Source organism: Mesorhizobium sp. AA22 (assembly GCF_001672375.2).
Taxonomy (GTDB): Bacteria; Pseudomonadota; Alphaproteobacteria; order Rhizobiales; family Rhizobiaceae; genus Mesorhizobium; species Mesorhizobium wenxiniae.
In genome coordinates, this window is the sequence record NZ_CP048406.1 from 287976 (window position 1) to 514716 (window position 226741).

A 226741-nucleotide genomic window follows, 5' to 3' on the forward strand; every position below is an offset into this window, starting at 1 on the left:
CGCCGGGGCCGAAATTTTCCGCCATCGGTCCGGAGATCGGGTCGCCCGTCAGCCAGCCATTGCCCCTGTCGAAGATGTTGGTCCAGCGCGTCGCGGCAAATACAGCGCCATGATGCACCGCCCGCTGCGGCCTGCCCGAACGGCTGCGCCCTTCCTGATAGAGGACGGTTCCACCGGCCGCCGTATCGGCGATTGGCGGACACGCCGAGAACAGCCGCTCAGCGATGCCGCGCCTGAATTCGGCGAGATTGTAGGTCACCAGAAATTCGCTGTGGGTCAGCGGGCTGCCGAGCGTGACGAAATCGCTGATCTTCCACGGCAATGGATGATCGTCGTCCCTGGCGCGGAGCTGGCGATAGAGTTCCCATTGATCTCGCCGGAATCCGGAGAGGTCATCCAAGCTGTCGGGCCACGCAGAACCTTCGGCGTTTAGCGTAGCGCTGTCGACGGCGCGGATCGCTTTCAGTCTCGCCTTGTCGCGGACCGCTTCCAGCTTTCGCGGCCTGAAATCAGCCCACAATATCTGCAGCAGATCATAGGCGATGATTGATCCCAGGCTGTGTGAGACCAGCACGATGCGGTCGTAGGTATCGTCCATCATGAGACGCCTCAGCAGCGTCAGGCCACGGTCGCGGACAAGCGCGCGCTTCTCGACGGTTGCCGCTTCAGCACGGACATAGGCGGCCACATCACCGAAATAAGGAAGACCGAACCGGTCCACCGACCAGACGACGAACGAGGCCAGGATCGTGACGAGCATGCCCGTGGTCCAGGAAATATACCCTTGCAAGGCCGAGGTCGCGAGCACGAGCGCCGCGCCCAAGACTGTTATGACGGCCAGAAGCGTAACGACATAGAGCCCGCGGGCGTCGCGCGGAATGTCGGCGGGCTTGCGCCAGAGCAGATTTGTCACCCAGGCCGCAAGCCGGCCCCGCGTCGTGCCTTGCGTGATGTCGGCCCAGTAAAGCTCGTAGAAATCAGTGCGGCGGCCATCGACATCGTAAGGGGTGGTGATCCGGCGAAGTTCGTGCGAGTTCGTGCGGCTGTCAGGCGTGATCCAGCTCTGGTTGATCTTCGAGCCGGCGGGACCGTCCGAATCGGCGACACGGGCGTAAAACGGCACGCGAGCAGGGTCGTGACTCCAAACAGCCTGAACAAATTCCCTCAGCGTGCCCATGGGTCGCTGTTCGCCCATGCCATGCACGATCACCACGGCCTGGCTGAGCTTGCGCGGCGCCTTTCCGGAGGCCGGCGGGCTGGTCTTGGTCGGCGACGCAACAGGATGAGGGTCGGACACCAGTGCCTCCGTTTGGTGACAAAGCCCGGAACAGAATTTGTTCATCGTAGCGCTGAAACCGGCATGGGAGCAAAGACGGTGCAGGCCGGATGTTCAAGTCAAGAAAAACCCGGCGCGGAGCCGGGCTTTTTTCCGAGCAATTAGCGGTGCACTGGACCGCGAATCCGGATCAATGATCCATGGCCTTGACGATCTCCTCGGTCATCTTCTTGGCATCGCCGAGCAGCATCATGGTGCCGTCCTTGTAGAACAGCGTGTTGTCGATGCCGGCATAGCCGGAGCCGAGCGAGCGCTTGACGAACAGGCAGGTGCGGGCCTTGTCAACGTCGAGGATCGGCATGCCGAATATAGGGGAGCTCTTGTCATCCCGCGCGGACGGGTTGGTGACGTCGTTGGCGCCGATGACATAGGCGACATCGGCCTGCGCGAATTCAGAGTTGATATCCTCGAGTTCGAACACTTCGTCGTACGGCACATTGGCTTCGGCAAGGAGGACGTTCATGTGGCCGGGCATGCGGCCGGCGACCGGATGAATGGCGTACTTCACGTCGACACCACTGGCCTTGAGCTTGTCGGCCATCTCGCGTAGCGCATGCTGCGCCTGGGCGACCGCCATGCCGTAGCCCGGCACGATGATCACCTTCTGCGCGTTCATCATCAGATAGGCGGCATCATCGGCCGAGCCCTGCTTGACCGTGCGCTCGATGCCGTCGTCGGCAGCGGCGGAAGTCTCGCCGCCGAAGCCGCCGAGGATGACCGAGATGAATGACCGGTTCATGCCCTTGCACATGATGTAGGAGAGGATCGCGCCGGACGAGCCGACGAGCGCGCCGGTGATGATCAGCGCCAGATTGCCGAGCGTGAAGCCGAGGGCTGCAGCCGCCCAGCCCGAATAGGAATTCAGCATCGAGACGACAACCGGCATATCGGCACCGCCGATCGGGATGATGAGCAGGACACCAAGGACAAGCGATGCCGCCACGATCAGCCAGAACACCAGCTTGGACTCGCTGGTGACCAGCAGCACGATCAGCACGATCAGCGCGATGCCGAGGGCGGCGTTGATGAAATGGCGGCCGCCGATCATGATCGGCTTGCCCGACATGCGACCGTCTAGCTTGAGGAAGGCGATGACCGAGCCGGTGAAGGTGATGGCGCCGATGGCGACGCCGAGGCTCATCTCGATCAGCGCCTGGGCGTGGATGTCGGCAACGGTGCCGATGCCGAAGCTTTCCGGCGCGTAGATGGCGGCAGCCGCGACCATGACGGCGGCAAGGCCGACCAGCGAGTGGAAGGCGGCGACCAGCTGCGGCATCGAGGTCATGGCGATGCGCCGCGCGGTGATCGCGCCGACAGAGCCGCCGATCAAAAGGCCGAGCACGATGAGGCCGAAGCCCCCCGCCGAAGGGGTCGCCAGCGCCAGCGTGGTGGCAATGGCGATGCCCATGCCGATCATGCCGTACATGTTGCCCTGACGGCTCGTGGTCGGGTGCGACAGGCCGCGCAATGCCAGGATGAACAGGATGCCGGAAACCAGGTAGAGGAAGGAGGCGAAGTTGGCGTTCATGTCGCTCTACTTGTCCTTCTTCTTGTACATCGCCAGCATGCGCTGGGTGACGAGAAAGCCGCCGAAGATGTTGACCGAGACCAGCATCAGCGCGACGAAACCGAAGCCGGTGGCGATGCCGGACGCCGAGATGCCGACGGCAAGCAGCGCGCCGACGACGATGACCGAGGAAATGGCGTTGGTGACGGCCATCAGCGGCGTGTGCAGCGCCGGTGTGACCGACCAGACCACGTAATAGCCGACGAAGATTGCCAGGACAAAAATGGCAAAGCGGAAGACGAACGGATCGATCGCCCCGCCGGACAGCGCGTGCGCGGCGTCGCCCGCCGCATCGGTGCCGCCTGGAGCTGTGGCCAGATCCTGCACAGCGAGACGGACGGCGGCGGTCGCCTGATCGAGCTGGTCAAGGGCTTTCTGCAAGGTCTGGTCCATCACGCGATCCCTTTCGGCTTGTTAGCGAGCGACTTGGGTGCGGCAAGTTTCCTGGATGTGGCAGCTTTCTTTGGCGCGGCCGGTTTTTCTCCAGCAACGGGCTTCGCAGGCTCGGCCGAGGCGATCATCACCGCCGGCTTGCCGATGAAAGCCGGATGCACAACCTGCCCGCCATCGGTCAGCATCGTCGCCTTGACCAAGTCGTCGTCGCGGTTGATGGCAAGCGTCTTCGTGGTCTTGTCGACCAGTGTCTCGAGGAACGCAAAAAGGTTCCTGGCGTAGAGCAGCGAGGCGGAGGCCGCGACGCGGCCCGGTACGTTGAGATGGCCGATGATTTTCACCCCGTTGGCCGTGGTCACCACCTGCCCGGGCACGGCGCCTTCGACATTGCCGCCACGTTCGACCGCGAGATCGACGATCACCGAGCCCGGCTTCATCGAGGCGACCATCGCGGCTGAAACCAGCTTCGGCGCCGGACGGCCGGGGATCAGCGCGGTGGTGATGACGATGTCCTGCTTGGCGATGTGCTCGGCGGTCAGCGCCGCTTGCTTGGCCTGGTATTCCTTAGACATTTCCTTGGCGTAGCCGCCAGCCGTCTCGGCCGCCTTGAACTCCTCATCCTCGACCGCCAGAAACTTTGCGCCAAGCGAGGCGACCTGTTCCTTGGCTGCGGGGCGCACGTCAGTGGCGGTGACGACGGCGCCAAGCCGCCTTGCAGTTGCAATGGCCTGCAGGCCGGCGACGCCGACGCCCATGATGAAGGCTTTCGCCGCCGGCACCGTGCCGGCCGCCGTCATCATCATCGGCAGCGCCCGGTCATATTCCGCAGCCGCGTCGATCACCGCCTGATAGCCGGCGAGGTTCGCCTGGCTGGACAGGACGTCCATCGATTGGGCGCGCGTGATGCGCGGCATGAACTCCATCGAGAACGCGGTGGCGCCGGCCCTTGCCAGAGCATCGACGGCAGCATCGTTGCCATAGGGATCCATGATGGCGATGACGGCAGTGCCCGGGCGATAGGCCTTCAGCTCCGCCTCATCAGGCCGGCGCACCTTCAGCACCACATCGGCCTTGGCGACATCGGCGGCCTTACCGATCACAGCGCCGGCCTTACCGAACTCCTCGTCAGGAATGCGAGATGCCGTGCCGGCGCCGCTTTCGACGATCACGTTGAACCCCAGCCCCGCCAGCCGCTTCACCGTGTCGGGCGAGGCAGCAACGCGCGGCTCGATCGCATCGAGCTCACGAGGGATGAAAATCGTCTGTCCCACCGCATGATCCTTTCGGCTGGAACCTGTCTGCGCAGGACGCCGGCCGGACTTCCGGCGATGTCACGGGCAAGGGGTTTTGAAGAATTTACCGGAGAATGAAAGCGCCGAGGGCGAGGATCAGAACGAACAGGACAAATGCCGAGAAGAAGCCTCCCGCAAAGAAGCCGAAAGCCATTGCGAGAAGCACGGCGGCGCAAAACAGCGACCCGTATTTGGCGAGCATGACAAAGCCGGCATAGGTGCGGTCGTGCTCGGCATAGTCCATCTTCGCGCCTAGTTCGACAGGACCGGTCGGCGAGTGATCAGCCATAGGAATACCCCTTCGGAGACATCTTTCAGGCACATAGCGAAAAGCCAAGCCGAGGGCAATGGCGCTATTGCCGCATCGCTGGCGACAACAGCCTCAAAGCAAAGTTGAAGCTGCCCGATGCAGAGAGGATGTTCCTGAGGTGACCGTGGCTGCCGCCTTGCACTTCCTTGCGGCTGAACCTTGTCACATCAACCGGCAAGCTGCGGAAACAGCCCGAGCAGGCCAACGACGATCAGATAGAGCGCGACGATGTAGTTGAGGAGTCGCGGCATCACCAAGATCAGCACGCCGGCAATCAGCGAGATAAGCGGAGTGAGTGCGAGCGTGGAAATGGTCATGTCGTTTCCTTTCGATAGGATTGCCGCCAACGCTATGCGGGTCGACGTCGTTCATGCGCCACCGGCGCGCTTGCCAGAACGCCGAAGCGGCCGGAAAGCTCCATGGCCAGGCTGCAAAGTTGCCGAATGACTTGCCTTGTTTAGGTGCATGTTGTTGTCCCAAAACCACTGCGCGCTTTTGGGCGACGTACATCAGGCGGCTTTGCGAAAATACTTGGCTGTGGGCAGGATGGTCAGCGGCGCGAGTTCACCGACGTCGGGCATGTCGAACAGCATACGCTGCTCCATCGGAGTCGAACGGAAGAACGGGAACCGGGAGAGGGACCGCTCGCGGATCGCATTGACGTCGGCACGGTAGAGCACGACCTTGTTGTAGACGCCGGGATAGGCGCGGGCCTCGCTGATCTTCTCGGAATAGTAGATCCGCTTGTAGAAGCCGGCGTGGTCCTCGCGAATGGTCGACAGGCAGTAAGGCGCGTTGAAATGGAAACACGCCATGCCGGCGAGCCGCAATGTTAGGTAGGGAATTTGCGGATAGACGCGTGACCAGTCGGGGTCGGAGGCGAACCGGCTGGGACAGATGAAGCTCAGTCCCTCGGCCAGCATCGGCATGACGATATCGCCGAAAGCCTTGGTGGAAGGCGACATCGGCGTCGCCAGCGTGACGTGATGGATGCGCAGCGTGCTGACGAGTTCCTGGTCGATGTAGACGCCGAAACGAAAGACATTCGGCGCGTCGTCGAGTTCGTCGTGAATGGTATGGTTCTCGTTGTCGGGCACCATATCGTTGGAGCGATACGACTTGTAGCGCAGCCGGTAAATGTCCTCGAGGTCTTCGCCCTTGTCGCAGCGACGGTATTCCGTCCGCTCGAGCATCGCCGAAACATTCCTGGCAAAGCTGGACATAGTGTCGGACGCATCACTCCCGTCCGCACCCGCCGCCTGGCGAGGCGAAATCAACTCAACAACCATAAACTCAATCCCCGGAACTGCCGCCGCGATCAACACTACGGCAGGGTCGTAAGATGTAAAGATGAAAACAAGATAGAGATCGTTTACCAGCTATTAAGGTTAATGAAGTAAAAATTATACCAAAGTACGAGATTTCTTCCCTGAAAATCAGCGATGCGTGGCCTTCCTGGCCGTCTTGATGTCCTTGGCGAAGGGCCAGACCGTGCTCGACATGGTCTCAATACCGGACGCGCTTAGCGCCGAGCCGAACAGGAATCCCTGAACCAGGTCCGGCTTGACCTGCAAGGCCAGGATCTTGAGCTGCTCGAAAGTCTCGACGCCCTCGACAGTCACCGAAAGTCCCAGTGGCCGTGACAGGTTGACGATGCCCTTGAGCAGTTCGAGCGAACGGCTGTTCTGGGTAACGTCCATCAGGAACGAACGGTCGATTTTGATCTTGTCGAGCGGAAGTTTGTGGAGATAGCTGAGGCTTGAATAGCCGGTGCCGAAATCATCGAGCGCGATGCGCACGCCAAGCCGCTTCAATTCCTCGATATACTGACGCGTCAGCGACTTGTCGTCGAGCAGTGCCGTCTCGGTGACCTCGATCTCCAGTCGGCCGGCGGCGAGACCGGAACTGGCGAGCGCATGGCGAACCTTCTCGATAACGTCGCGGTTGCGGAAGTCCTTGGCCGAGAGATTGACCGAGACACTGGTCTGTGCGGGCCATTTGGCGCATTCGGTGCACGCCGCATGCAGGACGAAGGTGCTGACCTCGGAAATGATGCCCATTTCTTCCGCCAGCGGAATGAAGATGCTGGGCGAAATTGGTCCGAGATCGGGGTGGTCCCAACGGCACAGCGCCTCGCAGCTGGCTATGCGCATCGTGCTCATCGCCACGATTGGCTGGTAGACCACCCGCAACCCCTTGCTTTCTACCGCGGTGCGCAGATCCGCCTTCATCAGCTGACGGTTGCGGAAAGCGACCTCCATCGACGCCTCGAACAACCGCCAAGTATTCTTGCCGAGTTCCTTGGCCTTGTGGAGCGCGAGGTCCGCCTTGACGATCATGGCGTCGACATCGGTATCCCTGACCCTCGACAGCACCGCGCCACCGCTGGCCTGGATGCGCAACCCATGGCCGGCGACGTCGACCTCGCCCTGCAGCTCAATGAAAATCTCGTCGATTTGGCTGGACAGATGGCTCTCGTCCTCGACGCGGTCGAAGAAGATCATGAACTCATCGCCGCCGAAACGGCTGACGGTGACGCCTGGTCCGGCGACCGCCGCCAGCCGTTCAGCGACGGCGTAGATCAATCCGTCGCCAACCGGGTGGCCAAGCGTGTCGTTGACGCTCTTGAAGTCGTCGAGGTCGAGCACAGCGAGCCCGCAGAGACGCTCGAGGTCACCGGATGCCATGGCCTCTCCGATCAGCTCGTGGAAATAGGCGCGGTTGGGCAGGCCGGTGAGGTTGTCATAGCGCGCCATGAAGCGGATCTTGTCTTCCGCCTCAACGCGGGCCGTCACATCCTCGAAGGTGATGACCCCCAGTTCCTGGCTGCCTTCACGCGCCGAGAACTCATAGTGCTGACCGTTCGCGAGCGAGACGAGAACCTTGCGGTCGCGGCCCTCGCGCAGGGCGCGCGTAAGCTGGGCTTCGATGTAGCGGCAGTCCTTCGGCGCCAGCATGCCGCCGGCAACGCCGCGCATCAGCAGACCGTGAATCGATCGCCCGAGCAGCGCGTCGGGCGATTTGAGCGACATCAGATGCGCGGCTTCGGCATTGGCCACCGCCACCCGGCCGTCGGGGCCGAGCATGACAAGGCCATGCGACATGGTGTTCAACGCCCGATTGAAGCGCTGGGCAAGGCGGTTCGCCTTCTTCTCCTCCGACACCGCCGCAAAAAGCACATCGCGCACCGTATTGGCGAATTTGCGGATCGCGAACAGGAACGGCGCTGACAGCAGGCCAAGGAGGACATGATAGATATCGCCGCGCAGCAGGAAGCCTAGCGAGATGGGCCAGGTCAATGCAAGGGTCAGGATGGTCACCATGCGCGGCGAGCCGTAGTTGCGGCCGGCAATGGAGGTCGCGGTCGCCAGCGTCAGGCAGACGGAGGCGATCTCGGCGAAATCGTCGCGCGCAAAGTAGATGCCGAGCAGGCAAAAAGCCCCGAGCGTAAGCCCATGCATTGAGCCGTAGAGTATATAGTCGTTTTCGCGCTTGTGCGCTTCCTCCCAGGTCGTTGGTGAGGGCAAGCTGTTGTATTTTTGGAAATTTCTCATGCGGAATATGCCGACGAGAACCATCGCGATCGCAACAACCAGGTAACGCGGATCGCCGTTCTTCCACCAGACAAGGCCGATCAGGAAGGTTTGCGCGAGAATGCCGATCGAAAGCGTCACCCCGTCGCGAAACAGAGTTTCCACGAACGGGATATAGACGTCGACCGGAACCTCGTTTTTTCTTTTCAGATTCACGCCTGAATCCCAACCCTGGGGAGCCAAGCTGTGTCACATTCGCCTTAAGAAAGATTTAGAGAGGCCGTTCCGGGCTTTGCCGTCAGTCGGTTGGCGCCGGGAAGCTACCCTTCAAACAAACAAGGCATATCGATTACTCGGCGGCCTGGAGTTCCGGCCGAACGGGTATTTTTGCCAGGCGATCGAGCAGCCTTAGGCGTTCGCCAGCGGCCTTTTCGGCACTGGCCTGCCTGACGTGACCATAGCCGCGAATGAGCGCCGGCACCGAGGCAAGCGCGGCCGCAGCCTCGACCTTGCCTGCCGCCAGCGCGCTGGCGACAAGCTCCAGATCGGCCTCGTACTGCGCAAGAAGCTGCCGTTCCATACGCCTTTCGGAGCTGTAGCCGAACACATCGAAGACCGTGCCGCGCAAGCCTTTCATCGCTGCCAGCAGGCGGAACCCCTCTATCATCCAGGGACCGAAACTCGACTTCCTCGGCTTGCCGTCCTTGCCGCGCCTGCCCATCATCGGCGACGCTAGATGGAATTCGAGCTTGTCGTAGCTCTGGAACTGCTTGCCCAGCTCGGCGGCGAAGGAGCCGTCGGTGTAAAGCCTCGCCACCTCGTATTCGTCCTTGATCGCCATCAGCTTGAACAGGTTCCTCGCAGCGGCCTCGGTCACATCAGTCGAACCGGGCATCGCCCTGGCTTCGGCCTTGCGCAGCGCGGCCAGTCTGTCGGCGTAGCGCGTGGCATAGGCAGCGTTCTGATAAGCGGTGAGGAAGGCGACGCGGCGGGCGATAATGTCGTCCAGCGTTTCGACGACAGCGGCGTTCTGTGCAGCCGTGCCCGGCTGGGCAACGAGGCCGCGCACGAAATCCGGCTGGTGGGCGGCGCGGCGGCCCCAGCGGAAGGCTGAGACGTTCATCGCCACGGCCTGGCCGTTGAGTTCGATCGCCTTTTCGACTGCCTCGGCCGACAGCGGCAAGCCGCCATGCTGGAAGGCGAAGCCGAGCATGAACATGTTGGCGCCGAGCGAACTGCCGAACAGCGCTGTGGCGGTGCGGGTGGCGTCGAAGAAATGCGCCTTGTCGTCGCCGGCGGCAGTGCGGATCGCCTTTTTCAGCCGCTCGACAGGCAGCGAGAAATCCGCCGACCGGGTAAACTCACCGGGCATGATCTCGGCGGTGTTGGCGAGGAAGATCGTGTGGCCCTCACGCACCGCGGCGAGCACCTTTTGAGCGCCCGACACGACGAGGTCGCAGCCGAGCACAAGGTCTGCCTTCCCCGCCGAAACGCGGATGGTGTGGATATCGCCCGGGCTGCGCGCGATGCGGACATGGGTGAACACCGAGCCGCCCTTCTGGGCAAGGCCGGCCATGTCGATCATGCCGCAGCCCTTGTCTTCGAGATGGGCCGCCATGCCGAGCACCGCGCCGATGGTGACGACGCCGGTGCCGCCGACGCCGTCGATGATCGCCGCCCAGCCCTGTTCGCCGAGCGGAAATTCAGCGGGCGCGGGCACGCCGTCGAGCGGATCGGTCGTGCCCGCCATACCCTCGGCCTTCCTGATCTTGGCGCCATGCACGGTGACGAAGGACGGGCAGAAGCCGTTGACGCAGGAGAAATCCTTGTTGCAGCTCGACTGGTCGATCCTGCGCTTGCGGCCGAATTCAGTCTCGACCGGCTGGATCGACACGCAATTCGACTGCACCCCGCAATCGCCGCAGCCTTCGCAGACCAGTTCGTTGATGAAGACGCGCTTGTCGGGATCGGGGAATGTGCCGCGCTTGCGGCGGCGGCGCTTTTCGGCGGCGCAGGTCTGGTCGTAGATCAGCACGGATGTGCCCTTGACGGCGCGCAATTCGCGCTGGACGAGGTCCAGATCGTCGCGGTGATGGATGGTGGCGCCGGCGGGGAATTCGACCTTACCGGTATATTTGTCCGGCTCGTCGGTGACGATAGCGATATGCTCGACGCCCTCGGCCCGCACCTGCCTAGCGATCATGTCCACGGTCAGGCCACCCTCGTGCGGCTGGCCTCCGGTCATGGCGACGGCGTCGTTGTAGAGGATCTTGTAGGTGATGTTGGCGTCGGTCGACAATGCAAAGCGGATCGCCAGCGCACCAGAGTGGTTGTAGGTGCCGTCGCCGAGATTCTGGAAGATGTGGTCGCGCTTCGAGAACGGCGCCTGGCCGACCCATTGCGCGCCCTCGCCGCCCATGGCGGTGAAACCAACGGTGTTGCGGTCCATCCACAGCGCCATGAAATGGCAGCCGATGCCGGCGGCGGCGAGCGAGCCGTCGGGCACCTTGGTCGAGGAATTGTGTGGGCAGCCGGAGCAGAAGAAGGGCGTGCGCGAGGCGATGTCTGACGTGTCGGCGAGCATCGCCTGGAATTGGCGAAGTTTTGCCACTCGCGCGGCAATCTCGTCCGACGGACCGATCGTTCGCAAAATTCTCTCGCCGAGCGCTATGGCGATGTCATTGGGGTCGAGCGCGCCCTTGGCCGGGAACAGCCCGTCGCCGCGCTCGTCCTTCTTGCCGACGATGACCGGCTGCATGGCGGTGCCGTAAAGGTTCTCGCGCAGTTGCACCTCGATCAGCGAGCGTTTCTCCTCGACGACGACGATGGCGTCGAGGCCGCGAGCGAAATCGGCGATGTGCTGCAGGTCGAGCGGCCACGGGCAACCGATCTTGAACAGCCTGATCCCGATGCGGTTGGCGGCAGTTTCGTCGACGCCGATGTCCTCCAGCGCCTGGCGAACGTCGAGATAGCTCTTGCCGATGGTGACGATGCCAAGCTTCGGGCTGCTGCCGCCGGAATAGACGATCCGGTTCAGCCCGTTGGCATGGATGAAGGCCGAAGCGGCGGCGCGCTTGTATTCATGCAGCCGCTCCTCCTGGCCGAGCATGTCGATCTCGTTGCGAATGTTGAGGCCGCCGGGCGGCATGTCGAAGTCCGGGGCGACGATATCAAGCCGGTCGAGTGCGGCATCGACCGAAGCCGTCGACTCGATGTTGTCCTTGACGCATTTGATCGCTGCCCAGGTGCCGGCGAAACGCGACATGGCAAAGCCGTAGAGCCCATAGTCGATGATCTCCTGGACCCCCGCCGGATTGAGGATCGGCACCATAGTGTCGACGAACAGGAATTCGGTGGCGTGCGCGTTGGTTGAGGATTCGGCCATGTGGTCGTCGCCCATCAGGGCAAGCACGCCGCCATATCTAGACGAGCCGGCCAGGTTGGCATGGCGGAACACGTCGCCGGACCGGTCGACGCCCGGTCCCTTGCCGTACCAGACCGAAAAGACGCCGTCATGCGTGCCCTCGCCCAGCAACTCGGCCTGCTGCGATCCCCAGCAGGCCGTGGCCGCGAGTTCCTCGTTGAGGCCGGGCTGGAAGACGATGTCCGACTGGGCGAGCTGCTTCCTGGCCTTCCAAAGCTGCATGTCGAGGCCGCCGAGCGGCGAGCCGCGATAGCCGGAGACGAAGCCGGCGGTGTTCAGGCCAGCCCGGCGGTCGCGCGCGCGCTGCATCAGCAGCATGCGGATGACCGCCTGCGCGCCGGAAAGGAAGATGCGCTCCTTCCCCAGGTCGAACTTGTCGTCGAGCGCGACATCATACAGCGTCATCAGGCATTTCCCTCTGCGGAGGCCACACTTCGAGCACAGCCAACGTCGGAGTCGGATGCTGCAGTGTTTCTCCCCTTGCCGGGCAGGTCAAACAAAATCGAAGATGCCAGACGAGGCGCAACAAATGATCCGTGCGCGGCCGTGTGGCGCCACGAAACGTCTGTCGGGGAGGATGGCCGAGCACGAAAATTCCGGCGGCGGTCAGTGCCGCTGGTGACGCATCATGCAGCCTTTGGGCAACTGGGCTTCGGTTCGCCGGGCAGCTTGCCGTCGACATGGCCGGCCAGGTCCTTGTTGAGCTCGTAGACTGGCCCGACCACGAGAGGCCGGTCGGGCAGGACCGACTGGTCGAGCGAGGACGTCAGTGTCGTCTCGAAACTCTGCAGCAATTTGCCGCTGCGATCCTCGATGCGGATCGACACGGTATAGGGCTTGTCCTTTACGACGCAGGTGAGCGGCGGGCTGGTCAGCGTTACATGCGGCAGCTTCGGCCATATTTTCTGGGTGACGATGATCGGATCACCACCGGCCGGGTTCTGGAAGGAGACCACGGCGACCTGTCCCTCACCCACCGGCCGCAACGGATTGAGGGTGATGACATAGGTGGCGATGCCCAGCCGGTAGTTGAACTCGAACAGCTTCCCGGAAATGGCGAACAGCTGGTCCTTGCCGGAGTCACGGCAGGCGCCGAGCGCGGCCACCGCGAACAACGCCGCGACGACAATCATCGCGCGCGAGTATCTTTTAGACATTGGTGATCTCCCTCGCCGCGGTCCGGCGGCGATAGTATCGGTTTGCCTTCTGTCGGTTGCCGCACACCGCCATGTCGCACCAGAGGCGGCTGGAATTGCGGCTTTTGTCGACAAACAGCCAGCTGCAATTCGGACATATCCTCAGCCTGGCGATTGTGTCGCCGCGCAGCAGCGACAGCGCCGAGACCGCAAGCGCCGCCTCGAAGGCAATCGGCGTCGCCGGATTGCCGAACGGTTTTCCGGGCCTCCCGATTTCGGTGCGGCTTTGGGCGAGTCCGTCGGCGCAGGCTTCAAGGAATTCAGGCATGTCTCCGGTAGTGATCGCACCTTTCGAAACCGCGCGGCGAAACAGCCGATCGGTCGTCTCCCTGATCGACAGCACCACCGGCGCGATCTTTTCAGGCGCCGGCGCTACGAGCGGCCTGCCGCCGAGCTCGGCGGCGCGAAACCCGCTCGCCGCTTCGGCAAAGCGGGCGATCTCCGCCGGATCTTTGAGCCGGTCGAAGGTTTTCTCCGGATCGTTCCGCAAGACGACGGTGTTCGCCGTGTCGAGCGCAAGCATGCCACCGGTGAAGCGGTGCGGAGTCCAGGCTACTACCATATGACGAATCTAACCGATAAATCGCATTTGACAAGTTAGATTCCGGGTGCAACGCTCGTCACGGAGGCGATCGCCATCGCCTTGTCTTGAGAACGTCGTTCGTCCCAAACCGCTGCGCCCCGATTGCGGGGCATGCATCGAGGACATTGCATGCTCTATTTCTTCCAGCAGGTTCTGAACGGGCTGCATTCGGGCGCGCTCTACGCATTGCTTGCCTTCGGCTACGTGCTGACCAACGGCATCCTGCACCGCACCAATCTTGCCTATGGGGCGCTGTTCGCCTTTTGCGGGCATACGATGATCCTCACCGCGGCGTTCGGCTATCAGGTGCTGTGGCTGACGCTGTTTGCATCCGTCGCGCTCGGCGTAGCTGCGGCGTTCCTTTATGCGGCGCTGCTCAGCCGTGTCTTGTCGCGAAGCATCTTCGAACCGTTGGCCGACCGCTCGCCCAACGCCATCGTGGTGACGACGCTCGGCATATTGCTGGCCCTGTCGGAAGCCAGCCGTATCGCCGCCGACACCCATGATCTGTGGCTGCCGCCAATGCTGGCCCAGCCCATCATTTTTGCGCGAGGGGCCAATTTCAATGCCACGCTGACGCTTATCCAGTTGCTCGACTGCGCTGTCGTCGCGGCAACTATCGGGCTCGCCGCCTGGGCGTTTGCCCAATCAAGCTTCGGCCGGCGCTGGCGCGCCGTGTCCGACGATCCCAGGGCGGCAGCGATGTGCGGCGTCGATGTTCGCGCGGTGCTTCGGCGTGCGGTGCTTTTCGGCGGCCTTTGCGCGGCACTGGCCGGCGTGCTCGCCGCCTTCTACTACGGCAACATCAGCTTCGGCACAGGGTTGGTCTACGGGCTGAAAATCCTGTTTGTGACGGCGGTGGGCGGCTATCTCTCGCCGTTGCGGGCAGCACTTGGCGCTGCGGCTTTCGGCATGGCCGAATCGCTGTGGGCCGGCTATTTTCCGCTCGAATGGCGCGATGGCTGGATGTATCTGTTCCTCGTCGCCATGCTGGTGCTGATCGGCACCGGCCGCGATCAGGGCAAGATCGCCTGACTGTACCAAGCCTGGGTAGACTTTGGTTGCATGACGTCTACAGCGCGCGCGTCCTCTCGGACGCGCAAAGGACGCTGTAGCACTTTGATTTCGCGCATGATCCCAGCGAAAATCGATTCCCATTTTCGGGGTCATGCGCTGCGTCAGGCGCTGTTTGGCCCCTTCCTCATCTCACAAGACCCTTCCTCACCTCACAAGATTGTTTTACTCGGTCTGCCCTGTGTTGACCCGCCGAGCCACGCACGGCATACCGTTGGGCCACATCGAAGCGGCGGAAAACAAGCGGGTTGGCGCGCCGCTGATACTTTGAAGCACGCAACGTGCTTTCCGAAAATCGACACCGATTTCGGGCCGATGCGTAAAGGGAGGAATGCATGGCAGGGCTTCTCGCTCTATCCAGAACCATTGACCGTGTGAACGAATTCATCGGCAGATGGGTGTCGTGGCTGATCCTGCTGGCAATCCTGGTCAGCGCCGCCAATGCGGTCATCCGCAAGACGTTCGACATGTCGTCGAACGCCTGGCTGGAACTGCAGTGGTATTTGTTCGGCGCGGCCTTCATGCTGGCCGCTGCCTACACGCTGAAGCAGAACGACCATATCCGCATCGACATCGTTTACGGCATGTTCTCGCGCCGCGTGCAGCACTGGATCGACCTTCTCGGTCACCTCTTTTTCCTGATGCCGTTCGTGACGCTGATGGTGATCTATTTCGTTCCCTATGTGTCGCTGTCGTTTCGCAGCGGCGAAATGTCGAACAATTCCGGCGGTCTGATTATCTGGCCGGCAAAGGCGATCCTGCTGGTCGGCTTTTTCCTGCTGGCGCTCCAGGGCATCTCGGAGATCATCAAGAAGATAGCCATCATGCGCGGCGACATGGACGATCCCACTCCATTCATATCGGTCCATGAGCAGGCCGAACTCGAAGCGAAGGCGCTCGCCGAAGAGGTGCGCTCGTGATCGAGTTCATCGCCCAGAACATGGCGCCGATCATGTTCGCCTCGCTGGTCATCTTCCTGCTGATCGGCTACCCGGTCGCGTTTTCGCTCGCCGCCAACGGCCTGCTGTTCTTCTTTATCGGTGTCCTTCTGTCGCCCTATTCGGGCGGCTCGATCAATCTCGCTTGGCCGCTGCTGCACGCACTGCCGGACAATTTCTACGGCAGCCGGGTGATGTCGAACGACACGCTGCTGGCCATCCCGTTCTTCACGTTCATGGGCATCGTGCTCGAACGATCGGGCATGGCCGAGGACCTTCTCGATACGATCGGCCAATTGTTCGGACCGATCCGCGGCGGCCTCGCCTATGCCGTGATCTTCGTCGGTGCGCTGCTTGCCGCAACCACGGGTGTGGTGGCTGCTTCCGTCATCGCCATGGGCCTGATCTCGCTGCCGATCATGCTGCGCTACGGCTATGACCGTCGTGTGGCGTCCGGCGTCATTGCGGCGTCGGGCACGCTCGCCCAGATCATTCCGCCCTCGCTGGTGCTGATCGTTCTGGCCGACCAACTCGGCCGCTCGGTCGGCGACATGTATGCGGGCGCGCTGATCCCGGGGCTGGTTCTGACCGGCCTCTATACGCTCTACATCCTGATCATGTCGATTGTCCGGCCGAAGTCGATGCCGGCCCTGCCGCTCGAGGCCCGCACGCTCGGCCACGGCATCCTGTCGTTGCTGGTCGCGCTGCTGACGGCAGTCGTGGTTTCCTACGCGGCCTATCGCTATCTTGCGCCGTCGCAGGGCCAAAACGCCGACATTCTCGGCGCCACCATCGGCGTGGTTTTCATCTACGTCGGGGCGATCGCCGACCAGCGCCTGAAGATCAACATGATGTCGCGGCTGGCACAGCAGGTGATCATCGTGCTGATTCCGCCGCTGGCGCTGATCTTCCTGGTGCTGGGCACCATCTTTCTCGGCATTGCCACCCCGACCGAGGGCGGCGCCATGGGCGCCGTCGGCGCGCTGATCATGGCGGCGATGAAAGGGCGGCTGTCGCTGGACGTGATCAAGCAGGCGCTGGCGTCGACGACGCGGCTGTCGTCCTTCGTGCTGTTCATCCTGATCGGCGCGCGTGTGTTCTCGCTCACCTTCTACGGCGTCAACGGCCATATCTGGGTCGAACACCTCCTGACATCGCTGCCGGGCGGCGAAATTGGCTTCCTGATCGGGGTGAACATCCTCGTGTTCCTGCTCGCCTTCTTCCTCGACTTCTTCGAACTCGCCTTCATTATCGTGCCGCTTTTGGCGCCGGCCGCCGACAAACTCGGCATCGACCTGATCTGGTTCGGCGTGCTGCTCGGCGTCAACATGCAGACCAGCTTCATGCACCCGCCCTTCGGCTTCGCGCTGTTCTACCTGCGCTCGGTCGCCGCCCGGGTGCCCTATCTGGATCGCCTCACCGGCAAACAGATCGCACCGGTGACCACCGGCCAGATCTATTGGGGCGCGGTTCCCTTCGTTTGCATCCAGGTCATCATGATCGGCCTGACCATCGCTTTCCCGCAGATGGTGATGCATTACAAGGGCACGCCAGTCGACCCGGGCACGATCGATTACCAGGTACCGGAAACGCCGGGCCTGTCGCCGCTTGGCATACCGCCGGCGGATGGCGGCACGGCGCCGACCGCGCCTGCACCGGACCTGTCGCAGCCGCCGAATTTCGGTGAAACGCCGCCTGCCAAGCCAGCAGCGCCAGCACCCGATCTGTCCCAACCACCGAGTTTCAATTGATGCCGGAGGCGCAACAGAGATGAAAGCGGTGCGGCTGGAGGGCGTGGGCAGCATTGCCCTGCGCGAGGTCGGCAAACCGGCCGCCGGGCCGGACGATCTCCTGGTGCGGATCGAGGCATGCGGCGTCTGCGGAACCGACCGGCATCTTTTCCATGGCGAATTTCCCTGTACGCCGCCGGTGACGCTCGGACATGAATTCTCCGGGATCGTCGAAGCGATTGGAACCGGAGTGTCCGGCTTTTCGGTCGGCGATCGCGTCACCGGCGATCCCAACATCGCCTGCGGGAGCTGTCCGCACTGCCATGCCGGTCGCATCAACCTTTGCCATAATCTGATTGCCATCGGCATCCACCGCGACGGCGGCTTCGCCGAATATGTCGTGCTGCCCCAGAAGCAGGCCTTCTCCCTTCCGAAAGACCTGAAGCCGACGCATGGCGCGTTCTGCGAGCCGCTTGGCTGCTGCCTGCATGGCTTGGACCTGGCGCAGATCAGACCCGGCTCCTCGGTCGCCGTGCTTGGCGGCGGCGTGATCGGCCTGCTCACCGTGCAACTGGCGAGGCTTGCCGGCGCGACGACAATCATCCTATCGACGCGCCAGGCCTCGCGGCGTGCCCTCGCCGAAGAATTGGGCGCAACGGCGACGGTCGGCCCAAGCGCTTGCGATATCATCGACACTGTCGTCGGTGCGTCGGGCCTGATGCCAGGCGGTGTCGATGTGGTGTTCGAATGTGCTGGCGTAAGAGAGACAGTCGAGCAATCGATGCGGCTGGCCAAAGCCGGCGGTACGGTTGTCGTCGTCGGCGTGATGCCTCAAGGCATGAAGGCCGAGTTCGAACCTTTCGACCTGTTGTTCCGGGAATTGAGGGTCCTGGGTTCGTTTCTCAATCCGTTTACGCATCGCCGGGCCGCCGATCTCATCGCCTCGGGTGCGATCGAGATCGACAAGCTCATCTCACGGCATGTGACGCTTGAGGAGGCGGCTGCGGTGATCGCCAATCCGCCTGCGCCAGGCGAAGTCAAGGTGCTGGTTGTGCCGCGCTGATCCGGCAAATCGAAGTGTGACGGCGCCACGCGTCCGAAGAGCGCGTGGAGCCGTAACTGTTGTCAGAGCTTGCCGGTGCGCTGCTGGACCATCATGAAGGTGTCGTAATTGTACTCGGCCACCTGCGCCCAGAGATAGTGCTCCTTGCGGAACGCCTTGATCGAGTCCCAGATCTTCTTGAACGGCGCGTTCGAGGCTTCCATCTCGGCATAGACCTCGTTTGCCTTTTCGAAGCAGGCTGCCAAGATTTCCGGGCTGAACGGGCGCAATTTGGCGCCCCCGGACACCAGCCGCCTCACGGCCGCCGGATTCAGAAAGTCGTATTTCTGCAGCATGTTGGCGTCGGCGGCCTGCGCGGCGGTGTGCACCAGCGCCTTATAGGCCGGTGAAAGCTCTTCGTATTTCGCCTTGTTGAACATCAGATGGACGGTCGGCCCGCCTTCCCACCAGCCGGGATAATAATAATTCGGCGCGACCTTGTAGAATCCGAGCTTCTCATCGTCATAAGGGCCGACCCACTCGGCGGCGTCTATGGTGCCTTTTTCCAGCGCCGGATAGATGTCGCCGCCGGCGATCTGCTGCGGCACCACGCCGAGCCTTTCCACCACTTTGCCGGCAAAGCCACCGATGCGCATCTTGAGGCCCGAAAGGTCGGCGACGGTGTTGATCTCCTTGCGGAACCAGCCGCCCATCTGCACGCCGGTATTGCCGCCCGGCAAGCCAAAAAGGCCCTGCGTGGCGAGAAACTCGTTGAATAGGTCGATGCCGCCGCCGTGGTAATGCCAGGCATTGATGCCGCGCGCGTTGAGCGAGAACGGAACCGCAGCGCCCAGCGCCCATGCCGGGTCCTTGCCCCAATAATAATATGCCACCGTATGGCAGGCCTCGACGGTGCCGGCGGTGGTGGCGTCCGCGGCCTGCAGGCCGGGCACGAGTTCACCTGCGGCGAAGACCTGGACCTGGAAGTTGCCGTCGGTTGCCTCCGCAAGCATCTTGGAAAAGACCTCGGCGCCGCCGTAGATCGTGTCGAGAGATTTCGGGAAGGACGACGCCAGGCGCCATGTCACTTTCGGATTGGATTGGGCGATAGCCGGCGCGGCAAGCGCTGCTGTAGCCGCCGCGGCGCCCACACCGGTCGCGCCGGCCTTGCGGATGAATGATCGACGATCCATGAAGTCCTCCCTATTGAATCAATAGACCGACGTTCGGGAAATGCTCTGTGCCCCGGATCGGCTTCGCGGCAGACAATACACGGGCAAGAAGTCGAGTCCAGCCATGGCAGCCGGTTTTGCCGGCGGCGTTTCCGCGAAATTCGCGGCGCGAACGCACCTCTTGCAACTTAAGTCTAACGCCGTTTCGGTGGACCATGCGACATGCCGAACTTGTCATGGCAAAGCGCCTTCGGATCGCCTATTTTAAAGGCAGAATATGTCCCTGCACTGAATGGAACCCGGATCAAAAATGCAGCAGCCGCTCGTCGCCATATCGACCGACGTCCGCCAGTTCGACAACTACACCTGGCATGCCGTTCCGCAGCAATATCTGGAGGCGGCGCTTTCGGGCGCCGGCGTGTTCCCGGTGTTGGTGCCGTCCTTCGGCGACCGGCTCGATTTCGACGAACTCCTGTCATCGGTCGACGGCGTCATGGTCACCGGTTCGAAGTCCAATGTGCATCCCTCGCTCTATGGCGGCGATGCCAGCGAGGCCAATGGTCCCTACGATCCTGCCCGCGACGCGACGACGCTGCCGTTGATCCGCAAGGCAGTGGAGCGCGGAGTGCCGCTGCTCGCCATCTGCCGCGGCATCCAGGAAATGAATGTGGCGCTGGGCGGCACGCTGGCCACAGAAATCCAGGAGCGCGAGGGGTCGCTGGACCATCGCGCACCGGCGAGCGACAATCAGGACGAACGCTTCGCCATCCGCCAGTCCATTTCGATCAAGCCTGGAACCTGCCTCGCCGGCGTCTTCGGGGCGGGCGACATTATGGTCAATTCGGTGCACCGCCAGGCCATCGACCGGCTCGGCCCGAAGCTGCAGATAGAGGCGGTCGCCACTGACGGCACGGTCGAGGCGGTTTCGGTGCGGGACGCCCGTGCTTTCGCCGTCGGCGTCCAGTGGCATCCCGAATACTGGGTCAAGTCGGACAGCATCTCAGCAAGGATATTCCGCGCCTTCGGCGACGCGGTGCGCCTGCACGCGGCAGCGAAATCCGGCACGCGGGCCGCCGCGGAATAGTTCAGCGGTCAGACGTCAACATCAATCGCTGCCGGCCGCCAGCGACAGCAGCGGCAGGGCTGGCGCGTAGGATTCATAACCGTCGCCGTCGGCGACGCCGAAAGTGACGATCGGGTCGATGCCGTTCGCGCTGAAGGTGACCGTGCCGTCATCCTGCTCACGCCAGAATTTCGCGCGCTCGATGCCGGGCAAGACCCGGCGGCAATTCGCAGTGACCGTCAACAGCGAAAGGCCATGCGAAATCTCAGTGCCGCGCTTGACCGCGCAGGAGGCTTCGTCGCCATTGGCCACCAGCCTGTAGTCGTCGGGCGACGGCGTTAGCTCATCGGCGGCTGTGCGGCCTTCGCCGCTGCCGCCGTGAAACAGCTGAACGCTGCCGAACAGCGCGGCCATCGCCATCAATGCAGCAAGTGCTTTCATCTGCGTTCTCCGGGTGTTTGGCGATAGATATAGAATGATTCAAAGGGTTAAGCCGTAGTTAACAAATAAGAAAGCGTGCCACTCAGCTGCGCGCCTTGACCTTTTCCGTTTCCGGCACCGGCGTCAGCGCCCTCCCTTCCGAAAACCAGGAAATCAGATTGTCGACGCACAGATCGGCCATGGCGCGGCGGGTATGTTCCGAAGCCGAGCCGACATGCGGCAAAAGCGAGGTGTTGGGAGCGGCGAGCAGCGCCGGCGGCACGTTCGGCTCATCGGCGAAGACGTCGAGCCCGGCAGCTGCGATGGTGCCATTGGCCAGGGCTGCGGCAAGAGCTGCCTCGTCCACCGTGCTGCCGCGACCGATGTTGACGAAGACGCCATTCGGGCCAAGCACCGACAGGATCTCGGCGTTGACCGCCTTTTCGGTCGAGGCGCCGCCGGGCGCCACCGAGATCAGCGTATCGACCGCCTCGGCAAGGCCTTTCAGCGTGCCGTGGTATTCGCAGGCCAGGCCTTCGACACGGCGCCGATTGTGATAGGCGATCGGCAGCCCAAAGGCCTCTAGCCGGCGCGCAATGGCGAGACCAATGCGGCCCATGCCGAAAATGCCAACGCTGCGACCGCGCAAAGTCAGCCGGCTTAGCGGATAGTTGCCGTTGCGTGCCCAACTGCCGTCGCGCAGCCAGGTCTCGGCGCGCGGCAGATCGCGGATGGTGTTGATCAAAAGCCCGATCGCCGTGTCGGCGACCTCCTCGGTCAGCACGTCAGGCGTGTTGGTGACCATGACACCGCTCTGTGCTGCGTGACGTGCATCGACCGAATCATAGCCGACGCCGAAATTGGCGATGATCTCGAGGTTCGGCAGCGCGTCGATGAGGGCTGCGTTGATCCCGCCAAAGGCGGCAATGCCGCGCACCGTCCGGCGCAGCTCGTCGGTGACCAGCGACGCATCAGCCCGTTCGATCCAGACGCGGCTGAACGTCCGGTCGATGCGACCGACCGCATGATCATTGAATTGGCCCGGCACCAGAATGGCGACTGCTTGCTGCTGTTCGGCTTTTGTCATTCACGCTCCACCGGTTTGCCGGTCGACTGGCGCACATGCAGTTCCGGCTTGATCAGTTCCTGCGACGGCCGCACCATCTGCCCATTGAGCTTGTCGAGCAGCGCGCTGGCTGCGCGGCGGCCGACTTCACGCTGGCCGTTCCACACGGTGGTCAGCGCCGGCGTCGCGATCGCCGCTTCCTCGAGATCGTCATAGCCGGTGACGGAGATGTCAATGCCCGGCACCAGCCCGGCGCGTGCAATACCGTTCATCAGGCCGATGGCGACGAGGTCGTTCCAGCAGCAGGCCGCGGTCGGCTTGTCCTTCAGCGCAAGGAACTGCCCGGCGGCCTCGAAGCCGGCCTGCTTGGTGCGCGGACCGGCGATGCGCCAGGACGGCCTGACCTCCAGCCCGGCCGCCTCCATAGCGTTGACATAGCCCTGGTAGCGATCGCGGCCGGTCGAGGTCTGGTCGGTGCCGCCGACCATGGCGATGCGCTTGTGGCCGAGCGAGATCAGATGGTTGGTGGCAAGCCCAGTGCCGTAGGCATCGTCGCCGCGAAACACCGGCACGTCGGCGCCTTCGACGGTGCGCGCGATCAGCACCGCGGGCAGGCCGTTTTCCTCGGCCATGAATATGTCTTCGGGCGGCGTGCCGATGGCCGGCGACATGATGACGCCGTCGGCACCGAGCTGCAAAAGCGTGTCGATGAAGGTGCGCTGCTTTTCGAGCTGGTCGTAATGGTTCGACAGGATGAAGGTCTGCCGGCTGCGATCGAGCTCGCTTTCGATCGAGCGCAGTATCTCGGCGAAGAACGGGTTCATGATGTCGTGAACGACGACGCCGACGATGCCCGAACGCGAGGTGCGCAGGCTGGCGGCACGGCGATTGTAGATATAACCGATGGCGCGGGCATGTTCCTTGATGCGGTCGCGGGTGTTTCCGGCAACCAGCGGACTGTCGCGCAGAGCCAGCGAGACCGTGGCCGTGGACACACCGAGCGCATCCGCGATCGTCGAAAGCTTGATCTTCTGTGCCAGCGCCTTGCGCTCCCCCGACGATCTAGAGCTGATCCATGATCTCCAGCGACAAACCGGAGGCCACTTTCGGGATCATGATCTAAACAGTTTAAACGCGGCCTTATGCCACCCTTCCGGAACAAATCAAAGTTTTTTTGCCAGCGCTTCCACCTCGACGTCGAGGGCGGCGCGGTTGCGCACGCGAAGCCGGTGCTCGCGATGGACGATATAAAGGCCGCTGGCGACGATGACGATCGCCCCGACGAGCGTCCAGCCGTCGGGAAACTGGTTGAAGACAATCCAGCCGGCAATGATCATCCAGATCATCTGTGAATAGGGATAGGGAGCCAATGCCGTGGTGGTGGCAAGACGATAGGCCTGAACCAGGAGCCAGTGGCCGATTGCGCCGAAGACGCCAAGCATCAGCAGGATGAACCAGTGCCAGCTATCCTGCGGCAGCGAAAGCGAAAACGGCAGCATCGGCATGAGAAGTACGGCCGGCGCCAGCGCCGAAAAGAGAATCAGGCTCTCCGAGGTTTCCGTGGCCGACATGCGCCGCGTCATGATGACGTAAAAACAGTTCGACAGCATCGAGCCGAGCGCGAAGAGATGGCCGACGCCAAAGACGCCAACGCCTGGCCGGGTGATGATGAGGACGCCGACGAAGCCGCTCAGGATTGCCAGCCAGCGCCGCCAGCCAGCCCATTCACCGAGCAAAGGACCGGCGATTGCTGTGATCACCATCGGCGCGAAGAAATAGATCGATGTGGTTTCGGCCAGCTGCAAGGTTCGCAGCGCCATGACGTTGCAAATGGTCGATCCGAACAGGAAGGCGCCGCGCAGGATATGCGCCGGCAGATTGTTGGCGCGAAAGCGCGCCGGCTCGCGCCATCCGCGCAGAAAGACACCGACAAGCACGACATGGACGGCGAAGCGAGCCCAGGCGACGATCAGCGCCGAGACGCCGGCCATGACAAGATATTTGCTGCTGGTGTCGAGGAAGGTGAAAAATACATAGACGGAAAGCATGCAGAGGATCGCCGCCGGAGGCGTCGCGCTTTCGTCTTGTCTTGGGAGAGCACTCAATTTCAGGCCGGATGGAAGCAGGGCAGAGCCCTACCTTTGAGGCAATTGTCACTTGCCGGCAAGCCAGAGGAGGCTGACAACAGCCGACTACGTGCACTAGGGATGCATGCGGGCGCCCCTGGTGATCTTGTCGACAAGCTTCTTTTCGGCACGCACGGCGATGCCGACGACCTTGGCGTCGTCGGGTGCGAATTCGGCAAAGACGGCGCGGTTCGCCGCGTCGTGGCCGGTCGAAAACATTTCGTCGACGTAGAGCGAGGTCGTCACACCGCGGTCCAGCGCCCGTCGGTGGATGGCACTGAGCGTCGGGCGATCGGCCGAAAGCACGATGACCGGCTGGATCGAGAGCGGATTGTAGATATTGCCGGCGCGGTCGCGATAGGGTTCGCCGATGATGTCGCTATACTGCGCAACGATACCGCTGGTCAGGAAGGCGGTGACATTGAGCTTTTGCCAGACGGGAAGGTCGTCCTGCAGCACGATTGCAAATTTCGTGTCGAACATGAGACATTTGCCATTCGAGGTTTGTGAGTGAAGCGATGTCACACAGTCTAGATGGCGAGGCCTTCCAAGGTCTTGGACGTTTGTGCGTTGACGCGGCTGAGAACTGCGTCATCTCGGCACCCGATTCCGCCGGCATGGAGCGTATCGAGGCCCGGTTCCACGGCAGCGCGTTCGATCTCCATCGTCACGATACCTACGCCATCGGCGTGACGCTGCATGGCGTCCAGAGTTTCCGTTATCGCGGCGCGTCGCATCATAGCCTGCCCGGCCAGATTATCGTGCTCCATCCCGACGAATTGCACGACGGCGGTCCCGGCACCGAAGAGGGCCTGCGTTACAGGATGCTTTATCTGGAGCCGTCCGTCGTGCTGGACTGCCTTGATACGATCGACGCATCGCTGCCTTTCGTCAGGGATGCCGTGGTGACGGATCCTGTCTTCCGCACGAGGCTGCTTTCGGCGCTGGGGCCGTTGGACCAGAAGCTGGACGATCTCTTTGTCGCCGACTTCATTGCGCAGCTGATGCGAAGCCTGGCACGGCATGCAGGCCTGCAGGCGAAACCGATCCCAAGGACAGCATGGCGCGCGGCCAGCCTGGCGCGCGACTATCTGGAAGAGAATGTTTTCCGTATCGTCCGCTCCGACGAGTTGGAGGCGATCACCGGGCTGGATCGCTACGCCCTATCGCGGCATTTCCGTGCTGCCTTCTCCACCAGCCCGCATCGCTTTCTCTTGATGCGCCGGCTTCAACGAGCACGCCGCATGATCGAGGCAAGCGAGCCACTGGCGCAGATCGCGATAGCGGCCGGGTTCAGCGACCAAAGTCATTTCAACAGACACTTCAAGAAAGCGTTCGGTGTCACGCCGGGCCGCTGGTCGGCATTGGTCCATGGATCGTCAGCAGCCGCTGCCTGATGGCGTCAGCCGCTGATCATTCGTCGGCGTCGATCTCATCGTCGACGAGAACCATCTCGCCGTTCGAGAGGTTCGCCTCAACGCGGGCGAGCAGCTTGAACAGCGCCTTCTGGTCCTTTTTATCGAGACCCTTCAGCGCCTGCTTCTCGGTCTTCTTCACCGATTTCTCGATGGCATGAATGATTTCGCGGCCCGTGTCGGTCAGAAAGATATGGGCCTGGCGGGCATCGGCGGAAGAGGCGCGCTTTTCCAGGAAGCCCTGCGCCTGCAGCCGGTTGATGGTCTTGGTGATGGTCGGCGGGCGCACACCGAGGCGACCGGCAAGATTGCCGGGCGTCTGCCCGTCCTCACGGTCGAGCGCGAGCATGATCTGGTCCTGACCAGCATAGAAGCCGTGCCCTAGAAGCCGCGCCGCCAGCGCAGTACGTGCCAGCCGCGCCGCCGAATGCAGCCGGCTCATTGTCGCAGTCTTGTCCGCCTTGGCCATGGTCATCCCTCTTCGGCCGAACCGGTGCGGACAGCATAGAGGCAGCCGCCCGGTTGGCAATCGACGATCAAAGATCCGGCTTTGCAAAACAGCTTTGCCGGCAAGCAATGCGGTGTCCGCCGTGGCTAATGCCAGATGTTTATTTCAGTTAGATGACAAACGACTTTTCGGTAGAGGTGGACGCTTGCAGCAGGAGCACTCCACACACGACGAGACTCAACCAGCCTTCATCGCGACGATCATCAAGGCTTGGTAGGCCTCCGCCACCTCGCGCAGCGCCGCCTGCGACAGCGGCCCAGCGCGCCGCGCGATACCGTCCCTGGCATTCGACGTATCGCGCTTGCCGGACCGGTCGGTGTAAGGCGCGACAGTGGTGAATATCTGCTCGCTGAGACTATCGGGGAAAAACAGCTGGCCGGTCATCACCGAATTATCGTTGGGGAAGACCTTGAAGTGGATGTGGGTGGTGCGGCCGCGATACCAGCCGGGATAGATGGTGGCGAACGAGACGATACCGCTCTCGTCGGTCTTTTGCCAACCGCGCAGAAAACTCTGGCCTGACGTATCGACGTCCTGGCCGTCGCCTTGTCCCGGATAGCCTGAATAATGCCCTTGCGCGTCGCAATGCCAGATGTCGACACGCGCGCCGGCAAGCGGTCGGCAGGCCGCGTCGACCACCTGCAGCCGCACATTGAGAGCAATGCCCGCTTTGCCTTCGGTGATATCGGCGCGCTGGAGCTTCGGGTCGAAATAGAACGGCCCCTCAGTCGCTTCCGGCGTGATCGCGCAAACGCCGGCACCGCTATCGAACAGGGCAAGCCCGGCATAGGGCGAGGCCTGCTGAGCCAGCGCGATGCCCGGAAGGAAGACGCCGCCGCCGGCGCTGACGGCAATGAAGCCGAGCGCCTGACGCCGGCTCAACGGGGACGGTTTGTCGGACATTCGGCGCCTCTTTTGGTTTCTTTCGAGCAAGCTGCCTTGTTCTTATCTAGGCAGTGAAATCCGCCAGCGCCAAATGAAAGTTCAGCGATGTTGGGAAAGCCGGCAATGTTGGTGTTTGGCCCTTCGGTTTGCCGCGTGCAAAAGCACGGCGCACATCCTATATGGAGCCAACAATCCTTTTCGAGGCCCAACATGAGCGATGCACAGACGACGCAGATCCCCGTAACCGTTCTCACCGGCTATCTCGGCGCCGGCAAGACGACGCTGCTCAACCGCATTCTTTCGGAAAACCACGGCAAGCGCTACGCCGTCATCGTCAATGAGTTCGGCGAGATCGGCATCGACAACGAGCTGATCGTGGAATCCGACGAGGAAATCTACGAGATGAACAATGGCTGCGTCTGCTGCACGGTGCGCGGCGACCTGATCCGCGTTGTCGAGGGGCTGATGCGCCGGCCGGGCCGTTTCGACGCCATCGTGGTGGAGACGACCGGCCTCGCCGATCCGGTGCCTGTGGCGCAGACCTTCTTCATGGACGACGATGTGCGCTCCAAGACCAGGCTCGACGCCGTGGTGGCGCTGGTCGACGCCAAGCACCTGCCGTTGCGGCTGAAGGATTCCCGCGAAGCCGAGGACCAGATCGCCTTTGCCGATGTCGTCGTGCTCAACAAGACCGATCTCGTCACGCCGGAGGAACTGAGCAAGGTCGAGGCGACGATCCGCGCGATAAACCCGGCGGCCAGGATTCATCGCACCACCCGCGCCGGCCTGGCGCTGTCCGAGGTGCTCGACCGTGGCGCCTTCGATCTTTCCCGAGCGCTGGAGAACGATCCGCACTTCCTCGAGGCGCATGACGACCATGATCATCATGACCATGACCATCACGATCATGATGGGCATCATCACCATGACGGGCATGACCACCATCATCACACGCACCCTTCCGATATCCATGACGTGACGGTGCAATCGGTGTCGCTGCGCGGCGGCGAGATGGACCCGAAGAAGTTCTTCCCGTGGATCGAGAAGATCACCCAGATGGAAGGCCCGAACATCCTGCGGCTGAAGGGCATCATCGCGCTCAAGGGCGATGACGAGCGCTACGTTATCCAGGGCGTCCACATGATCATCGAGGGCGACCACCAGCGCGCCTGGAAGGACGGCGAGAAGCACGAGAGCCGGCTGGTGTTCATCGGCCGCGAGCTCGACGCCGAGCGCCTTAAGAAGAGCTTCGACGCCTGCCAGGCGTAACGGACCGAATAGGGGTTGGTTACTGCCTTCTGTACACATATCATGTGTACAGAAGTGCAAAAGAGGACAGATTATCTCCAGATCCGCCGACAATAAAACCGAACGTTATCAGATACGCATTCCACCGGCACAGAAGGCGATCATCGCCCGCGCAGCTGCGCTGTCGCAAAAGGACATGGCCGATTTCATCCTCGACAAGATCGTACCCGAAGCGCAGGCCGTGATCGAAGCTGCCGAGGTGACGAGGGCGTCCAACCGCGACTTCACACGCATCCTTGACCTACTTGAGAACCCGCCGAAACGCAACGCTAGGTTGCGAGCGGCGATCGCTGCCTTGCCGGATACTGTGTGACGCTTCCGTTCTGGCACGAGGAGTCGATTGCGAAACGCCACGATCGGGCTTCTTTCGGTTGCGGTGATGCGCAGATGAACGATTTCTGCGGCGGTTCGCGCGGCAGAGCCACGATCAGAAGCGGCCAAGACCTTCTGTGCAATCGACAACGCGGCTTCGCACCGGCTCCTCGGTTTCTATACAATCGCCCCTTCCGCTGTAGCTCATAAAGCAGTGCCCGACGCCATGACGAGAGGCTTGGCGCGACCCGAGGTTTCCGGCTTCAAGCTTGCCCGGCTTGCGACCGCCCGCGCCGTCGCCGGGCAAGGGCTCGGAGGTCAGCTGCTAGCCGCCGCAGCGTTGCGCTGCCTGCGGCTTGCAGGTGAGGGCGGCGGCATCCTGCTCATCATCGACGCCAAGAACGAGCGGGCAGCACGGTTGTTTGCCAGCTATGGTGCCGAGAGCCTCCAAGGCCAGGATTTGACCTTGGTGATGCCATTGGCGACCTTCGCAACTGGTCTGCGGGCCAAGAGACTGCTTTGACGATCGGAGTCGCCACAATTGTGGTTTCGATGCAGATCCTCATGGTTGCCGGAACCGCAAACGTCGAGTAAGCCGCCTGAACCGCCCCTGCAATCCCGTCTAGCTGTGAACCACGATAGCCATGCCCACAGTCGCCCCACTTGATCTCCAGGGTCATTGCATCGCCGCCGTCTTCCTTGGCGACGTACCGCATTTCGCACTGGCCGACGGCACAATCCATCGGCTGGACCATGGCCACAAAACGGCGCAGGCCAATGACGGGCTGCTCGCCGCGTTCCACGATGCGGCCAACGACCGGCTGATCACCGGCGGCGAGGACGGCAAGATTTTTTCGGTTATCGCCGGCGGCAATGCGGCAGAACTGGCAAGCGCCGGGAAAAAATGGATCACCAGCGTCGCCGCCGGACCACAAGGCGCCATCGCCTATGCCTCGGGCAAAATCGCCTTTGTGCGCTTTGCCGACGGCAAGACTAAAGAATTCATGCATCCGCGTTCGGTCGAAGGGCTGGCGTTCTCGCCCAAGGGCATGCGGTTCGGCGTCGCCCGCTACAATGGCGCGACGCTGCATTTTCCGGCGGCGGACGGCAAGCCAGTCGAGCTGGAATGGGCCGGCGCCCATACCGGCATCACCTTCTCGCCGGATGGCGTCTTCCTCGTCACCACCATGCAGGAGAACGCCCTACATGGCTGGAAGCTGGCCGACGGCAAGCACATGCGCATGAGCGGCTATCCCGGCAAAGTCAAAAGCCTGTCGTGGAGCGCCAAGGGAAAATGGCTGGCCAGTTCCGGCGCACCGGCGGCGATCGTCTGGCCGTTTTCGGGCAAGGACGGGCCGATGGGCAAGGCGCCGCTGGAACTCGGCACGCGCGGCAACGCCATGGTGACCTCGGTCGCCTGCCATCCAAGCCAGGATGTCGTCGCCGTCGGCTATGACGACGGCATGGTGATGGCGGTGCGTTTCGCTGACGCCAAAGAGGTGCTTCTGCGCCGACCGGGCAAGGGCGCCATCACCTCGATGATTTGGGATAGGGAGGAACGCCGCGTCGCCTTCGGCAGTGCCGCCGGCGATTGCGGCGTCATCGATATTTCCGCATAACCGGGAGTTCTCTACTCGGCCCCGCAGGAGACTTTGCCGGTCAACGCGGCAGGCATGCCATCGCCATCCGTGTCAGCCGTGCCCTCATAGATGGCGAGCGAATAGCGCCCGTCATAGGCGCCTTCTTCACTGGACTTGGTCACGATCGTCAGTTCGACAGAGCTGTAGGTGTTTGCGACCTCGTGCTCGCGATAGACGAGCAGCCGCAATTCCTTGCCGTCGAGCCAGTATTGCGTGAGGTTGGAATCCTCGAACACTGTCTTGCGCAAATCGTCGCCGACGGGTCTGCCGAGAATTTCGAGATCGCCGCGGAAATTGAACGTTGGACCGCCCATGCCTCTGGTGACGCCGGCCTCGACCTGGAATTTCACCGCTGCATCCTCGGCCGAGCACCAGATGCCGCCGGTGGCGAAGGCCGAGCCGGCCGATAACAGCAGCGTTGTTGCACAGAAGATCGTCCGCATCTTTCTTTCCCCAGCCACAAACCCTATCCGCATTGATGCTGGAGGATGCCCTCAGGTCAAGCGCCCGTCCTCTTCACCGTGGCCGCTGAACCAATGCAGGACAGCTGTGCGGCCAATTGCGGTTCCGGACGCCGATTGGCAGAGTGACGGATGAGAGGGACCTTCATGCATACTATCGACCATTTAAAGACTTCCATCGGCGGCATCAGCACTGCCCGCATCGCCGATTTGCGCGAGACCGAGGCCGAAGCCTTCCGCAAGGCAAGGCCGAAATCGGCAGCCAAGGTCGGCAACGGCCTGCCGGGCTTCTTCGGCGGCGTGCCGATGCACTGGATGAACGACTGGCCGACGCCGTTTCCGATCCTGGTCGACAGCGCCAGAGGCGCCACCATCACCGATATCGACGGCAACCGGCTCGACGATTTCTGCCTCGGCGATACCGGCTCGATGTTCGGCCATTCGCCGCCGCCGGTCGCGCGCGGCATCCGCCGGCAGGCCGGACACGGCCTGACCTACATGCTGCCTTCCGAAGATGCGGTAGCGATCGGCCCGTTGCTGCAACAGCGCTTCGGCCTGCCGTTCTGGCAGATCGCGACGACGGCGACCGATGCCAACCGCTTTGCGCTGCGCGTCGCCCGCACCATCACCGGCCGGGAAAAGATCCTGGTCTTCAACGGCTGCTATCACGGCTCGGTTGACGAGACGATGGTGCGGCTGGTCGGCGGCAGACCGGCCAACCGGCCGGGACTGGCCGGCGAATTCCGCGACCTTACCCGGACGACCGATGTCATCGAGCTCAACGATGTGCCGGCACTCGAGGCCGTGCTCCGGAATAAGGATATCGCCTGCGTCATCACCGAGCCGGTGCTGACCAATTCCTGCATGGTGCTGCCCGAACCCGGCTTCCACGACGCGCTACGCCGTCTCACCCGCGCCACCGGCACCCTGCTGCTGATCGACGAGACGCACACGATCTCGACCGGTCCGGGCGGCTACACCAGGAAACACGGCTTGGAGCCGGACCTGTTCGTGCTCGGCAAGCCAATCGCCGGTGGCGTGCCGGCCAGCGTGTGGGGGATGAGCGAAGACGTCGCCAGCCGCTATACCCACTATATCAGCGCCAAGGAACCAGGCTATTCCGGCATGGGTACGACGCTGTCGGCCAATCCGCTGCAGTTCGCGGCAATGCGCGCCACGCTCGAAGAGGTGATGACCGAGGAGAACTACGACCATATGGACCATCTGGCGCGGCGGCTCGACGCAGGGCTGACCGCCGTCATCGACCGTTGCCGCCTGCCCTGGCATGTTGCCCGAGTCGGCGCGCGCGTCGAGTTCATTTGCGCACCTGGCCCGCTGAGGAATGGCGGCGAGGCGGAAACAGCGCACGCGCCGGAGCTCGAAGCGGCTATCCATGTCGCACTGGTCAATCGCGGCGTGCTGATTGCGCCGTTCCACAACATGATGCTGATCTCGCCGGCGACCAGCGCCACCCAGGTCAACCGCCTGATCACCGCCTTCGGCGCGGTTGCGGCAAGGCTCGCGGCATGAGACAAGCTTGCACATGAGAGAAGCGCACAAGCAAATTTTGAACGCCATTATGACATCACCTTCGGGCTCGACGCCTGCCGAGGCGCAGACCTTTCTCGACGCCCATCCCGAAATCGAAGCGTTCGACATCGTGCTGACCGACGCCAATGGCGTCGGGCGTGGCAAGATCGTGCGCCGGCACGAATTGAAGAGCATCTTCGAGGGCGGCCGGCACATGCCGATCTCGATCCTCGGTCTCGACATCACCGGCGAGGACGTTCACGAGACGGGGCTGATCTGGACGACCGGCGACGGCGACCTGCGGGCATGGCCGATCCCCGGCACGCTGGTGCCGCTGTTCGGCACACAGCCGCCGCGCGGCCAGGTGCTGATGGCGATGTATCATCTCGACGGTCAGCCCATGTCCTCCGATCCGCGGCTGGCGCTGGCCCGTCAGGTGGAGATACTGGCGGCCAAGGGCCTGCATCCGGCCGGCGCCTTCGAGCTCGAATTCTTCCTGCTCGCCAACGAGCGCGACGCCGACGGCAAGGTGCAGCCGGCAGACGCGGTGCTCGACGGCCGACGCTCGGCCAAGACCGAGGTCTATTCCGTCGACCATCTGCACGGCATGGAGCCACTGTTTTCCGACATCTATGCCGCGGCCAAGGTGCAAGGCATCCCGGCCGAGACTGTCATTTCCGAATATGCGCCCGGCCAGTACGAATTGACACTGAACTACCGCAACGATGTGATCCGGGCGGCCGACGACCTCGTCATGCTGAAGCGGCTGGTGCGGGCACAGGCGCGCCGCCACGGCGTCACCGCTTGCTTCATGGCCAAGCCGATCGAGAAATATGCCGGCTCTGGCATGCATTTCCATGTCTCGCTGCGGGACAACGCCGGCAAGAACGTCTTCACTGAGGCTAGCGGCGAGACTTGGTCCTTGCCGCTGCTGCGCGGCCTTGGCGGCCTCATCCAGACCATGGCCGAATCGATGCTGGTGTTTGCGCCGCACGCCAATTCATGGCGGCGTTTCGTTTCGCAATCCTATGCGCCGGTGGCGCCGACCTGGGGCGTCAACAACCGCTCGGTGGCGCTGCGCGTGCCGGCGGGTGATGCGAAAAACCGGCGCATCGAGCACCGGCCGTCGGGCGTCGACGCCAATCCCTATCTGGTAGCGGCAACTGTGCTGGCCGGCATCACTAAGGGTCTCGACGAAGGCCTCGATCCCGGCCCCGAAACCACCGGCAATGGCTACGAATCGGCAATCACGCGCACGACCATGCCGGTGGACTGGCGCGCCGCGATCGAGGCCGCGCGCGCGTCGACGTTCCTCAAAGGCGCACTGGGCGAAGACCTGCACCGTACGTTTGTGTCGATCAAGCAATCCGAATATCTGCGCGTGGCGCGCACGGTCAGCGAACTGGATTATCATCTCTATCTGCACGAGGTGTAGGCATCGCGTTGTCGGCCATCCGCCGGTGAAGGCGCAGGCGTGTGTAATTTCAACGGAACCTTCCGCGGGCTTTGCTCATTGCGTGTCTGATCGCAGCAGCGGACAAGGCCGCATCAGCCATGATCGCCAGGATGCAGACAAATCCCACGCCACACCGCGCTAAGGTGCAGGCAAGACGCTGGCCGAAGCCTGAATTGCCTGGGACGACGGAAGGCGACGACGCAAGATCTATTCCCGAACTCAGCGAAGTGGCGAAAGCCTGCCGCCGCTGCCCGCTTTGGCGCAATGCAACACAGACCGTGTTCGGCGAAGGGCCTGACAAGGCCAGGGTGATCTTCGTCGGTGAACAGCCTGGCGACCAGGAGGATTTGGCCGGCAAACCCTTCGTCGGGCCGGCGGGCAAGGTCTTCGACGCCATCCTTGAGGATGCCGGCGTCGACCGGTTGAAAGTCTATGTCACCAACGCGGTCAAGCATTTCAAATTCGAGCCGCGCGGCAAGAGGCGCATTCACTCCAAGCCAAATGCCGGCGAGGTGCAGGCCTGCCGCTGGTGGCTCGACAAGGAGCTCGAAATGATCAAGCCCAATCTGGCGGTGGCGCTCGGCGCAACAGCGGCGCAGTCGCTGCTCGGCAAGGTCGTGCCGATCATGAAGATGCGCGGCGAGGTCGTGGAGCGCGACGATGGCTTGCGTGTGTTCGTCACCATCCACCCGTCCTTCATCCTGCGTATTCGCGAGCCGGCGGACAAGCAGGCCGAGCGCGAGCGGTTCCTGCAGGACATGAAGGCGGTAAAAAAGCTGATGGCGGCCTGAACCTATCTGATCAGGATCGCCCTTAGGTCATTGACATTCGTCCCGGTCGGGCCGGGCATAAAAAGATCGCCGACGACGTTGAATGCCGTCCAGGCATTGTTGCCGGCGAGCATGGCCTTAGCATCGACGCCCGTCGCCCGCATCCGCGACACCGTCGAGCCATCGGCGAAGGCGCCGGCATTGTCCTCAGAGCCGTCGATGCCGTCGGTGTCAGCGGCCAGCGCGTGGATGCCATCCATGCCGCTGATGCCGATAGCGAAGGCGAGCAGGAACTCGCTGTTACGGCCGCCCTTGCCTTTTGCCCGCAAAGTCACCGTCGTCTCTCCACCAGACAAGACCAACACGGGCTTTCGGAAGGGCCGGTTGCGCGTCGCGACTTCGCGGGCGATCGCAGCGTGGACACCGCCGACCTCGCGTGCCTCGCCCTCGATGGAATCGGAGAGGATGACCGCCTCGATGCCATGGCGCCTGGCTTCGGCTGCAGCCGCTTCCAGCGATACGCCGGCCGAGGCGATCAGATGCACTTCGTTGCGCGAAAAACGCGAATCGTCGGCGCGCGGCGCATCTGCGGCCGGCGAATTGATATGCGCCATCACCGCAGCCGGCAGTTTCATGCCATAGGCGGCGATCGATGCCAGCGCCTCTTGGCGGCTGCCCGAATCGGGAACGGTCGGACCGGAAGCGACCAGCGCCGGATTGTCGCCCGGAATGTCGGAGACGACCAGCGACATGACCTTGGCCGGATAGGCGGCCGCGGCCAATCTACCGCCCTTGATAATGGAAACATGCTTGCGGATAGTGTTCATGGCGGCGATCGGCGCGCCGGAGGCGAGCAGCGCCTCGTTGACGGCGATCTCGTCGGCCAGCGTCAGACCTTCCGCGGGCGCCGGCAGCAGCGCCGACCCCCCGCCGGAAATGAGCGCCACGACCAGATCATCCGCGGTCAGCCCCTGAACTTTTTCGAGCAGCCGGCGCGACGCTTCGAGCCCTGCGACGTCCGGCACCGGATGCGCCGCCTCGATGATCTCGATGCGCTGGCATGCCGCAGCGTAGCCGTAGCGGGTGACGACCAGCCCTTCGATCGGCCCGTCCCACACCTTCTCGAAAGCCGCCGCCATCTGCGCCGAACCCTTGCCGGCACCGACGACGATAGTGCGCCCTTTCGGCCTTGCCGGCAGGTGATCCCTGATGGTCCTCTGGGGATCGGCAGCGGCGACGGCGGCATTGAAGATGGCGGTGAGGAAGGTCTTGGGATCGATCTCGGTCATTTTGCTTCCGGCGGCAGTGCCAGTTCGCACCCGTCGACGCCGAGATGGCTGCACAGCGCATCGACGACGACGCCGTGATCCTCGCGCTCCGGCAGGCCCGAGACCGCGATCACACCGATCACACCGGCGCCCTTGACCGTGACTGGAAAACCGCCGCCGGCCAGCACGTAGTCTGATATGTCGAGCCCCTCGCCCGGCTTGAAGCTGCGGTCGGGACGCTGCTGCTCCAGCACCATGCGGTAGGTGCTTTTCAGGAACCGCCGCACTACGTTGATCTTGCGCCGCGCCCAATCCGGATTGGAGGCGTTCGAGCCCGGCATTGCCGCGTAGAACAGCGGCCGGTCGAAGGTTCTGATGTCGACGATGATCGGCAGATTCTCGGCTAGTGCCCGGTCGCGGATCGCCGAGCCGATCTTGAAGGCGACAGCCTCATCAAAGGCCGGGAAGACAAGCTCGGCTTCCTGTTTCTGGATCAGAGCGATATCGTCCGCAACGGCCATGTCGTTCCCCTGTCAACTCCACGCTTTGACCGATGGCTGCCGCCGGGTCAAGCCTGGGATGCTTCACGCGGATCCGTCTCCAGCGCCAGATCGACCGCGGCCTCGGCATGAAGAACCGTTACGTCGAAGGCTGGCACAGGATAGTCGTCCGTGTCGAGCAGAAGCGGCAGTTCGGTGCAGCCGACGATGATCGCTTCCGCGCCCCGGGCCTGGAGATCACGCGCCATTTGCAGGAGCGCCGCCTTGGAGGCGTTCTTGACGGCGCCCAGGGTCAGCTCGTCAACGATGATCCGGTGCAAAGCGGTGCGCTGCTCCTGTAGCGGCGTGATCACGTCGAGGCCATGACGGTCCCTGAGCCGTTGTCTGAAGAAATCCATCTCCATCGTGTATCGGGTTCCCAAAAGTCCGACGCGCGAGAAACCCCGGTTGCGGATCGCAACTGCAGTCGGATCGGCCAGATGGAGCAATGGGATACCAATCGCCGCCTCAACCTGATCTGCAACCGAGTGCGGGGTGACCGCGGTGATGATCACGAAGTCTGCCCCGGCCCTTTCCAGGCACCGCGCGGCCTCGGCAACTCTTTCACCGACGCTATCCCATCGATCCATGGAAGCCATGGTGTTAAGTTCGTCGAAATCGAGCGTGAACAGTACGGAGCGCGCATTGTGATGGCCGCCAAGCCGGCGATGTGCGGCCGCGTTCAGCAGCCGGTAGTAGAGGGCGCTCGACTCCCAGCTCATTCCTCCGACCATTCCGATCAGCTTGGACTGGCGTACTGTCATGCTTGAACCCACCGATTACTTCATAGCCCGACGTTAAGTCCCAGATCGCTTTTCATCGCACGTCCGGCGACATAGACCTCGCGCACGGCGCGGTCGTCGCCCTGTGTCTGCAGCAGAAACAGTTCCTCCGCCAGCGTGTCCGCCGTCTCCCTCCGCAGCCGCATGGCCGGCGTGGCGCGGGCGTCGAGGACGATAATATCGGCATCGCTGCCTTGGTCGAGCGTGCCGACTTTTTCCACGACCGACAGCGCCTCGGCATTGCCGCGGGTGAGCTGCCAGAACGACTGGAACGGGTTGAGCTTCTCGCCGTTCAGCGCGACCACCTTGTAACCCTCATCCATGGTGCGCAGCATCGAGTAATTGGTGCCGCCGCCGACATCGGTGGCGGCGGCGATGCGGAGGGCTTTGTCACGCGTGCGGTAGCGCTGATAGTCGAACAAGCCCGAGCCGAGGAACAGGTTCGAGGTCGGGCAGAACACGGCCACCGAGCCCGTGTCCGAAAGCGCATCCGCCTCGCGTTCCGACAGATGGATGCAGTGGCCGAACAGGCTTTTGCGCCCGAGCAGCCCATAATGCTCGTAAACATCGGTATAGTCGCGTGCCTGTGGGTAAAGTTGCAGCGTAAAGGCGATCTCGGCGTGGTTTTCCGACAGATGCGTCTGCATGTGCAAATCAGGATATTCGCGGCAGAGCGCGCCTGCCATCTCCAACTGCTCGGGTGATGAGGTGATGGCGAAGCGCGGTGTGATGGCATAGTGCTGGCGCCCCTTGCCGTGCCATTCGGCGATCAGCGCCTTGCTGTCGTCATAACCCGATTGCGGCGTGTCGAGCACACCCTCCGGTGCGTTGCGGTCCATCATCACTTTGCCGGCGATGTTGAGCATGTTGCGGTCATGCGACTCGGCGAAGAACGCTTCGGCCGATTCCTTGTGAACCGAGCAATAGGCGGCGACGGTCGTCGTGCCATGACGCACCATCTCGTCGAGGAACAGCCTGGCGATGCGTCGGCCATGCTGTGCGTTCTGGAATTTGGTCTCCTCGGGAAAAGTGTAAGTGTTCAGCCAGTCGAGCAGTTCCGCGCCATAGGAAGCGATGACCTGCATCTGCGGAAAATGCGCATGCGCGTCGATGAAACCAGGCAGCAGCAGGTAAGGGCGGTGGTCGATCTTTTTTACGCCTTCATCAGCTTTTTTCTCGACGTCGGCGTAGGCGCCCGCGGCAACGATCCTGCCGTCGCGGAGCAGCAGGCCGCCGTCATCCTCGTAGCGCCAGGCGGAATGGTCGTCGACGGTCTCAGGCCAGCGCAGGAAAGACAGCGTGCGGCCGCGCAGGAGTGTGCTGGTCATGCTTATTCCCCTGCCTGCTCGAACCATGCCACCAGCAGCGCCCGCTCCTTGTCGGTGATATGGGTGACGTTGGCGGGCGGCATCGCGTGGCTGCGGCCGGCCTGCAGGTAGATCTCGCGGGCTTGCTCGGCGATACCGGCGTCGGTGTCGAGCATCACACCTTTCGGCGCGTAATAGATGCCCTCGTAGGATGGCTCCCGCGCATGACACATCGAGCAGCGGCCAAGCACCGTGTCGCGCACTGCGGGAAAGTGCGCCGAGGCGACATAGACCTGTGCCGCAGAGGACGCCTTGACTTCGACGGTCAGCACTTTCGGCACCGTTGACAGCCACATGATGGCGACGAACAGGACGGCGGCAGCCAGCCAGGTCCAGGTCGGGTTACCCTTGCGCGCATGCATCGTGTTGAAATAGTGCCGGATCAGCACGCCGATGGTGAAAACCAGCGAGGCGATCACCCAGTTGAACTCGGTGCCGAACGCCAGCGGGTAGTGGTTCGACAGCATCAGGAACAAAACGGGCAGCGTCAGGTAATTGTTGTGCAGCGAGCGCTGCTTGGCAATCTTGCCGTATTTCGGGTCGGGCTTGCGGCCGGCGATCAGGTCGGCGACGACGATCTTCTGGTTCGGGATGATGACCATGAAGACATTGGCCGACATGATCGTTGCGGTGATGGCGCCAAGATGCAGGAAGGCGGCGCGGCCGGTGAACAGGTGGGTAAGACCCCAGGCGATGAACACCAGCACGCCATAGAGCACCAGCATCAGGCCGGTGTCGCTGTTGCCAAGCGGCGAACGGCATAAGAGATCGTAGACCACCCAGCCGACGCCGATCGTCGCCAGTGACAGCAAGATGCCTGTAGGCACCGACATGGCAAGCACATTGGGATCGATCAGGAAGAGGTCCGCCCCGGCATAGTAGACGACGCACAGCATGGCAAAGCCAGACAGCCAGGTGGCGTAGGATTCCCATTTGAACCAGGTCAGGTGCTCGGGCATTTCAGCCGGGGCAACCAGATATTTCTGGATGTGATAAAACCCGCCGCCATGCACCTGCCATTCCTCGCCGAAGGCGCCGACGGGCATGCCCGGTCGCTGGCGCAAGCCGAGATCAAGCGCAACGAAATAGAAGGACGAACCGATCCAGGCTATGCTGGTGACGACATGCAGCCAGCGCACGGCGAAACTCAGCCAGTCCCAGAAAATCGCGAAATCCAACATTGAAAAGTCGTCCCTGCCGATCGGCTGACTTTACGGACTGGAGCGCAAACGGAAAGGGCCGAGCTGCACGATGACTTTCAAAAAAAAATGGAAAATATTAGGTTTATCCCTACGCAGCCGTATGAGAGCCATAAAGCCGCATGGCCTACCTCGACAACATCGCCGTTTTCGTCCGCGTCGTCGAGCTTGGCAATCTATCGGCGGCGGGCCGTGACATGCGCATTTCGCCGGCGGTCGCCTCCAACCGCATCAAGGAGCTCGAAAAGCACCTTGGTGTCAGGCTGTTCAACCGCACGACGCGGCAATTAATGCCGACCGAGCACGGCACGGTGTTCTACTCCGGCGCCAAGCAGGTGCTTGAGGCGGTCACCGAGGCGGAGGCCGCGGTCAGCGCGTTGTCAGGCCAGCCGCGCGGCACCATCAAGGTGACAGCGCCGCTCGGCCTCGGCCGGCGTCTGGTGGCCTCGGGCATCCCAGATTTCCACGACAAATACCCTGATATCGAGGTTCGGCTGAGGCTTTCAGACCATAATGTCGACATCATGAAGGAAGGCATCGACGTCGCCTTCCGGCTGGGTATCATCGAGGATTCCAGCCTCAGGATGCGCGGCATCATGGAGTGCGAGCGGGTGCTGGTGGCGGCGCCGAAATATCTGGAGACGCGCGGTGAGCCGGCCGAGCCGCAGGAACTGATCGGCAAAAAGCACGACTGCCTGATGCTTCGCTATTCCGGCGCGCGCGAATACGTCTGGACGCTGCAGACGGCTGACGGCCCGCGGAAATTCGAAGTGCATGGGCCTTATGACACCGACGATGGCGACGTGCTGACCGGCTGGGCGCTGTCCGGCCGCGGCATCATCAACAAGCCGCGCTTCGAGGTTGAGCCGTTCATCCGCGACCGGCGGCTGAAGGTGATCCTGCCCGACACGCCGCCGACACCGGTGCAGTTCGCCGCCGTCTACCCGCACAAGAAGCTGCAGGACCCGAAGGTGCGGCTGCTGCTCGATTTCATGGCCGAGCGCTGCCAACGGCTGATCAAGGATATTCTGGCAGGCAAATGATCGCCGGCTGGCCGGTTGCGTCCCGTCAAGCCGGCGAAGATAGTCCCTGCGGAATTCACTTACCAGGGAAGTCCGATGGCCAGCGGTGCCAAAATGCATCTCGCCGTTTCACTGTTTCCGGAAAGCGCTCTTTCCCCTCCATCCGACGCCGGTCCGGATTTCACTCTTTTGGCCCGGTTTGTGCAAAAGGCCGAGACGGCCGGGCTGGATATGGTGCTGCTTGTTGATTCCGCGCCGGCTGCAGGCGGCGACGCACCGAACCGGCAAGTGCCCTTCGAAGCGACGACCCTGCTGGCAGCGCTTGCGACGATTACCAGCAGGATTGGCCTCGTCGCCGCGGCGTCGACGGTCGCCCACCAGCCCTACAACCTCGCGCGCCGTTTCGCATCGCTCGACGTCATCAGCCATGGCCGTGCCGGGTGGCACGCAAGCATGGTCCCCGATCCACGCGAGGCGACCAATTTCAGCCGTCCGGAAGGGTTTTCCCGCGACGATTTCCGCCGACGCGCGGAAGAATTCATCGGGATCGTGCGGGGCTTGTGGAGCGGTTGGGATGCGGATGCCCTGCTGTTCGACCAGCGCGGCGGCCGCTTCTTCGATCCCGAAAAGATGCACCTGCTCGACCACAAGGGCGAGTTTTTCTCTGTGCGCGGGCCACTGAACGTTGCACGCTCGCCGCAGGATATGCCGGTGCTCGTCATGTCAGGCCTGTCGGAGCCCGACATGGAGATCGCCGCCCGCTTCGCCGATGTCATCCTGCTGGACGAGCCATCGATCGCGGGCGCGAAGCCCGACGATCTGAAGCGCCACGCGCTTGCGTTCGGGCGCAGTCCTGGCGCGACAAAGGTGCTGATGACCGTCGCGCCGGGTGCTGACATGGCCGCCAGGCCGGACCTGATCGCGGATAGGCTCGAAGAGCCCTTCCGATCGAAAAGCTGCGATGGTTTCAACATACTCATGCCACCGGCGCTATATGTGCTCGACGATTTCGTCGACCTCGTGCTGCCGGAGCTTCGCCGTCGCGGCCTTCTCCGGTCGGATTATCCCGGCGCGACGCTGCGCTCCCATCTCGGACTTGCTGGGGGAGATGAACGATGACCGCCCATCGACGTCAGATGAAGCTCGGGGCGTTCCTGTGGGCAACAGGCCACCACATTGCCGCCTGGCGCCACCCAAAAGCGCATGTGACGGCAGGCGTCGACATCGAGCACTACATCCAGCTGGCGCGAACGGCGGAGGCGGCGAAATTCGACATGATCTTCTGCGAGGACGCCGCCGGCGTGCGCGAGGCCGATATCAACATCGCCAGCCAGACGTCACGCTCGATCGGCTTCGAACCGATCAGCCTGCTTTCGGCTCTCGCGGCCCAGACCAGCCGCATCGGCCTCGTATCCACGGCATCGACGAGCTATACCGAGCCTTACGGGTTGGCGCGGACCTTCTTGTCGCTCGATCATCTGAGTGGCGGCCGTGCCGGCTGGAACCTTGTCACCTCCGCCAGCCACATCGAAGCTGCTAATTTCGGCGCGACCGGCCTGCGCCCGCACGCCGACCGTTATGAGCGCGCGCGAGAATTCGCTGCCGTGGTTACCGCACTCTGGCAAGGCAAGCTGGACGGGGTTTCCGGACCTGGTCACGACGGCAGAAGCTTTTCAGTGCGGGACCCACTCGATCTGCCGCGCTCGCCCCAGGGCGCACCGGTCATGGTTCAGGCCGGAGCATCGGACGAGGGCAGGGATCTTGCCGCCCGGACCGCTGATGTCGTGTTCACGGCAGCGCAGACATTCGAGGAGGCGAAGGCCTTCTATGATGATCTCAAGGGGCGTCTGGCGACCTATGGGCGCGAGCCGGACGACATCAAGATCATGCCGGGCGTCGCACCGATCGTGGCGGCAACCGAAGCGGAAGCCACGGCAAAATATGAGGAGCTGCAGGAGCTGATCCCCGACGATGTCGGCGTGGCGTTGCTTTCCAGCTATCTCAGCATTTCCGATCTGTGGCGCTATCCCATAGATGGGCCGCTGCCGGAGCTGCCGGCCAGCCAAGGCATGCAGAGCCGGCAGGCGCTGGTCGTCGAGCAGTCGCGCCGCGACAACCTTTCGATTCGCCAGCTTGCCCGCCATTTCGCCGGCGCTCGCGGCCACTGGCGCGTCGTCGGAACGCCGGCCCAGATCGCCGACGAGCTCGAGGCACGCTTCGAGGGTGGCGCGGCAGACGGCTTCAACGTCATGCCGTCCTATTTTCCTGGCGAGCTTGATGCTTTTGCCGTGCTTGTCGTGCCGGAGCTGCAGCGGCGCGGCCTGTTCCGCACCGACTATGAAGGCAGCACGCTGCGCGACCATCTGGGTATGAAAAGGCCGATGTGAGCAGCAGGCTGTAGGCGCTTGGCTGTCAGCCGGCCATTGCCTTGCCACGAGAGGCGGGGTGCGGAGCGGCTGACGCCGTGGCATGCGCGGCCAGCGCCGTCATGATCTCGGCGGCGGCCAGTGCCGCGATCACCTGCGGGCGCTTGTCCTTGACCGTTTCGCCGCCGATCGGCGAGACCAGGCGGGCAAAATCCGCCTCGCTGCCGTCCGTTGACTTCAGGAACCAGCTCCTGAACGTCGCCTTTTTGGTCTTCGAGCCGATCATGCCGACATAGGCGGCATCCCGGCGTTTCAGCGCCTCGGTGGCGATCAGGAAATCCAGCGCGTGGTCGTGGGTGAGGACGACGAAGGCGCTCCCGGGCGGAGCCTCGCGCACCACAGCCTCGGGCATTGGCGTCAGGCTGGTTTCGACCGTGTCCGGCATGCCCTCCAGCGCCTCGACCCGCGTCTCGACAACGACGACACGGACCGGCAGCAAGGCCACCGCCGAGGCCAACGCCTGGCCGACATGACCACCACCAAAGATGTAAACATGCGGCAGTTGAGCCTCCTCGGCTTCCGCGGCCGCAATCAGCTCTTGCGCCAACGCAGCGTCGACCAGCCGGATCGACACCTCGACCCTGCCGCCGCAGCACTGGCCGATTTCGGGTCCGAGCGGGATATCGAGCGTGGCGCTGACATCCCTCCCCCTTGAGGGGAGGGCGGCGGCGAAGCCGTCGGGTGGGATCGCCGCGGCAGTGCTCGACGCTCTGGCGATGCCTTCTGAGACGACGCCCTCTGGCCGCTTCGCGGCCTGCCCTTCGCTATGGCTCCGGGCGTTTGTCGCGCAAAAAGCCAAATCGTTGGCTTTTTCTCGGCCATTGGCCGACCTCTCCTCACCCCCCTCAACGGGGGAGAAAAGCATCTGCCGCGCCTTGTCGATTGCCATGTATTCGAGTTGGCCGCCGCCGATCGTGCCAAAACTTGCCGCGCCCGAGACGAGCATGAAGGCGCCCTTCTCGCGCGGCGTCGAACCTTTTGTCCCGGCCACCTCGACCAGGGCGACCCGGCCGGCGTCGGCAAGAAAAGCTTTCAAGCTTTGCACTTTCGAGGTCATCATTCGCATTCCCTATCGGGAAATATAGAGTTTTCGGCCTGAATTGCACGCTTTCTGGGATTCCAAGACTGGTCACGTGCTGGTTTTGGCTTCCCTCTTCAGCCGTTCGATCGCCATCAGCACACGCTCCGGCGTCGCCGGTGGATCGAGGCGCGGGCAGATCCGGTGGTCGGCAACGCTCGCCACCGCATCCGACAGAGCATGCAGCACCGACATGCCGAGCGGGAGCGGCGGCTCGCCGACCGCCTTGGAGCGGTGCACCGTCGGCTCGTGCGCCTCAGGCCAGTCGGCCAGCGTCACGTTAAAGATCTTCGGTCGGTCCGAGGCCAAGGGGATTTTGTAGGTCGACGGCGCATGGGTGCGCAGCCGGCCCTTGTCGTCCCACCAAAGTTCCTCCGTCGTCAGCCATCCCATGCCTTGGATGAAGCCGCCCTCGACCTGGCCGAGGTCGATGGCGCGGTTCAGCGAGCGGCCGGTCTCGTGCAGGATGTCGGTGCGCTCGACCATGTATTCGCCGGTCAGCGTATCGACCGACACTTCCGAGCACGCGGCGCCGTAGGCGAAATAGTAGAAGGGGCGACCCTCGCCCTTGTCGCGATCCCAGTGGATTTTCGGCGTCTTGTAGAAGCCCGCCGCCGAAAGCTGGATGCGGGCCATGTAGGCCTGCCTGACGAGATCGGCGAAGGCGATCTCCTGGTTGCCGATGCGCACCCGGTTGGGCAGGAACAGCACCTGGTCGCGCGGCACCTGGTATTGTTCGGCGGCGAAATTGGTCAGCCGCTCTTTAATCTGCCGGGCTGCGTTCTGCGCCGCCATGCCGTTGAGGTCGGAACCTGACGACGCGGCGGTCGCCGAGGTGTTCGGCACCTTGCCGGTCGTCGTTGCGGTGATCTTGACCTGGTCGAGGTCGATCTGGAACTCTTCCGCCACAACCTGCGCCACCTTGACGTAGAGGCCCTGCCCCATTTCGGTGCCGCCATGGTTCAGATGCACCGAACCGTCGGTGTAGACATGCACCAGCGCGCCGGCCTGGTTGTAATGCGTAGCGGTGAACGAGATGCCGAATTTGACCGGCGTTAGCGCCAATCCGCGCTTGATGAAGCGGCTGTTGGCGTTGAAGGCTTCAATGGTGCGGCGACGCCGCCCATAGTCGCAACTCGCCTCCAGTTCGGCGACGATGCGGTGGATGATGTTGTCTTCGACCGTCTGGTGATAGGGCGTGACGTTGCGGTCTGAGGTGCCATAAAAGTTCTTCTTGCGGATCTCGAGCGGGTCCTTGCTAACGGCAAAGGCGACCTCGTCGATGACGCGCTCGGCCCCGACCATGCCTTGCGGCCCGCCGAAGCCGCGGAAGGCGGTGTTCGACACGGTGTTGGTATAGAGCGGTGCCGATTGCGCATGAACCGCCGGCCAGAAATAGATATTGTCGCAGTGGAACAGCGCGCGATCGGTGACCGGGCCTGAAAGGTCCGCCGAGAAGCCGCAGCGCGCCGCGAACATGAAATCGACGCCGAGAATATTGCCCTCGTCGTCGAAGCCAACCTCGTAATCGACCAGAAAGTCGTGGCGCTTGCCGGTGGCGATCATGTCGTCGTCGCGGTCGGGCCGGATTTTCATCGCGCGGTGGTGTTTTTTCGCAGCAATCGCCGCGAGCGCGGCAAACTGGTTGCCTTGCGTTTCCTTGCCGCCAAAGCCGCCGCCCATACGGCGGATCTCGACCGTGACGGCATGGCTTGGCACGCCGAGCGCATGGCTGACCATGTGCTGGACTTCGCTCGGATGCTGGGTGGAGGAATAAATCGTGACGTCCTGATCCTCGCCGGGAATGGCCATGGCGATCTGGCCTTCGAGATAAAAATGGTCCTGACCGCCGATGCGCATTTTTCCCTTCAGCCGGCGCGGCGCCGCTTTGATCGCAGCCGCTGCATCGCCGCGCCTCAGGATCAGCGGCGGCGTGACCAGCTTGTCCTTGCTGGGATCGAGCACGCCGACGTCGGTGACGAAAGGCAATTCCTTGTATTCGACCTTGGCCAGCCTTGTGGCGCGGCGCGCCTGCTCGCGCGTTTCGGCGACGACGCAGAAGATCGGCTGGCCAAAGAATTGTACCTTGCCGTCGGCCAGCACCGGCTCGTCGTGACGGCCGGTCGGCGAAATGTCGTTTTCACCCGGCACGTCGCTCGCCGTCAGCACGTCGACGACACCGGGTGCTGCGCGCACCGCCGACAGGTCCATGCTGGTGATGCTGGCGTGCGTGGCCGTCGAAAGCCCGAGGCAGCCATGCAGCGTGCCTGATGATTCCGGCATGTCGTCGATATAGACGGCCGTGCCGCTGACATGCTTGTGCGCAGAATCATGGCGCTGGTCGGCGGCAACGCCACCGGAAATTTTTTGCGCCTTGAGGTTGGGAGCGTGCTTGGTCATCACACCGCCTCGTGCCGCGAAACCTGGATCGGCGCCTTGGTGCCGCTGGTCTCGGCGAAGAAGCGCAACAGCAGGTTCCGTGCCGCTAGCGCCCGGTATTCGGCGCTCGCCCGCATGTCGGTCAGCGGGGTGAAATCCCTGGCATATTCGGCCATCGCCACCTCGACCGTCGCCTCCGTCCAGGGATTGCCGAGCAGCGCCTTTTCCACGCCAAAAGCCCGCTTCGGCGTTGCCGCCATGCCGCCATAGGCGATGCGGATATCCGTCACCATGTCGTCGCTGGCCAGGGTCAGCAGGAATGCGCCAAGTGCTGCGGTGATGTCCTCGTCGCGACGCTTGGTGATCTTGTAGACCGCAAACTTCGTGCCTTTCGCGGGTACCGGGACATGCACGGCCTCGACGAACTCGCCCGGCTGCCGGTCCTGCTTGCCATAGGCGATGAAGAAATCTTCGAGCGGGATCGTCCGCCGCTTGTTGCCCCGGCGCAGCGTCAGCTGCGCACCGAGTGCAATCAGCGGCGGCGGCGTGTCGCCGATCGGCGAGCCATTGGCGATGTTGCCGCCGATCGTACCCATATTGCGCACCTGATCGCCGCCGATGCGATCGAACAGCGTCCCGAGCGCCGGGATGCGTTTCGCCAGCGTCGAAAAGGCCTCCGTATAGGTGACACCGGCGCCGATCGAGATGACGCCCTTGTCCTCGGAAATCGCGCAGAGCCCGTCGAGATTGCCGATGAAGATCGCCGGCGAAATCTCGCGCATATGCTTGGTCACCCACAGGCCGACATCGGTCGAACCGGCAACGATGGTGGCGCCCGGCTCCTTGTCCAGCACGGCGGCGAGGTCGTCGGCATCGACCGGCACGACCAGCCGCTGCTTGCCGGCGCCGATCTCGATGCGCTCACCGTCTTTCATGGCTGCAAGCTTCTCGGCGATCGCCTTGCGCTCCGCAGACAGCGGGTCCTTTGCCGCCTTGCCGTAGCTGGAGATGGCACGCGCGGCGCGGACGATCGCCTCGTAGCCGGTGCAGCGGCAGAGATTACCCTGCAGCGCCTTTTCGATGGCCGCATCCGACGGCTCCGGCGACCGCATCCACAGAGCGTAAAGCGACATGACGAAGCCCGGCGTGCAGAAGCCGCATTGCGAGCCGTGAAAGTCGACCATGGCCTGCTGCACCGGATGCAGCCTATCGCCGTCGCCACGCAGATGCTCGACGGTCACGACATGCGTGCCATCGAGCGAACCGAGGAAGCGGATGCAGGCATTGACGCTTTCATACACCAGCCGGCCGGCTGAGAGCCTTCCGATCAGCACGGTACAAGCGCCGCAATCGCCTTCGGCGCAGCCTTCCTTGGTGCCTCGCAGCGTGCGCTCGAGCCGCAGCCAGTCTAGCAAGGTCTGCTCAGGCGCGACCCTGGTCAGCGCAACATGCTCGCCATTGAGGATGAAGCGTATCTCATTGCGTGTCTTGAGCCCGGCCATGTGTCAGCTCCCTCGGTAAGTCGAATAGCCGTAGGGCGATATAAGCAGCGGCACATGATAGTGCACCAGCTCGGCCATGCCGAAGCGGATCGGCACGCTGTCGAGGAAGGCCGGTTCCGGCAGCCTCAATCCCTGCCGGCGCAGATAGTCGCCGGCCGCGAAGACCAGCTCGTATTCGCCGGTGCGGAATTCCGCGTCGGCAAGCAGCGGCGCGTCACAGCGGCCGTCGGCATTGGTGACCGTCGTCTTCAGATGCGTCCGCATATCGTCGTTGATGCGGTAAAGCTCGATCGACAGACCTGCCGCCGGCCGGCCGGTCGCGGTGTCGAGGACATGGGTCGTCAGACGTCCGCCTTCGGCTTTCGACGTTTCCGCCACTGGCTGCTCCCATTCCCGGTACAGTCGAACATGCCCGGTACAGCCGAACATGTTTGACGAATTGTGCGCCAATTAAAGGCGATGCATAAGTCCCGGTCGAGCGGAGTGCTGCAAAAACACTTTCAAAATTTTCGGGGGAATGCGCAAGCGGCGCTTTCGACTATCCTGATCACACAATCCGGCAGGAGCAACGATGCGGTACGAACGAGACATGCGCGGCTACGGCGCCAATCCGCCGGATCCGAAGTGGCCCGGCGGGGCGCATGTCGCAGTGCAGTTCGTCGTCAATTACGAGGAAGGCGGCGAGAACTGCGTCCTGCATGGCGACAAGGCTTCGGAAGCCTTCCTGTCCGAGATCGTCGGCGCCGCGCCATGGCCCGGGCAGCGCCACAGGAACATGGAATCGATCTACGAATATGGCGCCCGCGCCGGCTTCTGGCGATTGCTGCGCCTGTTCACCGAGGCTGAGGTACCGGTCACCTGCTACGGCGTCGCCACAGCGCTGGCGCGCTCGCCCGACCAGGTCGCAGCGATGCAGGAGGCCGGCTGGGAAATCGCCTCGCACGGGCTGAGATGGATCGACTACCGCGACCATGCGCCGGAGGACGAGCGCCGCGACATGGAAGCGGCGATCCAGCTGCACTACGAGGTCACTGGGGCGCGGCCGGCAGGCTGGTACACCGGCCGCACGTCGATCAACACCGTGCGGCTGGCGGCGGAAGAGGGCGGCTTCGACTATGTGTCGGACACTTATGACGACGAGTTGCCCTACTGGTTCGAGCATGACGGGCCGGACGGGTCGACAAAGCCGCAGCTCATCATCCCCTATACGCTCGATGCCAACGACATGCGCTTCGCCACGCCGCAGGGCTTCAACTCGGGCGACCAGTTTTTTGCCTATCTCAGGGATAGTTTCGACACGCTCTACGCCGAGGGCAAGGCAGGCAGACCGCGCATGATGAATATCGGCCTGCACTGCCGCCTCGTCGGCCGGCCGGGCCGGGCCGCGGCACTGAAGCGCTTCGTCGACTACGTCAGATCGCACGACAGGGTCTGGTTGGCGCGGCGCATCGATATCGCCAGGCACTGGCAAGAGACCCATCCGTTCCGGCGGCCGGCGCTGCGCCCGTCGAAAATGGAGTTCGAGGCCTTCGTCCATGCATTCGGTGGCGTGTTCGAGCATTCGCCGTGGATCGCCGAGCGCGCCTACGAGTTGGAGCTCGGCCCAGCGCATGACAGCGCCGGCGGTCTCCACAATGCGCTGTGCCGTGTCTTTCGCGGCGCCAGCGAGGCCGAGCGGCTCTCCGTGCTCAACGCTCATCCCGACCTCGCCGGCAAACTGGCGCAGGCCAAGCGGCTGTCGGCGGAATCGACGAGGGAACAGGCTTCCGCCGGGCTCGACGCGCTGACCGACAAGGAGCGCGAGTTGTTCTCCAAACTCAATGCCGCCTACGTCGCTTCCTTTGGCTTTCCCTTCATTATCGCCGTGAAAGGCAAGACCAAGGCGGAAATCCTGGCGGAGTTCGAGGCGCGCAGCGGCAACAGCCACGACGTTGAATTCGACACCGCCTGCAAACAGGTCGAGCGCATCGCACTGCTCCGCCTCAGGGACATACTCCCGCGATAGGCTTTGGCTTCCGCAATAGGCTTTGAACTTATGGATATGGTGTGAAAATGGCCGACCGATTCTACTACGCGCCGCAGGGCGGCCACCCCGGCCAGAGTGAGCTGCTGACCGGCCGGGCTGTCTTCACCGAGGCCTATGCGGTCATTCCAAAGGGCGTGATGCAGGACATCGTCACCAGCGCCCTGCCATTCTGGGAAAAGACCCGCGTCTGGGTGCTGTCGCGCCCGCTGTCGGGGTTCGCCGAGACGTTTTCGCAATATATCGTCGAGGTCGCGCCCGGCGGCGGCAGCGACCGGCCTGAACCGGATGCCGGCGCCGAAGGCGCCTTGTTCGTGGTTGAGGGCGAGCTGACCGTTTTGCTGGCTGGCGAGAAACATGTCCTGCAGCCGGGTGGCTTTGCTTTCCTGCCGCCGGCCAGCGGATGGACCGTTCGCAACGAGGGCGGTGCTGCTGTCCGCTTCCACTGGATCCGCAAGGCTTACGAGGCCGTCGAGGGCATCGATGTCCCGCAAGCCTTCTTCGCCAAGGAACGAGACATCGCGCCCACGCCGATGCCGGGCACCGAAGGCAGATGGGCGACGACGCGCTTCGTCGATCCGGCCGACATGCGCCACGACATGCATATCACCATCGTCACGCTTGAGCCGGGCGCGGTTATCCCGTTCGCCGAGACTCATGTGATGGAGCACGGGCTCTACGTGCTGGAAGGCAAGGCGGTCTACCGCCTCAACCAGGACTGGGTCGAGGTCGAGGCCGGCGACTATATGTGGCTGCGCGCCTTCTGCCCGCAGGCCTGCTATGCCGGCGGTCCCGGACAATTCCGCTACCTGCTCTACAAGGACGTCAACCGGCATGCCAAGCTCGGCGGGGTGGGCGTCGCGAGGCGCGCGCTATGACCCGCATCGTCGCCCGGCCGCTGACCCGCGAGACCTTCGCCGAATTCGGCGACGTCATCGATATGGGCGGCGACAATCATTATCCGATCAATGGCGGCAAGGCCGAGCGCTATCACGACCTCGCCACCGCCGAAGCGTTGGGGCCGAATGCGCGCGTGCTGATCTCCATGGTGCGCGGCACGCCTTACGATTTTCCGCTGAAGCTCACCATGGTCGAGCGTCACCCGTTCGGCAGCCAGGCTTTCATCCCGCTGTCGCCACGGCCGTTCCTGGTCGTCGTCTGCCATGATGGCGACGACGACGGCCCTGGTGAGCCGCACGCCTTCATCACCGCGCCCGGGCAAGGCGTCAACTATCCGCGCAATCGGTGGCACGGCGTGCTGACGCCGATCGGCGAGGCCCAGGACTTTCTCGTCGTCGACCGCGGTGGCGACGGCTCCAATCTCGAAGAGTGCCATTTCTCGCACGCCTACGAGATCGATCTCCCCGACGGGACCGCCTGATGGCCGACGTCTCGCTGATCGATCGCCTGCTCGACGTGATCGAGCACGACATCATACCGAAGACCACCGAAGGCGTCGCCGACGGCAATAAGCTGTTCGGCGCGGCGATCCTGAGAAAGGATGATCGCTCGCTGGTGCTCGCCGAAACCAACAACGAGACGGAAAGTCCGCTCTGGCATGGCGAGGTGCATTGCCTAAAGCGGTTCTATGAAATGCCGAAGGCCGAGCGCGTCGATACCAGGGACGCGATCTTCCTCGCCACGCACGAACCCTGCTCGCTGTGCCTGTCGGCGATCACCTGGACCGGTTTCGATAATTTCTACTATCTGTTTTCGCACGAAGATTCGCGCGACAGCTTCGCCATCCCCCACGACCTGAAGATCTTGAAGGAGGTCTTCACCCTCGACCCCGGTGGCTACAATGCCGAGAACGCCTATTGGAAGAGCTTTTCGATCCGCAAACTGGTGCGGTCGTTGTCCGAGGCCGAGCGCCAGCGGCTGGAAGCGAGAATCGGCAAGATCGCCGAGCGCTACGACGAATTGTCCGGCGCCTATCAGGCGAGCAAGGCCGAAAACGACATTCCGTTGAATTGACGCGGATTGACCAGCCGAATTCGTTGGCTGGCCCACGACGCGGCAGGCTCGGGCTCCATCATGCGGCCAGCCAGGAGCGCCGCATGAAAACCGTCACAGAATTTCCCCGCAAGGTCGTCGAATTTCCTGACATGGGCATCGTCATGCCGGATGGCTGCCGGCTGTCGGCGCGGGTATGGATGCCGGCCGATGCTGCCGACGGTCCGGTGCCGGCGATCCTCGAGCACCTGCCCTACCGCAAGCGCGACGGCACGATCTTTCGCGATCAGCTGACGCATCCCTATTTCGCGGGCCACGGCTACGCATCGATCCGCGTCGACATGCGTGGCAATGGCGATTCCGAAGGGCTGATGGATGACGAATATTCCGAGCAGGAATTGCAGGACGCTTGCGACGTGATTGCCTGGGCGGCGGCCCAGCCCTGGTGCAACGGCAGTGTCGGCATGATGGGCATCTCCTGGGGCGGCTTCAACTGCCTGCAGACGGCTGCCAAGCAGCCGCCGGCGCTAAAGGCAGTCATCAGCCTGTGCTCGACCGTCGACCGCTATGCCGACGACATCCACTACAAGGGCGGCTGCCTGCTGATCGAGAATTTCGGCTGGGCCTCGACCATGCTGTCCTATTCCTCGCGGCCGCCGGATCCGCTGCTGGCCGGCGACGTCAGGTGGCGCGACCTGTGGCTGACCCGGCTGGAGAATCAGCCCTTCCTGGCGCCGCTGTGGCTGAAGCATCAGCACCGCGACGCCTATTGGAAGCGCGGCTCGATCTGCGAGGACTATTCGGCCATCCAAGCTGCGGTGCTGTCGATCGGCGGCTGGCATGACGGCTATCGAAATACCATTTCCCATCTCGCCGCCAATATCGAGGCGCCGGTCAAAGGGATCGTTGGTCCCTGGATCCACAAATACCCTCACTATGCCGCACCCGAACCGCGCATCGGCTTCCTGCAGGAGGCCTTGCGCTGGTGGGACCGCTGGCTGAAGGACATCGACACCGGCGTCGAGGGCGACCCGGCCTACCGCGCCTATGTCATGGACAGCGTCCGCCCCGCACGCTGGCATCCGGAGCGGCCGGGCCGCTGGGTCGCGGAACCGGTGTGGCCGTCGTCTGATATCAAGACGCAGGAAGTCGAGCTGATCGCAGAAGGCAGCAAGCCGATCATAGTGGCTTCACCGCAAAGCTGCGGCCTTGCCGGCGGCGAATATTTTCCCTTCACGTTCGGCCCGGAATTGCCCGGCGAGCAGCGCCCGGACGATGCAATATCGGTTTGTTTCGACCAGCCGGCGCTGACTGAGGCGATCGACATTGTCGGCGCACCCGAAGTGCTGGTCAGGGTTTCGTCCGACCGGCCTCAAGCGAACATCGCCATCCGGCTGTGCGATGTGCATCCCGACGGCGCATCGGAGCTGATCTCCTACGGCGTGCTCAACCTGACGCACCACAACTCGCACGAATTCCCGCAAGCGCTGGTGCCGGGCGAAACTGTCAGCGCCCGGGTGGTGCTCGACCAATGCGCCTATCGCGTGCCATCAGGCCATCGCCTGCGTATTGCCGTTTCGAACGCCTACTGGCCGATGATCTGGCCATCTCCGGAACCGGTCCGGCTCGACCTGTCGGCGGCGACGCTGAAATTGCCGCTGCGCCCGCTGGCGCAAGGCGATGAAGTCACGTTCCCCACGCCCGAGGCAGCATCGCCTTGGGCGACCGAAACGATCCGCGCTGCCAATTCCGAACGTCATGTCGATCGCGACGAGAAGACCGGAATTGTCACGCTTTCCATCGTCGACGATTTCGGCGAGGTGCGCGATCTGGAGCATGGCCTCGCCAATGGCAGCATCGCGCGAGAGACATGGGCGATCAATCCCGACGATCCGCTGTCAGCGTCGGGCAAGACGCATTGGACGCAGACGCTGTCGCGAAATGGATGGTCGGTGCGCACCGAAACCTTCGCCGAGATGCGGTCCGACGCGCAAAACTTCATGGTTAACGCCAGAATCGAAGCCTATGAAGGCGAGAAACTGGTTTTCGAGCGCAATTTCGAAGAGAAAATCCCGCGCGCTCTGCTTTGAGCGCTTATGCGGATTGATCCAATTGCGACGTACGATTTACGCCACGGCATGTCGCATTCGGTCTTGCTTACGGCGTTCCGTTGCGGTCATTATTCTCCTCACAAGAAACGATAAAAAACGACCACAAGGTCGAACCAACAGAGTGAGGAACTCAACATGTCGAACGAACTGGAATTTCTTAGCCGGCGCGTCGCATCCGGCAAACTGAGCCGTCGTGATTTTCTCGGCAGGGCGGCAGCACTCGGCGTCACCGCGACCTTTGCCAATTCGCTGCTTTCAAGTGCAGCGCGCGCCGCGGGTCCGGTCAAGGGCGGCACGCTGAAGGCCGGCCTGGTCGGCGGCGAATCCACCAACAGCCTTGATCCGGCCCTGTTCATGACGCAGGTGCCGTTCGCCTTCGGCAAGATGTGGGGCGAACTGATCGTCGAGCTGTCTCCGGAAGGCAGTCTCGAGAACCGCATTGCCGAGGAGATCGGCTCGTCGGACGACGCCAAGGTCTGGACGCTGAAGATCCGCGACGGCATCGAATTCCACAATGGCAAGACGGTGACCGCCGAGGACGTGGCGGCCACGCTCGAACGCCATTCGGACGAGAAATCGAAGTCGGGCGCGCTCGGCTACATGAAGGGCATCGAGAGCATCAAGGCCAGCGGCAAGGAAGTCGTGCTGACGCTGAAGGAAGCCAATGCCGACCTGCCCTATCTGCTCAGCGACTACCATTTGATCGTCCAGCCCAATGGCGGCAAGGACAAGGCCGATGCCGGCATCGGCGCCGGGCCTTACAAGATCACCACCAACGAGCCCGGCGTGCGCCATGGCGGCGAGCGCTTTGCCAATTACTGGCAGGGCGACAAGATGGGCCATGCCGATCAGATCGAGATCATCGTCATCAACGATGCCACCGCGCGCACCTCGGCCCTGCAGGGCGGCCAGGTCAACATGATCAACCGCGTCGAGCCGAAGATCGTCGACCTGATCAAGCGCCTGCCCGGCGTCACCATCCGCAACCATGCGGGGCCGGGTCACTACGTCTTCATCATGCATTGCAACACGGCGCCGTTCGACAACAACGACCTGCGCATGGCGCTAAAGCTGGCGATCGACCGCGAGGAGATGCTTGACAAGGTTCTCAGAGGCTATGGTTCGCTCGGCAACGACTTCCCGATCAATGCGTCCTATCCGCTGTTCACCGAAATCGAGCAGCGCAAGTATGATCCCGACAAGGCCAAGTTCCACTTCAAGAAGTCGGGGCACGACGGGGCGGTGCTGCTCAGGACCTCGGACGTCGCCTTCCCCGGCGCCGTCGACGCCTCCCAGCTTTTCCAGCAGAGCGCCGCCAAGGCCGGCATCCAGATCGAGCTCAAGCGTGAACCGGGCGACGGCTACTGGAACGAAGTCTGGAACAAGCAGCCCTTCTGCGCCTCCTACTGGGGCGGCCGCTCGACGCAGGACCAGATGTATTCGACCGCCTATCTGTCGACGGCCGACTGGAACGATACGCGTTTCCTGCGTCAGAATTTCGACATGATGGTGCTGGCGGCCCGCGCCGAGCTCGACGAGAACAAGCGCAAGGCGATGTACCACGACATGGCTGTCCTTGTGCGCGACGAGGGCGGCCTGATCCTGCCGATGTTCAACCAGTTCATCGACGCGACGGGCGCCAAGGTCGCCGGCTGGGTCGACGATCCGCATCAGGAGCTGATGAACGGCTACGCACTGGCAAAGTGCTGGCTCGAAGCCTGAGCCTGGCCTTGCGGATATGTCCTCACCCATCGTGAAACTGGTGGCCCAGCGCATTGCGCTGGGCATCCTCTTGCTGTTGGCCGTATCGGTCCTGATCTTCGCCGGAACCCAGATCCTGCCCGGCGATGTCGCGCAAGCCATCCTTGGGCAGTCGGCGACACCGGAATCGCTCGCCAATCTGCGCGAGCAGCTCGGCCTCAACGATCCCGCCTTTATCCGCTATTTCCGCTGGCTCGCCGGCGTCGTGACCGGCGACCTCGGCACAGCGATGTCGAGCGGTCAGGATATTGCGACGTCGATCCAGGGGCGGCTATGGAACACGCTGTTCCTCGCCTTCTGGGCGGCGGTCGTGGCCGTGCCGCTGGCGATCATCCTCGGCCTGATTGCAGTGCGCTACCGCAATGGCTGGGTCGACAAGCTGATCTCCGGACTGGCGCTTGCCTCGACGTCGTTTCCCGAATTCTTCATCGGCTACGTGCTGGTTTATTTCTTTGCCGTGAAATACCAGATCTTCCCCGGCATCTCGACCGTCTATGACGGAATGCCTTTCGGCGAGCGCATGCAGGCGATCATGCTGCCGGCGGCGGCACTGACGCTGGTGGTGCTCGCCCACATGATGCGCATGACGCGCGCCGCGATCCTCAATGTCATGCAGTCGGCTTATGTGGAAACCGCCGAGCTCAAGGGGCTTTCGGCATTTTCCGTCATCCGCAGGCATGCCTTCCCCAATGCGATTGCCCCGATCATCAACGTCGTCATGCTCAACCTCGCCTATCTCATCGTCGGCGTCGTCGTGGTCGAAGTGATCTTCGTCTATCCGGGCATGGGGCAATACCTCGTCGACCATGTCACCAAGCGCGACGTGCCGGTGGTGCAGGCGGTCGGCCTGATCTTCGCCGCCGTCTACATCAGCCTGAACATCATTGCGGACATAGCGGCGATCGTTGCCAATCCGCGTCTCAGACATCCGAAATAGGGGAGCGGGCATGCTCGACATAAAACGCATCCCCATCCCTGCGCTGATCGGCCTGCTTCTGACGGCGCTGTTCGTGCTGGCAGCGATCTTCGCGCCCTGGATCGCGCCGTACGGCAATGGCGAGATCGTCGGCGACGTCTGGGGACCGATGTCGGCGACACATTGGCTGGGCACCGACAATCTCGGCCGCGACCTCCTTTCGCGTATGATCTACGGCGCCCGCATCACGCTGTTCATCGCGGTGCTGGCCACCGCGCTGTCCTTCTCGCTCGGCGCCATCCTCGGCTTCTCGGCGGCGGTTTTCGGCGGCTGGTTCGACACGCTTATGTCGCGTCTCGTCGATCTCCTGATGTCGATCCCGACGCTGATCATGGGCCTGGTCGTGCTCTCGGTGCTGCCAACCAATCTGGTGACGCTGATCCTGGTCATGGGTATCCTCGACTCGACCCGCGTCTACCGCCTGTCGCGAGCGGTCGCCGTCGACATAAACGTCATGGATTTCGTCGAGGCGGCCAAGCTGCGCGGCGAAGGCAGCATGTGGATCATCTTCCGCGAGATCCTGCCCAATGCGTTGTCGCCGCTGGTTTCGGAACTCGGCCTGCGCTTCATCTATGCGGTGCTGTTCCTGTCGACGCTGTCCTTCCTCGGCCTCGGCGTGCAACCGCCTAGCGCCGATTGGGGCGGCATGGTCAAGGAAAACAAGGACGGCATCGTTTTCGGCATAGCGGCGGCACTCATCCCTGCGGCGGCGATCGCGATGCTGGCGATTTCCGTCAACCTTGTCGCCGACTGGGTGCTCAACCGCACGACAAGCCTCAAGGGAGGGCGCGGGTAATGGCCGACCAGCGACCAAAGTCCATGCTGCTCGACATCCGCAATCTGCGCATCGAGGCCACGGTGTTCCCGCCGGGCGAGGCGCCCAAGAATATCGTGCTGGTCCACGACGTCTCGTTGACGCTCGAAAAGGGCAAGGTGCTCGGCCTGATCGGCGAGTCCGGCGCCGGCAAGTCGACCATCGGCTTGGCGTCGATGGGCTATGGCCGCGGCGGCGTGCGTATCACCGGCGGCGAGGTCATCCTCAACGGCCGCGACATCCTCAAGGGCGGCAAGGAGGGCTTTCGCAAGCTGCGCGGCCGCGAGGTCTGCTATGTCGCGCAATCGGCTGCCGCCGCCTTCAACCCGGCGCACAGACTGATGGACCAGGTGGTCGAGGCGACGCTGCTGCATGGCACGGCGGCACGAGCCGCGGCCGAAAAACGCGCCGTCGCGCTGTTCAAGAAGCTCAGCCTGCCGAACCCCGAAAGCATCGGCGAGCGCTTTCCGCACCAGGTGTCCGGCGGCCAGCTGCAGCGTGTGATGACAGCGATGGCGCTGTGCTCCGAGCCCGACCTGATCGTCTTCGACGAGCCGACCACGGCGCTCGACGTGACGACGCAGATCGACGTGCTGGCGGCGATCAAGGACGCCATCCGCGACACCCATGTCGCCGCGCTCTACATCACTCACGATCTTGCCGTCGTCGCCCAGGTCTCGGACGAGATCATGGTGCTGCGTCACGGCCGGCTGGTCGAATGGGGCGGCACCCGCCAGATCATCAAGGAACCGCGCCAGGAATACACCAATGCGCTGGTCTCGGTGCATGAGATCGAGCACCAGGAGCAGAAGCCCGGCACGACGCCGTTCCTGTCTGTCAAGAACATCACCGCCGCCTATGGCCGCAGCCATATCAAGGTGCTGAAGAACGTCTCGGTCGACATCTATCCGGGCCAGACGCTGGCTGTCGTCGGCGAGTCCGGTTCGGGCAAGTCGACACTGGCGCGCGCCATCACCGGCCTTCTGCCGCCCGAAGAGGGCACCGTCACCTTCGATGGACGTCCGCTCGCCAACCGGCTCGCCGACAGGCCCAAGGAGGATCTGCGGCAATTGCAGATGATCTACCAGATGGCCGACGTGGCGATGAACCCACGCCAGACCGTCGGCACAATCATCGGCCGGCCGCTCGAATTCTATTTCGGTCTGCGTGGAAGACAGCGTGACGCCCGCGTCGCCGAGCTGCTCGACAAGATCGAAATGGGCAAGGGTTTCATCGACCGCTACCCGGCCGAGCTTTCCGGGGGGCAGAAGCAGCGCGTCTGCATCGCCCGCTCGCTCGCCGCCAAGCCGAAGCTGATCATCTGCGACGAGGTGACCTCGGCGCTCGACCCGCTGGTGGCCAACGGCATCCTGAAACTGTTGCTCGAGCTGCAGAAAGAGGAAAACGTCGCCTATCTGTTCATCACCCACGACCTCGCCACGGTGAAGTCGATCGCCGATTCGATCGCGGTGATGTATCGCGGCGAGGTGGTGCGCTACGGCGCGAAAAGCCAGGTGCTGGCGCCGCCGTTCGATGCCTACACCGACCTTCTCTTGTCCTCAGTCCCCGAAATGGAGATCGGCTGGCTGGAAAAGGCGATCAAGGGACGGCGCATGGCCAGCGCGGGCAATTAGACACCCCGTGGCGCTGACGACAAAACTTCTGCTGATCATCCTCGACGGCGTGCCTTACCGCAACTGGCGCCGGCTGATGGGCAATCTCGAAGGCTGGGTGCAATCGGGCGAAGCGCGCATCTGGAAGATGCGTTCCGTGCTGCCGTCGACCTCGGCCTGCTGCTATGCCTCGATCCACACCGGCGTGGCGCCGCAGGTGCATGGTATCCTGACCAACGAGAACCGGTTTCGCGTCGAGCAACCGGATATCTTCTCCGAGGTCAGCAAGGCCGGTGGCAAGACCGGCGCGGTCACCCATTCCTACTGGTCCGAATTCTTCCGGGCCTATCCTTTCGATCTGGTCGAGGATATGGAATTCGACGAGCCGGGCGGGCCGATCACGTATGGCCGTTTCCACACGATGACCGGCTACAACGCCCGCAACCAGATGACGCCGAGCGACATCGACCTGTTCGCGACGCTGACCATGCTGACCAGGCGCCACGGCATCGACTACGGCATCCTGCATACCTGCACACTGGACTCGATGGGCCACCGCTTCGGCCACGACTGCCACGAGATGGACCATGCCGTTTATGCGATGGACGGCATGCTGGCCGCCTTCCTGCCGCGCTGGCGGGAAGCCGGCTACGAGGTGATCGTCACCGCCGATCACGGCCAGACCGATCGCGGCCATCATGGCGGCCATGACGACGATATGCAGGATTTTGCTCTGTATTATTTCGGACAGGGCAAGGGTCCGGAGGCCGATACGCTGCTCGACCAGCTGCAGCTTGCGCCGACGGTGCTTGCGCGCCTTGGCGTGCCGGTGCCCGCGACAATGAAGGCCAAGCCGTTCCTCGACTGATGCGCGTCTCCACTTCTCCCCCTTGTGCGAAAAGGAATTTGCGCGTCTTTGGCAACGTTGCCGCTCTTCGGCTGGGCTCCGGAAAAAATCCTGGACGGAAGTGGTGAACCGTTTTGCCCCGATCAGCGCAGACAGAAGCGCCACGGCCGTGAATTTCGGCCCCAAGGGCAGGGACAAAGATTTCAACTACGGCCTGCTGGTCACCAAGGCGGCCGAGGCTGCGATGGTATAGCTCTGGCGCTTTGGGGTTGTGTTGATTCAGGTCAGGTCGAGCCGAAACCAGTGCGCTAGGCCCGGGCTCCGGCGACCGATCCCCTTACCACCAGATCGACCGGCCAGACTTCGCCGCGGGCGCCCTCCTCCAATCCGGAAATCCGCGCCGCCAGCCGCTCGGCGACGCGCGCGCCGGCCAAACGGATCGACGAACGCGTCGTCGACAACGGCACCGAAAAATTTTCCGGCTTCAGCCAGGGGAAGACGTCGTCATGGGCGATCAGCGACAGGTCGCCGGGGATGGTCAGGCCGAGATCGCGCGCCGCCCGTACGACGCCGAGCGCCATGATCAGGCTGGAGCAGGCGATCGCGGTCGGCGCATCGCTGCGCTCGAGCAGCCGTCTGGCGGCGCGGTAGCCGTTCTCCTCGGTCATGGCGAGGGAACAGACATGGCCTTCGCCTAGGGCCAGACCGCTCGCCGCCAGCGCCCGGCGCACGCCACGCTCGCGGTGAATGGCGAAGGTCTCGCGGTCATCGCCGTTGATCAGCGCCAGCCGCCGGTGACCGAGCTGGACGAGCAGCCGAGCCGCCTCGTGGAAGGCGCCCTCATTGTCGATGTCGGTGTAGGGGTAGTCGAAATCGAGCCCTTCGCTGCGGCCATGGACGATGAAGGGGATGCCGAGCGTGCTGACCAGCGCCACCCGCCGGTCGGCCGGCCTCGGCGATGAGATGTAGACGGCGTCGACCTGCCGGTTGGCGACGATGCGCCGGTAGGTCGTCTCCTGGTCGTCGGCATCGGCCGGGGACAGCACCAGGTCGAGTTCGTGCGAACGGGCGTAGTCGCCGAGACCGGACAGGAATTCGACGAAATGCGGGTCGATGTCGACGGTCGTCCCGGTCGGCAAGACATAACCGATCATCCCGGTCTTGCCGGTCGCCAGCCGGCGCGCGCTCGGGTTGGGGCGGTAGCCGTGGCGCTTGGCGGCGTCGATCACCCGCCGGCGCGTTTCCTCGTTGACTTCCGGGTAGCCGTTGAGCGCACGGCTTACCGTTGTCTGCGAAAGCGCCAGCATGTGGGAAAGCTGTTTGAGGTTCACCGGAGGCCTCCAAGCCTCAAAGCGCTTTTAACTATGGATTGTCGGCCCGGCCACGGCAGCGCTGCTGCATTTAAGACCATAAGCACTGTTTCTGACCGGTTTGAAGCAAAAGTTGCTGCTGCTGCGCCAAAAAGTCTGCTGCATCGCATTTAGTTGCTCTTTATGTCGGCAGAATTAAATCGATTAGCTTATCTCCCTCTTGACTCCTGATCCATTCAGTGGCGTGATCGAAAAGACCCAAAGCGCTTTGGAAGACTCTTCGAAAGGTTGCGGTTCTTTTCCGACTGAGTCACAGTTCTGCGGCGTCGGCGGACGGAAGGAGGTTCCGTCCGGTGTTTGTCACCACTGGGAGGGAATACCTATGACGAAAATGCTTCTGCTGAGCGCCGCTTTTGTCACGCTCGCCCTGGGCGCACCGGCGCAAGCCGAACTGAAGTTCAAGCCGGGTGAGGACCCCCGTTTCAACTGGGCAAACTACGAAGAGCTCAAGAAGGTCGACCTCAAGGGCGAGACGCTATCGATCTTCGGGCCATGGCGCGGCGAGGACGAGGGCCTTGTGCGCACCGTTCTCGACTATTTCTCGGAGGCCACCGGCGCTGAGATCAAATACTCGTCGTCGGAAAATTACGAGCAGCAGATCGTCATCGACACGCAGGCCGGCAGCCCGCCCAACATCGCGGTGCTGCCGCAGCCGGGCCTAATCCAGGATCTGGCGTCCAAGGGCCTGCTGACGCCGCTCGGCGACGACACCGCCAACTGGATCAAGGACAATTACGGCGCCGGCCAGTCATGGGTCGATCTCGGCACCTTCAACGACAAGGACGGCAAGCCGGGCTTCTTCGCCTTCCCCTACAAGGCCGACGTGAAATCGCTGGTCTGGTACTCGCCGGACAATTTCGAGGAAGCCGATTACGAGGTGCCGAGGACGCAGGAAGAGCTCGCCGAGCTTGAAAAGAAGATCATCGCCGACGGCGGCACGCCATGGTGCATCGGGCTCGGTTCGGGCGGCGCCACCGGCTGGCCGGCGACCGACTGGGTCGAGGACATCATGCTGCGCACGCAGACGCCCGAGACCTACGACAAGTGGGTGAAGAACGAGATCCCATTCAACGATCCCGCGGTGGTCAACGCCATCGACATTTTCGGCAAGATCGCGACCGACGACAAGATGGTCGACGGCGGCGCCAAGGCGGTGGCGGCGACCGACTTCCGCGACAGCCCGAAAGGCCTGTTCTCGGTGCCGCCGAAATGCTATTTGCACCATCAGGCGTCGTTCATCCCGACCTTCTTCCCGGAAGGCACTGAGATCGGCCAGGACGCCGACTTCTTCTACTTCCCACCTTATGCTTCCAAGCCCGACCTCGGCACCCCGGTGCTCGGCGCCGGCACGCTGGCCATGATCACCAAGGATAGCAAGAGTGCCCGCGCGTTCATAGAATTCCTGAAGATGCCGCTCGCCCATGAGATCTGGATGGCCCAGGGCGGTTTCGTGACGCCGTTCAAGTCGGTCAACAAGGAGGCGTATGCCAGCGACGCGCTGAAGAAGCAGGGCGAAATCCTTGCCGATGCCTCGACCTTCCGCTTCGACGGGTCCGACCTGATGCCGGGCAAGATCGGCGCCGGCGCCTTCTGGACCGGCATGATCGATCTCGTCGGCGGCAAGTCCGCCCAGGATGTCGCCACTGACATCCAGAAGAGCTGGGACGCGATCAAGTAGGCGGTCCCGGCTGACGTGCGGACTGCCGATCCTGAATGGATCCGGGGCTCAGTGGCCCGGTTCCGACCGGCGGCCCGCGCCGCAGCAATCTTTGTTTATGAGCACATTCCGGCATGACGCGCGACCAGCAAGACTAGAACCCCGCCTTGCATCCGGTCGCGTTCCAAACAACTGAATCGGCGCATGATCCGGTCGCCAAAACCATTCTCGACTGGCGGATCATGCGCAGAGGGAGGGACCCGTGGCGGCTCAGATTTTCTCGGCCATATTCGTCATCATCGTCGGCGTCGGCGGCTGCGTCGCCTATTTCTGGGGCGCCAACAAGCTGGTGGACATCATCTTCCCGTCGCGCGGCGTTGCAGGTGCTGCGGCCATCGACAATCTGCGCCGGCAGGGGATGATCCGGCCGTGGCTGTTCGTCGGCCCGGCCATGATCATCCTCACCATCTACCTGATCTACCCGGTCGTGGAGACGCTCAGGCTGTCGTTCCTCGATCGCGGTGGCGCCAACTTCGTCGGCTTCGCCAATTATGAATGGGCGTTCGGCGACCGCGAGTTCCGCACCTCCATCCTCAACAACATCATGTGGCTGGCGGTGGTGCCGGCCGCCTGCACATTCCTCGGGCTGATCATCGCCGTCCTCACCGACAAGATCTGGTGGGGCACCATCGCCAAGAGCCTCATCTTCCTGCCGCTGGCCATCTCCTTCGTCGGTGCCAGCGTCATCTGGAAATTCATCTACGAGTATCGCGGCGCCGGCCAGACGCAGATCGGCCTGCTCAACGCCATCATCCAGTATTTCGGCGGCCAGCCGCAGGTCTGGATATCGCTGCCGTTCTGGAACAATTTCTTCCTGATGATCATCCTGATCTGGATCCAGACCGGCTTTGCCATGGTCATCCTGTCCTCTGCCTTACGGGGTATTCCCGAAGAGACGCTGGAAGCGGCCGTCATCGACGGCGCCAATCCGTTCCAGATCTTCTGGAAGATCATGGTGCCGCAGATCTGGGGCACGATCGCCGTCGTCTGGACCACCATCACCATCCTGGTGCTGAAGGTGTTCGACATCGTGCTGACCATGACCAACGGCCAATGGAACAGCCAGGTGCTGGCCAATCTGATGTTCGACTGGATGTTCCGCGGCGGCGGCGATTTCGGCCGCGGCGCCACCATCGCCATCATCATCATGATCGCGGTCATTCCGATCATGGTCTGGAACATCCGCCAGGCGAACAAAGAGACGGGAGGACATTGAGATGGCCGTGGCGACCGGAAAGTCCTTTGCCAGCCGTTTCGGCGTCCATATCGCTGTCTTCATCTTCGTCGCGATCTGGACCGTGCCGACGCTCGGCATTCTCGTCTCGTCGCTGCGCGACAAGGATCAGATCATCGCCTCGGGCTGGTGGAACTCGTTCGCCAGTTCCACCCAGACGGAAGCGGGCCGGTTGCCACCCGCCTCGGCGCAAGTCGAGAAGGACGGCAAGTTCGTCCTCGAGGGCAACATCTTCGGCGACGATCCGGCCCGCGACATCAGCGCCTTCGGCGTCAAGTCGTCGGCCCCGACGCAATATCCCGCCGGCACGACAGCCGATCTCGGCGACGGCGAGACCTTGCAGCTCAACGCCGACGGCAGGTTCGTCATGACCTCAACGAAGCCCTTTGAGGGCGAGCGCGGCCAGCGCGTCTACTACGCCTCGTCGGCGCCGCCGAAATTCACCACCGAAAATTACAATACGGTGCTGTTTTCGGAAGGTATCGGCCGCTCCTTCATGAATTCGCTGACCGTCACCATTCCGGCGACGGTCATCCCGATCCTGATCGCGGCGTTCGCGGCCTATGCGCTGGCCTGGATGCGCTTTCCGGGCCGGGCGTTGCTCATCGCGGTGATCATCGGCCTCTTGGTCGTGCCGCTGCAGATGTCGCTGATCCCGCTGCTGAAGCTTTACAACGGCGTCGGCAGCTTCTTCGGCGTGCCGTCGAAAACCTATCTCGGCATCTGGCTGGCGCATACCGGCTTCGGCCTGCCCTTCGCCATCTATCTCCTGAGAAGCTACATTGCCGGCCTGCCGCGCGAAATCATGGAGTCGGCCCGCATCGACGGCGCCAGCGATTTCGAGATCTTCGTCAAGATCGTGCTGCCGCTGTCGTTCCCGGTGCTGGCCTCCTTCGCCATCTTCCAGTTCCTGTGGGTGTGGAACGATCTGCTGGTCGCGATGGTTTTCCTCGGCACCGAGGGCGACCAGATCGTGCTGACCGCCAAGCTCAACGCGTTGCTCGGCTCGCGCGGCGGCGACTGGGAGATCCTGACGACATCGGCTTTCATCACCATTGTCGTGCCGCTGATCGTGTTTTTTTCGCTGCAGCGTTATTTCGTTCGCGGGCTGCTCGCCGGCTCGGTCAAAGGGGGTTGAGATCATGCAAGCCGCTGTGAAAGCAACGTTGAGCCCCGACCTCGCTGTCGACCGCGACTGGTGGCGAGGTGCCGTGATCTACCAGATCTATCCGCGCAGCTATCAGGACTCGAACGGCGACGGCATCGGCGACCTCAGGGGCATCATCCGCAGGCTGCCCTATACCGCGGCGCTCGGCGTCGATGCCATCTGGATCTCGCCGTTCTTCAAGTCGCCGATGAAGGATTTCGGCTACGACGTATCAGACTATTGCGACGTCGATCCGATGTTCGGCACGCTGGCCGATTTCGATGCCCTGACCGCCGAGGCGCACAGGCTCGGGCTCAAGGTGATGATCGACGAGGTGCTGTCGCATACCGCCGACATCCATCCTTGGTTTAGGGAAAGCCGCTCAAGCCGCACCAACCCGAAGGCGGACTGGTATGTCTGGGCCGACGCCAAGCCCGACGGCACGCCACCCAACAACTGGCTGTCGATCTTCGGCGGCTCGGCCTGGCAGTGGGACACCAGCCGCCAGCAATATTACTTGCATAATTTCCTGGCCGAGCAGCCCGATCTCAACTTCCACAGCCGCGCGGTCCAGGATGCGCTGCTCGATGTCACCCGCTTCTGGCTGGAGCGCGGCGTCGACGGCTTCCGCCTCGACACAATCAATTTCTACTTCCACAGCCAGGGCCTGGAGGACAATCCGCCGCTGCCGCCCGAAGAGCGCAACGACCAGACCGCTCCTTCCGTCAACCCTTACAACTACCAGGACCATCTCTACGACAAGAGCCGCCCCGAAAATCTCGGCTTCCTCGAACGCTTCCGCGCGCTGCTCGACGAATATCCGGCGACGGCGGCGGTCGGCGAAGTCGGCGATTCGCAGCGCGGGCTCGAGGTGGTGGCGGCCTATACCGCCGGCAGCAAGCGCGTGCACATGTGCTATTCGTTCGACTTCCTGGCGCCCGAAAAGATCAGCGCGGCAAAGGTGCGTTCGGTGCTGGAAGCCTTCGGCAAGGTTGCCAGCGACGGCTGGTCGTGCTGGGCCTTCTCCAACCATGACGTGATGCGCACTGCCTCGCGCTGGGCGGCGGGCGAGGCCGACCAGACCGCTTATCTCAAGGTGATCTCGGCGCTGCTGATGTCGCTGCGCGGTTCGGTCTGCATCTATCAGGGCGAGGAACTTGGCCTTGGCGAAGCGGAATTGCAATTCGAGGACCTGCAGGACCCCTACGGCATCCGCTTCTGGCCGGAGTTCAAGGGCCGCGACGGCTGCCGCACGCCGATGGTCTGGAATGGCGCGGACGGCAATGGCGGCTTCTCCAAGGCGAGGCCTTGGCTGCCCGTGCCCGCCAAGCACCTTTCGCAAGCGGTCGATGTGCAGCAGGGCGACGACAGCTCGCTGCTCGAACACTACCGGCGCTTTCTCGCTTTCCGCCGTTTGCATCCGGCGCTGGCCAAGGGCGAAATAGACTTCATCGAAAGCCAGGGCGATACGGTCGCCTTCACGCGCCGCGAGGGCAACGAGCAGATCGTCTGCGCCTTCAATCTCGGCAGCCGACCGGCCGAAATCGATCTCGGCGGACGCTCGCTGCAGCCCTTGCCGGGGCACGGGTTTTCGGGACAGACTGGCGTCGGCTCTATCCGCCTCGGCGGCTACGGCGCCTGGTTCGGGCGTGTCAACTGAATTTGCAATTCACTGGAGGGAATCATGGCCGATGTCACGCTAAGGCAAGTGAAGAAATCATACGGCAATCTTAACATTCTCCACGGCATCGACCTCGACATTAAGTCGGGCGAGTTCATCGTCTTCGTCGGCCCTTCCGGCTGTGGCAAGTCGACCTTGCTGCGGTCCATCGCCGGGCTTGAGGAAATCACCTCCGGGGAGCTCAGGATCGACGGCGAGGTGGTCAACGACGTGCCGCCGTCGAAGCGGGGCATTGCCATGGTGTTCCAGTCCTATGCGCTCTATCCGCACATGACCGTCTACGACAACATGGCGTTCTCTATGAAGATCGGCAAGGAGAGCAAGGCAGAGATCGACAAGCGAGTGCGCCAGGCGGCGGAAATCCTGCAGCTGACAAAATATCTCGACCGCCTGCCCAAGGCGATGTCGGGCGGCCAGCGCCAGCGCGTCGCCATCGGCCGCGCCATCGTGCGCAACCCGAAGGTTTTCCTGTTCGACGAGCCGCTGTCGAACCTCGACGCGGCACTGCGCGTCGCCACCCGCATCGAGATCGCCAAGCTCAAGGAGTCGATGCCGGCTACAACGATGATCTACGTCACCCACGACCAGGTGGAGGCGATGACGCTGGCGGACCGCATCGTGGTGCTCAAGGAGGGCCATATCGAGCAGGTCGGCACGCCGATGGATCTCTACAAGAAACCCGGCAATCTGTTCGTTGCCCAGTTCATCGGCTCGCCGGCAATGAACATCCTGCCGGCGACGATCGACAAATCAGGCGACCCGACCGTCGTCAGTCATGTCGGCGGGCGCAAGGCGACGGTGCCGATCGCCACGCCAGCGTCAGTGAAGGGCGCTTCGGTGAGCTTCGGCGTGCGGCCGGAGGATCTGATGATCGCCACCGGGACGGATTATCTTTTCGAGGGAACGGTGGACTATGTCGAGCAGCTCGGCGAGGTTCAGCTCGTCTATGTCGACATCGGCCGCTCCGAACTGCCGCTGGTGACCAAGCTGCCCGGCAATGTCGAGGTCAAGCGGGGTGCTGCGCTGCGGTTGAATGCCGATGCCGGCGACCTGCATATTTTCGATGCCGACGGACATTCCTTCACACTCCACAAAGCGGAAGCAAGGGCAGCCTGAGGCCGGCGGCCTAACTGCTGGATACAGGCAGTTTGGCGAAGGCAAAAAACAAGAGCGGCGGGCAAAGCCCGCCGCTCTTGTGCGTTCAGGTCGCTGTTAGCGGCCGAACAGGTTGCGGTCGCTGCCGTGGACAGGCTTCTCGTCAGCCGGAACCGGATTCTGCGGCGGGGCCGAATTCTGGGTCGAAGCCGTGTACGAGCTGTCGACCGCAACGGCCGGTTGGTTGGCGCCGTTCGATCCATAATTGTCGCTACCGGCAAATGCGCTGCCGGCGACGGCCAGAACGGCGGCGGTCGCAAGAACAATCTTCGTCATTTCAGTACTCCTGGATTTTTCGTGTTCCACCAGCGCGGCGGGCAAATGCCGCCGCTGCTGTTGGGATCGACACTAGTTGTTGCCGAAGAGGTTACGGTCGCTGCCGTGGACGGGCTTCTCGTCAGCCGGAACCGGCTTCTGCGTCGAAGCCGAATTCTGAATCGAAGCCGTGTACGAGCTGTTGTCGACCGCAGCGGCCGGCTGGTTGGCGCCGTTCGATCCAAAATTGTCGCTGCCGGCAAAAGCGCTTCCGGAGACGGCCAGAATGGCGGCGGCGGCAAGAATGATCTTCTTCATTTCTAGTACTCCTGAATTGTCGTATCGCCTCAGCGCGGCGGCCGCGGTCTTTATGAAAGACAACGCCGCTCTGCTGTTTGGGATCAGCTGTTAATTGTTGCCGAAAAGGTTGCGGTCAGCGCCCTGGACAACGGGCTTTTCAGCGTGAGCCGGCTTCTGAATGGAAGCCGTATACGAGCTGTTGTCGACCGCAGCGGCCGGCTGGTTGGCGCCGTTGGACGCATAATGGTCGCTGCCAGCAAAGGCGCTGCCGGTGATGGCCAGAACGGCGACGGCAGTAAGAGCAATCTTTTTCATTTTTGGTACTCCAGTATCTTAATTTTCCGTCCGTCTAGCGGCGTGTCTTGGGAGGAATTCGCGTCGTTCGGACAGCCCCGATGTGGGAAGGCCATTCGGCGGATTCCAATCACTAAGTTGTTCCGTGTGGACCAAGAATCTACACCTTGAAATTGTACCAGATGCTTCCAGTAGTGTTATTTTATGTTTTGTTTCAGAGGTTTATGCCAAAGGCGCCATTCGACCATTTGACGAATTGCCGGACCTGCGTTCACAGCGTCATGCACGCATTGTCATCAGAAACGAACCGTTCGGTTCGATTTAGATGCGGCTTAAAAAGCCGGTGCTGAGTTGTTGTCGAATCGTTAACCATTTAGGCGCCCTGCAATGGTTAAATCCGGCGTGCTTTCAGAACCGGCAGCGCTCGCAGCCGGGTGCAAATTCATCCCCCCTCAAATCCCGGCCCACAGGGTTTCGCCGCCGTGTCGCGCCGCATGGATACGATGTCGCTTTCATGCCGGCAGTCAGCCAGCCGTCATGATTAGATCACGGCAACTCAGGTGCCGCTTGGTGACGACGAAGCGGAGAATTGGGAAGCCGGTCAGAACCCGGCGCTGCCCCCGCAACGGTGGTGGAGTTCAAGTCGCAACGGGAGACCACTGGGCCACAAGCCTGGGAAGGTGTCGCGATGAGTCCGCAAGGACACTCCAGAGCCCGGAAACCAGCCCGAGATTTCTAGACACGACTGATCGCGGTGGGCGGTCAAGAGGTGGATGATGCATGTCTGGCCTGTCGCCGGCCTGCGAGCGATCCTTCCTCCATCACCACCAGTTCAGTCTTTGGAGCGACGTGCGTCCCTTTGGACGTACAAAACACGCTCCAAGACTTTGAATTGCGCATCGTGCTTTCCGAAATCGATTCCGATTTCGGGCCGATGCGACGGCTATAAGGACAGGACATGGATGCGCGCAACGACATGCTGAGGCTCTTGCACGGCCGCAGGGCAGGCTATTCGCTCGAGCAGCCCTTCTATACCGATGCCGATTTCTTCAAGCTCGACATGGAGCTGATCTGGTATCGCGACTGGCTGTTCATCGGCCACGATTGCGAGTTGCCGAAGCCGGGCAGCTACATCACTGCCCAGATCGGCGACGATCCGGTCGTGCTGGTCCGCGACCAGCAAGGCAGGATCAATGCCTTCCACAATTCCTGCCGGCATCGCGGCAGCCGCGTCTGCAACGCCGACAAAGGCACGGCGGCGAAGCTCGTCTGCCCCTATCACCAGTGGACCTACGGGCTGGATGGCCGGCTTTTGTTCGCAAGGCAGATGGCGGACGGCTTCGACAAGAGCCAGTTCAGCCTGAAGCCGGTGGCTTGCGAAAGCGTTGGCGGCTACATCTTCATCTGCCTGGCCAAGGAGCCCGCCGATTTCGCGCCGATGCGCGCCATGATCGAGCCTTACCTCCTGCCGCACCGGCTGCGCGACGCAAAAATCGCCTTCGAATCGACCATCGTCGAGAAGGGCAACTGGAAGCTCGTCTGGGAAAACAACCGCGAGTGCTACCATTGCGCCGGCAACCATCCGGAACTGTGCAAGACATTCCCGGAAGCGCCGACCGTGACTGGCGTGCAGGGCGCCGATAGCGATCCGGAGATGCTCATGCACTGGGCGAAATGCGAGGCGGCGGGCTTGCCGAGCAAGTTCCGCATCGATCCGGCCGGGCAGTATCGTGCCACCCGCGCGCCGCTGCTGCGCGATGCCGTCAGCTACACGATGACGGGAAGACGCGCGGTGAAGAAGAACCTTTCCGACAGCGTTTCGACCGAGCGCATCGGCTCGCTGCTGCTCTATCACTATCCGACGACCTGGAACCACATCCTCGGCGACCATGCCGTCACCTTCCGCGTGCTGCCGATCAGCGCCACGGAAACGGCCGTCACCACCAAATGGCTCGTCCACAAGGACGCGATCGAAGGCGTCGATTACGATCTCGCCGAACTCACCCACGTCTGGACCGAGACCAACGATCAGGACCGCCGCATCGTCGAGGAAAACGCCTTCGGCATCCTGTCGCCGGCCTATGAGCCCGGCCCCTATTCTGAACTGCATGAGGGCGGCGTCATCCAGTTCGTCGAATGGTACGCCTCCTTCATCGGGCCGCGCCTTGCCGAGGACGGCCGGCCGGCGTTGCGCAGCGTCGCCTGAGAAAGGTCAAGGGTATGAACGCGATGACGGATCTCGGGCTCTACCGCCATCTCGACGAGATGGCGCCTTGGAACGACAGGCTCCAGGTGCTGGAAGTGATCGGCGTCAGCGACGAGGCGCCTGACGTGAAGACCTTCACCTTCCGCTCCGACAACCAGACCTGGTTCCGCTACAGACCGGGGCAGTTCGTGACGCTGGAACTGCCGACCACTGACGGCCCGCTGATGCGGACCTATACGCTGTCGTCCTCGCCGTCGCGGCCGTTCTCGATCGCGGTGACGGTGAAAGCCCAGGCCGGCAGCCTCGGCACACGCTGGATGTTCGACAATCTAAAACCCGGCGTTCACGTGAAAGCCTATGGGCCGACCGGCGACTTTTCGCTGCACAGCTACCCCGCGGCCAAGTATCTGTTCATTTCGGCCGGCTCCGGCGTGACGCCGATGATGTCAATGCTGCGCTGGCTGAACGACTGTGCGCCATGGACAGATGTCGGCTTCGTCAACTGCGCACGAAAGCCCGAGGAGATCATCTTCCGCAAGGAACTCGAACTGCTCGGCAGCCGCATGCCGGGCCTAACGCTTGGCTTCATGATCGAGGAGCGCTCCAGCCGCGAGGGCTGGTTCGGCCATATGGGCCGGATCGACGCGATACGGCTGCCGCTGCTGGCGCCCGATTTTCGCGAGCGCGAAATTTTCTGCTGTGGTCCCGACCCGTTCATGCGCGCCGTGCGGCAGATGCTTGAGGCGGCCGATTTCGACATGGCCAACTATCATCAGGAGAGCTTTGCGGCCCCAGTGGTGGAGGAAATACTGGCCCCGTTCACATCACCGGCAAAGGGTGGGCCGGCAGAGGGCGGGGTCGAGACACCTGCCGAGGCCGCAACGCCGATCCGCTTTTCGCTTTCGGATGTCGATGCCGACTGCGTTGCCGGCCAGACCGTGCTGCAGACGGCGCGCGCTTCGGGCGTGCGCATCCCAGCGGCTTGCGAGTTCGGCCTGTGTGGAACCTGCAAGGTGAAAAAGGTCTCGGGCACAGTCGAGATGAGCCACAATGGCGGCATCCTCGATCACGAGATCGACGACGGCTTCATCCTTGCCTGCTGTTCGAAGCCACTGACGGCGCTCGAAATCGACGCCTGACCGGCGAGGCGGCTAAAGCGCGTCGCGTTTGGCCGGCCTTATGCGACGCGCTTTACGTTGTCGTTTTCTATGCATGTCGTAATCGCAAAACCGCTGCACACTTTTGCGCGACATGCATTAAACCCCGTAACGCTCGGTGCGGATGAGGCCTGCCGGAACGCCGGCATCGATCAGCGCCTGAGCGGCGGCCGACACGAAGGCATTCGAGCCGCAGACAAAGGCGAACCTGGGCGGCGCGGGCAGCCGCACCATCGATTGCTCTAGCATGGCGGCATCGACCCGCCGCGAATAGTCCGCTGGGCGCCGGGCGGCCTCGCGGGTCAGCGTCAGCACCAGATCGAAGCCGTCGCGACGATCGTCGAGGCCGATCAACTCGTCGCGAAAGATCACCTCGTCCCAGACCCGTGCGGAAAACACCAGTGCCACGGGCACCGCCGATCTGCGCGCCGCGCGATGGCGGATCATCGCCATCAGCGGAACCACGCCGGACCCGCCGCCGACCAGCAGAAGCGGACCGCCGTCGCCGTCGTACCAGACGAAGTGGCCGCCGAGCGGTCCGCGCAATTCGACCTCGTCGCCAACAGCCGCGATATCGTGGAAGAACGGCGAGACCTCGCCATCATCGAGCCTTTCGATCGCCAGTTCGATCATCTCGCCGGCTTCCGGCCCCGAGGCGATCGAGTAGGAGCGACGCGCCTGATAGCCATCCGGCGCCGTCAGCCTGACATCGACATGCTGCCCGGCACGATAGGCGAAGGGCCGCGACGGCTCGAGGAAAAAGCTGGTGACGCGCGGCGTGCGCTTTTCGATGCGTCGGATGGTGACGGTCTGCCAGGGCGACTGCGCCGCCGGCCCGTCGCTCATGGATCGCCCGTATAGCGCTGCTCGCGCCACGGGTCGCCATAGATGTGATAGCCGCGCAACTCCCAGAACCCGGGCTCGTCGCGCTCGGTGAACTGCAGCCCGTTCAGCCATTTGGCCGATTTCCAGAAATAGAGATGCGGAACCAGCAGCCGCGCCGGGCCGCCATGGTCCGGCGTGATCGGCTTGCCTTCGTAAAGCAGCGCCACCATCGCCTTGCCGGCGGTGAGATCCTTCGTCGGCACGTTGGTGGTGTAGCCGTCGAAGGACAGCGCCAGAGTGAAGGGGCTCAGTGGCTCAATGCCGGCATCCGCCAGAATATCGTCGACCAGCACGCCCTGCCACGCTGTGTCGAACTTGGTCCATGCGGTCACGCAATGGATGTCGCGGGTCATCTTGGTCAACGGCAGCGCGTTGAACTCTGTCCAGTTCCACTTCTTGATCGGCCGCGGTCCGTGCTTGAGCGTGAACGACCAGTCCTCGGTGCGCACGCGCGGCGTCGGCCCGGCCGACAGCACCGGGAACCCTCGCTCGAGATACTGCCCCGGCGGAATGCGCGCATCCGCATCCGTCGGGGGCTTTCGTCCTGAAGAGAAGCCGCGGGTGACCATCGAAACATCCGTGTTCATCAGGCCATCTGTCGGCCTTCACCAGTCTTCTCGAAGATGCTCTGGCGGGCAACCAGAATCTTGGCCGCGACCTCGCGGCAATGCGCCGCCTCAGCCATTAGCGAAGGGCACGGCGACGAACATCTGCGCGTCGCCGCGTTCGACGAGCAGGAGCACGGACTTTTTGCCAGCCTTTCCGGCCTGCGCGATCGCCTGGTCTGCCTGCCTGGCGTCCCGCACCGTCGCCTGATTGACGGCGACGATGATGTCGCCCGGCTGGATACCGGAAGCCGAGGCCGCCTTGTCGGGATTGACGCTCTCGACCAGCGCGCCGCGCTGGTTGGGCGCCAGATTCATCGCCTGTCGGACATCCGGGGTGACGTCCATCAGACCGAGGCCGATCGCAGGCGAACGAAGGCCCGGCTGTGCGGACGGTGCCTCTGGTCCGCCGCCCACCGATGCTGTCTGCACATCGTCTCCATTGCGCCCGACATCGACGGAAATTTCGACATTCTTTCCTTTGCGCCAGGCATCGAGCGTTTCCGTGGCGCCGGGCGAGACGTCGGCAACGGCACGCGACAGGTCCTTGGGATCCTTTATCTGCTGACCGGCGAAGCTGGTGATGACGTCGCCGGTTTCAATCCCGGCTTTTGCCGCCGGCGAGCCGTCAGTAACCCGGAAACCAGCGCACCACTGGGCTGATCGAGGCCGACAGCGCTAGCAATATCGGGCGTCACCGGCTGAATCTGGACGCCGAGATACCCGTATTGAATGGAGCCACCCTTCATCAGCTTGGCGACCACTTTTTGCGCCTGGTCCGACGGGATGGCGAAGCCGACGCCGACGCTGCCGCCATTCGGCGAAAAGATCGCCGTGTTGATGCCGACGACGTTGCCGCTCACATCCATCAGCGGACCGCCTGAATTGCCGTGGTTGATCGGTGCGTCGATCTGAATGAAATCGTCAAACGGCCCGCTGTGCAGATCGCGGCCGCGCGCCGAGACGATGCCGGATGTAACCGTGGTGCCGAGGCCGAACGGGTTGCCGAAAGCGAGCACCTGGTCGCCCGGCATGAGCTTGTCGGAGTCGCCCCATTTGACGGTCGGCAAAGTCTTGTTGGATTTGATCTTGAGGACGGCGAGGTCGTTCTTGGCGTCGCGACCAACCAGCTCGGCGGGAAGTTCGGTGCCGTCATCGAGAGTGACCTTGATCGACGTGGCGCCGTCGATGACGTGATTGTTGGTGACGATGGTGCCATCGGCGGCGACGATGAAGCCGGAACCCAGCGCCTCTGCGCGGGGCGCCTGCTGTGGCGGCGGTGTCCTGGGGCCGGGCAGTCCCTGGTCGCCGAAGAACTGGCGGAAATAGTCGTCGAAGGGTGAGTTGTCGCCGAACGGAGCAGCGTCGCTCATGGTCTCCGACTGTGCCTTCATGACAGTGGTGATCGTCACCACTGCCGGTTTGTCGGCCGCCACGATCGGGGCAAACGATCCATTCGGCACCGTCATCCCGGTGACGGGAGGGGTCACTGTTTCTGCCAGAGCGCCATTCAGTCTGGGGGCGAGGGGCACGACGAAAGGGCTGACAATCAGTGCGGCGCCCAGCAAGGCGGCGACGCGATGTCTGCGAAGAATGTGGATGGGTGACATGGCCGTTGTCCGGGCGACAAATTGGTCGGGCACCGTGGCGTTCCGGTTGGGGAATCGCCCATTCAGCGTGTCGAGGGTCGTCTTGCCTGTCTCGCCTGGCAGGCAGCCGACCGGATCGACAGCCCCCGCATCTAGGGCGGCGATTGCGGTTACCAGATGATATTACGAAGATTTAGTTTATCGGGTCGGTGTCGCCCGCTCGCCAGATGCATGGCTGGAGTCGAACCCTTGATGAAGAGGAGTAGCGCCGACCTGAAACAACAAACCCGCCTTGCAGCGGGTTGTTGGCGCGATCAGCACCATGCGGAAATGGATAACATAGGTGCCGGCACAAAGCAAGAACAAATTGCCGACAGGGATCACGAGCTCGGATGTCTTCCCGGCTCTGTCCTGCCGGCCATCGAAGCCTCTTATGCGCCGATCCCGTCTGTCCGCCTGAGATAGCCGTTGGCGATCTCGCGCATCCGTTTGGCGTCGAAGCTCGGGCCGTGGCCGCCATGACCGATGCGGATCGGCAGATCGAGCAGCCGCTGCATCGTCCGGCGATAGGCTGATCGGTCGGAGTCCGGCAAGTCGTCGATCAGCATCGCGTCGTAGATGGCGTCGCCGGCGAAGAACAGGCCGTCGGCCTCGTCGAACAACGCGATCGAATCGGGCGAATGGCCGGGCAGATGCAGCACGCGGAACAGCCTGTCACCGAGATCGACCGTGTCGCCCTCGTCAAGTGTTCGCATCAGCGGCGCCGGCGGAAGCTTGTAATCGGCTGCTTTCCAGCCGGGCGCCGGCAGCTTCGAGACGGCGCCGTTGAGATCGTGGAACATGTGGGCGTAGGTGACGGCGTCATCCATGCTGTTGAAATACGCGGCGCTGTGTCTCGGCCCGGCCCGCAGGGGGAATTCGTGCAACGAGCCGACATGGTCGAGATGGATATGGGTGGCGACGACGAGCAGCGGCTTGCCCGCCGGCGTGTCGATCTCCGGCGCCAGCGGGCGGATGCCCATGCCGGTGTCGACAAGCAGGTCGATGTCGCGGCCACGAAGATGCCAGATGTTGGCGCGCACGAAATCATGCACGAACGGCTCGGTCAGCATGGTTGTAACCGCGTCGACCTTCGTTTTGCTGAACCAGTCAAGCATCACACGATTTCCGGCATCAGAAGAGGGCCGGCATCAGACGAACGGTTTTCCAACCTTGTATTTTTCTGGAACCAGTCGCTTCAGATAGGCCATGCCTGCATCGGAGAGTTGGTTGACATCCGGCAGCATGAAATCGTCGGGCATGTGGCGGGTCTTGCCGGCGACGTTTTTCAGCGGCACCTTCTTCAGCACGGTTTTCTTGCCGTCATATTGCAGCGCCACCGAGCCGCCGCCCTGTTCGGCGACAGCGACGGCAAAAACGCCGGCATCGAAAGCTTCCTGCGCATCGACGGCATTGATGGCGCCGACATAGCCGCGCGGCATGTAGCCGAGCGCATCGACACGCGCCCGCTTGCCCGGCAATCCTTCGGCTAGCGCGCGCTCGAGGGCGGCCGGCAGGTCGCTGCCCGACAGCTTGACGTTGCCATGCGCATCGCGCTCCAGTTTCTCCGGCGGGACAAGGCTTTCGACCAGTGCCTTGCCGTCGGCGGTGCTGACGCCTTCGGACACGGCAACGATGCAGCGCTTGTGGCGGTCGAGCGTGGCGCGCACGTCGTCGATGAAGGCCGCAGCCGAGAACGGCCGCTCCGGCACATAGACGAGATGCGGGCCGCTGTCGGGGTCAAGCTGCCATGCGGCAGCGGCGGCGGTGAGGAAGCCGGCATGCCGCCCCATGACGATGCCGACATAGATACCCGGCAGAGCCCGGAAGTCGAGGTCGACCGAGAGGAAGGCGCCGGCGACGAACTCGGCTGCCGAAATGAAGCCGGGCGTGTGGTCGTTCTCCTCGAGATCGTTGTCGATGGTTTTCGGCGCATGGACGAAAGCTATCTTGCCGCCGGCGGCATCGGTCAGGATCTGCTGCGTGCCCGACGTATCGTTGCCGCCGATATAGATGAACGCGTCGGCGCCGGCCTTCTTCAGACCGTTGAGGATGATCTCGCAATAGGCGTCATCCGGCTTGTCGCGCGTCGAGCCAAGCGCGGCGCTCGGCGTTGCCGCAATCAGCCGCAGCCGATCCTCTGGAATCGCTGAGAGATCGATATAGTTGCCGTCACGAATGCCGCGCACGCCATGGATCGAGCCCAGGACCTTAGCGCCGGGATGCCGCTTGCGGATTTCGAGCGCAGCGCCCCCCATCGTCTGGTTGATAACGGCAGTCGGACCGCCGCCTTGCGCGATCACAAAAGTTCCGGACATGCTTCACGTCTCCCGAGCAGTGGCTTTGCAGGCACATTCGCCTGTCTTGCGAGATCACGCAACGGGAGAGTCGAGCGGCCGCGCCGGCCCCGCTATCAGATCACACGACGACCGGGAGGGTCAGACGACGACGACCGGGTTCTTCCTGGAGACGCGGCTGTAGAGGTCGATGATGTCCTGGTTGATCAGGCGAACGCAGCCCGACGACATCGCCTGGCCGATGCTCCACCATTCGGGCGAACCATGGATGCGGTAGCCGGTGTCGTGGCCGTTCTGGTAGATGTACAGCGCGCGCGCGCCGAGCGGGTTGTCGAGGCCGCCGGGTTGCCCGGCCTGCCATTTCACCAGTTCCGGCTTGCGGGCGATCATCTCGGCCGGCGGCGTCCAGGTTGGCCATTCCTTGCCGTACTGAATATTGGCGCGGCCGGACCAGCGGAAGCCTTCCTTGCCGATGCCGACGCCGTAGCGGATCGCGTCACCGCCGGGCTGCACTAGGTAGAGCAGCCGCTCCTGCGAATGGACGACGATGGTGCCGGGCTGCTCGCCGGTCGGGTCGACGACGATCTGGCGACGGAACTCCGGCTTGACTTTGAGGTAGGGCACTTCCGGCAGCGTGAAGCCGCCGTCGATGACGGAGGCATACATCACATCGGGACTGGTGATGTTCTTGTCGACGCTGATGCTCGGGCGGATGGGGGTGATCGCGCCGGTGGTGACGCCGTCGAGTTGCAGCGCCGACAAATCGAGCGTCTGGCTGCAGCCGGCGACGCCGAGCAGCGCCAGCGCACCGGCGCCGGACAACACTGCGCGGCGGGAAAGCTGGATTTCGGAAATTTCGATTTCGATTTCGTCGCCATTGTACGGCGGCGTCAGACCTTGCGGCAACTCACGCATCTACCCAAACCCTACGCTGTCGGCGGGAAACACGGTCCGGCCGGATAGAGTGTATTTTCACCAATCATGGTTGAAAAAGCGTGAAGACTTCTTACCCTGCCTTAACCTCCCGGCCGAGCCGTCGCGCCGCACATTTTCGATGCTGCCCCTTTACATCTTTGCGAGCCCAAGGATTTATCCTTTTCTTTGAGTTCAAGGAGACGAACATGTCCTTCGAAAACTGGGCCGCCTTTGCCGCCGCCTCGACGATCCTTCTTGTCATTCCCGGCCCGACCATCCTTCTGGTCGTGTCCTATGCTCTCGGCCAGGGCTGGCGCACCGCGCTGCCGATGGCGGTCGGCGTGGCGCTCGGCGACTTCACGGCGATGACGTTGTCGATGCTGGGCATCGGCGCGCTGCTGGCGGCGTCGGCCACCGTATTCATGCTGCTGAAGGTGATCGGCGCCGGTTATCTGATCTATCTCGGCGTAAAGCTGTTTCGCGCCGGTGGCACGCTCAAGGCCGAGCCGCGCCTAGACGCGGTGTCGTCGGCCAAGATGATGGCGCATGCCTGGCTGGTCACCGCGCTCAACCCGAAAAGCATCACCTTCTTCGTCGCCTTCCTGCCGCAGTTCCTCGACCGGCACGCCGACTTCTGGACGCAGATGCTGATCTTTGAAACGACCTTCCTGGCGCTCGCCTTCGCCAATGCCTTCGGCTACGCGTTGATCGCGGCAAGGGCGCGCAACGTCGTGCGTAATCCCCTGGCGATCCGCATCTTCAACCGCACCGGCGGCACGCTGCTGGTCGGCGCCGGCATCGCCACGGTGGCGATGCGCTCGGGCAATTGAGGACATGACATGGCAGTCAGGGATGCATTCGGCCTGACATTTTCGGGTGCGACCGAGGCCGGGTTCTCGTCCTACAGCCAGGCTGTCCGCGAACTGCAATGCTTCATCGGCGATCCGGTCGGCTCGGTCGATCGCGCCATCGCCGAGGATCCCGGCTTCGTCATGGCGCATGTGTTCAAGGGCTATCTCTTCGGCCTCGCCACCGAGCGTGAGGCGACAGCCGTGGCCAGGACTTGCTATGAGGCGTCCCTGCCGCTTGCGGCGACGCCGCGTGAGCAGGCGCATGTCGCTGCGCTCGGCCGTCTTGCCGCAGGACGCTGGCATGAAGCCGCCCGTCTGCTCGAGGATATCGCCATCGAGTTTCCGCTCGATGCGCTGGCGCTGCAGACCGGGCACCAGATCGATTTCTTCACCGGCAATGCCCGCATGCTACGCGACCGCATCGGCCGCGCGCTGCCGTCGTGGCAAAGCGGCATGCCAGGCTACCACGCCATACTCGGCATGCAGGCGTTCGGGCTGGAGGAAATGGGCGACTATGCGCGCGCCGAAAAGCTTGGCCGCATGGCAGTCGACATCGAGCCGCGCGACGGCTGGGCACAGCACGCGGTCGCCCACGTCATGGAAATGCAGAGCCGGCAAAAGGACGGCATCGCTTGGATGCGAGCCAACCCGGAAGCGTGGACGAAGGAAAGTTTCCTGCAAGTGCACAATTGGTGGCATCTGGCGCTGTTTCACTACGATCTCGGCGAGACCGAACAGGTGCTGGCGCTCTATGACGGGCCGATCTACGGCGAGCGCTCGACGCTGGCGCTCAACATGGTCGATGCCTCGGCGATCCTGTGGCGGCTGCATCTCGGCGGCATCGATGTCGGCGCCCGCTGGGCGGCGCTCGCCGCCAACTGGGCCAAGGCCAGCGCCGGCAACTATGCCTTCAACGATGCCCATGCGATGATGGCCTTCGTCGGCGCCGGCCAAGAAGCGCCGGATCGCGCCTTGCTCGAGGCGCAGAGCGAGGCCATGCACGGCAACGACGACAACGCCGCCTTCACCCGCGATGTCGGCCATCCCTTGACGCTCGCCATCAAGGCATTCGGCGACGGCAACTACATCGAGACGGTGCGCCTGATCCGGCCAATCCGGGCGATCGCTCACCGGTTCGGCGGCAGCCACGCGCAACGCGACGTCATCGACCTGACGCTGATCGAAGCGGCGTTGCGTTCCGGCGATCATGCGCTGGCAACGGCGCTTGCCGCGGAACGCGCGCTGGCGCGGCCGGACAGTCTGCTGTCGGCGCTGTTCTCGCGGCGCGCCGCCGATTTGTCGGAGAATTGACCGGAGGCGGATCTTGTCTTAAAAACTGCGAAGTCAGATTTTTTCGAGATCCGAAAAAATTAATGGCAGTGGGAGGACACAATGTATCTCGGCCTCGATCTGGGCACGTCGGGCGTCAAGGCGCTTTTGATCGATGCCGGGCAGACTGTCATCGGCTCTGGCCATGCTTCACTCGACGTGTCGCGGCCGCATCCCGGCTGGTCCGAGCAGAACCCCGCCGACTGGATCCGCGCCTGCGAGGAAGCAATTGCCGAGCTCAACGCCTCGTATCCAGGACAACTCGCCGCCGTGAAGGGCATCGGCCTTTCCGGCCAGATGCACGGCGCCACCTTGCTCGACGCCGGCGACCAGGTGCTGCGGCCCTGCATCCTGTGGAACGACACGCGCAGCCATGCCGAGGCGGCCAAGCTCGACGCCGATCCGCGCTTTCGCAATCTGACCGGCAACATTGTCTTCCCCGGTTTCACCGCGCCAAAGCTGGTCTGGGTGAAAAACAACGAGCCGGATGTTTTCGCCAAAGTGGCAAAGGTCTTGCTGCCGAAGGATTTCCTGCGGCTCTGGCTCACCGGCGAACATATTTCGGAGATGTCGGACTCGGCAGGCACGTCCTGGCTCGATGTCGGCAAGCGAGGCTGGTCATCCGACCTGCTTTCCGCCACGTCGCTTGACCAGAAGCAGATGCCGTCACTGGTCGAAGGCACTGAGAAGGCCGGCGCCCTGCGCAGCGAACTGGCCTCGAAATGGGGAATGCAGGCCGGCATCCCGATCGCCGGCGGCGCCGGCGACAATGCGGCGTCGGCCTGCGGCATGGGCACGGTCGCAGCCGGCCAGGCCTTCGTCTCGCTTGGCACGTCAGGCGTGCTGTTTGCCGCCAACGCCGCCTATCTGCCAAACCCGGAAAGCGCGGTGCATACGTTCTGCCACGCGCTGCCCGACACCTGGCACCAGATGGGCGTCATCCTGTCGGCAACCGATTCGCTCAACTGGCTGTCGGAGATATCAGGGAAAGGTGCCGGCGAGCTGACCGCCGAACTCGGCGATACGCTGAAGGCGCCGACCGGCGTGTCCTTCCTGCCATATCTCTCCGGCGAGCGTACGCCACACAATGACTCGGCCATCCGCGGCGCGTTCACCGGGCTTGCGCATGAATCGAGCCGCGCTGTGCTGACCCAGGCGGCAGTCGAAGGTGTGGCTTTCGCCTTCCGCGACAGTCTCGAGGCCTTGGCCACGGCCGGCACGACGCTGACGCGGGTGACGGCGATCGGCGGCGGCTCGCGCTCGCGCTATTGGCTGAAGGCAATCGCCACCGCGCTCGGCCTGCCCGTCGACATCCCGGCCGATGGCGATTTCGGCGCTGCCTTCGGTGCGGCGCGACTCGGCATGATCGCGGCGACGGGCGCCGATCCGCTCAGAGTGTGCACGGCGCCGGCCACCGATGCCACTATCGAGCCGGTCGCCGCACTAAGCAATGCCTATGCGGATGCCTATCAGCGCTACCGCTTGCTTTACCCAGCCATCAAGGCCGCCACGGCGTGAGTGGTTTCCCACCCCCGCCGAGGCCTGAGATGACCTCACTGTGCCGGAACCTTGTCGAGAAAGCCGGTGACGCTCTTCAGGCGGCCATTCTCGATGACGCCGATGTCGGTGCCTTCGATGACGGAATCCGTGCCTTCCGGCCCGAGATTCCACGAGAAGCGGATCGTGTCGCCAAATCCGTCCGGCTTGCCCTTCAGCGAAAACCGGAAGCCGGCAAAACGCTGCTGGACGCCTTCGATCAGTGCGTCGACGCCGTCGTGGCCGTCGCCCTGCATGATCGGATCGCGGTAGCTGACGTCCTCGGTGAAGGCCGCCTTGAGCAAGGTTTGCCGGCGCACGGCGTCGCTCTCGTTCCAGGCAGTGATGTAGTTTTCGGCGATCGTGTTGAGGTCGGTCATGGTCTGTCTCCTTTGTTGAGGGGCTTTGACATGACCGTTTTCATCCAACGCCAACGCGAAACCAATTACGCCTGAGGTAATCAGGACAGAACCATGCGAGAGGACAGACAATCATGACCAGCGGCTTTTTCGGCGACATCCAGAAGATCAAATATGAGGGGCCAGATTCGACCAATCCGCTGGCCTACCGGTTCTACAATCCCGACGAAATTGTCGCCGGCAAGCGGCTGGAAGACCATCTGCGCTTTGCCGTCGCCTACTGGCATTCATTCGCCTGGCCGGGCGGCGATCCGTTCGGCGGCCAGACCTTTGAGCGGCCATGGTTCGCCAAGGCCGGCGGCACCGACACGATGGAGCTGGCCAAGCTCAAGGCCGATGTCGCCTTCGACATGTTTGCGCTGCTCGGTGCCCCCTACTTCTGCTTCCACGATGCCGATGTGCGGCCGGAAGGAAAAGATTTTTCCGAAAGTGCCGCGCGCCTCGATGAGATCGCCGATTACTTTGCGTCGAAGATGAAGCAGACTGGGGTCAAGCTGCTTTGGGGCACGGCCAACCTGTTCTCCAACCGCCGCTTCATGGCGGGTGCCGCCACCAATCCCGATCCGGATGTCTTTGCCTATGCGGCAGCGACGGTGAAACACTGCATCGATGTCACCAAGCGGCTGAAGGGCGAGAATTATGTGCTGTGGGGCGGCCGCGAGGGCTATGAGACGCTGCTCAACACCGATCTTGCCCGCGAACAAGAACAGGCCGGCCGCTTCCTCAACCTGGTCGTAGATTACAAGCACCGCATCGGCTTCAAGGGCACCATTCTGATCGAGCCGAAGCCGCAGGAGCCGACAAAACACCAGTACGACTATGACGTCGCCACGGTCTACGGCTTCCTGAAACGCTTCGGGCTGGAGAAGGAGGTCAAGCTCAACATCGAGCAGGGCCATGCCATCCTGGCCGGCCATTCCTTCGAGCATGAACTGGCGTTGGCCAGTGCGCTCGGCATCTTCGGCTCGATCGACATGAACCGCAACGACTACCAGTCGGGCTGGGACACCGACCAGTTCCCCAACAATGTGCCGGAGATGGCGCTGGCCTATTACCAGGTCCTGCAGGCTGGCGGCTTCAAGTCCGGCGGCACCAATTTCGACGCCAAGTTGCGGCGCCAGTCGCTCGACCCGCAGGATCTGCTGATTGGCCATATCGGCGGCATGGATTGCTGTGCACGCGGCCTCAAGGCTGCTGCGCGCATGGTCGAGGACAAGGCGCTGTCGGGACCGCTGGCCGAGCGCTATGCCGGCTGGAACTCGGCTGAGGCCAAGGCGATGCTTGCCGGCAAGAGGACGCTGGAGGAGATCACCGAACGCGTCGTCAAGAACAAGATCGAGCCGCAGCCTCGATCCGGCCGCCAGGAACTGCTCGAGAATATCGTCAACCGGTATGTCTGAGGTGTCGCACCGGCGGGTCTCTTGACCGACCCGCCGTCCGGAACAGCTTTGCGCGGGGACGGAACTGACGACAAGGTTTTGCCTCGCACCGCCCCTCAATCGCCTCGCTCTTGCCTTCAAACAGCCGTCACGAATCTCGTATATGTGGTCGGTGGCGGGAACAGAAAGAAGGAGGCGAAACGATATGCAGCACGAACGCGAAATCGACGCCCTGCTCTCATCTGGCGAGGCCGGATCGATCATCGACCGGCTGATGGCGCTGCCGCATCCGAAGCACGGTGCGCGCAGTGCAAACGAATGGGATCGCGCGGTCGCCAGCCGCTTTGAGATCCATCTTGCGAGACAGATGCGCTCGCACATCGACGGCAAAAGCGACCGCCAGGACGCTGCCTAATCCCGACTATCCCTTACGCAGCCTGACCGGCGCTTCGCCGAAAGCTCTTGAAAACGCCCTGGAAAATGCCGCGGCGGACGAGAATCCTGTTCGCCCGGCAATATCGGCCATGGCCACCCGTGTGTCGATCACCAGCCGGCGCGCGGCACCCAGCCGCAGCCTGAGATAATAGGCGCCCGGCGTCTCGCCGATCGACTTGCGAAAGATGCTCTCCAGCGTTCGCGCCGTCACCCCGGCGCGCTTTGCCACCGCGGCAATGGTCAAGGGCTGGTCGACATGGGCTTCCATCAGCCGGATGGCTTGCGCCAGCCTGGGATCGTAGCCGTCGAGTCGGCCGAGCGAGACAAGCGGCTGCGCGTCGGTCGCGGCGCGCGCCTGATCGTAGATGAAGACACTTGCCACATCGAGCGCGGCAGCCATGCCGAGCCGCGTGCGGATCAGATGCAGCATCAGGTCGAAGGTCGGCGAAGCGCCGCCCGAGGTGAAGACCGGCCCGTCGATGACATAGCGGTCGGGGCGCACATCGACGCCTGGAAAGGCCGACGAAAAATCTTCCATGTCCTCCCAATGCGTGGTAGCGCTCCGTCCTTCCAGCAGGCCGGCGCGCGCCACCAGCCAGGTGCCGGCTTCGACACCGCCGCAGGCGCGTGCGGCGCGCGCCGCCCGGCGCAGGCCGGCAAGCAGAGCCGATGTGGCATAGTTCTGCGTACCGAAACCGGCGATGACGACAAGCATATCCGTTATATCCGCCGGATCGAAGCGGCCACTGACCGCAACCGGCAGGCCGCATGTGGTGACCGGCGCTTCGCCGGTCACCGAAACCAGCCTGAAATCGAACAGCGTCTCGCCGGCAATACGGTTGGCGGCGCGCAGCGGATCGACCGCCGATGCCACGCACATGATCGACGACCCGGAAAATATCAGAAGCGTTACCTTGAGCGTCGAGCGTTCGGCGCGAAAGATCGAAGGCTTTTCGTTTTTCATCATGCGAGCTTCGTAAAACGCAAAACAGTTTCCGGCAAGTCAGGCATTGTTGCCGTCTGTTCGATCAGGCCCATGTTTGATTGGGCCGTCTGTGCTGGTTGGGAGGAAAGTCCATGCCGCTAACGATGAACCGTGAGGTTTTCATTACCTGTGCCGTGACCGGGTCCGGCAGCTCGCAGGACCGTAGCCCGCATGTGCCCCGTTCGCCCAAGCAGATTGCCGATTCGGCCATTGATGCGGCAAAAGCGGGCGCGGCGATCGTCCACTGCCATGTGCGCGACCCCGAAACCGGCAAGCCACGGCGCGACGTGCAGCTCTATCGCGAAGTAACCGAGCGCATCCGTGCTGCAGATGTCGACGTGGTGCTGAACCTGACCGCCGGCATGGGCGGCGACATGGTGTTCGGTTCGCCGGAGAATCCGCTACCGCTCAACGAGAAAGGCACCGATATGGGCGGCGCGACCAACCGCGTGGAACATGTGCGCCAGTGCCTGCCGGAAATCTGCACGCTCGACTGCGGGACGATGAATTTCGCCGAAGCCGATTATGTCATGACCAATACGCCCGGCATGCTGCGCGCCATGGGCGGCATGATGACGGCGCTCGGCGTCAAGCCGGAGATCGAGGCCTTCGACACCGGGCATCTCTGGTTTGCCAAACAGCTCGTCGAGGAAAAGGTGCTGGATCCGGATGCTCTCGTGCAATTGTGCATGGGCGTGCCATGGGGCGCTCCCGATGATCTCAACACCTTCATGGCGATGGTCAACAATGTGCCGTCGAGCTGGAATTGGTCGGCCTTCTCCATCGGCCGCAACCAGATGGCCTATGCCGCCGCCGCGGTGCTGGCCGGCGGCAATGTCCGCGTCGGGCTCGAGGATAATCTCTGGCTCGACAAGGGCGTGCTGGCGACCAATGCGCAGCTGGTCGAGCGGGCGGTCAGCATCGTGTCGAACATGGGCGCAAGGGTCATCGGCCCGGACGAGGTGCGCAAGAAGCTCAATTTGACGAAGCGCGCGCCGCTTTGAACAGGGAATCGGTAGGGAGGAGCCGCCGATGAAGACCGTGAAATTCACCGCCATGAAGGACGGCGACCGCGACGACTACGCGTTCCTCACCGAGCACGAGATCGACTATGCGGCGAAGACTGGGGAACGGCTGCTTGATGCGCTTGTCCAGCTCGACGAAGGCTTGTCCGGCTACAAGATCACCCGGCTCGGCCATTCGCTCCAGGCGGCGACGCGCGCATGGCGCGACGGCGCCGACACCGACTGGATCACCTGCGCGCTGCTGCACGACATCGGCGACATCTACGCGCCCTACAATCACGACGAATATGCAGCTTCGATCCTAAAACCCTTCGTGCGCGAGCAATGCACCTGGGTGGTGGAAAAGCACGGTGACTTCCAGCGCCTCTATTACGCCCACCATCTCGGCGGCAATCCCCATGCCCGCGACCGTTTCGCCGGCCATCTTTATTTCGACGATTGCGACCAGTTCTGCGAGCGCTGGGACCAGTCGAGCTTCGATCCGGATTACGAGACGCTGCCGATCGATTTCTTCCGGCCCATCGTGCTCGAAGTGTTTGCCCGCAGGGCCTATGACCCCACCGTGATCCGCGCCGGCGAGCGCGTGCCCCTGATCGATCTGGAAATAGCCAGGACAAGAACCACCGGAGCCTCCGCATGAGCATCATCACCAAGGCAGCTGCAATCGGCGGCGGCGTCATCGGCGCCGGCTGGGTAGCGCGGCTGCTCTTGAATGGCATCGACGTGTCGATTTTCGATCCCGACCCGGAAGCTTCGCGCAAGGTCGGCGAAGTGATGAAAGGCGCGCGCCGCGCCTACAAACAGATGCTGCCCGACGGCCTCCCAAAAGCGGGCAAACTGACCTTTGCCAAGACCATCGCCGATGCCGTCGCCGATGCCGATTTCATCCAGGAAAGCGTACCGGAACGGCTCGAACTGAAACACCGCGTGCTGGCCGAGATCGACCTTTATGCGCCGGCCAACGCCATCGTCGGCTCCTCGACCTCCGGCATCAAGCCGACCGACATGCAGGTGGCGATGAAGAAGCATCCGGAGCGGCTGGTCGTCGGCCATCCGTTCAACCCGGTCTACCTCCTGCCGCTGGTCGAGATCGTCGGCGGCGAACAGACCTTTCCCGAGGCGATCGAAGTCGCCAAGGAGATGTACGCCTCGATCGGCATGAAGCCGGTGGTGATCCGCAAGGAGATCGAGGCTTTCGTCGGCGACCGCCTGCTGGAGGCGGCATGGCGCGAGGCGCTGTGGCTGATCAAGGACGGCATCTGCACGGTCGAGGAACTCGACGACATCATGCGCTATGGCTTCGGCCTGCGCTGGGCGCAGATGGGCATGTTCCAGGTCTATCGCGTCGCCGGCGGCGAGGCCGGCATGCGCCATTTCATGGCGCAGTTCGGGCCGTGCCTGAAATGGCCATGGACCAAGCTGATGGATGTGCCGGAGTTCAACGACGAACTGGTCGACCTGATCGCCACCCAGTCGGACGACCAGGCGCATGGCCTGTCGATCCGTGAGCTCGAAAAGATCCGCGACGAGAATCTGGTGGCCATCATGGAGGCGCTGTCGAAACAGAACAAGGGCAAGGGCTGGGGCGCCGGCGCCTTGCACAAGGACTATACCAAGCAGCTCGCCAGGCTTGCGGCGAAGAAGCCCACCGCTTCCAAGGCGGCCGAAAAAGCCAAGGCTGAAAAGCCGAAGAAAAAGAAGAAAGGCTAATACTATGGAATTTGGCCTCTCCGAAGAACAGAAACTGATCGTCGAGACGACGCGCGCCTTCGTCGAGAATGAGCTCTACCCGCATGAGCGCGAAGTCGAGCGCACCGGCGTGCTGCGCCGTGAGCTGATCGAGGAGATCAAGGCCAAGGCAATCGAAGCCGGTCTCTATGCCGCCAACATGCCGACGGAAGTCGGCGGCGCCGGGCTCGACACGGTGACCTGGCTGCTTTACGAAAAAGAGCTCGGCCGTGCCAATTACGCGCTGCACTGGACCTGCGTGGCGCGGCCTTCCAACATCCTGTTGGCCGGCACGCCGGAGCAGCGCGAGAAATACCTTTATCCCTGCATTCGCGGCGAGAAATGGGACTGCCTGGCGATGACCGAGCCAGGTGCCGGCTCCGACCTGCGCGGCATGAAGGCGACCGCGGTGCAGGACGGCGACGACTGGGTGCTGAACGGCACCAAGCATTTCATCAGCCATGCCGACCTTGCCGATTTTGCCATCGTCTTCATGGCCTCGGGCGAAGAGGAGACGCCGCGCGGCAAACGCAAGAAGATCACCGCCTTTTTCGTCGACAAGGGCACCAAGGGTTTTACGGTGCGCGACGGCTATCGCAACGTCTCGCATCGCGGCTACACCAACGCCATCCTCGAATTCGACGATTGCCGCTTGCCCGGAGCCCAAGTGCTCGGCGAGGTCCACAAGGGCTTCGACGTCGCCAATTCATGGCTTGGCGCAACCCGCCTGCAGGTCGGCGCCACCTGTCTCGGCCGGGCTGAGCGGGCGCTTGGCCATGCCGTCGAATACGCCGCTCAGCGGCAGCAATTCGGCCAGCAGATCGGCAAGTTCCAGGGCGTGTCGTTCAAGCTCGCCGACATGGCGACCGAACTGAAGGCGGCCGACCTGATGGTGTTCGAAGCCGGCTGGAAGTACGATCAGGGCACCGTCACTGATCAGGACATGGCCATGGCCAAGTTGAAGGCCACCGAAATGCTCGCCTTCGTCGCCGATGAAGCAATCCAGATCCATGGCGGCATGGGGCTGATGGACGACCTGCCGCTGGAGCGCATCTGGCGCGACGCCCGCGTCGAGCGCATCTGGGAAGGCACCTCGGAAATCCAGCGCCACATTATCTCGCGGGCGCTGTTGCGCCCGTTCGGGGGCTGATCGATGCACAAACTTGAGCGCCTTTTGCGCCCGCGAACGATTGCCGTCTTCGGCGGCGCGCAGGCTGCCGCCGTCGTCGCGCAGTCGATCAAGATGGGCTTTGCCGGCGAGATCTGGCCGGTGCACCCGACCAAGGAGGAGGTCGCCGGCCGCAAGGCCTATCGCTCGGTGGCCGACCTGCCTGCAGCGCCGGACGCTGCCTTTGTCGGCGTCAACCGGCATTTGACCATCGAAGTGGTCAAGGCGTTGGCCGAGCGCGGTGCCGGCGGCGCCGTCTGCTTTGCCGCCGGCTTTCTCGAGACCGAGGCCTATGACGAGGACGGCGAGCGGCTGCAGGCCGAACTAGTCGCAGCGGCCGGCCAGATGCCGATCATCGGGCCGAACTGTTACGGCCTGATCAATTATGCCGACGGCGCGCTTTTATGGCCCGACCAGCATGGCGGCATCAGGCTGGCCGAGGGTGGCCGCGGGGTCGCCATCATCACCCAATCGTCGAACATCGCCATCAACATGACTATGCAGAAGCGCGGCCTGCCGATCGCCTTTCTGATGACTGCCGGCAACCAGGCACAGACCGGCCTTTCCGAAATGGCGCTCGGCCTGATCGAGGACGATCGCGTCACTTCGCTCGGCCTGCATATCGAGGCCTTCGATTCAGTAGCCGGCTTCGAAAGGCTGGCCGCGCGGGCGCGAGAGCTGAAGAAACCGACCATCGCCATGAAGGTCGGCCGCTCCGAGCAGGCGCGGCAAGCGACCGTCTCGCATACCGCGTCGCTGGCCGGCTCGGACGCGGCCTCGGGCGCCTTCCTGAAGCGGCTCGGCATCGCCCGCGTCGATTCCATCCCTGCCTTCATCGAGGCGCTCAAGCTGCTGCACGTCACAGGTCCCCTGCCCGGCTACCGGCTGTCGTCGATGAGCTGTTCGGGCGGCGAAGCGTCTGTCATGGCCGACAGCGCAGAAGGCCGCTGGGTGAATTTCCCGGCGCTGACCGACACGCATCGCGCCCACGTCAAATCGACGCTCGGGCCGCTGGTTGCGGTGGCCAACCCGCTCGACTACCACACCTTCATCTGGAACAACGAGCCGGCGATGACCGCCACCTTCACCGCCATGGTGTCGGGCGGCTTCGACCTCAACATGCTGGTGCTCGATTTCCCGCGCCCCGACCGCTGCTCCGATACCGACTGGTGGACGACGCTGCGCGCCTTCGAATCGGCGCTGACGTCCAACAAGGCGCAGGGCGCGATCGTCTCCTCGCTGCCGGAGAACCTGCCCGAGGAATACACCGCCGGGCTGATGGCACGCGGCATGGTGCCGTTGTTCGGCATTTCCGAGGCAATGGACGCCGCCCAGGCGGCCGCCTTCATCGGCTGGGCCTGGCGCGAGCCGCAGGCGCAGCCGATCGACACCTCCGCGTCAGGTGCGCCGGCCAGCGACCATGTCACGCCTGACGAGGCCGAGGCGAAAGCGCGGCTGATCGAGGCCGGGCTTCCCGTGCCGAGGGGCGAACGCGCCGGCAATGCGGTCGAGGCGGTGATCTCCTCGATGGCGCTCGGTTTTCCGGTTGCGCTGAAGGCTTTGGGCGTCACTCACAAATCCGAGCTCGGCGCGGTGCGGCTTAACCTCAGGGATGCCGAATCCGTCAGCACCGCCGCCCATGATCTCTATGCGCTCGGCACCGGCCTCTATGTCGAGCGCATGGTGCGCGACGGCGTCGCCGAACTGCTCGTCGGCTTCACCCGCGACCCGATGTTCGGCGCGGTTATGACGCTCGGCACCGGTGGTGTGCTGGTCGAACTGCTGCGCGACAGCGTCACGCTGATGCTGCCGGCGACACGCGACGACATCGAGGCGGCATTGCGCGGGCTCAAATTGTTCCCGCTGCTCGAAGGCTATCGCGGCCGGCCCAAGGCCGATGTCGCGGCCGCCATCGATGCGATATCAGGCATCGCCGCCTTCGTGCAGGAAAATGCCGGCGAGATCGAGGAACTCGACATCAATCCGCTGATCGTCTGCGCGCAAGGCAAAGGCGCCTGGATCGCCGACGCGCTGCTGGTGCTTGGAGAGAAAAAGAATGTCTGACGTCATCACCACCCGCCGCGAGGGCACCATCCTCGAAGTCACGCTCGACCGGCCCAAGGCCAATGCCATCGACCTGAAGACCTCGCGCCTGTTGGGCGAAACGTTCAAGGCGTTCCGCGACGATCCGGGTCTGCGGGTCGCCATTGTCAAGACCGCCGGCGACAAGTTCTTCTGCGCCGGCTGGGACCTGAAGGCCGCGGCCGGCGGCGATGCGGTCGACGGCGACTATGGCGTTGGCGGTTTCGGCGGGCTGCAGGAATTGCGCGACCTCAACAAGCCGGTCATCGCCTGCGTCAACGGCATGGCGGTCGGCGGCGGTTTCGAGCTGGCGCTATCATGCGACCTCATCTACGCGTCGGATCATTCCTCCTTTGCGCTGCCCGAAATCCGTGCCGGCACTTTGGCTGACGCAGCGACGATCAAGCTGCCGAAGCGCATTCCCTATCACGTCGCCATGGATCTTTTGCTCACCGGCCGCTGGATGGATGTCGCCGAGGCGCATCGCTGGGGGTTAGTCAACGAGGTGCTGCCCAAGGACAGACTCGGAGACCGCGTCTGGGAGATCGCACGGCTGCTGGCCGACGGTCCGCCGCTGGTCTTTGCCGCGATCAAGGAGACGGCGCGGATCGCCGAATCGCTCACCTTCCAGGACGCAATGAACCGGGTGACGCGCCGCCAATTGCCGACGGTTGACGCACTGTACGGCTCGGAGGACAATCTCGAGGGTTTTCGCGCCTTTGCCGAAAAGCGAGACCCGGTGTGGAAGGGAAAATGATCCTGCGGAGATGATGGCTTTTCTTCCCACCCCCCTCTGGCCTGCCGGGCATCTCCCCCTCAAGGGGGGAGATTGGCAGCTTCGGCCCATTCACCCTTCCTGCCGCGCTGGAGATTGGCGAAAGCCGATGGGACATCCGATCTCCCCCCTTGAGGGGGAGATGGCCGGCAGGACAGAGGGGGGTGCCCAGGCGGATTCGTTACGGTCCGTTCAGTTCCCATGACCGACTACAAAAAGCTGATCGACGCCGAGACCTGGGCCTTCATCGAGCGGACCAATTCCTATTATCCACCGGATATGATCGACTACACGATCGACCAGCAGCGCGAAATCTACGACCGCATGTGCCGCGAGTTCTCTGCCGGCTATCCGCAAGGGGTTACGGCGGAAACCACCGCCATTGTCACGCCTTCGCATCCGGTCCCGATCCGCATTTATCGGACCCCGGCGCCGGAAGCGGCCGCGATGGTGCTTTATTTCCACGGCGGCGGTTTTATTCTTGGCGGGCTCGACAGCCATGACGACGTCTGCGCCGAGCTTTGCGCCCGCACCGGCTATGAAGTGGTTTCGGTCGACTACCGGCTGGCGCCGGAACATCTTCATCCAGCCGCCTTCGACGATGCCATCAGCGCCTTCGAATGGGCGGCGACGATCTACAAGCGTCCGATCCTGCTTTGCGGCGACAGCGCCGGTGGCAATCTCGCCGCTGCGGTCAGCCACGCAACACGCGGCCATGCGCGAAGGCCAATCGGCCAGGTACTGATCTATCCCGGCCTTGGCGGCGACCGCACGCAAGGTTCTTACGTGACCCATGCCGAGGCGCCGATGCTGACAGTGCGCGACCTCGATTTCTACACGAATATCAGGACCGGCGGCGAAGACCGCACCGGAGATCTCACGCTGTCGCCGCTGGCCGACGCCGATTCTGCCAATCTGCCGCCGACCGTGCTGATCACCGCACAATGCGACCCGCTCTCGTCGGACGGCGAGGCCTATCGCGACCGCGTCGTTGCGGCAGACGGCCACGCCTTCTGGTTCGAAGAGCCGGGGCTGGTACATGGTTATCTCAGAGCCCGGCATACGGTCGGCCGCGCGCGCTCGAGCTTTACCCGGATCGTCGACGCGGTAGCGGTTCTGGGACGCGGCGAGTGGATCTGGTAAAAGGGGTCTAGCCCATCCCGCGTGACGCCGCGCGGCCGGCGCTGCGGCCCGGAAAAGATGCAGCCGCCGAGAAACGTGCCTTCCAGCGCCGAGTACCATGAGCGAATCGACGAGGAAGATACCGCCGAGCGACTGGACCGGCTCCTGGTCGACGACGACGATCTTCTTCCGGCCTCGGCCAGTTCCGCCGCGGCGACGAGGCCGGCAAGGCCGGCGCCGACAATGATCACATCGGCATCATCAGCCATTCTCTTCTCCCCGGCTCTCCTCCCGGCTTTGACGGATCGTCAGACCGTCTCCCAGCCTTCCTTCTCGCCGGCGCGGAAGATGGCGTCGATGACCTTCTGGTTGAGCACCGACTCTTCCAGCGTAAAGACGCGGTCGGTGCCGCCCTGTGCCGCCCGCGCGAACGCCTCGACCTCCAGCCGGTATTGCTGCATGCCGGGGAAGCGGAACACTTGCGCCTCGCTGTGGTTCTGGTTGTGCAGCTCGATGCGATGATGATCGTAGATGCCGGCGTTGAACGGCGAAAGCACCTCGATGAAGCCCTTCTCGCCGTGGAATACCATCACCTGCCGCGCCGCCATCTGGGTCGACAGGTAGAACGACAGTTCGAAGTCGCCGAAATCGGCGCGGATCGAAGAGTAGATGTCGGTGCCGAACGTCTTGTCGCGCTCGATCGTCGCCTGGACGCGCAGCGGCTCCTTGCCCGTCGAAAAACGAGTCGATACCGTGGGGTAAACGCCGATGTCGGGCAGCGCGCCGCCGCCGAGATCGAGCTGGTTGCGCATGTTCTTGGGATCGACATTGTAGTAGGAGAACGCGCCCTGCACATGGCGCAACCGGCCGATGGCGCCGTTGGCGATCAGCTCGCGCACCTTGATCCATTGCAGGTGGTAGACGACCATGAAGGCTTCGCAGACGAGCACGTTCTTGGCGTCGCGCAGCTTGATCAGCGGCGGAATCTCCTTGGCATCGAGGGCCAGCGGCTTTTCGACCAGAACATGCTTGCCGGCCTCGATCGCCTTGGCGGTCCATTCGACATGCTGCGCGGTCGGCAGCGGGATGTAGACGCCGTCGACGTCCTTGGATGCGAGCAGCTCGTCATAGGAACCGAAGGCATGGGGCGCGCCGAAACGATCGGCCAGGGCCCGGGCCCTCGAAATGTCGCGGCTGGCGATCGCGGACAGCACGCCGTTCTCCGCCTCGACTATTGCGGGCAAAAGATGCTCGCGGCCGATCTTGGCCGTCGACAAAACACCCCATCGGAACATCAGGCTTCTCCATCTTTAAATTGCAGACGTCGAGGTTTGCCTGAAATCGGCGGAAAAGCCAACGCGAAGCATGGCAGGGAGCAAGGCGATCGTCTGCGGCTTGTTCGGGTGCCGGCGCTGCCCTCCGCAGAGCTTGGGTTCCTCGTGCCACGTAGTGGGGAGAGGAACCCAGGTCCAAAGGCTATCCCCTTCTACCTGTAAGCGTCATGTCGAAGTCCACGACGTTCGAATAGATCGGCGTGCCGACATCCATGCCGTAGCGCGACCGCAGCACCTTGCCGGTGACATGTAATCTGATCGTGCCCGCCTTGAGGCCGGCGAGCTCGGCGGTGAACTTTTCCGGAAAAGTCTTGCCGCGCGCCGTCAGACGGCCGGTGACAAGGGCTGACGTGTCGCCGGTGCGTTTCACGCTGGTCGAGCGGAACTGGATTTCCGGGTTGTTGGCTGCGTCGAACACCGCGTCGGAGCGAAGAAAGGCGTCGACGCGGCGCTGGCCGGTGCCGACGCTTTCGGGAAAGATCGTGATATTGACCTGGGAGCGCCCGATATTGCTGTTGTCGATGCGGATGCTGCCCTTGAAGCGGGCGAAGGCGCCGGCGAGCCCGCCGCCGCCGGCCTTGCCGACGGAGAAACGGATGCTGGAACCGGCCGGGCTGATCGTGTAGCTGCCGGCAGCGTCGCTGAGCGCCACCGCCGCGAAAACAGGCACGGCAAGGCAAGCGGCGACCGCCGCAAATCCGAAGATGCGCGCAACCATTGGCGTGATCCTTTTTGGAGGCAACGCTTTTTAGCGCCCTCGCCCCACCAACGAATGAGCCTCCCGCTCTATTCCGCGTTGTGATCCGACGAAGGCGTGATCATGCGCGTTAGCACCGTGTCCTTCAGCAAAAAATGATGGCGCAGCGCCGCGGCGAAATGCAGGGCGACAAGTCCGATGCCGGCATAGGCGAGATACGAATGCGCCAACGTCCAGAAGCTTTCCGCCGGGTCCGATTCCGCGAGTGGCAGGTCCGGCATGACGAACAGGTTGAACGGCACGCTCGGGATCTCCAGCACCGACACCGACACCAGCGCCCAGCCGGACAGGGGCAGCGCGAGCTGAAACGCGTAGAGCGCGAAATGGACGAGCGGCGCTGTCCGGCGCTCGAAGCGTCCGACCGAGCGTGGCAGCGCCGGCACCGCATTGCCGAGCCGCCAGGCAATGCGCAGGATCACCAGGCCGAGCAGCAGGAAACCGAAAGATTTGTGCAGTTGGATCAGCTCGAAGGCGGTGCGCTGGCTGGATACCCGCATCATGACGACGCCGAGCACGAACTGGCCGATGAAGGCCGCCGCGATCAGCCAGTGAAGGGCGATTGCCGCCCAGCCATAGCGGGTGGAGTTATTTGTGATCAATGCGGGCATGGCCAGCAAACGCCGGCGGCCCCGGCTTTCTTCCACTGTCGACAGTCTATCCCGCCGTCTTGAAGAAATCGACAAAAGCCCTGAGCGACGGTCGCATCTGGCGGCGGCTCGGATAGTAGACGAAGAAACCGTCGAACGGCGGGCACCAGTCCTCCAGCACGCGAATGAGCTTGCCGTCGGCAATGCCATCGCGAACATAATCCTCGAACACGAAGGCAAGGCCGGCGCCGTCGATCGCCGCATTGGCGATCAGATGGTCCTCGTCAAGGATCAGCGGCCCTTGCACCGCCAGCTCGATCTCCTCGCCGTCCTTCTCGAATTCCCAGCGGTAGAGGATGCCGCTGGAGAAGCGGAAGCGGAGCCGGAAAGCGCTATACCGAAGAAATGCTGGCGCTGGTCAACGGCTAGACACCGGCCGAATGAAAATTAGAAGGGGCGCTCCTGCGCCCCTGCTTTGTTTCCAAATCCGATTTATGCCCGCAGCACTCCGCCGGTCTGTTTGTTCACATTCTCGACGATGCGCTTTGCCAGCGTCTCGAAATCCTCGTCGGTCAGCGTCTTATCGACCGGCTGGATCGACACTTCGATGGCGATCGATTTCTTGGCCGCGCCGAGCGATGCCCCTTCGAACACGTCGAAGACCGAGACATTGGTGATCAGCTTCCTGTCGGCGGCAAGGGCGGCGCGGGTCAGCGTGACGGCTTCGACCGCTTTGTCGACGACGAAGGCGAAATCGCGCTTGACCGCCTGGAAGGCAGACAGTTCCAGCTTCGGTTTCGTCCGCGTCGGTTTGGCCTTCGGCTCGGGTACGGCGTCGACGAAGACCTCGAAGCCGCAGAGCGGCCCGGAGACGTCCAGTTCCTCCAGCGTCTTAGGGTGGAATTCGCCGAACGTTCCCAAGATGACTTTAGGTCCGAGCTTGATCGTGCCGGAACGGCCGGGATGATACCAGGCCGGGCCGCCGGCCTCGATCTGCAGCCGCTCGACCGGCGCGCCGCAGGCGTCGAGTGCTGCGATCGCGTCGGCCTTGGCGTCGAAAACGCCGACCGGACCGGCATTGCCGGCCCAATGCCGGCCGGAGCCTTCGAGCTTGGCCGTGCCGCGCCGAACGCCGGCGGCGACGCGTCGCTGCTGGTCGGGCGCATCGCCCTCATAGGTGCCCGATACTTCGAACAGCGCGACATCGCCGATGCCCTTGTCGGCATTGCGCTGCGCGGCGGCGATCAGGCCCGGCAGCAGCGACGGCCGCATGTCGGACATGTCGGCGGCGATCGGATTGGCGAGCTTGAGTGCTGTCTCGCTGCCGCCGAACAGTTCGGCATGTTTTGCCGGAATGAACGACCAGGTGACCGCCTCCATCATGCCGCGCACAGCCAGCGCCCGCTTGGCGGCGCGGGTGCGGATCTGCAGCGTGGTCAGGATCTTGGCATTCACGGCATCATGCGCGCCGAGCGGCTGCGGCGCGATATTGTCGATGCCGTGGATGCGCATGACTTCCTCGACCAGGTCGGCCTTGCCGTCGACATCCGGCCGCCAGGATGGCACGGTGACATTGATGACATCACCCACGCCTTCCGGTTTGAAGCCGAGGCGCGAAAGGATGGCGAGAATCCCGTCCGTGGGCACCTCGATGCCGGTCAGCCGCTTCACTTCTGACAACGGGAAGGAAACGATCTTCTCGACATGGCCGGCATAGCCGACGACTTCGGTTTCGGTCGGCGTCCCGCCGCAGAAATCCAGCACCAGCTTGGTGGCCAGTTCCACCCCGGGCACCATGAATTCAGGGTCGACGCCGCGCTCGAACCGGTAACGCGCATCGCTGATGATGCCTAGCGTCCTGCCGGTGCGCGCGGTGGTGATGGGATCCCAAAGTGCGGATTCGATCAGCACGTCGGTGGTGTTCTCGTCGCAGCCGGAATGCTCGCCGCCCATGATGCCGGCGATCGATTCGACGCCGTCCTCGTCTGCTATGACGCACATGTCAGGCGTCAGCGTGTATTCGCGCCCGTCGAGGGCAAGTACCTTTTCGCCATCGCTGGCCCGCCGCACGGTGAGGTTGCCGGCGACCTTGTTGGCGTCGAACACATGCAGCGGCCGGCCGCGGTCGAAGGTGACGTAGTTGGTGATGTCGACCAGCGCGCTGATCGGTCTCAGCCCAATGGCGATCAGCCGCTGCTGCAGCCATTTCGGCGACGGGCCGTTTTTCACGCCGCGCACCAGCCTGAGCGCGAAACCCGGGCAGAGCTCCGGTGCTTCGATTTTCACCTTGACCGGGCACATGCCGTCGCCGGCATGCGGCATGATCGCGCCGCCGACGAGGCGGCCGAGTCCGCTCGCCGCCAGATCGCGGGCGATGCCATAGACGCTGGTCGCGTCCGGACGGTTCGGCGTCAAATTGATCTCTATGACCGGATCGTCGAGATGCGAGTAGGCGGCGTAGCTGGTGCCAACAGGCGCATCGGCGGGCAGGTCGATGATGCCGTCATGCTCTTCGGAAAGCTCCAGCTCGCGCTCGGAGCACATCATGCCATGACTTTCGACACCCCTGATCTTGCCGACCGCCAGCGTCACGTCGATCCCGGGAATATAGGTGCCGGGTGCTGCAAAGGCGCCGATCAGGCCAGCGCGGGCGTTGGGCGCACCGCAGACGACCTGCACCGGGGCCTTGCCGTCGCCGGTATCGACCGTCAGCACGCGCAGCCGGTCGGCGTCGGGATGCTGCACCGCCGTCAGCACCTTGGCGATGACGAACGGCTTCAGGCTCGACCTGTCGTCGACATGCTCGACTTCGAGGCCGATCGAGGTCAACCGCTCGACGATCTCGGCCAGCGAGGCGTCGGTCTCGAGATGATCCTTGAGCCAGGAGAGGGTGAGTTTCATGACTGTGTTCCGTCTGATGGTCTGGGCACGCTGGTCTTCAAATGGCGCGGCAAGTCGTCCGGCATGTGCAGGAAGGGCAGTTGCTCGCGCACATGGGCATGGTGCGTCGGTTTGAAATAGGCCGGCATGTCCATGGCGCCGAGCACGAAATAGATATGGTCGGCCAGCCGCTCGTCTACATGGGCGATCGGCGAGCCGCAGACGCCGCAAAAGGAGCGCGTCACCGACCCGTTCTCGAACATCTTCAGCGCCTTGCCCGTGAAGGCGACCTGCTCGGTCATGAAGCCGATGAAAGCCGACACCGGCGCGTCGCTGGCCCGCCGGCAATCGCCGCAATGGCAATAGCTGACATGGTGCGGTTCGGCCGAAGCCTCGAACCGCACGGCGCCGCAACGGCAGCCGCCGGTGTGGGCCGCTGTCATGCGCTCAAGCCCCCGAATAGCGTCGGCATGTCGAGCGGCCGGAAGCCGTAATGCGACAGCCAGCGCACATCGGCGTCGAAGAAGGCGCGCAGGTCCGGCATGCCGTATTTCAGCATGGCGATGCGGTCGATGCCCATGCCCCAGGCAAAGCCCTGATACTCGTCGGGATCGAGCCCGCCGTAGCGGAGCACGTTGGGGTGGACCATGCCGCAGCCGAGGATCTCCATCCAGTCGGAGCCTTCGCCGAAGCGCACCTCGCCCGGCCGCGAACGGTCGCACTGGATGTCCACCTCCATGCTGGGTTCGGTGAACGGGAAGAAGGACGGCCGGAAGCGCATCTTGACCTGCGGCACCTCGAAGAAGGCCTTGCAGAACTCCTCCAGCACCCATTTCATGTTGGCGACATTGGCCGTCTTGTCGATCACCAGTCCCTCGACCTGATGGAACATCGGCGAATGGGTGGCATCGGAGTCCTGCCGGTAGGTTTTTCCGGGGATGACGATGCGGATCGGCGGCTTCTGCACCTCCATGGTGCGGATCTGCACCGGAGAGGTGTGGGTGCGTAAAAGCTTGCGCTCGCCCTTCTCGTCCGGCTGGAAGAAGAAGGTGTCGTGCATCTCGCGCGCCGGATGGCCTTCGGGGAAATTCAGCGCGGTGAAATTGTAATAGTCGGTCTCGATATCGGGGCCTTCGGCGATGGCAAAGCCGAGGTCGCCGAAGATCGCGGCAATCTCGTCGCTGACCTGGCTAATCGGATGGATGCGGCCGCGCTCGGCCGGCGATTGCCGCACCGGCAATGTGACGTCGACCTTTTCCGCCGCGAGCCGTGCCGCGATCGCCACGTCCTTCAGCTCGGCGCGGCGCGCCGTAAGCGCCTCGGTGACGCGGGTCTTGAGGCCGTTGATAGCCGGGCCTTTTATCTGGCGCTCTTCTGCGCTCATCGAGCCGAGCGTCTTCAGCATTTCTGAGACCGAGCCCTTCTTGCCGAGCGCTGAAACACGCACGGCTTCGATCGCGGCCTCGTCGGCGGCCGACGCGATGTCGGTCATCAGGGAATTTTCGAGGGTTTCCATGTCACTCATGTTTCAGGCCCGATTGGAGGCAAAGAAAAACCCGCGCCAGCCCTGCCAGCGCGGGTTTCCCAAATCAAGTGTCGAAGTGCTTGGGAAGGCGCTGGTTAGGCTACAGCGCTTTCAAAAGCGTTCGGCGTGGTGTTCTTGAGGTATTCGAGGGCGACCTTGGCCTTGGCCACAAGTGCGGCAAATGCCTGCGGCTCGTGGATGGCCATGTCCGACAGGATCTTGCGATCGATCTCGATGCCGGCCTTGTTGAGACCGTCGATGAAGCGACCATAGGTCAGGCCATGCTCGTGGGTCGCGGCATTGATGCGCTGGATCCAGAGAGCGCGGAACGAACGCTTGCGGTTCTTGCGGTCGCGGTAGGCGTACTGCAGCGACTTTTCCACCGCCTGCTTGGCGATGCGAATCGTGTTCTTGCGGCGGCCATAAAAACCCTTGGCGGCTTTCAGGACCTTCTTGTGCTTGGCGTGCGAAGTGACGCCTCTTTTTACGCGTGCCATGTCATGATCTCCTTAAAACGTTGTCCAGACCGAATGCCTTAGAGGCCGTTCGGCAGAAAATTCTTGATGACCTTCTTGCCATCCGGTTCAGCCAGAACCATCGTGCCGCGGGCATTTCGAATGAACTTGTTGGAACGCTTGATCATGCCGTGACGCTTGCCGGCCGCAGCCGACAGGACTTTACCCGTACCTGTGATCTTGAACCGCTTCTTGGCGGCTGACTTGGTCTTCATCTTGGGCATTTTGCTACTCCGTTTATGTGCGCATCATCGCGGCTTTTTGTTCGCTTCAGGCCGACCAAAGCCCGAAAAGCAAATGAAACCGCCACGGCATGCCCTGCCGGGCGGTTTTTGGGAACGGCGGTGCTATACGTCAAAGCGGGCCGGCGCGCAACACCCTGTGCCTATGGGAAACGGAACAGCACCGGCAGTATGCCCGATTGCTGGGCGCCGTCGATCGATTCGAAAAAAGGCAGGGCAACGAGGAATACCAGTCCGTCGAGCAGCGTCGTCCGCAGCAGGCGCGGCTTGAAGCTGCCGGTGTCGCCTTCCTGATACAGCGAAAGCTTCGGAAAGAAGCGCGGCACCCGCGCCATATACGCCTGGAATGGAGTACCGAAGGCCTCCTTCAGGAACTTCTCTTCGCGCAGGATGACGACATGAAAGGCGGCGGCGCAAATCACCGCGAAGCCGATCGCCGCAGTGATCGAGCCCATCTGCGCGCCGACGCCGGCGGCAGCTATAGAGGAGAAGACATAGAGCGGATTGCGGGTGATCGAATAGGGTCCGCCGGTAACCACCTCGGAGGATTTGCGTCCGCCGATATAGAGCGTTGACCACAAGCGCCCGACAATGCCCAGAAAGATCAGCAGGACGCCGACCATTTCGATCGTTTCGTGCGGCACGCTTTCGGGAGGAAAAGCAGACTGGCCAAACAGCAGCGCTGCGAACATGACGACCACGAGGGCGGCAAGCACCATCCTTCGTGCGTGCTGATACCTACCCAGCGCACGCTTGGCGTGCGCTTGTTCGGCCCGCGCTGATTGAACTTCATTAAGCATGTCGGGAATCCGATCGTCGAGGAACTTCGCCAGCGATCGCAGCGCCTGGCCAAGAAAACAGGCGCCCCCGCCGATCGCGGGACGCCTTTGCAGGATGATTCAGGCGTATTTAATGCATGTCGCCTCTTTTGCCATCATCCGCAACTAATACAGCCAGAAGAGGACGGGAATTACACCGCTTTCCTGTCCGGACTCGATGAGTTCGAAAAACGGTATGGAAGCCAGCAACATCAAGCCGTCGCGCAGCGTGTGATTGAAGATGCGCGGTGTGAAGGTGACCTCGGCCTGATCGCGAAAAAGCAGCGGATTGGGAAAAAACCGCGGCACCCGTGCGATGTAATCCTTGTACGGCGCCCCGAGCACGGTCGTCAAATGCCGTTCCTCGCGCAGCGTGACGATGTAGAACGCGGCCGCGCACAAAACCGCCGACACCACCGAGACGATCACGCTGCCGGTCTGGGCGCCGATGCCGGCGGCCGCTACGGTGGAGAAAAAATACAGCGGGTTGCGCATCACCGAATATGGCCCGGTGGCAACCACTTCGGCCGACTTGCGGCCGCCGATATAGAGGATCGACCAGAGCCGGCCGCCGATCCCGATCAGTATCAGGGCGATCCCGTACTGCCCCTCTATGCGTTCGTGGCCTAGTTCATCGTGCGTGGAGCCGCCGAAGATCAGCAAAGCGCAAAAAGCACCGATCAGCAGCGCCAGCAGGACGCGCCGGCGCCGCTGATAGCGGCCCATTTCGTCAAACGACTGTTCAATCGGAGAACGTGCCGCAGCGGCCATGAGACAATCCTTTCGCCGCGAGGACCGGCAACCCGAATCCTTGTCGATGCAACTTGCGGAGAAATCATGGCGAAGACAAAACAAAACAAAAGGCCGCCGAAGCGGCCTTTGCTTTCGACGGGATCGCTTAGCGGGGCGCTAGCACCATCATCATCTGGCGGCCTTCGAGTTTCGGTTCGGCTTCGACCTTGGCGATGGGCGCCACTTCCTCACGAACTTTATTCAGAAGCTGCATGCCGAGTTCCATATGCGCCATCTCGCGGCCGCGAAAGCGCAATGTCAGCTTGACCTTGTCACCTTCTTCGAAAAACCGCCGGACCGCTTTCATCTTGGTCTCGTAGTCATGGCTGTCGATGTTCGGGCGCATCTTGATCTCCTTGATCTCGATGACCTTCTGGTTCTTGCGCGCCTCGGCCGCCTTCTTCTGGTTGGCGTATTTCAATTTGCCGAGATCGAGAATTTTTACGACGGGCGGCACTGCGTTGGGCGATATCTCGACCAGATCGAGCCCAGCCTCTTCGGCGAGCAGCAATGCGTCATTGATGGAGACATCGCCATGGTTGTGGCCTTCGGCGTCGATAAGTTGGACCCGGGGAACCCGGATGTCACGGTTGGAGCGCGGGCCCTCCTTGGTGGGCGCCGTTGCTTTGAAAGGTCTGCGAATGGTCGTGGTCTCCTTGAGCCGTTTCGTTCAGGATTTTCAATTCAGATTGCGAACGCGCCAATGTGGTGAGCGCGCGGCCGGAGTCAATAGCACAGCGTTCACAGGAAATCACCTGTTGCCTGACTTCTGCCTGTACCAAACGAAGAAACTTGCCGAGCACTTTTCGTTGAACCGCCAGCTGTGTCAAAAGACTTGCGTGAGGAGTTCGCCGTGACCGCACCGGTTTTTCTCGATGTCGACGGAACCAGCATCGCTGTCAGGCGCGCTGGGGGTGCCGCGCCAGGCATTGTCTGGCTCGGCGGCTACAAGTCGGACATGCTGGGCACCAAAGCCGAGAAGCTGGCGGAATGGGCGAGCGGGCAAGGCCGGGCATTCCTGCGCCACGACTATTCCGGTCATGGCGAATCGGGCGGCGCCTTTGCCGACGGCACCGTCTCGAAATGGCTTTCGCAAAGCCTCGCTGTCTTCCGCCATTTCACGCAAGGCAGGCAAATCCTGGTCGGCTCGTCGATGGGCGCATGGATCGCGCTGCGCATGATCCAGGAATTGCGCCAAGAATTGCACAAGGAAGGCCAGAACCGCATCGCCGGCCTGGTGCTGCTGGCGCCGGCGCCGGATTTCACCGCAGAGCTGGTCGAGCCGGCGCTGACGAAAGCGCAGAAGCGCGATCTTGCCAAGAAGGGCTTTTTCGCGGAGCCGTCGGACTATTCGGCCGAGCCTTACATCTACACCCGAGCGCTGATCGAGGACGGCCGCAACAACCTGACAATGAACGGGCCGATCGACACCCATTGCCCCGTCCACATATTGCAAGGGCTGGCCGATGCCGACGTGCCGCCGAGCCATGCGCTGAAACTGGTCGGCCTGCTGCCGGCCGACGACGTCACGCTGTCGCTGATCCCCGACGGCGACCACCGCCTGTCGCGGCCTCAGGATCTCGACATGCTGGTGCGGGCGGTCGACGCCATGGTGCGGCAGGCAGGCTAGGGACATGCGCATTTCCATTCCGGTATCCGCCTTCGTCGCGGCGATTGTCGGCTTCGGCGGCACGCTGGCCATCGTCATCGCCGCCGCCAAGGCGGTCGGCGCGACGCAGGTCGAAACCGCGAGCTGGGTGACGGCGATCTGCCTCGCCATGGCGATCGAGAGCCTGTGGCTGTCATGGCACACCAGGATGCCGGTCATCGCCGCATGGTCGACGCCGGGGGTGGCGCTGATCGCGGCATCGAGCGGCTTTTCGATCGGCGAAGCCGTCGGCGCCTTCATCGTCACCGGGATTTTGCTGATTGCCACCGGCCTGTTCAGGCCTCTGACCAAGCTGATCGCCAGGATACCGGCCTCGGTCGCGTCGGGGATGCTGGCCGGCATCGTCGTCACCTTCGCCATCAATGCGGTGAAGGCCATTCCCGTCGACCCGTGGCTGATCCTGCCGCTGATCGCCGCCTTCTTTGTCATCCGCCTGTTCAATCCGGCGCTCTCGGTGCTGGCGGTGCTGGTCGGCGGCGGCGCTGCCGCCTTCCTCACCGGCCGGGTCGGTGGCCTGCCGACCCCGGAACTTTCGACGTTGACGCTGATTGCGCCGCAGTTCACCGTCACGGCGATCATTGGCCTGGCGCTGCCGCTTTATCTCGTCACCATGGCCTCGCAGAACCTGTCCGGCCTCGCCGTGCTGAGGGCCGCAGGCTATCACCCGGAACCTGGCCCGCTGATCGGCGTCACCGGCCTGCTTTCGCTGCTGTCGGCGCCGTTCGGGGCCTCGACCACCAATCTGGCGGCGATCTCGGCGGCGATCTGCACCGGCCCCGATGTGCATCCCGATCCGGGCGAGCGCTGGAAGACCGGCCTCTTCTACGCGCTTGCCTATCTCGTCTTCGCCATTTTCGGCGCCTCGCTGGTGGCGATCTTCGCCGTGCTGCCGCAGAGCCTGATCGTGCTGGTGGCCGGGTTGGCGCTGATGGCGCCGCTCACCAACGCGCTGTCCATTGCCTTGAAGGAGGAGAGCGAACGCATGGCCGCCACCGTCACCTTTGCCGTCACCGCCTCGGGGCTGACGCTTTTCGGCGTCGGCGCGGCATTCTGGGGGCTGATCGCCGGTTTGGTCGTGCTTTTCCTCGAAACCCTCAAAAAGCGATAATCATTTCAGCCGGTTGTCCGGTTTTGGCCGGCACTGTCTTGAATCGCCGTTTTTCCCATCCCATTTCGATTCCACGCAGCCGGGATTGGCTGTCTCCAACTGAAGGATTGGGAGAAAATGAACACATCTGCATTGATCCGTCCGGCCTGGACGCCGGCGACCATCGCACTGATGGTGATCGGCTTCATGGTGTTCTGGCCGCTCGGCCTCGCCATGCTCGCCTACATCATCTGGGGCGACCGGCTTGACGGCTTCAAGCGCGACGTCAACCGCGCGACCGATGGCATCTTCGCCGGCTGCCGCCGCGGTTCCGACAGAGCGGCGCGCTGGGGCCACGGCTCCGCCCGCACCGGCAACGTCGCTTTCGACGACTGGCGCGAAAAAGAACTCGAGCGGCTCAATGAAGAGCGCCGCAAGCTCGACGAGATGCTGAGCGAGTTCGACGAATATGCCAGGGAATTGCGTCGCGCCAAGGACCAGGAAGAGTTCGATCGCTTCATGGCGAACCGCAACAAGCCGACATCTCCTGCAACTGGTGGATCGACCGGCTCGACGGGGACTGGCAACGGTGGCAAATCCACGCCAGGCCTACTGGACGAGTAAGGCACTTGGCCTGATATAAATAATCAGAACGGCGTCGCGTCAGCGGCGCCGTTTCTTTTATGTTCTATTCGTTTTCCTCGAATCACGTATCGTCCCGCCATGTCATTCGGCTTCTTCCGCAACCTGACCAAACCCAGGCCCGCCCCCGTCGTGGAGCGGGAGCATTGTGTTGCCGGCCGCACGCTGCCGCTGAAGATCGTCGAGAGCGACCGGGCACGGCGCCTGACGCTGCGCATCGATTCCGGCGGCCGTGGTCTGCGCATCACCGTGCCGCCGGGCCTGCGCCGAGGCGAAGTGGAAAAATTTCTCGATCGCCATCAGGACTGGCTGGAGCAGCGGCTGGCCAAGGTGCCCAACCGGCCGCAGGTGCGGCCGGGCATCAAGATACCGGTGCGCGGCGTGCCGCATCGCATCGTTCATGAGCCTTCGAAACGCGGGACCGTTACGCTGTCGCGCGACGAACGCGGTCCGCTGATGATCGTGCATGGCGATCGTGTGCACCTGCCGCGCCGCATCGCCGATTTTCTCAAGCGCGAAGCCAAGCGCGAAATCGAGGCGCTGGTGGTCAAGCATACCGGGGCGGTCGGCAAGCGCGCCAAGGCAATCCGCTTCAAGGACACGTCGAGCCGCTGGGGATCGTGCACGTCGGACGGCAACCTGTCGTTCTCCTGGCGCATCATGATGGCGCCGCGACCGGTCATAAACTACCTCGTCGCGCATGAGGTGGCACATCTCAAGGAGATGAACCACGGCCCAAAATTCTGGAAATTGTGCGAGCAGCTCTGTCCCGACACCGAGCGCTGCAAGGATTGGCTCAAGCGCAATGGCGGCGCGCTGCAAGCGATCATGTTCGAGTAGATCGCCCGATCAGTCGTCGTTGGCAGCGTTGAGCTCTTCAGGACGCAAGCCCTCGTCGGTATGGCGCGGCCATGGCAAGAAATTCTTCTCGAAGGCATCGTTGCTGAAATAGTCGAGCGCGCGGTGTGCCTCGGCGCCGTTGAAGGCGGCCTTGTCCATCAGATGCGCGATGACCTCGCGGGCCTGCGCGAGCTTTTGCCTGAGTTGGGCGACGGTTTGGTCTGCCATGCTTGTTTGCTCCCGCCTGTGCTGCCTGAAGTAAGGTAGCGCGTTCCGCATTCTTATCTAGATAGGTAGCGCGTTCCGCGCTGGCGGCAAACAGGATGCTTTTTCTCGACTCTTTTGCCGTTTCGTGCCAATCCCCGCGTCATGACGCTCGACATCAAGATATGCGGATTGAAGACCGACAAGGCGTTGGCCGCGGCATTGGCCGGCGGCGCCAGCCATGTCGGCTTTATTTTCTTTGCCAAAAGCCCGCGCTATGTCGAGCCGGCGGAAGCCGGCCGCTTGCGCGAAGCGGCAGTCGGCATGGCCAAGGCGGTTGCCGTGACGGTAGACGCCGGCGATGCGTTTCTGGATGAAATCGTCGAAAAAATGCGCCCGGACATGCTGCAGCTGCATGGCTCGGAAACGCCGGAGCGGGTGGCCGAGATCAAGGCCCGCTATGGCCTGCCGGTGATGAAGGCGCTGCCGGTCAGCGAGACTGCCGACCTGGAGCGGATAAGACCCCTCGTCGGCATTGCCGACCGTTTCCTGTTCGACGCCAAACCGCCGAAGGGTTCGGAACTGCCGGGCGGCAACGGCATTGCCTTCGACTGGCGCGTTCTGGCCGACCTTGACGCAGGCGTCGATTACATGCTTTCCGGTGGACTCAACGCCGCCAATATCGGCGATGCCCTTCGGCTTGCCAACCCGCCCGGACTAGACATTTCCTCGGGCGTGGAAAGCGCGCCGGGCGTCAAGGATCCGGCGCTGATCGAACAGTTTTTCCGGGCCGTCAGGGCAGCGCGCGACAACCGCGCCGCCTGACCGATCAAACCACAAGCTAGGAGATCGGCGATGAACAGGCCGGCGACACCCAATTCCTTCCGCACCGGACCCGACGAGCAAGGCATGTTCGGCATCTTCGGCGGTCGCTTCGTTGCCGAAACGTTGATGCCGCTGATCCTCGACCTGGAGCGGCACTGGAACGAGGTTAAGGACGACCCGGATTTCAAGGCCGAGCTGACGGACCTTTCGACCCACTATGCCGGGCGGCCCTCGAAGCTTTATTTCGCCGAAGGACTGACCAGGCATCTTCGCGAGGTTTCCTCGGCGAAGGGCCTGGGCGGCGGCGCGAAGGTCTACTTCAAGCGCGAGGATTTGAACCACACCGGCTCGCACAAGATCAACAACTGCCTCGGCCAGATTCTGCTGGCCAAGCGCATGGGCAAGAAGCGTATCATCGCCGAGACCGGCGCCGGCCAGCATGGCGTGGCGTCGGCCACCGTTGCGGCGCGTTTCGGCTTTCCGTGTGTCGTCTACATGGGCGCTACCGACGTCGCCCGGCAAAGCCCGAACGTCTTCCGCATGAAGCTGCTCGGCGCCGAGGTGCGGCCGGTGACCGCCGGCCACGGCACGCTCAAGGACGCCATGAACGAAGCTCTCCGGGATTGGGTGACCAATGTCGAGGACACCTATTACCTGATCGGCACCGCCGCCGGCCCGCACCCCTATCCGGAGCTGGTGCGCGACTTCCAGTCGGTGATCGGCACCGAGGCGCGCGCCCAGATCCTGGAGCAGGAAGGCCGGCTGCCGGACACGATCATCGCCGCCGTCGGCGGCGGCTCGAACGCCATCGGCTTGTTCCATCCCTTCCTCGACGACAAAGAGGTTCGCATCATCGGCATCGAGGCCGGCGGCCGCGGCCTCGACGGCATCGAGCATTGCGCCTCGATGAGCGCCGGCGCGCCCGGCGTGCTGCACGGCAACCGCACCTACCTCCTGCAGAACGCCGACGGGCAGATCATGGACGGGCATTCGATCTCGGCCGGCCTCGATTATCCGGGCGTCGGACCGGAGCATTCCTGGCTGCGCGACAGTGGCCGCGTCGACTATGTGCCAATCCTCGATGACGAGGCGCTGGAGGCGTTCCAGCTGACGACACGCGTCGAAGGCATCATCCCGGCGCTCGAATCCGCCCATGCCATCGCGCATGCGGTGAAGATCGTACCGGCCATGGACAAGGACCAGATCGTCATCGTCAATTTGTCCGGCCGCGGCGACAAGGACGTGCATACGGTGGCCAATATGCTGGGCATGGAGATCTGATCATGACCACCCGCATCGACCGCCGCATGGCCAAGCTGAAGGCCGAGGGCCGCCCGGCGCTCGTCACCTATTTCATGAGCGGCGACCCGGACTACGACACCGCCCTGTCGATCATGAAGGCACTGCCCAAGGCAGGCGCCGACATCATCGAAATGGGCATGCCGTTTTCCGATCCGATGGCCGACGGCCCGGCGATCCAGGCCGCCGGCCTGCGCGCGCTGAAAGGCGGCCAGACCCTGGTCAAGACGTTGAAGATGGCGTCGGAATTCCGTGCCGCCGACAATGAAACGCCGATCGTATTGATGGGCTACTACAATCCGATCTACATCCACGGCGTCGACCGCTTTCTCAGGGATGCGCTGGCCAGCGGCATAGACGGGCTGATCGTCGTCGACCTGCCGCCGGAGATGGACGAGGAATTGTGCATTCCGGCGCTCAAGGCCGGCATCAATTTCATCCGGCTGGCGACGCCGACCACCGACGACAAGCGCCTGCCCAAGGTGCTGCAGAACACCTCCGGCTTCGTTTATTACGTGTCGATGACCGGCATCACCGGCTCGGCACTTGCCGGCACCGGCAAGGTGGCGGCGGCGGTCACGCGCATCAAGGGGCATACCGACCTGCCGGTCTGCGTCGGCTTCGGCGTAAAGACCGCCGAGCAGGCACGCATCATCGGGGCGTCGGCCGACGGCGTCGTCGTCGGCACCGCGATCGTCAATGCGGTCGCCAATGTTCTGGGGCCGAAGGGCGAAAAGACCGCCGATCCGGCCGAGGCGGTCGCCACGCTGGTCAGCGGGCTTTCGCAAGGCGTGCGTACCGCTCGCCTTGCTGCCGCCGAATAGTCTTGATCTTCTGGTTGACCATGAATCCACCGAAAACCGGTTTCCCCTTTTCGAGTCCATGGTCTAACTCTTCGTCAGGACAGGAGCCGAAGCGATGAACTGGATCACCAACTACGTTCGCCCGAAGATTAATTCGATGCTCGGCCGGCGCACCGACATGCCTGAGAACCTCTGGATCAAGGATCCGGAGACCGGCGAGATGGTCTTCCACAAGGACCTGGAACAGAACCAGTTCGTCATCCCGTCCTCCGGCCATCACATGAAGATCTCGGCCAAGGAGCGGCTGAGATTCTTCTTCGACGACGGCAAGTACGAGATGCTCGAAAACCCCAAGATGGTGCAGGATCCACTGAAATTCCGCGACGAGAAGCGCTACACCGACCGGCTGAAGGAGGCCAAGGCCAAGACCGGGCTGGACGACGCCATCATCAATGCGCTGGGGACCGTCGAGGGCCTGCCGGTGGTGGTGACCGTGCAGGACTTCGCCTTCATGGGCGGCTCGCTCGGCATGGCAGCCGGCGATGCTATCGTTCGTGGCTTTGAGGTCGCTGTGCAACGCAAGCGGCCGCTGATCCTGTTCGCGGCCTCCGGCGGCGCCCGCATGCAGGAAGGCATCCTGTCGCTGATGCAATTGCCGAGAACCACGATCGGCGTCGATCGGCTGAAGGAAGCCGGTCTTCCCTATATTGTCGTCCTGACCAACCCGACCACCGGCGGCGTCACCGCCTCTTACGCCATGCTGGGCGACGTGCACATCGCCGAGCCCGGCGCGCTGATCGGTTTTGCCGGGCCGCGCGTCATCGAGCAGACCATCAGGGAAAAACTGCCCGACGGCTTCCAGCGCGCCGAGTATCTGATGGAGCACGGCATGGTCGACATGGTGGTGTCGCGGCTGGAGATGCGCCAGACGATCGCGCGGCTCCTGAAAATGCTGCTCAAGCTGCCGGAAGAAGAAAAGCCGCTGGAACCGGAAATTCTGCCGCCGGTGGCGCTCCCGGCGGAAGCACGCCCGCAAGCCTGACGCGACATCCGTCGTCGCGAACCGCGATTGCGCGCCATCTGTGGCGCTGTAGCATCTTGATTCGCGCATGATCCTTTCCGAAAATCGATTTCGATTTTCGGGGTCATGCGCTAGGATTCTCCCATGACCACGCTTGCCGCCGACCGCGAAATCGAAAGCCTGATGTCGCTTCATCCGAAAGGCTTCGATCTTTCGCTCGACCGCATTTCGCGGCTGCTGGAGCGGCTGGGCAATCCGCAGGACCATCTGCCGCCGGTCATCCACATCGCCGGCACCAACGGCAAGGGCTCCTGCGCCGCGTTTTCGCGGGCGCTGCTGGAAGCATCCGGCCACCGCGTCCATGTCCACACATCGCCGCATCTGGTGAACTGGCATGAGCGCTACCGGCTGGCCGCCGACGGCGGCGGCAGGCTGGTCGAGGATAAGGTCTTCGCCGACGCCATCGCCCGCGTCGCCAAAGCCAATGAAGGCCAGAAGATCACCGTCTTCGAAATCCTCACCGCCGTCACCTTCCTGCTGTTTTCCGAATATCCGGCAGATGCCGTCATCATCGAGGTCGGCCTTGGCGGCCGCTTCGATGCCACCAATGTCATCAGCGAGCCGGCGGTGTCGGTGATCATGCCGGTCTCGCTCGACCACGAATCCTTTCTCGGCGACCGTGTCGAACTGATCGCCGCCGAAAAAGCCGGCATCATCAAGGGCGGTTGCCCGGTGGTCATCGGCGCGCAGGAAAGCGAAACGGCGCTGCAGGTGCTTATCGAAACCGCCGAGCGGCTCGACTGTCCCGCCTTCGTCTATGGCCAGGATTTCCTCGCCTTCGAGGAAAACGGCCGGATGGTCTATCAGGACGAAGACGGGCTGATGGACCTGTCGCCGCCGCGGCTGCCAGGGCGCCACCAGTTCGCCAACGCGGCGGCGGCGATTGCGGCGGTCAAGGCGGCGGGCTTCGAGATCAGCCATCGCGTCGCCGACAAGGCGATGGCCAATGTCACCTGGCCGGGTCGGATGCAGAAATTGCCGCAAGGCAGGTTGACGGAACTGGCGCCGAAGGGCGCCGACATCTGGCTCGACGGCGGCCACAATCCGGGCGCCGGCGTGGTCGTCGCCGAAGCACTTGCCGAGCAGGAGGAAAAGAACCCGCGGCCGCTGTTCCTGATTTCCGGCATGATCAACACCAAAGACCAGAGCGGCTATTTCAGCGCCTTCAAGGGGCTGGTGCGGCATGTCTACACGGTGCCGGTGAGCCTCAGCGAGGCCAGCGTGCCGAATGACGAACTGGCGATCCGCGCCGTCGAGGCCGGCCTGTCGGCCGAACCGGTGAGCTCCGTCGCCAATGCGCTGATGCTGCTGCGCGACACATGGGACGGACCGCCGCCGCGCATCCTGATCAGCGGCTCGCTCTATCTGGCCGGCGCGGTGCTGGCCGAAAACGGCACACCGCCGACCTGATCTATTCTGCCGGACCTCCGGTACCAAGTGGCCAGAACAATTCCAGGAAAAGTGTGTCGCGGTTTTCCCGGGAAAAGCGCGTCGCGCTTTCCCTAGGGAATTGCGTAAAACAAATACTTAGAGCGGCTTCGGTGGTTCTATCGAAAGCTGAACGCTCTCGAACGCGGGAGCGATTGCCAAGTCATTGCGCTTCTCACGACAGTCTGCCTTCGTCGTCGATCGGCGCGAGCCACGGAGGATCATCGCCCTATTTCCATAGAACGAGGTTGAGATCCGTCTCGACAGCGCCGGCCGCAAAGCTGCGAAACAAGCATGGCTGGATAGCCCTCGTCAAAGCCTGCGTTCTTGATTCTCCGCTTGGCATCTGATCCCGCCATGCGCTGTCGGCAAGATGTTGCGAGGGCCTGCTCCCGCGTTACTTCAGCTCGATCTCGATGAAGGCATACTCGCCCTCATTGGCATTGATGACGTCATGCTCCACGCCCTCCTTGCGGAAATAGGGCGCCCCCTTCTTCATTTCGGCGAAGGATTCGCCGTCCTTGGTCAGGAGCTTGAGCTTGCCGTCCATCAGCGGCACGATCACATAATCATGGCCATGACGATGCCAGCCGGTGTTGTCGCCCGGCGCGAAGCGGTATTCGGTGACGATAACGCGCTCATTGTCGATGAAGACGGTGGCCTTGGCGGATCCGGTCATGTCGTTCTCCTGCTTTAAGCCAGACAAGAACATGGGGCCGCAAGTGGCGAGTGCCAGGGCGGACCAGCGCATGACCCAGAAAATCGGATTCGATTTCCGGGGTCATGCGCAAGATCGAGTGCTACAGCGTCCTTTGCGCGTCCAAGAGGGACGCGCGGCGCTGTGAATAACGCCAACAAAAAAAAGGCCCGGCGCGAGGCCGGGCTTGATTGCAAAGATTCAGGGTCGGATCAGGCGAGATTGCCGTTGATCCAGTGCGACAGCGCCGTCTTCGGTGCGGCGCCGACCTTCATGTCGGCCATTTCGCCGCCCTTGAAAATCATCAGCGTCGGGATCGAGCGCACGCCGAACTGCGCCGCAAGCTCGGGATTCTCGTCAATGTTGAGCTTGGCGATCTTGACCTTGCTGCCGAGTTCAATGGCGATGTCTTCCAGCGCCGGCGCGATCATCTTGCAGGGGCCGCACCACTCCGCCCAGAAATCGACGACGACGGGCTCCTTGGCGTCAAGCACATCGGTCTGGAAATTGCTCTTGTCGACCTTGACGGTGGCCATGCGAAAATCCTTTCGTGAGTTATTGTCGCACCAAATGTGGTGGTGGTCGCGCCCTTCTTCAAGCAGCTGTTGTGTCACGCTCCCGTGAGTCGGGCAAGAGCGTCGTCCATGACCGCCGGCGGCAGCTCGATCAATCGTGGCGCTTCAGTGAACAGCAGCGCCGCCGAGACCTCATGCTCGGGATAAAGCGGCTGAAGCAGCGCGCGATAGAGAGCGAGTTGCAGGACATAGGCCGATGGAACGTCCGCCAAGGTTGCAGGCGCCGGCCTATTGGTCTTGTAGTCGACGATCGACACCCTGTCTGGCGTGACCGCCAGCCGGTCGATCTTGCCGGAGATCGAGCGCAGCTTGCCCTTGACCTCGAGGCTGCCCATGACCGCTACTTCAGCGCGTGAATTGGGCGCAAACAGCTGATCGAAACGGCTGTCGGCAAGGATCGTCGCCACCGAGGCCAAGGCCTTGTCGCGCTCGATTTCTGGCCACTGCGCGCCGGCGCGCTTGAGATAGCGTTCCGCGGCATCGCGGTGCTCGGCCTCCGCAATGCCCGGCAGCATCTGCAGCAACTTGTGCAGCGCCAGTCCGCGTATCACGGCAAAGCCAGGCTCCGCCTCGGTGTCCAGCACCGGCGAGCCCGTGTCGATCACCGCTTGCTTGGCCTCGTCGATCAGCGCGGAGGCGCCGGACGGCGACAGCGGCCGCGGCAGATCCTCGAAGGGCGGCAAAGGCTGGAACAGGCTCTTCGGCAACGGCTCGAACTGTGTCGTCTGCCGCGCCTCTTCGGCAGCCGCATGTCCGACCGGCGGCAATTTTGTCACGTGAAACCGATGCACGGTCTCGCCGGTGGCGGGGTGCTGCCGCTCAGCACTTTCGGGGGCGCCGACCAGCGCGCGGCTGACGATCGAATGCCAGGTGCCGGCGTTTGGTGCCCGCTTGCCGTGATAGCCGCAGACGATCAGCCGGTCCTCGGCCCGGGTCATGCCGACATAGAGCAGCCGGCGGTATTCGTCGTCTGCCAGCTCGCGAGCGCGGACCGAAGCGGCCCGCGAAAATCCATTGGCGACATCGCTGGCCGAGCGCCAGAGATAGCCCTTGCCGTCCCAATGGTCGCCCGAGCCTTCGAACGGCATCAGTCTGGGCAGATGCTGGTCGCTGAACGGGGCGGAACCGCCATCGACTAGGAACACGACAGGCGCCTCCAGGCCCTTGGCGGCATGCACGGTCATGACGCGAACCTCGTCGCGGGTCTGGTCCATTTCACGCTTGATCTCGGGGCCGGCATTTTCCAGCGTCGACAGGAAGGATTCCAGTCCCGGCAGGCCGGTCCGTTCCTCGGCTAGGCAGAAGCTCAGGAACTCGTCGAGAATGTCGCCGGCCTCCGGCCCGAGCCGCGCGATCATCTTCTTGCTCAGGCCGTCGCGGGCGAGAGCCCCGGCATAGAATTCGAACACCGGCTTGAATGCGGCTTCATCGGACCAAGTGTCGAGTTGGGCAGCGATTGCGGCCAAGGCAGCACTTTCACCGGCATGCTGCCTGAGCGAGGCGATCAACGAGAGGCCGGACGGCCGCTCGCCGGCAAGCGCGAAAAGCGTTTCTTCCGAAACATCGAAAATCGGGCTGCGCAGCACGGCTGCAAGCGACAGATCGTCCTCAGGCTGGACGAGAAAGTGGCCGAGTGCGATCAGGTCCTTTACCGCAATATGGCCGGGCAGGCTGAGCCGGTCGGCGCCGGCGACAGGGATGTCGCGGCGCTTCAGCGCGCGCGTCAGCGCATGGACGAAGCGATCGCGCTTGCGCACCAGCACCAGCACGTCGCCTGGCCGAAGCTTCTTGCCGCGGCCTTCGATGATTTCGCCGGCGCCGACCCAGCCGGCAATGGTCGCCGCGACGTTTTCGGCAACACGCACCGCCGGCGCATGAGCGTGGTCCACGGCTTGCGTCCAGTCGTCGGGCTCGTCAACGACGTCGGCACCGATCGACGGCCAGACCTCGACATAGCCCGGCGCATCGGTGCGGATCGCCTTGTGGTTCAGTGGGTCGGGATCGTGGCTGATGCCGCGCCGCACGACCGGGTCGGCAAAGACACGGTCCACCGCCGCAAGCACGTCGTCGGTCGAGCGGAACGACCAGGTCAGCTTGAGATCGGCGAAGGCGGCGTTGGCGTCGCGCACCTTTCCGGCAAACAGCAGCCTTGAGTCGGCGAAGGAGTCGGGCGCCGCTCCTTGAAAGGAATAGATCGACTGTTTTTCGTCGCCGACGGCAAAGACCGTGCGGTGAACCGTGTCGCGCGCGCCGAGCCCTGCAAAGAATTCCTCGGCCAGCCGCTTCACCACCTCCCATTGGTCGGGACTGGTGTCCTGCGCCTCGTCGAGCAGGATATGGTCGATGCCTTGGTCGAGCTTGTATTGAACCCATGGACCGGCATCGGGCCGCGCCAGGAGATTGACCGTTCGGGTGATGAGATCGTTGAAGTCGAGGAAGCCGCGCGCGCGCTTCAAATGCTCGTAGCGGGCGATCAGCCAGTCGGCGATGGTCAGCGCGGCACGTGTGCCCTCGACCATCCTGAACAAGGCCAGCCGGTCGGAGATTTCGAGGATGGCATCGGCCGCCGAGAGATAGCGCTCGGCAAGATCCGGCAATCGGTCGAGCAACGCCTTCTTGAACGTCTTTGCCGGCTCATAAGGCTCGCCATCCGCCCGCAGGAAGGCTTTTGCCAGCAATTGCAGCCGGCGAACCGGATCATCCTCGGCGAAGGCAAGATGGGCGTAGGGCAGCAAATTGTTCAGCACGATGCGGGCATCGGCGGCTTCGGCAGCGCGGGCAAAGGTGACGAAATAGTCCGGCAGGAAGCCCGGCAGCGGCCAGACGGACGCCGCCAGGCCTTCGGCGGTCAGGCCGGCGCGAAACCTGAACTCGTCGAACAGCGCCCGGAAGCTATCATCGGCGGCAGCGCTGATGAAGGCGCGCAAGCCGTCGCGCTTGCGCACAATCTCGGCCAGCAAGGCGTCGAGCCCATGTTCGCCGCCGCGTTCCAGAATGGTGGCGAAAGCCTCGGCCAGTCCCGCATCGCCGGCGGCAGTGCCCGAGATCATGTCGCGGCGGGCGGCGGCGAAGAGCGACGCCTCCATCTGCGGATCAAGCATTTCGAAATGGGCCGGTATGTTGGCCTCCAGCGGAAACTGGTGCAGCACCGATTCGCAGAAGGCGTGGATGGTCTGGATCTTCAGCCCGCCCGGCGTCTCGAGCGCCTCGGCGAACAGCCGGCGCGCGCGGCGCATGGTTTCGCGATCGGCCTGGCGACCGTCCAGCGCTTCAACCCTTGCCGCCAGTTCGACGTCGCCAAGTGCCGTCCATTCCGACAGCGTCGAAAACACCCGGTTCGACATATTGGCGGCTGCGGCGCGGGTGTAGGTCAGGCACAGTATCTTCGACGGATCGGTGCCGCGCAGCAAGAGCCGGATGACGCGCTGGGCCAGCACATGGGTCTTGCCGGATCCGGCATTGGCCGAAACCCAGGCGGAATTTTGCGGGTCCGAGGCGCTGGCCTGGCTGGCGGCGGTATCGGTCGGGATTGGATAGGCCTTCTTCATGCCTCCCCTCCCTCGTCGTCGGCGTCGCCGCCGGCGGACCATTCGAGCACGCGGGCGAGATGATCGTAGTCGCCATCGGTCTCGCCCTCGCGGAACGGCAGCGCGCGCGAAAGATAGCCTGTCGTCGGGTCGGCATAGTGGATCAGCAGTTTTTCGAGCCGTGCCCAGGCCTCCTCGGCGAGATCGGCGGCGGTTCGCGGCTTGCGGTTGTATTCGAGGATGGATTCCTCGAACACCTCGCCGTTCGGTTTCAGCCTGATGAAGGCTAGCTGCGACGGCTCGCGCGCAGCGAGTCCCTTGAAGGCGCCGCGCCTGAGCAGCGCGCCTTCGAGCGCCAATTGCGGCGAAAGCAGCGTATGGGCCTGCGCCTTGGATGGCGAGGAGCCGGTCTTATAATCTAGGATGTCGGCCATGCCGCCGGCCAGGAGATCGACACGATCGGCGTAGCCGGACAGCGTCACGCCCGACTGGCCGACGCCGGTTTTCTCGGCGCGCTCTTCGGCATGTCGCATTGTCACGGCGAAGGCGCGGCCGCGTTCCCATTCGATGATGCCGGCGGCGAGCTTTTCGAAGCGCGGCCACCACACCGCCTCGACATCGGGAGGAAGGGCCGCCTCGGCAAAGCATGCGCGGCCGGCGGCGATAAGACCGTCCAGCGCCTCCGACACAAGCGGGTCGGCCACTGTCCGCGAAAAGAGATGCAGGATGGCGTGAAACAGCGTGCCACGCTCGGCGGCGCCCGGGTCGCGGATGACCGGATCGAGCGGCATCAGGCCGAGGATCCTCCTGGCATAGATCGCGTAAGGGTCGCGCCGCAGCGTCTCGATCTCGGTGACCGAGAAATGTTGCGGCCGCACCGTCAGCGGTGGCTTCGGCTGCGGTCGCGGCGCGAAATCTCTCCTTTCGCCGGCATCGAGCGCACGGGCCCAGGACAGAAATTCATCACCACGCCGACGAAGCACCGCCGCGTGGTCCTTACCTATGAACGTCAGGAGGCGCTGCAGCCAGCGCGATGGCACCGCCGGCGCGTCGCCGGAGCGAGCGGAGCGCGCCAACACCACGTTCTTCGCTCCCATCGCCATCTGGAAGTCATGGGCAGCCAGGCCGATGCGCCGTTCGGGCGGTTCGAGATCGATGCCGGTCTTCATCAGTCGCGACATGAAGCGGTCGCCCTCCGGCTTGCGCGGCCATACGCCTTCGTTAAGCCCGCCGACGACCAGCGTGTCGACGCTCTGCAACCGGCCTTCCAGCGCACCCCAGATGGCGATGTTCCTGTCGGTCCCTTGAGCCGGCTTGACGGTTTCGGGCGCGATCAGCGCCTCCATCACGTCGGGCCATTCGTCCGCCGCGAAGGAGAGCGACGCCGAGGCGGCGATCAGCCCGCGCAAGAGCTCGGCGAGCTTTTCGCCGGCATCGCCGGCATAGAGCTCGCTTAGGCTGCCATCCGCGGTGCGGCCAAGACTTTCGAGCGCGACGACGCTGGCCCGGGTCAATTCGGCAAGATCGGCTTCGGCTTGACTGCGAAAGGCGGTTAGCGGCGCCAGAGCATCGGCAAGGCGAACGAGCAATTCGCGGGCGCGCTCGATGTTTCGCACAGTCAGGCGGGAAAACCAGAAGGGCGGCCGGGTGCTGCCCAGGCCGGTGAGGCGGGCCTCGAATAGCACCGGCAGCGAGGCGACGTCGGGGCGGCCGGTGCCGCCGCGCAGCGCCACCAGTTCGACGATCTTCGCCGCGTGACGGACGCTTGTGCGTTTCAGGCCGAGGCCAAGCAGCGGGTGCTTGAGCAGCGACAGCAGAGCGACCGGGTCGCCGGGCCGGAACGCGACCTGAAGCGCCAGCCTGAGCAGGCCGGCGGCTGGCGTGTTGATGAGCTGGGTGCCGCCTGAATCGTCGGCGACGACACCAAACCGCAAAAGCTCGACTGAGACACGCCGCGCCAAAGCGCGGTCGCCGGTGACGAGTGCGGCGCGCTGGCCGGGCTGTTCGACAGCGCGTTTGAGTGAGACGGCGATAGCCACCGCTTCGTCGCGCTCGCCGGCGGCTTCGAGTAGCGTCACGTCGGCGAAGGCCTCGGTGATATCGCCGGCCGTAAAGCGGGCGCGCGTCTCGGCCCACAGCTCGGTGGTCTCGGCCGGCCGCAGCGCCTCGCCGACAAGTGCGGCGCGCAGCGCGAGCGGCCTTTCGGCAATGGCGATCTCCCCGACATCGCCGCGTAGCACGCCGATCTTGCCGATCAGTTTTGCCAGGCCGTATTGCGGGTGGCCAAGCAAGGCCGGCCGGGCGCCAGGTGCGGCGATCGCCGCGAAAGACGGCTCATCCAGCTTCAGGTCGAGGCCGGGCAGCACGACGGCGCCGCTGGGCAGGCCGGCGATCACGGCAAGCAGTTCGGCGGTGGCGGGAATGGAACCCGTGGAGCCGGCGGCGATCACCGGTCCGGCCGGCGGATTGCGCTTCAGCCGTGCTGCTTCCAGCCTTATCAGCGCATTGCGATGCGCGGCCGGGTTGGAGCGGTTGCGTTCTTCGAGGAGATTCGGCCAGTTTTCGGTGACGATGCTCAGGAAGTCGAGCGTCACTTGCCACCAGCCGGCGAGGTTGCCGGTCACCAGATCGGCGAGCTTGGTCCAGTCCGTATCTTCCGTCTCGATCTCGTCCATCAGCCGGGCCAGATCGCGCGCCAGCCAGATGGCGTCGGCGGCGGAGGCCGGTACGACGATCTCCTCGTCGAAAAGTGCCGCGACATGCGCCGGCAGGCGGCGTTTCCAGGCGCGAACCAGCGGCGCCAGCAGCAGCAGCCGCTCGATTGCGGCGATCGGCGGCGCAAGGTCAATGGCGGCCGATGCGTCGGCCTCGAACGCGGCCTCGTCCTCGTCGAACTCGCCGAGCGGGCGGATGACCGGCAGGATCGCCGAGCGGCTGCCCAGACGGTCGACGAAAACGCCGCGCAGCGCCCGCGCGGCGCGGCGCGTCGGCACGTAGATGGTGGCGTCGGCCAGCGCTAGCGGGTCGCCGTCGAAGCGGAAACCGGGAACGAGCCGCCCTGACAGCAGGGCCTTGGCCAGCGTCGGCAGAAACGGCGCTCCGGGCGGGATCGAGAAAACGCGGCGGAAGCCGCTCATTTCAACTCAGTGATGGCGCTGGTCAACGCGGTAAAAGCGCTGGATGACTCAGCAAGAGCGGCGGCGACGGCCGCTTCCGCAAGCGGAATGGCGTCGGGCGTACCAACTGTGATCCAATGGCCCTGCATCACCATGCCGAACAGGCGACCGGCAGAGATGGCCGCATCGAAATAGGCGTTGAGCGAATGCGGCCCGGCCGGCGCATCCCTGAAAAGCCTGGGATGGACGATCGCCGCACCGGCATAGATCAGGCCTGTCGGGTCGCCTTTCGAACGCCGCAAGGCGCCGTCCGGCGACATCAGGAAATCGGTGCCGCCGTTGTGTCCGGTTGCTGACTGGGGATCCGCGAGCATCAGCAGAATATCCATTTTCGCCGCGTCCCACGCAAGGGCGAGGCGGGCAAGGTCGGGCACGCCGCTGTCGATCCAGAAGGTGTCGGCGTTGACGATGTAAAAGGGAGCCCCTCCCAGTTCCGGCAAAGCATGGACAATACCGCCGGCGGAATCGAGCAGTCTTTCGCTTTCATCGGAAATGACGACCTTCGGGGCGCGGCGCGCGGCGACGTGGGCGACGATCTGTTCGGGAAAATAATGGACGTTGACTATGGCCTTTTCAACGCCGGCGCGGGCCAGGCTGTCCAGGCTCCAGTCGAGCAATGTCTTGCCTGATATCTTGACCAGAGGTTTTGGCATTGTGTCGGTGATTGGCCGCATGCGCTTTCCCAGCCCGGCGGCAAGCACCATTGCGATCTTGGGGCGTGCCGTCATAGCGACCGTTCCTCCAGCAGGCCGTGGGCTGTATAGAAATCCCGCAGGGCAGCCAGTGCTGGATGCGCCAGCGCCCGCCGAAGATAGTCGCGAATGCGCGGCAGGTGCTTCAGATAATAAGGCTTGCCGTCGCGCTTTTCGAGCCGGACGAAAATGCCGAGAATCTTCGAATTGCGCTGCGCCGCCATGATCGCATAGGTTTCGACGAATTCGTCTTCGTTAAAAGCGCCGGCCTTATGGCGCGCGGCGATATAGGCATCGAGCGTCCGCCGCTCGATCTCAGGCGGGATCGTAACGCGGGCATCCATGGCAAGCGAGGCGAGGTCGTAGGCGGACGGGCCGATCAGCGCGTCCTGGACATCGACGATCCCGAGCCGATCGTGACCGGTACGCTCGCCGCGCCAGATGATGTTCGGCGAATGAAAGTCGCGCAGCATAAGTGTGTATTCGCGCCCTTCCAGCCGGTTGAGGACCGCATTCCATTCCCTGTTATAGCCGGCGCGCAAGGCATCGCTTGCCGGGCCGCCTGATATCGCCGGCACATACCAGTCGACCAGCAATTCGGCTTCGATCATCATGGCGTCGCGGTCGAAAGGCGGCACGTCGTGAAAGACGCCGGGCGCGATCTCGATGCGATCGGGCCATGCCTTGCCATGCATCATGGCGAGCAGTTCGGCCGCCGCCGCGTAGCGCTCCGCCACCGGCTGACCCTGCTGGCCGAGAAATCCCTCCGAGCCGAGATGCTCGAGCAGAAGAAAACCCTGGTCCAGGTCCTGGGCGTGGACCTCCGGGGCGCTGACGCCACCGGCCCGCAGCGCCCGGTCGATGGCGACGAAGGCCGAGACCGATTGCGCGGTGTGGGCGATCAAAGCATAGGGCCTGCCGTCGCGGACCGGCGGCCCGAGCACCAGCCGCGGCGAGTTCATCAGCACGCGGGGCGGCAGGCCGGCCAGCGAGACGATCTCATAGGAACGGGCCGAGGCGTCGCCGATAAGATAGCGTCTCTGCGCTTCACCCCAGCCGGCTCTTTTCAGAAAATCGCGCATGGCCAGCGATCGCGCCGCACGCTCGAAGGCAGCGCCTTGTCCCGACAATCTCGCCAGGCGTCCGTCGTTCTGATGGACGAGTTCGATCAGCACCGAAGTCTTTGGCAAATAGGCCTCTGCCTGTTCCGGCCATTCGACCAGGGCAGCGCCTTGCGCCAGCGCCTCGTCAAAACCCAGCTCGTCCAGTTCGGACGCCGAGGACAGGCGATAGAGGTCGAAGTGATGGACGGGAATACGCGCCTCATAGCTCTGGACGAGCGTGAAGGTCGGGCTCGGCACGTCGAGTCCGGCATCGTCGGTCATTGCCCTGATCAGCGCCCGCGCCAAACTCGACTTGCCGGCGCCGAGATCGCCTTTGAGCGCCAGCACGTCGCCGGGGCGCAGCGACATGGCCAGATCCTCGCCCAGCCTTGCGGTCGCAGCCTCGTCGGCGAGAAAACGCTCCAGCACCACGCCTGCCATCGAGCGCGCTACTCGGCCGCCGCGCGGATGCCGGACGGCGTGTCGGGAAAGGCACAAATGACGGTTGTGCCCATGTCCTTGCCGGTCTCGATGCGGACGCTGCCACCATGCAACTCGACAAAGCTCTTGACGATCGACAGGCCGAGGCCGGCGCCGCGCCGGCGGCCGCCATTGGTGCGCGGTTCGAAACGCCGGAACACCGAATCGAGCAGGTCCGGCGGCATGCCGGGACCGTCGTCGTGAACGGAGAATTCCACGCCTTCGGCAAGCGAGCGGCAGGCGAGCGTGATGGTGCTCGCCTCCGGAGCGTAGTTCGCGGCATTGCTCAGCAGATTGTAGAGGATCTGGCGGATGCGGATTTCGTCGCCGTGGAACGTCTTCGGCGCAGTGGCCGCATCGACCTTGAGCCTGATTGCATGCTCCTCCAGCCGTTCGGAGACAAGCTCGGCAGCGGCAGCGATGGTCCGATCGACGTGAACTTCGGAGATATCGAGCTCCATGATCCCGGCATCCACGGTCGCCAGGTCGAGGATGTCGTTGACGATGGTGAGCAGAACCGAGGAAGACGAGCTGACATGCTCAACATATTCGCGCTGCTTCTGGCTCAATGGCCCGGTCGACGGCAGCGAAAGAAGCTCGGTGAAGCCGATGATGTTGGTCAGCGGCGAGCGCAATTCGTAGGAGACGTGCTGCACGAACTCGTTCTTGAGCTGGTCGGATTTTTCCAGCGCCTCGTTCTTGTCCTTCAGCGCACGCTCGACATTGACGCTGTCGGTGACGTCGACGAAGGTCATCATCACCTGCCCGTTGGGCAGCGGGATCATCGCGTAGCGCAGCACGGTGCCGTTGTTCAGCTCGGTCTGGCCGTGGCGGTCGCGGCGCTCGTCGTCGAAACCGGTGATGGCGGCAACGAACCCGCGCCAGGGGCTGTCCGGCGCGCGCCGGTCGCACAGATCGCGGATCGTGGAGACGTGAACGTTTGGCTTGGCGGCGTCGGCGTCCAGCCCCCAAAGTGCTGCGAATGCCGGGTTCGACAATCTGAGCCTTCCGTCCGGGCCGAACACGGCCACGCCTTCGGCAAGATTGTCGAGCGTCTCGCCCTGAACCCGCACTGCGGTCTGGTAGCGGCTTTCGAGGTCCATCTTCTCGGTCAGGTTCTCGAACACCCAGGTCACACCGCCCTTAGGCTGCGGATTGGCGACGACGCGGATGGTCTTGCCGTCCGGCAGATGCCACCAATGTTCCTGCGACTCGACCGCGCGATAGGCACTAAGCAGGCTTTCCTTCCAGCGCCGCCATTCGGGCTGCTCGGCGATCTTGCCTTCGCTGCGCAGCCGGTCGAGCAACAAAGCGTTGTCGGGAGCACTGTGCAGGAAGCCGCTGTCGAGACCCCATAGTTTCTGGAACGCCTGGTTGAAAAACCGCAGCTTTTCGTCGGTATCGAAAATCGCCACGGCGGTGTTGAGCTGATCGAGCGTGTCGGCGTGGCTCCGCACGGTCCGCTCATATTCGTTACGGATGGTTTCGATGGCGCTGGTGTCGCAGGCAAGACCCGCCGAACCGTCCGCGCCGGCGAAGTCGGTCACGGCGAACATGCGGCGGTCGCCTTCGATCACAGTGGAAAGCGCCTGCTCGAAGACGGGATGCGACTTGTGCTGTGCAGCGATCGCATCGCGCGCCTGGCTACCCAAGAATTCCTTCGCATCGCGAACCGCCGCTTCGGCGTTTTCCGCCTCGACCGCCTTGGCATAGGCGCGGTTGACCCATTTCAGCCGCCCGTTCGCCGTGCGCAGCCATGCTGGCATGCTGAGTGCGTTGAGAAGGCCGATCATGGTGTCATAGTCGGCGGCGAGACGCTGGTTCTCGATTTTCAGCCTGGCCTCGCTTCGCTGCGTTTCTGAAAGCGAGACGAAACGGACGACCACATGTGCTGCGCCCTTGCGCCCGTGCACTTCGAGCGGCGCACCGGCCTGCGATTCAAGGACGAGATCGAACGGCTTCGCCTTTTCCCGCAGCCCCGCCACGGCATTTTCGAGCGCCGCCGCCGAGCGCGGCATCAGCCAACGGCCGAAGGCGAGGAAGGCGGCACGGTCTTCCGGGGCGCCGCTTTCAACCGGCAATGTCCCGACGAGCTCGGGCTTCTTGTTTTCCGAGGCCCATACGACGACACGCTGGCCGCGCAGATTGAGCAGCGCCTCGGAGCGTTGCAGCGCAGCGTTGACGTCGGCCAAGCGGGCTCTGAGTTCGACATTCTGCGCCGAGGTGCGCGCTCGTTCGCGGATCAGGAAAATGGCTGAGACAAGTGCCGCGCCCATGACGCCGACAAACATCGCGAGTTGCATGACCTCGACGGTGCTGACCGACAGGCCGGCTTTGGACGCAGCAGCGGGTCCAGCATGTGCCGAAAGGCCAAGCAGCGGACCGGCGAGCGCGGAAGAAGCAAGCAATTTTCCGACGCGGCTGCCAGCGCGCCATAAGAGGCTCTCGCCTCTGGCAGCGGAACCCGTGGTCACCGAATCGTTGTGGCCGCCGGAAACGGCCTGTCCCGCGCAAGGCGGGTAATCCCCCGGCATGTCCTGGTCCTCTTCGCCGCCTGAATGCAAGACCGCCCTGATGCGGGCGTCGGCTCTCGTCCCCCGGCCCCGCGAATCAGCACCATAGCGCTTGCGCGAATCGGCGTGAAGAATCAATCAGCGCAAAAATAAAGCCGGGCGAAAAGTCAATCGCCCGACCTCAATATCTAGTGGTAATTTCCGCTGTGGTTAATAGCGGTAGTGTTCCGGCTTGAACGGTCCCTGCGGGGTCACGCCGATATAGGCAGCCTGTTCGCCGGACAACTCGGTGAGCCGGGCGCCGAGCTTGTCGAGATGCAGGCGCGCGACCTTTTCATCGAGGTGCTTCGGCAGGACATAGACCTGGTTCTGATACTGGCCGGCCTTGGTGTACAGCTCGATCTGGGCCAGCACCTGGTTGGTGAAGGACGCCGACATGACGAAGCTCGGATGGCCGGTGGCGTTGCCGAGATTGAGCAGGCGGCCTTCCGACAAGAGGATCATCCGCTTGCCGTCCGGGAAAGTGATCATGTCGACCTGCGGCTTAATGTTGGTCCACTTCAGATTGCGCAGCGACGCCACCTGGATCTCGTTGTCGAAGTGGCCGATATTGCCGACGATCACCATGTCCTTCATCGCCCGCATGTGGTCGATGGTGACGACATCCTTGTTGCCGGTGGTGGTGATGATGATGTCGGCGGTCGGGGCGGCATCTTCGAGCGTGACGACTTCGAAACCGTCCATCGCCGCCTGCAATGCGCAGATCGGATCGACTTCGGTGACCTTGACGCGGGCGCCGGCGCCCTTGAGCGACGCCGAAGAGCCCTTGCCGACGTCGCCATAGCCGCAGACGACCGCAACCTTGCCGGCCATCATCGTGTCGGTGCCGCGCCGAATGCCGTCGACCAGCGATTCCTTGCAGCCATATTTGTTGTCGAATTTCGACTTGGTCACGCTATCGTTGACGTTGATCGCCGGGAACGGCAGCAGGCCCTTCTTCTGCAACTGATAGAGCCGGTTGACGCCGGTCGTGGTCTCTTCAGTGACGCCGCGGATCGCTTCCTTCTGCTTGGTGAAGAAACCGGGCGATGCCGCCATGCGCTTTTTGATCTGGGCAAACAGGATTTCTTCCTCCTCGCTGCCCGGATTGGAGAGCACATCCTCGCCGGCTTCGGCGCGCGCACCGATCAGGATGTACATGGTGGCGTCGCCGCCATCGTCGAGGATCATGTTGGAGGTGCCGCCATCGGCCCACTGGAAGATCTTGTCGGTGTAGACCCAGTAGTCCTCGAGCGTCTCGCCCTTGACGGCGAAGACCGGAATGCCGGCCTCGGCGATGGCCGCGGCCGCATGGTCCTGGGTCGAGAAGATGTTGCAGGAGGCCCAGCGGATATCGGCGCCGAGCGCCTTCAGCGTTTCGATCAGCACGGCCGTCTGGATGGTCATGTGCAGCGAGCCGGTGATGCGCGCGCCCTTGAGCGGCTGCGCCTTGCCGAATTCCTCGCGGCAGGCCATCAGGCCCGGCATCTCGGTTTCGGCGATCTCGATCTCCTTGCGGCCCCAGCCGGCAAGCGAGATGTCGGCGACCATATAGTCATTGCTACCCGTCATGGCAGTGCTCCGATCAAGAATTGTCTTCGGGATGCGCCCACGCCGGAAGGCGTGTCGAAGGGCGCGAGTTGCCGGCCTGACTAGCAGATCGTCGGCCTGACGACAATGGGATATAAAGAAATCTTTATCCGTGCATGTCTTCGGAGACGCCTCGGTCCGAAATCGGAATTGGTTTCCGAAAGCACGATGCGCAAATTCAAGGTGCTAAAGCGTCCTTTGCGCGTCCAAATGAGGCGCGGCGCCCTGGGCGTCAGGACTCCTCGCCGAAGCGGGAGGCGACCAGTTGCTCCAACGCGTCGATCACCTGCTCGGCCTCCGGGCCGCTGGCGGTGACGCGGATCGAATAGCCGGGGCTCGCCGCCAGCATCATGAGGCCCATGATCGAGGTGCCGCCAACCGTGACGCCGTCCTTCTCGACCTGGACGGAGGCGTCGAAGCCGCTGGCGACCTGAACGAACTTCGCCGAGGCGCGGGCATGCAGGCCACGCTGGTTGACGATTGGAAATTCCCGGACGATGTCACTCTTCTTGGCCGACAGTGCGTTCATTTGCTGCTCAGCAGCTGGCTGGCGACATTGATGTATTTGCGGCCGGCCGCCTGCGCCTCGTCAAGCGCTGCGCTCATATTGTCGCCCTTGCGAATGCTGGACAGCTTGATCAGCATCGGCAGGTTCATGCCGGCAATGACTTCGGTACGACCGGATTCCATCACCGAAATCGCGAGATTGGAAGGCGTGCCGCCGAACATATCGGTCAAAACGATGACGCCCGCCCCGGTGTCGACACGGGCAACGGCATCGACGATGTCGCTGCGGCGCTGCTCCATATCGTCATCGGCGCCGATCGCCACGGTCTCGAAACTGTCTTGTGGCCCGACGACATGTTCCACGGCATGGCGGAATTCGGCGGCCAGTTGACCGTGCGTTACAAGCACGAGTCCGATCATTCTTTGGTGGCTCCCGTCCATCGCCGCTTCATAGGCGTTTCATGCTCGCCGGCCCATTTCAGGCGGCGGGAGCGCTATCTTGTCGACGCGAGGCGCGTTGACAAGCCCAAAATTGCACAGGCACAGGCCATTTTGACGCATTGCAGCAACAATTCGAAAACGGATTATACGAAAGGCGCAATCAGCAGCCGCGCCATCACGGCCGGCGAGGCCGCCGGAACATTGCGTTCGGCAAGATCAATACTCGGCACCGGGCAGCCGGCTATAGGCTCGGTGGCATCGTCCTGGAAGCGGGCCATCTCGGTTGCCGGCACCAGCCGGACATGAAGATCGATCACGCCGCCGGGCTCGAACGACAATGGCCGCGGACCGAATCCGGGCACCTCGGCGAGGCCGGCGATAGGAGCGGGCACCCGACAGACCAGCCGCCCCGCGTGATCGGCAGCGAGGAGCCTGTCGTCGCCGATCAGCCGCGAAAACAATCCATGCTGGCGACAATGATCGATGAGGGCGAGCGCCAGCGTCGTCTTGCCCGAGCCGGACGGTCCCGTGATAAGGACACCACGCTCGCCGATCAGGATCGCCGTGCCGTGAATGTTCTCAGCCTGCACAGTCGGATCAGGCATGATCTTGTCCGAAACCCGGTTCCCACTTTTCGCTGCGGCGGACCCACTTTTCGGAGTCATGCTTTTTGGTTTACGCATGATCTTGTCCGAAAACCGGTGCCACGCGTCAGCCTTCGGCCGGCAGTGTCACGACGAAGCGGGCGCCCTTGATCTCGCCGGGTTTGGTGCCCGGGATGTTCTCGGCGGTCAGCGTGCCGCCATGGGCTTCGACGATCTGCCTGCTGATCGACAGGCCGAGACCTGAGTTCTGGCCGAACGCCTCGCCGGCCGGCCGGTCGGTGTAGAAGCGTTCGAAGATGCGGTCGATGTTGTCGGCCCTGATACCGGGACCATTGTCATCGACGGTGATGATGTTGACCTTGCCGGCGCGCGCCAGAGATATGGCGATATGACCGCGCTCTTCAGGAACGAAGGAGCGGGCATTCTCGATCAGATTGGTGATGACCTGGCCGATCCTCAGATCATGGCCGGCGACGAAATAGCCTTTGACGCCCTGCGGCAGTTTGGCGACCTTGAATTCGATATCGACCGTCTTCTTGTTACGCGTCGCCGTGCGCGAAACGTCGACCAGATCCGTGATGAATTTCTTGAGATCCACGGTTCCTGCGTCTTCCCGCGCGAGCTCGGCGTCAAGACGGGAGGCGTCGGAAATGTCGGTGATGAGACGGTCCAGCCGCCTGACGTCGTGCTGGATGATCTCCATCAGCCGGCCGCGCGACGTGTCGTTCTTGGCCAGCGGCAGGGTCTCCACCGCGCTGCGCAGCGAGGTCAGCGGGTTCTTCAATTCGTGCGAGACGTCAGCCGCGAAACTTTCGATCGCCTCGATGCGGGCGTAGAGCGCATTGGTCATGTCGCGCACGGCGATCGACAGATTGCCGATCTCGTCCTGCCGGTCGGAGAAGTCCGGGATTTCCTCGCGATTCTTGACGCCGCGCCGCACCCTGACCGCCGCCGCCGACAGCCGGCGCAGCGGGTTGGCGATGGTTGAGGCGAGCAGCATCGACAGGATCGCGGTGACAAGGGCGGCGATGCCGAAGACGCGCAGGATCGCCTTGCGCTCGGCCGCGACGATCTTGTCGATGTCGCCGCCTTCCGTCGACAGCATCAGCACGCCGAGGACGGCGCGGAAGCGCTGGATCGGCACGGCGACCGAAACAATCTGCTCGCCCTGTTCGGAGATCCGCACGATGGTCGACGGGCTGCCGGTAAGCGCCTTGACCACCTCCGGAAATGCTGCGCCATTGCCGCCCGGCTGTTCATGGTAGACCGGCAGCGCGGTGTTGCGGAAGAAGTCGAAGACGAACTTCTGGACACGTTCCAGAAGGTCGGGCTCTTCCGCGTCGACCGGCGGCAGGTCGTAGCGAAGGATCTGGCCACGCGAATAGAGATGACGGGAATCGAGCAGCAGATTGGCGTCGCGATCATAGATGCGGGCGCGCGTCCGTGTCGGCGAAATCAAGCGCCTAAGCACCGGCGCGACGCGCTCCGGATTGATCGGAAAATCGAGATTGTCGAGCTGATCGGAGCCGGGGCCGAGGCTTTCGCCGGCCTGCAGTTCAAGCAGCTTTTCCGGATCGATGCTGATCGAATCGGTCTCGACCGTTGCCGATGCCGCGATCGCGCCGGCGATGATCTCGCCCTGGGTCATCAGGCTTTCGACGCGGGCATCGATCAGCCCGTCGCGAAACGTGTTGAGGTAAAGAATGCCGGTGACCAGGACGGCCAGGCCGGCGAGGTTGAGGAAGAGAATGCGCCGCGTCAGGCTGGAAAAGATGTGGTGGCCTAGGAAACGGCGCATTGGCACCGTGATTTTCGACAGGAATGCCGGCAGAATCCGCGACGGGCGCCGGGCGCCCGTCCGTCTCACTCGCTCTACGTCCACTGCCATCGAATAGCAGCCCCCGCTCAGTCTTTAGTTTTGAGCATGTCGTTGTCCCAAAACCGGGACCACTTTTGGGCGACATGCATCAATTCATGCTTCGCGGAACCGATATCCGACTCCGTAAAGAGTTTCGATCATCTCGAAGTCATCATCGACGGCCTTGAACTTCTTGCGAAGCCGCTTGATGTGACTGTCGATGGTGCGGTCATCGACATAGACCTGCTCATCATAGGCCGAATCCATCAGCGCATCACGGCTTTTTACCACACCGGGGCGCTGGGCCAGAGAATGCAGGATCAGGAACTCGGTGACGGTAAGTGTCACCGGCTCGCCCTTCCAGGTGCAGGTGTGACGCTCCTGGTCCATGACAAGCTGGCCGCGCTCGAGCGAACGGGCCTGCTGGCTGGGCGTCTTGGCCGACGCCTCGCGGGCGCTGGCACGGCGCAGCACGGCGCGAACCCGCTCGACCAGAAGACGCTGCGAGAAGGGTTTGCGGATGAAGTCGTCGGCGCCCATCTTGAGGCCGAAAAGCTCATCGATCTCGTCGTCCTTGGACGTCAGGAAGATCACCGGCAGGTCGGATTTCTGGCGCATCCGGCGCAGAAGCTCCATGCCGTCCATGCGCGGCATCTTGATGTCGAGGATGGCGAGATTCGGCGGGCGCGCCGCCAGACCTTCCAGCGCCGACGCCCCATCCGTGTAAGTTTCGACGCGATACCCCTCCGATTCGAGGGCGATCGACACCGAAGTCAGAATGTTGCGGTCGTCGTCGACAAGCGCGATTGTTGCCATTTCAAGTGGCTCCCTCATGAGCTGTCCCTTCTTTGGTCGAGAAGGGGCTTCTGCAGGACAAATTAGGTACAAAATGTGGCACAGGCTTCGTCCGCTGTCACGAGCGGCACTCCGGCGGCCATAATTTCACCTCAACATGGATTGGACTGTTAAAGACCGCCAATCCTTTGGGCAACCGCCTGATTTTTTGCACATATAAACGATTTAAACAACTTTCAAAATATTTAAATCGATTAATTATTTGATATCATTTGGCTTTTCTGGTTGTCACCGTTACAGTCTCCTTGGTGGGGGCTCCGGAAATTCGCCGGCCAGGATGCTGCAAATCGAAGAAGGAACCCCTCATGTCGGAAGCCGGCAAACGCAATCCCGCATGGGCGATCGATCGGATCGGCCTAAAGACCACGGCCGCGGTGCGCTATAATTTCGGCGAAGCCGCCCTTTACGAGGAAGCGGTACGCCGCGGCGAGGCCCGGCTTACCGCGCATGGCGCGCTCGTCGCCGAGACCGGGCAGCACACCGGCCGCTCGCCCAAGGACAAATTCGTCGTGCGCGACGAGACCACCGGGCCGCATGTATGGTGGGACAACAACAAGGCGATTTCGCCGGCCCAGTTCGACACGCTGCTCGCCGATTTTCGCGCCCATGCGGCGGACAAGGATCTTTATGTGCAGGACCTGGTCGGCGGCGCCGATGCGGACTTGAAGCTGACGACCAGGGTCGTCACGGAGCTTGCCTGGCACTCCTTGTTCATCCGCAATCTGCTCATTCGCCCGGAAGCCGCCGAACTCGAGTATTTTGTGCCCGACTTGACGATCATTGACCTGCCGTCGTTCCGTGCCGATCCCGTCCGCCACGGCACCAGAACCGGAACGGTGATCGCCGTCGATCTCTCGCGCATGATCGTGCTGATCGGCGGCACCTCCTATGCCGGCGAAATGAAAAAATCGGTGTTCACCGTGCTCAACTATCTGTTGCCGGCGAAGGGCGTGATGCCGATGCACTGCTCGGCCAATGAAGGCGCCGGCGGAGATGCGGCCATCTTCTTCGGCCTCTCGGGAACCGGCAAGACGACGCTGTCGGCCGATCCGTCGCGCACGCTGGTCGGCGACGACGAGCACGGCTGGGGTCCGCATGGCATCTTCAATTTCGAAGGCGGCTGCTATGCCAAGACGATAAAGCTTTCGGCCGAAGCCGAGCCGGAGATCTTCGCCACCACCCAACGCTTCGGCACGGTCCTGGAGAATGTGGTGCTCGATGCGGGCCGCGTGCCGGATTTCGACGACGGCAGTCTCACTGAAAACACGCGCTGCGCCTATCCGCTCAATTTCATCCCCAACGCCAGCAAGACGGGCCGCGCCGGTCACCCGAAAAACATCATCATGCTGACCGCCGACGCATTCGGCGTGATGCCGCCGATCGCCCGGCTGACTCCGGCGCAGGCGATGTATCATTTCCTCTCCGGCTATACCGCCAAGGTGGCTGGGACCGAAAAGGGCGTCACCGAACCCGAAGCGACGTTTTCGACCTGTTTCGGCGCGCCATTCATGCCGCGCCATCCGTCGGAATACGGCAATCTGCTGCGCGAGCTGATCGCCCATCACGGTGTCGACTGCTGGCTGGTCAATACCGGCTGGACCGGCGGCGCCTATGGCACCGGCAAGCGGATGCCGATCAAGGCGACGCGGGCGCTGCTTGCCGCGGCGCTCGACGGCTCGCTGAAAGGGGCCGATTTCCGGACCGACGCCAATTTTGGTTTCGATGTGCCGGTGGCGGTTGCGGGCGTCGACCGCGCCATTCTCGATCCGAGATCGACATGGGCCGATACCTCAGCCTATGACCTGCAGGCGGCGAGGCTGGTCGGCATGTTTGCCATCAATTTCGAAAAATTCGAACCTCATGTCGACGCCATTGTGCTCGGCGCCGCGCCGCGCATGCGCGAAGCCGCGGAATAATCGCCGGCTGGGTACCCTGCGCCTCAAGGCCCGGACCGGAACCGGGAGGGCCCGACCCGGGGATCGGGCCTTTTCTTTTTTCGTCCGCCGCGCCATGACTGCGGCATGAACGCCGACGACAAGATCATCATTGCCGACGATGCGGTGATCCATCCGGATGACCTGCACGAGGACTTCATCCGCTCGTCCGGCCCTGGCGGCCAGAACGTCAACAAGGTGGCGACGGCGGTGCAATTGCGCTTCGATGCGGCGAATGCGCCGGGCCTGTCGGAGCGCGTCCGCGAGCGAACCATAAAGCTGGCCGGCCAGCGCGTCACCAAGGACGGCGTCATCGTCATCGAGGCCGGACGCTTCCGCACGCAAGAGCAGAACCGGGCGGACGCCCGGGCGCGGCTTGCAGAACTGGTCGCCAAGGCCGCCGAACCGCCGCCGCCGCCGCGCAAGAAGACGAGGCCGTCGAAAGGCGCGGTCGAAAGGCGGCTGAAGACCAAGGCTGGGCGCGGCACAATCAAGAAATTGCGCGGCCGGGTGGACGACGATTAGAGCGACGCGCGTCCGCTTGGACGCACACAGTACGCCTGACATTTTGTATCCACGCATCGTGCTTTCCGAAATCGATTCCAATTTTCGGGCCGATGCGGCAGGCGCGACATCGATCGCGCGGTCGACGGCTTCCAATTCAAGGTTGCAGGTGGCAAGTTCGGTATTCGCCACAGCAAGGGAGACCGCAGATGGGCATGTTTGATTTCGTCAAGGGCGTCGGCAAGAAGCTCGGCTTCGGCGACGATGAGCCGGAGCCGACCGCCGATACACTCAAGAAGGAACTCGATTCGCACGCGCTCGGCACCGACAATGTCGAAGTCGTCGTCGAAGGCGATACGGCTGTCCTGAAAGGCGTGGTCAAGGATCAGTCGATCTTCGAAAAGGCGGTTATCGCCGTCGGCAACACGCTCGGCGTGTCCAAGGTGCAGGCGGATGAGTTGCAGGTCGCCGCCCCCGAATCCGGCACACCCGCTGCCCCGGCCAAGGAACCGACCTTCTACACGGTCAAGAAAGGCGACAATCTCTGGAAGATCGCCGAAAAGAGCTACGGCAAGGGCAAGGGTGCGAAGAACACGATCATTTTCGAGGCCAACAAGCCGATGCTGACCCACCCGGACAAGATCTATCCGGGGCAGGTCCTGCGCATACCGGATCTCGATCAGGCCTGACCAGATCGGCGACAGCCAATTGACAACGGCGGCTTTCGGGTCGCCGTTTTCATTTGATGGTGACATTCTGGTTCTTCCAGACCAACGGATCAAGCGACCATGCTCGTTCTGCCCAAAGGCGTCCGCCACATGCCCGGCTATCTGTCCCGCGCGGTGCAGGAAGCGCTGGTCGAGGATGTGAGACGGGTCGTGCAGGACGCTCCGCTGTTCGTTCCAGCCATGCCCCGTACCGGCAAGGAGATGAGCGTGCGCATGACCAATTGCGGTTCGCTCGGCTGGGTCACCGACAAGGAGCGTGGCTATCGCTACCAGCCGACGCACCCGGTGACCGGAGCGCCCTGGCCGCCGATCCCCGACGTGCTGCTGCAGCTGTGGCGGGACGTGTCCGCCTATCCGCATCCGCCGGAGGCTTGCCTGGTCAATTTCTATTCGCCGGACGCGAAGATGGGCCTTCATCAAGACCGCGACGAGATCGATTTCTCCGCACCGGTCGTCTCCGTTTCACTGGGCGACGATTGCCTGTTCAGGGTCGGCCAGAGCACGCGCGAGGGCGGCACCAAATCGTTCAGGCTGAAAAGCGGCGACGTCGTCGTGCTTGGCGGCGAAGGCCGCCTCTGTTTTCACGGCGTCGACCGCATCTATCCGTCGACCTCGGCGTTGCTCAGGAATGGTGGGCGGATCAATCTGACGCTGCGGCGGGTGACCTATCCTGGCTAGAGTCGTATCGCCGTCTATCTCCTTGTTTAAGCACCGGATTTTTGCAAAACCGGCATCCGCTCTGGGTCACGGTCCAAGCCTGACGCTGCCGGAAAAGATCCAGCGTTCGAGAACGACAAAGTTGACCACCGGAATGAGAATGCAAGTGAGCAGTATCGGAATCACGACCGGCAGCCCGAACTGCCCGACGAGGAGCAGCGGAAGGAGATAGGCGATGGCAAGACCGAAACCGGTCAGCACGGCGAAACGCGGCGCTTCGAATTGATGCGAGCCGGCCGACATGAACGTGAAGAACTTGTGGCCCAGATAGGAGAATATTGCCGCGACCGCATAGGCGGCGACGGAGGCTGTGGCCGGCGACAGGTATGTTGACCCGGCGCTGGTGAAGAGGCTGGCGCAAAGCGCGTAGAGCACTGTGGCCGCAAGCCCCACCGAGGCGAATTTGAGAAGCCGGCGCGGAGCAAGTGTGCCGCGCCAGGTGGAAAAGTCAGGCCGGCGCAATGCAGGCATATTGATCACCGGCTGCTCCCGACAAATGCTCTGGAATTGGCAATCGAACTATAGCGGGCACTGCCTAAAGCGCCGTTAACCGCTTCGTTACAGCTTCCTGAGCGCCACTTCCTCGACCAGATGATTGGCGCCCTTGCGCAGGATGAGATCGGCGCGGGCTCGCGTCGGCAGGATGTTCTCGCGCAAATTCTTCAGATTGATGTTGGTCCACAGGCCCTCGGCGATGGCGCGGGCCGCTGCTTGCGAAAGTTGCGAATAGCGGTGGAAGAAGGAGTCCGGATCGCGGAAGGCTGTCTCGCGCAGCCGCATGAAGCGGGCGATGTACCATTGATGGATCAGCTCCTCTTCGGCATCGATATAGATGGCGAAGTCGAAGAAATCCGACAGGAAAGGCACGATCTTGCCGTCCTTCGGCAGCTTGCCCGGCTGCAGCACGTTGATGCCTTCGAAGATCAATATATCGGGCCGGTCGATGGTCTGGAACTCGCCGGGAACGACGTCGTAGGTCAGGTGCGAATAGACCGGCGCGCGGACATTGCGCTGCGCCGATTTGATGCCCGACAGGAAACGCAGCAATGCGCCGACGTCATAGCTGTCGGGAAAGCCCTTGCGTTCCATCAGATTGTTGCGGCGCAGGATTTCGTTGGGAAGCAGGAAGCCGTCTGTGGTGATCAGATCGACCTTGGGACTCGACGGCCAGCGCGCCAGCAATTCCTTGAGCACGCGCGCCGTGGTCGATTTGCCGACCGCGACAGAGCCGGCAATGCCGATGATGAAGGGCGTCTTGACGACATCCACCGCGTTGAAGAAGGCCTGGCGCTGCCTGAACAGAAGTTGGCTCGCCTCGACATGTGCCGACAACAGCCGGGACAGCGAAAGATAGATGCGCTTGACCTCTTCGAGGTCGACCGGGTCGTTGAGCGAACGCAGGCGACGGACCTCGTCCTCGCCGAGCGTCATCGGCGTGTCGGCGCGGAACTGCGACCATTGCTCTGCCGAGAAAAAACGAAAGGGCGAATATTTCTCGGTGGGGGCGAGCTGGTCCATCGAGTTTCCTACCCTCCGCAGCGATCAGCCCCGGTCCTGCCGAGACGCCTTTTCGGCGATGCCCGAACGACCGGTGCGGCGTTCGAGTTCGGTCAGGACATCGGCAAGCGGAATGCCGGCGACGCCCAGAACGACAAGCCAATGATAGATGAGATCGGCGCTTTCCGAAACGAGGGCTTGTCTGTCACCGCCAACCGCCGCGATCACCGTTTCGACCGCCTCTTCGCCGAGCTTCTGCGCCGCCTTGTCCATGCCGCGTGCGAACAGCTTTGCCGTCCACGAACCCGGATCGCCGGAATGCGCGCGTTCCCTGATGATTGTCTCCAGATCGGAAAGCGAAAACTCAGCCATGGCGCCATCTATCTGCTTGTTTAAGCACGATCTTTTCCGAAAACCGGTTGCCATTTTTCGCTGGCGCGGACCTTCGGTTCGGGATCATGCTTTAGAGCCGATCACCCGGGGAGTCCAGTCGCATCGGCAGGCCGGCGCGGGCCATATGCGCCTTGGCTTCGGCAATGCTGTAGGTGCCGAAATGGAAGATCGATGCCGCCAGCACCGCGCCGGCATGGCCGTCGCGAATGCCCTCGACCATGTGATCGAGCGTGCCGACGCCGCCGGAGGCGATGACCGGCGCACGCACGGCGTCGGCTACCGCGCGGGTGAGCGCGATGTCGTAGCCGGCCTTGGTGCCGTCGCGGTCCATCGACGTCAGCAGGATCTCGCCGGCGCCGCGATCGACCATCTGCTGAGCGAATTCGACCGCGTCGATGCCGGTCTTTTCGCGGCCGCCATGGGTAAAAATCTCCCAGCGGTCGGCCTCGCCTTCGCCCGATACTTTCTTGGCATCGATGGCGATGACGATGCACTGGTTGCCGAATTTGTCAGCCGCCTCGGCGACGAAATCGGGATTCTTCACCGCCGCCGTATTGATCGACACCTTGTCGGCGCCGGCCAAAAGCAGCTTTCTTATGTCGGCGACCTGTCGCACGCCGCCGCCGACGGTCAGCGGCATGAAGCATTGTTCGGCGGTGCGGGCGACGATGTCGAAGATGGTTTCGCGATTTTCGGACGAAGCGGTGATGTCGAGGAAGCAGAGTTCGTCGGCGCCAGCGGCGTCATAGGCCTTGGCCGCCTCGACCGGATCGCCGGCATCGACCAGGTCGACGAAGTTGACGCCCTTGACGACGCGGCCGTTCTTGACGTCGAGACAGGGGATGACGCGGGCTTTCAGCATCACATCCTCGCAAGCGCGGCAAGAAAATCGCCAAGCAATTGCCCAACGACAGGCGGAACCTCGCCCTTGGCGTCAAAGGCAGGATCGTAGGCGGACAGGGTGACGCCGACGATCGGGATCGACTTGGCCAGCCCGCAAACCAGTTGCCGCAGTTGCTCCGGATTTGGACCTCCCGGCCGTGCATAGCGGTTCACTTGCAGCACATCCGGATCGTGAACATCCAGATCCAGATGCAAATGCACTTGGGCCGCGCCGGCCGCCTTTAGCTTTCCGACATTATCGAGTGCATCGGCCCATTGGGCGCGAATGATTGGCAACGTCTCCAGAAGCCGCCTTTCATCGGGATCGAGGTCGCGTGCATCGACCAGCATGCACCGCGACGGGTCGATCGCCTGGAAGCCGGGAATCGCTGACGTCATAGGGCGCCAGCAGAGCCCCAGCGTCGTCGCCAGCGCCATGCCGTCGAGAAAGCCGTAGGCGGACGTCTCGGGCGTGTTGAGATCGCCATGCTGATCGATCCAGATGATCGAGTCAGCGGTATCGCGAGCCACCGCACCGGCGGCGGTCAGGCAATTTCCGGTGAGCACAATGGGAAAACGCTCATCGTCGCGCGCCATGTCGACCTTGGTGGCGACTGCCCGACAAACCGCGAAACCTGTCGCGATTTCGCGTTTCTGGGCATCGCCGACTTCGCCGATGTCCTCGACGACGACATCGTGGCCGCGAAAGGCAAGTTCATCGACGAGGCCGCCGGCAATGATGGCGTCGGGGCCCTGGCCACAGCCGGCATGATAAAGGCCGCTGTCATAGGGTGCGAGGATGACCGAGAGTTTCATCGCGCCCTCGCCTTCTCCGGTCCTGCCGCCAGGATCGCCAGTGCCTCGGCCGGATCGATACGCCCGTCATAAAGCGCGCGGCCGGAGATGGCACCTTCGAGTTTTTGCGCATCGGGCATGGTCATGCGCACGATGTCGGCGATCGAGGCAAGCCCCCCGGAGGCGATGACCGGGATTGAAACTGCTTCGGCGAGATCGATGGTGGTATCCCAGTTTATGCCGGTCAGCACACCGTCGCGGTCGATGTCGGTGTAGATGATGGCGGCGACGCCGGCGCCCTCGAACTTCCTCGCCAGTTCGATGACGCCGAGGCTCGAGGCCTCGGCCCAGCCCTCGACCGCGACCTTGCCGCCCTTGGCGTCGATGCCGACTGCGATCTTGCCCGGGAACGCCTTGCAGGCCTGCCTGACCAGATCCGGATCGCGCACGGCCACCGTGCCGAGGATGATCCGCGCCAGCCCGCGATCGAGCCAGTCCTCGACCTGCGCCAGGGTGCGGATGCCGCCGCCGAGCTGCACCGGGTTTTTCGTCACCTTGAGGATGGCGCCGACCGCCGCGCTGTTGACGCTCTGGCCCTTGAAGGCGCCGTTGAGGTCAACGACATGCAGCCATTCAAAGCCTTGTTGCTCGAAGGCCCTGGCCTGCGCGGCCGGGTCGTCATTGTAGATCGTCGCAGTCGCCATATCGCCGTGCTTCAGGCGCACGCACTTGCCGTCCTTGAGGTCGATGGCCGGGAACAGGATCACTTTCAGGCGCCCTCGACGATCGCGAAATGGCCGGTCGAAGCCGCCAGTCGATTCCGCAGTGCGGTCTGATAGGCCGGCGACTGGTAACAGTTCAGCGCTGTCTGATAAGAGTCGAACTCGACCACAACATGCCTGTCAAATTCCGATCCTTCTGGGTTTGTGACCTGTCCGCCGCGCACGAGATAGCGGCCGTCGTAGCGCGAAATGGCGTCACCGATGGCGTCACGGTAGCGCTGATAACCGTCGGGGTCAGTCACCGTGAGCATGACCACCCAGTAGCCTTTCTTACTCATGATCCTAGGGCCTCCAGCGCAGAAAATTGGTGATCAGCGCCAGGCCAAGCGCCTGGCTCTTTTCGGGATGAAACTGCGTGCCGGCGAGATTGCCGCTGACAACAGCGGCCGTCACCGGACCACCGTAGTCGGCAATCGCCAGCACCTCCTCCGGCTTCTGCGCGTCGAGATGGTAGGAATGAACGAAATAGGCGTGCAGTCCCTTGGCGCCGGTCGGAATGCCGGAAAACAGCGGATGCTTGCGCGTGAGCTCGATCGTGTTCCAGCCGATCTGTGGGATCTTCAGCGCAGGATCGGCCGGGGTGATCTCCTTGACGTCGCCGGCGATCCAGCCAAAACCTTTTGTAACGGTCTTTTCCAGGCCCCGCTCCGACATCAGCTGCATGCCGACGCAGATGCCGAGGAATGGCCGCCCCTTGACGATCGCGACCTCCTCGACCGCTTCCCACATGCCGGCCACAGCGCGCAGCCCGGCCGCGCAATCGGCATATGCGCCGACGCCGGGCAGGACGATGCGATCGGCGGTCCTGACACGCTCGGCATCGGCGGTCAGGTCGATCGCTGCGGCGATACCGGCTTCATGCGCGGCGCGCTCGAAGGCCTTGGTGGCCGAGCGCAGGTTGCCCGAGCCGTAATCGATGATCGCGGCCCGCATGTCAGGGTCTTCCGGGAGTGTGGTTCAACCCTAGCGCGATGCCCATATGTGTCGGCCGGGCATGGGCGGCGTCCGGAACGATGCGCGGCACTGGCGCTTGCTCGTCCGCTTGCGCTTCGGCTTCCAGCACATAGCGCGTATCGGCATCGTCGAGCCTGTTGGCCTCGACGACGCCCCATTCATGCCAGCCACGACGGCGCAGTGCGGCGATCCGCAAGGCCTGACCCTCCAGCCCGACATAGAGCGATACAAGCAGCGACAGCAGCGGGCCGGCCAGCCCAAGCCTCAGCCCTTCGGCAAGCATCGAAAGCAGAGCCATGGCGACAAACGCCAGTGCTGCCTCGATCCACAACCGGTGCCAGAGCAACCACAGCGGCGACACGAGGAAGCCGAGCCAGGAAAAACCATCCCGGACAAAGGTTACATCAGGCTTTTCGCCGCGGCCCGGCGGTTCCATCACGACATAGACGGCCATGGCCTATCCCTTCAGAGATCCCTTGGTGGACGGAACCGCATCCGGCTGGCGCGGGTCGCTTTCAAGCGCGAAACGCAGCGCGCGCGCCACCGCCTTGAAGCAGGTCTCGGCGATGTGATGATTGTTTGCGCCGTAGTGGTTGGCTACATGCAGCGTGATGCCGGCATTCTGCGCCAGGGCCTGGAAGAATTCGCGCACCAGTTCGGTGTCGAACGTGCCGATCTTCGGCGACGAGAACGCAACGTTCCAGACAAGGAAAGGACGGCCGGAAACGTCGATCGCCGCGCGCGTCAGCGTCTCGTCCATGGCGAGATCGACCGAGGCATAGCGCATGATGCCGCGCCGCTCGCCCAACGCCTTGGCCAGCGCCTGGCCGAGCGCGATGCCGGTGTCCTCGACCGTGTGGTGGTCGTCTATGTGCAGATCGCCCTTGGCCTTGACTGTCATGTCGATCAGCGAATGCCGCGACAGCTGGTCCAGCATGTGGTCGAAGAAACCGACGCCCGTCGAAATATCGGATTTTCCCGAGCCGTCGACCTGGACCGACACGGAGATGTCGGTCTCCCCAGTCTTGCGGCTGGCGTTGGCGGAACGGGGCGGCATGACCTCATCCTTGTCCAGAGTTCAGACGTTCCAAGCGTCCACGTGCTTGAAAACGAGAGCCTTCTAGCAGCATGATCCGGCGATTGCCAGTTGCCATGCCAGGGGATATCGAGCCTGGCGGGTGGCTGGTTTGCAATCATCGGACCTATGCATACATATGGCCGATCAAGTCACTCGTAACGCGCCAATCGCCTTTTCGGGACCGGTGCTGATCGGAGCAGAAGATGTCGAATGAACTGACCATGCACGCCACGACCATCGTGACGGTGCGCAAGGGCGGCAAGGTGGTGATTGCCGGCGACGGCCAGGTCAGTCTCGGCCAGACCATCATGAAGGGCAATGCCAAGAAGGTGCGCCGCATCGGCAAAAGCGGCAATGTCATTGCCGGTTTCGCCGGCGCCACCGCTGACGCCTTCACCCTTCTGGAGCGGCTGGAAGCCAAGCTCGAACAATATCCGGAGCAATTGACGCGGGCCTGCGTCGAACTCGCCAAGGACTGGCGCACCGACCGCTATCTGCGCCGGCTTGAAGCGATGATGCTGGTTGCCGACAGATCGGTTTCGCTGGCGCTGACCGGCACCGGCGACGTGCTCGAACCCGAACATGGCGTCATGGCCATCGGTTCGGGCGGCAATTACGCGCTAGCCGCGGCGCGCGCACTGATGGACACCGACAAAGATGCCGAGGAGATCGCGCGCAAGGCGATGCAGATCGCATCCGACATTTGCGTCTACACCAACAACAACTTCGTCATCGAAACGCTCGATGCCGGCTGAACCGGCCGCTGGCCATGATCCAGAAAAGTGGAAACCGGTTTTTGCTCCGCTGACCTTCGGTTCGGAGAAGATCATGGCCAAACAAGAAAATAGATACGATTTTCGGCCGGTGACGGAGTCGGACCTGCCGATGATTGCGGCATGGCTGGCCGAGCCGCATGTCGCGGAGTGGTGGGATGATCCCGAGACGGAGATCGCCCAGATCCGCCAACACATCGACAGCATTTCCGTCGAACCGCTGATCATCGAGCTCGATGGCGAGCCGATCGGCTACATGCAGAGCTACGACCCGCATCTGGAAGACGGCCATCCCTATAGCGACCAGCCGTTCGGTACGCTCGGCATAGATTTGTCGATCGGCAGGCCTGAGCTTATCGGACGCGGCCACGGCTCGGCAATTGTCCGGCAGTTCGTGGAACAGCTGTTCGAGGAAGGGGCGCCGCGTGTCATCATCGACCCGGATCCATCCAACGGACGAGCGATCCGCGCCTATGAAAAGGCCGGTTTCAGAGCTATCGATCGAAGGCAATCGGAATATGGCGACGCCGTGCTGATGGCAATCGACGCCGAAGAGGACGATATCGAATAAGGCGACGCCGAATAAAGCCGAAGAGGGGCAGTAACAGCATGAGCACAACCGGCGCCGACAAACCCGTCTCGGCCTATGAAGACAGCTGGCGGATGGGACTTCTGCTGGTCCTCGGCCTGATCATATTCCAGGCTGGAGTCCTTTACGGCATGGGCCGAACCCCGATCTGCACATGCGGCTATGTCAAGCTGTGGCACGGCATCGTGCAGAGTTCGGAGAATTCCCAGCATATTTCCGACTGGTACACATTCTCGCACCTCATCCATGGCTTCCTGTTCTATGCGCTGGCGTGGGCTCTGTTCCCGCGCTCGCCGATCGGGCTCAGGCTGGCATTTGCGGTCGTCATTGAGGGCGGTTGGGAACTTCTCGAGAACAGCTCGTTGATCATCGAGCGCTATCGCGCCGGCACGATCTCCCTCGACTACTATGGCGACAGCATCATCAATTCGGTGGCGGACACGCTGGCGATGGTGCTGGGATTTGTGATGGCGCGCAGGCTTCCTATATGGGTGATCGTGACCCTGGCCGTCATCTTCGAATTCGGTGTCGGCTACCTCATCCGGGACAATCTGACGCTCAACGTGATCATGCTGCTGCATCCGTTCGAGTCCATCCGGCAGTGGCAAAGTGGAATTTAGGAATATGAGCACATTCTCGCCCCGTGAAATCGTTTCGGAACTCGATCGCTTCATCATCGGCCAGAAGGACGCCAAGCGCGCCGTGGCCATCGCCCTGCGCAACCGCTGGCGCCGCCAGCAGCTCGAAGGCCAGATGCGTGAAGAGGTGATGCCGAAGAACATCCTGATGATCGGCCCGACCGGCGTCGGCAAGACCGAGATCTCGCGCCGCCTGGCACGCCTTGCCGGTGCGCCGTTCGTCAAGGTCGAGGCGACCAAGTTCACCGAAGTCGGCTATGTCGGCCGCGACGTCGAGCAGATCATCCGCGACCTGGTCGAGATCGCCATCGGCCTGGTGCGCGAGAAGATGCGCGAGGATGTCAAGGCGCGCGCCCATATCAATGCCGAGGAACGTGTGCTGGAAGCGCTCGTCGGCAAGACGGCGAGCCCGGGCACACGTGACAATTTCCGCAAGAAGCTGCGCGACGGCGAGCTCGACAACAAGGAGATCGAGATCGAAGTAAGCGACACCGGCACTGGCGGCATGCCCGGCTTCGAGATTCCCGGCATGCCGGGCGCAAATATCGGCGTGTTGAACATCAACGACATGCTGTCGAAAGCGATGGGCGGCCAGAAGACCAAGACGCGCAAGACGACGGTGAAGGAATCGTACACGGTGCTGGTCGGCGACGAGTCCGACAAGCTGCTCGACCAGGACGAGGTGGTGCGCAGGGCGCTCGAATCGACCGAAAACGACGGCATCGTCTTCCTCGACGAGATCGACAAGATCGCCTCGCGGGAAGGCGGCATGGGCGCCGGTGTTTCCCGCGAAGGCGTGCAGCGCGACCTGCTGCCGCTTGTCGAAGGCACAACGGTGGCGACCAAATACGGACCGGTGAAGACCGACCACATCCTGTTCATCGCATCGGGTGCGTTTCACATCGCCAAGCCATCGGACCTGCTGCCGGAACTGCAGGGCCGACTGCCGATCCGCGTCGAGCTGCGTGCACTGGAGAAGGACGATTTCGTCCGCATCCTGACCGAGACCGAGGCCAGCCTTATCAAGCAGTACATCGCGCTGATGAAGACCGAGGGCGTCGATCTCGTCTTCACCGACGACGCCATCGATTCGCTGGCCGGCATTGCGGTCGATCTCAACGCCAGCGTCGAGAACATCGGCGCCAGGCGGCTGCAGACGGTCATGGAGCGGGTGCTGGACGAAATCTCCTATGACGCGCCGGACCGGCACGGCACGGCGGTGACCATCGACGCAGCCTATGTGCAAAAGCATGTCGGCGACCTGTCCAGAAACACGGATTTGTCGCGTTTCATCCTGTAGCAGGCGATCCATCCCACAAGAAATGGGCCGGGGGAGCCGGCAGGTTCTGAAACGTGTGGCCAAATGGAAGCATCTGGCCAGCATTTGTCTTGCCCGGCGCAGGGGCCCTCGACTCCACTTCCAGCTTTACCTAGTTTGCCCGGCAACTACAGCGCCGCGCATCGGTTGGGCGTGCAAAGGGCGCTATACAGTTGGTTTTGCGCATGACCCCGAAAATCGATTCCGGGGGTCATGCGCTTTTGCAGGCGGCGGCGCATGAAAAAACTGATCCTCGTCATTCTCGGGCTGACGCTGGCGACAGCCATGTTCGCCGCCGAAGCGGCGACGATGGTCCCGCCGGGCAACAGTCATGCCGAGCAGCCCAACATACCGGGCGCCTCGAGCCGGCGCACCCAAGCCACCAACACCACCTTCCAGGCAAAATACCGCAAGGTCTATGCGCTGCTGCAGCACGACGCCGGTCTTCGCGGCAAGATCAGCCAAGCGGCTGCGACCTATGGCATCGACCCTATGCATATCGTCGGCGCCATAGTCGGCGAGCACACCTACAATGTCGACGCCTACGACCGGCTGCAGACCTACTACGTCAAGGCGATCTCTTATCTGTCGAGCAAGCTGTCCTTCGCCTATGAAGGCGAGGACATCACCGATTTCGTGCAGCGGCCGCAATTCCAGGAATGCGCCGGCAAATCGGACAGTTACGCGCTCTGGGAATGCCGCGAGCAGGTTTGGAACCAGTCCTTTCGCGGCAAGACTGTCGGCGGTGAGAGCTTCCCCGACGACCGCTTCGGCGCCACTTTCTTCCAGCCCTATTATGCCGGCCAGACTTTTGGCCTCGGTCAGCTCAATCCGCTGACGGCGTTGCAGATGAGCGATCTCGTGCACCAGGTTTCCGGCCTGCCGAAGCTCGACGTCGGCGATCCGAACGCGGTCTACAAGACCATCATGGATCCGGACCTGACATTGGATTATGTCGCAGCGACGATTCGGAAATCCATCGATGCCTACCAGAGCATTGCCGGCTTCGACATATCGGACAATCCCGGCATCACATCGACGCTCTACAATGTCGGCAATCCGGAACAGCGTGCCCATGCGCTGAAGGCCGAGAACGACAGGCGCCGCGACGCGGGCGAACCGGAGAAGCTGCCCGAGGAAAATTACTATGGCTGGCTGGTCAACGACAAATTGCCGGAGCTGAAGGCGCTGTTTTAGTTGTTAAATCCGACGCTTGGTACCTGACGACCACAGCCGCCCTGGGGTGGAGCCGCTGTTGGTGAGAGCCGATACAAGAGCGCAAATGCGCCAATAGGCGGACGAGGCACTCGGCCAGGGAGCCTATTGCCCTTGATGCAATGCCCTTCATCCGCACTTAGGCTCGGGGTTCGCGCCTCACTTCGGAAGCCGTTCGTAAGCGCCTAAGTTGCCCAGGAGGGTTTCCTGTGGTCCGCTTGAAGGCACGGCTGAAAGCGGCTTCGGAAGCATATCCCAGGCGCGCGGCGATGGCTGGGATCGTCAGGCTCGGGTCAAGGAGCAGGCGTTTTGCTTCGCGCATTCGGAATTCGAGCACATAGCGGGCCGGCGATACCCCAAGCACATGTGAAAAACGTTCGGCGAAGGTCGACCGCGACATGGCCGCAGTTCTCGCCAATCGGGCCAAAGACCAGTTTTCCCCCGGTCTCGTATGGATGTCGAGCAGGGCGGGGCCAAGTCCTCGATCGCGCAGCGCAGCGAGCCAGCCTCGGCGATGATCATCGCTATCCCTGGCCCAATCGCGAACAATGATGCTGATGGCCGCATCGGCCAGACGGGCCATTATTGTGGCCGAGCCGACGCTTTCTTCCGCCATCTCCGCCGCCATTACCTCCAGCAGCATGCCGAGAGATCGGGTGCGGTTCGGTCCCTCGCGAAACACAAGTTTTGCGGGCATGGTCCCAATCAATCGATCGGCCAGCGGTTCCTCGAAATCCACGGTGCAGCAGAAAATGAGGGATCGGGCACCCCCGCCGCCGGTGTTGAGGGAATAGCTTGTGCCGGATATCTGTCTTGGCCCCAAGAGGGTGAGATCGGTCACCGCGCTCTCAGGGTCGTCGGCGATGACATGTTTGGTGCCATGTGGCAGGAGCACGACATCGCCCTGGTCCAACCGCTCTGGTTCAGACCCCTCGATAAGCACCCAACAGCTGCCTTCGGCGACGAAATGGAAGCGAATTCCCTTTTGGAATTGCAGGCCGATGCCCCAAGGCCGCGTTACCTCGGCCCGGCAGTAACTCGCTTCCGCTGGCCTGAGATCCCGCAGGAACTGTCCAAGAAGATGGACGACAGGATCGGCAGAATTGGATGATCGAGCATACATCTCGGACGCAGTATCATTGTTCGTCCGGCATTCCACAATAGGCTCTTCCCTGCTGCCAGTAGATTCGTGGCAACGTGGCAACATTGAGGGAGATGTCAGTGTCTTTGCTAAAGCTCGTGGCGGCGGTTGCCGCGGTTATTATCCTGCCGTCTCAGACTTACGCCCTGGAGAATACATACCTGCCCGTTGAGAAGGTGCCGTATTATGAGGAAATGCCTGACCAGCCCCACCGGCTGGGCCCCTTATGGGGCAAGCGCGATGTGGGTCCGGCTGGAACGCTGCTGAAAGTCCCGGGGGGATGGCAAGCACCGATACATGCACATACGGCAGACTATCAGGGCATTGTCATTGAGGGCACCTGGAGCCACTCGGTGCCGGAAACGGGTGAGGGCCGAAACATCGAGCTGCAGCCCGGATCATATTGGACCCGGAAGGCAGACCAGATGCATGCCGATGCCTGTATGTCGGAAAAGCAGTGCGTGATCCTTCTTATCAACACCGAACCTTATTCCACTCTTTTCAAGAGCCGATAGCTGGACATCAACATGGAGCGTGACCTGGAAGGACAGAGGGTGGTTGTCGTCGGCGCGAGCTCGGGAATCGGGCATGCCGTGGCTTGGGAGGTGGCGGCCCGCGGCGCGGAGGTCGTTATGATGTCCCGCTCCATGGACAAGCTCCAACGCGCATCAGAAGGCATGCGGGGACATGTGCGGCTTCATGCAGCCGATATGCGCGATGCGGTTGGCGTCGCCAATGCCCTTGCCGATTACGACACAATTGACCATCTGGTCCTCACTGCAGTCGCCGACGAACTGGCGCGGGCAAAGCCGCTCGCCGATCTGACGGATGAGGATGTCGAACGCAGCTTCGACAAGATGCGAGGTTACTTCACAGTCGTGCAGGCTGCAGCGCATCGCCTTTCGCCCACTGGCTCGATCGTGATGATGTGCGGCGCGGCGGCGGTCCGCCCTCCCGCTATGGGGTTCTCCCTTCTTGCCGCTGAAGGTGCTTCCATTCCGGGTTTCGGCAAGGCGCTTGCCAGGGAGCTTTCACCCGTTCGCGTGACCGTGGTCATGGCAGGGCTGGTGGATACGCCTATAAACAGCGCACGCCGTGAGCAAAGTGCCAAGTGGGCTGAAACCTCGCTGCCCGCTCGCCGCTTTGGACAGCCGGAAGATTTGGCGGATGCGATTATCTTCGCAATGCGCAATCCATATACGACAGGTGGAATTCTGGTTGTGGATGGAGGCCTGCTGATTGCCTGACAAAGACAGAGCTTGCCTTCGTCTGGGCGCGTTCCGTCATTTCTTCCAATAGTTCGGGGAACCCGCCGCGGCTCACGCCGCCAGCAGCGACTTCAGCTTGATCGTTTGCGAGCCGAGCGCATCTGGCGCCGGCTTTGCCCTCTTGGCGATCAGCATCTCGGCCAGCCTTATGTCGCGGCCGACGGAATTGCCTGGGCCGATGCCGCTCGCCGCGACCAGCCTGCCGTCCTCGGCGAGGTGGAACAAGATGAAGGCGCCATCGTCGAGGTCGCGGCGCACAACCTTGCTGCCCTCGTCCGACAGGCCTGATATCTGCAAGGTCAGGCCGTATTGATCCGACCAGAACCATGGCACCGCCGCGTGGCTTTCACCGGCGCCAAGCATGTTCCTGGCCGCAAGCGCGCCATGCTCCTGCGCGTTCCGCCAGGCTTCCAGCCGCACGCGCCGGCCGCCATAGACGGCAAGCGGAAACGAGCAGCAATCGCCGGCGGCGAAGATGGCCGGATCGCTGGTGCGAAGCTCGGCATCGACAGCTATGCCGTTGTCGATCGTCAGCCCCGCTTCCGCGGCAAGTCCGGTCACCGGCACGGCGCCGATGCCGATCACTGCCAGGTCGGCGACGATGTCCTTTCCGCCCGCAAGCGCGATGCGCACCCCGGCGCCGTCGTCGGCGATCGCCGCGATGCCGTCGCCGCACAGGATTTTGACGCCTTCGGCTTCATGCGCCTCGTGGATGATTTTGGCGATCTCGGCCGGCACGCCGCGCATCAGGATCCGCGGCTGCGCCTCGATGACGGTGACCGTGGCCCCCAGCCTGCGTGCCGCGGCGGCGAGCTCAAGACCGATGAAGCCGCCGCCGACGATGGCGATTCGGTTTCCGGCGCTGAGATGCGCGCGAATGGCCAGCGCGTCATTAAAGGTCCGGAGGTAGACGCAGCGCGCGCCAAGCCCCGGCATCGGCAGCTTACGCGGAGTTGAGCCGGTCGCCAGCAAGAGTTTGTCGTAAGGCAGGACCGCACCGTCCGACAGGTGCACGACGTGCGCCGCGCAGTCGATCGCCATCGCCTGAACCGAATGGATATGCCGGATCGACCTCTCGGACAGTATTTCATCGCTGGCGATCGCCTTGATCTCGGGCGCATCACTAGCCATCGCTTCTTTCGACAGCGGCGGCCGCTCATAGGGCAGATGCGGCTCGTCACCGATCAGCGTCACCGGCCCGTCATAGCCGAGATCGCGCAACGCCAAGGCAGCCCGCCCGCCGCATTCGCCGGCACCGATGATGACCATCCCCTTCGTCATCACCGTCACACTATCTGCACCAGGACTTTGCCGGCGTCGAGCTTGACCGGATAAGTCCTGAGATTGACGCAGACCGGCGCGCCCCTGGCCGCACCGGTCTTGTAGCTGAAGCGGCCATTGTGCTTCGGGCATTCAATGATGTCGTCCATCACCAGCCCGTCAGCCAGATGCACCTTCTCATGCGTGCACAAACCGTCCGTCGCGAAATATTCGTCGTCGGGGCTGCGATAGATGGCGAAGGTGCGTCCGCCATGGTCGAACCGCATCACGTCCTCTTCGTCGATGTCTTCGGCGTCACAGGCCTCGACCCAGTCGCTCATCAGTCCTCCCGGCAGAATTTTGCTTGGTCAGCTTGCCCGGCATGTTGCTTGGCATGGGCGCATATCATTCCGCTGCTGCCGCGACAGCATCGTTGTCGTTGTGAAATTCCTCGCGATAGGGCTTCGCGGTCGGCGGCAGTTCGCGCTTGAGGAAATAGTCTTCATTGCGCAGCTGGCGCAGGAAGGCAGGCACCATCTCGCGATAGCCGGCCAGGATCGACTGCGTCGGCGCTGGCAGGTCGTGCTTGATCATCTCGTGCAGCCTGGGCAGCGCGTGGTAGGGCACCATCGGGAACATATGGTGCTCGACATGGTAGTTCATGTTCCAGTAGATGAAGCGGCTGATCGGGTTCATGTAGACGGTGCGGCTGTTGAGGCGATGGTCGACTACATTTTCGGCGAGGCCGCCATGCTGCAGCAGGCCGGTCATGACATGATGCCAGGCGCCGTAAAGCCGGGGCAGACCGACCAGCATCAAGGGCAGGAACGACCCGCTATAAATTGCCAGCACGATGGTCGCGGCATAGATCGCGGTCCAGATGCGGGCAATGCGGATCGCCTTTGGCTGCTCCTGCTCGGGAATGAAGGTCTTTTCCGCCGGGCTGATGATGCCGGCCGCATTGCGCACCATGTCGCTCATGGCATGCCAGGCATCGACAATGCCGAAGAAATTGAGCACGACGCGCAACAGGTCCGGTGGGCGCATCACCGCGATTTCTGGATCGCGGCCGACGATGATCGTATCGGTGTGATGCCGGGTATGGCTCCAGCGCCAGGTCACCGGATTGCGCATGATCATGAAGCAGGCGAGCTGATAGATCACGTCGTTCATCCACTGCGTCCTGAACGCGGTGCCGTGACCGCATTCGTGCCAGCGGGAATCGGTGGAAGAGCCGTAAACGACGCCATAGACGAAGAAGAACGGCACGCACCACCAGGTGCCCCAGAACCAGGCGCCGCCTGCGCCGCTAAGGATCAGGACGGCGAGCCAGATGATGGTGTCGCGGATCGCCGGGCCGTCGGAGCGCTGCATTAGCTCCTTCATCTGCTTGCGCGGGATATCGGTATGATACCATTCGGCCGCCGCCAGCCCGGTCTCGACGGCGAGCTTGGCGTCGCGGCCGATCAGGCTGTAGTCGCGCCGGGACGGTGCTGCGTCGAACATTGCGTCCATGAGAGTGCCTCCACCAGCGTCCTGCAATCCGCCCGGTCAATGACCAGGCCGTGGTTGCAGGCCTCGAAGCCTAGAAGTAACGCCAAGCCATGATAGGCTCAATATCACAAAGATGGTTTCTATCATTTTCCATCAGAATGATGTAAACCAATTTGGCAAGCGGAGAGATAGCCATGGCAAAACGGCCGACCATCACCGATCTGGCGCGCACCTCCGGCGTCAGCGTCGCCACCGTCGACCGGGTGCTGAACAACCGCCTGCCGGTGCGCGAGGAAACCGCGCGCCGCGTCTATGAGGCCGCCACCAGCATCGGCTACCACGCCGCCGGGCTGATCAAGCAGCGGATGCGCCAGGAACTGCCGGAATATCGGCTCGGCTTTCTGCTGCTGAGGGGCAATGATGTTTTCTACAGTGATTTCGCGCGGGAACTCGAACTGGCGGTGTCGCAATCGCAGCGCTTCCGCGGCGTCGCAACCATCGATTTCGCCAGTTCGCTGGCCCCCGACGAGATCGCCGCCCAGATGCGCAAGCTGGCGGCGAAGTCCAGGGCGGTCGCCCTTGTCGGTCCGGACCATCCGACGCTGACGGCAGCCGTCGAGACCCTGAAGGCAAGGGGGCAACCCGTCTTCTCCCTGCTATCCGACTTTGCCGCTGGCATCCGCGAGGGCTATGTCGGCCTCGACAACCGCAAGGTCGGTCGCACCGCGGCCTGGATGATCGCCAGGGCGGCGAGGAAGCCTGGCAAGGTAGCGCTTTTTGTCGGCAGCCATCGCTTCCATGGCCATGAGCTACGCGAGATCGGCTTCAGATCATTTTTCCGCGAGCATGCGCCGGAATTCACGGTGATGGAGACGCTGGTCAACCTGGAAGCCAACCAGGTGACCCATGATGCGATGATCGATCTTCTGGCGCGGTACCCGGATCTTGCCGGCTGCTACGTCGCCGGCGGCGGCATGGAAGGCGCGGTTTCCGCGCTCAGGGCAGCGAGGCCGGTAAATATGCCGGTGGTCGTTTGCAATGAGATCAACGCCGAGTCGCGCGCGGCGCTCGCCGACAACATCCTGACCATGGTGATTTCGACGCCGCTGGCAGCACTATGCCGCGAGCTTGTCGATCTGATGGCGCATGCCATCGAGGCAGGCGCTGCCAACGCGCCGGGCCAGACCTTCCTGCCCTTCGACATCTATCTGCCGGAAAACATCTAGATTCGGGCAAAACATCTAGGCTCAGCCAATGCATCCAGGTTCAGATCGGGCACCACGATGCATCGGCAATGATGTGAACCATCAGCCTGATGGATTCTTGCAGAAGATTTGCCGGCGCTCAGCCGCGTTGTCCGAAAATCCGCCATCCGATTTCGGAATCTCCTTGACGCCCGCAGGCGGAATGGAATAAATATTTCACCAGATAGGTATTTTGGTTCTTTCGTTCCGGAACATCTGTTTCAAGCAGAGGACTTGGCGTTCCAGCCAGCGCGGAAATCGCCATCGGGAACGGAGTTGGCAATCGGGAGAGATTCCCCTGGAGATCGGGGATTCCGGGTAGATCGGTGCAGCCGGACACCAATTCTGTGGAGGAGAGATAAAATGAAGAAACTGCTGTTGGGCGCCGCATTCTTGGCGCTGATGAGCTCGTCCGCCCTCGCTGCCAAAATCGGCGTGTCAATGGCGCTTTTCGACGACAATTTCCTCACCGTGCTGCGCAACGGCATGATCGAGCAGGCCAAGGGCATGGACGGCGTGGAGCTGCAGGTCGAGGACGCGCAGAACGACGTCGCCAAGCAACTCGACCAGATCAAGAACTTTGTCGCCTCGGGCGTCGACGCGATCATCGTCAATCCGGTCGACACCTCGGCCACCCAGGCAATGTCGGACGCCGCCGCTGCGGCCAATGTTCCGCTGGTTTATGTCAACCGCGAGCCGGTCAATGTCGACACACTGCCGGACAACCAGGCCTTCGTCGCCTCGAACGAGGTTGAGTCAGGCACTCTCGAGACCCAGGAAGTCTGCCGCCTGTTCAAGGAAGCCGGCAAGACCGAGGCCAATGTCTACGTGATCATGGGCGAGCTGTCGAACCAGGCCGCGGTGCAGCGCACCAAGGACATTGACGATGTGATCGCCACTCCGGAATGCAGCTTCATCAAGATCATCGACAAGCAGACGTCGAACTGGAAACGCGAGGAAGCGCAGAACCTGATGACCAACTGGCTGTCGACCGGCAAGCCGTTCGACGGTGTGATCGCCAACAATGACGAAAGCGCCATCGGTGCGATCCAGGCCATGAAGGCTGCCAACCTCGATATGAAGTCAGTTGTCGTCGGCGGCGTGGACGCCACTCAGGACGCGCTTGCCGCGATGCAGGCGGGCGATCTCGACGTCACCGTATTCCAGGATGCGGCCGGCCAGGGTGCCGGGGCGCTGGACGCGGCGCTCAAGCTTTCCAAGGGCGAGGCGGTTGAACAGAAGGTCTACATCCCCTTCCAGCTGGTCACGCCGGCAAACATCGACAAGTTCCTGCAGAAGAACTGAGGCGGAGGACCCGATTTTCGATAGGGAGCGGCGCGGCAGAGCATCGGACCGGTTTGAGAATCCGATGTTCGAAAAACAAGAGCATCGGACCCAAAAGTGGAAGCCGGTTTTGGGGAAACCCGATGCTCAAAACAAAGGGACAGCGCTGCTCCTCCTTTCCCTTATCGCCGAAACAGCCGGCGGGAGGGCGACTGGGGCTGATGGAGGATCAAGATTTGGCACAGACAACCCATGGCGTCGGCGGACTCAGCTATGATGCGAAGAAGCGCACATGGCCTGCCGAATTCAACGTTTTCCTGGCGCTCATCATCCTCGTCGGCGCCTTCGAGCTGATAGGCCGCGTCTTTCTTGGCGACAGCTTCCTGTTCAACACCCGCGCCAATGTCGATACGATCTTCAACGAGGCGCGCCTGCAGATCATCATCCTGCAGGTATCGATCGTCGGCATCATCGCCATCGGCGTGACGCAAGTGATCATTTCCGGCGGCATCGATCTTTCCTCTGGTTCGGTCGTCGGCGCCACGGCGATGATCGCCATGAGCTTCGCCCAGGTGGCGACGGTCAACGGCAACCCTAACCCCAAGGCGATGTTCATCGAGCAGGGCTGGACCGACCTGCCGGTGATCGTGCCGGTGCTTGTCGCGATCGGCTGCGGGCTGCTGGCGGGCCTGATCAACGGCACGCTGGTCGCCTACACCCGCATTCCGCCGTTCATCGCCACGCTTGGCATGATGGTCACCGCGCGCGGCGTCGCCAAATGGTGGTCCAAGGGGCAGCCGATCTCGTTTCCCACCGAAAGTTTCGCCGCCATCGGCAAGGGGCTGATGCCGGTCATCATCTTCATATCGTTGGCGATTTTGTTCCAGCTGATCCTGTCATACACCAGGTACGGCAAGCACTGTTATGCCATCGGCTCCAACGAGGACGCCGCCCGCATGTCCGGCATAAATGTCCAGAACCACAAGATCCTCGTCTTCGTCATTGCCGGCATCCTCGCCTCGCTTGCTGCCGTGGTGCTGAGCTCCAAGAACCTCACCGCTCAGGCCGGCATGGGCGTGATGTACGAACTGGACGCGATCGCCATGGCGGTCATCGGCGGCGTCTCGCTGTCTGGCGGCCGCGGCTCGATCATCGGAACGGTGATCGGTGCGCTGATCTTCGGCGTCATCATCTCCGGCTTCACCTTCCTGCGCCTCGACGCCTACTACCAGGAGATGGTCAAGGGTGTGATCATCATCGGCGCAGTCGTTCTCGATCAGTGGCGCCAGCGCCTGCGGGCAATGAGGGCTTGATCATGTCAAACATCGTCCTGAAGACCGAAAACCTGACCAAATACTATGGCGGCGTGCATGCGCTCGAAGGCGCGAACTTCGAACTGCGCAAGGGCGAGCATGTCGCCATCATGGGCGACAACGGCGCCGGCAAATCGACCTTCGTGCGCCAGATCACGGCCGTCGAGCAGCGCACCAGCGGCAAGGTCTGGTTCGATGGCAAGGAAGTGAACTTCGCCGGCCCGATCGCCGCGCGCGAGGCGGGCATCGAAACGGTGTTCCAGAACCTTGCGCTCGCCGACGATCTCGACGTGCCGTCGAACCTGTTTCTCGGCCGCGAAAAGGTGCTTTTCAATCTCGGGCCGTTCTCGATCCTCGATCGCAAGTTCATGCGTAAGGCGACCGAGGCAGCGCTGATCCGCACGGCGGTCAAGATTCCCAACCTTTCCAACACCATCCGCCACATGTCGGGCGGCCAGCGCCAGTGCGTGGCAATCGCCAGAACCGCGACTTTTGCGTCCAAGCTCATCATCATGGACGAGCCGACGGCAGCACTTGGTGTGCAGGAGACGATGCAGGTCGAAAACATCATCCGCACGCTGAAAGCCAATGGCGAGCCGCTGATCCTGATCAGTCACAACATGCGCCAGGTGTTTGATCTGGTCGACCGCATCGTCGTCTTCCGACGCGGCCGCATCGTCGCCAATCTGCGCAAGCAGGACACCGACGGCAACGACGTCGTCTCATACATCACCGGCGCCAAGACCGGGGAGGCAGAACTTGCGGCCTAAGGCGAATGCCGGCGCGGCGGGTCATCGGCCCGTCGCCGAGCAACCGCAATAAGAAAATCTACTGCGCCTTGCCGTGAACGGTGCAGTAAAGACGCACTTCCATTTCGAACAATCCTCAAAGGAAATCCCATGTCTCTCCGCTTCGCTCTTCTCGGTGCAGGCCGCATCGGCAAGGTCCACGCCCGTGCCGTCGGATCCAATCCGCAGGCCAGACTGGTCGCAGTTGCCGATGCCTTCGAGAAGGCAGCGGCGGAGCTGGCGTCGGCCTATGGCGCGGAAGTACGCACTATCGAGGCAATCGAAAAAGCCGGGGATATCGATGCGGTCATCATCTGCACGCCGACCGACACCCATGCCGATCTGATCGAGCGGTTCGCCAAGGCCGGCAAGGCAATCTTCTGCGAGAAGCCGATCGACCTCGACGCCGGCAGAGTGGAAGAATGCCTGGCCGTGGTCGACAAGGCCGGCGCCACTTTGATGGTCGGCTTCAACCGCCGCTTCGATCCGCATTTCGCCGCCGTGCGCAAGGCGATCGACGACGGTGCCATCGGCACCGTCGAGATGGTGACCATCACGTCGCGCGATCCCGGCCCGCCGCCGCTCGACTATATCGGCCGCTCGGGCGGGATCTTCCGCGACATGACCATCCATGATTTCGACATGGCGCGCTTCCTGCTCGGCGAGGAGCCGGTGGCGGTCAGCGCCCATGCCTCGGTGCTGGTCGACAGACAAATCGGCGAGGCCGGCGATTTCGACAGCGTCAGCGTCATCCTCGAAACCGCCTCCGGCAAGCAGTGCATCATCTCCAATTCGCGGCGCGCCACCTATGGCTACGACCAGCGCATCGAGGTGCATGGCTCGAAAGGCATGGTCGCGGCCGAGAACCAGCGGCCGGTGTCGATCGAACTGGCCAATGAGAAAGGCTATACGCGCCCGCCGCTGCACGACTTCTTCATGACCCGCTACCTCGACGCCTATGCCAACGAGATCGCCGCCTTCATCGCGGCGGCGACATCAGGCAACAAGGCCGCACCGAGCGGCAAGGATGGGCTCGTCGCGCTGCGGCTGGCGGACGCGGCGCTGAAATCGGCCAGGGACGGCAAGACCGTCCGCCTCGACAAGACCATCTGAAGCAACACCAAGCACAGGAGCAAGGCGATGAACGGTTCCGCCGGTCGCAATTCCGAAACACGCGCCATCGTCACCGGCGGCGCGCAAGGCATCGGCTTCGCCGTCGCCGAGGCGCTGGCCGATGAGGGCTGCCGGGCGTTGGCGCTAATCGGACGCTCGCAGGAGAAGGGCGACAAGGCCGTCGCCACCCTCAAGAAGTCGGGCGTCGACGCGATTTTCATCAGCGCCGATGTCGCCCAAGTGGCCGACTGCAAGCGGGCCGTCGAAACGGCGATCGCTCATTTCGGCACCGTCAACGCGCTGGTCAACGCCGCCGCCACATCGGCCCGCGGATCACTGGTCGAGACCTCCGAGGAAACATTCGACCAGATCTTCCAGACCAATGTGCGCGGCCCCTTCTTCCTGATGCAGGCTCTGGTGGCGCACCTGCTCGACCGCAAGGCGCCTGGCTCGATTGTCAACGTGTTGTCGATGTCGGCGCATTGCGGCCAGTCGTTCCTGACGCCCTATTCGTCGAGCAAGGGCGCTCTCATGACGCTGACCAAGAATGTCGCCAACGCCTATCGCAGCAATCGCATCCGCTGCAACGCGGTGCTGCCTGGCTGGATGGACACCGAGGGCGAGGACATCGTGCAGAAGAAATGGCACGCGGCACCCGACGACTGGCTGGAAAAGGCCGAGGCCGCGCAGCCGATGGGCCAGTTGGTGAAGCCGGACCAGCTTGCCCGGCTGATCAGCTATATGGTCAGCCCGCAGTCGGGCGTCATGACCGGATCGCTGGTCGATTACGACCAGAACGTTGCCGGAGCGGGCGCAGAGTAGCATCAGGGCGTGACAAGCGCCCCGGCTTCGGCTATAGGGCTGGCATGATCCACCTGACCGCCTCGTTCTGGTACTTTAGCTACGGCAGCTCGCTGGCGGCGGGAGGATTGCGCTCGATCTGAAGATTGCAGCATCAAAATCCGAACAGCCGCCAGACCTGGCGGCTTTTTTGTGTCAGCCGGCAGGTCTCCCAATCAGGAGCAGAAAGCCGTGTTGACCACCACCGACGATCTTCGGGTCAAGGAAATAAGGGAATTGAGTACGCCGGACCAGGTGATGCGGGAGATACCGCGCACGCTGACGGCCACGCGGACCGTTACCGCGTCACGCAACGCCATCCACGCCGTGCTGACCGGCGCCGATGATCGGCTGATCGTCGTCGTCGGCCCCTGCTCGATCCACGATCCGGACGCTGCCGTAGACTATGCCAGCCGTCTGGCGACGCTTCGAGAGAGCCTGTCGGACCGGCTGGAGATCGTGATGCGCGTGTATTTCGAGAAGCCGCGCACGACGATCGGCTGGAAGGGCCTGATCAACGATCCCGACCTGGACGGCAGCTTCAATATAGACAAGGGACTGAGGCTGGCCCGCAACGTGCTCTCCGCCGTCAACAATCTCGGCCTTCCGGCGGCGACCGAATTCCTCGACATGGCCACTCCGCAATATATTGCCGACCTCCTTGCCTGGGGGGCGATCGGCGCGCGCACGACAGAGAGCCAGATCCATCGGGAACTCGCATCCGGCCTGTCCTGCCCTGTCGGCTTCAAGAACGGCACCGACGGCAATTTGCGGATCGCCGCCGAGGCGGTGAAATCCGCCGCCCAGCCGCATCATTTCATGGCTGTGACGAAGGGCGGGCGCAGCGCCATCGCGACGACCACCGGCAACGAGGACTGCCACGTCATCCTGCGCGGCGGCATTGTGCCGAACTATGACGCAACCAGCATAGCTGCCGCCTGCGCGGAGCTCGGTCGGGTCGGGGTAGCACCTCGGCTGATGATCGATGTCAGCCACGCCAACAGCAACAAGAAGCCTGAGAACCAGCCGACGGTGGCGGCTGACGTGGCGGGCCAGGTCGCAGCAGGCGACGCGCGCATCATCGGCGTCATGATCGAGAGCAACCTCGTCGCCGGCCGGCAGGACGTCATGCCCAACAAGCCGCTGGTCTATGGCCAGAGCATCACCGATGGCTGCATCGACTGGGCAACCACCGAGACGGTGCTGCACGGCCTTGCCGACGCCGTCGAGCGGCGCCGGTCAGCGCGACGCGCAATGATATCAAGCCGTCCGGGAGCCGCCTGACGCGCTCCTCTTGTGGCAAGGGTGCTGAAACACGGCAGCGCGGCGTTCCCCGGCGGATCACGCCGCGCTGAGTCCTTCCCAGACAGTGAACACCGAGACGGCGAACAGCAACAGCCCAGCCGCCCGGCCGGCAAGAGCGGTCGCCTGCGGATTGGCGACCAGCAGGTTACGGCTGCGGCCGGCGGTGATCGCAAGCCCGCCATAGATGGCGGCCTGGGTGAGGACCGTCAGCAACCCCATGACGGTTGCCTGCATCCAGATCGGACCGTAGGCGGGCTTCAAGAACTGCGGATAGACGGCAAGGACGAAAAGATAGGCCTTCGGATTGATCAGGCAGGTCACCAGCCCTTGGCGAAACGCCTTCCAGGCAGTGCGGCTGCCGGCGGGCGCGTTATCGCCGACGGTGATGGAGCTGCGCATCAGAGTAATGCCGATGAAGGCCATATAGGCGGCGCCGGCGATCAGGAGCGGCTTGAACAGGATCGGCACGAAATGCATCAGCAGGCCGACGCCGACCGCGCCGTTCAGCGTATGCACCATGCCGCCCAGCATGATGCCGCCGGTCGCCGCCAATCCTCTGTCGCGTCCGCCGGTCAGCGCATTGGCAAGCACGAACAGCATGTCCATGCCCGGCACGGCGATAATGCCGAACAGGAGAATGAAGAACAGCCAGAGGTTTTCCGTGTAGCTCATGTCAGTTGCCTGCCGTCTGGCGCCGCAAAGCCGCAGCGGAACCTGTTGATTTTCAAACCGATAGGCCGCCCTATAGGTGATCCCAACTGACGGGGTGTTGTCAGTTGCCTTCGAGGTTGAATGAATTGCGCAAGGCGTCGCGTCTGTTCGAGATCATCCAGATCCTGCGGCTAGCCAGAAAGCCGGTGACGGCGGCAATGATTGCCGAGCGTCTGGAAGTGACGATGCGCTCGGTCTATCGCGATATTGCCGCTTTGCAGGCGATGCGTGTGCCGATCCAAGGCGGCCGCGGCATTGGCTATATCCTGCACCCCGGCTTCGACCTGCCGCCGCTGATGTTTTCGATCGAGGAGATGGAGGCGATCGTGTTGTCGCTGGCGTTGCTGGAGCGCACCGGCGACAGCGAGCTGAAGCAGGCGGCCAAGCACGTCAGCGCCAAGATCGCCGGCGCGGTGCCGCCGCCTTTGCGCCAGACGCTCGATGCCAACGCCCTGCATGCCTGGGGATTCGCAGCACCTTCGGCCTCGGCGGTCGATCTGGCGCTGGTTCGCCGCGCCATCCGCGACGAGGAAAAGCTCGACCTCTCCTATTGCGATGAAGCGGGCCGGGCGACCGAACGCATCATCCGCCCGATCGCCCTCATCTACTATGCCGAAACCGCCAACATCGTCGCCTGGTGCGAACTCCGCCAGGCCATCCGCAATGTCCGCAGCGACCGCATCGATGACTGCCAGCCGACAGGCCTATGGTTCAAGGGCGAAGGCGATGATCTGCGGCAGCTCTGGGTGGATGGGTGGGAGATCAACGCCACAACCGCCGGCAACTGATGCGTCGCCGGCTTCCAGGTTGAGCTATCTAACATCCACCCAGCGCTTTTCCTCGAACGAGCGCGCCATGGCATGCACGGTGCGCTCGATTTCGAGTCCTTCGTCGAAATCGATGATGCGCGCCGGCTTGCTGGCAAGCCGCGCCAAAAGTTCCCGGCATTCGATGATCTTGAGGTCGTTGAAGCCGAGACCGTGGCCGGGTGCCGGCAGGAAGGCGTCGTAGGGCTTGTGATGCGGCGCCACCAGGATGGTGCGATAGCCTTGCTCGGTCGGCCGGTCTGATGTGAGGTAGAGCTGGAACTCGTTCATCCGCTCCTGGTCGTACAGGATCGAGCCCTTCGAGCCGAAGATCTGGATGGCGATCCGGCCCTTGCGGCCCCAGGCCGAACGATTGACCAGCAGCGTGCCGGCAATGCCGTTTTCGAGATGCATCAGCACGTTGGCGATGTCGTAGGTCTCGACCGCGCGGCGCCCGCCCGACGCAACGCGGCGATCGGCATAGGGTTTTGCCATATCGCACATCACGCGGGCGACGCGGCCGAACAGCACGGCGACCAGCGACAGCGGATGCACGGCGAAATCGTCGAGCGCGCCGTAACCGGACGTCGCCTCGTGCTTCCAGAAGAACAGCGCCTCCGGGTCGGCCATGAAATCCTCATCCATCTCGACGCGCAGATGGTTGACCTCGCCGATGATTTTCTCGTCGAGCAGCGCACCGATATGGCGGATGGCCGGGTTCTGGATGTAGTTGTAGCCGAGAGCGGCCACCTTGCCGGACTTTTGCGCCGCCGCCGCCATGGCTTGCGCCTCGGCAAAACTCGGCGCCATCGGCTTTTCGCACCACAGATGCTTGCCGGCTTCGAGGATGGCGATGGCCATTTCCGGGTGGAACTGGTTGGGCGTGGTCAGCGAGACGATATCGACATCCGGATCATCGACGACGGCACGCCAGTCGCCGGAGGCCCTGGCGAAGCCGAATTCGCTGGCACGACGTTTGGCAAGATCCTCATTGACCTCGCCGAGATGGACCAGCCTTGGCTTGGCCACGTCGGGAAAGACGGTGCCGACCGCGTTCCAGGCGATGGCGTGACACTTGCCCATGAAGCCCGTGCCGATAAGACCGACTCCGACCATTTCCCTTTTCTCCGTCGCCAGAAAGGTTGTGTGGATGAATTAGTCCATTTTATCCAGAAATGGAACGCATGCCTCATTTTTTATGGCCTTCTTGCACAGGCTCGCTATGATGGGGCACACACGGCATCGACTGACGAGCCTGGGCGGAGCGACGATGGACGAACGGGTGCCCCGCGATTTCGAGACGCTGCGGACGACGATCCTGGAACGGCGCCATAGCCTGCCCAAGCGTATCGCGCAGATCGCCGCCTATGCGCTCGACAATCCTGACGACATTGCCTTCGGCACGGCCGCCAGCATCGCCGCTTCGGCCGGCGTCCAGCCTTCGACCTTGATCCGCTTCGCCCAGCAGCTCGGCTTCGACGGCTTCACCAGTCTGCAGCTGGTGTTTCGCGAGCGCCTGCGCGAGCGCAATTCGTCCTATGACGAAAGACTGGCGGCATTGCGCGCCAAGGCCGAGGAAGGCGCCGGTCACCGGGCGATCTTCGACGGCTTCGTCGCCGCGGCCAGCACCTCGCTCAACGATATTTCAGGCAGGTTGAACGAAGACCATTTCGAAGAGGCGATCGCCTTGCTGGCAAAGGCGGAGACCATCTATGTGCTGGCCAAGCGCCGCTCGTATCCGGTCGCCTCCTACATCGCCTATGCGCTGGGCAAGCTCAAGATCCGCAACCAGCTGATCGAATCGGCCGCCGGCCTCAACGCCGAGATGATCAGCTTTGCCTCGCCCAGGGATGCCGTCATCGCCATCAGTTTCTCACCCTATGCCCCGGCGGCCATCGACGAGGCGCGCGTCATTTCCGAGCAAGGCGTTCCGATCGTGGCGATCACAGACAGTTCCTTTTCGCCGCTCGCCCAGTTCGCCAAGGTCTGGTTCGAGGTCGCCGAGGCCGATTTCGCCGGCTTCCGCTCGTTGTCGGCGACGATGGCGCTGGCCATGGCGCTGACCGTTGCGGTTGGCGAGAAGCGGCGCGACGCTGGCCGCAAGCGCAAGGCCTGACAGGCTACTTTTCAGCAAAGGAATGCGCGTTCCATATTGACTATGGATTGGAATTATTATTTCATATTACCGGCGCCACGCTGCCGCTCGCGCGTGTACCCCAAGACAACAAGGCTGATGGGAGGTTCGAATGGGCGAAGCCATGGACGCGAAACATGCGCCGCTCGACGTCATCACCATTGGCCGCGCCTCGGTCGATCTCTATGGCCAGCAGATCGGCTCGCGCTTGGAGGACATCACCTCCTTTGCCAAGTCGGTCGGCGGCTGTCCGGCCAACATTTCGGTCGGCACGGCGAGGCTCGGCCTGCGCTCGGCGCTGCTCACTCGCGTCGGCGACGAGCAGATGGGCCGCTTCATCCGCGAGCAGCTGACGCGCGAAGGGGTTTCGGTCGATGGCCTCAAGACCGACCCGGACCGGCTGACCGCGCTGGTGCTGCTGTCGGTCGAGGACGAAGGCGTCTCGCCGATGATCTTCTATCGCAGCGACTGCGCCGACATGGCGCTGGCGGAGGAGGACATCGACGAAGCGTTCATCGCCTCGGCGCGCGCCATCGTCGTCACCGGCACGCATTTTTCGCGGCCCAACAGCGATGCCGCCCAGCGCAAGGCGATCCGCGCCATCAAGGCCAATGGCGGCAAGGTGGTGTTCGACATCGACTACCGCCCCAATCTCTGGGGCCTTGCCGGCCATGCCGAAGGGTTCGAGCGCTACGTGAAATCCGACCGGGTCTCCGCGCAGCTGAAGACAGTGCTGCCCGACTGCGATCTGATCGTCGGCACCGAAGAAGAGATCATGATCGCCTCCGGCACTGACGATTGCCTCAGCGCGTTGAAGATGATCCGCTCGCTGTCCAAGGCCACTATCGTACTGAAGCGCGGTGCCATGGGCTGCATCGTCTATGACGGGCCGATCAGCGACGATCTCGAAGACGGCATTGTCGGCAAGGGTTTTCCGATCGAGGTCTATAATGTGCTCGGCGCCGGCGATGCCTTCATGTCGGGCTTCCTGCGCGGCTGGCTCGGCGAGGAGAGCCTAGCGACGGCGGCGACCTGGGCCAATGCCTGCGGCGCCTTCGCCGTGTCGCGGCTGCTCTGCGCGCCGGAATACCCGACCTTCGAGGAATTGCAGTTCTTCCTGAAGAACGGCAGCAGGCATCTGGCGTTGCGCAAGGACGAGGCAATCAACCATATCCATTGGGCGACGACGCGCCGGCGCGTCATTCCCTCGCTGATGGCGCTGGCCTGCGACCACCGTATCCAGCTTGACGATGTCGCCGCGAAAGCCGGCGCCGATCCGTCGCGCATCGATGAGTTCAAGGTGCTGACGGTCAAGGCGGCGGCAAAGGTTGCCGCCGGCCGCGCCGGCTACGGCATGCTGCTCGACGAGAAATACGGCCGCGAGGCGATGTTCGAATTTGCCCGCCATTCCTTCGCCTGGCTCGGCCGGCCGGTCGAGCTGCCGGGATCGCGGCCGCTTCGTTTTGAATTCTCGCAGGACATCGGCTCGCAATTGATCGAGTGGCCGGTCGACCATTGCATCAAGTGCCTGTGCTTCTATCACCCGGACGACCCGGAGCCGCTGAAGACCGAGCAGCAGCAGAAGCTCAAAAGCCTGTTCGAGGCCGCGCGGAAAGTAGGAAGAGAACTTCTCATCGAGATCATCGCCGGCAAGCACGGCGAGCTCGACGACACGACGATCCCGCGCGCGCTGGAGGAACTCTATGCGCTCGATATCAAGCCCGACTGGTGGAAGCTCGAACCGCAGGCTTCGGCCGGGGCTTGGGCAAAGATCGAGGCGGTGATCCTGAAGAACGATCCGTGGTGCCGTGGGGTTGTGCTGCTCGGCCTCGAAGCGCCGCAGGACGAGCTGGAAGCGGCCTTCGCTGCCACCGCCAAAGCGCCCATCGTCAAGGGCTTCGCCGTCGGACGCACCATCTTCATCAACGCGGCCGAACAGTGGCTTGCGGGCAAGATGTCGGACGACGAGGCAGTGGCCGACATGGCGTCGCGCTTCGAGAGACTAACCGAGGCATGGCTTGCCGCGCGCGGCCGCAAAGCAGCATAAGAAGGCGCGGCATTAGGACTGCGGAGGAAAACAAGATGACCAAGACAATCCGCCTGACGATGGCGCAGGCGCTGACCCGCTTTCTTGCCCGCCAGATGACCGAGATCGACGGCAAAAAAATGCCGATCTTCGGCGGCGTCTGGGCGATCTTCGGCCATGGCAATGTCGCCGGTGTCGGCGAGGCGCTCTACCAGGTGCGTGACGAATTGCCGACCTTCCGCGCCCACAACGAACAGGCGATGGCGCATGCGGCGATCGCCTACGCCAAGGCCAATTTCCGTCGCCGCTTCATCGCCACGACAAGTTCGATCGGCCCCGGCGCGCTCAACATGGTGACGGCGGCAGCACTTGCGCATGTAAACAGGTTGCCTGTCCTGTTTCTGCCCGGCGATGTCTTCGCCAATCGCATCCCCGACCCTGTCCTGCAGCAGGCCGAGAATTTCTCCGACGGCACGGCGACGGTCAATGACTGCTTTAAGCCCGTGTCGCGCTATTTCGACCGCATCACCCGGCCCGAGCAGATCATCCCGGCGCTCAATCGCGCCATGCAGGTGCTGACCGATCCGGCCGAATGCGGACCGGTGACGCTGGCGCTCTGCCAGGACGTGCAGGCCGAAGCCTATGACTACCCCGAGAGCTTCTTTGCCGAACGGGTCTGGAACCAGCGCCGGCCGCGTCCGGACCGTAGGGAATTGGCGGCCGCGGTGGCGGCGCTGAAGGCGGCAAGAAAGCCGTTAGTGATTGCCGGCGGCGGCGTGCTTTATTCGCAGGCTTCCGGCGAATTGGCGAAGCTGGTGCAAGGCGCCGGCATCCCGGTCTGCGAGACGCAGGGCGGTAAATCCTCGCTGCCGGACGATCATCCGCTCAACATGGCGGCGGTCGGCGTCACCGGCACTTCGGCGGCCAACCGGCTGGCTGAAGAAGCCGACGTCGTGCTTGCCGTCGGCACCAGGCTGCAGGATTTCACCACCGGCTCGTGGGCGCTGTTCAAGAATTCCGGCAAGACCATCATCGGGCTGAACGTCCAGCCTTTCGATGCGGGAAAACACCAGGCGCTGCCGCTGGTCGCCGATGCGGCGGAAGGGCTCGCCGAGCTTGACGCGGCGCTGAACGGCTGGAAGGCGCCGGCTGCCTGGACCGACAATGCGGCCAGGGGCAAGAAGGACTGGCAGGCCGATGCAGACAAGGTGACGGCGTCGACTAATGCCGCCTACCCGTCCGACGCGCAAGTGATCGGCGCCGTGCAGCGCGCCATGGGCTCCGGCGTGATATTGCTTCATGCCGCCGGCGGCCTGCCCGGCGAGTTACACAAGCTCTGGCAGGCGGGCGCGCCCGGCTCCTACCACGCCGAATACGGCTTCTCGACCATGGGCTACGAGATCGCTGGCGGGCTCGGCGCCAAAATGGCGAAGCCCGACGAGGAGGTCGTCGTGATGATCGGCGACGGCTCCTATCTGATGCTCAATTCCGAGATCGCGACCTCGGTCATGCTCGGCCTCAAGCTGACCATCGTGCTGCTCGATAATAGAGGCTATGGCTGCATCAACCGGCTGCAGATGGCGACCGGCGGCGCCAACTTCAACAATCTGCTGAAGGACGCACGCCATAAGATATTGCCCGACATCGACTTCGCGGCGCATGCGGTAAGCCTCGGCGCCATCGCTGAGAAGGTTTCCTCGGTCGCCGGGCTGGAAACGGCGCTGGCGCAAGCGAAGAAGAATACAAGGACCACAGTGCTGGTCATCGACACCGATCCGCTAGTTTCGACCGAAGCCGGTGGAAGCTGGTGGGACGTTGCCGTGCCGGAAGTCTCGACACGGCCGCAAGTGAATGCGGCGCGCAGAGCCTATGATGAAAAGCGGCAGATGCAGAAGATTGGAGATTGATGTCGGCGCTGCCAAGCCCCTGTCTCCCCCTTGTGGGGAGGTCGGACCGAAGGTCCGGGTGGGGGTCGGGCGCCGCACCCCCACCCCGCTGCTTCGCAGCGACCCTCCCCACAAAGGGCGAGGGTGGACACGAACATTGGAGTGACGACTTGAAAGCCAAACTGGGCATGTCCCCCATTGCATGGTGGAACGACGATCTTGCGGAACTCAGCGATGACGTCTCGCTGGAGGAGTGCTTGCGCCAGTCGCGTTCGGCAGGTTTCACCGGCATGGAAATGGGCCGCCGTTTTCCCCGTGACCCGGAGATCATGCTGCCGATCCTGAAAGAGGCCGACGTCACGCTTTGCGGTGGCTGGTTCTCCGGTACGCTGGTCGACGAAGACATGGCGGGGAATAAGGATCGCATCCAGCCGATGATCGATCTGTTCAAGGCGGTGAACGCGCCTTGCATCGTCTACGGCGAGGTCGGCCGCTCCATCCAGGGCGACCGCTCGAAGCCGCTCGCCACCAAGCCCAGGCTTTCGGACGACGAGATGAAAGCCTATGCGAAGCGCCTCACGCAGTTCGGGGAATGGTGCGCCGAGCAAGGCATGCCGCTCTCCTACCACCATCATATGGCAGCGGTGGTCGAGACGGAGCCGGAGCTTGATGCCTTCATGCGCTTTTCGGGAGAAGGCATCCCCTTGCTGCTCGATGCCGGTCACCTAGCCTTTGCCGGCGGTGACGTGCTGCGCGCCATCGACAAGCATCACCGGCGCATCAACCATGTGCATGTGAAAGACATACGCATGGAGGTGATCGAGAAACTCGACCGCCAGAAGCAATCCTTCCTAGACGCCGTGGCGCTCGGCGCCTTCACGGTGCCGGGAGACGGTTCGCTGGATTTTGGCGTCATCGTGGAAAGGCTGGCGAACTACGGCTATGAAGGCTGGTTCGTCGTCGAGGCCGAGCAGGACCCGAAGACGAATCCGCCGTTCAAGATGGCGCAAGTCGGCTACAAGGAATTGATGCGGGTGATGACGGCTGCCGGTTACACCGTTGAAACACAGGGCTTCCCCAATGCTTGAATGCAGTATTCCCGGCGAAGGGCTGATCCGATGCGGGGGCTGATCCGATGAAGGACTCCGAGCATCCGTTCTTCCGGCCCTTGTGGCGGCGCGTTGCCATCGTCGCGGTCTGCCTGGGCTGGGCCGTGGTCGAGTTTGCCACCGGCGCGCCGTTCTGGGGCATGATCGCGCTCGGCTTCGCCGGCTATGCCGTCTGGCAGTTCTTCTATCTCTATAAGCCGGCCGACGGCGGCAAGGCTTCGGCCGATACCGAACCAAAGGAATGAACCGCGATGTCGAAACTGCTGGTTAAGGCCGATAAGGGCCAGGGCCGCGTCGCCCATGTGACGCCGCAAAACGCCGGCTGGACTTATGTCGGTTTCGATCTGCATCGATTGCGGCCAGGCGGAACAGCCTCCGGGCAAACCGCGAACCGTGAAGTCTGCCTGGTGTTCGTCACCGGCAAGGGCAAGGCGACGGCCGGCGGCAAGGATCTCGGCCTGCTCGGCGAACGCATGTCGCCCTTCGAAGGCAAGCCGTGGTCGGTCTATGTGCCGCAGGGCTCTGACTGGTCGGTGACATCAGACACCGATCTCGAACTCGCGGTCTGCTCGGCGCCGGGGCTTGGCGGCGGCCTGCCGGTCCGCGTCATTGCGCCGAAGGATCTCGGCCAGGAGGTTCGCGGCAAGGGCACCAACACGCGCTATGTCACCAACATCCTGCCGGAGGGCAAGCCGGCCGACTCATTGCTGGTGGTCGAGGTCATCACGCCGGGCGGCCACACCTCGAGCTATCCGCCGCACAAGCATGACCAGGACAATCTGCCGGCCGAGTCCTATCTCGAGGAGACCTACTACCACCGCCTCAACCCGCCGCAGGGCTTTGCCTTTCAGCGCGTCTACACCGATGCCGACCGGACTGGCGCTCGATCGCTCGATGAGACGATGGCGATCGAGGACGGCGATGTCGTGCTGGTGCCCAAGGGCTATCATCCTTGCGCCGCCTGCCATGGCTATGACCTCTACTACCTCAACGTCATGGCGGGGCCGAAGCGGACGTGGAAATTTCACAACGCGCCCGAGCACGAATGGCTGATGAAGGCCTGATCGCGCTCCCTTCCGGTCGGCAACTGGCCCAAGGCGAAAAAATCGTCGGCTAATGACCCGCCTGAACAACTTTGTTATCAGGGCGATCATCAGCTTCGTCATTTCGTCATGCAAATCGCCTATGGCAGCGGGAGTTGACGAGGACTTTCGATGCGCTACGCCATCTATTTCACTCCCCGGCAGGACGAACCGCTGGCGCGGATCGCCGCCAATTGGCTCGGCCGCGACCCGTTCGGCGCCGCCACGAGGCCGGTCGAGGCGGTGGGCGAGCTGTCGGCGGCGGAAGTCGCCTTCCACACCGCTTCGGCGCGCCGCTACGGTTTTCATGCGACGCTGAAGGCGCCCTTCCGGCTGGCTTCGAACGAAACGGAAGCCGCGCTTCGCGCGGCGCTCGACGATTTTGCCTTGGCGACGCCGGTGGTGACCATCCCACGGCTGGTCGTCAGCCAGATCGACGGCTTCTTCGCGCTCGTGCCGGAAGGACCGCTGCCGGCGCTCAACCGCTTCGCCGACGAGGTTGTGCGCGACTTCGACCGTTTTCGCGCGCCGCTGACCGAGGCTGAGATCGAACGGCGCAGCCCTGATTCGCTGAAGCCGGATGAATTCCGCAATCTCTGCCAGTGGGGCTACCCCTATGTCTTCGAGACCTTCCGGTTCCATATGACGCTATCCGGCCGTGCCTCGTCACAGGAAAGCCCTCGTCTTCGCGCAGCAATCGACAGCCTGTTTGCGCAGGTCCTGCAACGGCCCATGCCGGTGGACGCACTGACCCTGTTTGTCGAAACTGAACCTGGCGCCCCGTTCATGGTGCTTTCCCATCACACGCTCGGGCGCCGCCCGGCCAGAAGAACTGCCTGAGATGACTATTTGTTTTAACCGCCTTGTTGCGACGCCAATCGGTTTCAATTGGCTGCAAAAATGCTCCAGGGATTGCCTGAAATGACCGCCGAGACCGTTCTCAGCAATGCCCGCATCGTGCTTGCCGACGAGATCGTCGAAGGCTCGATCGTGCTGCGCGACGGCTTGATCACCGGGATCGATGCCGGCGCCGGCCGGACCGGCGAAGACATGGGCGGCGATTTCATCATTCCCGGGCTGGTCGAGCTGCATACCGACCACCTCGAAGGCCATTACGCGCCGCGGCCGAAGGTGCGCTGGAACCCGATCGCCGCCGTTCTCGCCCATGACGCGCAGGTGGCGACCGCCGGCATCACCACCGTGCTCGACGCCTTGCGCGTCGGCATGGACGACGACGCCGACATGAATTCGGCCGACATGCGCAAGCTGGCCGATGCGATCGAGGACAGCGTCCAGCAGGACCGGCTGCGGGCCGACCATTTCATCCATCTGCGCTGCGAGGTTTCGGCGCCGGATTGCCTCGCCGCCTTCGCCCACTTCGATGGCGATGACAGGATCAAGCTGGCGTCGCTGATGGACCATGCGCCGGGACAGCGCCAGTTCGTCGACTTGGAAACCTATGCCTACTACTACCAGCGCAAGCTGAAGCTGACGGATCGCGAATTCCAGCAATTTTGCGAGAAGCGGATGGCAGAGTCGGCGACGAATTCGGGGCCGAACCGCGCCTTCATCGCTGCCGCCTGCCATCAGCGCGGCATCGTTCTGGCCAGCCATGACGACGCTACGACAGGCCATGTCGACGCGGCGATCGAACAGGGTGTCCGCGTCGCCGAGTTCCCGACCACGAAGGAGGCCGCAAAAGCTTCGAAGGAGGCAGGGCTCGGGGTGCTGATGGGCGCGCCGAACGTCATGCGCGGTGCTTCGCATTCGGGTAATGTTTCGGCCCGCACGCTCGCCGGCGAAGGCTTGCTCGACATATTGTCGTCCGACTACATTCCCTTCAGCCTGATCCAGTCGGCCTTTTTTCTCGGCGACGTAGTCGGCGGCATTTCCCTGCCTCAGGCGGTGGCCATGGTTTCGAAGAACCCGGCCGAGGCGGTCGGCCTCGCCGACCGTGGCGTCATCGAGCAGGGCCGGCGCGCCGACCTGGTTCGCGTCCGTCTCGACGACCATGTCCCGGTGGTCCGCACGGTCTGGCGGCAGGGACGGCGGGTCGCGTGATGGTGTCGGCGTCGATCGAGCGTGAATTGTCCGCCGCTGCGTTTCCGATCCGCGACGGCGTCTTCGTCGCCGTCGTCGGGCCGAGCGGCGCCGGCAAGGATACGGTGATCGGCTATGCCCGGGCACTGTTTGCCGACGAGAACCGGCTGGAGTTCGTGCGCCGGGTCATCACCCGGCCGAGCGACACGACGAGCGAGGATCACGACACGCTCGCCGACGCCGCCTTTGTCGAGGCGGAAGCGGACGGCGCCTTCGCCATCTCCTGGGAGGCGCATGGCCTGCGTTACGGCATCCCGGCTGAAGTCGACTGGTCGGTGGCCAATGGCCGCGTCGCAATTGTCAATGTCTCCCGCGCCATCATCCCGGCGCTGCGCGATCGCTATGCCAATCTGGCTGTCGTCGAGATCACCGCATCGCCGGAAATCCTGGCCGAGCGACTGGCGATGCGCGGCCGCGAGTCGCGCGGCGAAGTGCTGGCGCGCCTGGCGCGCAGCGCCAATGTGGCGTTGTCCGGGCCAGGCGTCACCTCGATCGACAATAGCGGCCCGCGTGAGGCGGCCGGCGAGCGCTTTGCCGATGTGCTGCGCAAGGCCATGGCATTCTCCGACATGTCGGGCTTAATTTAAGGCTGCGTCTTCCCCTCTTCCCTTCTTGTGGGAGAAGGTGGATTGGCGCATAGCGCCAAGACGGTTGAGGGGTGCTGGCCGGAGCTCGGTCGGCGTCAAGCTGGAACACCCCTCATCCGGCCGAGCTTGGCTCGGCCACCTTCTCCCACAGGGGGGAGAAGGGAGAGGCGGAGCCGCTATTCCGCGGACGCACCAGCCATGCCCGTGCGGGTCGCCTCGAGCATCAGCCGCCGCTCCCGGTACACGCCCCATTGCTGATCGACCAGCACTCCGATGAGGATCACCCCGCCCATCACCGCGAAATTGAGCGAGGAGGGGATGCCGAGCAGGTTGACGAGGTTTTGGAGCTCCTGCAGCAGAACCGTGCCGAGGATGACGCCGATCAGCGAGCCCTCGCCGCCGCGCAGCGAAAAGCCGCCGAGCACTGCCGCGGCAATGGCATAGAGTTCGTAGAACTGGCCGTGGCTCGCCGGCGAGATCGAGCGCGTGTACATGGCGAAGTAGATCGCCGACAGCGCCGTCAGCACACCGCAGATGACATAGGCCGCCATGACAACGCGGCCGGTGCGTATCCCGGAATATTTCGCCGCCTCCTCATTCTTGCCGATGGCGTAGAGATAGCGGCCGAACACCGAACGATGCAGCACCACCCACATCACGATGGCGATGACGATCAGCGCTATGAAGCTGTTCGGCACGCCATAGGATCGCCCCGCGGTCAGGAACTCGAGCTCCGGAAAGTTCTGTCCGAAAGCAAAACCCGCGGTGCCGTCGGCTGTGTAGAACCGCGCGACGCCGCGATAGATCAAGAGACCGCACAGCGTCACCACGAAAGGCTGCAATTTGAGCCGCGTGATCAGCCAGCCATGTGCCAGCCCGATCATGCCGCCAAGCACGAGGATCAGCGGCAGCGCGACCGGCCATGCCATGCCGCGCGTGGCGATGAAATCGACGAACAGGACGCCGAGCAGCGCAACCACGGAGCCGACCGACAATTCGATGCCGCCGGTGATGATGACGAAGGCCTGGCCGATAGCCAGGATGCCGAACAGGCCGATCAGGTTCGACGTGTTGGCGAGGTTGATGGGCAGCAGAAAGCGCGGATTTATGAGCGCCACCACCGCTCCCACCACAAGGATCAGGATCAGCAGGCCGAGATCTTTCTTGCTCATCGTCTTCTCCCCAATCCCTGCCTAGGCAGGCTCCGCAAAAGTGTTCTACGGTTTTGCGACCAGAACCTGCACCAAAACAAAAATCTATCTCGGCTGCTTGCCCACGGCCAGCAGCAGCACGTTTTCCTGGCTGAACTGTTCCTTGTCGAGAATGCCTGAGATCTGGCCCTCATGCATGACAGCGATGCGGTCAGAGACGCCAATCACCTCCTCCATGTCGCTGGAGATCATCAGCACGGCGACACCGGCATCGGCCAGTGCGCGCATCAGCCCGTAGATCTCGGCCTTGGCGCCGATGTCGATGCCGCGCGTCGGCTCGTCGAGGAGCATCACCTTGGGGTTCATCGCAAGCCACTTGGCCAGCACGACCTTTTGCTGGTTGCCGCCTGACAGCGTGCCGGTGCGCGTCGCCACCGACGGCGCCTTGATGCCGAGATTGCGTTTCTGCTTCTCGGCGGTGTCGGCTTCGGCGCCGGCAGAAACCAGGAACCGCCGGGCATGCGCCGGCAGATTGGGAAGCGAAATATTCTGGGCAATCGACAGATCGAGCAGGATGCCGGTCAACTTGCGGTCTTCCGGGACGAGGAAGATCCCGTTGGCCACAGCGTCGGCGGCCGAACCGAGAACCAGGTCTTTTCCATCAAGCTGGAGCGCGCCGCCAAGGCTCGTCTCAATGCCGAAAAGCACGCGCGCCAGCTCGGTGCGGCCAGAGCCGACTAAGCCCGCCAGCCCTAGGATTTCGCCTTGCCTGACGCCGAGATCGACCGGCCGGTCTGGATAGGCGCTGGTGCGAATGGCCTTGGCCGACATGGCGACAGTGCCGGGCGGGCGCGCCGATTCTGCGGCCTTCTCCCGCTGCTTCAGCATGCGGCCGATCATCAGCTTGACCATCTGGTCGTGGTTGACGGCGCTCTTCGGCAGCGTGCCGGCAAGCTTGCCGTCCCTCAGCACGACGACGCGATCGGCGACCCGCTCGACCTCGTGAAGACGGTGCGAGATGAAGATGACGCTGATCCCCTCAGCCTTCAGCGCTCTGATGACATCGAGCAGTTTGTCGGTTTCGGCAAGGGGCAGGCTCGATGTCGGTTCGTCGAGGATCACCAGCCTTGCCTCGATCGACAGCGCCTTGGCGATTTCGACCATCTGCTGCTGGGCAAGCGACAGCGTCGATACCGGCGTATCGGCCGAGAAATTGGCGCCCACGCGTTTGAGCAGCGGCGCCGCCAGCGTGCGCAGCCTGGCGCGGTCGACCAGCCTGAGCGGACCGGCGCGCAACGGCTCGCGGCCGAAAAAGATGTTGGCGGCAACGTCCAGGTTTTCGAACAGGTTGAGTTCCTGATGAACGAAGGCAATGCCGGAACCGATGCTGGCTTCGACGGTCAGCCTATCATGGGCGACGCCGTCGACAGTGATCGTGCCGGTGTCGGGGGTGGTCACGCCGCCGAGGATCTTCATCAGCGTCGACTTGCCGGCGCCGTTTTCGCCGACGAGGCCGATGACCTCGCCAGGCCTGACCTCCATCGAAAATCCATCCAGCGCGACCACGCCGGGATAGGTCTTGCGCACGCCCTCGAGACTGAGGAACGGGGCAGTCGTGGATACGCCGATGGATGCGTCGGAATAATTCATCACGCCTGACAGCAGCTGGTGGGCCGTTCTAGCCACATCTGCAGACTGACGACCCTCGCAGGGTTCGTCAATGCGAGCCGCCGACCCGAAGCGAACCTCGAGCCGGCGCAACTGCTTTCGTCCTAATTGCCGGACATTGCCTTCAGATTGGCGGCATAGGCGTCGACGTCGTCCTTGCCGATGATCTTGGTCGGGATGATGATCAGGCCGTTCTCCGGAATGCCCGATTTGTCGCCCTCGAGATAGGCGGCCATCAGCTTCATGCCTTGGTAGGCCCATTCGAAGGGCTGCTGCACCACGGTGGCGGCAACGGTGCCTTCCTTGACGCCGCCCAGCGTGATCGGATCGTCGTCGAAGCCGACAACCGTGATCTGGCCGAGCTTGCCGGCGTCGCGCAGCGCTTCATAGATGCGCGGCGTGTTGTAGGAATAGAAGCCGACCATGCAGGTGACGTCGGGGCTGGCGACCAGCGCGTCCTCGACGTTCTTCTTGGCGCGGGCCTGGTCGATGTCGTCGCCACGCACGTCGATCAGCTCGATCTTGGTGCCGGCGAGCCCTTCCTTCATGCCCTCGATGCGCTCCTTGGCATTGTCGGCGCCGAGCAAGCCGACGAAGCCGAGGCATTTGCCGCCGTCGGGCATCGCCTTCTTGGCGATCTCGGCCGCCTGTTTGCCGGCATCGATGTTGGATGAGCCGATATAGGCGATACGCTTGGTCTGCGGCGCGTCGCTGTCGGTGGTGAACAGCGCCGTCTCCGAGGCGATCTTGTTGAGCCCGTCGGTCGAGGTCTTGGGATCGACGGCCGATACCATGATGGCCTTGACGCCGGCCGTCACCAGATCGTCCATCAGCCGCTGCTGAATGGCAACCGACGACTGCTCCGGATATTTGAGCTCCAGATTGTAGCCGGGCAGTTCGGCCTGCGCCTTCTTGACACCGGCTTCGGCCGCCTTCCAGAAATCGGAGGCGCCGTTGACGACGAAGGCCAGCGTCGGTTTATCCTGGGCACGGGCAATTGCAGTGATGGACAGACCGAGGGCCAAGGCCGCGGCAGCGATGGACGCATTTCGTATCGCAGATTTCATGTTCAACCTCCCATTTGATTCAGTCATTTTCGCTGATCTGAACTTGTCGAATGCGGCTTGGACGCCCCCTCCTCAAGGGGTGATGGCAGCGAAAGAACGGCACCATTCCAGCCGCGATTTGAACTCTAGAGACTCATTGGCAGTTCGTAAATAGTCGGATTTGTCTGACATTTCAGTAATTGCGCGGCGTTGCTCTGCGCCTGAGTGCCAACCGATACCGCGCAGCACGCTTGCTTGCCGCCATGGCCCGTTCGGTCCCGAGCCGGGCATGACAAATTGACATTAGAATGCTCACGCCTATTAGTAAATAGTATTAGTCTCTGGTTGGAAACCTCTGGTGCCGCCGGCGAATGGCTGCCTGCCGTGTGAGAAGGGAGGCTCCGTTAAGCCGTCCAAAGGCCTTGGGTGGGCCCAATTCCGAGAAATCGATCTTTCAGGACCGCGTATTGCTCTCCCGCACTGCTAGCCATTCGGCTACCAGAATGATAATAATCATTAATCGAGTGCTCGTTTATAAACGCGAAACGTCGTCGGACGTCCTGCCGTCTTTATGACGTCCAGGACGACCTCTGGTTAGACAAGCCGGGAATTTGGAACACAATGCCATGAGCGAACCGACGGATCTGCGCGATTCTCCCCTTGAAGCCGCCCGGCGCCGAAAGCCATCGGCCAAGAACCCCAAGGGTCGCGTTACCATGACCGATATCGCCAGGGCCGCCGGCTGCTCGCAGGCAACGGTTTCGTTCGTCCTCAACAACACGCCGGGCATAAGGCTCTCGCAACAGACCCGCGAACGGGTGATCGGGGCCGCGCGGGGCCTCGGCTATGCGCCACCAGCCTTCTCTGCTCTTCGCAGCCCTATCGCCTCGTTCGAGGGGCTGGACGGGGTGATCGGCTTCGCGGTCGATCAACTGGCGACCAGTCCCGAAGCGGTCGTCGCCATCGAAGGAGCGCGCCAGGCCTCGTGGAATGCCGGCAATGTCGTGCTGGTCGCGCAGACTTTGGGTGATACCGTCATGGAGCCGCGCGCGATTGCGGCACTGACCAAGCGGGGTATTTCGGCGCTGATCTACATGACCATCTTTACGCGCGAGATCACCGCGCCCGACTATCTCTACGGCCTCGATATCCCGGTCATCCTGCTCAATTGCTATACCGCCGACTACGCCTTTCCCGCCGTGGTGCCGAGCGAAATCGCCGGCGGGCAGAGTTCCACCCGCCATTTGATCAGCCATGGCCACCGCCGCATCGGAACCATCACCGGCGAGCCATGGATGCAGGCGGCGCAGGATCGGCTGAAGGGCTACCGCCGGGCACTGGCGACGGCCGACATCCCGTTCGATGTGGAGCTGGTGGTCGAGGGCGACTGGTCGGCGAGCGCCGGCTACGCCGCGACAGTCAAGCTTCTGGCACTCAAGGATCGGCCGACCGCAATCTTCTGCCAGAACGACCGCACCGCGATCGGCTGCTACGAAGCGTTGAAGGAGGCCGGCTTGCACATCCCTGGGGATATTTCGGTGATCGGCTATGACGACGAGGAAATCGCCCGGCATCTGTTCCCGCCTTTGACGACGTCGATCCTGCCGCATATGGCGATGGGGCAATGGGCGATCGAGCAATTGGAAGTCCCTGCACCGCCCGGCCGCGGCCGCTACCCCATTACCAAGCTTGAATGCCCGCTGGTCGAGCGGGAATCGGTCAGTGCTGTGGCGCCTGGGCGCACACACGGACCGACAGCCAGCTGAGCACCTCCAGTCTTCCGTCAACGCAAACGCCGTACTGATGCCGCTCCAAACCAGACAGGCGCCCCCGCAAAGGGCGATGGCCCGAAATTGTCGCCTGACATGGGGGATCGGGATTCTTGTATCCAGATTTCTGCGGACTGACGTGCGGTTTGCTGCAGTCTGGTTGTGGCGAAATCCTGGATCCAAGGGTAAATCTGATCTGGTTCGCCGTTCCGCGCCGGCCTTCGAGCCCGATTTCCTCGCTGACCCGGATCGGCAACCCGCCAGGAGTTATACTGCCATGAAGCTCCAGCATCGCCATGGCCCGCCGCGCGATTTCGTCGGTTACGGCCGGCGGCCGCCGCAGATCATCTGGCCGGACGGACGTCTGGTCGCAGTCAATCTCGTGGTCTGCTACGAGGAAGGGTCGGAATATTCGCTGTTCGAGGGCGACGACCATAGCGATGGCTGGGGCGAATATCCGTTGTCGGCGCCGGCCGGCATCCGCGATCTCGGCACCGAAACGCATTTCGAGTATGGCAGCCGCGTCGGTATCTGGCGCATCGCCAGACTGCTCGAGCGACACGGCGTCCACGCCACGATCTCGAGCTGTGCCGAGGCGCTGCGGCGCAACCCGGAGGTGACGGCATGGCTGTGCCAATCGGGTCACGATCTGCTCGGCCATGGCCTGCGCTGGACCGAACAATGGACCCTGAGCCGTGACGAGGAGCGCGACCATCTGCAGCGTGCCGTCGCGCTGTTCATCGAGCTGCTCGGCGAGCGGCCGATCGGCTGGAACAGCCGTTCCTTTCCCAGCGTCAACACGCGCGACATCCTGATCGAGGAAGGCGGCTTCCTGTATGATTCAGATCCGTGCAACGACGACCTGCCCTATTTCGTGCCGGCACAGAACGGGCGCCTTCTGATCATTCCCTATTCCAAGACCTTGAACGACAGCCGCTATCTAATAAGCCCCGGCTATGTGACGCCCAAGGACTTCGTCGACAACGTCGAGGCCTATCTGGACTTCCTGATCAGGGAAGCCAGGGAAGAAGGTGGGCGCATGATGACGATAGCCATCCATGCGCGATGGACCGGCCAGCCCAACCGGGCCGCGGCATTGGAAGGCATAATCGAGACGGTTCTGTCCAGGCCGGAGGCCGCCTTCATGCGCCGCAACGACATCGCCCGTTATTGGCTGTCGTTGTTTCCGGCCGAGGGCGAAGCGCCATGAAGCCGACGTCCAACTCGCGTGGCGAACAGCAATGCTTAAGCATCGGTGCGGGAAGGGAATTGCTCACCCCAACGGCATAGCGCCTCTGCTCCAGCATTGAGCGCCGCTCCGCTTTCTGTCAACGAATAGACGACCTTAGTCGGCGATCCCGGATAGACTTCTCGGTTCACAAGCCCGTCAGCCTCCAGTTCGCGTAATTGCTGCGTCAGCATCTTTTCACTGATCGCCGGAATGGACTGCCTCAATCGGCCGAACCTGCGAGACGCCGTTCCAAGCTCACAAAGAATATCCACTTTCCACTTCCCTTCGATCGCCTTGATCGCGGTCGAGAAGGGTGGTGCTCTGGAACGGCCGGCTCCTTTGTGCTCCTCGTCGAAAAGGAAGCGCATCGGCCAACACTTGACCTTTGAGTTCGTGAAAGGTGCGCTTCAATTCGCAATGCAAGTGCTGTAGTTAGACAAAGAGTGCGGCCTGCCGCTTACTGAGGCAAAGAAGGCGAAAGCGTATCAATCGCAGTGTATGAGAGCCATACCGATGAGATGAGACGAAGCTGCCGAAGACGGGCTAGGCCCGGCGTTCTGCTCAGCGTGAGCGCTGGTCTGCGGCTGCTCGCGTCGTTGCTCTTTTTGGTCTGGACCATTCCTGCGGCAACAGCCGACCAGGTCGGACATGATGTAGCTAAAGAGCAAATGAGGCTCGCTGCGTCCAAACCGGTCGCGACCATCCTTGTCCGCGACATTGCGCGCCGTGTTGCAGCTGAGACTTTCCGTTTCAAGACGGGAACGCCTGCCATTGCGGGAAACGGCAAGCCCTTTTGCATTATGCCGGATTTGCGCCTGCCGTTCGAAACCGCGTCAGCCGCACCGATTGGTATCGGGTCTGAGGACCGGACGAAACTGTCGCCGATCCGCGCCTTTGATGCGCGCGCGCCTCCGTTTCACCCGCCATGATCCTGGCCGCGCGACCGCGGCCGCCGACTCCCAAAACTTTCACATCGCGTTCCCGGGCTCTCGTCGAGTTGCTCGCCGATCGGAACGCCAAAGCTCTTGTCGGAGGCGGTTTCCGCCCGATATGGGCTGAACGGACAAGAACATGCTGCATTTTTCGCGCTGGAAGACCATTCTCATCTGGCTGACGGTCCTGGCCGGTATCCTGTACGCAGCTCCAAACCTGGTTCCCGCCTCCACCCTGGCATCGCTGCCGAATTGGCTGCCAAAGCGGCAGCTGACGCTGGGCCTCGACCTGCAGGGCGGCTCGCACATCCTGCTCCAGATCGATCGGCAGGACCTCGCCAACGAACGCCTCGAAGCGGCACGCGACGAGGTCCGCACATCGCTGCGCGATGCCCAGATCGGCTATACCGGGCTAACCGGCACCGCCAATTCCATCCAGGTCCGTATTCGCGACCAAGGCCAGATCGAAGCTGCGAAGGCCGCGCTCGAAAGATTGACGCAGCCGATCTCGACCGGCCTTTTCATGAGCGGCTCGGTGACCGAGATGGAGATGGCCGAGCCGGAACCGGGCCTGCTGCGCTTTACGCTGACCGAAGCCGGGGTCGACTACCGGATCGCCGCGGCGCTGACACAATCGATCGAGGTGGTGGGTCGGCGCGTCAACGAGCTCGGCACAACCGAGCCGATCATCCAGCGCCAGGGATCGGACCGCATCATGGTCCAGGTGCCGGGCCTGCAGGATCCGCAGCGGCTGAAGGATATCCTCGGACAGACGGCGAAGCTGACCTTCCAGATGGTGGACCAGTCGATTCCGGTCGAGGAGGCGATCTCCGCCCGCCCGCCGGCGGGCTCGACGGTGTTGTATTCGACGGACGAGCCGCGGGTTCCGCATCTGATCGAGAACCGGATCATCGTCTCCGGCGAAAACCTCGTCGACGCGCAGGCAACCTTCGACCAGCGCACCAACGAGCCGGTGGTCTCGTTTCGCTTCGACAGTCGCGGCGCCACCCGCTTCGGTCAGGCTACTCAGGCCAATGTCGGGCGCCTGTTCGCCATCATCCTCGACAACGAGGTGATCTCCGCGCCTCAGATCCGCGAACCAATTCTGGGCGGCACTGGGCAGATATCCGGCAGTTTCACGGTGGAGAGCGCGAACGACCTTGCGGTCCTGCTGCGCGCCGGCGCACTGCCTGCCGACCTCACCATCGTCGAGGAACGCACCGTCGGTCCGAGCCTTGGCAGCGATTCGATCGAGGCGGGCCAGTTCGCGTCGATCATCGCCTTGTTCCTCGTCGTCGGCTTCATGCTGTTCGCCTATGGGCGACTGGGACTGATCGCGAATATCGCGCTCCTGGCCAACGTCGCACTGATCATCGCCGTCCTGTCCGTGCTCGGGGCAACGCTGACGCTGCCTGGCATCGCCGGCATCGTGCTGACCATGGGCATGGCGGTCGATTCCAACGTCATCATCTTCGAGCGCGTCCGCGAAGAGAACCGCCAAGGGCGCTCGATCGTGCAGTCGATGGATTCCGGGTTCAAACAGGCGCTGGCGACCGTCGTCGATGCCAATGTGACGACGCTGATCGCCGCCGTCATCTTGTTCTTCCTCGGCTCGGGGCCGATCAAGGGGTTTGCCGTCACCCTCGCCATCGGCATCGTCACCACCGTGTTCACGGCGTTCACGCTGACGCGCTGGCTGGTCGCGTTCTGGCTGCGCCGGCAGCGGCCGAAAACGATGCCCAGCGGTGTCATGCGGCTGGTGCCCGACGACACGCGCGTGCCGTTCATGGCGTTCCGAAAATACGCCTTCACGCTGTCCTTGCTGTTGTCGATCGCTTCGGCCGTGCTGTTCTTCACGGTCGGCATGAACTACGGCATCGACTTCCGCGGCGGTTCGAGCATCGAGGTGCAGGCGAAGGGCCAGCAGGCCGACATCGGCGACATCCGTCAGCGGCTGACGGGCCTCGAACTGGGTGAGGTGCAGGTGCAGGAGTTCGGCTCGACCCGCGACGTGCTGATCCGCATCGGCACCCAGGGAGGCGGTGATATTGCCGAACAGTCCGCCGTGGAAAAAGTAAGAAGCGCACTCGAAACCGATTACGAGTTCCGCCGCATCGAGGTTGTCGGTCCGACGGTTTCCTCCGAACTCGCGTTCAACGGCACAATGGGCGTGCTCGCCTCACTGCTGGCGATGCTCGTCTACATCTGGATCAGGTTCGAATGGCAGTTCGGGCTCGGCGCCATCATTTCGACGTTCCACGACGTGATCCTGATGATCGGCTTCTATGTCGTCGCCGGCATAGAGTTCAATTTGACCTCGATAGCCGCGATCCTGACCATTGTCGGCTACTCCATCAACGATACGGTTGTTGTCTATGACCGGGTCCGCGAGAACCTGCGCCGCTATAAAAGGATGCCGATTGCCGAGCTGCTCGACCTGTCGATGAACCAGACGCTGGCGCGAACGGTCCTGACCGGCGTGACCACGCTGTTCGCGCTGGCGGCGCTTTCGATCTGGGGCGGCGAAGTCATCCAGTCCTTCACGGTCGCGATGATCTTCGGCATCCTCGCCGGGACCTATTCCTCCATCTTCGTCGCCGGGCCGCTGCTGATTCTGTTCAAGCTCCGGCCGGGCGCCCTCAGTCCAGAGGAAGCCGCGGCGGCGAAAGAGCCGCCGGCGCAGCAAGCCTTATAACCCAACGATCGACACCATCTTTTTGGCTCGCTGCAGCACTTTGATCTGGCTAGACCGTCTCTCGCATCACGACTGCGACGACTACCCCTGAGAGAAACGTCAGCGCGGCGATCGATGCGATCGCCGATGACAGCCCGAAGCTGTCGGCGATGAGGCCGGCGCAGAGCGCACCGATCGCGTAGCCGAGATCCCGCCAGAACCGGTAGACGCTGAGCGAGCGGGCGCGCCAGGTCGGATGCGAGGCATCGGAGACGGCTGCGATCAAGCTCGGGTAGACCATCGCCGTGCCGAGGCCGAGCAGAAGGCTGCCGACGATCCACCACTCGAACTCACGCGTCGCCGCGGTGAGAAACAGACCGGCGGCCTGAACCCACATGCCGGCGACGATCAGGCCTTTGCGCCCCCAGCGATCGCTCAAGGGACCCGTGACGATCTGCAGGACACCCCATGTCGCGGGATAGATCGCCTTGAGAATGCCGATGCGCTCGACGCCGAGGCCGAAGGAAGCGAAGAACAAAGGGAAGACGCCCCAGCTCATGCCGTCGTTGAGATTGTTGACCAGGCCGGCCTGGGAGGCGGCGAACAGGTTGCGGTCCCCGAAGGAAGTAAGCGCGAAGACCTGCCTAAAGCTGATCGGCGCGGCCTGCTGCGCCTGGGATGAAGCCTCCAGCCGAACATGGTCGCGCGTGTCGCGCACCAGCAGGATCGACAGTGCGGCACCGACGACCGCATAGCCGATGCCGAGATAGATCGGCACTGGCCGAAGTCCGTATTGCGCGGCGAGATAGCCGGTCAGCAACGCCGTCACCCCGACGGCGAGATAGCCGGCGAACTCGTTGAGGCCGACGGCAAGGCCGCGCGATTTCGGCCCGACGAGATCGACTTTCATGATCACGGTCATCGACCAGGCGAGCCCCTGGTTGATGCCGAGCAATGCGTTGGCCGCAATCACCCATTCCCAGGTCGGCGCCCAGATGATCATGAACGGCACCGGCAGGCCGACCAGCCATCCCAAAACGAGTACGCGCTTGCGGCCCCACGCGTCGGCAAGCTGGCCCGAGACCAGATTGGCGAGGGCCTTGACGACGCCGAAGCTGACGATGAAGGAGACGATGAGCGTCGTCGATGTGACGTGGAACTCCTCCGATCCGATCAGCGGCACCACCGTCCGTTCTATCCCGACCATGCCGCCGACAAAGGCGTTGATCACGACGAGCAGCGCGAATTGCGGCCAGTTCTCCCTGAGGCCGAGCCTGACGGATGAACCCGTCTTGCCTGGAACCGATGCCGCTTCGTCCATGGGTCAGGCCGCCGCCGCAGCCAAGCCGGAATTGGCGGCCCGGAGTGCCGCGGCCTTGGGCGGTACCGGCGGAATCTCGGCGAGCATGAAGCGGATGAACGCGCCCTCGTCCTTGATCAGGAGGGCCTCGTTATGGCAACCGAACAGGTACGAGACGCCGGCTGGATCGGTGTGAAGAAACTGGCGGAGGATCATGGTCTTGCGCGCCTCGCTACGAAGGGCTAGAACATTCAATCATTCCGCTGAATGTTTCACTGAGGAGAAGCGGTGTCAAGCACCGGACCGAAACAGGCGATCTACGCAAGCCTTGCCGAAGTGGCTCAGGCGCTCGGCCATCCGCATCGGCTCGAGCTGCTGGAGCATCTGGCGCAAGGGGTGCGCAGCGTCGAGGACCTCGCCGCGCGAGCCCATCTGAGTTTCGCCAATACGTCGCGCCATCTGCAGATCCTGCGGCGGGCGCGGCTCGTCGAGACGCAGCGCCGCGGCAAGCACGTGCTCTATAGCCTCGCCGGCGATGCCGAGGTGGTGGCGCTGATCAAGGCGCTCGGCCGCGTCGGCGAGCGAAACGTGACCGAAATCGGCCGCGTCATGGCCGACTACTTCCGGGCTCGCGATGCGATGGAACCGGTGTCGCGAGACGACCTCGTCTCGAGGCTGCATGACGGCATGGTCACGGTTCTCGACGTGCGGCCCGAGGATGAATTTGGGGTTGGGCATCTTACAGGCGCCCTCAACATCCCGCTGGCCGAGCTGGAGCGTCGCTTGGGCGAGTTACCGGCGGATCGGGAGGTGATCGCCTATTGCCGCGGCCCTTATTGCGTTCTGTCGTTCGAAGCGGTCGCCGCCTTGCGGGAGCGGGGCTACCTCGTCCGTCGGCTCGAGGACGGCTATCCCGAATGGAAGGCCGCCGGCCTACCGGTCGAAACGGCAGCCTGAAACAGAACGCGCGGAGCTGTCAGAGCGTCGCTGGTCTGGCGTGGACTTTCAGCGGCGAGTCAGCGGGCCAGCGCGGCCGCCTGCTCCAGGCTGATACCCCGGGCGAGCGGGTCAGCGTGCCGGTGCGCGAGCCGCCATTCGGATCCTTCGCGGCGATAGACCAAGGTGACGCGCAGCGGCCAGTCCTGGGCCGGCAGACCGCCGACTTCGCCATGGGCGCGCTCGATGAGCGCGAGAACCACCATGTCGGCCGCGGCATAGGCTTGGACCAGCTCTTGTTCCAGCGTGCCGTTCTTGAAGAAACGCCCCATTGCCTCCCAGCGTTCGCTTGTCATCTCCACGCCGCGTGTCGGCTTTCCGCCGAAAGGCGACATAAGCGTGAAGTCATCGGTGAGCGCAATTAACGCACGATATCGGGCGATGTCACCGCGCATCAGTGCCGCGTTGGCTTCGGCGGTCTGCCTGGTGAGCGTGGCAATCTCCTCGTCGGCGATGGAGACCTGATGGGCAACGGCAGAGTCGCTCGTAGCTTTCGTGATCCCAAGCGACGCGAGACCGGCGCCCGCTGCAGCGAGTGCTGAACGTCGTGAAACTGGCATGAGAATTTCTCCTAAGTTTGTACCAATCCGCAGGCGCAGGCCGCTGGCATCGGTCGCGCCGATGCGATCCCACATCTTTCAACCGGCCGGCATTTTCCGTCAGGGCTTCAAAAGACTGTGCAGCGGCTGGAAGGACAGCTTCGGCCGGATGCCATCCGGTAGGTTCGGCGCGATATGAGCAGCGAAGACGCGCGTCGCGTCTTCCTGGGAGTTCCACACCTCGACGATCCGCCAGCCGGCTGCCACCGGGTGCGACACGTGCATGATGAAGCCCGGCGCCTGCCTCAAAGCGCCACCCGCGAGGGCGAGCATGCCATCATACCCTTGCGGCGACTGTCCGCCGACCTCGGAAATCATCATCACCGACATGGCTGTTTTCCCGCTCAAGGCTGCATTCGTCCGAGCGATGCACCGCTCAACCGGCAGAATTGCATGTTGATCTTGATGAAGCCAATGATATGATTTCAGCAATATGCTGAACGGAATTGATCTTTCACGCGCCGATCTCAATCTCCTCGTCCCTCTTCGAGGCCGTGCTCGAAGAGCACCACGTGGGCCGGGCTGCGGACCGGCTTAATCTGACTCCGTCGGCTGTCAGTCACGGGCTCGGCCGGTTGCGCCGGCTCCTCAATGATCCGCTGTTCCTAAGAACACCCAAGGGCGTCGTGCCGACGGCGCGTGCGACGGAACTGGCCGCGCCGATCGCCGTCGCAGCGTCATGGCGACTGCCGCACCCTTCAACCCCGCCACGGCGGTGCGCCGGTTCGCAATCGGCGCGCCGGACGGTGTCTCAGCCGAGATCCTGCGCCCGCTTCTCGCCAAACTCAGCCGGATTGCGCCACGCCTCGAAATCGGCGTGCGTCAGCTCTTGCCCTCTCCGGCCCGCGTGTGGCGAAGCGCGATTGTCGATCTCGAGGCGCACGCCATCAATATCGCGATCATTCCGTCCGATGACATCCCGCCTCGCCTCGAAAAGCGCTGCATCTACGAAGAAGACTTTGTAATTGCCATGCGCCTTGGACATCCGTTCGCGCGTGATCCGACCCTGGAGCGACATGCAGCATCTGGTGGTCTCGCACAGTGGCGATCCTTATGGCTTCGTGGATGAACAGCTGGCCAAGCAAGGCCGGGCACGACGGATCGCGTTGACTGTTCCCAACTTCATGTTCGCGCTTGCGGTCATCGCCGAGACCGATCTCATTTCGGCCCTGCCGCGGGGGTTCGTTACCATGCATGCGGCGCGTTTCGGCGTCCTGAGCCTCGATGCCCCGTTGCCGTTGCCCGGCTTCCGGCTTAACGCCGTCGCTCCCAAGGTCGCAATGATGGATGCGGGTGTGGCATGGCTTTTCGATCTGCTTGCAGGAGTGGAGCCTACTGCGCAAAAGCACCACAGCGGCCTGCCCCCACTAAGACGGTAATCATAGCTCGGAAAGCTTCGTCGGCTGCCATGGCGGGTGTGCTGTAGGGTAGATTTAATGCCGCGCAGCGTTGATTAAACTGACAACTACGTTTCCGCTGGAGCGCTACTCGCTCGGAGTTGGGAAATGCTTTTCAAGCCAGGTTCGCCACCTTGGCTCCTCCCGTTTTGCAACGCTCGCTGCATCGTCGCCAAAAAGGAAAAACCGCACGGACAGGAATGTCATCCCGCCCATCGGCAAGGCGAAGAGGTGCGCGAGGCCCGGCGCGGGCTGGTCCAGCCGGACCACCAACTCGGGATGGTCCTGCGGCCCTGTTCGTTCGACGACACCCTCGAATGCCCGCGTGTCCGAAGCCACGCGCCGTTGTTCAATCGCATTCGCCAGGCCCAAGGGTTCAACCAGCTTTCGCCATGCATCGACTGAAGCTTGAGAGGACGGGACCAAGAGCTGAAAAGCCGAGCCGTGCTGCCCGGGAAAGTGCGTGAGGTAGAGGCGGAGCAGGCGGAAGAAGGCGATCCATCCGTAGCTGTGGCCTTCGAACTGATCATCCCAATCATCAGAAGTCGCGAACCACCGATGGACAACGCGAACGGTGCAAAGCCCGCCGGACTTCGCCTCGACGGTCCATTCCGTCGCTACCGTTCCCGACTGACCCGGTGCTTCTGCGACAAACCGCTTGGGCGGCTCCCAAGCCGTGATGGTGGCGACCGAATCCATGCTTCCATCGGCAGCGAAATGCGAAACGCTGGTTCCTCCGATGCGGCCTTCGAGTTCGCTCGGCACGAACCATTGAGATATTCCAGGTCCCGTTGCGATCGCGTTCCAGACGTCCTCCGGTGTACCGGGGACATCCACTTGCGCCTCGACCGAGCGATTGCCGGCAGAATCTTTTTTTACTGGCATTGAACGTCCTTTCCTTGCGGATTGGAAGGTGAAGGATGCGCGGTCACGACAAGGCGATGGGACCGCCCCTGCGGCGCCGTTTCGTCGTGATAGCGTGCCGCCAGCGTGGTGATGGCCTCAGCCAGTTCACGCGTGAACGAGGCGCGGTCGGCGGCGGAGCGGAAGCGGATTTCGGTGTCGATCGCCAAGGTCGCCAAGCGCTTGCCGGCATCCGAGGCGGCGCGCTGGAGGGCCCCGATCTCCCGCACCAGCCGAGCGCCGAGCGCGATGAGGTAGCTTGCCGACAGGCGGTCGGCGGTGCGGTCCGGATCGGCGCCGACCGGACCCAGTGCGCTCGTCGAGACGACATAGCTTGTGGCGCTCGCCACCATGAGCCGCTCGGTCAAGCCACCCCACTTGCGCGTCTCTGCAACTTGGACAAGCCCGTGCTCCTCCAGAGCATGCAGGTGGTAATTGATTTTCTGCCGCTTGAGACCGAGGCGTGTGGCGAGGGCAGCGGCCGAGGCGGGCTCCCGCAGTTCCGAGAGGAGCTGACTCCGAACCGGCTCCAACGCGGCGGCGGCCGCGCTTGGCCTATCTATGACCTCGATATCGAGCATGCAGCCCTCATATTGACAAGCTTTCCTGTCAATGCCGTTGACGATTATATTTGTCAAGAGCGAAAGGGCCGCTTCGTTCCAATAAGAGGGCGGCAAGGGTGGGCGAGGGCCGCTAGACGACGCGTCCCCGCCCGCAGCGGGCAATTGCAATGACAGTGCCGTTCGTTGTAGCCATTCCGACCGCTTGATTTTGGAGGAGATGCAGCATGGACCGATTCACTGGCGGTTGCCTGTGCGGCAACGTCCGAATTGTGGCGTCGGGACTCCCATACCGGGTCGGCATTTGTCATTGTCTCGACTGCCGCAAGCATCATGGGGCCCTTTTCCACGCTTCCGCGGTGTTCCCCCAGGATGCGGTGACGGTCGAAGGCGAGACGCGCGACTACGCCGGGCGGTTTTTCTGTCCCCGCTGCGGCTCTACAATTTTCGGTCGCACCGCAGACGAAATCGAAGTGAACCTGGGATCCCTGGATGCCCCTGACCAACTGATGCCGACCTACGAAAGCTGGACCATCCGTCGCGAGTCCTGGTTGCCGCCGTTTCCGCTCACGAGACGATACGAGCGCGATCGTGACGCCACGAGTCGCTTTGAGGAATAGGTCGCACGAACGGTGCGAAAGCGTTTAGGAGGTCACGCCGGCGCGTCACTCCGGAAGACCGGCCTTGCGGAAGCCATCAACGAAATGCTCGAGCGTCGCGGCATCGCGGAATGGCTCCGTCGTGGCCCAGTGGCGGGTGGTGAAATGCGGGTTGCCGACGAGGAACAGTTCGACCTCTGCGCGCGCCTCGTCGAGCCGGCCCAATTGGGCAAGGCTTGCTGCCAGGAAACGGCGCGAGCTCGTACGATAAGTCTCGTCCCTGCGCAGTGTCTCGACAGCGGCTTCGTATGCGCCGGCCGCATATTGCGCCTGGCCGAGCGCCAGGTAGTACCAACTTGCCGGAAACGGGTTCAGCCGGAATGCCTTGCGAATGTGCTCAAGGCCCTCCTCGACCCGTCCGGCCAGGACCGCGATGTCGGATAATGCCGCCCAGGCATCGGCCTCGTTCGGGTCCAGCTCGATCGCCTTGGCGAATTCCGCATCCGCCTCGGCGAAGCTGCGCTCATAGGCAAGCAAGTAAGCCAAAACCCAGCGGCAGCCGGCATCGTTGGGGTCGATCGCCACGGCTTTGCGCGCCAGTTCCAAAGCAACGCTACGGGAAGTTTCGGTTGGTCCGCCGGAATGCACCCATCCCATCCAGTGGTTCATGGCAAGCCAGCGATAGGCCTCGGCATATTCCGGATCGAGCGAAACCGCGCGGGTGAGCATCAGATGCGCTTCGCGCGCCGTCTGCGGCGAATCATCCATCAGCTTGCGCGCCCGCACGCAGAGATCGTAAGCCTCGAGATTTTTGGGCCGGTTGCGCGGCGGCGGTGCGCGCAGCCGGCCGAGCAACGCCTCCACGATCTTGCCGGTGACCTCGTCCTGAACGGCAAAGATATCTTCCAGGCTGCGATCGAAGCGTTCCGCCCATAGATGGTCGCCACTCACCGCGTCGACCAGCTGTGCATTGATGCGCACGCGCCCCGCGGCGCGTCTTGCGCTCCCCTCCAGCAGGTATCGCACGCCAAGGTCCTCAGCGATCTCGCGCACGGCCATCGCCTTTCCTTTGTAGGCAAAGGCCGAGTTGCGTGCGATGACGAACAGGCCGGAGATCCTGGACAGGTCGGTGATCAGATCTTCGGTCAACCCATCCGCGAAGGATTCCTGCTCGGGATCGTTGCTGAGATTGACGAAGGGCAGCACGGCTATCGATGGTTTATCGGGCAGCGGCAAAGGCTTTCGTTTCGCGCCACCGAGCTGTTCGACGGCCCCAGTGAAGCGGTAGCCAACGCGCGGAACCGTGGCGATCCATTCGCCGCCGTCCGCGGCCGGACCAAGCAGCTTGCGCAGCTGCGCGATCTGGACGGTGAGATTGCCTTCCTCGACGGCGGTGCCCGGCCACGCCGCGTCCATCAACTGGGCCTTCTCAAGGATTTCGCCGGGCCGTCCAACGAGCGCCGCAAGCAGCTTTAGCCCGCGGTAGCCAACGGCAACGGGAACATCGTTGCGAAGCAGCGTTCCCGCACCGGCATCAAGCACGAACGGACCAAAGGCAAAGCGCGATCCCTGCATGCGGCGCATTTATAGCCCGTTTGGAAGTTTTGAGAACTATTTGGGAGAGCTTAATTACGACGCTGTTCGTATCCTGCAGAATTCAGCCTCTTTCAGGTCGAGGGTCCCCGGACCTTCAAACCATATGGAGGTTGCTATGAACGATACTCTTGCATCGGCCCGGCATCAGGCAGCGCGGCCGGGAATGCCCGTGGAGCCAGCGGAAATGTCGCGTCGGCACTACAGCCTGGCGACCCTGCGAAGCATTGTCGCGGCCTGGGACGAGCGGAAGCGCTTTCGCTGGGAACTTGAGCAAATGTCGAAGGACAATCCTCATTTGATCGACGATATCGGTCTGACGAGACGGCAGGTCGAGGCAGAGATCGCCAAGCCTTTCTGGAGACGATGATCCTCGTCGCCGCAAGGTCGTGAAGCCGATACCCGTCATCCTCGTCCTTGGTGCGCCAAAAGCATCTCGGAACAGTACTCGCTCGCGCCGGTCGCTGCGCGGACACTGACAAATAGGCGACCATGAGGAAGACCGGCCGCAGGCTCTTCGGCAACATCCGGAACTCGCGCCGCTCGTTTGAGTTGGGCTCCATTCCAGACAGCAAAACGGAATCTTGCCATGAGCCTGCCCGCCCAACGCCGAATGCGTCTCTCCGGTGGAACCGAGCTTGCCTACGTCACCGCGGGCGATCAATCCTATCCCGCTTTGCTCCTCCTGCACGGCTTCCCGAGCTCATCGCGAACATTTCGCGATGTAATCCCTGGCTTGGCGCGCGTCGCCTATGTGGTCGCGCCCGACGTCCCGGGCCATGGCCAGTCCGACGTCCCGCCGACAGCCTCCTTCGCCGCGATCAGCGAGGCGATTTCCGAATTGCTGACCCACCTCGCGATCGGGCGCCGCTTCATCCACATCCATGACTGGGGCGCCGCCGTCGGCCTGCAGATCGCCATGCAAGCGCCCGAGCTGGTTTCGGGCCTCATCATCCAGAACGCAAACGCGCATCGAACCGGCTTCGGCCCCATCTTGGACGCCGTGTTAAAATTCTGGTCAGAACCGACAAAAGAGAACGAAGCGGCCGCAATCCCCGACCTGACCTTTGAATTCACGCGCGAACAATATACCGGCGGCCTGCCAGAGGATGTCGCCGCCACGATCAGGGGCGAACCCTGGGTCGAGGACTGGAGGGTGATGAATCTTCCCGGCCGCATGGAGACCCACCGCGCGCTCATCGCCGACTACAAAAGCCATGCCGCGCGTTTCGATGCCATCGCCGGCTATCTCAAGAAATGGCAACCGCCGGCGCTCATGCTGTGGGGCCGTCACGAGCCCTATTTCGATATCGCCGAAACGCTGTCCTGGATGCAGGATCTGCCACGTATGGAGGCGCATATTTTCGACGGCGGACATTTCCTGCTTGAGACGCATGCCGAACCAGCACTCTCCCTCATGATCGACTTCATCAAGCGAACACAGGAGATCCACGCAGTTCCCGTCGCTTTAGACCCAACCCAAGACCAGACTTCAGCGGCGATTCCATCCGGCGGGCCGCGAGATCAAGCAGGAACGTAGGTCAACCTGATCACGTCCTCGCCAATCCAATCATTGGTCATAAGGCGGAGCGGCGGCCGGGGTCCGGCGAAATATGGCTTGCCGTGGCCAAGCACGACGGGGTGCAGGTAGATTCGATACTCATCGATCAGACCAAGTTCGGTGAGGCTTCGCGCCAAGTCCGGGCCAGCAACTTCGATCTCCCCGTCGCGCTCGGCCTTCAGCTCTCGGATCGCGCCTTCAAGATCATCCCCAACAAGCGTGGCGTTGGGGCCAACCAACTTCAACGAGCGCGAGACGACCCATTTCGGCTGGTTCCGCCACGCCGCCGCAAAGGCGTATTGCTCTGCATCCCATTCAGGATGATCGTCGTCCCAGTAACGCATGACCTCATACATTTTGCGACCGTACACACTGCCCGCCTGCCCCTGAGCCTCCTCGATGAAGTGGCCGAAGAGCGTCGGGCTTGGCGCAAACGCCGTATGGTCGACGTAGCCGTCCAGGGACTGGTTCATTCCGAACACGAGCTTAGCCATACCCGCCTCCTTTCCTTACGCGGCACATCCGCGCCGTTCTGGCTGCGTTATGCAATCGGTTGCAAGTTAGATCGACTGATGGCCGATCGACAGAAGCGAGAAATTATGCCGCACCTCCTTCTGAATTACGATTGCCCGGATTGCTGCTTCTTTGATCCAGTTAAGGTTCTTTCTTTCGCAAGTCCTTCACGACATCGAGGAAAGCCCGCAGTGCCGGCGGCACGGCTCGATGTCCGGGATAGTAGACCGCGACCCCTTCCGGGGCGGGCATCCATGCGGTCAGGACCTTACGCAGCCGGCCATCGGATATGGCCGCTTCGGCGGCCCAATCCGCCACATAGGCGATGCCCAGACCCTCTATTGCGGCTTCGACCATCAGTTCCTCGTCATCGAGGATGATGGAGCCGTTTGCGTCGATCACGAGTTCCTGGCCGGAGCGTTCGAACTCCCATCGATAGAATTTGCCGCTGGGCATACGATGGCCGATGCAATGGTGGCGTTGCAATTCCTCGGGCGTTCCCGGGTCGCCGAAGCGATCGAGATAGGCGGGCGAGGCGACACAGATGAACGTCAACGGGCGTGCAAACGGCACGGCGATCATGTCCTTGGGGACCGATCCGAGGAGGCGCACGCCGGCATCGAACCCGGTGGACACGATATCGATGAGCCGCCCCTCGACGACGATGTCCACGGTCACGTCCGGGTGGCGCTCTGCCATCTGCGGAAGAACCCAGCGAACGAGAAGCCCGGCCACCAATCGCGGTGCGTTGATGCGGACCGTGCCCGCGACATTGCCCCGGAACCCCGCGACGCTGTCGAGCGCCTCGTCCAGCGAGGCGAGCGCCGGCTGAAGGCGGTCGAGCAACTGGAATCCGGCTTCAGTCGGTGAGACGCTGCGTGTGGTCCGGTTCAAAAGGCGCACGCCCATGCGTTCCTCGAGCGCACGCATCGCATGGCTCAATGTGGAAGGTGCCGTGCCGATCTCGTCCGCTGCGCGGCGGAAGCTGCGGTGTGTGGCAACGGCCAAAAAGGCGGTGAGATCGTTGAGCGACGGGCGGGGCATTGATGGGGATTTTGCATCATCTCATGCCGACTTCAACGGCTAATGCGCGCAATGCGATTGCCATATCTCCTGCCTGGATCAATTGGAGATGATGAGAAATGGAAAAGACCTGGCTCATAACGGGTGTGTCGTCCGGGCTAGGCCGGCTGCTGGCGGAGAAGGCCCTGATCAGGGGAGACCGCGTCGTCGGTGCCAGCCGCAGCGAGGACGCACTTCCCGCCCTGCGTGCACGCTACCCCGAACGGCTCCGCATCGTCGCAATGGACCTCAAGACCCAGAGCTCGGTCCGCGCCGCGGTCGACCGCGCCTTCGCCGCATCCGCTCGGATCGACATCGTCGTCAGCAATGCTGGCTATGGGCTGCTCGGCGCGGCGGAAGAGGCTGGCGATGTGCAGGTTCGGGACATCATCGACACCAATCTCATCGGCTCGATCGCACTCATCCGGGCGGCGTTGCCGCATCTGCGCAGCCAGGGTGGCGGCCGGATTCTACAGGTATCGAGCGAGGGAGGCCAGATCGCCTATCCGGCTTTCAGCCTCTATCACGCGACCAAGTGGGGTATCGAGGGGTTCGTCGAGTCCGTGGCGCAGGAGGCTGCTCCCTTCGGCATCGAGTTCACCCTTGTGGAACCTGGGCCGGCGCGGACCGGGTTCGGCGGCAATCTCGCGCGGACCAAGCCGCTCGCGGCCTATGAGGGAACACCCGCCGGTCAGATCCGCGAGGCGCTCCGTGGCTCTTGGGTGATCAAGGGCAACCCCGAGCGCATGACGGACGCAATGATCAGGCTTGCCGATCAGGATGGTCCGCTTCCGAAGCGGCTGGTGCTCGGTGCCGAGGCCTATGCCGGCATCCGCAAGGCTCTCGGCGGGCGCATCGAGGAGCTCGACCGGCAGAAGGACGTCGCCGTCGCGGCGGATTTCACCGACGAGGAGCTGGCGCGGCTATGACCCACCCTGTCCCGCCGATCCACACCTGCATGGCACCGTCGTGCAGCTCCGCCCGTTGATCCGATAGATTCCCCCGGCTCCGGCCCGCTGCCGGTCCGCTCCCGCTATCAAGGCAGAAAGGAACACGAAATGCCTGTACGTGACGCCATCTATCCGGCCAAACGCCACGCGTTATACGATATTCATCGATATTCCGCGGCCATTCGCTCCGGCGATCTTCTCTTTGTGTCGGGTCAGGTCGGGAGCCGTGAGGACGGCTCGCCCGAGCCGGTATTCGAGGATCAGGTTCGGCGGGCCTTCGCCAATCTGCGCGCGGTCTTGGCCGCCGCCGGGTGCAGCTTCGACCACGTCGTCGACGTCACCACCTTCCACACCAACCCGGACGAACAGATCGAAACGGTGCTGGCCGTCCGGGCGGAAGAGGTCGGCGCACCTCCCTACCCGAACTGGACTGCAGTGGGCGTCAATTGGCTTGCCGGCTTCGATTTCGAGATCAAGGTCATCGCCCGCATCCCTTCGACGACCAGCAGTCATCCGGCGGACAAGCGCTGATCGCTCGCCCCGCAGTTCTGTATTGGCGATTTGCACCCGACGACGGAACGGCAGCGCGGCACGCCCCAGCACGGGCTCGCGATGTCCGTCCAACGATGAATATGCTAGCTTTGCCTTGGGCCAAAATACGTCATTCGGCCGCAACGATTCGAACTTTTCACCACCGATCACCGCCGTTACTACGCTCTCTCGCCTCTTGGCTATTTCGCGCTCCTCGTGCGGACGTAGTTCCAGCGGCGATGGGCGGCAATTTTTCGATGTTGGCGTCGTGGAAATGGCAAAAATTAGCCCGCCGGAAGAGATCAAACTGGGCACCATTATGTGATTGAAGTCGCTCTGTAAAAACTTTCAGGCAGTTTCAGGAGCTTTGGCCTTTGCGAGGTCCTGCAGGAACTCTTCCATCAGCGGCCTGTCACCGAACCGGCGGTAGGCGCGCTCTGCTTCCAGCGAGAATTCCGGATGCGCCTCGATCAGCTTTGCCATCGTCTGCTGGGCTGCCTCGACCTCTCCGCCCCCGCCCTGCAAAGCGGCCTGAATCAGAAGGCAGTTTGCATCGCGCGGCGCCCGGATCAGGCATTCCTCTATGACGGCGGAAGCCTCATCGCGGCGGTCAGCCGCGTAGAGCGCCTGCCCGTGCACATAGGCATAGTACTCGGGCGCCATAGGATGAAGGCGGCGGGCCCGCTCTGCGTTGGCGACGGCATCATCATATTCCCCGAAGCGAACCTGCGCCTTTGCAAGCGCCATCATGCTGTCGGGATCGTTAGGGTTGAGCTCCACAGCGCGCCGTGCGGCTTGCAAGCCGCCTGAATAGTCGCCCTGGACGGCAAGCCCGAAGCTGATGACCTGATAGCCAAGGCCAAGATTGGGGTCGAGACGGACCGCCTGCCGAGCTTCGCTAAGCCCAAGATGGAGCTCCGGGGCGTTTGCCCGGCCCTCACCGCTCTGCGCCACGCTGGCGATATAGGTCAGCGCGAGGCCTGCGCGGGCGGCCGCATAGGAGGGGTCCATTTCAACGGCGCGCTGGTAGAGGCCCCGCGCTTCCAGAATGTCCTGCGGGTCATTGGCGCCGTGCCGGTAGCGGTTGCGGGCCTGCAGCACAAGGTCATAGGCCTGCAGATTGTCGGTCGGGCGCTCCGCTGCCGCCGCCGCCTCGCTCCTGCCGATATAGGGCGCGATCTGCGCGACGATTTCGGTGGTCAGCTCGCTCTGGACGGTGAACACATCGGCGACCTGCCGGTCAAAACTGCGCGACCACAGATGCGCGCCTGTCTTTACATCGATCAGCTGCGCCGACACGCGAAGCTGGTCGCCTTCACGGCGGGCGCTGCCTTCAACCACATAATCAACGCCGAGCTTCGCCCCGAGCTTGCGCACGTCCGTATCCTGCCCGTGCACGGCGTAGGTGGAATCGCGCGCGATTACCTGCAGCTCTGAATTGCGGGCAAGGGCTGTCGTCACATCCTCGGTCAGTCCGTCCGCGAAATACGATTGCTCGCCGCTGCCGCTCATCGCGGCAAAAGGCATGACCGCCACTGACGGCCTGGGGTCGGCGCGGCTCTGGTCCATGGACAAGGCCGCCGGGATGCGGCTGACCATGGCTGCCAGGGAGAGCGGCTGGATTTGGGTGCCGATGAGGATGAGGGCTATGGCGGCCGCGCCATAAGACCAGCGGGCGGCGGTGCTGCGCAGCACCTGCGGCACCTGCCGCCATGACGACCACGGAGAGCCCGCGCGCCTTACGCGGTAGACGTTGAGAAGTTCGGGAATGTTCTTGGCCCGCCTGCGGCCGATGCGGACGAACCTGTCCGCGCTGTTGCGGTCGGCCGCCATCACCACGGCGCCGCTGACGAATATCTGCCCCGGATCGCACATGGCCTCAAGACGGGCGGCCACATTGACGCCATCGCCGTATACGTCGCCGTCATCTTCGATGACGTCGCCAAGATTGATGCCGATGCGCAGCTCGAACGGGCCCTTGTCGAAACCTTCCTGTATGGCCAGCGCCGCATCAACCGCTTCGTTGACGCTGGGAAACATGGCGAGAAAGCCGTCTCCCGTCGTCTTGACGATGCGCCCGCCATGGCTGGCAATGGTCGGGTCAATGAGCTCATCAAAAACAGCGCGCAGCTTCGCGTAGGTGGAAGCCTCGTTTTCAGCCATCAGCAGGCTGTAGCCGACGATATCGGCGGCCATGATTGCCGCGAGCTTGCGTTCCATCAGCATTATTCCTGAGCGGCGGGCCATGCACGGACTGTTACCACTGACACTTAAGGCGACGCACGGGCCAAGATTAGACCCATAATCCCGGATAGACTATCAAGACAGCTCACAAATGCGTGACGATTGTGGCCTATACCGTTCTGACCTTCGTCAGCCCATCATCTGCTTCGTCCGGAGCCGTCCGTCGCCGCACTGGCGGAGGGCGACGCCGCATTGAACGGCTTAGGCCCTGCCTGCCTGCCTCACCACGCGCTGCGCCCTTCCTTGCAGAAGGACGGCTTCAGCAGGTGCTGGTGCCCGCCCTTTCCAGGCTATCAACTCTATTATCCAAGCCGTCGCCAGAATTCCCCCGCGTTCGCTCTCCTGATCGAAGCGCTCCGCTGGCGAGGATAGCCCGGCAGGACCAACAAACAAGTTCAGCGCTGCTTCGCCCTTCATCGCAATTTGGTCTGTGCCATTAACTAGGTTGGGATGTACATTCCAATTGGCGCGCCGGACGAGATTCGAACTCCTGACCCCCAGATTCGTAGTCAAGTGGTCTAGATTACCTTTAGAATCAAACAGTTACGCGCGATCCGAACTTCGGAGATTTCGGGAATCAGAAGGTCTAGCCCGCATCTTGTCCGCGTTCCTTCGCGGCGACCGTCTCTGCTGATGCTCGCCGACTGAAGGTGTCGGCCTTCCGCCCGCAGAGCACGGTCCACTGCAAATGCGCCCATCGGTCTGCTGATCAATTCGAGTGTCGGTTCGGACATCGGCTGCCGGGCCGCTCGAATCCATTGCACGTTGGTATCGGCAATACCTTGGATGGGTTTGTGTAGCCATTGGTGCCTGCTTTAATGGCCTGCGCCCCTGCCCGTCGACTTGGATCTTTCGGGTGAAGAGCAGTGCGACGGCGGCGCATCTACAACCCTGCAAAGGTCTCCAGGAGAGTCGGATCGCGACCTTGCGGCAGCCGGCGCATAGGCCTCAAGCGGCGCTTCCACGACTTTGCACGGCAGATGAACGGGCCGGCCAACATCAGATGGGACGGAGGTTCAACAGATATACCGAAGAAAGCCGGCGAGTCTGTTGTATGTTGGGATGCTCACAATAGCAGTGAAGGAGTCCAACAATGGCTTCCCGTTCGCAACGGCTTCAATTTGCCGGCCATTCCGGCGCGACCTTGGCCGCTCGCCTCGATCTGCCCAACGGACAGTTGCGTGCTTACGCTTTGTTCGCGCATTGCTTCACATGCTCCAAGGACTTGGCGGCAGCGCGTCGTATTGCGGCGGAGCTCGCCCGCGAAGGTGTCGCTGTGCTGCGCTTCGACTTCACCGGCCTGGGATCGAGCGAGGGTGAATTCGCCTCGACGAATTTCACCTCGAATGTCGCCGACCTTCTTTCAGCCGTCGATGCGCTCGGCGCTTGCACGTCGATGACACTGCGCCTTTACGCCGAGCACAAGAAACTGACTCTCGGACGCACCAGCGTCGACGTCTCGCACGCCAAAATCCATGCCAGGGACTGCGAGGAGTGCACCGAGCCGGAACGCGGCAGTGGCGCTAGGATCGACCGTTTCGAGCGCGTCATTTCGGTAGAGGGCGAGGTCTCCGATGAGCTTCGCGCGAAGATTATTGAAATTGCCGCCAAGTGTCCCGTTCACCGAACGCTCGAAACCGTCGCGAAGGTAGCAACTGTCGTGAGACCTGAAGGCCAATCGGGCTGTCCGTCTGCTGTCCTGGGCCCATCCAAATCAGGAGCACCGGCTCACCTTATAGTCTCAGCAAAAGCTGCTTCCGGATCGGGATCAAAGACCCGCAACTTGGATCACTGCCTGAGCAAAGGCTTCAGGCGCCTCCTGGGGCAGGTTGTGACCTATGCCGCCTGAGATGGTGCGGTGCTCGTATTCGCCCGAAAACATTTTGGCATACGCGCCTGGTTCCGGATGCGGCGCGCCGTTAGCATCGCCTTCGAGGGTGATCGTCGGCACGGCGATCACCGGCGCCTTGGCGAGCCGCTGCTCCAACTCGTCATACCGCCGCTCTCCGTCGGCCAGTCCGAGCCGCCAGCGGTAGTTGTGGATAGTGATCGCGACATGATCCGGATTGTCGAACGCCGTCGCACTCCGGTCGAATGTGGCGTCGTCGAAACTCCACTGCGGCGAACCGATCTCCCAGATCAGCCTCGCGAAATCGCGCGTGTATTTCTCGTAGCCGGCGCGGCCACGCTCGGTGGCGAAATAATATTGATACCACCACTGCAACTCGGCTTTCGGCGGCAACGGCATCATACCGAGCTTCTGATTGCCGATGAGATAGCCGCTCACCGAGACCATCGCCTTGCAGCGTTCCGGCCAGAGCGCGGCAACGATGTTCGCGGTTCGCGCTCCCCAGTCGCAGCCGGCAATCGTGGCTTTCTCAATCCCCAACGCATCCATCAGGGCGATAACGTCGGCGCCGAGTGCTGACTGCTGGGCGTTACGCGGAGCGTCCTGCGACAGAAAGCGTGTTGTGCCGTAACCGCGCAGGTAAGGCACTATGACGCGACATCCCCTCTCCGCCAGGAGAGGAGCGACGTCGATGTAGGTGTGGATGTCATATGGCCAGCCGTGCAGCAGGATGACAGGAGGTCCGTCGATTGGTCCCGCTTCGGCGTAGCCTACGTTCAGGACGCCGGCCGCGATGTGCTTCAAGGAGCCGAACGACGTGTTGGTCCCCGGGTTGATGGTCGTCGCCGCTGCGGCATCCGTCGCGCCGGATTGCGCGTTAGCCGACACGGCCATCACCAACGGGGCAGCGGCAATCATGGCCGCACCGCCGAGAAGATGGCGCCGGCGGTGATCGATCCGCTCGAGATAGTAGCTCCTATCCATATCCGAAGCCTTTTTATTGCGGTGTTGCACGATAGCGGCGGCGGGAACGGCCACTAGCCGCTCAGGCCGGAACTTCAACCCGTGTGAATTCAGCGGCGTTGGATTTCACGAACTCGTATACGCTCGTCGGCTTCGTTCCAGTGAGTTTGAACAGGTCATCCGTTATACGATCATACCGGCCCGCTGTGTGCAGTTCGGCCATCACCGCCAGGTGCTCGGCGAGATGCGTTGGCACCCCAAGCTCGCGGAGCTTGTCCATCCATGGCGAGAGCGGCACGTCGCGATAGCGTATCGTACGGCCGAGCGCCGCGGAGAACGCCCGGGCGAAGTGCTCCAGATCCGCGGATTCAAAACTGGTGAGATTGTACACTTGACCGATGTGGTGGGCAGGATCGTCGAGGATCACGGAAACGGCGCGCGCCACATCAACAGCCGAGATCGGCGATGTTCTGCTGCCACCCAGCGGAAGCGCCAGTTCGTCGTGATTTCGCACGCCGGCAGCGGCAAGACGCAGGAAAAAGCTTTCCAGGAAAACCGTTGGCCGCACCGTGACGACCGGCAGCCCGGACCAGGCCAATGCCTGTTCGGCAAGCCAGTGCAGCTTGTGCTGCGGGCTGTCCGTGGTCTCGGTTATGCTCATCTGGGCCACCGTCATCTGCGACATATTCACGAACGCCTCGACGCCGTGATGGCGCGCCACGGCGGCGACATTGACCGTGGCTTCGAGATACGCCGCCGAGACTGACATTCCAAAATAGATGCGCGGGCAACCTTCGATCGCCCGGTGCATCGAGGCAAGATCGGTCAGGTCGCCCTCCACAACCTCGGCCCCGAGCCGGCGCAGTCCCTCAGCGCGTTCATCGTCGCGCCGGACCAAGGCGCGTACCCTGTGCCCCTTGGCACGCAGCATCACGGTGAGGTGTCGACCGATAGCACCGATGTCGCCGGCCGCTCCTGTCACGAGGATCGGGCTGCCGTATGAGAACTGTCTGATCATATGGATTCCCTTACGGTTGTGAGTCGCAGCGGCCCAATTGTGTCGCACGTTTAAGAGTGCCTCGTTACGCCGCAGCGGCGATCCGGTAGCGTGCCGGCAAGACATTGAGGGACAGGCTCGGGATGAGCTTCTGCCGCGCCGCCTCGTAAGCGTGCCAGTCCGCCGCCTCGGGAAGCGATGGGATTGTGACGAGTTCGCCTTGGTCGAGGCCGGCCAGCGCCGCGTCCACCAACTCGTCCGCCTTCATGACCATCTTCTCCGGCAGCTGCTCGACCGAGCCGCCCGCCGCATCCCAGAAATTCGTAGCGGTCGCACCCGGCAATACGGCCTGGATACGCACGTTCTTGTCGGCAAGCTCCTTGTGGAGTGACAGGCTGAGCGCCAGCACGAAGGCTTTCGTCCCGCCATAGACACCGTTCAGGATTTCCGGCGCAATGGCGACGGCCGAGGAGATGCTGATGATCGTGCCGCCGCCGCGCGCCACGAATGCCGGAACCACGGCATAGGTTAGCCGGGTGAGCGCGGTGACGTTGAGCGCGATCATCTCCTCCATGGCGTCGGTGTCCGACTCCAGCAGCGGCGCGACGGCGCCAACGCCGGCGTTGTTGACCAGCATGGTGATGCCGGAATCGGTGGCGAGCAGCGTCTCAATGCGGTTCAGATCGGCTTTGTTGTTGAGGTCGGCCGCGACGACGTTGACGACGCGGCCGGTCGTGCCGGCAATACGCTTCGCCACCTCGGCCGGCTTCTCTTGGCTGCGCGCCACGAGGATCAGGCCATGACCGCGGCGTGCCAACCGATCGGCATAGATCGCGCCAATCCCTGAGGAGGCGCCCGTCACCACTGCAATGCCCTTGAGGCTCGTAGACATTATTCTGCTCCTGTTCGGTTTCGCGGCAGAGGCGCGCGAGTTCACATGCAGCGGACCGGGACCGATTTCCCCGGTCCGCGCCCTCGGGAGGAGAGCGGGCAGCAGGCCGGCCCGCTCGCTGGGATGATGTCTTCCTCTGGGCACAGAGATCGGCTGTCAGAGCAGCTAAATCTATTGCACGATGGTATCGGCGATACTTTTGTCTTGGTGGAACGGCGAGACACCTATTTACCGCCCAAACCGACACCAAGGCACAATAGACGTTTACATCTGCCCGACGCATCCTCAGGCGCGCGCAGATACACGCGAAAGGATGGAAATGGAGATCGATCTCGGCCGCGTCTTCGACACGCTTCCGGCCATGGTGTGGACTGCGCAGCCCGACGGGCATTTCGACTTCGCCAATCGACGCTGGTCCGACTACACCGGTCTCAGCCTCGATGAAGCCCATGGCTGGGAGTGGCAGGCCGCAGTAAATCCAGACGACTTGCCCACGGTACTCGAACGCTGGCGATCGATTCTGGCGACTGGCGAGCCCGGCGACTTGGAAGCGCGCGTACGGGGCTTCGATGGGCAGTACCATTGGTTCCGCGTCCAGTGCAGTCCGATGCGCGGCGACGGCGGACAGATCATCAAATGGTGTGGAGTGGGCACGGACGTCGAGGATTTTCGTCGTGCTGAGGAGACCTTGCGGCGGCGCGAGCTCGATTTTCAGCTGATCGTCGATAGCATACCGATGCCGGTCGCCGTGACCACACCGTCGGGCGAGGTCGAGGGCCTCAATCAGCTCACCCTCGATTACTTCGGCAAAACATTCGAAGAACTGAAAGGCTGGAAGGCCTCTGACGTTGTCCATCCGGATGACCTGGAGCGGACGATCGCTGCTCAGCTGGATGCGCACCGAAAGGGCAGCGCCTACAATGTCGAGAGCCGCCACCGCCGTGCTGACGGCGTCTATCGCTGGCACAACATCCTTGGCCTGCCTTTGCGTGATCCGCAAGGCAACATCCTCCGTTGGTTTCATTTGCTGGTCGATATCGATGATCGCAAGCGGGCTGAGGAGGCGCTTAGCGCAAGCGAAAGTTATGCCCGATCGATCGTGGACAGTATTCCGGGCATGATCGCGGCCTTTACGCCAAATGGTGAGCTCGAATTCGTTAACCGCCAGATCATCGAGTTCTTTGGCAAGCCACTTGAGGAGTTGAAGCGCTGGGCAACCAGCGATATGACACACCCGGAGGACCTACCGCGTGCTGTCGAGTACTTCACGCGATCGATCGCGTCGGGTGAGCCCTTCACGGACGAAGTCCGCGCTCGACGTTTCGATGGCGTCTACCGCTGGTTTCAGTCTCGCGGATTTCCGCTTCGGGACACGAACGGGCGCATCGACCGCTGGTACAACCTGCTCATTGACATTGACGAGCGCAAGCGCGCCGAAGAAGCCCTCGCGGCGCGCGAGCGCAATCTCAACGAGATCATCAACACGATTCCCGTTCTGGCATGGTCTGCCCGTCCGGATGGTTCCACCGAATTCTTCAACCAGCACTATCTTCATTATGTGGGCCTTTCGATCGGCCAAATAAAGGATTGGGTGCCGACAACTGCGCTGTCCGATTACTGGGACCTGACAGCAGCGGTCCATCCAGACGACGTAGACGGACTTACTGCTGCTTGGGAGGCCATTTTAGCATCCGGAAAATCGGGGGAAGCTGAGGCACGCCTTCGCCGTTTCGACGGCATCTATCGATGGTTTCTAGTTCGTGCCAATCCGCTGTGCGACGAATCCGGGAATATCGTCAAATGGTACGGAGTAAGCATCGACATTGACGACCGGAAGCGAGCCGAGCAAGCGCTTCGCCAAAGCGAGCGCAGCCTCAAACTAATCATCGACACCATTCCGGCTCTCGCTTGGTCGGCTCGTCCTGATGGTTCAGCCGAATTCTTCAGCAAGCACTATCTCGACTACGTCGGTCTTTCGGCCGAGCAGGCGCAGGATTGGGGCTGGACCGTCGCGGTTTATTCCGACGATCTGAGCGGGCTGGCGGCCACGTGGCAGGCAATCATGGCTTCCGGAAAGCCAGGAGAGGCCGAAGCGCGACTGCGCCGGTTTGACGGCGATTATAGATGGCTGCTGTTCCGCGCCAATCCATTGCGCGATGCATCCGGGAACATCGTCAAATGGTATGGGGTCAATACTGATATCGATGACCGCAAACGCGCGGAAACCAATCTTGCTCGAGAGAAGCATCTGCTGGAGATGATTGCGTCGGGCAGACCGCTTCGCGGTGTTCTCAGCGCACTTTGCGAGATGGTCGAAGAGGCTGGCCCCGGCTGCTATTGTGATGTTCACCCGATCGATTGGAGCGGCCCAAGCATCGAATACAGCGTGGCGCCCTCGCTTCCTCCCAGTTACACCGACCCGATTGCTGGGCTCTCTCTTAACGGCGACGCTTTGCCCTGCGCGATAGCAGTCCGTCAGAAGGCACAGGTAGTCGCTGAGGACATGGACACGGACCCACGCTGGCGCGACTCCTCTGTTCGAACGCACGTTCTGGAGCACGGACTGAGATCGGTCTGGAGCACGCCGATTTATGCAAAAAATGGACGTATCCTTGGCACGCTTTGCCTCTATCAGCGCCAGCCTGCCAGCCCGTCGCCGCAGCATCAAAGTCTCATCGCTCATGCGACGCACCTCGCGAGCATCGCCATCGAACGTTCGCGGACTGAAGCAGCGCTTCGGCGCAGTGAAACGCTGCTGGCCGAAGGTCAACAGCTCAGTTCGACCGGCAGCTTCTCTTGGCGCGTGGACACGGACGAGATCGCGTTTTCGGAAGAACTCTGTCGTATCTTCGAGTTTGACCCGAATGGCGTTGTAACGCTCCAGCAGTTTCGTGCGCGAGTCCACCCGGACGACATGCCCTCGCTGTCGGCGCAATTGGATCGGGTTCGCGCTGGCCACGGCTATCCGGGTTACGAGATCCGGCTGCGGATGCCGGATGACAGGGTGAAGTACCTGCGCACCTTTGGTCGTGTGGTCCGTCACCAGGATGGCCGACTTGAGTGCCTAGCTGCGGTGCAGGACGTGACGGAGCGCCGGCTCGCGGACGAGGCACTGAGCAAGGCCCGTTCGGAACTCGCACATGTCACCAGGATTACGAGCCTCGGAGCGTTGACGGCGTCGATTGCCCATGAAGTCAACCAGCCGCTGTCGGGCATCATAACCAATGCTGGCACCTGCCTTCGTATGCTTGCCGCCGATCCGCCGAACATGGACGGCGCGCGGGAGACCGCGCGACGCACCATCCGCGACGGCAACCGCGCAGCCGACGTGATCACGCGACTGCGCGCACTCTTCAGCAAGAGAACCCCGTCGATCGAGCCCGTCGATCTCAACGAAGCTGCACGAGAGGTGATCGATCTGTTGTCGAGTGATCTTCAAAGAAGCCGGGTGGTTCTACGCACCGCATTTGCCGACGGTCTTCCGCTTGCAGGCGGAGACCGCGTGCAGCTTCAGCAGGTCATCATGAATCTGCTGCGTAATGCTGCCGATGCAATGGGTGGTGTTGACGATCGCCCAAGGCGGTTGCTTGTGAAGACCGAACCGGACGAGGACAATCATGTACGTCTGACCGTGCAGGACGCCGGCGTTGGTCTCACGTCCGTAGCTGCGGAGCGGCTTTTCGAGGCGTTCTACACGACCAAAAACGACGGTATGGGGATCGGCTTGTCCGTCAGCCGCTCCATCATCGAGAGCCACAACGGCCGATTGTGGGCAGCATCCAATGACGGGCCCGGGGCCACGTTTTCGTTTTCCATCCCCAAGTACTCAGGGGATGAGGCACCCGCGCAAGATATCAGCGCTGCGGGGGCGTCCATCACCAGCAGTGTCCAAGTGTAGCGGGGATTTCATGAATATTGCGCATCCACTCGTATCGGTCGTCGATGACGACGAGTCTGTACGCGAGTCGCTACCCGATTTGATCAAGGAGTTCGGCTTCAGCGTGAGAGCGTTCTCCTCGGCGGAAGAGTTTCTGGCGTCTGATATCGTCGACAAGACCAAATGCCTGATCCTCGACGTCTCCATGCCAGGGATGACAGGCCCCGACCTGCAGCGGGAACTTGAACGTCGGGGCCTTCCGATTCCGATCGTCTTCATCACTGCACATCGGGACGACACCGTGCGGCCGCGTTTGCTCGAGCGAGGCGCGGTGGAGTGCCTGTTCAAGCCGTTCAGCGATGCGGCCCTTCAGAAGGCGCTCAGTTCAGCGCTCAGTGAGCCCTAGCGTCACGCCATTTTGTGGCCATCTCGTGGAGATATAAGCAATGATTACGCATTTGGCGACTGCACTGGGCGACGGAGCGAGATCGGCATCCATGTCGCACGAAATACCTCTCGTATTCGTCGTTGACGACGATGTTTCCGTGCGCGAGTCCCTCGAATTGCTGATCCGCTCCGCTGGGTGGCAGCCGGAGACATTTGAGTCGGCGCGTGGATTCCTGGCTTGTCCCCGTCCGCTGGTTCCGAACTGTCTGATCTTGGACGTCAATCTCCCGGATCTCAGCGGGCTCGATCTGCAGCAGTTCGTCTCCGTCGAGCGGACCGACATGCCGATCATCTTCGTCACGGGCTACGGCGACGTGCCGATGACCGTCAAGGCGATGAAGGCCGGGGCTGTCGAGTTCCTCACGAAGCCGTTCAGTGACGAGGTGCTGCTGATTGCGATCGAGCAGGCGCTCGAGCGCAGCAGGAACGTGCTTGCACTAGACTCTGAGATTCATGCGCTGCGGGATCGTTACGCATCTCTTAGCCGTCGGGAGCGAGAGGTCATGGCGCTGGTGGTCTCCGGTCTGCTGAACAAGCAGGTCGGCTTCGAGCTCGGTATCAGCGAGATCACAGTGAAGGCACATCGAGGCCAGGTGATGCGAAAGATGAGTGCTCGCTCTCTCCCGGACTTAGTCAACATGGCGGCAAGGCTCGGCATCGCCCACTAAGCTCGGAACGCGGCGAGGTCTAATTCATCCCCTGGCCGGCACTCCAGCGAACAGCAGCTCTGGGATTACGCGGTTCGGCAACGAAGCATTGTTCCCGGCTGACCAATCCAAAAGTATCGACCATGCCACTGGCTTGCGGCACGCGAGCCGCCGAGACTGATGCCAAAGTATTGACGACACCATCGTGCAATAGATTTGCCTCCACATTTGATTGAACCTGCTCATAGCATCCGACTATGGAGATGTTCTCGGTGGTAAGGAAATCGCGTCATGAAACACTTGTCTCTCATAGTGCCGATTCTATCAGGGTTTCGTGAATTCGTCGCGCCCCGCTACCGGCCGGAGCTGCACTACATGCGCGGCCCCGGCCCAGCCTACGCGCGCAGCAAGGTTATGGTCGACGCGCCGAGACCGCGCGGCGACCGGTGATGACGACGCAGGTTCGGCAAAGTGGGGCGCCGGCGGAGTGTCCCGTTTAATGTCTTCAAGAGTCGATTTCTACAGCTCGCAGGCGGCCTTTGCCGATCACTGGAGCGAACTGCTGCCAGTACAGGAGTTCTGATATGAAACCAAAGCACGCACTCGACTGCAAACCTGATCCGCTCTGCCGCTGCCATGCCAGTGATCCGCTCTGCCGCTGCCGTACCAAATGCGTCGTCGACAGCGACAGCAAGCCCGCGCGCAACAAGGGCTTCGCAGGCATGACGCTGCCGGCCTTGGGCATCGCCTTTGTGGTCGGCGCTTGCGGACTCCTCATGGCGCCAAATGCGCGGGCGCATGACGCGTTGCTAACCACCGCGCAGCCACACGGATGGACTTATCCCTTCGCCTGTTGCTCGGGCTACGATTGCCGTGAAGTCGCAGAAAACGCCATCAGAGAGCGGCCGGAAGGCTACGTCATCGAGGGTACCGGGGAGGTGATTGCCTACACGGACAGCCGCATCAAGAACAGCCCGGATGGCGTTTTTCATTGGTGTTCGGTGGCCGGAGCAAATGACGGGCACACCGTCTGCCTATTTGCACCGCAGCGAGGTTTCTAGTTCTCACAGTGGTTCGCTCCTAGCCACGTTGCTACTTTTGGATCGCTACGACCATGAAATCTGCACACGCCAGCCCGATCCTCGTCCCGCAAACCATGCGTCTGGCATTCGCAGACGACACTACGGTTGAGGCATTCAGTTTGCTGGCTAGCCTGACCGAGATTGAGACTCTCCTCAATAATACTTGGGAGCCGAATATTCGTTTCGATCTACAGATCAGTCCGGCTAATCCGGTTGTGACATGCAGTCGTCTTGGCCTTCAAAGCGCTATCATGAACCTGCTGTTCAATGCCCGCGACGCAATGCCGAACGGCGGCGTGATCTCATTCGTCGCTGCTCTTATCTATGAAGGGCAGGTCGCGAGGGATGTTGAGCTACGTGTAACAGACAACGGGTTCGGCATGACCAAGGATACGTTGCTCCGTGCCACCGATCCTTTTTTCACCACAAAGACGACCGGATTAGGTGGCCTTGGCCTGCCAGTGGTGATGAGCTTTGTTCATGGGGCAGGAGGACGCCTTTACATCGAAAGCGAACCAGGCGTCGGCACGATTGTGACCTTTCGATTGCCCATTTCCGAGTTGGATGCTCAGCACCAGCCGGCTTCGCCGCAGCTGCCGAAACCAATCAGCGCTTCAAATTGCCATTGCTTGTTCGGTATTTGGCCGGGGCATCCGGCCATACGTATCTCCCCGCGATGAATAGCAATATGCTGCTCGGATATGGTCCTTCTTTACCACGTTGTGGCTGATAAAGGACCGCGCTGCACGACTTGACAAGGGTGGCTATTGGCTCCGGGAAGGACGCCGAACGCTGGCTCTACCCCGATCTAATTACCGCCATTGAGTTGGCGTCGCGGATGACTCCGAACCGACCAGTTGAAAAATCTGAGTAGTCGGCGACCAGTTATTAGTCGTGCGCGATACGGGAATCGAACCCGTACGAGGCTTTCGCCACACCCGATTGGAAACACTCTATCATGAGTGCTTTGGCATCGGATCCGTCTGCCATGTTGCGGCAATCGCGCGGTCCAAACCCTAACCGAAATCTGCCGCTGCAGCAACATGGGTCACACCAACGTATAGGTCCCAAAATTATTGATCCCGAAGGGTGACAAGCAGAGGGATCGAATGTGAAAATCATTCTAAGCATACCGTAAGTCTTTGGCTTTTCGCGCGCTCGGCGAACTCGCGCAAGCCGATGCAAAAGTATTGAGGATACCATCGTCCAATAGATTTGCCTGCTCGCTTGACCAATTCTGTTCATCGCATCCGACTAAGCGGATGAAAGAAGCGCACAGGAAGTCGCGTCAGGAACTCCTTCAGCTCGACGGTCAGTGGCTTCGCCTTCGCCGCTGTCAGCCTGCGAGAGTTTCCGGAGATGTTCTTCCGGCCACTCCGATGGAGAGAGGACATGATCGAACAACAGCCTCTGACATCCCGGTGTCGCAGCATAGACGAGAACACTGTTGCGCTATCGGGCACCGATCCGCGAGTACTGCTTGCCTCGATCGTCCACGATTTCAATAATTTCCTCACCCCGATCGTCACTATCATGGAGGAAATGCAAGCTCAGCAGCTGGGCACGCCGGGGCAACTCAGACGAATCGACGCAGCTGTATTCTGCGCATTCCGCGCCCAAGCTCTAGCACGGCAGCTGCTCGATATTACGACCTCTCGAGAACTCCGGCCTACGGCGGTGGATATTGGCCGGCTACTGCAGTCTCTGGAGCACGTGCTGCGGAGTGTGCTGCCTGGCGGAATCCCCATTCGGTTCGACATCGCCGATGATCTTCCGTCCGCCTTCATCGACCGGCAACTCATGGAACGGGCATTGCTCAATCTGATACTAAACGCCCGCGATGCGATGCCGGACGCCGGCGAGGTCGTTGTCGCCGCTGCCATCGATCAGCAGCCCGGTAGCCATGCTGACACGCGCGAACCGATGATCCGCCTGTCGGTCGTCGACACCGGTGTCGGAATGGACCGCGCGACGATACGAAGGGCCGGAGCACTTAACTTTTCGACGAAAAGTAACGGAACCGGCCTCGGCCTCGCGATGGTGCGCCACCTGATGGAAACTCAAGGCGGTGAGCTGTCAATTACAAGCACGCCACACCAAGGTACAGCGATCGACTTATGGCTGCCGGTAGTGGCAGGCTCACGTTGACGATCAAGCGTGTCAAGGAGTGACGCGAGCTCAAAGGCTGGGTGCCACGAGTTTTCGTCGACAAAAAATGAAGGCCGGAATCCTGGTCGTGGAACTTTAGATGCAACGCCGTGGAACTCTGTTCAAACCGCTGCAACTGCCTTGCGGCTTGACCCTGAAAAATCGGATCGCGAAATCGGCGATGTCGGATTCCCTAGGCGACGGAACCGGCCATCCAACAGCCGGACAGATCAGGCTGTATCAGCGCTGGGCCACAGGTGGGCTGGCCGTTTCGATAATCGGCGAGGTCCAACTCACCGCCGGTTACGCCGAGAACCCCGGCAATCTGGTCCTCAACGATGCCTCCGGCCTTCACCGGTTCAGGGAACTTGCGCGACATGGCGGCGAAAACTGCACTGAGTTCTGGCTGCAGCTCGGTCACGGCGGAGCGCTTGCGTACGCGCCGACCAGCAACCCTAGGGGACCGAGTGCCCTCGATCTGCCGGGTCTGCGCTGCGCGGAAATGCCAATGGGCGAAATTCGTCAACTGCCCTCGGAGTTTGCGAGGACAGCCCGGCTGGCACAACAGGCCGGTTTTGGCGGTGTGCAAATTCACGCGGCGCACGGATATTTGCTCAGCCAGTTCCTTTCGCCACTGTTCAACAAACGGAGCGATGAATACGGAGGGGCGATCGTCAATCGCATGCGCCCTCTGCTGGAGGCTATCGAAGCAACGCGCGCAGCTGTCGGACCGGATTTCCCGATCGCCGTGAAACTCAATTCCTCAGACCAGCTCGAGGGCGGGTTCGATAGGGAAGACGCGCTCCAGGTGATGGCGGCGCTGGACCGGTCTTCGGTCGACCTGATCGATATCAGCGGCGGGACTTACTTCCCCGGAGCAAAGTCCGCCTCCGACGGAACGGTGCGCGGACCCTACTTCCTCGAGTTTGCAAAGCGCGCCCGCACGGTAACGACCAAGCCCCTTATGCTGACAGGCGGTTTCAAGACGCGCGCGCAAGCCGAGGACGCTGTGGCAAGCGGTGCGGTCGATCTTGTCGGTCTTGCGCGCGCTCTCGTCCTCGAGCCTTCACTTCCCAACCTCTGGAAAGCAGATCGGAAACCTGAACCGATCTTTCCCAGGTTCTCCGATGCCCCGGAGCGCGGGATCACCGTGTGGTACACCATGCGGCTGACCGAGATCGGCGCTGACAAAGAAACGCCGATTTTCGGCGACCTCAGGCAGGCAATCCGAGACTATGAAGCGCGCAACAAATCCCGAACAAAAGTCTGGTTGCGGCACTTTCCAGTGAGGTCGCGGGACAAGACCTAAATGGTGATCCGCACTATGTCACCAGTGCGCGTATTCCCAACTTACACGGTCGATTGGTCAGCCTTGGAGGCCATGTCGAAGCGGTCATCGTCTATTGATCGTTTATGAGTACACTCCCCAATCCCACCAACCCAGGATGTGTGGATATTGTCCGCCCGGACTCGGCGAAGCTAGGGACGACCATTGGTGAGCATTGAAGTCACTTCGTACGTCGCGACCTGGTCGCATATCAGCGTAACGTCCACCTAACTACGCTACCGCATCGTACCTATCACGGTCGGAATGAGCTCTGAGACCGTTGGATGGATCGGCACAGCCCACTGCAGTTCCCGATATGGCGTGCCGGCGTTGATGGCATCGAGTATGCCATGAATGGCCTCGTCACCACCCGGCCCGAGGATCGCAGCACCGAGGATCTTGCCCGTCTCGGCATCGGCGACGACCTTCATGAATCCGAGCGTCTCGCCTTTCTCGACGGCGCGCCCGACGCGCGTCATCGGCCGCGTGCCGACGAGAAGGGCGAGACCTGCCTTCCGCGCTTCCGCCTCGCTCATGCCGGCGCGTCCCAGCGGCGGATCGATGTAGAGCGCATAGCCCGGCACGCGGTCGCTGACCTTGCGGCCTTCGCCGTCGAGCAGATTGGCGACTACGATCTCGAAATCGTTGTAAGCCGTGTGGGTGAAAGCGCCGCGGCCGTTGCACTCGCCGAGCGCGAAGACACCTTCGACACTGGTCGCGAGATGGTCGTCGACATTGATGAAGCCGCGAGCGTCCCGCGCGATTCCTGCCTCATCGAGGCCGAGGTCATCGGTATTGGGACGGCGCCCAACAGCGAGCAGCACCTGGCTTCCGACCACATCGCGGGACTCGCGCGCGCAGTGAAGGCCGACCCGGATTTCATCGCCATGTGGCTCGAAGCGGATGCATTCGGCGTCCAACCTGATCGTGATACCTTCGCGCTCAAGAATATCCTTGATCGAGGCGGAGATATCCTCGTCCTCGCGCGAGACCAGGCGAGAGCCCTTTTCAACCACCGTCACTTCGGCGCCGAAACGGCGGAAGATCTGCGCGAATTCCAGGCCGACATAGCTGCCGCCCACGACGACAAGATGGCGCGGCACCTGATCCAACGCAACCATGTCGGTGTTGTCGAGGACCTTGACCAAGTCGATGCCGGGTATATCCGGCCTCGCCGCCCGGCCGCCGACATTGATGAAGATCCTCGGCGCCGAGAGCGTTTTGCCGGCGGCCACGACCGTGTGTGGGCCGATTAACCGGGCATGGCCGCGGATGACAGTGCAGTTCTCCATACCGGTCAGCCAGTTGTCCAGGCCCGAACGGGCATCGAGCGTTATTTTGGCCGCGCGCGCATGGACCTTCTTCATGTCGACTGCGATCGCGTCCCTGATCGAGACGCCGTAGTCGCCCGCACGCCGGGCGAGATATGCGGCATAAGCGCTGGCGACCATCGCCTTCGTGGGCATGCAGCCGGTGTTGACGCAAGTTCCGCCGAAGAACTTGCGCTCGATGAGCGCGACCTTCATGCCAGCCGCTGTCAAGCGACCAGCGAGGGAGGGTCCCGCTTGCCCGGCTCCTATGATGATGGCGTCGAAACTATCGTTCATGACACGCCTCCTACGACCTGCGCAGCGCCATGATCGCATTCGCGATCTCGAACAGTGCCGCGGGCAGGCTGCGGTCTAAACCGCCGGCGAGCCTTGCGCGCCGCGCCGTCCAGCGTGCCAATGAGGGCGCCGACCGGGCCGCCGATCAGTCCGGCGACGTAGCGGGTCGGCATTAAATCGAAATTGGAAGATCCGGTCATAGCGGTCTCCTGACTAGCGCTTGAGGGCGCCGGCAAGCGGCCGGACCTCCGCTTGTACGTCGGTCGCGCCGTAGCGTTCAGTCTTGATTCTGCCCGGATCTATTCCGGCCGCGATCGTTCCCTCGGCCGCTGTCTCGACGAACGGATGTGAACCGCAGATCATAACCTGGCGCACCGGCATCTTCATGGCCCCGACGATGCCAGCGATGAATTCGGTATCAATACGGCCAGCCCGGAATGGATGCGTTCCGGCCTCACGTGTCAGTGCCACCATCAGGCTGAAGCCGTCGCCTGAAGCCGCCAATTTCGAAAGCTCGTCAAAGAACAGTAGATCCTCGCGTAACCGGGCCGAGAACATCAAAACTACTGGTACCTGCGATACAATTGCTGCTCGGTGACGCAGCATCGACATGAACGGTGCCACGCCCGAGCCGCCACCAATGAAAAGCACCGGGCCGCCGTCCTCAGGGCTCCAGTTGAAGTGTCCACCGATAGGGCCGCCTATCTCAATTTCATCTTCCACCTGCGCGACGTTATGCATGAAGGGTGAGACCTCGCCGTCATCAAACCTTTCAATCGCGAGTTCGAGCTCTTCTGCTCTGCCAGACCCTGGGGCGGAGGCGATCGAGTAGCTGCGTTGGGCGCGATAACCGTCTGGTGCCGTCAGCCGCAGCAAAACGTGCTGACCGGGCCGGAACGAAAAGGGCTCCGGGAGACGAAAGAAGAAGCTTTTCACGCGCGGCGACAGCGTCTCGATGCGCGTAATGATCGCGTTCTGCCAGTTCATGGGCGTGTCAATCGTTCGTGTAGCGCTGTTCCCGCCACGGATCCCCGTAGCGGTGGTAGCCGCGCAGTTCCCAGAATCCTAGCTCGTCCTTCTGTGTGAACTGCAGCCCCTTGATCCACTTGGCCGACTTCCAGAAATAGAGATGCGGCACGAGCAGCCGCGACGGCCCGCCATGGTCGGGCGGGATCGGCTTGCCTTCGTAGCGCAGCGCAACCATAGCCTTGCCGACGACGAGGTCGGCGGTCGGCACGTTGGTGGTGTAGCCGTCATAGGAATGGGCGAGCGTGAAGCCGGTGGGCGGCTCGATGCCGGCGTCGCCGAGGATGTCGTCCACCAGCACGCCCTCCCACGCCGTGTCGAACTTCGACCATGTCGTCACGCAATGGATGTCGCGCGTCATCCTGGTCTGCGGCAGCGCGTTGAATTCGGCCCAGTTCCAGCTCTTCACCGGCCTGATGCCGTCCTTCAGCGTGAACGACCAGTCCTCCGTTTTGATGCGTGGCGTCGGCCCGGCCGTGAGCACGGGGAAATCCGCGACGACATGCTGACCCGGCGGAAGACGCATCGACTGACTCGAATCATTGGACCTTCGAAAAAAACCGCGGGTGATCACAATCCTAACTCCTTCTTAGAGTGGTTTTAGGCTCGCCGCTTCAAGGCCGCGGTGTCGATGGGCAGTCTTCTCAGGCGCTTGCCAGTGGCGGCGAAAATCGCGTTGACAACCGCGGGGGCGATGCACGACGTCCCGGCCTCGCCAATTCCGCCCGGCAACTCCTGGCTCTGGACGATATGCACTTCGACATTCGGCGCCTCGTTCATGCGCAGGATCTGGTAGTCGTCGAAATTTGTCTGTTCGACACGGCCGTTCTTGACAGTGATATTGCCGTATAGCGCTGCGGTGATGCCGAACATGACCCCGCCCTGGATCTGTGCCTCGACGGTGTCGGGATTGACAACGATGCCGCAATCGACCGCGCAAACGACGCGCCGGACGCGAACCGTGCTGTCCTTCGCTACTTCGATCTCGGCAACCTGCGCCATGTAGGTGGCGAACGCGTTCTGTACCGAGACGCCCCTACCAACCCCTGGCGGCAGCTTCTCTCCCCAGCCTGCCTTTTGCGCGGCAAGCTCGAGCACGGCCTTGGCTCGTGGCGTGTTGCCGAGTAATGCGAGCCGGTAGGCGACCGGATCCTGGTTCGTGGCCGCCGCCAGCTCGTCTATAAAGCTCTCGGTTGCGAACACATTGCGCGACGGCCCGACACCGCGCCAGAACGCGGTCGGAATGCCCGGCGGCTCCACCTGCACGTATTCGACGTGCAGGTTCGGAAGGTTATAGACCAGGTCGATGGCGCCTTCGGTCGTGTCGGGATCGAGGCCACTATTGAATGCGGCCGGCAGCGACCTCGCGAGCACCGACGAGCCGGCATAGCGGTTGTGCCAGGCGATCGGCATTCCTTTCGCGTCCAGGCCTGCGGACAGGCGGTGGAGGAACATGGGGCGATACATGTCGTGCTGGATGTCTTCTTCGCGCGTCCACACGACCTTGACGGGACCGTCGACGTGATTGGCAATCTGGACAGCGCGAACGATCCCATCCCACTCGAGCCTGCGGCCGAAACCGCCACCGATCAGATGATTGTGCACGACGACCTTGTCTAACGGCAGGCCGGAAGCTTCCGCCGCGGCCTTGTGGGCCTCCGCGAGGGACTGGGTACCGACCCAGATTTTGCAGCCGTCCTTGCGCACATGGACGGTGCAGTTCATCGGCTCCATCGTCGCATGGGCGAGGAACGGAAGCTGATAGGTCGCCTCAACCTTGGTGATGGCGCTCGCTACCGCCCGGTCGACGTCGCCGATATGCTCCGCAACGGCTCCCGACTTGAGCGTCGCCTGCTCGAGCTCGGCCGCGATCGCGTCGGTCGTGAGCTCGGCATGCGGCCCGTCATCCCATTCGATCACCAGTGCCTCGAGCCCCTTCTTCGCCGCGCCCATATGATCCGCCACAACGGCGATGGCATCGTCGAGCTGCACGATCTGGCGGACGCCGGTGACAGCCTTGGCTGCGACATCGTCCACGCGCTTGACCCGGCCGCCGAACACAGGCGACTGTGCCAGGGTCGCAATCTTCACGCCGAACGGGCGAACGTCGATGCCGAACACTGCGGTTCCGTTCACCTTCGCGGGCGTGTCGAGACGCTTGGCAGGCGCGCCGATGAGTTTGAAGTCCTGCGGTCGCTTGAGCGTCACGCTTTCGGGGACAGGCATGCGGGCGGCGTCGGCGGCAAGTTCGCCATATTTGATGCTTCTCCGTGTCGGCGTGTGAAACACTTCACCGCTTTGCGCGCGGCAGGACGCCGGATCGACATTCCAGCGCCTTGCCGCCGCCCACACGAGCATGGTTCTCGCGATCGCACCGGCTTGGCGCAGCGGCTGCCATGACCCACGAATAGCGTTCGAGTTGCCCGTTCTTTGCACGCCGAGCAGCGGATTGGCGTAGAGCTTTTCATTGGGCGGGGCATGTTCCAGCCGGACCTGGTGGAGGTCTACCTCCAGCTCTTCGGCGATCAACATGGGTATCGAGGTGTAAGTGCCCTGGCCCATTTCGACGTAAGGCATGGTCAGGATGATCTGACCATCGCTTTGGATGCGAACGAAGGCGTTGGGCGCGAAGACATCGTCGGCAGCCGCTCCGGCTTGGCTACTTGCGAAGGGTAGGCTGAGGCTCAACACTAAACCTCCGCCCGCGGCTGCACCAGCCCGGAGAAAGCTGCGCCGCGAGAGAGTGTTCACCGGTCGCGGTTCATCTCGACCGGAAGCTCGGGAGGCCTGTTGATCGATTGTCACTGTTGCCCCCTCTCAGCCCGCCGCAGCCTGCTTAATAGCCTCGCGGATGCGGGCGTAGGTTCCGCAACGGCAAATGTTGCCTGACATTGCGTCATCGATATCGGCATCGGTCGGATTGGCGTTGGTGGCGAGGAGTTCCGCAGCAGACATGATCTGGCCCGACTGGCAGTAGCCGCACTGAACCACTTCCCGATCGAGCCAAGCCTTCTGGATCCTTGCACCCACCGCCGTCTTGCCGATTGCCTCGATCGTCGTAATCTCGGAGGTGCCGACGCTGTCGATGGGCGTGACGCAGGATCGGGTGGCTACCCCGTCGACATGCACCGTGCAGGCACCGCAGAGCGCCATGCCGCAGCCGAATTTCGTGCCGATCATGCCAAGCACGTCGCGCAGCACCCACAACAGAGGCGTGTCGCCGTCGACAACCACTCTATGCGTCTGACCGTTGACTTTAATGGTGAAGGTCATGGCGTCCTCTCCTGCCCGTCGCGATTGGCCGTGTGATCCACGGGGTGCTGCGCATCTCTGAATTGTCGAGGCGAGGCCGAGCTGGTTGCGGGGCCGCACGGTACGGATCTCGTCTGGTCAGGCGCACAAGATCGACTGACTGCGGCACCAAATCTATTGCACGATGGTGTCGGCGACACTTTGGTATTGTTCGAGCGACAAGCACCTCCCTGAGTACTCATCGCGGCAGAACGGCCGAAGTCACAGTGAACGTTTCTCTTCAATACCAAAGTATTGGCGACACCATCGCACTATCGATTCAGCCCGACTCCTCCGGCATGCTGGATTGCATCCGGACGGACTGAATACAGATCGTTCAGACGAGAAATTACTTTTAGTGGCAAACAAAAGTTGCGGCCTTCAGGTCGGCGAAGGCTTCCGCGAACTGCCCGGCTCGTTGGCGCAAAGGAGCATGAGATGATCCCCAGCAGCATCGTTCGTGAGAACAACGCAAATCAGGCGCATCCGTCGATGATGGCCTGGCGGGTGCATGAGTTTGGGGGCCCGGATGTTATGAGGTTCGAGCAAATCCCTCGGCCCAATCCTGGCCCTGGCGAGGTCCTCATTAAAGTTGAAGCTGCTGGGGTCGGTCCATGGGACGGCTGGATCAGGGCCGGAAAGAGCGTTTTGCCGCAACCGCTTCCCCTTACTTTGGGCTCGGATCTGTCTGGTGAAATCGTCGCCGTGGGGTCTGGGGCTTCTGACCTGCGTGCAGGAGAGCAGGCATATGGTGTTACGAATCCCCGGTTTAACGGAGCCTATGCTGAGTACGCTGTGGCTTCCGCAGCAATGGTCTCGAGGAAGCCAAGCTCGCTAACCCACATTGAGGCTGCCTCTGTTCCTGTCATTGCGATGACGGCTTGGCAGGGATTGTTTGATCAAGCCCAACTCAAAGCGGGCCAAACAGTGCTCATTCATGGGGCGGCGGGAAGCGTTGGAGCTTACGCGGTTCAGTTGGCCCGTCGCGCGGGTCTGCGAACTTTCGCGACTGCGGCAATGGAGGATGTACCCTACGTGCACGAGCTCGGCGCCAGCACAGTGATCGACTTCCAGACGCAGCGCTTTGAGAAAGCGGTTCGCGACGCAGACGCGGTCATTGATCTAGTCGGTGGCGAAACACAGGAGCGTTCGTTTCAGGTTCTCCGTCGAGGCGGCAAGCTGATTTCGGCGGTGTCCCATCCTGATCAGAACCTCGCTCGGAGCCATGGTGTCGAAGCAGCCTTCTTTCTGGTCAAGGTCACAAGCCAACATCTGGCGGAGATCGCAGGCCTGATCGACGGTGGAAATCTCAAAACTCACGTCGGTGCGGTCCTACCCCTCGCGGATGCGCACGAGGCCCACCTAATGCTCGAGGGCGTACGGCCTCGGCCGAAGGGAAAAATCGTACTCACCGTTGGGACAAACTAAGCGATCAAACCGGGAGCAGGCCATACAGTCTGTTTGAGATGCTGGATCATTTGACGATGGCCCGCGCCGAGGAACGCGTAAGCGCGTCGACGTGATATGAGCTGGGTGTCTCTATCGCTTGGAGGTAGTAAGCTTGATCAACTTCGACTGGACGGTCCTGATCCCACTTCTCTCCGGCCTGATCGGCGCGTTGGTAGGTGGCGGCATCGGCTACTTTGCCCAAATCCGGACTCTCGAGGCAGATCTCGCTGTGCGACGAAAGTCTTTGGCTCAAGCGCTGGCTGCCGAAATCGAGGCGTTCCAGAGGATCGTCAACAGACGGGACATGCCCGCCCGGTGCCAAGCGGCGGCCGACGCCGCAAGGGCGGGGAACGAAAACGCCGTTCGGGAGTGGCTAAACGAACAGGACGGGAGAATGGAAATCCTGTCGATCTACCACGCGAATTTGGGCAATATCGGCCTTCTTGGTCCTGTTTGTGTCGAGCTAGTGACTTTTGTCGGTCTAGTCCAGGCCATCTTGACCACGATCAGGGGAGCCCACGAGGGGATTTACGACAAACTGGATGGTGGGCAGGTTGCCGATCTATTTGAAAGTGAACTGGAGTTGTGGCGTCTATCAGAGAAACTGGCCGCGAAGGTAATTGCCGATTTGAGAGCTATCACCTGACCGAGCGGGTGCAAGACCTAAGGCTTCTCGATCGGCCGTAGACCTATGATCCAAGTCCTCAGCCGGCCTTGAACAATGAAACTTACCGACCGTGAATGGGCTGTCATCAAGCCGATGCTAAAGACAAGCCGCACGGCGTGCTGCGGGGTGACCGACCGTCATGTCTTTCTTCAACGGCATCTTCTGGGTCTTCCGACGGCGCTCCATGGACCGTGCTACACCCGCTTGTTCGCTGGGGTCGATCGGTGTTTGGAATCGCAGCATAGACGCGCTCGCCGCTGGCGCATGATGCGCCTCTCGCGCCGGCTGCTGCTGTGCCGCCGACCATGCGCGAGATTTCCGAGGGCATTCTACCCCCCGCTCGCGAAGGGTGCGGCGGGCTGATGAACCCGCACAATCGAGCATTACCTGGACAGCCTCCCTGCCGCTCCTACATCTCGAGTGAAGAAAGTCGCCGAAGGAATCAGCGACTTTCTAAATCTGTTTGTTTGAGCATCGGATTGTCCGACCGCTTCGCACTTTTTCGGTCCGATGCTCACTCGTTCTCCTGCGTGTGCGCCTCCAGGAACCACAACAGCTTGTCGAGCGAGCGTGAGTAGGCGGTGAAGATGTCCGCGGTGCCGGCGTCGCCCGTCTCGTCGCTATCGTCGATCGCGGAGCGCGCCAGCTTCGCCGCTTGCGCATAGCGTTCGATGAGTGCCGCCAGGTGGTCCTTCGTCTTGGAAATGTCGGTCGGGTATGGCTTCAACGGCGTCGCCTTCGCAATCACTTGCGACGTGCCTTCCGCCATGCCGCCGAGCTGCACCGCGCGCTCCGCGATCGTGTCGACGTGGCCGTCGACCTCCGTGCGGAACTCGTCGAGCATCTCGTGGACAGCGATGAACTGCGGACCTTTGACGTTCCAGTGGGCCTGCTTGGTGAGCAGGACGAGGTCGATCGCGTCGGCGAGCCGGGCGTTCAGAAGTGCGATCGATGCCCTCCTGGCATTGGAGTCCAGATCGTTCCTGGTGGCGATGGCGTCCATCTGCGGTTCCTCATAATTTGTGGCTGGGCTGGGCGTGCAAATCGATCACGCGGTGGCCTCTGCTTTACAACGGCAGCGGCTTGCCGGCCTGCTCCGCCACCATGTACTCGGCATACCAATCCGGCCAGTTCTCGTCCCGCTGGTCGCCGTTCCGCTTCTCGTGCTCGCCGTGAGCGGCCGATGCGCGCCGCATCGCGTTCGCCAGATCAGAGGCGGAGGCGAAACTCGTCGTGTTCGAGTCGATGCGGCCCGCGAAGCGGGTGGTTATCTCCTGCAACAGCCAAGTGTTGCCGTCCGGATCCTTGAACGTGGCGTAGGTGTGGTAGCTGCGCCGCTCGGGGTCCGGGCCGGGCATCGGCGGATGCCCGGGGCCTGCGACGTGGAAGATTTCGCTCACATCGACGCCGCGGCTCACGAGCTCGTCGCGCGCCGCCTTGATATCGGAGACGATGAGAAAAAGCCCGCTCGCGGAACCTGGCGCGGCCGGTGTGACTCCCTTGCCGAAGTGAATCGAGGCGGGGGAGCCCGGAGGTGTGAACTGCACGCCCCGGAAGGCATCTCCGACGACGAAGTCGCCGTCGAGCCTCCATCCCAGATTGCTGTAAAAGCGCTTGGCGCGTTCGACGTCCGCGACAGGAATGGCGGTCACCTCGAACTTCAGGTCGACGGGTCGCGTGTTCTCGATTGCAGCTTCGCTGCGCTCTTGAGTCATGGTGGTCATGTTGATCTCCTTGGGCTTAAGAATGCTTGATAGGATCGTTCACTTACTTTGCACCGAAAGCGGCTTTCCTTTTTCGACGATGTATGTGGCAAGCTCCGCCGCGTTGACGTTGCCGACGTTCCTCGCAGAGTGAATCTTTCCCGCAGGGATGAACAAGACCTGGCCCGCCTTAAGCGTCACTGGCGCCTCGCCCTCAAGCTGATACTGAAGCAAGCCTTCGATGACGTAGACGATCTCTTCGCCCGGATGGCTGTGGTTGGGCGCAAGCACGCCGGGCGCGAGGTCGACGCGCACCTGGACGACCTCCCGTCCCGGGATCCCGAGATCGTGTCGTTGCAGATCGGTGCGACTGGTTCCAAGCTGTTCCGCTTTAGCCAAGCTTCCGACTATCAGCGCCGCTGCCGCCACTAATATTAGAGCCGTTTTCATGCGAACCTCCTTGTGGTTTCACGTGATGGGCGCCGGTGGAATTGATCAGGCGGCAACTGCCATTGGCGTCGCGCGAAAACTGATCGCCACTCGGTTGTAGGCGTTCATCAGGCTGATCGCGATCGTCAGGTCGGCCAGCTGCTTTTCGCCGAAGGCCGCGGCCGCAGCCGAGTAAGCGTCGTCCGGCACACCCCGGTCGCCGAGGCGTGTCACGACCTCTGCCCACGCCAGCGCCGCCTTTTCCTGCTCGTCGAAGATTTGGCCGGCCTCCGGCCACACAGCGACGAGGACAAGATGCTCGACAGGCAATCCGCCCTTGAGGAGGTCGCTGGAGTGCGAGTCGATGCAATAGGCGCATCCGTTGATCTGCGAAACGCGCAGGAATACGAGATCGATCAGCCGCGAGGGGAGCCCCGACTGGCGAACGTGTGCGTGGACGGCGCCGAGCGCCTTCATCCCGGCTGGCGAGGCCGCGTAGTAGTTCATCCTCTGCGACATGGCTTTCGTGTCCTTCCATCCGGCTCATTCACTGAGATCGGGGATCACCAGTTGCTCGTCGGGCCCATCCACGACGAGCACGGCAAGCAGGCGCGCCGGCTCGGTGTCACTCGCATTCTCGCTCACCCGGTGATGCGAGCCGGGGTTCTCGAACCATGCCTCGCCGGCCCGGTAGACGCGGGCCGGCTCGTCACCGACCCGGCTCCGGATCGCGCCCGAGACGACATAGGCGTAGATGAATGCCGAGCTGGGGTGATGGTGCGCGGCCGAGCTCACCCCAGGCTCGTAGTCGACGACGTGCGCGACCAGGCGTTTCCCTGGCAGATGCGGAATTGGCTCGTCCGCCGCGACCGTCACGGTTTCCCCGGGAGCTGTGTCATGTGCTTGGGCCACGTCCAGCGCCCAACCGCTTTCGATGAACAATGGCGCAACGACGGCTGCGATCCATCGAGTCGCTTTCATCTGGGTATCCTCTCATTCGTCAGGATGGGTGGTGATCAATGGACCGACCGAAGTGATCTGAAGGCGGCGCGCAGTTCCGCTGAGAAGAGCGCCGGCTCCTCCCAGGCGGCGAAATGGCCGCCCCTGTCGACCTCGTTGAAATAGGCGAGGCCGGGGTAGACGGTCTCGACCCAGCTGCGCGGTGCAGCCCAGAGCTCGCCGGGGAACGTCGTGAAGCCGACCGGAACCGTGACCGGCGGGGGGGCCTTGCCGGATGCGTGGGCTGCTGCCACGACCCGTCCGAATTCCCAGTACCACCGAGCCGCCGAGGCGCCAGTGCCCGTCAGCCAGTACAGCATGATGTTGTCGACGATATTGTCCCGGGTCAGATTGCCCACGGGCTGTTTGTCGACGAACGCGCGGGAGAACTTGTAGTAGCTGTCCGTGTCGTGGTCGAGCATCCAGGCCGCCAGCCCGACCGGTGAGTCCAGAAGGGAGTAGCCGATCGTCTGCGGCCGGGTGGACAACTCCTGGAAGTAGGCGGAGCCGTCCGTGGTGAACCTGTTGACCGCGTCGAGGGCCGCGCGTTCCTGCTCAGACTTTGCCGGCAGGTGGTCCTTGAGGCCGACCGCCGCGAGGAACAAGTTGACGTGGATGCCGAGCAGCCCCTTGGGCGCCTGGCGGCCCATTACGTCCGTGACATCGGCGCCCACGTCGCCTCCCTGGGCGACATAGCGCGTGTAGCCGAGGCGATCCATCAGCTGCGCCCACGCGCGGGCGATGCGGCCTGAGTCCCAGCCGAGCTCGGTCGGCTCGCCGGAGAAGCCGTAGCCGGGCAAGGACGGCAGCACCAGGTGGAAGGCGTCGTCGGATGTGCCGCCGTGAGCGTTCGGGTCGGTCAGCGGGCTGACGGTCTCCAGCAGCTCGATCACCGAGCCGGGCCAGCCATGCGTCATGATAAGCGGCAACGCGTTCTCATGCCGGGATTTGACGTGGATGAAGTGGATCTTCACCCCGTCGATCTCGGTCATGAACTGCGGCAGTGCGTTCAGTCGTGCCTCGAGCCGACCGAAATCGTAGTCGGTCGCCCAGTAGCGGGCGAGTTCCTGGATTGTCGCGAGCTGTATGCCCTGCGACCGATCCCCGACGAGCTCCTTTGTGGGCCAGCGGGTCGCCGCGATGCGCCGGCGGAGGTCATCGACCACGGCTTGCGGCACCTTCACGGTGAAGGGCCGGATGGAGTGATCTGCGGCCGCCGAAGCAACCTGCACAGGCAACAGGCTGATGGCGCCTGCGGCTACTGAAGCGGCAAGAACATCTCGTCGGGTTGGCGCTGTTTTGGCCATGACATTCTCCTTGGTTTGACGCTGCGCATCGCCTGAGAGCGCACCGCGGATTTCAGATGGATTGGCGCAGCTGCCTGAAGGCGGCGCGCAGTTCGGCAGCGAAGAGTTCGGGCTGCTCCCAGGCCGCGAAGTGCCCGCCCTTGTCGACTTCGTTGAAGTAGATCAGATTCCGATAGGCGCGGCGGGCCCATGTCTCCGGCGCGCGATAGACCTCTCCCGGAAACACCGTGATCGCGACCGGAAGCGAGATGTCGCTCGTCTTCTGCGCTGCAGCGAGAATGACGCTTTGGCCACTGGTCTCCCAGTACAGCCGCGCTGCCGACGTTCCTGTATTCGTCAGCCAATACAGCGTGATGTTGTCCAGCACGTCGTCTCTGTCGAGCACACGCTCCGGCTCGCCGTTGTTGTAGTCAAGTATCCAGGCTGCCAGCCCCGCTGGCGAGTCCGCCAGGGAGTAGCCGATCGCCTGCGGCCGAGTGCCCATTATCGCGCCGTAGGCCCTGTACTTCCTGAAGAACGTGTCGAGCGAATCGAACGCTGCGCGCTCGTTCTCGGAGAGTCCCGCCGGCGCGGGCCTTCCGGCGGCGAGCGCAGCAGCCACCTCGGGCGGTATCGTCGCCGGCAGGTTGATGTGTATTCCGAGCAATTCCGCCGGCGCCTGGCGGGCCATCGCGCTCGAGACGGGGGACCCCCAGTCACCGCCCTGGGCGACGTAGCGGGTGTAGCCGAGGCGCTGCATCAGTTCCGCCCAGGCTCGAGCGATGCGCTCGGGATTCCAGCCCGTGCCGGTCGGCTTGCCCGAGAAGCCGTAACCCGGCATCGAGGGGATCACGACGTCGAATGCGTCCTCCGCCTGGCCCCCATGGGCCGTCGGATCGGTCAGCGGCCCGATGACCTTCAGCTGCTCGATGACCGAACCTGGCCAGCCGTGCGTGATGATGAGAGGCAAGGCATTGGCGTGACGGGATTTCACCTGAATGAAATGGATGTCGAGCCCGTCGATCTCGGTAATGAATTGCGGGAGAGCGTTCAGTTTCTGCTCTGCCCTGCGCCAGTTGTATTCGGTCCCCCAATAGCGCACGATCTCGCGCAGGCTCGCCAGCTTTATGCCTTGCGAGCGGTCATCGACCGTTTCCGGATCGGGCAAACGCGTCGCCGCAATGCGGCGGCGGAGTTCATCGATCTCTGTTTGAGGGATGTTGATCATAAAGGGGCGGATTGGGTCGCTCCCGGCGGCGGCGCGCAGCGTCTTTGGGAGCAGGCTGAGCGCTCCGGCGGCCGCCGCGGCGGCAAGTAATTCGCGCCGAGTGGGCGTTAACGACATTGCTGGCATCCGAGCCTCCTCTGCCTTCGATCAATTCGGGACGTGACGTACTGATCGACTGTCAGTGGCGGAAAATCTATTGCACGATGGTATCGGCAATACTTTCGTGTTGGCTTTGGTGAAGTAACGATCCAATCCGAAACCAGGCAGCCGACGTGGGCCGCGCGTGGACGTTCGCAACAGGTGTTAGCTGTCAGCTCATCTGCCGGCCAGATGGCATTTCGCCTTAACGGCGCCAGGCCATTCACTCTGAGGGACGGAGTCCAGAGTTCAAGAAGCGCTGAGCGGAGCGGTTTGGCCCACAGCGTGATGCTTGGATGAATCGATTGAAACGATTACCCAACATGTCCGTGCCGCTATCGCGAACTGATCGGCATGGTTCTCGCCGACTGCCAGAGGGCGCCGGGGCCTACATCGTCGCAGGTTCAAACACCGAGCGGAAGACGTCTTCCGCCCGATACTTGTCACTTGACATCGCCTTCGCAGGTTTCAAGCGCTCACCAAGGTGCGGCTAGCGTGTGAGTTTGAACGATTCTGGCCGACATCTGCATGGCTAAGACACGCCGTCACCCACTGGGCGTAAGCGTCAAGGAAATTGGTGAGAAATTCCAGAGTCCTCTCATCTGCCGGTGCCCCACTCTCGTCGAAGATTTCGCTAGCGTGGCTCAAGTAGGCTTCAGGTTGCTGCATGACTAGGACGTTGAGGAAAACGAACATCTGGCGGAGGTGGTGATTGGCCCCGAACCCCCCGATTGCGCCCGGCGAAGCCGTGATCACCCCACCTGGCTTTCCGTTCCACACGCTTGCCCCAAATGGACGGGACCCCACATCAATTGCGTTCTTGAGCGCTCCCGGAACGGATCGGTTATACTCCGGCGTCACGAAGAGAACGGCGTCTGCCGCTTTGATGCGTTCGCGGAATTCCTGCCACTCCGGCGGCGCGTTCTCCTCCATGTCTTCATTGTAGAACGGCAGATCAGCGATCCCGACAATCTCAAGGCTGAGTTCATTGGGTCGCAGCCGGACAAGCAGCTCGGCGATCTTCCGATTGAGCGAACCGGCGCGGAGGCTTCCCACCAGAACAGCGATTTTATGGGGCATGGTTGATCTCCTATTGGTAGCGAATTTTCCGGGGAAGGGAATTGACCCCGCTGTATCCTTGGAGTGCGGTACAGAAATCGGCTCTCAACAGAGACAAATCTATTGCTCGATAGTATCGGCGATACTATCGGATCGGTTCTGTTGCTGGGCAGCGGATGTTGAGATC

The 226741-nt window shown here is 62.7% G+C and carries 214 protein-coding genes, 1 tRNA gene, 7 pseudogenes and 1 riboswitch (1 of these 223 running past the window's edge); of the genes and pseudogenes, 106 read left to right on the plus strand and 116 right to left on the minus strand.

What is annotated here, in order from left to right; translation table 11 throughout:
• From A9K68_RS01310 to A9K68_RS01360, 11 genes are all read right to left on the minus strand, one after another.
• A protein-coding gene (locus A9K68_RS01310) for a hypothetical protein (RefSeq protein ID WP_156768176.1) crosses the window boundary here: on the minus strand, window positions 1–1297 show its 5' portion. 209 nt of this gene lie to the left of the window's left edge; the window shows 1297 of its 1506 coding nt (coding positions 1–1297); it begins with the start codon at window positions 1295–1297; its stop codon lies off the left edge, out of view.
• 169 nt (window positions 1298–1466) lie between these two features.
• Window positions 1467–2864 (minus strand): NAD(P)(+) transhydrogenase (Re/Si-specific) subunit beta, encoded by a 1398-nt coding sequence (locus A9K68_RS01315; RefSeq protein WP_065006069.1) that lies wholly within the window; start codon window positions 2862–2864, stop codon window positions 1467–1469.
• Between the two features lie 6 nt (window positions 2865–2870).
• Window positions 2871–3299: an NAD(P) transhydrogenase subunit alpha gene (locus tag A9K68_RS01320; RefSeq protein ID WP_023796796.1), complete on the minus strand. Its 429-nt coding sequence runs from the start codon at window positions 3297–3299 to the stop codon at window positions 2871–2873.
• Window positions 3296–4567, minus strand: coding sequence for a Re/Si-specific NAD(P)(+) transhydrogenase subunit alpha (locus A9K68_RS01325; protein WP_065006070.1), 1272 nt, complete (start codon window positions 4565–4567; stop codon window positions 3296–3298). The genes A9K68_RS01320 and A9K68_RS01325 overlap by 4 nt, the downstream gene beginning before the upstream one ends.
• 85 nt (window positions 4568–4652) lie before the next feature.
• Window positions 4653–4877: an aa3-type cytochrome c oxidase subunit IV gene (locus tag A9K68_RS01330; RefSeq protein ID WP_029347610.1), complete on the minus strand. Its 225-nt coding sequence runs from the start codon at window positions 4875–4877 to the stop codon at window positions 4653–4655.
• A gap of 188 nt (window positions 4878–5065) precedes the next feature.
• Entirely contained in the window at window positions 5066–5215 is a 150-nt protein-coding gene (locus A9K68_RS01335) for a DUF3096 domain-containing protein (protein ID WP_065006071.1), read from the minus strand.
• Between the two features lie 192 nt (window positions 5216–5407).
• Window positions 5408–6091, minus strand: coding sequence for a hypothetical protein (locus A9K68_RS01340; RefSeq protein ID WP_246811277.1), 684 nt, complete (start codon window positions 6089–6091; stop codon window positions 5408–5410).
• 243 nt (window positions 6092–6334) lie between these two features.
• Window positions 6335–8647, minus strand: a complete 2313-nt coding sequence (locus A9K68_RS01345) for an EAL domain-containing protein (protein WP_065006073.1) — start codon at window positions 8645–8647, stop codon at window positions 6335–6337.
• Between the two features lie 133 nt (window positions 8648–8780).
• Window positions 8781–12260, minus strand: a complete 3480-nt coding sequence (locus tag A9K68_RS01350; protein ID WP_065006074.1) for an indolepyruvate ferredoxin oxidoreductase family protein — start codon at window positions 12258–12260, stop codon at window positions 8781–8783.
• Window positions 12261–12481: 221 nt separating this feature from the next.
• Window positions 12482–13012, minus strand: coding sequence for a hypothetical protein (locus tag A9K68_RS01355; protein WP_065006075.1), 531 nt, complete (start codon window positions 13010–13012; stop codon window positions 12482–12484).
• Window positions 13005–13613: a CGNR zinc finger domain-containing protein gene (locus tag A9K68_RS01360; protein ID WP_065006076.1), complete on the minus strand. Its 609-nt coding sequence runs from the start codon at window positions 13611–13613 to the stop codon at window positions 13005–13007. Before A9K68_RS01360 ends, A9K68_RS01355 begins: the two co-directional genes overlap by 8 nt.
• Before the next feature lie 150 nt (window positions 13614–13763).
• Between A9K68_RS01360 and A9K68_RS01365 the strand changes: the two genes are divergently transcribed.
• From A9K68_RS01365 to A9K68_RS01380, 4 genes are all read left to right on the plus strand, one after another.
• On the plus strand, window positions 13764–14669 hold the full coding sequence (locus A9K68_RS01365; protein ID WP_065006077.1) for a branched-chain amino acid ABC transporter permease: 906 nt from the start codon (window positions 13764–13766) through the stop codon (window positions 14667–14669).
• Between the two features lie 374 nt (window positions 14670–15043).
• A complete protein-coding gene (locus tag A9K68_RS01370) occupies window positions 15044–15628 on the plus strand; it encodes a TRAP transporter small permease subunit (protein WP_065006078.1) in 585 nt (194 codons plus the stop codon).
• Entirely contained in the window at window positions 15625–17397 is a 1773-nt protein-coding gene (locus tag A9K68_RS01375; RefSeq protein WP_203546876.1) for a TRAP transporter large permease subunit, read from the plus strand. Before A9K68_RS01370 ends, A9K68_RS01375 begins: the two co-directional genes overlap by 4 nt.
• A gap of 19 nt (window positions 17398–17416) precedes the next feature.
• Window positions 17417–18439, plus strand: coding sequence for a zinc-dependent alcohol dehydrogenase family protein (locus tag A9K68_RS01380; protein WP_065006079.1), 1023 nt, complete (start codon window positions 17417–17419; stop codon window positions 18437–18439).
• Window positions 18440–18501: 62 nt separating this feature from the next.
• Here the strand turns inward: A9K68_RS01380 and A9K68_RS01385 are convergent, their stop codons facing one another.
• Window positions 18502–19611, minus strand: a complete 1110-nt coding sequence (locus tag A9K68_RS01385) for a TRAP transporter substrate-binding protein (protein WP_065006080.1) — start codon at window positions 19609–19611, stop codon at window positions 18502–18504.
• A gap of 289 nt (window positions 19612–19900) precedes the next feature.
• Between A9K68_RS01385 and A9K68_RS01390 the strand changes: the two genes are divergently transcribed.
• Complete coding sequence (locus A9K68_RS01390) at window positions 19901–20674, plus strand: gamma-glutamyl-gamma-aminobutyrate hydrolase family protein (RefSeq protein WP_065006164.1); 774 nt, start codon at window positions 19901–19903, stop codon at window positions 20672–20674.
• A gap of 21 nt (window positions 20675–20695) precedes the next feature.
• Here the strand turns inward: A9K68_RS01390 and A9K68_RS01395 are convergent, their stop codons facing one another.
• From A9K68_RS01395 to A9K68_RS01415, 5 genes are all read right to left on the minus strand, one after another.
• Window positions 20696–21094, minus strand: coding sequence for a hypothetical protein (locus A9K68_RS01395; protein WP_065006081.1), 399 nt, complete (start codon window positions 21092–21094; stop codon window positions 20696–20698).
• 82 nt (window positions 21095–21176) lie between these two features.
• Complete coding sequence (locus A9K68_RS01400; RefSeq protein ID WP_065006082.1) at window positions 21177–22160, minus strand: 2-hydroxyacid dehydrogenase; 984 nt, start codon at window positions 22158–22160, stop codon at window positions 21177–21179.
• The gene (locus A9K68_RS01405; RefSeq protein ID WP_082982104.1) at window positions 22157–23179 is read right to left on the minus strand and encodes a LacI family DNA-binding transcriptional regulator; all 1023 of its coding nucleotides are present in this window, start codon (window positions 23177–23179) and stop codon (window positions 22157–22159) included. The genes A9K68_RS01400 and A9K68_RS01405 overlap by 4 nt, the downstream gene beginning before the upstream one ends.
• Window positions 23180–23302: 123 nt before the next feature.
• Window positions 23303–24187, minus strand: a complete 885-nt coding sequence (locus A9K68_RS01410) for a DMT family transporter (protein WP_065006084.1) — start codon at window positions 24185–24187, stop codon at window positions 23303–23305.
• Between the two features lie 153 nt (window positions 24188–24340).
• Window positions 24341–24748 (minus strand): DUF2000 family protein, encoded by a 408-nt coding sequence (locus A9K68_RS01415; RefSeq protein WP_065006085.1) that lies wholly within the window; start codon window positions 24746–24748, stop codon window positions 24341–24343.
• A gap of 35 nt (window positions 24749–24783) precedes the next feature.
• Here A9K68_RS01415 and A9K68_RS01420 point away from each other — a divergent pair, with 35 nt between their 5' ends.
• The gene (locus A9K68_RS01420) at window positions 24784–25662 is read left to right on the plus strand and encodes an AraC family transcriptional regulator (protein WP_065006086.1); all 879 of its coding nucleotides are present in this window, start codon (window positions 24784–24786) and stop codon (window positions 25660–25662) included.
• A gap of 16 nt (window positions 25663–25678) precedes the next feature.
• On the opposite strand, the gene A9K68_RS01425 is transcribed toward A9K68_RS01420, so the two are convergent.
• Together A9K68_RS01425 and A9K68_RS01430 are read right to left on the minus strand one after the other, a co-directional pair.
• Entirely contained in the window at window positions 25679–26149 is a 471-nt protein-coding gene (locus A9K68_RS01425) for a MarR family winged helix-turn-helix transcriptional regulator (protein ID WP_036267548.1), read from the minus strand.
• Window positions 26150–26365: 216 nt separating this feature from the next.
• Window positions 26366–27091 carry an intradiol ring-cleavage dioxygenase gene (locus tag A9K68_RS01430; protein ID WP_065006087.1) on the minus strand — a complete coding sequence of 242 codons (726 nt, stop codon included), beginning with the start codon at window positions 27089–27091 and terminating at the stop codon, window positions 26366–26368.
• A gap of 192 nt (window positions 27092–27283) precedes the next feature.
• On the opposite strand from A9K68_RS01430, the gene A9K68_RS01435 reads away from it, so the two are divergent.
• The 4 genes and pseudogenes from A9K68_RS01435 (at window position 27284) to A9K68_RS01450 (ending at window position 30312) form a co-directional block, all read left to right on the plus strand.
• Window positions 27284–28342, plus strand: coding sequence for a GTP-binding protein (locus tag A9K68_RS01435; RefSeq protein WP_065006088.1), 1059 nt, complete (start codon window positions 27284–27286; stop codon window positions 28340–28342).
• A 73-nt stretch (window positions 28343–28415) separates the two neighbouring features.
• Complete coding sequence (locus A9K68_RS01440; protein WP_065006089.1) at window positions 28416–28694, plus strand: DUF1778 domain-containing protein; 279 nt, start codon at window positions 28416–28418, stop codon at window positions 28692–28694.
• Window positions 28691–29216: pseudogene (locus tag A9K68_RS01445) on the plus strand (GNAT family N-acetyltransferase). Before A9K68_RS01440 ends, A9K68_RS01445 begins: the two are co-directional and overlap by 4 nt.
• 121 nt (window positions 29217–29337) lie before the next feature.
• Window positions 29338–30312: a WD40 repeat domain-containing protein gene (locus A9K68_RS01450; protein WP_065006090.1), complete on the plus strand. Its 975-nt coding sequence runs from the start codon at window positions 29338–29340 to the stop codon at window positions 30310–30312.
• 11 nt (window positions 30313–30323) lie between these two features.
• Here the strand turns inward: A9K68_RS01450 and A9K68_RS01455 are convergent, their stop codons facing one another.
• Entirely contained in the window at window positions 30324–30776 is a 453-nt protein-coding gene (locus tag A9K68_RS01455) for a hypothetical protein (RefSeq protein WP_065006091.1), read from the minus strand.
• 165 nt (window positions 30777–30941) lie between these two features.
• Here A9K68_RS01455 and A9K68_RS01460 point away from each other — a divergent pair, with 165 nt between their 5' ends.
• From A9K68_RS01460 to A9K68_RS01470, 3 genes are all read left to right on the plus strand, one after another.
• A complete protein-coding gene (locus A9K68_RS01460) occupies window positions 30942–32324 on the plus strand; it encodes an aspartate aminotransferase family protein (RefSeq protein ID WP_065006092.1) in 1383 nt (460 codons plus the stop codon).
• Between the two features lie 49 nt (window positions 32325–32373).
• Window positions 32374–33759, plus strand: a complete 1386-nt coding sequence (locus A9K68_RS01465) for a glutamine synthetase family protein (RefSeq protein ID WP_065006093.1) — start codon at window positions 32374–32376, stop codon at window positions 33757–33759.
• A 131-nt stretch (window positions 33760–33890) separates the two neighbouring features.
• Window positions 33891–34571: a UdgX family uracil-DNA binding protein gene (locus tag A9K68_RS01470; protein WP_065006165.1), complete on the plus strand. Its 681-nt coding sequence runs from the start codon at window positions 33891–33893 to the stop codon at window positions 34569–34571.
• 2 nt (window positions 34572–34573) lie between these two features.
• Here the strand turns inward: A9K68_RS01470 and A9K68_RS01475 are convergent, their stop codons facing one another.
• The 5 genes from A9K68_RS01475 to A9K68_RS01495 are packed head-to-tail and all read right to left on the minus strand — an operon-like array spanning window position 34574 to window position 39687.
• A complete protein-coding gene (locus A9K68_RS01475) occupies window positions 34574–35839 on the minus strand; it encodes a glycerate kinase (RefSeq protein ID WP_065006094.1) in 1266 nt (421 codons plus the stop codon).
• Window positions 35836–36339 (minus strand): heme-degrading domain-containing protein, encoded by a 504-nt coding sequence (locus A9K68_RS01480; protein ID WP_029347573.1) that lies wholly within the window; start codon window positions 36337–36339, stop codon window positions 35836–35838. The genes A9K68_RS01475 and A9K68_RS01480 overlap by 4 nt, the downstream gene beginning before the upstream one ends.
• A gap of 47 nt (window positions 36340–36386) precedes the next feature.
• Window positions 36387–37121: an aspartate/glutamate racemase family protein gene (locus tag A9K68_RS01485; RefSeq protein ID WP_065006095.1), complete on the minus strand. Its 735-nt coding sequence runs from the start codon at window positions 37119–37121 to the stop codon at window positions 36387–36389.
• Between the two features lie 20 nt (window positions 37122–37141).
• Complete coding sequence (gene guaD / locus A9K68_RS01490; protein ID WP_065006096.1) at window positions 37142–38467, minus strand: guanine deaminase; 1326 nt, start codon at window positions 38465–38467, stop codon at window positions 37142–37144.
• Between the two features lie 2 nt (window positions 38468–38469).
• Window positions 38470–39687: a urate hydroxylase PuuD gene (locus tag A9K68_RS01495; protein ID WP_065006097.1), complete on the minus strand. Its 1218-nt coding sequence runs from the start codon at window positions 39685–39687 to the stop codon at window positions 38470–38472.
• Between the two features lie 140 nt (window positions 39688–39827).
• Between A9K68_RS01495 and A9K68_RS01500 the strand changes: the two genes are divergently transcribed.
• The 3 genes from A9K68_RS01500 (at window position 39828) to A9K68_RS01510 (ending at window position 43114) form a co-directional block, all read left to right on the plus strand.
• Complete coding sequence (locus A9K68_RS01500; protein WP_065006098.1) at window positions 39828–40748, plus strand: LysR family transcriptional regulator; 921 nt, start codon at window positions 39828–39830, stop codon at window positions 40746–40748.
• A 75-nt stretch (window positions 40749–40823) separates the two neighbouring features.
• A complete protein-coding gene (locus A9K68_RS01505) occupies window positions 40824–41846 on the plus strand; it encodes an LLM class flavin-dependent oxidoreductase (protein WP_156768177.1) in 1023 nt (340 codons plus the stop codon).
• The gene (locus A9K68_RS01510) at window positions 41843–43114 is read left to right on the plus strand and encodes an LLM class flavin-dependent oxidoreductase (protein ID WP_065006099.1); all 1272 of its coding nucleotides are present in this window, start codon (window positions 41843–41845) and stop codon (window positions 43112–43114) included. The genes A9K68_RS01505 and A9K68_RS01510 overlap by 4 nt, the downstream gene beginning before the upstream one ends.
• Window positions 43115–43139: 25 nt before the next feature.
• On the opposite strand, the gene xdhC is transcribed toward A9K68_RS01510, so the two are convergent.
• The 4 genes from xdhC to uraH form a co-directional block, all read right to left on the minus strand.
• On the minus strand, window positions 43140–44210 hold the full coding sequence (gene xdhC / locus A9K68_RS01515) for a xanthine dehydrogenase accessory protein XdhC (protein WP_065006167.1): 1071 nt from the start codon (window positions 44208–44210) through the stop codon (window positions 43140–43142).
• Window positions 44211–44282: 72 nt separating this feature from the next.
• On the minus strand, window positions 44283–46631 hold the full coding sequence (gene xdhB, locus A9K68_RS01520; RefSeq protein ID WP_065006100.1) for a xanthine dehydrogenase molybdopterin binding subunit: 2349 nt from the start codon (window positions 46629–46631) through the stop codon (window positions 44283–44285).
• Window positions 46631–48112 (minus strand): xanthine dehydrogenase small subunit, encoded by a 1482-nt coding sequence (gene xdhA / locus A9K68_RS01525; protein WP_065006101.1) that lies wholly within the window; start codon window positions 48110–48112, stop codon window positions 46631–46633. Before xdhA ends, xdhB begins: the two co-directional genes overlap by 1 nt.
• 3 nt (window positions 48113–48115) lie before the next feature.
• Entirely contained in the window at window positions 48116–48490 is a 375-nt protein-coding gene (gene uraH, locus A9K68_RS01530; RefSeq protein WP_029347558.1) for a hydroxyisourate hydrolase, read from the minus strand.
• A gap of 193 nt (window positions 48491–48683) precedes the next feature.
• On the opposite strand from uraH, the gene puuE reads away from it, so the two are divergent.
• The 11 genes from puuE (at window position 48684) to A9K68_RS32220 (ending at window position 60463) form a co-directional block, all read left to right on the plus strand.
• Window positions 48684–50117, plus strand: coding sequence for an allantoinase PuuE (gene puuE, locus A9K68_RS01535; protein WP_065006102.1), 1434 nt, complete (start codon window positions 48684–48686; stop codon window positions 50115–50117).
• A gap of 47 nt (window positions 50118–50164) precedes the next feature.
• The gene (locus A9K68_RS01540; protein WP_065006103.1) at window positions 50165–51013 is read left to right on the plus strand and encodes a bifunctional allantoicase/(S)-ureidoglycine aminohydrolase; all 849 of its coding nucleotides are present in this window, start codon (window positions 50165–50167) and stop codon (window positions 51011–51013) included.
• Window positions 51010–51516 carry an ureidoglycolate lyase gene (locus A9K68_RS01545; RefSeq protein WP_065006104.1) on the plus strand — a complete coding sequence of 169 codons (507 nt, stop codon included), beginning with the start codon at window positions 51010–51012 and terminating at the stop codon, window positions 51514–51516. Before A9K68_RS01540 ends, A9K68_RS01545 begins: the two co-directional genes overlap by 4 nt.
• Window positions 51516–52109 (plus strand): nucleoside deaminase, encoded by a 594-nt coding sequence (locus A9K68_RS01550; protein WP_065006105.1) that lies wholly within the window; start codon window positions 51516–51518, stop codon window positions 52107–52109. Before A9K68_RS01545 ends, A9K68_RS01550 begins: the two co-directional genes overlap by 1 nt.
• Before the next feature lie 83 nt (window positions 52110–52192).
• Window positions 52193–54178, plus strand: a complete 1986-nt coding sequence (locus A9K68_RS01555; RefSeq protein WP_065006168.1) for a CocE/NonD family hydrolase — start codon at window positions 52193–52195, stop codon at window positions 54176–54178.
• Window positions 54179–54334: 156 nt separating this feature from the next.
• Window positions 54335–55921, plus strand: coding sequence for an ABC transporter substrate-binding protein (locus tag A9K68_RS01560; RefSeq protein WP_065006106.1), 1587 nt, complete (start codon window positions 54335–54337; stop codon window positions 55919–55921).
• Between the two features lie 16 nt (window positions 55922–55937).
• Complete coding sequence (locus tag A9K68_RS01565; protein ID WP_065006107.1) at window positions 55938–56897, plus strand: ABC transporter permease; 960 nt, start codon at window positions 55938–55940, stop codon at window positions 56895–56897.
• A gap of 10 nt (window positions 56898–56907) precedes the next feature.
• Complete coding sequence (locus A9K68_RS01570; RefSeq protein WP_065006108.1) at window positions 56908–57732, plus strand: ABC transporter permease; 825 nt, start codon at window positions 56908–56910, stop codon at window positions 57730–57732.
• Window positions 57732–59384, plus strand: a complete 1653-nt coding sequence (locus tag A9K68_RS01575) for an ABC transporter ATP-binding protein (RefSeq protein ID WP_065006109.1) — start codon at window positions 57732–57734, stop codon at window positions 59382–59384. Before A9K68_RS01570 ends, A9K68_RS01575 begins: the two co-directional genes overlap by 1 nt.
• 7 nt (window positions 59385–59391) lie before the next feature.
• Complete coding sequence (locus A9K68_RS01580; protein ID WP_065006110.1) at window positions 59392–60231, plus strand: alkaline phosphatase family protein; 840 nt, start codon at window positions 59392–59394, stop codon at window positions 60229–60231.
• A 103-nt stretch (window positions 60232–60334) separates the two neighbouring features.
• Complete coding sequence (locus tag A9K68_RS32220; RefSeq protein ID WP_281033706.1) at window positions 60335–60463, plus strand: hypothetical protein; 129 nt, start codon at window positions 60335–60337, stop codon at window positions 60461–60463.
• Between the two features lie 55 nt (window positions 60464–60518).
• Here the strand turns inward: A9K68_RS32220 and A9K68_RS01585 are convergent, their stop codons facing one another.
• On the minus strand, window positions 60519–61541 hold the full coding sequence (locus A9K68_RS01585) for a substrate-binding domain-containing protein (RefSeq protein WP_065006605.1): 1023 nt from the start codon (window positions 61539–61541) through the stop codon (window positions 60519–60521).
• A 361-nt stretch (window positions 61542–61902) separates the two neighbouring features.
• Between A9K68_RS01585 and A9K68_RS01590 the strand changes: the two genes are divergently transcribed.
• The 5 genes from A9K68_RS01590 to ugpC all read left to right on the plus strand — a co-directional run bounded on the left by A9K68_RS01590 (window position 61903) and on the right by ugpC (window position 68475).
• A complete protein-coding gene (locus A9K68_RS01590; RefSeq protein ID WP_065006606.1) occupies window positions 61903–63258 on the plus strand; it encodes an ABC transporter substrate-binding protein in 1356 nt (451 codons plus the stop codon).
• Between the two features lie 241 nt (window positions 63259–63499).
• The gene (locus tag A9K68_RS01595) at window positions 63500–64513 is read left to right on the plus strand and encodes a sugar ABC transporter permease (RefSeq protein WP_065006607.1); all 1014 of its coding nucleotides are present in this window, start codon (window positions 63500–63502) and stop codon (window positions 64511–64513) included.
• A gap of 1 nt (window position 64514) precedes the next feature.
• Window positions 64515–65669: a carbohydrate ABC transporter permease gene (locus A9K68_RS01600; protein ID WP_065006608.1), complete on the plus strand. Its 1155-nt coding sequence runs from the start codon at window positions 64515–64517 to the stop codon at window positions 65667–65669.
• A gap of 4 nt (window positions 65670–65673) precedes the next feature.
• Complete coding sequence (locus A9K68_RS01605) at window positions 65674–67338, plus strand: alpha-glucosidase (protein ID WP_065006609.1); 1665 nt, start codon at window positions 65674–65676, stop codon at window positions 67336–67338.
• A 24-nt stretch (window positions 67339–67362) separates the two neighbouring features.
• Window positions 67363–68475 (plus strand): sn-glycerol-3-phosphate ABC transporter ATP-binding protein UgpC, encoded by a 1113-nt coding sequence (gene ugpC / locus A9K68_RS01610; protein WP_065006610.1) that lies wholly within the window; start codon window positions 67363–67365, stop codon window positions 68473–68475.
• 96 nt (window positions 68476–68571) lie between these two features.
• On the opposite strand, the gene A9K68_RS01615 is transcribed toward ugpC, so the two are convergent.
• The 3 genes from A9K68_RS01615 to A9K68_RS01625 all read right to left on the minus strand — a co-directional run bounded on the left by A9K68_RS01615 (window position 68572) and on the right by A9K68_RS01625 (window position 69384).
• Window positions 68572–68790, minus strand: coding sequence for a DUF680 domain-containing protein (locus tag A9K68_RS01615; protein WP_065011023.1), 219 nt, complete (start codon window positions 68788–68790; stop codon window positions 68572–68574).
• A gap of 72 nt (window positions 68791–68862) precedes the next feature.
• Entirely contained in the window at window positions 68863–69087 is a 225-nt protein-coding gene (locus tag A9K68_RS01620; RefSeq protein WP_065011024.1) for a DUF680 domain-containing protein, read from the minus strand.
• Window positions 69088–69177: 90 nt separating this feature from the next.
• Complete coding sequence (locus tag A9K68_RS01625; protein ID WP_065011025.1) at window positions 69178–69384, minus strand: DUF680 domain-containing protein; 207 nt, start codon at window positions 69382–69384, stop codon at window positions 69178–69180.
• Window positions 69385–69904: 520 nt separating this feature from the next.
• Window positions 69905–70108, plus strand: a riboswitch (cobalamin riboswitch).
• Between the two features lie 213 nt (window positions 70109–70321).
• Here A9K68_RS01625 and A9K68_RS01630 point away from each other — a divergent pair.
• Window positions 70322–71569: an aromatic ring-hydroxylating dioxygenase subunit alpha gene (locus tag A9K68_RS01630; protein WP_065011026.1), complete on the plus strand. Its 1248-nt coding sequence runs from the start codon at window positions 70322–70324 to the stop codon at window positions 71567–71569.
• Window positions 71570–71592: 23 nt separating this feature from the next.
• Window positions 71593–72708 (plus strand): hybrid-cluster NAD(P)-dependent oxidoreductase, encoded by a 1116-nt coding sequence (locus tag A9K68_RS01635; protein WP_082982660.1) that lies wholly within the window; start codon window positions 71593–71595, stop codon window positions 72706–72708.
• A gap of 117 nt (window positions 72709–72825) precedes the next feature.
• Here the strand turns inward: A9K68_RS01635 and A9K68_RS01640 are convergent, their stop codons facing one another.
• From A9K68_RS01640 to A9K68_RS01665, 6 genes and pseudogenes are all read right to left on the minus strand, one after another.
• Window positions 72826–73572: an FAD-binding oxidoreductase gene (locus A9K68_RS01640; protein ID WP_065011028.1), complete on the minus strand. Its 747-nt coding sequence runs from the start codon at window positions 73570–73572 to the stop codon at window positions 72826–72828.
• Complete coding sequence (locus tag A9K68_RS01645) at window positions 73569–74180, minus strand: molybdopterin-dependent oxidoreductase (RefSeq protein ID WP_065011044.1); 612 nt, start codon at window positions 74178–74180, stop codon at window positions 73569–73571. Before A9K68_RS01645 ends, A9K68_RS01640 begins: the two co-directional genes overlap by 4 nt.
• 108 nt (window positions 74181–74288) lie before the next feature.
• Window positions 74289–75826 (minus strand): annotated as a pseudogene (locus tag A9K68_RS01650) (DegQ family serine endoprotease).
• A gap of 410 nt (window positions 75827–76236) precedes the next feature.
• A complete protein-coding gene (locus A9K68_RS01655) occupies window positions 76237–76962 on the minus strand; it encodes an MBL fold metallo-hydrolase (protein WP_065011029.1) in 726 nt (241 codons plus the stop codon).
• Between the two features lie 33 nt (window positions 76963–76995).
• Window positions 76996–78162: a diphosphate--fructose-6-phosphate 1-phosphotransferase gene (locus tag A9K68_RS01660; RefSeq protein ID WP_065011030.1), complete on the minus strand. Its 1167-nt coding sequence runs from the start codon at window positions 78160–78162 to the stop codon at window positions 76996–76998.
• 120 nt (window positions 78163–78282) lie between these two features.
• Window positions 78283–79056, minus strand: a complete 774-nt coding sequence (locus A9K68_RS01665; RefSeq protein ID WP_065011031.1) for a L,D-transpeptidase — start codon at window positions 79054–79056, stop codon at window positions 78283–78285.
• Between the two features lie 206 nt (window positions 79057–79262).
• Here A9K68_RS01665 and A9K68_RS01670 point away from each other — a divergent pair, with 206 nt between their 5' ends.
• The 3 genes from A9K68_RS01670 to xylB all read left to right on the plus strand — a co-directional run bounded on the left by A9K68_RS01670 (window position 79263) and on the right by xylB (window position 82754).
• On the plus strand, window positions 79263–79886 hold the full coding sequence (locus A9K68_RS01670) for a LysE family translocator (RefSeq protein ID WP_065011045.1): 624 nt from the start codon (window positions 79263–79265) through the stop codon (window positions 79884–79886).
• Window positions 79887–79895: 9 nt separating this feature from the next.
• Window positions 79896–81218, plus strand: coding sequence for a tetratricopeptide repeat protein (locus tag A9K68_RS01675; RefSeq protein ID WP_065011032.1), 1323 nt, complete (start codon window positions 79896–79898; stop codon window positions 81216–81218).
• An 81-nt stretch (window positions 81219–81299) separates the two neighbouring features.
• Window positions 81300–82754 (plus strand): xylulokinase, encoded by a 1455-nt coding sequence (gene xylB / locus A9K68_RS01680; protein WP_065011033.1) that lies wholly within the window; start codon window positions 81300–81302, stop codon window positions 82752–82754.
• Window positions 82755–82789: 35 nt separating this feature from the next.
• Here the strand turns inward: xylB and A9K68_RS01685 are convergent, their stop codons facing one another.
• A complete protein-coding gene (locus tag A9K68_RS01685; RefSeq protein WP_065011034.1) occupies window positions 82790–83152 on the minus strand; it encodes a nuclear transport factor 2 family protein in 363 nt (120 codons plus the stop codon).
• Between the two features lie 113 nt (window positions 83153–83265).
• Between A9K68_RS01685 and xylA the strand changes: the two genes are divergently transcribed.
• Together xylA and A9K68_RS01695 are read left to right on the plus strand one after the other, a co-directional pair.
• Complete coding sequence (gene xylA, locus A9K68_RS01690) at window positions 83266–84591, plus strand: xylose isomerase (protein ID WP_065011035.1); 1326 nt, start codon at window positions 83266–83268, stop codon at window positions 84589–84591.
• A gap of 184 nt (window positions 84592–84775) precedes the next feature.
• On the plus strand, window positions 84776–84985 hold the full coding sequence (locus A9K68_RS01695) for a hypothetical protein (protein ID WP_065011036.1): 210 nt from the start codon (window positions 84776–84778) through the stop codon (window positions 84983–84985).
• A 6-nt stretch (window positions 84986–84991) separates the two neighbouring features.
• Here A9K68_RS01695 and A9K68_RS01700 read toward each other — a convergent pair whose 3' ends face one another.
• Complete coding sequence (locus A9K68_RS01700) at window positions 84992–85972, minus strand: GlxA family transcriptional regulator (protein WP_065011037.1); 981 nt, start codon at window positions 85970–85972, stop codon at window positions 84992–84994.
• 110 nt (window positions 85973–86082) lie between these two features.
• Between A9K68_RS01700 and A9K68_RS01705 the strand changes: the two genes are divergently transcribed.
• From A9K68_RS01705 to A9K68_RS01735, 7 genes are all read left to right on the plus strand, one after another.
• Entirely contained in the window at window positions 86083–86994 is a 912-nt protein-coding gene (locus A9K68_RS01705; protein ID WP_029347504.1) for a 3-keto-5-aminohexanoate cleavage protein, read from the plus strand.
• A gap of 28 nt (window positions 86995–87022) precedes the next feature.
• Window positions 87023–87655, plus strand: coding sequence for an HD domain-containing protein (locus tag A9K68_RS01710; protein WP_065011038.1), 633 nt, complete (start codon window positions 87023–87025; stop codon window positions 87653–87655).
• Window positions 87652–88725: a 3-hydroxyacyl-CoA dehydrogenase NAD-binding domain-containing protein gene (locus A9K68_RS01715; RefSeq protein WP_065011039.1), complete on the plus strand. Its 1074-nt coding sequence runs from the start codon at window positions 87652–87654 to the stop codon at window positions 88723–88725. Before A9K68_RS01710 ends, A9K68_RS01715 begins: the two co-directional genes overlap by 4 nt.
• Window positions 88726–88729: 4 nt before the next feature.
• Window positions 88730–89893, plus strand: a complete 1164-nt coding sequence (locus tag A9K68_RS01720) for an acyl-CoA dehydrogenase (protein ID WP_065011040.1) — start codon at window positions 88730–88732, stop codon at window positions 89891–89893.
• A 3-nt stretch (window positions 89894–89896) separates the two neighbouring features.
• Window positions 89897–91975: an acetate--CoA ligase family protein gene (locus A9K68_RS01725; RefSeq protein WP_065011041.1), complete on the plus strand. Its 2079-nt coding sequence runs from the start codon at window positions 89897–89899 to the stop codon at window positions 91973–91975.
• Window positions 91968–92750, plus strand: a complete 783-nt coding sequence (locus A9K68_RS01730) for a carnitinyl-CoA dehydratase (protein ID WP_065011042.1) — start codon at window positions 91968–91970, stop codon at window positions 92748–92750. Before A9K68_RS01725 ends, A9K68_RS01730 begins: the two co-directional genes overlap by 8 nt.
• 219 nt (window positions 92751–92969) lie before the next feature.
• Window positions 92970–93911, plus strand: a complete 942-nt coding sequence (locus A9K68_RS01735; protein ID WP_065011043.1) for an alpha/beta hydrolase — start codon at window positions 92970–92972, stop codon at window positions 93909–93911.
• Between the two features lie 102 nt (window positions 93912–94013).
• Here the strand turns inward: A9K68_RS01735 and A9K68_RS31200 are convergent.
• From A9K68_RS31200 to infC, 13 genes and pseudogenes are all read right to left on the minus strand, one after another.
• A pseudogene (locus A9K68_RS31200) lies at window positions 94014–94159 on the minus strand (FAD-dependent oxidoreductase); the annotation flags it as partial.
• Window positions 94160–94198: 39 nt separating this feature from the next.
• Window positions 94199–95185 carry a Gfo/Idh/MocA family oxidoreductase gene (locus A9K68_RS01745; protein ID WP_029347491.1) on the minus strand — a complete coding sequence of 329 codons (987 nt, stop codon included), beginning with the start codon at window positions 95183–95185 and terminating at the stop codon, window positions 94199–94201.
• A 181-nt stretch (window positions 95186–95366) separates the two neighbouring features.
• A complete protein-coding gene (locus A9K68_RS01750) occupies window positions 95367–95942 on the minus strand; it encodes a YceI family protein (RefSeq protein ID WP_065008559.1) in 576 nt (191 codons plus the stop codon).
• 68 nt (window positions 95943–96010) lie between these two features.
• A complete protein-coding gene (locus tag A9K68_RS01755) occupies window positions 96011–96589 on the minus strand; it encodes a cytochrome b (protein WP_065008560.1) in 579 nt (192 codons plus the stop codon).
• Window positions 96590–96635: 46 nt separating this feature from the next.
• Window positions 96636–96950, minus strand: a pseudogene (locus tag A9K68_RS01760) (LysR substrate-binding domain-containing protein); the annotation flags it as partial.
• A gap of 110 nt (window positions 96951–97060) precedes the next feature.
• Complete coding sequence (gene pheT, locus A9K68_RS01765) at window positions 97061–99469, minus strand: phenylalanine--tRNA ligase subunit beta (RefSeq protein ID WP_065011505.1); 2409 nt, start codon at window positions 99467–99469, stop codon at window positions 97061–97063.
• Complete coding sequence (locus A9K68_RS01770; RefSeq protein WP_065011506.1) at window positions 99466–99891, minus strand: GFA family protein; 426 nt, start codon at window positions 99889–99891, stop codon at window positions 99466–99468. The genes pheT and A9K68_RS01770 overlap by 4 nt, the downstream gene beginning before the upstream one ends.
• Window positions 99888–100973: a phenylalanine--tRNA ligase subunit alpha gene (gene pheS, locus A9K68_RS01775; protein WP_065011507.1), complete on the minus strand. Its 1086-nt coding sequence runs from the start codon at window positions 100971–100973 to the stop codon at window positions 99888–99890. The genes A9K68_RS01770 and pheS overlap by 4 nt, the downstream gene beginning before the upstream one ends.
• Before the next feature lie 95 nt (window positions 100974–101068).
• Window positions 101069–101470: a 50S ribosomal protein L20 gene (rplT, locus tag A9K68_RS01780; protein ID WP_006201247.1), complete on the minus strand. Its 402-nt coding sequence runs from the start codon at window positions 101468–101470 to the stop codon at window positions 101069–101071.
• A gap of 38 nt (window positions 101471–101508) precedes the next feature.
• Complete coding sequence (gene rpmI, locus A9K68_RS01785; RefSeq protein ID WP_006201248.1) at window positions 101509–101712, minus strand: 50S ribosomal protein L35; 204 nt, start codon at window positions 101710–101712, stop codon at window positions 101509–101511.
• 161 nt (window positions 101713–101873) lie between these two features.
• Entirely contained in the window at window positions 101874–102530 is a 657-nt protein-coding gene (locus A9K68_RS01790; RefSeq protein ID WP_065011508.1) for an isoprenylcysteine carboxylmethyltransferase family protein, read from the minus strand.
• Between the two features lie 144 nt (window positions 102531–102674).
• The gene (locus A9K68_RS01795; RefSeq protein WP_065011509.1) at window positions 102675–103319 is read right to left on the minus strand and encodes an isoprenylcysteine carboxylmethyltransferase family protein; all 645 of its coding nucleotides are present in this window, start codon (window positions 103317–103319) and stop codon (window positions 102675–102677) included.
• A gap of 127 nt (window positions 103320–103446) precedes the next feature.
• On the minus strand, window positions 103447–103983 hold the full coding sequence (gene infC / locus A9K68_RS01800) for a translation initiation factor IF-3 (RefSeq protein WP_077374810.1): 537 nt from the start codon (window positions 103981–103983) through the stop codon (window positions 103447–103449).
• Between the two features lie 210 nt (window positions 103984–104193).
• Between infC and A9K68_RS01805 the strand changes: the two genes are divergently transcribed.
• The 4 genes from A9K68_RS01805 to A9K68_RS01820 all read left to right on the plus strand — a co-directional run bounded on the left by A9K68_RS01805 (window position 104194) and on the right by A9K68_RS01820 (window position 107578).
• Window positions 104194–104970, plus strand: coding sequence for an alpha/beta hydrolase (locus A9K68_RS01805; protein WP_065011671.1), 777 nt, complete (start codon window positions 104194–104196; stop codon window positions 104968–104970).
• A 4-nt stretch (window positions 104971–104974) separates the two neighbouring features.
• Complete coding sequence (locus tag A9K68_RS01810) at window positions 104975–106117, plus strand: benzoate/H(+) symporter BenE family transporter (protein WP_065011510.1); 1143 nt, start codon at window positions 104975–104977, stop codon at window positions 106115–106117.
• Between the two features lie 117 nt (window positions 106118–106234).
• On the plus strand, window positions 106235–106720 hold the full coding sequence (locus tag A9K68_RS01815; protein WP_065011511.1) for a DUF2852 domain-containing protein: 486 nt from the start codon (window positions 106235–106237) through the stop codon (window positions 106718–106720).
• A gap of 99 nt (window positions 106721–106819) precedes the next feature.
• A complete protein-coding gene (locus A9K68_RS01820; RefSeq protein WP_029347461.1) occupies window positions 106820–107578 on the plus strand; it encodes a M48 family metallopeptidase in 759 nt (252 codons plus the stop codon).
• 9 nt (window positions 107579–107587) lie between these two features.
• On the opposite strand, the gene A9K68_RS01825 is transcribed toward A9K68_RS01820, so the two are convergent.
• Window positions 107588–107806: a hypothetical protein gene (locus A9K68_RS01825; RefSeq protein ID WP_065011512.1), complete on the minus strand. Its 219-nt coding sequence runs from the start codon at window positions 107804–107806 to the stop codon at window positions 107588–107590.
• A 141-nt stretch (window positions 107807–107947) separates the two neighbouring features.
• On the opposite strand from A9K68_RS01825, the gene A9K68_RS01830 reads away from it, so the two are divergent.
• The 5 genes from A9K68_RS01830 to A9K68_RS01850 all read left to right on the plus strand — a co-directional run bounded on the left by A9K68_RS01830 (window position 107948) and on the right by A9K68_RS01850 (window position 113200).
• Window positions 107948–108607 (plus strand): phosphoribosylanthranilate isomerase, encoded by a 660-nt coding sequence (locus tag A9K68_RS01830; protein WP_065011513.1) that lies wholly within the window; start codon window positions 107948–107950, stop codon window positions 108605–108607.
• A gap of 30 nt (window positions 108608–108637) precedes the next feature.
• Window positions 108638–109888: a tryptophan synthase subunit beta gene (trpB, locus tag A9K68_RS01835; RefSeq protein ID WP_065011514.1), complete on the plus strand. Its 1251-nt coding sequence runs from the start codon at window positions 108638–108640 to the stop codon at window positions 109886–109888.
• Window positions 109889–109890: 2 nt separating this feature from the next.
• On the plus strand, window positions 109891–110730 hold the full coding sequence (gene trpA, locus A9K68_RS01840) for a tryptophan synthase subunit alpha (protein ID WP_065011515.1): 840 nt from the start codon (window positions 109891–109893) through the stop codon (window positions 110728–110730).
• Window positions 110731–110824: 94 nt separating this feature from the next.
• Window positions 110825–111751 carry an acetyl-CoA carboxylase, carboxyltransferase subunit beta gene (accD, locus tag A9K68_RS01845; RefSeq protein ID WP_065011516.1) on the plus strand — a complete coding sequence of 309 codons (927 nt, stop codon included), beginning with the start codon at window positions 110825–110827 and terminating at the stop codon, window positions 111749–111751.
• 123 nt (window positions 111752–111874) lie between these two features.
• Window positions 111875–113200 carry a folylpolyglutamate synthase/dihydrofolate synthase family protein gene (locus tag A9K68_RS01850; RefSeq protein WP_029347454.1) on the plus strand — a complete coding sequence of 442 codons (1326 nt, stop codon included), beginning with the start codon at window positions 111875–111877 and terminating at the stop codon, window positions 113198–113200.
• Window positions 113201–113615: 415 nt separating this feature from the next.
• Here A9K68_RS01850 and A9K68_RS01855 read toward each other — a convergent pair whose 3' ends face one another.
• From A9K68_RS01855 to A9K68_RS01915, 13 genes are all read right to left on the minus strand, one after another.
• The gene (locus A9K68_RS01855; RefSeq protein ID WP_065011517.1) at window positions 113616–113897 is read right to left on the minus strand and encodes a cupin domain-containing protein; all 282 of its coding nucleotides are present in this window, start codon (window positions 113895–113897) and stop codon (window positions 113616–113618) included.
• 230 nt (window positions 113898–114127) lie between these two features.
• Entirely contained in the window at window positions 114128–114451 is a 324-nt protein-coding gene (gene trxA / locus A9K68_RS01860; protein WP_027152031.1) for a thioredoxin, read from the minus strand.
• 74 nt (window positions 114452–114525) lie between these two features.
• Window positions 114526–118038 (minus strand): double-strand break repair helicase AddA, encoded by a 3513-nt coding sequence (gene addA, locus A9K68_RS01865; protein WP_065011518.1) that lies wholly within the window; start codon window positions 118036–118038, stop codon window positions 114526–114528.
• The gene (addB, locus tag A9K68_RS01870) at window positions 118035–121154 is read right to left on the minus strand and encodes a double-strand break repair protein AddB (RefSeq protein WP_065011519.1); all 3120 of its coding nucleotides are present in this window, start codon (window positions 121152–121154) and stop codon (window positions 118035–118037) included. The genes addA and addB overlap by 4 nt, the downstream gene beginning before the upstream one ends.
• Complete coding sequence (locus tag A9K68_RS01875) at window positions 121151–121921, minus strand: nucleotidyltransferase family protein (RefSeq protein WP_065011520.1); 771 nt, start codon at window positions 121919–121921, stop codon at window positions 121151–121153. The genes addB and A9K68_RS01875 overlap by 4 nt, the downstream gene beginning before the upstream one ends.
• Entirely contained in the window at window positions 121918–123429 is a 1512-nt protein-coding gene (gene tsaE, locus A9K68_RS01880) for a tRNA (adenosine(37)-N6)-threonylcarbamoyltransferase complex ATPase subunit type 1 TsaE (protein WP_065011521.1), read from the minus strand. The genes A9K68_RS01875 and tsaE overlap by 4 nt, the downstream gene beginning before the upstream one ends.
• A gap of 8 nt (window positions 123430–123437) precedes the next feature.
• Window positions 123438–126002, minus strand: coding sequence for a PAS domain-containing sensor histidine kinase (locus tag A9K68_RS01885; RefSeq protein WP_065011672.1), 2565 nt, complete (start codon window positions 126000–126002; stop codon window positions 123438–123440).
• A gap of 189 nt (window positions 126003–126191) precedes the next feature.
• Complete coding sequence (gene ahcY, locus A9K68_RS01890) at window positions 126192–127592, minus strand: adenosylhomocysteinase (protein ID WP_065011522.1); 1401 nt, start codon at window positions 127590–127592, stop codon at window positions 126192–126194.
• A 250-nt stretch (window positions 127593–127842) separates the two neighbouring features.
• On the minus strand, window positions 127843–128139 hold the full coding sequence (locus A9K68_RS01895) for an HPr family phosphocarrier protein (RefSeq protein ID WP_029347441.1): 297 nt from the start codon (window positions 128137–128139) through the stop codon (window positions 127843–127845).
• Window positions 128136–128537, minus strand: coding sequence for a PTS sugar transporter subunit IIA (locus A9K68_RS01900; RefSeq protein WP_029347440.1), 402 nt, complete (start codon window positions 128535–128537; stop codon window positions 128136–128138). The genes A9K68_RS01895 and A9K68_RS01900 overlap by 4 nt, the downstream gene beginning before the upstream one ends.
• A gap of 164 nt (window positions 128538–128701) precedes the next feature.
• On the minus strand, window positions 128702–129163 hold the full coding sequence (locus tag A9K68_RS01905; protein WP_065011673.1) for a serine kinase: 462 nt from the start codon (window positions 129161–129163) through the stop codon (window positions 128702–128704).
• 106 nt (window positions 129164–129269) lie between these two features.
• Window positions 129270–131051: a sensor histidine kinase gene (locus tag A9K68_RS01910; RefSeq protein WP_029347437.1), complete on the minus strand. Its 1782-nt coding sequence runs from the start codon at window positions 131049–131051 to the stop codon at window positions 129270–129272.
• An 84-nt stretch (window positions 131052–131135) separates the two neighbouring features.
• On the minus strand, window positions 131136–131837 hold the full coding sequence (locus A9K68_RS01915; protein ID WP_065011523.1) for a response regulator transcription factor: 702 nt from the start codon (window positions 131835–131837) through the stop codon (window positions 131136–131138).
• A gap of 344 nt (window positions 131838–132181) precedes the next feature.
• On the opposite strand from A9K68_RS01915, the gene A9K68_RS01920 reads away from it, so the two are divergent.
• The 4 genes from A9K68_RS01920 (at window position 132182) to A9K68_RS01935 (ending at window position 135720) form a co-directional block, all read left to right on the plus strand.
• The gene (locus tag A9K68_RS01920; RefSeq protein ID WP_065011524.1) at window positions 132182–133792 is read left to right on the plus strand and encodes a phosphoenolpyruvate carboxykinase; all 1611 of its coding nucleotides are present in this window, start codon (window positions 132182–132184) and stop codon (window positions 133790–133792) included.
• A gap of 105 nt (window positions 133793–133897) precedes the next feature.
• Entirely contained in the window at window positions 133898–134335 is a 438-nt protein-coding gene (gene arfB / locus A9K68_RS01925) for an alternative ribosome rescue aminoacyl-tRNA hydrolase ArfB (RefSeq protein WP_065011525.1), read from the plus strand.
• A 188-nt stretch (window positions 134336–134523) separates the two neighbouring features.
• Window positions 134524–135003 carry a peptidoglycan-binding protein LysM gene (gene lysM, locus A9K68_RS01930; protein WP_065011526.1) on the plus strand — a complete coding sequence of 160 codons (480 nt, stop codon included), beginning with the start codon at window positions 134524–134526 and terminating at the stop codon, window positions 135001–135003.
• 99 nt (window positions 135004–135102) lie between these two features.
• On the plus strand, window positions 135103–135720 hold the full coding sequence (locus tag A9K68_RS01935; protein ID WP_065011527.1) for an alpha-ketoglutarate-dependent dioxygenase AlkB: 618 nt from the start codon (window positions 135103–135105) through the stop codon (window positions 135718–135720).
• A gap of 66 nt (window positions 135721–135786) precedes the next feature.
• Here the strand turns inward: A9K68_RS01935 and A9K68_RS01940 are convergent, their stop codons facing one another.
• From A9K68_RS01940 to hisB, 10 genes are all read right to left on the minus strand, one after another.
• Window positions 135787–136230 (minus strand): GtrA family protein, encoded by a 444-nt coding sequence (locus A9K68_RS01940; RefSeq protein WP_065011674.1) that lies wholly within the window; start codon window positions 136228–136230, stop codon window positions 135787–135789.
• Between the two features lie 87 nt (window positions 136231–136317).
• On the minus strand, window positions 136318–137277 hold the full coding sequence (gene coaA, locus A9K68_RS01945; RefSeq protein WP_065011528.1) for a type I pantothenate kinase: 960 nt from the start codon (window positions 137275–137277) through the stop codon (window positions 136318–136320).
• Window positions 137278–137301: 24 nt separating this feature from the next.
• Window positions 137302–137628 carry a phosphoribosyl-ATP diphosphatase gene (locus A9K68_RS01950; RefSeq protein WP_065011529.1) on the minus strand — a complete coding sequence of 109 codons (327 nt, stop codon included), beginning with the start codon at window positions 137626–137628 and terminating at the stop codon, window positions 137302–137304.
• 91 nt (window positions 137629–137719) lie between these two features.
• On the minus strand, window positions 137720–138511 hold the full coding sequence (gene hisF, locus A9K68_RS01955; RefSeq protein WP_065011530.1) for an imidazole glycerol phosphate synthase subunit HisF: 792 nt from the start codon (window positions 138509–138511) through the stop codon (window positions 137720–137722).
• A complete protein-coding gene (locus A9K68_RS01960) occupies window positions 138511–139347 on the minus strand; it encodes an arginase family protein (RefSeq protein ID WP_065011531.1) in 837 nt (278 codons plus the stop codon). The genes hisF and A9K68_RS01960 overlap by 1 nt, the downstream gene beginning before the upstream one ends.
• Window positions 139344–140093, minus strand: coding sequence for a 1-(5-phosphoribosyl)-5-[(5-phosphoribosylamino)methylideneamino]imidazole-4-carboxamide isomerase (gene hisA, locus A9K68_RS01965; protein ID WP_065011532.1), 750 nt, complete (start codon window positions 140091–140093; stop codon window positions 139344–139346). The genes A9K68_RS01960 and hisA overlap by 4 nt, the downstream gene beginning before the upstream one ends.
• A gap of 2 nt (window positions 140094–140095) precedes the next feature.
• Window positions 140096–140386, minus strand: coding sequence for a DUF1330 domain-containing protein (locus A9K68_RS01970; protein ID WP_029347422.1), 291 nt, complete (start codon window positions 140384–140386; stop codon window positions 140096–140098).
• A 4-nt stretch (window positions 140387–140390) separates the two neighbouring features.
• The gene (gene hisH, locus A9K68_RS01975; protein ID WP_065011533.1) at window positions 140391–141041 is read right to left on the minus strand and encodes an imidazole glycerol phosphate synthase subunit HisH; all 651 of its coding nucleotides are present in this window, start codon (window positions 141039–141041) and stop codon (window positions 140391–140393) included.
• 1 nt (window position 141042) lies between these two features.
• A complete protein-coding gene (locus A9K68_RS01980) occupies window positions 141043–141516 on the minus strand; it encodes a DUF2628 domain-containing protein (protein ID WP_065011534.1) in 474 nt (157 codons plus the stop codon).
• Window positions 141517–141519: 3 nt separating this feature from the next.
• Window positions 141520–142119, minus strand: coding sequence for an imidazoleglycerol-phosphate dehydratase HisB (hisB, locus tag A9K68_RS01985; RefSeq protein WP_065011535.1), 600 nt, complete (start codon window positions 142117–142119; stop codon window positions 141520–141522).
• A 224-nt stretch (window positions 142120–142343) separates the two neighbouring features.
• Here hisB and hslV point away from each other — a divergent pair, with 224 nt between their 5' ends.
• From hslV to A9K68_RS02010, 5 genes are all read left to right on the plus strand, one after another.
• The gene (hslV, locus tag A9K68_RS01990; RefSeq protein ID WP_065011536.1) at window positions 142344–142895 is read left to right on the plus strand and encodes an ATP-dependent protease subunit HslV; all 552 of its coding nucleotides are present in this window, start codon (window positions 142344–142346) and stop codon (window positions 142893–142895) included.
• Between the two features lie 73 nt (window positions 142896–142968).
• Window positions 142969–143484, plus strand: a complete 516-nt coding sequence (locus A9K68_RS01995) for a GNAT family N-acetyltransferase (protein WP_065011675.1) — start codon at window positions 142969–142971, stop codon at window positions 143482–143484.
• A 38-nt stretch (window positions 143485–143522) separates the two neighbouring features.
• Window positions 143523–144122, plus strand: a complete 600-nt coding sequence (locus A9K68_RS02000) for a DUF2585 domain-containing protein (RefSeq protein WP_065011537.1) — start codon at window positions 143523–143525, stop codon at window positions 144120–144122.
• A 4-nt stretch (window positions 144123–144126) separates the two neighbouring features.
• On the plus strand, window positions 144127–145440 hold the full coding sequence (gene hslU, locus A9K68_RS02005) for an ATP-dependent protease ATPase subunit HslU (RefSeq protein WP_065011538.1): 1314 nt from the start codon (window positions 144127–144129) through the stop codon (window positions 145438–145440).
• A 255-nt stretch (window positions 145441–145695) separates the two neighbouring features.
• Window positions 145696–146655, plus strand: a complete 960-nt coding sequence (locus tag A9K68_RS02010; protein WP_065011539.1) for a DUF1402 family protein — start codon at window positions 145696–145698, stop codon at window positions 146653–146655.
• Window positions 146656–146812: 157 nt separating this feature from the next.
• On the opposite strand, the gene A9K68_RS02015 is transcribed toward A9K68_RS02010, so the two are convergent.
• Window positions 146813–147880: an AraC family transcriptional regulator gene (locus A9K68_RS02015; protein ID WP_156768532.1), complete on the minus strand. Its 1068-nt coding sequence runs from the start codon at window positions 147878–147880 to the stop codon at window positions 146813–146815.
• Between the two features lie 14 nt (window positions 147881–147894).
• Between A9K68_RS02015 and A9K68_RS02020 the strand changes: the two genes are divergently transcribed.
• Window positions 147895–148329, plus strand: coding sequence for a DUF4437 domain-containing protein (locus A9K68_RS02020; protein WP_246811278.1), 435 nt, complete (start codon window positions 147895–147897; stop codon window positions 148327–148329).
• A gap of 39 nt (window positions 148330–148368) precedes the next feature.
• Window positions 148369–149061, plus strand: coding sequence for an SDR family oxidoreductase (locus tag A9K68_RS02025; protein ID WP_163602979.1), 693 nt, complete (start codon window positions 148369–148371; stop codon window positions 149059–149061).
• Window positions 149062–149133: 72 nt separating this feature from the next.
• Here the strand turns inward: A9K68_RS02025 and A9K68_RS02030 are convergent, their stop codons facing one another.
• The 3 genes from A9K68_RS02030 to A9K68_RS02040 all read right to left on the minus strand — a co-directional run bounded on the left by A9K68_RS02030 (window position 149134) and on the right by A9K68_RS02040 (window position 151857).
• Window positions 149134–150363, minus strand: a complete 1230-nt coding sequence (locus A9K68_RS02030; protein WP_082982717.1) for an FAD-dependent oxidoreductase — start codon at window positions 150361–150363, stop codon at window positions 149134–149136.
• Between the two features lie 5 nt (window positions 150364–150368).
• Entirely contained in the window at window positions 150369–150683 is a 315-nt protein-coding gene (locus A9K68_RS02035; protein ID WP_065011545.1) for a MocE family 2Fe-2S type ferredoxin, read from the minus strand.
• Between the two features lie 64 nt (window positions 150684–150747).
• Complete coding sequence (locus A9K68_RS02040; protein ID WP_065011546.1) at window positions 150748–151857, minus strand: fatty acid desaturase family protein; 1110 nt, start codon at window positions 151855–151857, stop codon at window positions 150748–150750.
• 173 nt (window positions 151858–152030) lie between these two features.
• On the opposite strand from A9K68_RS02040, the gene A9K68_RS02045 reads away from it, so the two are divergent.
• The 7 genes from A9K68_RS02045 to A9K68_RS02075 all read left to right on the plus strand — a co-directional run bounded on the left by A9K68_RS02045 (window position 152031) and on the right by A9K68_RS02075 (window position 159702).
• A complete protein-coding gene (locus A9K68_RS02045; protein WP_065011547.1) occupies window positions 152031–153062 on the plus strand; it encodes a LacI family DNA-binding transcriptional regulator in 1032 nt (343 codons plus the stop codon).
• Between the two features lie 381 nt (window positions 153063–153443).
• Complete coding sequence (locus A9K68_RS02050; protein WP_065011548.1) at window positions 153444–154385, plus strand: sugar ABC transporter substrate-binding protein; 942 nt, start codon at window positions 153444–153446, stop codon at window positions 154383–154385.
• A gap of 215 nt (window positions 154386–154600) precedes the next feature.
• Window positions 154601–155677 (plus strand): ABC transporter permease, encoded by a 1077-nt coding sequence (locus A9K68_RS02055; protein ID WP_065011676.1) that lies wholly within the window; start codon window positions 154601–154603, stop codon window positions 155675–155677.
• Between the two features lie 2 nt (window positions 155678–155679).
• On the plus strand, window positions 155680–156447 hold the full coding sequence (locus tag A9K68_RS02060; RefSeq protein WP_065011677.1) for an ATP-binding cassette domain-containing protein: 768 nt from the start codon (window positions 155680–155682) through the stop codon (window positions 156445–156447).
• Between the two features lie 129 nt (window positions 156448–156576).
• Window positions 156577–157578: an inositol 2-dehydrogenase gene (gene iolG, locus A9K68_RS02065; RefSeq protein WP_065011549.1), complete on the plus strand. Its 1002-nt coding sequence runs from the start codon at window positions 156577–156579 to the stop codon at window positions 157576–157578.
• 27 nt (window positions 157579–157605) lie between these two features.
• Window positions 157606–158400 carry an SDR family oxidoreductase gene (locus tag A9K68_RS02070; protein ID WP_065011550.1) on the plus strand — a complete coding sequence of 265 codons (795 nt, stop codon included), beginning with the start codon at window positions 157606–157608 and terminating at the stop codon, window positions 158398–158400.
• 210 nt (window positions 158401–158610) lie between these two features.
• Entirely contained in the window at window positions 158611–159702 is a 1092-nt protein-coding gene (locus A9K68_RS02075; protein ID WP_065011678.1) for a 3-deoxy-7-phosphoheptulonate synthase, read from the plus strand.
• A gap of 57 nt (window positions 159703–159759) precedes the next feature.
• Here A9K68_RS02075 and A9K68_RS02080 read toward each other — a convergent pair whose 3' ends face one another.
• The gene (locus A9K68_RS02080) at window positions 159760–160395 is read right to left on the minus strand and encodes a LysE family translocator (protein WP_065011551.1); all 636 of its coding nucleotides are present in this window, start codon (window positions 160393–160395) and stop codon (window positions 159760–159762) included.
• 125 nt (window positions 160396–160520) lie between these two features.
• Here A9K68_RS02080 and A9K68_RS02085 point away from each other — a divergent pair, with 125 nt between their 5' ends.
• Window positions 160521–161222 (plus strand): YafY family protein, encoded by a 702-nt coding sequence (locus A9K68_RS02085; RefSeq protein WP_065011679.1) that lies wholly within the window; start codon window positions 160521–160523, stop codon window positions 161220–161222.
• Between the two features lie 24 nt (window positions 161223–161246).
• Here A9K68_RS02085 and A9K68_RS02090 read toward each other — a convergent pair whose 3' ends face one another.
• The gene (locus tag A9K68_RS02090; protein ID WP_065011552.1) at window positions 161247–162356 is read right to left on the minus strand and encodes a Gfo/Idh/MocA family oxidoreductase; all 1110 of its coding nucleotides are present in this window, start codon (window positions 162354–162356) and stop codon (window positions 161247–161249) included.
• 154 nt (window positions 162357–162510) lie between these two features.
• Here A9K68_RS02090 and A9K68_RS02095 point away from each other — a divergent pair, with 154 nt between their 5' ends.
• The 9 genes from A9K68_RS02095 to phnN all read left to right on the plus strand — a co-directional run bounded on the left by A9K68_RS02095 (window position 162511) and on the right by phnN (window position 172164).
• The gene (locus A9K68_RS02095; protein WP_065011680.1) at window positions 162511–163356 is read left to right on the plus strand and encodes a MurR/RpiR family transcriptional regulator; all 846 of its coding nucleotides are present in this window, start codon (window positions 162511–162513) and stop codon (window positions 163354–163356) included.
• A 130-nt stretch (window positions 163357–163486) separates the two neighbouring features.
• Window positions 163487–165421, plus strand: a complete 1935-nt coding sequence (gene iolC / locus A9K68_RS02100) for a 5-dehydro-2-deoxygluconokinase (protein ID WP_065011553.1) — start codon at window positions 163487–163489, stop codon at window positions 165419–165421.
• A gap of 35 nt (window positions 165422–165456) precedes the next feature.
• Window positions 165457–167307, plus strand: a complete 1851-nt coding sequence (iolD, locus tag A9K68_RS02105; RefSeq protein ID WP_065011681.1) for a 3D-(3,5/4)-trihydroxycyclohexane-1,2-dione acylhydrolase (decyclizing) — start codon at window positions 165457–165459, stop codon at window positions 167305–167307.
• A 149-nt stretch (window positions 167308–167456) separates the two neighbouring features.
• Complete coding sequence (iolE, locus tag A9K68_RS02110; protein ID WP_065011554.1) at window positions 167457–168374, plus strand: myo-inosose-2 dehydratase; 918 nt, start codon at window positions 167457–167459, stop codon at window positions 168372–168374.
• A 47-nt stretch (window positions 168375–168421) separates the two neighbouring features.
• The gene (locus tag A9K68_RS02115) at window positions 168422–168640 is read left to right on the plus strand and encodes a DUF3329 domain-containing protein (protein WP_029347375.1); all 219 of its coding nucleotides are present in this window, start codon (window positions 168422–168424) and stop codon (window positions 168638–168640) included.
• 6 nt (window positions 168641–168646) lie between these two features.
• Window positions 168647–169459 carry a 5-deoxy-glucuronate isomerase gene (gene iolB, locus A9K68_RS02120; RefSeq protein WP_065011555.1) on the plus strand — a complete coding sequence of 271 codons (813 nt, stop codon included), beginning with the start codon at window positions 168647–168649 and terminating at the stop codon, window positions 169457–169459.
• 150 nt (window positions 169460–169609) lie between these two features.
• Complete coding sequence (locus A9K68_RS02125; RefSeq protein ID WP_065011556.1) at window positions 169610–170317, plus strand: DUF1045 domain-containing protein; 708 nt, start codon at window positions 169610–169612, stop codon at window positions 170315–170317.
• A gap of 81 nt (window positions 170318–170398) precedes the next feature.
• Window positions 170399–171538, plus strand: a complete 1140-nt coding sequence (locus A9K68_RS02130; protein WP_065011557.1) for an alpha-D-ribose 1-methylphosphonate 5-triphosphate diphosphatase — start codon at window positions 170399–170401, stop codon at window positions 171536–171538.
• Window positions 171535–172164 (plus strand): phosphonate metabolism protein/1,5-bisphosphokinase (PRPP-forming) PhnN, encoded by a 630-nt coding sequence (gene phnN / locus A9K68_RS02135; protein WP_203546877.1) that lies wholly within the window; start codon window positions 171535–171537, stop codon window positions 172162–172164. The genes A9K68_RS02130 and phnN overlap by 4 nt, the downstream gene beginning before the upstream one ends.
• A 176-nt stretch (window positions 172165–172340) precedes the next feature.
• Here phnN and A9K68_RS02140 read toward each other — a convergent pair whose 3' ends face one another.
• From A9K68_RS02140 to A9K68_RS02150, 3 genes are all read right to left on the minus strand, one after another.
• Window positions 172341–173336 carry an ABC transporter permease gene (locus A9K68_RS02140; protein ID WP_065011559.1) on the minus strand — a complete coding sequence of 332 codons (996 nt, stop codon included), beginning with the start codon at window positions 173334–173336 and terminating at the stop codon, window positions 172341–172343.
• An 84-nt stretch (window positions 173337–173420) separates the two neighbouring features.
• Window positions 173421–174965, minus strand: coding sequence for a sugar ABC transporter ATP-binding protein (locus tag A9K68_RS02145; protein WP_065011560.1), 1545 nt, complete (start codon window positions 174963–174965; stop codon window positions 173421–173423).
• A 122-nt stretch (window positions 174966–175087) separates the two neighbouring features.
• Window positions 175088–176050, minus strand: coding sequence for a sugar-binding protein (locus A9K68_RS02150; protein WP_029347363.1), 963 nt, complete (start codon window positions 176048–176050; stop codon window positions 175088–175090).
• A gap of 605 nt (window positions 176051–176655) precedes the next feature.
• Between A9K68_RS02150 and A9K68_RS02155 the strand changes: the two genes are divergently transcribed.
• Both A9K68_RS02155 and A9K68_RS02160 read left to right on the plus strand, forming a co-directional pair.
• Window positions 176656–177795 (plus strand): LacI family DNA-binding transcriptional regulator, encoded by a 1140-nt coding sequence (locus A9K68_RS02155; RefSeq protein ID WP_065011561.1) that lies wholly within the window; start codon window positions 176656–176658, stop codon window positions 177793–177795.
• A gap of 280 nt (window positions 177796–178075) precedes the next feature.
• Window positions 178076–179008 carry a polysaccharide deacetylase family protein gene (locus A9K68_RS02160; protein WP_065011562.1) on the plus strand — a complete coding sequence of 311 codons (933 nt, stop codon included), beginning with the start codon at window positions 178076–178078 and terminating at the stop codon, window positions 179006–179008.
• A gap of 35 nt (window positions 179009–179043) precedes the next feature.
• On the opposite strand, the gene A9K68_RS02165 is transcribed toward A9K68_RS02160, so the two are convergent.
• Window positions 179044–179397, minus strand: coding sequence for a helix-turn-helix domain-containing protein (locus A9K68_RS02165; protein WP_065011563.1), 354 nt, complete (start codon window positions 179395–179397; stop codon window positions 179044–179046).
• 198 nt (window positions 179398–179595) lie between these two features.
• Here A9K68_RS02165 and A9K68_RS02170 point away from each other — a divergent pair, with 198 nt between their 5' ends.
• Both A9K68_RS02170 and secDF read left to right on the plus strand, forming a co-directional pair.
• A complete protein-coding gene (locus A9K68_RS02170) occupies window positions 179596–179958 on the plus strand; it encodes a hypothetical protein (protein WP_163602980.1) in 363 nt (120 codons plus the stop codon).
• Between the two features lie 142 nt (window positions 179959–180100).
• On the plus strand, window positions 180101–182656 hold the full coding sequence (secDF, locus tag A9K68_RS02175) for a protein translocase subunit SecDF (RefSeq protein WP_065011565.1): 2556 nt from the start codon (window positions 180101–180103) through the stop codon (window positions 182654–182656).
• 49 nt (window positions 182657–182705) lie between these two features.
• On the opposite strand, the gene A9K68_RS02180 is transcribed toward secDF, so the two are convergent.
• Together A9K68_RS02180 and A9K68_RS02185 are read right to left on the minus strand one after the other, a co-directional pair.
• A complete protein-coding gene (locus A9K68_RS02180) occupies window positions 182706–183956 on the minus strand; it encodes an MFS transporter (protein WP_065011566.1) in 1251 nt (416 codons plus the stop codon).
• Window positions 183957–183959: 3 nt separating this feature from the next.
• Window positions 183960–184151 (minus strand): hypothetical protein, encoded by a 192-nt coding sequence (locus tag A9K68_RS02185; RefSeq protein WP_065011567.1) that lies wholly within the window; start codon window positions 184149–184151, stop codon window positions 183960–183962.
• A 72-nt stretch (window positions 184152–184223) separates the two neighbouring features.
• Here A9K68_RS02185 and A9K68_RS02190 point away from each other — a divergent pair, with 72 nt between their 5' ends.
• Window positions 184224–184892, plus strand: coding sequence for a metalloregulator ArsR/SmtB family transcription factor (locus A9K68_RS02190; RefSeq protein ID WP_065011568.1), 669 nt, complete (start codon window positions 184224–184226; stop codon window positions 184890–184892).
• 59 nt (window positions 184893–184951) lie between these two features.
• On the opposite strand, the gene A9K68_RS02195 is transcribed toward A9K68_RS02190, so the two are convergent.
• A complete protein-coding gene (locus A9K68_RS02195) occupies window positions 184952–185566 on the minus strand; it encodes a nuclear transport factor 2 family protein (protein ID WP_246811279.1) in 615 nt (204 codons plus the stop codon).
• 24 nt (window positions 185567–185590) lie between these two features.
• Window positions 185591–185860 carry a hypothetical protein gene (locus tag A9K68_RS02200; RefSeq protein WP_065011683.1) on the minus strand — a complete coding sequence of 90 codons (270 nt, stop codon included), beginning with the start codon at window positions 185858–185860 and terminating at the stop codon, window positions 185591–185593.
• 103 nt (window positions 185861–185963) lie between these two features.
• Here A9K68_RS02200 and A9K68_RS02205 point away from each other — a divergent pair.
• Window positions 185964–186909, plus strand: a pseudogene (locus A9K68_RS02205) (LysR family transcriptional regulator).
• A 105-nt stretch (window positions 186910–187014) separates the two neighbouring features.
• Here the strand turns inward: A9K68_RS02205 and A9K68_RS02210 are convergent.
• Window positions 187015–187812 (minus strand): SRPBCC domain-containing protein, encoded by a 798-nt coding sequence (locus tag A9K68_RS02210; protein ID WP_065011569.1) that lies wholly within the window; start codon window positions 187810–187812, stop codon window positions 187015–187017.
• Window positions 187803–188411 carry a helix-turn-helix domain-containing protein gene (locus A9K68_RS02215; protein ID WP_065011570.1) on the minus strand — a complete coding sequence of 203 codons (609 nt, stop codon included), beginning with the start codon at window positions 188409–188411 and terminating at the stop codon, window positions 187803–187805. The genes A9K68_RS02210 and A9K68_RS02215 overlap by 10 nt, the downstream gene beginning before the upstream one ends.
• Window positions 188412–188617: 206 nt before the next feature.
• On the opposite strand from A9K68_RS02215, the gene A9K68_RS02220 reads away from it, so the two are divergent.
• Window positions 188618–189010, plus strand: coding sequence for a GFA family protein (locus A9K68_RS02220; protein WP_065011571.1), 393 nt, complete (start codon window positions 188618–188620; stop codon window positions 189008–189010).
• Between the two features lie 45 nt (window positions 189011–189055).
• Here the strand turns inward: A9K68_RS02220 and A9K68_RS02225 are convergent, their stop codons facing one another.
• A complete protein-coding gene (locus tag A9K68_RS02225; RefSeq protein ID WP_065011684.1) occupies window positions 189056–190564 on the minus strand; it encodes a winged helix-turn-helix domain-containing tetratricopeptide repeat protein in 1509 nt (502 codons plus the stop codon).
• A 184-nt stretch (window positions 190565–190748) separates the two neighbouring features.
• Here A9K68_RS02225 and A9K68_RS02230 point away from each other — a divergent pair, with 184 nt between their 5' ends.
• The gene (locus A9K68_RS02230) at window positions 190749–190952 is read left to right on the plus strand and encodes a DUF1127 domain-containing protein (protein ID WP_065011685.1); all 204 of its coding nucleotides are present in this window, start codon (window positions 190749–190751) and stop codon (window positions 190950–190952) included.
• 219 nt (window positions 190953–191171) lie between these two features.
• The gene (locus tag A9K68_RS02235) at window positions 191172–192122 is read left to right on the plus strand and encodes an alpha/beta hydrolase (protein ID WP_082982709.1); all 951 of its coding nucleotides are present in this window, start codon (window positions 191172–191174) and stop codon (window positions 192120–192122) included.
• Here the strand turns inward: A9K68_RS02235 and A9K68_RS02240 are convergent.
• A complete protein-coding gene (locus tag A9K68_RS02240) occupies window positions 192107–192637 on the minus strand; it encodes a dihydrofolate reductase family protein (protein ID WP_065011572.1) in 531 nt (176 codons plus the stop codon). The genes A9K68_RS02235 and A9K68_RS02240 overlap by 16 nt on opposite strands.
• Window positions 192638–192797: 160 nt before the next feature.
• Entirely contained in the window at window positions 192798–193700 is a 903-nt protein-coding gene (locus A9K68_RS02245) for a LysR family transcriptional regulator (protein WP_065011573.1), read from the minus strand.
• A 98-nt stretch (window positions 193701–193798) separates the two neighbouring features.
• Between A9K68_RS02245 and A9K68_RS02250 the strand changes: the two genes are divergently transcribed.
• Complete coding sequence (locus tag A9K68_RS02250; RefSeq protein WP_065011574.1) at window positions 193799–194647, plus strand: SDR family oxidoreductase; 849 nt, start codon at window positions 193799–193801, stop codon at window positions 194645–194647.
• 129 nt (window positions 194648–194776) lie between these two features.
• Window positions 194777–195199 carry a RidA family protein gene (locus tag A9K68_RS02255; protein WP_065011575.1) on the plus strand — a complete coding sequence of 141 codons (423 nt, stop codon included), beginning with the start codon at window positions 194777–194779 and terminating at the stop codon, window positions 195197–195199.
• Between the two features lie 348 nt (window positions 195200–195547).
• Here A9K68_RS02255 and A9K68_RS02260 read toward each other — a convergent pair whose 3' ends face one another.
• Window positions 195548–197419, minus strand: a complete 1872-nt coding sequence (locus tag A9K68_RS02260; RefSeq protein WP_065011686.1) for a tetratricopeptide repeat protein — start codon at window positions 197417–197419, stop codon at window positions 195548–195550.
• Window positions 197420–197713: 294 nt separating this feature from the next.
• On the opposite strand from A9K68_RS02260, the pseudogene A9K68_RS32415 reads away from it, so the two are divergent.
• Together A9K68_RS32415 and A9K68_RS02270 are read left to right on the plus strand one after the other, a co-directional pair.
• A pseudogene (locus A9K68_RS32415) lies at window positions 197714–197815 on the plus strand (LysR family transcriptional regulator); the annotation flags it as partial.
• 721 nt (window positions 197816–198536) lie between these two features.
• A pseudogene (locus tag A9K68_RS02270) lies at window positions 198537–199109 on the plus strand (OsmC family protein); the annotation flags it as partial.
• A 102-nt stretch (window positions 199110–199211) separates the two neighbouring features.
• On the opposite strand, the gene A9K68_RS02275 reads toward A9K68_RS02270, so the two are convergent.
• The 3 genes from A9K68_RS02275 to A9K68_RS02285 all read right to left on the minus strand — a co-directional run bounded on the left by A9K68_RS02275 (window position 199212) and on the right by A9K68_RS02285 (window position 202144).
• Window positions 199212–200276, minus strand: a complete 1065-nt coding sequence (locus tag A9K68_RS02275) for an alpha/beta hydrolase (protein ID WP_065011687.1) — start codon at window positions 200274–200276, stop codon at window positions 199212–199214.
• Between the two features lie 61 nt (window positions 200277–200337).
• Window positions 200338–201237 carry an NmrA family NAD(P)-binding protein gene (locus A9K68_RS02280; protein ID WP_246811280.1) on the minus strand — a complete coding sequence of 300 codons (900 nt, stop codon included), beginning with the start codon at window positions 201235–201237 and terminating at the stop codon, window positions 200338–200340.
• A 100-nt stretch (window positions 201238–201337) separates the two neighbouring features.
• Window positions 201338–202144: an SDR family oxidoreductase gene (locus tag A9K68_RS02285; protein WP_065011579.1), complete on the minus strand. Its 807-nt coding sequence runs from the start codon at window positions 202142–202144 to the stop codon at window positions 201338–201340.
• A gap of 319 nt (window positions 202145–202463) precedes the next feature.
• Between A9K68_RS02285 and A9K68_RS02290 the strand changes: the two genes are divergently transcribed.
• The 6 genes from A9K68_RS02290 to A9K68_RS02310 all read left to right on the plus strand — a co-directional run bounded on the left by A9K68_RS02290 (window position 202464) and on the right by A9K68_RS02310 (window position 208877).
• Window positions 202464–206042 (plus strand): PAS domain-containing protein, encoded by a 3579-nt coding sequence (locus tag A9K68_RS02290; RefSeq protein ID WP_163602981.1) that lies wholly within the window; start codon window positions 202464–202466, stop codon window positions 206040–206042.
• A 10-nt stretch (window positions 206043–206052) separates the two neighbouring features.
• The gene (locus A9K68_RS02295) at window positions 206053–206427 is read left to right on the plus strand and encodes a response regulator (protein ID WP_065011580.1); all 375 of its coding nucleotides are present in this window, start codon (window positions 206053–206055) and stop codon (window positions 206425–206427) included.
• Window positions 206428–206518: 91 nt separating this feature from the next.
• Entirely contained in the window at window positions 206519–207136 is a 618-nt protein-coding gene (locus A9K68_RS02300) for a response regulator (protein ID WP_065011689.1), read from the plus strand.
• Window positions 207137–207406: 270 nt separating this feature from the next.
• Window positions 207407–207565 (plus strand): hypothetical protein, encoded by a 159-nt coding sequence (locus tag A9K68_RS31205; RefSeq protein ID WP_203546879.1) that lies wholly within the window; start codon window positions 207407–207409, stop codon window positions 207563–207565.
• A gap of 134 nt (window positions 207566–207699) precedes the next feature.
• Window positions 207700–208176, plus strand: coding sequence for a hypothetical protein (locus A9K68_RS32420; RefSeq protein WP_348640701.1), 477 nt, complete (start codon window positions 207700–207702; stop codon window positions 208174–208176).
• Between the two features lie 53 nt (window positions 208177–208229).
• The gene (locus A9K68_RS02310; RefSeq protein WP_065011581.1) at window positions 208230–208877 is read left to right on the plus strand and encodes an ATP-binding protein; all 648 of its coding nucleotides are present in this window, start codon (window positions 208230–208232) and stop codon (window positions 208875–208877) included.
• Between the two features lie 215 nt (window positions 208878–209092).
• Here A9K68_RS02310 and A9K68_RS02315 read toward each other — a convergent pair.
• Window positions 209093–209203: transfer RNA gene (locus A9K68_RS02315), tRNA-OTHER, on the minus strand.
• Window positions 209204–209589: 386 nt separating this feature from the next.
• On the opposite strand from A9K68_RS02315, the gene A9K68_RS02320 reads away from it, so the two are divergent.
• The gene (locus tag A9K68_RS02320) at window positions 209590–210345 is read left to right on the plus strand and encodes an ATP-binding protein (RefSeq protein WP_246811281.1); all 756 of its coding nucleotides are present in this window, start codon (window positions 209590–209592) and stop codon (window positions 210343–210345) included.
• Window positions 210346–210445: 100 nt separating this feature from the next.
• Window positions 210446–211654 carry an NADH:flavin oxidoreductase/NADH oxidase family protein gene (locus tag A9K68_RS02325; RefSeq protein WP_065011583.1) on the plus strand — a complete coding sequence of 403 codons (1209 nt, stop codon included), beginning with the start codon at window positions 210446–210448 and terminating at the stop codon, window positions 211652–211654.
• 254 nt (window positions 211655–211908) lie between these two features.
• Here the strand turns inward: A9K68_RS02325 and A9K68_RS02330 are convergent, their stop codons facing one another.
• The 6 genes from A9K68_RS02330 to A9K68_RS02355 all read right to left on the minus strand — a co-directional run bounded on the left by A9K68_RS02330 (window position 211909) and on the right by A9K68_RS02355 (window position 217578).
• Complete coding sequence (locus tag A9K68_RS02330; RefSeq protein ID WP_065011584.1) at window positions 211909–213279, minus strand: FAD-containing oxidoreductase; 1371 nt, start codon at window positions 213277–213279, stop codon at window positions 211909–211911.
• The gene (locus A9K68_RS02335) at window positions 213276–213479 is read right to left on the minus strand and encodes a hypothetical protein (protein WP_065011585.1); all 204 of its coding nucleotides are present in this window, start codon (window positions 213477–213479) and stop codon (window positions 213276–213278) included. The genes A9K68_RS02330 and A9K68_RS02335 overlap by 4 nt, the downstream gene beginning before the upstream one ends.
• Before the next feature lie 13 nt (window positions 213480–213492).
• Entirely contained in the window at window positions 213493–214266 is a 774-nt protein-coding gene (locus A9K68_RS02340; RefSeq protein ID WP_065011586.1) for an FAD-binding oxidoreductase, read from the minus strand.
• A 7-nt stretch (window positions 214267–214273) separates the two neighbouring features.
• Window positions 214274–214879 (minus strand): sulfite oxidase-like oxidoreductase, encoded by a 606-nt coding sequence (locus A9K68_RS02345; RefSeq protein WP_065011587.1) that lies wholly within the window; start codon window positions 214877–214879, stop codon window positions 214274–214276.
• Window positions 214880–214905: 26 nt separating this feature from the next.
• On the minus strand, window positions 214906–216996 hold the full coding sequence (locus A9K68_RS02350; RefSeq protein ID WP_348640702.1) for a xanthine dehydrogenase family protein molybdopterin-binding subunit: 2091 nt from the start codon (window positions 216994–216996) through the stop codon (window positions 214906–214908).
• 126 nt (window positions 216997–217122) lie between these two features.
• On the minus strand, window positions 217123–217578 hold the full coding sequence (locus tag A9K68_RS02355; protein WP_065011588.1) for a (2Fe-2S)-binding protein: 456 nt from the start codon (window positions 217576–217578) through the stop codon (window positions 217123–217125).
• Window positions 217579–218034: 456 nt separating this feature from the next.
• On the opposite strand from A9K68_RS02355, the gene A9K68_RS02360 reads away from it, so the two are divergent.
• Both A9K68_RS02360 and A9K68_RS02365 read left to right on the plus strand, forming a co-directional pair.
• Window positions 218035–219024, plus strand: coding sequence for an NADP-dependent oxidoreductase (locus A9K68_RS02360; protein ID WP_245485608.1), 990 nt, complete (start codon window positions 218035–218037; stop codon window positions 219022–219024).
• Window positions 219025–219157: 133 nt separating this feature from the next.
• Window positions 219158–219691, plus strand: a complete 534-nt coding sequence (locus A9K68_RS02365) for a hypothetical protein (RefSeq protein ID WP_065011589.1) — start codon at window positions 219158–219160, stop codon at window positions 219689–219691.
• 535 nt (window positions 219692–220226) lie between these two features.
• On the opposite strand, the gene dps is transcribed toward A9K68_RS02365, so the two are convergent.
• From dps to A9K68_RS02405, 8 genes are all read right to left on the minus strand, one after another.
• Complete coding sequence (gene dps / locus A9K68_RS02370; protein WP_065011590.1) at window positions 220227–220715, minus strand: DNA starvation/stationary phase protection protein Dps; 489 nt, start codon at window positions 220713–220715, stop codon at window positions 220227–220229.
• Between the two features lie 64 nt (window positions 220716–220779).
• Window positions 220780–221436, minus strand: a complete 657-nt coding sequence (locus A9K68_RS02375) for a VOC family protein (protein ID WP_065011591.1) — start codon at window positions 221434–221436, stop codon at window positions 220780–220782.
• A gap of 39 nt (window positions 221437–221475) precedes the next feature.
• Window positions 221476–221865 (minus strand): cupin domain-containing protein, encoded by a 390-nt coding sequence (locus tag A9K68_RS02380; protein WP_065011592.1) that lies wholly within the window; start codon window positions 221863–221865, stop codon window positions 221476–221478.
• 45 nt (window positions 221866–221910) lie between these two features.
• The gene (locus A9K68_RS02385; RefSeq protein ID WP_065011593.1) at window positions 221911–222363 is read right to left on the minus strand and encodes a carboxymuconolactone decarboxylase family protein; all 453 of its coding nucleotides are present in this window, start codon (window positions 222361–222363) and stop codon (window positions 221911–221913) included.
• A 24-nt stretch (window positions 222364–222387) separates the two neighbouring features.
• Window positions 222388–222825, minus strand: coding sequence for a cupin domain-containing protein (locus tag A9K68_RS02390; RefSeq protein ID WP_065011594.1), 438 nt, complete (start codon window positions 222823–222825; stop codon window positions 222388–222390).
• A gap of 35 nt (window positions 222826–222860) precedes the next feature.
• Window positions 222861–224150, minus strand: coding sequence for an epoxide hydrolase family protein (locus tag A9K68_RS02395; protein ID WP_065011595.1), 1290 nt, complete (start codon window positions 224148–224150; stop codon window positions 222861–222863).
• Window positions 224151–224202: 52 nt separating this feature from the next.
• On the minus strand, window positions 224203–225483 hold the full coding sequence (locus A9K68_RS02400) for an epoxide hydrolase (RefSeq protein ID WP_065011596.1): 1281 nt from the start codon (window positions 225481–225483) through the stop codon (window positions 224203–224205).
• Between the two features lie 480 nt (window positions 225484–225963).
• Window positions 225964–226575 (minus strand): NAD(P)H-dependent oxidoreductase, encoded by a 612-nt coding sequence (locus tag A9K68_RS02405; protein WP_082982712.1) that lies wholly within the window; start codon window positions 226573–226575, stop codon window positions 225964–225966.
• Window positions 226576–226741: the final 166 nt, after the last annotated feature.

What these genes read in the sequence shown, in the direction of transcription:
- A9K68_RS01735 (WP_065011043.1), top strand. Translation starts at nt 92,970, where the DNA reads ATGACCGACTACAAAAAGCTGATCGACGCCGAGACCTGGGCCTTCATC.
- hslV (WP_065011536.1), top strand. Translation starts at nt 142,344, where the DNA reads ATGTCGAATGAACTGACCATGCACGCCACGACCATCGTGACGGTGCGC.
- A9K68_RS01695 (WP_065011036.1), top strand. Translation starts at nt 84,776, where the DNA reads ATGCAGCACGAACGCGAAATCGACGCCCTGCTCTCATCTGGCGAGGCC.
- A9K68_RS01355 (WP_065006075.1), bottom strand. Translation starts at nt 13,012, where the DNA reads ATGTCTAAAAGATACTCGCGCGCGATGATTGTCGTCGCGGCGTTGTTC.
- A9K68_RS01940 (WP_065011674.1), bottom strand. Translation starts at nt 136,230, where the DNA reads ATGCCTGCATTGCGCCGGCCTGACTTTTCCACCTGGCGCGGCACACTT.
- A9K68_RS01980 (WP_065011534.1), bottom strand. Translation starts at nt 141,516, where the DNA reads ATGGCCGTCTATGTCGTGATGGAACCGCCGGGCCGCGGCGAAAAGCCT.
- lysM (WP_065011526.1), top strand. Translation starts at nt 134,524, where the DNA reads ATGGGCATGTTTGATTTCGTCAAGGGCGTCGGCAAGAAGCTCGGCTTC.
- A9K68_RS01820 (WP_029347461.1), top strand. Translation starts at nt 106,820, where the DNA reads ATGTCATTCGGCTTCTTCCGCAACCTGACCAAACCCAGGCCCGCCCCC.
- A9K68_RS01895 (WP_029347441.1), bottom strand. Translation starts at nt 128,139, where the DNA reads ATGAACGCACTGTCGGCCAAGAAGAGTGACATCGTCCGGGAATTTCCA.
- A9K68_RS01565 (WP_065006107.1), top strand. Translation starts at nt 55,938, where the DNA reads ATGTCCTCACCCATCGTGAAACTGGTGGCCCAGCGCATTGCGCTGGGC.
- puuE (WP_065006102.1), top strand. Translation starts at nt 48,684, where the DNA reads ATGCGGTACGAACGAGACATGCGCGGCTACGGCGCCAATCCGCCGGAT.
- A9K68_RS01410 (WP_065006084.1), bottom strand. Translation starts at nt 24,187, where the DNA reads ATGCTTTCCGTCTATGTATTTTTCACCTTCCTCGACACCAGCAGCAAA.
- A9K68_RS02200 (WP_065011683.1), bottom strand. Translation starts at nt 185,860, where the DNA reads ATGTCGGTGATGATGATTTCCGAGGTCGGCGGACAGTCGCCGCAAGGG.
- A9K68_RS02310 (WP_065011581.1), top strand. Translation starts at nt 208,230, where the DNA reads ATGAAATCTGCACACGCCAGCCCGATCCTCGTCCCGCAAACCATGCGT.
- hslU (WP_065011538.1), top strand. Translation starts at nt 144,127, where the DNA reads ATGAGCACATTCTCGCCCCGTGAAATCGTTTCGGAACTCGATCGCTTC.
- addB (WP_065011519.1), bottom strand. Translation starts at nt 121,154, where the DNA reads ATGAGCGGCTTCCGCCGCGTTTTCTCGATCCCGCCCGGAGCGCCGTTT.
- A9K68_RS01745 (WP_029347491.1), bottom strand. Translation starts at nt 95,185, where the DNA reads ATGTTCCGATGGGGTGTTTTGTCGACGGCCAAGATCGGCCGCGAGCAT.
- A9K68_RS01795 (WP_065011509.1), bottom strand. Translation starts at nt 103,319, where the DNA reads ATGGCCGCTGCGGCACGTTCTCCGATTGAACAGTCGTTTGACGAAATG.
- A9K68_RS01370 (WP_065006078.1), top strand. Translation starts at nt 15,044, where the DNA reads ATGGCAGGGCTTCTCGCTCTATCCAGAACCATTGACCGTGTGAACGAA.
- A9K68_RS02230 (WP_065011685.1), top strand. Translation starts at nt 190,749, where the DNA reads ATGCCCGTGGAGCCAGCGGAAATGTCGCGTCGGCACTACAGCCTGGCG.
- A9K68_RS01700 (WP_065011037.1), bottom strand. Translation starts at nt 85,972, where the DNA reads ATGATGAAAAACGAAAAGCCTTCGATCTTTCGCGCCGAACGCTCGACG.
- A9K68_RS01555 (WP_065006168.1), top strand. Translation starts at nt 52,193, where the DNA reads ATGAAAACCGTCACAGAATTTCCCCGCAAGGTCGTCGAATTTCCTGAC.
- A9K68_RS02155 (WP_065011561.1), top strand. Translation starts at nt 176,656, where the DNA reads ATGAGCGAACCGACGGATCTGCGCGATTCTCCCCTTGAAGCCGCCCGG.
- A9K68_RS01810 (WP_065011510.1), top strand. Translation starts at nt 104,975, where the DNA reads ATGCGCATTTCCATTCCGGTATCCGCCTTCGTCGCGGCGATTGTCGGC.
- A9K68_RS01675 (WP_065011032.1), top strand. Translation starts at nt 79,896, where the DNA reads ATGGCAGTCAGGGATGCATTCGGCCTGACATTTTCGGGTGCGACCGAG.
- A9K68_RS01905 (WP_065011673.1), bottom strand. Translation starts at nt 129,163, where the DNA reads ATGCCTGATCCGACTGTGCAGGCTGAGAACATTCACGGCACGGCGATC.
- secDF (WP_065011565.1), top strand. Translation starts at nt 180,101, where the DNA reads ATGCTGCATTTTTCGCGCTGGAAGACCATTCTCATCTGGCTGACGGTC.
- guaD (WP_065006096.1), bottom strand. Translation starts at nt 38,467, where the DNA reads ATGACCAGCACACTCCTGCGCGGCCGCACGCTGTCTTTCCTGCGCTGG.
- A9K68_RS02090 (WP_065011552.1), bottom strand. Translation starts at nt 162,356, where the DNA reads ATGGTCGGAGTCGGTCTTATCGGCACGGGCTTCATGGGCAAGTGTCAC.
- A9K68_RS01815 (WP_065011511.1), top strand. Translation starts at nt 106,235, where the DNA reads ATGAACACATCTGCATTGATCCGTCCGGCCTGGACGCCGGCGACCATC.
- xdhB (WP_065006100.1), bottom strand. Translation starts at nt 46,631, where the DNA reads ATGACCAAGCACGCTCCCAACCTCAAGGCGCAAAAAATTTCCGGTGGC.
- A9K68_RS02295 (WP_065011580.1), top strand. Translation starts at nt 206,053, where the DNA reads ATGAATATTGCGCATCCACTCGTATCGGTCGTCGATGACGACGAGTCT.
- A9K68_RS02285 (WP_065011579.1), bottom strand. Translation starts at nt 202,144, where the DNA reads ATGTCTACGAGCCTCAAGGGCATTGCAGTGGTGACGGGCGCCTCCTCA.
- tsaE (WP_065011521.1), bottom strand. Translation starts at nt 123,429, where the DNA reads ATGGCAGGCGTGGTGCTGGAGCGTTTTCTCGCCGACGAGGCTGCGACC.
- A9K68_RS02080 (WP_065011551.1), bottom strand. Translation starts at nt 160,395, where the DNA reads ATGAGCTACACGGAAAACCTCTGGCTGTTCTTCATTCTCCTGTTCGGC.
- A9K68_RS01505 (WP_156768177.1), top strand. Translation starts at nt 40,824, where the DNA reads ATGGCCAGCGGTGCCAAAATGCATCTCGCCGTTTCACTGTTTCCGGAA.
- A9K68_RS01415 (WP_065006085.1), bottom strand. Translation starts at nt 24,748, where the DNA reads ATGTTCGACACGAAATTTGCAATCGTGCTGCAGGACGACCTTCCCGTC.
- A9K68_RS02160 (WP_065011562.1), top strand. Translation starts at nt 178,076, where the DNA reads ATGAAGCTCCAGCATCGCCATGGCCCGCCGCGCGATTTCGTCGGTTAC.
- arfB (WP_065011525.1), top strand. Translation starts at nt 133,898, where the DNA reads ATGAACGCCGACGACAAGATCATCATTGCCGACGATGCGGTGATCCAT.
- A9K68_RS01470 (WP_065006165.1), top strand. Translation starts at nt 33,891, where the DNA reads ATGCAGACAAATCCCACGCCACACCGCGCTAAGGTGCAGGCAAGACGC.
- A9K68_RS01390 (WP_065006164.1), top strand. Translation starts at nt 19,901, where the DNA reads ATGCAGCAGCCGCTCGTCGCCATATCGACCGACGTCCGCCAGTTCGAC.
- A9K68_RS02180 (WP_065011566.1), bottom strand. Translation starts at nt 183,956, where the DNA reads ATGGACGAAGCGGCATCGGTTCCAGGCAAGACGGGTTCATCCGTCAGG.
- A9K68_RS01485 (WP_065006095.1), bottom strand. Translation starts at nt 37,121, where the DNA reads ATGACAGTACGCCAGTCCAAGCTGATCGGAATGGTCGGAGGAATGAGC.
- A9K68_RS01790 (WP_065011508.1), bottom strand. Translation starts at nt 102,530, where the DNA reads ATGCTTAATGAAGTTCAATCAGCGCGGGCCGAACAAGCGCACGCCAAG.
- A9K68_RS02360 (WP_245485608.1), top strand. Translation starts at nt 218,035, where the DNA reads ATGATCCCCAGCAGCATCGTTCGTGAGAACAACGCAAATCAGGCGCAT.
- A9K68_RS01365 (WP_065006077.1), top strand. Translation starts at nt 13,764, where the DNA reads ATGCTCTATTTCTTCCAGCAGGTTCTGAACGGGCTGCATTCGGGCGCG.
- trpA (WP_065011515.1), top strand. Translation starts at nt 109,891, where the DNA reads ATGACCACCCGCATCGACCGCCGCATGGCCAAGCTGAAGGCCGAGGGC.
- A9K68_RS01545 (WP_065006104.1), top strand. Translation starts at nt 51,010, where the DNA reads ATGACCCGCATCGTCGCCCGGCCGCTGACCCGCGAGACCTTCGCCGAA.
- A9K68_RS02340 (WP_065011586.1), bottom strand. Translation starts at nt 214,266, where the DNA reads ATGAACTGGCAGAACGCGATCATTACGCGCATCGAGACGCTGTCGCCG.
- A9K68_RS01725 (WP_065011041.1), top strand. Translation starts at nt 89,897, where the DNA reads ATGCACAAACTTGAGCGCCTTTTGCGCCCGCGAACGATTGCCGTCTTC.
- A9K68_RS01770 (WP_065011506.1), bottom strand. Translation starts at nt 99,891, where the DNA reads ATGACAGCGGCCCACACCGGCGGCTGCCGTTGCGGCGCCGTGCGGTTC.
- A9K68_RS02335 (WP_065011585.1), bottom strand. Translation starts at nt 213,479, where the DNA reads ATGACCGGATCTTCCAATTTCGATTTAATGCCGACCCGCTACGTCGCC.
- iolB (WP_065011555.1), top strand. Translation starts at nt 168,647, where the DNA reads ATGTCGAAACTGCTGGTTAAGGCCGATAAGGGCCAGGGCCGCGTCGCC.
- A9K68_RS02030 (WP_082982717.1), bottom strand. Translation starts at nt 150,363, where the DNA reads ATGACGAAGGGGATGGTCATCATCGGTGCCGGCGAATGCGGCGGGCGG.
- A9K68_RS01460 (WP_065006092.1), top strand. Translation starts at nt 30,942, where the DNA reads ATGCATACTATCGACCATTTAAAGACTTCCATCGGCGGCATCAGCACT.
- A9K68_RS02260 (WP_065011686.1), bottom strand. Translation starts at nt 197,419, where the DNA reads ATGGAACGCAAGCTCGCGGCAATCATGGCCGCCGATATCGTCGGCTAC.
- A9K68_RS01750 (WP_065008559.1), bottom strand. Translation starts at nt 95,942, where the DNA reads ATGGTTGCGCGCATCTTCGGATTTGCGGCGGTCGCCGCTTGCCTTGCC.
- A9K68_RS01685 (WP_065011034.1), bottom strand. Translation starts at nt 83,152, where the DNA reads ATGACCGACCTCAACACGATCGCCGAAAACTACATCACTGCCTGGAAC.
- A9K68_RS02015 (WP_156768532.1), bottom strand. Translation starts at nt 147,880, where the DNA reads ATGTTGCCACGTTGCCACGAATCTACTGGCAGCAGGGAAGAGCCTATT.
- A9K68_RS01655 (WP_065011029.1), bottom strand. Translation starts at nt 76,962, where the DNA reads ATGCTTGACTGGTTCAGCAAAACGAAGGTCGACGCGGTTACAACCATG.
- A9K68_RS01430 (WP_065006087.1), bottom strand. Translation starts at nt 27,091, where the DNA reads ATGTCCGACAAACCGTCCCCGTTGAGCCGGCGTCAGGCGCTCGGCTTC.
- A9K68_RS01380 (WP_065006079.1), top strand. Translation starts at nt 17,417, where the DNA reads ATGAAAGCGGTGCGGCTGGAGGGCGTGGGCAGCATTGCCCTGCGCGAG.
- A9K68_RS02245 (WP_065011573.1), bottom strand. Translation starts at nt 193,700, where the DNA reads ATGCCCCGCCCGTCGCTCAACGATCTCACCGCCTTTTTGGCCGTTGCC.
- hisH (WP_065011533.1), bottom strand. Translation starts at nt 141,041, where the DNA reads ATGCGGGCCGCGATCATCGATTACGGCTCGGGCAACCTGCGCTCGGCC.
- A9K68_RS01910 (WP_029347437.1), bottom strand. Translation starts at nt 131,051, where the DNA reads ATGGCAGTGGACGTAGAGCGAGTGAGACGGACGGGCGCCCGGCGCCCG.
- A9K68_RS01620 (WP_065011024.1), bottom strand. Translation starts at nt 69,087, where the DNA reads ATGAAGAAGATCATTCTTGCCGCCGCCGCCATTCTGGCCGTCTCCGGA.
- A9K68_RS02240 (WP_065011572.1), bottom strand. Translation starts at nt 192,637, where the DNA reads ATGGCTAAGCTCGTGTTCGGAATGAACCAGTCCCTGGACGGCTACGTC.
- A9K68_RS01605 (WP_065006609.1), top strand. Translation starts at nt 65,674, where the DNA reads ATGCAAGCCGCTGTGAAAGCAACGTTGAGCCCCGACCTCGCTGTCGAC.
- xdhA (WP_065006101.1), bottom strand. Translation starts at nt 48,112, where the DNA reads ATGGCCGGGCTCAAGACACGCAATGAGATACGCTTCATCCTCAATGGC.
- A9K68_RS01660 (WP_065011030.1), bottom strand. Translation starts at nt 78,162, where the DNA reads ATGTCCGGAACTTTTGTGATCGCGCAAGGCGGCGGTCCGACTGCCGTT.
- trpB (WP_065011514.1), top strand. Translation starts at nt 108,638, where the DNA reads ATGAACAGGCCGGCGACACCCAATTCCTTCCGCACCGGACCCGACGAG.
- pheT (WP_065011505.1), bottom strand. Translation starts at nt 99,469, where the DNA reads ATGAAACTCACCCTCTCCTGGCTCAAGGATCATCTCGAGACCGACGCC.
- A9K68_RS01340 (WP_246811277.1), bottom strand. Translation starts at nt 6,091, where the DNA reads ATGCTCGAGCGGACGGAATACCGTCGCTGCGACAAGGGCGAAGACCTC.
- A9K68_RS02035 (WP_065011545.1), bottom strand. Translation starts at nt 150,683, where the DNA reads ATGAGCGACTGGGTCGAGGCCTGTGACGCCGAAGACATCGACGAAGAG.
- A9K68_RS02400 (WP_065011596.1), bottom strand. Translation starts at nt 225,483, where the DNA reads ATGCCAGCAATGTCGTTAACGCCCACTCGGCGCGAATTACTTGCCGCC.
- A9K68_RS01480 (WP_029347573.1), bottom strand. Translation starts at nt 36,339, where the DNA reads ATGGCCGTTGCGGACGATATCGCTCTGATCCAGAAACAGGAAGCCGAG.
- A9K68_RS01315 (WP_065006069.1), bottom strand. Translation starts at nt 2,864, where the DNA reads ATGAACGCCAACTTCGCCTCCTTCCTCTACCTGGTTTCCGGCATCCTG.
- A9K68_RS01855 (WP_065011517.1), bottom strand. Translation starts at nt 113,897, where the DNA reads ATGACCGGATCCGCCAAGGCCACCGTCTTCATCGACAATGAGCGCGTT.
- A9K68_RS02275 (WP_065011687.1), bottom strand. Translation starts at nt 200,276, where the DNA reads ATGGATAGGAGCTACTATCTCGAGCGGATCGATCACCGCCGGCGCCAT.
- A9K68_RS02330 (WP_065011584.1), bottom strand. Translation starts at nt 213,279, where the DNA reads ATGAACGATAGTTTCGACGCCATCATCATAGGAGCCGGGCAAGCGGGA.
- A9K68_RS02125 (WP_065011556.1), top strand. Translation starts at nt 169,610, where the DNA reads ATGCGCTACGCCATCTATTTCACTCCCCGGCAGGACGAACCGCTGGCG.
- A9K68_RS02150 (WP_029347363.1), bottom strand. Translation starts at nt 176,050, where the DNA reads ATGAAATCTGCGATACGAAATGCGTCCATCGCTGCCGCGGCCTTGGCC.
- xdhC (WP_065006167.1), bottom strand. Translation starts at nt 44,210, where the DNA reads ATGACCTCGAAAGTGCAAAGCTTGAAAGCTTTTCTTGCCGACGCCGGC.
- A9K68_RS01495 (WP_065006097.1), bottom strand. Translation starts at nt 39,687, where the DNA reads ATGTTGGATTTCGCGATTTTCTGGGACTGGCTGAGTTTCGCCGTGCGC.
- A9K68_RS02195 (WP_246811279.1), bottom strand. Translation starts at nt 185,566, where the DNA reads ATGTGGGATCGCATCGGCGCGACCGATGCCAGCGGCCTGCGCCTGCGG.
- A9K68_RS02375 (WP_065011591.1), bottom strand. Translation starts at nt 221,436, where the DNA reads ATGACCACCATGACTCAAGAGCGCAGCGAAGCTGCAATCGAGAACACG.
- ugpC (WP_065006610.1), top strand. Translation starts at nt 67,363, where the DNA reads ATGGCCGATGTCACGCTAAGGCAAGTGAAGAAATCATACGGCAATCTT.
- A9K68_RS02130 (WP_065011557.1), top strand. Translation starts at nt 170,399, where the DNA reads ATGACCGCCGAGACCGTTCTCAGCAATGCCCGCATCGTGCTTGCCGAC.
- A9K68_RS02115 (WP_029347375.1), top strand. Translation starts at nt 168,422, where the DNA reads ATGAAGGACTCCGAGCATCCGTTCTTCCGGCCCTTGTGGCGGCGCGTT.
- A9K68_RS01670 (WP_065011045.1), top strand. Translation starts at nt 79,263, where the DNA reads ATGTCCTTCGAAAACTGGGCCGCCTTTGCCGCCGCCTCGACGATCCTT.
- A9K68_RS01935 (WP_065011527.1), top strand. Translation starts at nt 135,103, where the DNA reads ATGCTCGTTCTGCCCAAAGGCGTCCGCCACATGCCCGGCTATCTGTCC.
- A9K68_RS02215 (WP_065011570.1), bottom strand. Translation starts at nt 188,411, where the DNA reads ATGCTCGATATCGAGGTCATAGATAGGCCAAGCGCGGCCGCCGCCGCG.
- A9K68_RS01635 (WP_082982660.1), top strand. Translation starts at nt 71,593, where the DNA reads ATGACGGATCTCGGGCTCTACCGCCATCTCGACGAGATGGCGCCTTGG.
- A9K68_RS02405 (WP_082982712.1), bottom strand. Translation starts at nt 226,575, where the DNA reads ATGCCCCATAAAATCGCTGTTCTGGTGGGAAGCCTCCGCGCCGGTTCG.
- A9K68_RS01705 (WP_029347504.1), top strand. Translation starts at nt 86,083, where the DNA reads ATGCCGCTAACGATGAACCGTGAGGTTTTCATTACCTGTGCCGTGACC.
- A9K68_RS02235 (WP_082982709.1), top strand. Translation starts at nt 191,172, where the DNA reads ATGAGCCTGCCCGCCCAACGCCGAATGCGTCTCTCCGGTGGAACCGAG.
- iolC (WP_065011553.1), top strand. Translation starts at nt 163,487, where the DNA reads ATGGGCGAAGCCATGGACGCGAAACATGCGCCGCTCGACGTCATCACC.
- hisF (WP_065011530.1), bottom strand. Translation starts at nt 138,511, where the DNA reads ATGCTGAAAGCCCGCGTCATCCCCTGTCTCGACGTCAAGAACGGCCGC.
- A9K68_RS01885 (WP_065011672.1), bottom strand. Translation starts at nt 126,002, where the DNA reads ATGCCGGGGGATTACCCGCCTTGCGCGGGACAGGCCGTTTCCGGCGGC.
- A9K68_RS02395 (WP_065011595.1), bottom strand. Translation starts at nt 224,150, where the DNA reads ATGGCCAAAACAGCGCCAACCCGACGAGATGTTCTTGCCGCTTCAGTA.
- dps (WP_065011590.1), bottom strand. Translation starts at nt 220,715, where the DNA reads ATGGACGCCATCGCCACCAGGAACGATCTGGACTCCAATGCCAGGAGG.
- coaA (WP_065011528.1), bottom strand. Translation starts at nt 137,277, where the DNA reads ATGGACCAGCTCGCCCCCACCGAGAAATATTCGCCCTTTCGTTTTTTC.
- A9K68_RS02010 (WP_065011539.1), top strand. Translation starts at nt 145,696, where the DNA reads ATGAAAAAACTGATCCTCGTCATTCTCGGGCTGACGCTGGCGACAGCC.
- A9K68_RS02255 (WP_065011575.1), top strand. Translation starts at nt 194,777, where the DNA reads ATGCCTGTACGTGACGCCATCTATCCGGCCAAACGCCACGCGTTATAC.
- A9K68_RS32420 (WP_348640701.1), top strand. Translation starts at nt 207,700, where the DNA reads ATGAAACCAAAGCACGCACTCGACTGCAAACCTGATCCGCTCTGCCGC.
- A9K68_RS01510 (WP_065006099.1), top strand. Translation starts at nt 41,843, where the DNA reads ATGACCGCCCATCGACGTCAGATGAAGCTCGGGGCGTTCCTGTGGGCA.
- A9K68_RS02040 (WP_065011546.1), bottom strand. Translation starts at nt 151,857, where the DNA reads ATGGACGCAATGTTCGACGCAGCACCGTCCCGGCGCGACTACAGCCTG.
- A9K68_RS01920 (WP_065011524.1), top strand. Translation starts at nt 132,182, where the DNA reads ATGTCGGAAGCCGGCAAACGCAATCCCGCATGGGCGATCGATCGGATC.
- A9K68_RS01830 (WP_065011513.1), top strand. Translation starts at nt 107,948, where the DNA reads ATGACGCTCGACATCAAGATATGCGGATTGAAGACCGACAAGGCGTTG.
- rplT (WP_006201247.1), bottom strand. Translation starts at nt 101,470, where the DNA reads ATGGCACGCGTAAAAAGAGGCGTCACTTCGCACGCCAAGCACAAGAAG.
- A9K68_RS02070 (WP_065011550.1), top strand. Translation starts at nt 157,606, where the DNA reads ATGAACGGTTCCGCCGGTCGCAATTCCGAAACACGCGCCATCGTCACC.
- hisB (WP_065011535.1), bottom strand. Translation starts at nt 142,119, where the DNA reads ATGCCGCCCCGTTCCGCCAACGCCAGCCGCAAGACTGGGGAGACCGAC.
- iolG (WP_065011549.1), top strand. Translation starts at nt 156,577, where the DNA reads ATGTCTCTCCGCTTCGCTCTTCTCGGTGCAGGCCGCATCGGCAAGGTC.
- A9K68_RS01560 (WP_065006106.1), top strand. Translation starts at nt 54,335, where the DNA reads ATGTCGAACGAACTGGAATTTCTTAGCCGGCGCGTCGCATCCGGCAAA.
- A9K68_RS02225 (WP_065011684.1), bottom strand. Translation starts at nt 190,564, where the DNA reads ATGCAGGGATCGCGCTTTGCCTTTGGTCCGTTCGTGCTTGATGCCGGT.
- A9K68_RS02165 (WP_065011563.1), bottom strand. Translation starts at nt 179,397, where the DNA reads ATGCGCTTCCTTTTCGACGAGGAGCACAAAGGAGCCGGCCGTTCCAGA.
- A9K68_RS02095 (WP_065011680.1), top strand. Translation starts at nt 162,511, where the DNA reads ATGGACGAACGGGTGCCCCGCGATTTCGAGACGCTGCGGACGACGATC.
- iolD (WP_065011681.1), top strand. Translation starts at nt 165,457, where the DNA reads ATGACCAAGACAATCCGCCTGACGATGGCGCAGGCGCTGACCCGCTTT.
- xylA (WP_065011035.1), top strand. Translation starts at nt 83,266, where the DNA reads ATGACCAGCGGCTTTTTCGGCGACATCCAGAAGATCAAATATGAGGGG.
- A9K68_RS01825 (WP_065011512.1), bottom strand. Translation starts at nt 107,806, where the DNA reads ATGGCAGACCAAACCGTCGCCCAACTCAGGCAAAAGCTCGCGCAGGCC.
- A9K68_RS02385 (WP_065011593.1), bottom strand. Translation starts at nt 222,363, where the DNA reads ATGTCGCAGAGGATGAACTACTACGCGGCCTCGCCAGCCGGGATGAAG.
- A9K68_RS01395 (WP_065006081.1), bottom strand. Translation starts at nt 21,094, where the DNA reads ATGAAAGCACTTGCTGCATTGATGGCGATGGCCGCGCTGTTCGGCAGC.
- A9K68_RS01450 (WP_065006090.1), top strand. Translation starts at nt 29,338, where the DNA reads ATGCCCACAGTCGCCCCACTTGATCTCCAGGGTCATTGCATCGCCGCC.
- A9K68_RS01475 (WP_065006094.1), bottom strand. Translation starts at nt 35,839, where the DNA reads ATGACCGAGATCGATCCCAAGACCTTCCTCACCGCCATCTTCAATGCC.
- A9K68_RS01730 (WP_065011042.1), top strand. Translation starts at nt 91,968, where the DNA reads ATGTCTGACGTCATCACCACCCGCCGCGAGGGCACCATCCTCGAAGTC.
- A9K68_RS01615 (WP_065011023.1), bottom strand. Translation starts at nt 68,790, where the DNA reads ATGACGAAGATTGTTCTTGCGACCGCCGCCGTTCTGGCCGTCGCCGGC.
- A9K68_RS01900 (WP_029347440.1), bottom strand. Translation starts at nt 128,537, where the DNA reads ATGATCGGACTCGTGCTTGTAACGCACGGTCAACTGGCCGCCGAATTC.
- A9K68_RS02050 (WP_065011548.1), top strand. Translation starts at nt 153,444, where the DNA reads ATGAAGAAACTGCTGTTGGGCGCCGCATTCTTGGCGCTGATGAGCTCG.
- A9K68_RS01330 (WP_029347610.1), bottom strand. Translation starts at nt 4,877, where the DNA reads ATGGCTGATCACTCGCCGACCGGTCCTGTCGAACTAGGCGCGAAGATG.
- A9K68_RS31205 (WP_203546879.1), top strand. Translation starts at nt 207,407, where the DNA reads ATGAAACACTTGTCTCTCATAGTGCCGATTCTATCAGGGTTTCGTGAA.
- A9K68_RS02000 (WP_065011537.1), top strand. Translation starts at nt 143,523, where the DNA reads ATGAGCACAACCGGCGCCGACAAACCCGTCTCGGCCTATGAAGACAGC.
- A9K68_RS01970 (WP_029347422.1), bottom strand. Translation starts at nt 140,386, where the DNA reads ATGAGTAAGAAAGGCTACTGGGTGGTCATGCTCACGGTGACTGACCCC.
- A9K68_RS01630 (WP_065011026.1), top strand. Translation starts at nt 70,322, where the DNA reads ATGGATGCGCGCAACGACATGCTGAGGCTCTTGCACGGCCGCAGGGCA.
- A9K68_RS01710 (WP_065011038.1), top strand. Translation starts at nt 87,023, where the DNA reads ATGAAGACCGTGAAATTCACCGCCATGAAGGACGGCGACCGCGACGAC.
- A9K68_RS02210 (WP_065011569.1), bottom strand. Translation starts at nt 187,812, where the DNA reads ATGCCAGTAAAAAAAGATTCTGCCGGCAATCGCTCGGTCGAGGCGCAA.
- rpmI (WP_006201248.1), bottom strand. Translation starts at nt 101,712, where the DNA reads ATGCCCAAGATGAAGACCAAGTCAGCCGCCAAGAAGCGGTTCAAGATC.
- A9K68_RS01425 (WP_036267548.1), bottom strand. Translation starts at nt 26,149, where the DNA reads ATGGCCAAGGCGGACAAGACTGCGACAATGAGCCGGCTGCATTCGGCG.
- A9K68_RS02250 (WP_065011574.1), top strand. Translation starts at nt 193,799, where the DNA reads ATGGAAAAGACCTGGCTCATAACGGGTGTGTCGTCCGGGCTAGGCCGG.
- A9K68_RS02145 (WP_065011560.1), bottom strand. Translation starts at nt 174,965, where the DNA reads ATGAATTATTCCGACGCATCCATCGGCGTATCCACGACTGCCCCGTTC.
- A9K68_RS01850 (WP_029347454.1), top strand. Translation starts at nt 111,875, where the DNA reads ATGACCACGCTTGCCGCCGACCGCGAAATCGAAAGCCTGATGTCGCTT.
- A9K68_RS01645 (WP_065011044.1), bottom strand. Translation starts at nt 74,180, where the DNA reads ATGGTCACCCGCGGCTTCTCTTCAGGACGAAAGCCCCCGACGGATGCG.
- A9K68_RS01550 (WP_065006105.1), top strand. Translation starts at nt 51,516, where the DNA reads ATGGCCGACGTCTCGCTGATCGATCGCCTGCTCGACGTGATCGAGCAC.
- A9K68_RS02185 (WP_065011567.1), bottom strand. Translation starts at nt 184,151, where the DNA reads ATGATCCTCCGCCAGTTTCTTCACACCGATCCAGCCGGCGTCTCGTAC.
- A9K68_RS02045 (WP_065011547.1), top strand. Translation starts at nt 152,031, where the DNA reads ATGGCAAAACGGCCGACCATCACCGATCTGGCGCGCACCTCCGGCGTC.
- A9K68_RS01640 (WP_065011028.1), bottom strand. Translation starts at nt 73,572, where the DNA reads ATGAGCGACGGGCCGGCGGCGCAGTCGCCCTGGCAGACCGTCACCATC.
- A9K68_RS01575 (WP_065006109.1), top strand. Translation starts at nt 57,732, where the DNA reads ATGGCCGACCAGCGACCAAAGTCCATGCTGCTCGACATCCGCAATCTG.
- A9K68_RS02290 (WP_163602981.1), top strand. Translation starts at nt 202,464, where the DNA reads ATGGAGATCGATCTCGGCCGCGTCTTCGACACGCTTCCGGCCATGGTG.
- A9K68_RS01335 (WP_065006071.1), bottom strand. Translation starts at nt 5,215, where the DNA reads ATGACCATTTCCACGCTCGCACTCACTCCGCTTATCTCGCTGATTGCC.
- A9K68_RS01995 (WP_065011675.1), top strand. Translation starts at nt 142,969, where the DNA reads ATGGCCAAACAAGAAAATAGATACGATTTTCGGCCGGTGACGGAGTCG.
- A9K68_RS02390 (WP_065011594.1), bottom strand. Translation starts at nt 222,825, where the DNA reads ATGAAAGCGACTCGATGGATCGCAGCCGTCGTTGCGCCATTGTTCATC.
- A9K68_RS01400 (WP_065006082.1), bottom strand. Translation starts at nt 22,160, where the DNA reads ATGACAAAAGCCGAACAGCAGCAAGCAGTCGCCATTCTGGTGCCGGGC.
- A9K68_RS01875 (WP_065011520.1), bottom strand. Translation starts at nt 121,921, where the DNA reads ATGACGGCACGCCCCAAGATCGCAATGGTGCTTGCCGCCGGGCTGGGA.
- A9K68_RS02300 (WP_065011689.1), top strand. Translation starts at nt 206,519, where the DNA reads ATGTCGCACGAAATACCTCTCGTATTCGTCGTTGACGACGATGTTTCC.
- xylB (WP_065011033.1), top strand. Translation starts at nt 81,300, where the DNA reads ATGTATCTCGGCCTCGATCTGGGCACGTCGGGCGTCAAGGCGCTTTTG.
- A9K68_RS01435 (WP_065006088.1), top strand. Translation starts at nt 27,284, where the DNA reads ATGAGCGATGCACAGACGACGCAGATCCCCGTAACCGTTCTCACCGGC.
- A9K68_RS01755 (WP_065008560.1), bottom strand. Translation starts at nt 96,589, where the DNA reads ATGCCCGCATTGATCACAAATAACTCCACCCGCTATGGCTGGGCGGCA.
- A9K68_RS02220 (WP_065011571.1), top strand. Translation starts at nt 188,618, where the DNA reads ATGGACCGATTCACTGGCGGTTGCCTGTGCGGCAACGTCCGAATTGTG.
- A9K68_RS01350 (WP_065006074.1), bottom strand. Translation starts at nt 12,260, where the DNA reads ATGACGCTGTATGATGTCGCGCTCGACGACAAGTTCGACCTGGGGAAG.
- addA (WP_065011518.1), bottom strand. Translation starts at nt 118,038, where the DNA reads ATGAAGAAGGCCTATCCAATCCCGACCGATACCGCCGCCAGCCAGGCC.
- ahcY (WP_065011522.1), bottom strand. Translation starts at nt 127,592, where the DNA reads ATGACGGGTAGCAATGACTATATGGTCGCCGACATCTCGCTTGCCGGC.
- A9K68_RS01915 (WP_065011523.1), bottom strand. Translation starts at nt 131,837, where the DNA reads ATGGCAACAATCGCGCTTGTCGACGACGACCGCAACATTCTGACTTCG.
- A9K68_RS01540 (WP_065006103.1), top strand. Translation starts at nt 50,165, where the DNA reads ATGGCCGACCGATTCTACTACGCGCCGCAGGGCGGCCACCCCGGCCAG.
- A9K68_RS01665 (WP_065011031.1), bottom strand. Translation starts at nt 79,056, where the DNA reads ATGCGTGAGTTGCCGCAAGGTCTGACGCCGCCGTACAATGGCGACGAA.
- A9K68_RS01385 (WP_065006080.1), bottom strand. Translation starts at nt 19,611, where the DNA reads ATGGATCGTCGATCATTCATCCGCAAGGCCGGCGCGACCGGTGTGGGC.
- pheS (WP_065011507.1), bottom strand. Translation starts at nt 100,973, where the DNA reads ATGAGTGACATGGAAACCCTCGAAAATTCCCTGATGACCGACATCGCG.
- A9K68_RS01455 (WP_065006091.1), bottom strand. Translation starts at nt 30,776, where the DNA reads ATGCGGACGATCTTCTGTGCAACAACGCTGCTGTTATCGGCCGGCTCG.
- A9K68_RS01950 (WP_065011529.1), bottom strand. Translation starts at nt 137,628, where the DNA reads ATGGCTGAGTTTTCGCTTTCCGATCTGGAGACAATCATCAGGGAACGC.
- A9K68_RS01420 (WP_065006086.1), top strand. Translation starts at nt 24,784, where the DNA reads ATGTCACACAGTCTAGATGGCGAGGCCTTCCAAGGTCTTGGACGTTTG.
- A9K68_RS01590 (WP_065006606.1), top strand. Translation starts at nt 61,903, where the DNA reads ATGACGAAAATGCTTCTGCTGAGCGCCGCTTTTGTCACGCTCGCCCTG.
- accD (WP_065011516.1), top strand. Translation starts at nt 110,825, where the DNA reads ATGAACTGGATCACCAACTACGTTCGCCCGAAGATTAATTCGATGCTC.
- A9K68_RS02140 (WP_065011559.1), bottom strand. Translation starts at nt 173,336, where the DNA reads ATGAGCAAGAAAGATCTCGGCCTGCTGATCCTGATCCTTGTGGTGGGA.
- A9K68_RS01625 (WP_065011025.1), bottom strand. Translation starts at nt 69,384, where the DNA reads ATGAAAAAGATTGCTCTTACTGCCGTCGCCGTTCTGGCCATCACCGGC.
- A9K68_RS02060 (WP_065011677.1), top strand. Translation starts at nt 155,680, where the DNA reads ATGTCAAACATCGTCCTGAAGACCGAAAACCTGACCAAATACTATGGC.
- A9K68_RS01570 (WP_065006108.1), top strand. Translation starts at nt 56,908, where the DNA reads ATGCTCGACATAAAACGCATCCCCATCCCTGCGCTGATCGGCCTGCTT.
- A9K68_RS01960 (WP_065011531.1), bottom strand. Translation starts at nt 139,347, where the DNA reads ATGAAACTCTCGGTCATCCTCGCACCCTATGACAGCGGCCTTTATCAT.
- A9K68_RS02325 (WP_065011583.1), top strand. Translation starts at nt 210,446, where the DNA reads ATGCAACGCCGTGGAACTCTGTTCAAACCGCTGCAACTGCCTTGCGGC.
- A9K68_RS01600 (WP_065006608.1), top strand. Translation starts at nt 64,515, where the DNA reads ATGGCCGTGGCGACCGGAAAGTCCTTTGCCAGCCGTTTCGGCGTCCAT.
- A9K68_RS02320 (WP_246811281.1), top strand. Translation starts at nt 209,590, where the DNA reads ATGATCGAACAACAGCCTCTGACATCCCGGTGTCGCAGCATAGACGAG.
- A9K68_RS02380 (WP_065011592.1), bottom strand. Translation starts at nt 221,865, where the DNA reads ATGAAAACGGCTCTAATATTAGTGGCGGCAGCGGCGCTGATAGTCGGA.
- A9K68_RS02355 (WP_065011588.1), bottom strand. Translation starts at nt 217,578, where the DNA reads ATGACCTTCACCATTAAAGTCAACGGTCAGACGCATAGAGTGGTTGTC.
- A9K68_RS01500 (WP_065006098.1), top strand. Translation starts at nt 39,828, where the DNA reads ATGGCCTACCTCGACAACATCGCCGTTTTCGTCCGCGTCGTCGAGCTT.
- A9K68_RS01465 (WP_065006093.1), top strand. Translation starts at nt 32,374, where the DNA reads ATGACATCACCTTCGGGCTCGACGCCTGCCGAGGCGCAGACCTTTCTC.
- A9K68_RS01720 (WP_065011040.1), top strand. Translation starts at nt 88,730, where the DNA reads ATGGAATTTGGCCTCTCCGAAGAACAGAAACTGATCGTCGAGACGACG.
- A9K68_RS01715 (WP_065011039.1), top strand. Translation starts at nt 87,652, where the DNA reads ATGAGCATCATCACCAAGGCAGCTGCAATCGGCGGCGGCGTCATCGGC.
- trxA (WP_027152031.1), bottom strand. Translation starts at nt 114,451, where the DNA reads ATGGCCACCGTCAAGGTCGACAAGAGCAATTTCCAGACCGATGTGCTT.
- A9K68_RS01360 (WP_065006076.1), bottom strand. Translation starts at nt 13,613, where the DNA reads ATGGTAGTAGCCTGGACTCCGCACCGCTTCACCGGTGGCATGCTTGCG.